Raw genomic sequence first — 221,666 nt, forward strand, 5'->3', positions numbered from 1 at the left:
CCGCCCGGTGCTCCCGACCTCGCCCGCCATGACGATGGCCGGGCTCGTCGCGCACATGCGGTGGACCGAGCACACCTGGCTGGAGGTGCTGTTCCTCGGCGGCGACGAGCGAGAGAACCCGGCTTTCGACGAGTCGGCCGAGGACGCCGACTGGCGCACCGAAGGCCGTCCGCTCGCCGAGCTCCTCGCGGAGTACGAGGCGCAGTGCGCCCGCAGCAACGCCATCGTCGCCGCGGCGTCCCTGGACGACGTCGGCCGCCACCCCGGCTACCGCGCCGGGGGCGCCAACCTCCGCTGGATGCTGATCCACCTCGTCGAGGAGACCGGGCGGCACGCGGGCCACGCCGACATCGTCCGGGAGCTGCTCGACGGCACGAAGGGCTACTACTGACCCAGGCCTACGCCGGGTCGAACTCGAACGGCAGCGCGTCCACGCAGGCCTGGTACTTCTGCGCCATCTCGTGCTCGGTGTGCGCGGCCACGAACAGGTGGGCCAGCTCGAAGCTGTAGCTGTCCTGCTCCGGCAGGTCCGACAGCCGCTGCCCGACCTCGGGGACGACCTCGATCTGCGTGCCGTCGATGCGGTCCTGCACCGCCGCGATCTCCTCGGGCGTCGGCACCCGCGTCACCACACCGTCCTCGAACCGGCGCAGGTACCACTTGCCGGCGATCTGGTAGGTGCCCTTCGTCGGACGGCGGGCCGGGTCCTGGCCCAGGCCGAGGCGGACCATGATCTCGTGGTTGGCCACGCCGTCGACGAACTCGAACAGCTCGGCGTGCGACTGCGAGTGCCGCGGGTTGATCTCCAGCAGGCACACCTGGCCCGACTCCGGGTCGCAGAAGAACTCGATGCTGAACGTGGCGTTGTCGAAGCCGATCTGCTTCATCACCCGCTCGGCGACGTCCCGCATCCGCTGGACCGGCTCCTCCCCCAGCTGCGACGGGTACTGGTGGCGCAGGAACGACGAGCTGTCCGGGTAGTTGATCGAGTCGAGGGCGCCGTAGACGGTGACCTCGCCCTGGTAGACGTAGCCCTCGACGGCCGCCTGGACGCCGTGCAGCGCCTCTTCGGCCAGGCACGCGGCGCCGCCGACCCGGGCGATCTCCGGCGGCAGGTCGACCTGTTCGAGGACGTACCCGAACGGCTCCCCCACGCGGCCGACCCCGGCTCGGATCTCGGCGACGGCGTCGGCGAACTCGCTGTCGTTCTCGGCCTTGAAAGCGAGTTCGGAGGAGAAGGACTTCACCGGCTTGAGCCACATGGGGTAGCCGACGCCCTCCGGCGGGGCAGGGTGCTCGGCGTCGAGGTCGACGATGCCGAAGTTCGGCAGCTCGTCGATCGCCTTTCTCTGCTCCAGCCGGCTCCAGTACTTGTGCTCGCACTTCAGCACCGCCTCCAGCGGCACGCTGGGCAGGTCGTACCGGGCGCACAGGATGGGCACCAGGGAGGCGGCCGGGAAGTCCCAGTAGCTGACGATCGCGCCGACTTCGCCGTCGAACGCGTCCAGTTCGTGCTGGGCGGTCTTCAGGAGCGCTTCGAAGTCGATGTCGCCGTGCTGCAGCTCTTCGGGGGTCAGCAGGCCGTGGAACCGGTAGGTCCCGGCCCAGGGCAGGCGTTCCAGAACGCGCTGGTTCTCCTCGTCCAGGCCGATCACGAAGATGTCGGTACTCATGCGCAGGGGCTACCCGTGGTTTCGCGCGGGCCAAACGGGGCCGGATGGCCGGTTTGCCGACGCCGTCAGCGGGCATCCGCAGGCATGACCGCCCTGCCCGAACCGCTTTCGCTGTGGGTCGAAACCGCTCCCGCCCCGGACCGCACGGGCGTACCCGTGCCGGAATCCGCCGACGTCGCGGTGCTCGGCGCGGGCATCGCCGGGCTCACCACCGCGCTGCTGCTCGCCCGCGCCGGCCGCTCGGTGGTCGTGCTGGAGGCCGAGCGGGTCGCGGCCGGGGTGTCCGGCCACACCACGGCGAAGGTCAGCGCCCAGCACGGGGCGAAGTACGCGGACCTGACGTCCCGCCACGGCGCCGAGACGGCGAAGGCCTACGCCGGCACGCAGGCGGCGGCGTGCGAGTGGATCGCCGCCACCGCCGCCGAGCTCGGCATCGACTGCGGCTTCACCCGCGCGGACAGCTACGTCTACACGACGCGGGAAAGCACCGTGGACGCCCTCAAGCAGGAGGCGGACGCGGCCGCCGCCGCGGGGCTGCCCGCGTCGTTCACCGAGGACGTCGCGCTCGACGTCCCCGCGCTCGGCGCCGTCCGGACCACCGGGCAGGCGCACTTCCACCCGCGCCGGTGGCTGCTCGGCCTGGCCGCGGAGGTCGAGCGGGCGGGCGGCACGATCGTCGAGCACGCACGGGCGACCGCGCTCAACGGGCAGACCGTCCGGACCTCGCGGGGCGACGTCGTCGCGGGCGAGGTCGTCGTCGCGACCCACTACCCGGTGCTCGACCGCGGCCTGTACTTCGCCCGGCTCGCCCCGGTGCGCGACCTCGTCGTCGCGGGCCCGGCGGCCGGGAACACCGCGCCGGAAGGCATGTTCCTCGACGCCGACACCCACCACTCCGTGCGCGGGTACACCGAGCAGGGGACGCCGATGGTGATCGCCGGCGGCGAGCACTACCGCGTGGGCGCGCACGTCAACGTCGAACGCCGCTACCGGCGGCTCGCGGAGTGGGCGGACGCGCACGCGGGCCTGCACCGGGTCACCCACCGCTGGTCCGCCCACGACATGTCCACGCCCGACCTGCTGCCCTACGTCGGCCGCTACCTGCCGGGGACGAAGAACCTGTGGGTGGCCACCGGGTTCGGCCAGTGGGGCATGACCGGCGGCACGGCCGCGGGCCACGTGCTGGCGGCGCGGATCCTCGGCGAGCCGCACCCGGCCGCGGACCTGTTCGACCCCAACCGCTTCGACGCCCGCTCGGTGCTCGAGGTGGCCCAGGACAACCTCACCGTCGCGAAGTACCTCGTCGGCGACCACGTGGCGGCGCTGTGGCGGTCGGACCGGCTCGACGACCTCCGGCCCGGCGACGCCGAGGTCGTCCGCGTCGGCGGCGAGCTGGTCGCCGCCCACCGCGACGAGGCCGGGAAGCTGCACACGGTCGGCGCGCACTGCACGCACCTCGGCTGCCTGGTTTCGTTCAACGACGCCGAGAAGACCTGGGACTGCCCGTGCCACGGCTCGCGCTTCGGCGTCGACGGCGAGGTGGTGCAGGGCCCGGCGGTCCGCCCGCTGCGCCGCGGCCCGGAATGAGCCGCGGCGCAGGGATCCGGGCTATCCGGACGCTAGTTTCTTGCCCGCGTCGTAGAGCAGGTGCAGGGCGTCCGCCACGCCGACCGCGGTCAGCACGGTGGCCGCCAGGCGGGTCGCGCGCGGGGCGATCACCATCCCGGCGGCCAGTCCGGTGCCGACCCAGACGTTCAGGCAGAACGGGCACGACACGAGCTCGCCGACCGCGTGCTCGACGTGTCCCTTGCCCGGTACGGACTCGTTCAGCTCGTCGTCCCCGGCCGGTTCTTCGTACCGGGTGAACGGCGCGCGCAGCGGGCTGGTGACCGCGTCCTTGGCCAGCAGCCGGCTGGCCTTGAACGTCGCCGCGCCCAGCAGGACCGTGTCGCCGGCGCCGAACCGCTGCGGCAGCCGGGCCCCGACGGCGCGGCCGAGCAGCGTCAGCCCGCCGACCAGCCCGCTGTACGCGCTCATCGTGACGACGTACCCGCCCAGCGGCCGGTCTTCGCCACCGGCGTACCGGTGCTGCACCTGTTTCGCCTTCTCGGTGACTTCGTCGATGACGCTCATTCGTCCGCCGATCCGGGCTGCATCATCTTGCCCTGCTGCTTTGCCTTGGCCTCGTCCGGCAGGACGCGCGAGCCGGCTGCCTGGAGCTTGTTCTTCACGGCGCCGGGCACGATCTTGTCCTTCCCGGCCATCAGGGCCTCGTAACCGGCTTCGGCGATGTCGGCCGGGGAGTCCTTGTCGCCGGCGGCGATCTTGGTGTCCGTCATGTCGGCGCGCTCGAAGAACTCGGTGTCGACCGGACCGGGCAGCATCGCCGTGACGGTGACGCCCTTGTCCTTCACCTCGGCCCGCAGGCCCTCGGAGAACGACGTCAGGAACGCCTTCGAGGCGGCGTAGACGGCTTGGTAGGGCGCGGGCGACGTGCCGGCGATCGACGAGGTGAACAGCACCCGGCCGTGGCCGCGGCCGACCATGCCGGGCACGACCCGCTTGGTCAGGTGCACGGCCGAGCGGACGTTGAGGTCGACGACCGTCAGCTGGTCCTCCAGCAGGGTCTCCCCGGCGAACTCGCCGTTGATGCCGACGCCGGCGTTGACGGCCAGTGCCTCGACCGGGCGGTCCGCGAGCCGTCGGACGAGTTCTTCGACCCCGGCCGCGGCGGCGAGGTCGGTGCGGACCGCCTCGACCCGCGCGCCGCACGCGCGGACCTCCTCGGCGGCGGTGTCGAGCTCGGCGTCCTCGGCGGCCAGGACGACGTCGAAGTCGTGCCGGGCGAACTGTTTCGCCAGTTCCAGCCCGATGCCACTCGACGCGCCGGTGACGACGGCGAGGGGTTTGGTTGCGGTGGTCATCCGTGCTCCTTCCGGTGCTTCGGTCGTCGGCTACCCGCCACCGGAGGGGGCAATCATGGTTTCCCGGTACGTGGGGCGGGTATTTCGCGGCGGTGGGACGCACCAGACTCCGGCGCAGTGACCTGCGCGGCCCGGGCATCAAGCGGATCCGCCGCGGCCGCGGGTTCTCCTACGCCATGCCCGACGGCTCCCCGGTGACCGACGAGGAGGTCCTGACCAGGATCAAGGACCTCGTCATCCCGCCGGCCTGGCGGAACGTGTGGATCTGCCCGTACCCGAACGGGCACGTCCAGGCGGTGGGCACCGACGACGCCGGCCGGCGCCAGTACCTCTACCACGAGCAGTGGCGGCGGGATCGCGACGAGGAGAAGCACGACCGGGTGCTGCAGATGGCCCGCCGGCTGCCCGAGTGGCGTGCTTCGGTGGCCGACGACCTCGCCGGGCGCGGCCTGACCCGGAAGCGGGTCCTGGCGGCCGCGTTGCGGATGCTCGACCGGGGCATCTTCCGCACCGGCGGCGAGGAGTACGCGGAGGAGAACGGCACCCACGGCGTCGCGACCCTGCTGCGTTCCCACGCGGCCGTCCGCGGCGACGAGTGCCGCTTCTGCTACGTCGCCAAGGGCGGGCTGGACCGCGAGGTGGCGATCTGCGACGCCGAGCTGGCGGCGGTGGTGAAGTCGCTGCTGCGCAGCCGCTCCGGCAGCGACCGCCTGCTGGTCTACCGCGAGGTCGGCACGTGGCACGAGGTGCACGCGGCCGACATCAACGAGCGGTTCAAGGAGCTCGCGGGCGAGGACTGCACGGCGAAGGACATGCGCACGTGGAACGCCACGGTCCTGGCGGCGGCCGCGTTCGCGGCAGCGGATCCCCCGACGTCGGAGACGGCCCGCAAGCGCGCGGAGGCCAAGGTGATGAAGGAGGTCTCGACGGCGCTGGGCAACACGCCGGCGGTCTGTCGATCGTCCTATGTGGACCCCCGATTGGTGGAGGCGTACCGCGCGGAGAAGACGATCGCACCGGCGTTGAAGCGAGCAGCGCGATTGGACGGCGACGACGCCCGGGCGGTGCTGGAGCGGGCGTGCGCGAGGCTGCTGAACGCGTCGTGACGGTGCGGAGTGGGAGGCACGGTGGGATCCATCCGAACGTGTACTGGCCGGGGACCGAGCTCGTCGGGGAACCTGGAGGGGATGACATCCTCCGCAGTCCGCTGGCGCGCGTCGATCGCCCTCACCGTGGGCGGCGACGGCGTGGTGTCGAGCATCGTGGAGTCCGAGCACGGGACCGAGGGCTCGGCCCGCGAGTGGGTCGAGCGGAAGCTGCCGGGCACCCGGTACCCGGCGTGGATCCCCGCGGCCCGGCGGCAGGACGGGGTGGAGCTGTTCGGCAGGGTGGCGCGCGGCCGGGTGGTGACGGGCCGCCTGGTGCCGACGTGGGAGCCTGAGGCGGCGCCGGTCTGGCACGCCGATCGGACCGGGGACGCGGTGCAGTGGCGTCGGTGTTCGGCCGGGGAAGGCTGACCGCCGGTCAAAGCCGGAAACGCACCCAATGTGGCGTTCGGTGCATCCAACGCACCCAATGTGGCGTTCGGTGCATCCAACGCACCCAATGTGGCGTTCGGTGCATCCAACGCACCCAATGTGGCGTTCGGTGCATCCAACGCACCCAATGTGGCGTTCGGTGCATCCAACGCACCCAATGTGGCGTTCGGTGCGTTCAACGCACCCAACGCCACATTGGGGCGCTTGCCACCGGAGCCGTCGCGCCGCGGGTCCTCGTGCCGCGAGCCGTTGTCAGCCCGCGCCCACGTCCTTGCGCAGCAAGCAGAACTCGTTGCCCTCCGGGTCCTGCAGGACCACCCAGGACTCCTCGCCCGTCTGGCCCACGTCCGCCGGCCGGGCGCCCAGGGCCGTCAAGCGCGCCAGTTCCGTCTGCTGGTCCGTGCCCGCCGGGCTCACGTCGAGGTGCAACGGGAGCTTTCCGCGGCGCGGGTTGTCCGTCTGGGCCAGGATCAGCGTCACCGAGCCGTCGCCGAAGCGGCCGCCCGGCGGGCCCAGTTCCAGGCCGTCCGGCTCGTGGCCGATCACCTCGTAGCCGAGGACCGCGCACCAGAACTCCGCCAGCCGGTCGGGGTCCCGGCAGTCCAGCACCAGTTCCGTGATCCGGCAGGCCATCCGCTCACTTCCGTTCCGACTCCGCCACCGCCGCGGCCTCGTCGTCGTCCATCGCCTTCGTGTCCCGCGGCGGCAGGAACGGATCCTCCTGGTCCTCCGCGTGCCCCGCCTCGATCGTGCGACCACGCGCGAGCTCCGCGTCCAGCTCGGCCCCCAGCAGGACCGCGAGGTTGGAGATCCACAACCATACAAGGAACACGATCACCCCGGCCAGCGAACCGTAGGTCTTGTTGTAGGAACCGAAATTCGCCACGTACAGCGCGAACCCGGCCGACGCCAGCACCCACAGCACGACAGCCAGCAGCCCACCCGGCGTCAGCCACTTGAAGCTCGGCAGCCGCACGTTCGGGCCCACCCAGTACAGCAACGCGAACGCCAGGCTGACCAGCAGCGCGATCACCGGCCACTTCGCGATCTCCCACACCAGCACACCCGTCGAGCCGAGGCCGATCAGGTCGCCGATCCGGCGGGCCACCGACCCCGTCGCCACCACGCCCAGCGCGCACGCCGCCAGCAGCACGACGATCCCGACCGTCAACGCGATCCGCAGCGGGATCGTCTTCCAGACCGGCCGCCCCTCCGGCATGCCGTAGATCGCGTTCGACGCCCGCATGAACGCGCCGATGTAGCCCGACGCCGACCACAGCGCGCCCAGCAGGCCCAGGATCGCCAGCGGGCCGGCGAGGCTCCGCGAGCCCGTCAGCTCCTTGATCGCGCCGACCAGGATGTCCTTGCCCTGCCCCGGCACCACCTGGTTGATGTTGTCGATGACGGTCTGGATCTTGTCCGGGCCGAGCAGGCCGAGGATCGCGGTGAGCACGATGATGCCCGGGAACAGCGACAGCACGCCGTAGTAGGTGAGCGCCGCCGCCCAGTCGGTCAGGTTGTCCCGGTTGAACTGCTTGAAGGTGCGTTTCAGCACCGCGCCCCACGACCGCTTCGACAGTTCTCCCGGCCCTTCGGGTGCTTTTCCGTGCCTGGCCACCATCGCCACCTCCACTCGATCGTGGCGAGGCATACCCCGTCCGCGAATGGGTATGCGTGTTTTGTCGCCTGAAGCTGGAGGAAGCCGTGCCCGAGGTCAGCCGCGTGATCGACGTACCGCCCGACGCCGTGTTCGCCGTCCTCGCCGACGGCTGGCTCTACGCCGGCTGGGTGGTCGGCAGCTCGCACATCCGCGACGTCGACGACGACTGGCCCGCGGTCGGCTCCCGGATCCACCACAGCGTGGGCCCGTGGCCGTTCCACATCCAGGACGTGACGGTGGTCCGCGCGGTCGAGCCGGGCCTGTCCCTGTCCCTGGAAGCCCGCGGCTGGCCACTGGGCGCCGCGGCGGTCGGCCTGACCCTGGTCCCCCACGGCGACGGGCAGACGCTGGTCCGGATGACCGAGCACGTCACCCGCGGACCGGGCAAGGTACTCCCGGAGGCGGTGCAGGCGCTGGTGGCCAAGCCACGCAACACGGAGTCCCTGGCCCGCCTGGCAGACCTGGCGACGGGCAAGCACGCCCGAGCCCAGCACGGCCACCCCCACCCCTAGCCGGTCCCGCCGCAGCCCCAGACGACCGGGACGAGCGCCCCAATGTGGCGTTGGTTGCGTCCAACGCACCCAATGTGGCGTTCGGTGCGTCCAACGCACCGAACGCCACATTGGGGCGCATCGCCTGGCCGTGCCCGCCGGAGCCGTGACCTCGCGACATCCGCCGTGGCTCGCCCGCCCCAGCGACCTCAGCCGTAGATCGCGCGGTGCGCCGCCTTGATCACCGCCGCATAGCCGCCGCCCAGGAGTCCGGCCCGGGCCAGGGCGGCGCGGGCCGCGTTCGCGCCGGGGCCGCCGTGGACCGCTCCGCCCGGGTGGGCCGAGGCTCCCGCCAGGTACAGCCTGTCCACCGGGGTGTCCGCGCGGCCCGTGCCCGGCACCGGGCGGAAGAACAACTGCTGGTGGATCGCCGTCGTGCCCGCGTTGACCGCGCCGCCCACCAGGCCCGGGTTGTGGCCCGCCAGCTCCGCCGGGCCCTGCGCGTAGCGGGCCTTGATCAGCCCCGTGAAGCCCGGCGCGTTGGCCTCCACCGTCTCCTCGATCCGCTTGATCCGCCGCTCCAGCGCCGCCCGGTTCTCCATCGTGCCGCGCGGGACGTGCGTGTACGCCCACGCCGCTTCCGTGCCCGCCGGGGAACGCGAGGGATCGCTCGTCGTCATCTGGCCGAGCAGCACGAACGGGCGGCGCGGGGTGCGGCCGCGGGCCAGCTCGCCCCCGAACGCCGACAGCCCGTCGAGGTCCGCGCCGAGGTGGATCGTGCCCGCGCCGCGGGCCGCCTCCGCCGTCCACGGGATCGGGGCGGACAGCGCCCAGTCCACCTTCACCGTCGCGCTGTCCCACTCGAACTTGCCGAGGTCGGCGACCAGCCGGGACGGCAGCCACTCCTCCCCCACCAGCTCGCGGTACAGCAGCGGGGCCGGCAGGTCGGCGAGGACGGCCTTGCGCGCCCGGATCGCCACACCGGCCGCGTCCCGCACGCCCAGCGCCCGCCCGTCCCCGACGAGCACCGACCGCACCGGACGTCCACAATGGATGGTGCCGCCGCGGGACTCCAGCCGCCGGACCAGCGCCGCCGCCAGCTCGCCCGCGCCGCCTTCGGGCACCGGGAAGCCTTCGTCCTGGCCGATCATCGCCAGCAGCCAGCCGAACACCGCGCTGCCGGCGTTGTCCACGGAAAGGTCGCTGTGCGCGGCATTCCCGGCCAGCAGCAGCTTCGCGCCTTCGCCGTCGAACAGCTCGTCGCCGAAGCGGCGCGCGGGCAGCGTCAGCATGCGCGCCAGCCGCAGGGCGTCGCCGGTTCCGGTGCGGCGCAGCAGCTTCAGCGCCGGGCGGACCGGAGGGAACGGCGTGAACAACGCGTTCAGCAGCGGCTCGCGGATTTCGCGCCACTGGGCGAACAACTCACGCCACGCGTCGCCGTCGCCCGGCGCGAACTCGTCGGCCGACGCCGCCGTGCGGTCGAGGTCGCGGGACAGCACCGCGCAGCGGTCGTCGGGGAACACGTGCGCCAGGACGTCGGGCGCGTGCCGCCAGCGCAGGCCGTGCTCGTCCAGCCGCAGGCCCCTGATCACCGGCGACACCGCGCTCATCGGGTAGAAGGCGCTGAAGAGGTCGTTGCGGAAGCCCGGTTCGGTCACCTCCGCGGTCCGGATCGACCCGCCGGCGTAGTCGGTGGCCTCCAGCACCAGCACCGACCAGCCCGCGTCGGCCAGGAGGTTCGCCGCCACCAGGCCGTTGTGCCCGGCGCCGATCACCACCGCGTCGACGGCTTCCGTACTCACTGCGGCCTCCCGGCTGCCTCAGGCTTGCGACTGGTGGCTCGGCCCGACCCGGGTGAGCGAGCGGAGCCGGGCCAGGACCCCGTCGCGGCGCGGCGGAGCCAGTGGCGCGCTCGCCGCACCCGCGCCCGCCCGGAGCCCGGCGACGAGGTCGGCGAGCGCGGCCGCGGCGTCATACCGAGGTTGCCAGCCCAGCGCGGTCTCCGCCAGCGTCGTGTCCACGAGCGCCGCGCGGTCGGCCAGCTCCAGCCAGCCCGGGTGCACCGGCAGCACCCCGCCCAGCCAGGCCGCCCGGGTCGCCAGCTGCACCACCGGCTTCGGCACCGGGACGCGGGTGCCGCCGAGGACGCCGGCCAGCGCGTCGGCGTCGAGCACCTCCGGCGCGGCCAGGTTGACCGCGCCGGTGAACCCCCGGTCGAGGATCAGCCGGATCGCGTCGGCGACGTCGGTGGTGTGCACGATCTGCGCCCGCAGGTCCGTCCACAGCGGAACCGGCAGCCGCCGTCCGCCGACGAGGTGCGCGGGCACGGCGGGGCCGAGCAGCCAGCGCGCGAACTCCCCCGCCGCTTCGCGGTGCAGGATCGCGCACGGCCGGATCCGCGCCACCCGGACCTGCGGGTACTTCTCCTCGAACCGGTCCAGCAGGGTTTCCAGCGCGGCCTTGCCGCGGCTGTAGGCGCTGCCCGCGATGCCGTCGCACGGGAAGTCCTCGGCCACTTTCTCCCAGCGCGGCGCCGGCCCGTAGGCGGCCACGGACGAGGCGACGACCACGTGCGGCACCCCGGCGGCCGCCGCCGCGGCGAGCACGCTCCGGGTGCCGTGGTCGTTGGTGCGCCACATCGGCGGGTCGCCGCACACCGGCGAGATCGCCCAAGCCAGGTGCACCACCGCGTCCGCGCCCGCGAACACCTCCGCCAGCTCTTCCTCCGCGCGGGGCAGGCCGACGTCGACGGCCCGCCAGCCCGCCCGGCGGTACGGCTCGACGGCCGTGTCCGGCAGCCGCCGCGCGAGCCCGACCACGTCGTGGCCGGGCTCGAGCGCGGCCAGCAGGGCCGTTCCGACGTTCCCGGTGGCTCCCGTGATCACCATGCGCACCCGCAAGGCTTACCCCGTGTCGCGGCCGCAAAACTCAGACCAGGTCACGCGGGATCCGCCGGTGCCAGTTCCGCGACACGATCCGGCGAGCCCCGTCGTAGCCGTCGAGCTGCGCGTCGATGACGAACTCGGTGTCCGTGCACGACACGCGGGTGCGGGTCTCGCTGCGGGCCACCCAGTCGCCGCGCGCGAAGGTGACGTCCCACGCGGTTTCCGCGACCGGCGAGCAGAAGTCGTCGGCCACCCAGCTGTACCGCTCGCGGACGTCGCGGGTGACCTCCAGGTCGAGGTCGTCGAACCGGACGGTCCCCGCGTCCTTCACGATGTCCAGCGCCGACTGGTAGTCGACGAGGTCCCGCGAGACGGTCCAGCGCTGCTCCCCCGGCGTCAGGGCCGTCACGGACATCGGCGGCGCGCCTTCGGGTTCTCCGAACGGCCGGGCCGGCAGCTCGTCCGGCTCGGCGACCGGACGGACCGGCAGCTCCAGCGCACTGTGTCCGGTGTGGACACTCAGCAGCGCCGGTGTCGGCGGCGGCCAGGCCAGCGGCCAGTACGACGTCGACAGCGAAAGCCGGATCCGGTGTCCCGCCGGGAAGGCCTGCGCCACGGCGTTCAGCTCGATCTCCACGGCGCAGCGCTCCCCCGGCTCCATCGGCGCCGGCTCGTCGTGGCCGTCGCGGTGGGTCAGGTTGAGCAGCCCGTAGGTGACGCGGGTGGCGCGCCCGTCCGGGGCGACGTCCGAGATCCGCGCCGCGACCATCGCGACCGGCTGGTCGGCCGATACCTCCAGGCGCACCTTCGGCGAGCCGAGGATCTCGCAGCGCTCGGTGAGCACGTCGGTGTCGAACACCAGCGACCCGCCGTCCTCTTCGCGCTGGTCGTAGGGCAGGTCCGGCGGGGCGCTGTAGGACGCCCACTTCCCGGAGAACTGCCCGACCGACAGCGGCGAGGACACGGTCAGGGCTTCGTCCGCGACGTCCTCGCCCGGCCGCGCGAGGCGGTGCCGGGCCAGCGGCAGTTCCTGCGGCACGACGTGCGGCGACGGCCAGGTGGCCTCCCCGACCCAGCGGCCGGGCCGGTCCTCGTACGACGTCGACGGCGGCACGCTCTCCTGCATCCAGGTGCGCAGCATCGGCCCGTCCATGGCCCCGTTCTCCTCGCCGCGCAGCCAGTGGTCCCACCACTGGACGACCTCCTGGAGGTAGCCGATGGCCGGACCGGGCTCGCCGAGGTGCGGGTACTTGTGCGACCACGGGCCGATCAGGCCGCGGCGCGGCACGTCGAGGTGGGCCAGCAGCCGGATGACGGCGTTGGAGTAGCCGTCGGCCCAGCCGCTGGAGGCCAGCACCGGCACCTGGACGTCGCTGTAGTTCTCCGACACCGACGCGTGCCGCCAGTAGTCGTCGCGGCGCTGGTGGCCGAGCCAGTTCTCGATCCACAGGCTGCAGTTCTCCAGGCGCTCCAGCCACATTTCCCGCCACCGCTCGCCGACGACCGCCGGGTCGGGCGGCAGCGTGGCGTAGGCGAACATCGTGCCGGACTCGGCGACGTTGTCCGAGAGCAGGCAGCCGCCCATGTAGTGCATGTCGTCGGCGAAGCGGTCGTCGGTGAAGGACGAGATCACGATGGCGCGCAGGCTCGGCGGCTTCCGCGCGGCGACCTGCAGGGCGGCGAACGCGCCCCAGGAGATGCCCATCATCCCGGTGTCGCCGGAACACCACGGCTGCCCGGCGATCCACTCGAGGACCTCCTCGGCGTCGAGTTGCTCGCGTTCGAGGTACTCGTCGGCCAGGACGCCCTCGGACTCGCCGGTGCCGCGGATGTCCACGCGCACGCAGGCGTACCCGTGCCCGGCGAGGTAGGGGTGGTGGATCGAGTCGCGGGGCGCGGTGAGGTCGCGCTTGCGGTAGGGGATGTATTCGAGGATCGCCGGCACCGGCTCGGTGTCCGACGAGACCGGCCGCCAGATGCGGGCGGACAGCACGGTCCCGTCGGACATCGGGATCCGGACGTGGTCCTCCTCGGTGATTTCGTACGGCAGCGAGGTGACGGCTCGCAAGAGTCAGTTCCCTCCCAAGGGTTTAGGGCTGCAGCAGGATCTTCTGGGCGCCGTCCAGCTTCTTCTGGAAGATTTCGTACGCGCGGGGCGCCTCGGCCAGGGGCAGCTTGTGCGTGGCGAAGCCTTCGACGCCGAGCGGATCGCCGTCGCCGGTGAGCACCGGCATGACGTCGTCGAGCCAGTGCCGGACGTTGGCCTGGCCCATCCGCAGCTGGATCTGCTTGTCGAACAGCTCCATCATCGGCATCGGGTCGACCATCCCGCCGTAGACACCGGACAGCGAGATCGTGCCGCCGCGGCGGACGCTGTCGATGGCGGCGTAGAGCACGCTGAGCCGGTCGATGCCGGCCTTCTCGGTGATCTTCTCGCCCAGCGGCTGCGGCAGCAGCCCGACGAGGGTGTGCGCGAGCTTGCCGACCGGGGCGCCGTGCGCCTCCATGCCGACCGCGTCGATCACCGAGTCCGCGCCGCGCCCGTTGGTCAGCTGGCGGATGGAGTCGCCGATTTCCTTGTGGTCACGCGTGTCGAGCGCGGTGGCGCCGTGTTCGCGGGCCCGGGCGAGGCGCTCGGGCACCAGGTCGACGCCGATCACCTGGCCGGCCCCGCGGTGCCGGGCGATCCGGCAGCACATCTGCCCGATCGGGCCGAGCCCGAAGACGACGACCGTGCCGCCGTCCGGGACGTTCGCGTACTCGACGGCCTGCCAGGCGGTCGGGACGAGGTCGGAGAGGTAGACGAACCGCTCGTCCGGCGGGCCGTCCGGCACCTTGATCGGCCCGTAGTGGGCCTGCGGGACGCGCAGGTACTCGGCCTGGCCGCCGGGGACCTGGCCGTAGAGCTTGGTGTAGCCCAGCAGCGCGGCGCCCTTGCCCTGCTCTCTGACCTGCGTGGTCTCGCACTGCGACTGCAGGCCGCGCTCGCACATCCAGCAGTGGCCGCAGGAGATGTTGAACGGCACCACCACCCGGTCGCCGGGCTTGAGGTTCGTGACCTCCGGCCCGACCTCCTCGACCACGCCCATCGGCTCGTGGCCGAGGATGTCGCCCTCGGTCATGAACGCGCCCAGCACCTCGTACAGGTGCAGGTCGGAGCCGCAGATCCCGGTCGAGGTGATCCGCACGACCGCGTCGGTGGCTTCCTCGATCTTCGGGTCCGGCACCTCCTCGACGCGGACGTCGCGCTTGCCGTGCCAGGTCACTGCCTTCATGGCTCTCCCTTTCCGCGGGCGGGGGTCTCCGACCCGGCTTCCCGCCCGCGGCGAGGGACAAACCCGCGCCCGCTCAGGGGCTGGCCGATGTCATGAAAGAGTCGTTCACTGCGTCCAACGCCATGAAAGAGTCGTTCATGACATCGCGGCCACCGCGGCTCAGGTGAGCATGTCGGTCACCAGGTACACGGCCGCGGCCACCGCGGCGGCGGCCGGGAAGGTCAGCACCCAGCCCATGACGATGTCGCGGGCAATGCCCCAGCGGACCGCCGAAAGCCGCTTGGTCGCGCCGACACCCATGATCGCCGCCGTGATGACGTGCGTGGTCGAGATCGGCGCCTTGACCGCGAACGCCGTCACGTACAACACCGACGACGCCACCGATTCCGCGACGAAGCCGTGCGGCGGGTCGAGCGGGAACACGCGCCTGCCGAGCGTCCGCATGATCCGGAGACCACCCGAATAGGTGCCCAGCGACAGGGCCACGGCACACACGAGCGTCACCCACAGCGGCACCGCGAACGTGCTCTGCTGGCCCGCCGCGACCAGGGCCAGCACGATGATGCCCATGCCTTTCTGGGCGTCCTGGAGGCCGTGGCCGAGGGCGAGGGCCGAGGCGGAGACGATCTGGAACCGGCGGAACACCCGGCCGCTGCGGTGCGGGTTCGCCCGCCGCAGCAGCCACAGCGCGGCGACCATCGCGAAGTAGCCCAGCACCAGCCCGATCAGCGGCGAGGCCACCATCGGGATCAGCACCTTCTCGGCGATGCCCGACCAGTGCACGGTGCTCGCGGCGGCCAGCGCCGCGCCGACCATCCCGCCGATCAGCGAGTGCGAGGACGACGACGGCAGCCCGAAGTACCAGGTGATGAGGTTCCAGGTGATCGCCCCGAGCAGGGCCGCGAAGACCACGGTGAGCGCGTCCGGGCCGACCGGGACGTCGATGATCCCCTTGGCCACCGTCGCGGCGATGCCGGTGGACAGCAGCGCGCCCACCAGGTTCATCACCGCGGCCAGCACGAGCGCGGCGCGCAGGGTCAGCGCCCGGGTCGACACCGCGCTGGCGATGGCGTTGGCCGCGTCGTGGAAACCGTTGGTGTAGTCGAAGACCAGCGTCAGCACGATCACGGTGACCAGGGCGGCGGTCCCCGTCACTCAGGACTCCTTGACCGCGATGGTCTGCACCACGTCGGCCAGGTGCTCGAAGGCGTCGGCGGCCAGCTCGAACTGCTCGACGACCTCCTTGGTCTTCAGCACCTCGAGGGCGTCGCCGCCCGGCTCGAACAGGTGGGCCAGTATCCGCCGGTAGACGCGGTCGGCCTCGTTCTCCAGTTCGTTGATCTCGATCCAGAACGGCTCGAGGTCGCCCACCTTGGCCAGGCCGGGCATCGACGACGCCGTCAGCTCGGCGGCCCGGCAGAGCACCCGGACCAGGACGTCGATCCCCGGCGGGAACGTGCCGATGCGGTAAAGCACGGCCAGGTCCGCAGCGGTGTCCATGAAGTCCAGCACGTCGTCGATCTTGGCGGCGAGGGCCTGGATGTCTTCGCGGTCGAACGGCGTCACGAACGAGCTGTTGAGCTCCACCATGATCGTGTGGGTGAGCTCGTCGCCCTGGTGTTCGACCTCGTGCAGGCGCTTCGCGATCGGTTCCCGCTCGGCAGGCTCGGCGGCCACGAGTTCTCTGAGCAGCGCGGTCGCGACGACGAGGTTCTTCGCCGCGTCGGCGAGCAGGTCGAAGAACCGGGTGCCCCGTGGGGTGAAGCGCATTGTCTGGATGTCCCTTCGTCGCGCACGCCCGTCGGGGGCCGGGTACCCCGTCCGGCCGTACGTTTAACGGCCGATCTCCGGGAAACCAGGAGTCATGACCGATCCCGGATCCCGGCGCCTGAGAGTACTGCTCTGGCACGTGCACGGCTCGTGGACCGACGCTTTCGTCCGCGGCCGCCACGACTACCTGCTGCCCGTGTCCCCCGACGGGGCGCCCTGGGGACTCGGCAAGGCGGGCCGGAACTGGCCTTCGGTCACCGAGGTGCCGCTCGACCGGCTGGCCGAGGCCGAGCCCGACGTCGTGGTGCTGCAACGCCCCGAGGAGCTGGACTTCGCCGCCCGCCTCGGCGTGCCGTCCGTCTACGTGGAACACAACGCGCCCCGGCCGTACGCCGCGGCCAGCGAACACCCCCTGGCCGGCCGGTCCGACATCACCGTCGCGCACGTGACCCACTTCAACGCGGCGATGTGGGACTGCGGCCGCGCGCCCGTGACCGTCGTGCCGCACGGCATCCCCGACCCGGGACCGCGCTACACCGGCGAGCTGGCGGCCGGCGTGTCGATGATCAACGAGCCGGTGCGCCGGGAGCGCGTCACCGGCGCCGACCTGCTCGGCACGCTCGCCGGAGCCGGGCCCGTCGACGTGTTCGGCATGGGGACCGAGGAGCTCGGCGAGCCGCTGCGCGGCCTGGGCGACGTCCCGGCGCCGAAGCTGCACGACGAGATCGCCCGCCGCCGCGTCTACCTGCACACCGCCCGCTGGACGTCGCTGGGACTGTCCCTTTTGGAGGCCATGCACCTGGCGATGCCGGTCGTCGTCTTCGCCGCCACCGAGGCGGTCGAGGCGGTGCCGGCCGACGCGGGCGTGCTCTCCACCGACGTCTCCGTGCTGGCGCGGGGCTTCCGCGAGCTGCTGCACGAGCCCGACTTCGCGGCGCTCGCCGGCAAGAACGCCCGCGAGCACGCGCTGAAGCACTACGGGCTGGACGCCTTCCTGACCGCTTGGGACCACCTCCTCGCCGAGACGGCCCGTTGAACTTCGAAGGGAACGCCTCACCGATGAAGATCGCGATGGTGTCCGAGCACGCCAACCCCCTCGCCGCACTGGGCGAAGCCGACGCCGGCGGCCAGAACGTGCACGTCGCCGAGCTGTCGGCCGCGCTGACCCGGGCCGGCCACGACGTCACCGTCTACACGCGCCGGGAGAGCCGCGACGAGCCGCCGGAGGTCCGCACGCCGCACGGCTACCGCGTGGTGCACGTGCCCGCCGGGCCGCCCCGCAAGGAACCGAAGGACCACCTCCTGCCCTACATGGGCGAGTTCGGCAGCTTCCTGCGTGACCAGTGGGCGCTCGACCGGCCGGACGTCGCGCACGCGCACTTCTGGATGTCCGGCCTGGCGACGTCGCTGGCCGCGAGCGCGACCGGGACGCCGGTGGCCCAGACCTTCCACGCACTGGGCGTGGTCAAGAAGCGCTACCAGGGCGACAAGGACACCAGCCCGGCCGACCGCATCCGGCTGGAGCGGATCATCGGCCGCCAGGCCGGGCGCGTGATCGCCACCTGCTCCGACGAGGTCTTCGAGCTGTCCCGCCTCGGCGTGCCGCGGTCCCGGATCTCGATCGTGCCCTGCGGCGTCGACCTCGGCCGGTTCTCCCCCGACGGCCCGATCGCCCGCCGCCGGCTGCCGCACCGGCTGGTCGCCGTCGGCAGGCTCGTCCCGCGCAAGGGGTTCGACATCGCGATCACGGCGCTGGCCCAGTTGCCGGACACCGAGCTCGTCATCGCGGGCGGCCCGGAGCGCGGCCGGCTGTCCCAGGACCCCGAGGCGAGCCGGCTGCGGGAGCTGGCCGAGCGGCTCGGCGTCGGCAACCGGGTCCGCTGGCCCGGCCAGGTGTCCCGTGAGGACATGCCTGCCCTGCTGCGCTCGGCCGACGCCGTGGTGTGCACGCCGTGGTACGAGCCGTTCGGGATCGTGCCCCTGGAGGCGATGGCCTGCGGCGTCCCGGTGGTGGCGGCCGCGGTGGGCGGCCTGACCGACACCGTCGTCGACGGCGTCACCGGGCTGCTGGTCCGCCCCCACCAGCCGAAGGAGCTCGCGTCCCGGGTGCGGCGGCTGCTGGACGACCCGGCTTTGTGCCACGCGTACGGGACCGCGGGCCACGACCGGGCGGTGGCCCGCTATTCGTGGGACCGCGTCGCCGCCGACACGCTCCGGGCCTACCACAAGCTGGTCCCGCAGGCCGCCGCCACCGCCGAGGCCCGCTGACCGCCGCCGAGGGGGGCACTTTCACGTGAAAGTGCCCCCCTCGGGCGGTGGTCAGCCCACGTAGCGGCGGGCCTTCGACTCCCGCTGGGGCGCTTCCAGCAGGCGCAGGCCCTCCTCGACGTGCGGTGGGACCACGCGGCGGTCCCGCAGCACCCACGGGAGGCCGCGGGCCACGTCCACCAGCGCCGCCGCCGTGGCCAGGTCGAAGGGCGCCGAGCGCAGCACGTCGCGGCCGCGGCGGAGGACCGCCGGCCACGGGCGGCGCAGCAGGAGTGTCCACACGGTGTTGCGGATGCCGAGCCGGCGGCGGTGCCGTGGGTCGCGCAGCTTCGACGGCGCGTGGTGGATCACCACGTCCTCGGCCCAGCACATCCACCACCCCCGCGCGGCGAGGTCCAGGGCGAACAGCTCCTCCTCGCCGCCGAGCCACATCCGCGTCGAGAAGCCGCCGACCTCGCGGAACGCGCGGACACGCACCGCCGTCAGGCCCGCCATGACGCCGAGCAGCGCCGGTCCCGGCAGCCAGTCCGGGCCGGGCACCGGGGACTCGCGCAGCTCCGGCGTGATCGGGTCCTCGGCCAGGCCGGGCTCGACCAGGCAGCGCCCGGTCACCGAGCCCAGGCCCGGATACGCGTCGAGCAGGTCCGCGGCCCGGGTGAGCGCGCCCGGCTGCCACGTCGTGTCGTCGTCGCAGAAGGCCACGTACGGGGTCGTCACCTCCTCGACGGCGACGTTGCGGGCCACCGCGCCGAGGTTCTCCGCCAGGCGGAACAGGCGGACGCCGGGGAACTCGCGGGCGACCATGTCCGCCGTGCCGTCCGCGGAGCCGTTGTCGGCGACGAAGACCGGCGCCGCGTCCGGTAGGGACGTCATGTGCGCCAGGGTCTCCCGCAGCTGCTCGCGGCGGTTGCAGGTGATGATCACGACCGAGATTCGCGCCATTCGGCGGTCCTTTCCAGAGTCCGGGCCTGGTGTTCGACGTGGGCGGGCAGGACGCGGCGGGAGCTCAGCGCGCGCGGCAGGCGCGGGACCGCGCCGAGGACGGCGCCGGGGGCCTGCACCAGCGTCCGGGCCACCTCGCGGCGGCACACCCGCGGCGGCCGGCGCAGCACGGCGATGAGCAGCCGGTTGCGCAGTTCCGCCCGGCGCCGCCACGACGACGGCGGCCGCGACGGCGACGGGTGGTGGTGGGCGCGCAGGCGCTCGACGTAGCAGACCTCCCAGCCGCGCGCGGCCAGGTCGTAGGCGAGCAACTGCTCCTCCGCGCCGAAGTGCAGCAGCGGGCTGAACCCGCCCACCTGCAGGTACGCCGCGCGGCGCACGATCGCGGAGCAGGCAAGGAAGCCGAGCACCAGCGGCCCGGGCGCGCCGTCCGGGTGGCCCAGCGGGCTGCGTTCCATCTCGGGTGTCACCGGGTCGTCCCGGCATTCCGGGCCGACGAGGGTGCGGGCGGCGAGCAGGCCGGTCCGCGGGTGCTCGTCGAAGATCCGCTCCGCCTCGGCGAGGGCGTCCGGCGCCCACCACGAGTCGTCGTCGCTGAAGGCGATGTACGGCGTGTCCGCCGCGACGACGCCGAGCGTGCGGGCGGCGGCACCGAGGTTCTGCGGCAGCCGGATCACCCGCACGTTCGCATGCCGCCGCGCGGCTTCGGCCGTCTCGTCCTCGGAGGCGTTGTCCAGCACGATGACCGGCGGCGGCGGGTCCAAAGAGGACAGCTGGGTCAGGGTGTGCCCCAGCTCGGCGGCGCGGTTGCGGGTGGCGATGACGACGGTCGTGCGCGCGCTCACCGCGGCCCCACCAGCTCGGCCACCAGCGCGGCCAGGGACGGCGGGTGCGCGGGCGGCCGCACCGGCGCGGCGAGGCACCACTTCAGGCGGGCGTCGAGCAACGCCGTGTCCGTGACGTCCGAAGCGGCCACCACCGGCCAGTCCAGTGCCTCGCCCTGCGCGGTCACCTTGCCGCCGCCGGCCACCGGGTCGACGGCGAGCACCGGCACGCCGGCCTTGAGCCCGAAGACCAGGCCGTGCAGCCGGGTCGTCACCACCAAGTCCATTTTGGACACCAGGGCAGCGAACTGGTCCGGGGTCGCGCACCGCTCCCAGTCCTCGTGCGCGAGCCGGGTGTCCAGCGGCACGCGGGCGCAGTCCAGCCCGGCGAGCCAGCCGGTCAGTGCCTCGTGGACGTCGCCGTGCCGGCCCGCGCCGCCGTACTCCGGCTGGTACGGGGCCAGGATCACGCCGAGCACCGGCGTGGGCGACACCGGCGCTCCGAGCGACAGGTCGAGTTCGGCGGTACCGCCGCCGTCGTCGCGCGGGAAAACCCGGTGGAACCCCGTCACCGCCGGATCTTCGGGGTCGGGCACGGACACGCCGACCGCGATCCGGCGGCACGCGGCGTAGCGGTCGTGCAGCGAACGCACCTGCGGCCCGTGGACCGGGCCGCAGGCGAAGACGACGTGCGTGTAGTCCTCGGGCGGGGCGTCGGGCAGGTGCAGGGTGCCGGGCCGGAAGCCGGGGCTCCACGCGATCCGGTGGTCGATCCCGGCCGCCGTCAGCGCGTCCGCCGCCGCGCGCAGGCTCAGGACGTCACCCGCCGTGGCTTCCCCGTGCAGAAAACTGGCCCAACCGGTGAGCAGAACTCGCATGGTCATGGCGCTTACCCGCTCACCACCCCGTTACACGGTTTTGCGGCCACCGCTGCCGGGTAGCCGCCACGGCATGACGGATCCGGGAGTGACCAGGCGGTTCGCACGTGCGGTGGTGACCGGGGGTGCCGGTTTCGTCGGCGCCCACCTGTGCGAGCTGCTGCTCGAAGAGGACATCGAAGTGATCGCCGTGGACAACCTCGTGACGTCCTCGGCGGACACCCTCGACCACCTGCGCCGCCACGAGCGGTTCCGGTTCGTGCGCCACGACGTCACCCAGCCGATGCCGCCGGACCTGGCGGCCGACGTCGTGTTCCACCTGGCTTCGGCCGCGTCGCCCCGCGACTACCTGGCCCTGCCGATCGAGACGCTGCGCGCGGGCTCGCACGGCACCGAGAACGCCCTCGAGCTGGCCCGCCGCGCGCGTGCCCGGTTCGTGCTCGCCTCGACCAGCGAGGTCTACGGCGATCCCCTGGAACACCCGCAGCGCGAAGGGTATTGGGGCAACGTCAACCCGATCGGGCCGCGCAGCGTGTACGACGAAGCCAAGCGCTACGGCGAAGCGATGACGTCGGCCTACCGCCGCGAACACGGGACCGACACGGCGATCGCGCGGATCTTCAACACCTACGGCCCCGGCATGCGCGCCCACGACGGCCGGATGATCCCCGCCTTCCTCGACCAGGCCCTGAAGAACGAGCCGATCACCGTCACCGGCACCGGCGAACAGACGCGGTCCATCTGCTACGTCGAGGACACCGTGCGTGGCCTGCTCGCCCTCGCGCGGTCGGGCCACCCCGGACCGGTGAACATCGGCAACCCTTACGAGCTCACCGTCCGTCAGGTGGCGGAACGGATCAAGGACATCACGGGGTCCGCGTCGCCGATCGTGTCCGTCGACGCCGTCGTCGACGACCCGCAGCGCCGCTGCCCCGACATCACCCTCGCCCGCGACGCCCTCGGCTGGGAACCGAAGATCGACGCCGACGACGGTCTCCGTCGCACTGCGGCGTGGTTCCGCCGGGCGCCGTCGCGGTGAGTAGCGACGCCCAGGGCTTTTGCGCGCCATCGTTTATCAACGACTTCGCCGGGTAGCGCTATAGGCGAGAGCGGGCCCCACGAGTCCGCACCGAAACGCCAGAGGCAGGTCGATGCGCATACTCGGGATCAACGCCGTCTTCCACGACCCGGCCGCAGCGCTGGTGGTGGACGGGGAGATCGTCGCCGCGGCGGAGGAAGAACGCTTCAGCCGCCGCAAGCACGGCAAGCAGGCGGTGCCGTTCTCCACCTGGGAGCAGCCCGCCCAGGCCGCCGCCTGGTGCCTGGCGCAGGCGGGTCTGTCCGCGAAGGACCTCGACGCCGTCGGCTACTCCTACGACCCCGCGCTGGTCGAGCCGGGCCTGCCCGGCCACGACCCCAGCGGCGAGGAGTTGCGGACGGAGTTCGCCAAGCGGGCACCCTTGTTCCTGAAGTCCGCCTTGCCCGGACTCGACCCCGGCATCGTCAAGTTCGTCCGGCACCACGTCGCGCACGCCGCGTCGGCCGCGCTCGCCGCGCCGTTCGGCGACTGCGCCGTGCTCGTCGCCGACGGCCGCGGCGAAAGCACGTCCTACCTGGCCGGGGAATACCGCGACGGCCGGTTCAAGGAACTGGCGGCCCAGAAGCTGCCGCACTCGCTCGGCCTGCTCTACGAAGACCTGACCGAGCACTGCGGTTTCGCGCGGTCCAGTGACGAATACAAGGTCATGGCGCTCGCTTCCTACGGCAAGCCGGAGTTTCTCGACGAGCTCTGCGAGCACGTCCACGTGACCGGCGACGGCGGCTTCCACGCGTCCGGCGTCGACCTGGCCGCGCTCGCCCCGCGTCGCGGACCCGGCGAGGAACTCACGCGCCGCCACGCCGATCTCGCCGCGAGTGTCCAGAAAGTCCTCGAAGACATCCTCCTGGAACTGACGGACTGGCTGCACGAGGCCACCGGCCAGCGTGACCTGGCGCTGGCGGGCGGGATCGCGCTCAACTGCGTCGCGAACACGCGGCTGCACGCCGAAGGCCCGTTCGAGCGGATCTGGGTGCAGCCCGCCGCCGGCGACGCGGGCACGGCGCTCGGCGCGGCCCTGCAGCTGGCCGCCGACGCCGGGGAACGCGGCGCCCCGATGGGTGACGCCGGGCTCGGTCGCGGGTGGACGGACGAGGAACTCGAAGAGATCCTCGTCAAGGCCAAGCTGCCCTACGAACGCCCCGACGACCTCGCCGAGACCGTCGCCGAAGCGCTGGCGAACGACGAAGTCATCGCCTGGTTCCAGGGCCGCGCCGAGTTCGGTCCGCGGGCGCTCGGGCACCGGTCGCTGCTGGCCCACCCGGGCCGCAAGGCGAACCTCGAGCGGCTCAACGACGTCAAGGGCCGCGAGCAGTTCCGCCCGGTGGCGCCGATGGTGCGGGCCGAGCGGGCCGCCGAGATCTTCACCCGCGGCCCGCTGCCCAGCCCGTACATGCTGTTCGTGCACGACGTCGCCGAAGACTGGCGGGACCGCATCCCGGCGGTCACGCACGTCGACGGCACGGCCCGCGTGCAGACCGTCGAAGAACGCGAAAACCCCGTGCTGGCGCGGATGCTGGCCGGCTTCGAACGCCGGACCGGCCTGCCGGTCGTGATCAACACCAGCCTCAACACCGCGGGCCGCCCGATGGTCGACTCGCCCCGCGATGCCCTCGAATGCTTCGGCTCGGCCCCGATCGACCTGCTCGCGCTGGGCCCGTTCGTGCTCCGGCGTCCCCGAACCACCCGACCCGGCGCGGCGTCGCCGGAGGAGAAGGAGGTGCCGTGATGGAAGACCATCTCGCCGCGTTGGCCGAAGCCGCCGAGCGGACCCGCGAATCCGCCCCCAAGATAACCGCGTGGGGACGGCACCTCGCCGGCGTGTTCGAAGCCGGCGGCCGGCTGCTCGCCTGCGGCAACGGCGGCAGCGCCGCCGAGGCCCAGCACCTGACCGGCGAGCTCGTCGGCCGGTTCCGCGACGAGCGGCAGCCGCTGTCGGCCATCGCGCTGCACGCGGACACGTCCGCGACCACCGCGATCGTCAACGACTACGGCGACCACGAGGTCTTCGCCCGCCAGGTGCGCGCGCACGGCAGGCCGGGCGACGTGCTGGTCTGCCTGTCCACCAGCGGGACCAGCCAGAACGTCGTCGCCGCCGCGAAGGCCGCGCACGAACTCGGCGTCACGACGTGGGCGCTCACCGGGCCCGCCCCGAACCCCCTCGCCGCCCTGTGCGACGACGCCGTGACGGTCGAAGCGCCGACCGTCGCGACCGTGCAGGAGATGCACCTGGCGCTGGTCCACGGCCTCTGCGCGGCGCTCGACGACGCGCTCGGGGTGACCGCGTGAAGCCGCTGGTCGTCCTGGGCGACACCCTGCTGGACGTCGACGCCGAAGGCACCGCCGAGCGGCTGTGCCCGGAGGCGCCGGTGCCGGTGGTCGACCTGACGGCCCGGCGCCGCCGCCCCGGCGGCGCCGGTCTCGCCGCGCTGCTGGCCGCGCGGTCGGCAGCCGAGGTCGTGCTCGTCACGCCGCTCGGCGACGACGAGGGCGGCCACGCGCTCACCGGGCTGCTGGAGCCGGACGTCACCGTGCTGCCGCTGCCGCTGCGCGGCGCGACGGTGTGCAAGACCCGCGTCCGCGCGGGCGGGCAGTCGTTGCTGCGCCTGGATTCCGGCGACGGCACGGCGACCACCGACCCGCTGCCCGCCCGGGTGCACGAAGTCCTCGAAGACGCCGGCGCGATCCTCGTGGCCGACTACGGCCGCGGCCTGACGCGCAACCCGGACGTCCGGCGGCTCCTGCGGGAGCTGGCCGAGCGGGTCCCGGTCGTGTGGGACCCGCACCCGCGCGGCGCCCAGCCGGTGCCCGGCACGCGGCTGGTCACGCCGAACCTCGCCGAGGCGAGCGCGGTGCTCGCCGGGCACGAGGAGCCGGCCGAGCTGGCCAAGCTGCTGCGCGGCCACTGGCACGCCGACGCGGTCGCGGTGACCGTCGGGTCCCGCGGTGCGGTGCTCGCCGACGGCCTCGGCGAAACGACCGTCCCGATCCCCGCCTCGGCGCGGACGCCGGGCCACACCGCACCCGACACGTGCGGGGCGGGCGACCGGTTCGCCGCCGCGGCCACCGCGGCCCTGCTCGGCGGCGCGGACACGACCGAAGCCGTGGTGACCGCGGTCGAAGCGGCCGCCCGGTTCGTCGCCGCCGGTGGCGCGACCGCGCTGTCCACGAACGACTGCCCGGTCCCCGACCCGCAACCGGCCACCGACGCCTTCGGTCTCGCCGAGCGGGTCCGCGAAACCGGCGGACGGCTGATCGCCACCGGCGGCTGCTTCGACCTGCTGCACCCCGGGCACGTGAGCCTGCTGCGGCAGGCCCGCGCACTCGGCGACGCCCTCGTCGTCTGCCTCAATTCCGACGCTTCGGTGCGGGGCCTCAAGGGCCCCGGCCGCCCGCTGGTCCGCGACCGCGACCGGGCCCGGCTGCTGACGGCGTTGTCCTTTGTGGACGCTGTCGCCGTGTTCGACGAGCCCTCGCCCACGGCGGTCCTGGAGCGACTGCGCCCGGACGTCTGGGTGAAGGGCGGCGACTACGCGGACGCCGATCTGCCCGAACGCGCGGTGGTCGAACGGCACGGCGGCGAGGTCGTGCTCGTCCCGACCGTGCCCGGCTACTCGACCTCCCGGCTGGTCGCCGCGGCGGCCAGTGCCTGATTCCCCTCGCCCGCGAAGGAGAGCGATGCGACCCCTCGGCAACGTCCTGATCACCGGTGGCGCGTCCGGCCTCGGTGCCGCCACCGTCGACGCCGTCCGCAAGGCGGGCGGCACCCCCTACGTCCTCGACCGCGTCCGCCCCGAGGACCCGGCCGAGTACGTCGAAGCCGACCTGACCGACACCGCCGCGACCGAGGCCGCCGTCCGCGAGCTCGCCGAGCGCGCGGGCGGCCTGGACGGCGTCTTCACCGCCGCCGGCACCGACGCCTGCGGACCGTTGCCCACTGTGTCCACTGAGGACTGGGAGCGGGTCGTCAAGGTGAACCTGCTCGGCACGGCCGCGGTGATCCGCGCCGCGCTCCCCTCCCTGGAACGCTCGCACGGCACGGTCGTCACCGTCGCCTCCACCCTGGGCATCAAGGCAGTGAGCGACGCGACCGCCTACTGCGCCTCGAAGTTCGGCGTCGTCGGCTTCACCCGGGCGCTGGCCGCCGAGCTGGCCGGGCGCGTCGGCGTCACGCTGCTCATCCCCGGCGGGATGTGGACGCACTTCTTCGACGACCGCACCGACCAGTACAAGCCGCCGCCGGACGCGAAGCTCAACCAGCCCGAGCACGTCGCGAACACCGTCGTCTTCGCGCTGCAGCAGCCGCCCGGCGCCGAGGTCCGCGAGCTCGTCGTGTGCGCGTCCGAGGAGGGGTCGTGGCCGTGAGCGCCGCGGTCCTCGTGCTGCGCGCGCTCGGCGTCGGGGACCTGCTGACCGCGGTGCCCGCGCTGCGCGCGCTGCGCACGGCGTACCCGGGCGACCGGCTGGTGCTGGCCGCGCCGGAAAGCCTGCGGGACCTGGTGGAGCTGATCGACGCGGTCGACGAGCTGCTGCCGACGTCCGGGCTCGGCGACCTCGCCTGGCCCGGCTCCCCGCCGCGGCTCGCGGTCAACCTGCACGGCAGCGGCCCGGAGAGCATCCACGACCTCCTCGACACCGACCCGGCCGAGCTGCTGACCCATCGCCGCCCCGACTTCCCCGACGTGCCCGGCCTCGCCTGGCGCGACGACGTGCACGAGGTGGACCGCTGGTGCCGGCTCGTCGAGTACCACCACCTGGAGGCGGACCGCTCGGCCCTGCACCTGCCGGTGCCGCCGGGGCCGAGCCCGGCGCCGGACGCCGTCGTGGTGCACCCCGGTGCGGCGTTCCCGGCCCGGCGCTGGCCGCCCGAGCGGTTCGCGACCGTCGTCCGGCAGCTCGCCGCCGACGGCCACCGCGTGGTGCTCACCGGCAGCGCCGGCGAACGCGACCTGGCGGTGTCGATCGCCGAAGCGGCCGGGCTCGGCGAGGACGCCGTGCTGGCCGGGCGCACCGGCCTGGCGGAACTGGCCGCGCTGGTGGCCGGAGCGGCCCTGGTCGTCTGCGGCGACACCGGCGTCGGGCATCTCGCCACCGCGTTCGGCACGCCGTCGGTGCTGCTGTTCGGCCCGACCCCGCCGCGGCTGTGGGGCCCGCCGCCGTCGGCGCGGCAGCATGTCGTGCTGTGGGCCGGGAATGTCGGCGACCCGCACGGCGAGGAGCCCGACGGCGGATTGCTGCTGCTCGGCGAGGAGCGGGTGCTGGCCGCGGCGCGTTCGGCCCTGGAAATGCGGGTGGCCCATGGGTGAGCACATCGGGATCGTCGGCGCGGGCTACGTCGGGTTGACGAGCGCCGCGTGCTTCGCGCGGCTCGGGCACCGGGTCACCTGCGTGGACGCCGATGAGTCCAAAGTGGACGAGCTGGGCCGGGGTGTGGTGTCCATCGCCGAGCCCGGCCTGGCCGAGCTGGCCGGTCAGGGGCTCGCCGACCGGACGCTGAGCTTCACCACCGCCCAGGCCGAGCTCTACGGCGCGGACCTCGTCTTCCTGTGCCTGCCGACGCCGCCCGCCGAGGACGGACGCCCCGACCTCGGCGTGCTCGAACACGTCGTACCGCAGCTCGGGCGGCTGCTGCGGCCCGGCTGCGTGCTGGTCACCAAGTCGACGGTGCCGGTCGGCACCGCGGCCCGGCTGCCGCACCTGCTGGGCCGCGACGACCTGCCGGTGGTGGCCAACCCGGAGTTCCTCCGCGAAGGCCACGCCGTCGAAGACTTCCTGCACCCGGACCGGGTCGTGGTCGGCACCGATCCCGCGGATTCGCCGGCGGCGCGGCGGGTCGCGCGGCTGTACGAGCCGACCGGCGCCCCGGTCGTGGCGACCGACTCGGCCAGCGCCGAACTCGCGAAGTACGCCAGCAACGCGTTCCTCGCCGTGAAACTGTCCTATGTGAACGTGCTGGCCGAACTGTGCGAGCGGTTCGGGGCGGACGTCCGCGAGGTCTCGCGCACCATGGGCCTCGACGCGCGGATCGGCCCCGAGTTCCTCGCCCCCGGCCCCGGCTGGGGTGGATCGTGCCTGCCGAAGGACACCTCGGCCCTGCTGCACGCGGCCGAATCGGCGGGCGTCGACTTCGCCATCCTGCGTGACGCGGTCCGCGTCAACGCCCGGCAGCGCGCCCGGGTGGTGCGGGCCGTCCGGCAGGCGGTGACGGGTTCTCCCGCGGGGTCGCTCGCCGGGGCCCGCATCGGCCTGCTGGGCCTGGCCTTCAAAGCCGGGACGGGCGATCTGCGCGACTCCCCCGCCCTCGCGGTGGCCGACGACCTGGCCCGCGCGGGGGCCGAGCTGACCGCGCACGACCCGGCCGTCGGGTGCGTGCCCGGCACGGGGACGGTCCAGGTCGTCGACGACCCGTACCTGGTGGCCAAGGATGCCGCGGCGCTGGTCGTGCTCACCGAGTGGCCCGAGTTCCGGGACCTCGACTGGGCCCGGCTGGCCGCCGCGGCCGACCGCGCGGTCGTCGTCGACACCCGCAACCTGCTCGATCCCGACGCCCTCGCCGAAGCCGGGTTCGCCCACATCGGCGTCGGCACCCATCCCAGGAGGCAGTCATGACCCTGCGCGTCCTCGCGCTGACCTGCACGCTCAAGCCGTCGCCCGCGAAGTCGAGCAGCGACCTCATCGCGCGGCAGCTGCTCGGCCTCTTCGCCGAACGCGGCGCCACCGGCGAACTGGTGCGCGTGGTCGACCACGACGTGCGACCGGGGGTCGAGGCCGACATGGGCGACGGGGACGCGTGGCCGGGCATCCGGCGGAAGATCGCCGCCGCCGACGTCCTGCTGATCGCCACGCCGACGTGGGTCGGGCACATGTCGAGCGTCGCCCAGCGGGTGCTGGAGCGGCTCGACGCCGAACTGTCCGAAACGGACGACGAAGGCCGCCCGGCGATGTTCGGCAAGGTCGGCGTGGCCGCGGTCGTCGGCAACGAGGACGGCGCCCACAAGATCATCGCGGACCTGTTCCAGGCGCTCAACGACGTCGGCTTCACGGTGCCGGCCCAGGGCGCGACCTACTGGAACGGCGAGGCCATGCAGGGTGGTGACTACCAGGACCTCGACGAGACGCCCGAGGCCGTGGCCTCGACGAACGCGACCCTGGTCCGCAACGCCGTCCACCTCGCCGACTTGTTGCGGGCGCAGCAGTACCCGGCCAAGTGACTACGCCATTCGAGTGACATCGCTGCGCCGGACGAGTGTGGCGCAGGCCACGTGGGTAACCCAGCCGGACCGTCGATCCTCGTCCGTCCACCCGCCGCCAGGGGGCTCCACCATGCCGAACCGAGTCATGATCAGCCGCGACAGCAAGCCGATCCCCTGCGAAGAGTGCGGCCTGCCCGCGCTGCACGTCGCCCGGCTGGTGTCCGGGGACGGCACGCTGCTGGGCCAGACGATGGTGTGCACGGCCTGCCGCCGGCACCGGTCGGAAGCCGAAGCGATCGCCGTCCAGTAGCGCACGGTGTGGGAAGGCCGCCTCCTCGCCGGAGGCGGCCTTCAACGTTTTTCCAGCTGTTCCACGAGAAGCCGCGCGGGCAGCGTCATGGTGCCCAGGCCGAGCCGGGCCGGAACGCCGTCCTCTTCGGCCGTCACCAGCCGCTTTTCGAGCTTTTCGAGCAGCGCCCGGCATTCGTCCAGTTCGACGGGCCGTCCGGCCACCGCCACGGCCTGCACGGCTCCCGCGAGGTGGTGCATCAGGTCGGCCAGCGCCTCCCGCGCGTCCGGCCAGGGGTACTCGAAGGGGTGATCCGGCCGGCTCCCCGCCGTCGTCCGCACGGCGGCGAGCAGCTGCGACAGCGCGGGCCACAGCCCGATGAGCGTCCGCAGCGGACGTTCGTGGTGCGTCCCGGCGGCGGGACGGCCGCGCCGGAGGTTCAGCATCCGCCCTTCCCGCGTCAGGCCGACGGCCTCTTCGGCGGCCAGCACCTGACTGCGGGTGTCCTGCGCCGCGGACTGCAGACCGTCGAGATCTTCCGGCGGCTCGTCACGGCGGATGAGGTCGGACAGCGTCTCCAGCAGCGCGGCCTGTGCCTTCCCGAGCCGCCCGGCCGCGGCGGCGAGCCGTTCGCCGTACAGGGGCGGGAAGATCAGCGTGTTGACGGCAACACCGATGGCCGCACCGAGGGCGGTTTCGAGGAGGCGGTCGCCGAGCAGGACGGGCTCGCGCGCGGTGCCGTAGGAGATGACGAGCATGCCGGTGACCCCGACCCAGACACCGGAGTCCCCGAACCGCCGCCAGCTCCCGGCGAGCAAGCCGAGGAAGACGACGGCGGCGAGCGCCACGGCCTGCCAGGGAATAAAGTGCCCGGCAACGGCGGCGAGCAGCACACCGGACCCGACGGAGCCGACCTGCTGGATCCACCCGCGCAGCGACCGGTAGACGGTGGCTTCGACGAGGAAGACGGCGGCGTAGGGGGCGAGAAAGGGTTGCGGGAGATGCAGGACGAGGGTGGCGAGCAGCCAGGCGGCGGTCGCGGCGAGGGTGGCCTTGGCGCTCTGGACGAGGACCCGGCGTTCCCGGCCGGGAACCCGGAGAGCACGAGCAAGCCAGCCGACGGGGGTGCGATCGTGCCGCTCGGTTTCGTCGGTGGTTTCGGTGGATCCGGCGGCCGCGGTGAGCCGGAGCACGCGGGCGAACCGGCCGGCCCGAGGTCGGCTCGCCGGGGCACTTTCTCGTAAAAGTGCCCCGGGGCGGGGGGTCGCCTTCCGCGGTTTCCTTTCCTGCTGCTCCGTCATGCCGGCGGCGCGATGTGCACGAGCTTCGTCTGGGTCAGCTCGTCCAGGAGCTCCGGCCCGTACCCGTACCCGCTCCCGCTCCGGCCGCGCGGGTGCGCCGCCCCGCCGGGTGCTCCGCCGAACACGTTGTTCACCTTCACGGTCCCGGCCGGCAGTTCGCGCCACGCTCGCTGGGCGTGCGCCATCGACGCCGTCAGCACCGTCGCCGCCAGGCCGTACTCGCCCTTCGCCGCTTCCGCCAGACCCTCGTCGAAACTCGAGACCACCCGGACCGGCGCGACCGGGCCGAACGTCTCCTCCGTCATCACCCTCAGCTCCGGCCCGCAGCCGGTCAGGACCGTTGCCGGGTAGTGCGCGCCCGGGCCGTCCGGGATCGCGCCGCCCGTCAGCAAACGCGCCTCCCGCGAGACCGCGTCGGACACGTGCGAGTGCACGTGCTCCCGGTGCCGCCGGTCCACCAGGGGAGCCAGGGTCCGCGACTCCGCCTCCTTCACCAGCGCCGCCAGGAACGGCTCCGCGATCGCCGAACACACGTAGATCCGCTCGACCGCCACACAGATCTGTCCCGAGTTCGCGAACGCCCCCAGCGCCGCCTGGCCGGCCGCCCACACCGGGTCGACGTCCTCGTCGATCAGCAGCGGGTCGTTGCCGCCGTTCTCCAGCAACGTCTTCGCCCCCGTGGCGGCCGCGCTCGCCGCGATCGACCGGCCCGTCGCCGTGCTGCCGACGTGCGCGATCACGTCGACGTCGGAGCGCATCGCCAGCAGCGCGCCGACCGCGCCGTCGCCCTGGAGGGTCTGCAGGACTCCGGCCGGGAAGACGTCACCGAGCACTTCACCCAGCAGCTGCCCGGTGTGCGGCGCGCGCTCGCTCGGCTTGTGCACCACCGTGTTCCCGGTCGCCAGCGCCGCCCCCAGCAGCCCGCACGCCACCGCCACCGGGTCGTTCCACGGCGTCAGCGCCACGACGACGCCGTACGGCTCGGGCACCATCAGGTCCGTCGCGCCCACGTCGCCGAGCAGGCTGCGGCCGCGGTGGACCGGGCCGAGTTCGGCGTACTGGTCCAGTGTTCCCGCCCCGGCGAGCACGCCTTCGCGGGCTTCGTCCCGCGGCTTGCCCGTTTCCGCTTCGTTCGTCTTCGCCAGCTCGTCGGCGTGCGCGCGCAGCCGCTCGGCCGCGGTGTGCAGCAACGCCCCGCGCTCGGCGGCGGGGGTCCGGGCCCATGGCGTCCGGGTCCGGCGGGCCGGCCCGAGCGCCGCGTCGATCTCGTCTTCGCCCGCGGTCGGCACCGTGCCCACCACGCTGCCGTCGGCCGGGTTCCGGATCTCGATCATCCGCACCTCCTTCTCGTCGCCCGCCGGTTACCCGGGCACGCGCACTTCGACACGCCGTTTGACCACCCCAGCCCGGGGTAACCGGGGCCGGTGACCCTCGACTACACCGTGGTGATCCCCACGACGGGCCGGGAGACGCTTCGGCCGCTGCTCGACACCCTCCGCACCGGACCCGACCCGCGGCCGGCCGAAATCCTCGTCGTCGACGACCGTCCCCGCGGGTTCGCCCTGGACGTCCCCGACGGCGTGCGCGTGCTCCGCTCCGGCGGCCGCGGGCCGGCGGCGGCGCGCAACCTCGGCTGGCGCACCGCGAAGAGCGAGTGGATCGCGTTCGTCGACGACGACGTCGTGCTCGCCCCCGACTGGCCGCGGCAGCTCGGCGAAGACCTGGCCGCCCTGCCCCCGGACGTGGCCGCCTCGCAGGGCCGGATCACCGTCCCGCTGCCCGGCGGCCGCCGTCCCACCGACGACGAACGCGGTACCGCGGGCCTCGAACACGCGCGGTGGATCACCGCGGACATGGCTTACCGCCGCAGCGCGCTCGTCGAGGCGGGCGGGTTCGACGAGCGGTTCCCCCGCGCGTTCCGTGAGGACTCCGACCTCGCGCTGCGCGTCGCCGAAGCCGGGCACCGGATCGGCCAAGGCGAGCGGCTGACCACGCACCCGGCCCGGCGGTCCGGGTTCTTCTACAGCCTTAAGGCCCAGCGCGGCAACGCCGACAACGCGTTGATGCGCGCCAAGCACGGCGTGCTCTGGCGGCAGCGCACCGGCGCCGGGCACGGCAGGCTCGGCCTGCACGCACTGTCCACAGTGGCCGGTCTGGCCGCGCTCGCCCTGCCACTGGTCAAGCAGCGCGGAAAAGCGCTGCTCGCCGCCGGTGTCTGGGCCGGGCTGACGGCGGAGTTCGCCACCCGCCGGATCCTGCCCGGCCCGCGGACCCCCGGCGAAGTCGCGCGCATGGTCGTCACCAGCGCCCTGATCCCGCCCGCCGCGTGCTATCACCGGCTGCGCGGGGAAATCGCGGCGCGGCGGCCGCGGCCCCCGGTGGCGGTGCTGTTCGACCGGGACGACACGCTGATCATCGACGTCCCCTACCTCAACGACCCGGCCGGCGTCCGCCCGGTCCCCGGCGCCGTCGAACTGGTGCAGGGCCTGCGCGAGCGGGGCATTCCGGTCGGCGTGGTGAGCAACCAGTCCGGTGTCGCGAAAGGACTGATCACCCGCGAGCAGCTCGACGCGGTGAACGCGCGCGTGCAGGAGATTTTCGGCCCGTTCGGCACGTGGCAGGTCTGCGTCCACGACGACGGCGACGGCTGCGCGTGCCGCAAGCCCGCCCCCGGCATGGTGTTGCGGGCCGCCGGCGAGCTCGGCGTCGACCCGGCGTCCTGTGTGGTCATCGGCGACACGGGCGCCGACGTCGACGCCGCGCTCGCCGCGGGCGCCCGCGCGGTGCTGGTCCCGACCGACCGCACGCTCGAACCGGAGATCGCCCGGGCCCGCCGCGACGCCGCCGTCGCCCGCGACCTGTCCGAGGCGCTGCGCGTCGCCGGGGTCGCCGGATGACCCGGGTGCTCGTCGCCCGCCAGGACAACCTCGGTGACGTCCTGCTCGCCGGGCCGTGCGTCCGCGCGGTCGCCGCGGCCGGGGCGCGCGTGACGCTGCTGACCGGACCACACGGCCGCGCGGCGGGCGAACTGCTGCCCGGCGTCGCCGACCTGCTGACCTGGACCGCACCCTGGATCGACCCCGAGCCCCCGCCGGTGACCGCCGAGGACACCGGCGCGTTCGTGGACCTGGTCCGGGCGAAGGCGTTCGACCGGGCGCTGATCCTGACGTCGTTCCACCAGTCCCCGCTGCCGCTGGCCCTGCTGCTGCGCCAGGCCGGGGTGCCGTGGATCGGCGCGATCTCCGAGGACTACCCGGGCAGCCTGCTCGACCTGCGCCACCGCGTCGACGGCGATCCGCCGGAGCCGGTCCGCATGCTGTCGCTCGCCGAGGCGGCCGGCTTCTCGCTGCCGCCGGACGACCACGGCGCCCTCGCGCTGCGGCGGCCGCTGCCGAACGTGGCCCGGCTGACCGGCGGCGGGGCGTACGTCGTGGTGCACCCGGCGGCGTCGGTGCCCGCCCGCCAGCCGTCGGCGGCCTGGAGCCGCGAGACCGTGCGGGTGCTGGCCGCCGACGGGCACCGGGTGTTCGTGACGGGCGCGCCGTCCGAGCGGGCGCTGACCCGGGAGGTGGCCGGGTCGTCGGCGGTGCACCTCGGCGGCCGGACGTCACTGGCGGAGCTGGCGGCGGTGCTGTCCGGCGCGCAGGTCGTGGTGGCGCCCAACACGGGTCCCGCGCACCTGGCCGCGGCGGCGGGCACGCCGGTGGTGTCGCTGTTCGCCCCGGTCGTGCCGCAGGAGCGGTGGGCGCCCTACGGCGTCCCCACCGTGGTGCTCGGTGACCAGCGGGCGCCCTGCCGCGCCACCCGCGCGCGGGTGTGCCCGGTCCCGGGCCACCCCTGCCTGGACACGATCGACCCGGCCGACGTCTGCCGCGCCGTTACGGCACTGGCTCAGCCGGGGGTCACCTCGCCGATCGCGGCGGCGGCAACGTCATGAACGACTCTTTCCTGACGTCCGATGCCAGGAAAGAGTCGTTCATGACAACCGGACATCAGCCGCCGATCTCCTTGCTCACGCCGCTGGGCCCCTCGTAGGTCCGGTCCGGCAGGCCGCGCACGACGTCCAGGGTGCCGGCGTCCGCGCCGTTGCGTTCGGCCGCGCGCACCAGGTCGTCGCGCTTCGCGGGGTAGTCGACACCGGACAGGTACTTCTGCAGTTCGATCGGGTTCGGCTTGCTCACGGGAGCTCTCCTTCCGTTCGGGGAACGGCGCGGTTACCCCGCAGGCGAGCCGACACACGCTCAGGACGGCACCGGCTGCTCCCCCGCCGGGTGAAGCGGGCGGACCGTGGCGTCCGGGTGCCGGGTCAGCGGCTGCAACGGCAACGGCATCGAGTCGGCGAGCTGTTCCAGGTGCCGCAGCAGGATTCCCTCCCGCAGCGCCCACGGGCAGACCTCCACGCCCGGGACGTCCAGCGCGGACAACGTCACCTCCGCCGCCACCGCGCCGGCCACCACCTGCCGGGCCCGCGGCTTCGAGACGCCGCGCAGCCCCGCCCGTTCCGCCGCCGGGATGCGCGCCAGCCGCGGGATCCACGCGCGCACGTCGGCGACGACGAGATCCCGGGTGACGAACGGGCCCTTGCGCTGCGGCGGCGCGCCGGTGAGCCGGGCCAGCTGCTTGAACGTCTTCGACGTCGCGACCACGCGGCGCGGCGGGCCTTCCCAGCGCAGCCGGTCGAGCACCTCCGACAGCGTGTCGCGGACGCGCCGGCGCAGCGCCTTCAGCTGCTTGCGCGTCGGCGGGTCGGCGGTGAGGAACTCGCGGGTGAGCCGGCCGGCGCCCAGCGGGAGCGAGACGGCCAGCTCGGGTTCGACGTCCCGGCCGAGCACCAGCTCCATCGACCCGCCGCCGATGTCGATGAGCAGCAGCCGCCCGGCCGACCAGCCGTACCAGCGGCGCGCGGCGAAGTACGTCAGCCGCGCCTCCTCCTCGCCGGAGAGGAACTGCGGCCGGATCCCGGCGCCCGCCTGGATGCGGTCGATCACCTCGTCGCGGTTGACCGCGTCGCGCACGGCCGCGGTGACGAACGGGTAGAGGTGGTCGACGCCGAGGCGCACCGCCGCGTCCACCGCCCGGGTCACCGCGGCGGTCACCCGCTCGATCCCCTCGTCGCTCAGCGTCCCGTCGGCCTGGAGCTCTTCGGCGAGCAGCGTCGGTTCCTTCACCGCGTGCGCCGGCAGTGGCGGGGCGCCGGCGGACACGTCCACGACCTGCAGCTGCGCGGAGTTCGACCCGATGTCCAGCACGGCCAGTCTCATCGGAGCGGAATACCCCGCCGCGACCGCGTTTAGTCGCCGGCGGGGGTGGTAGCCGATCGGGAACGAAAGGAGATGCCCGTGTCGCTCCCGGCGCCCCTGCCCGCCGAAGCCGCTTCGCCGCGGCGCGCCGTCGTCACCGGCGCCGACTCCGGCATCGGCCGCGCGGTCGTGGCCGCCCTCGCCGGCGGCGGCCTGGACGTGGGCCTCACCTACCATTCCGACGCCGACGGTGCGGCGGAAACCGCCGCCGAAGCCCGTGCGCACGGCGTCACCGCGCACGTCCGGCAGCTCGACCTGACCGAGCTGCCCGGTGCCGCCGACGTCGTCGACGCGTTCGCCGAGGACCTGGGCGGCATCGACGTCCTGGTCAACTGTTCGGGCACCGGCAGCAGCGAACTCGCGATCGACCTCGATTACGAGAAGTGGCGCCAAGTCCTCGACGTCGACCTCGACGGTGTCTTCCTGCTGTCGCAACGCGCGGCCCGGCACATGATCGACGCCGGCCACGGCGGCCGGATCATCACGATCACCAGCGTCCACGAACACGTGCCCCGCGTCGGCGCGGCGCCCTACTGCGCCGCGAAGGCCGGGGCGGACGCGCTGACCCAGGTGCTCGCCCTCGAGCTCGCCGAGCACGGCATCACCGTGAACTCCGTGGCCCCGGGCGAAATCTCGACGCCGATGACGGGCCAGGCCGACGCCGACCCGCGCGAGCAGGACCGGCCCGGCATCCCGCTCGGCCGCCCCGGCCACGCGGCCGAGGTGGCCGCCGCGGTCGCGTTCCTGGCGACCCCGGCGGCCGGCTACATCACCGGCGCGTCGCTCGTCGTCGACGGCGGCCTGCTCCTGATGGGAGCCCAGCACGGGACCGCCCACCGCGGACACGACTGGCGTTCCCCCTAGTACCAGGGGCCCGCGTCCTGGCTGCAGGGACCGGCGCGGGTCCCGGCCATGGGCCGGACGGCGGCCCCCCAGCCCGCCGTCCGGCCCTTTCCAGTTGTCCGTTTTCCGCACGCGTGACGGGGTATCCGGCCGCGGAGGGAAGGAGAACCCATGTCTTCCGCCGAAACCCGTTTCCCGGCTTTCTGGCTCCGGCCGGTCGTCGCCGTGCTCGGGCTGCTCTACCTCGCGCTCGGAATCGCCGGATTCCTCACCCCGGAAACCGCCGACGTCGGCCACGAGACCAGCCGCGCGGTCTGGATCTTCAGCGTGACCCCACTGCTCAACCTCGTCCACACGGCGGTCGGCGTGCTCGGGCTGCTCGCCGCGACCCGGCGCGCCAGGTCGATCATCTACTGCTGGGTGCTGTTCGTCGGCTTCACCGGGATGACCGCGTACGGCATCCTCGCCACCGCGCTCGTCAACCCCGAGGACCCGATCAACCTGAACTGGGCGGACAACTGGCTGCACGGGCTGACCGCGATCGCCGGGCTGGTGCTCGGGATCGTCGCCGCGCGGGCGGTCAACCGGGTCGCCGCGCGCTCGCGGTGATCTTGCGACGTTTCACCGGGCAGCCACCGGGTAGCCGGGGAGGAGCCCCACGTGAAGGAGGTTCCATGCACCGCGAGAGCGAATCGGACGTCCCGCCGTTGGGTGGCGGCGCATGACGACGAGCGAACCGGCAGCGGTGAGCGAATCCACCGTCGTCGTGCACCACCGGCTCCACGCCGAGTTCGCCGGTCCCGCGTGGCTGCGCCGGATCCTGGGCCCGAAGGCCGGTCTGGAACTGGACGCCACCGGCTTGCGCGTCCGGTTCGGACCGTGGCTCGTCGAGACCCCGCTGAGCAACCTGGCCGGCGCGGAGGCGACCGGCCCGTACAGCCCGCTGCGCGCCTTCGGCGTCCGGCTTTCGCTCGCCGACCGCGGCCTGACGTTCGGGACGACGACCGACGGCGGGGTGTGCCTGCGGTTCCGGGAGCCGGTGCGAGGCATCGAGCCGTGGGGCCGGATCCGTCACCCCGGGCTGACGGTGACGGTGTCGGAACCGGCACTGGTCGCCGAGGCGATCAACCGGGTCGTGGCGGCGTCGTGACGGCCGCGCGCATCCTGGCCGTCGCGGTCGACTGCCACCAGCCGGACCTGCTCGCGGAGTTCTGGTCCGCGGCGCTCGGCGCCGGGAAGACCCGGACGTGGACCGATTCCCACGGCCTCACCTACCGCCAGGTCGAGTTCGACGACGGCCCGGCGCTGCTGTTCCAGCCCGTCCCCGAGGAGAGTTGCCGTCAAGACGTAACCGATGGCACGATGCTGGATCGTGATCGGTTACGTCGCGCTCTACTGCCGCCTCTCCCCGCGCCCTGACGGGTCCTACGAGGGCGTCGAGGCCCAGGAACGGTGGGGCCGCGAGTACGCCGCCAAGACGTGGCCAGGGCGCCCCATCGAGGTGTTCGCCGACGCCGGTGTGTCCGCGGCCGGTGACGACCTCCGGCCGGAGTTCGAGCGGTTCCGGAAGTGGCTCACCGACGGCAAGATCGCCCACGTGTGGGCGGTCGAGCAGTACCGCATCGAGCGGAACGAAGTCCGGTGGTTTCGGCTGGCCGCCGAGCTGGACGCCGCCGGGATCAGCGAGCTGCACACCAACCGCGATGGGATCGTCCGAGTGCAGGACGACGTCGCGGGGATCAAGGCTGTGCTCGGCGCGGGTGAAGTCCGACGGATCAAGCGCCGCGTCAACGACATGCTCGCCGAGAAGGCCGCTCTCGGCCTGCCGGGCGGCGGCCGGCGGTTCGGGTACCGGAACACCACGAACGACGACGGCGTGAAGACCTACGAGCACGACCCCGTCCAGGCCGAGGCGCTCCGCTGGGCCGCGGAGAAAGTCCTCAGCGGATGGGCGCTGGAGAACATCGCGGCCGCACTCCGCGCCCGCGGGGTCACCGGCACGCACGGCGGCGCGCTGACCGGCAAGGGCATCCGGCGCGTGATCCTGAGCCCCATCAGCGCGGGTTTCCGCGTGTACCGTGACCGCATCGTCGGCAAGGGCAACTGGCCACCGATCCTCGACGAGGACACGTGGCGGGAGTGCCAAGTCCGGCTCACCGAGAACCGCAGCGTCACCAGGAGCGACGGGCGGGAGTACCCGATCGCGACCGCGCGCCACGTGGGCTCCCGAGCTGGCCGGCGGTACCTGCTCACCGGCGGCATCACCGTGTGCGGGGTGTGCGGCGCCCGGATGGTGGCGTCGATGAAGCAGCTGCGGAACCGCGAGCCGAAGCCGTACTACCTCTGCCACCCGAAGTATGGCGGGAAGTCCTGCGTCGGGATCCTCGGTGTCGAGCTGGAAGAGCACGTGCGCGACCGACTGTTCGAGGAGCTGGACAAGCCGGAGTTCCTCGAATCTGTCGCGGCCGACGACCACGACGAGCGACGCGAGGCGCTCGGCAAGGGCCTGCAGGACATCGAGCGGCGCCGCCGCGAGCTCGCGGCCCTGTGGGGCACGCCGGGCGAGCTGACCGACGTCGAGTGGAAGTCCGCGCGCCAGGCGCTCGCCGTGACGGAGCAGAAGCTGCGCACCGAGCTCGCGGAACTGCCGCCGCCGGCCGTTCACGTCGACATCGCTGCGGTCCGCGAGGCGTGGCCGGGGATGCTGCTTGACGAGCAGCGCGAGTTCGTGCGGCTGTTCGTCGAGCGGGTGACGATCAAGCGCGCCCGGCCAGGCCTGAAGGCGTTCGACGGCGAGCGTGCCGTGATCGACTGGCGCAAGCGGTAGCGAAGGCTCAGCTGCCGTCGCCCTGCTCCCCCGAGTCGGCCTGCTCGCCGACGGCCTCGAGCGACTGGTGGAGCAAGTCGATCGCCGCCCAGATGTTGCCCTGCTGATCCTGCTGCGCCTTCACAGCCACGGCGAGCAGTCGGAGCTGCTCCTCCATGCTGTTCAAGGTCTTGCCGACTGATCCGCGCGGCATCACGCGCTTGGTGAGCGGAACGCGGGCAACCCGCGCGCCGCTCGGCAGCTCGACCTCGCGGACCTCGACGGTCGGGGTCATGAGCCGAGGAACGGTCGTGTTGAGCACGCTCGCCAGCGCGACCAGTTCGGCCGCGGTGAACTGCCGGCCGCCCTGTTCAGCGACGTGAACGGCCTGCCGGGACCACGGTTTGCCCAGTAGTTCGCCGAGCCGCTGGCCGAGCTGTTCCTGGGTCAGCTCCTGCAAGTCGCGCACCTGCCGGATGCGGTCGCCGATCACTTCTTCGATTCGCACCAAATCGCCTTCCAGTCGTCACCGCGTCATGGCGGAGCATGACACGAATGCGGAACGTTGACAAGCGGCGTCCTCCGATGTAACTCTCTGGCCTGACAGTCATGCCACAGAGCAACACGGGAGATTCGATGGACAGACGGCCACTTGCGACGCCGTCACAGCTCGCCGAGTACCTCGGGATTCCCGAGGCGACGCTCAGTCAGTGGCGCGCCCGGGGCAAGGGTCCGAAGTGGACGCGCGTGGGACGCCACGTCCGCTACCGGTGGTCCGAAGTCGACGCGTGGCTGGACACCCAGAGCAGCGACCGCGGCGCGGCTTAGGAAAGCCCGCTCCTGATGACGCCCACTCCGACGGCTGACGCGCCCAACGAGCGCGAACGCGCGATCGACGACCCGGCCACGCTCGCCCGCGCTGCGCGCATCGTGCGCATCGCGATGGAGCGCCAGCGGGCCGCGCGCGCGGCCCCGAGTACCGACACCGAGGCAGGTGGTCGTGTCGTGGCATGAGAACGGACAGGGCCCCGAGAAGGCCCCGCCCGCGCACCCGACCGTCCACCAGCCTGATGGTGCCGCGAATCGTACCTGGGACGAGGAAGAGCGCAGGTTCCTGTTCGACTGGGAACGCATGGTGCTCGCCGCGCGGTTCAGCTCGACGACCAAGCTCGTCGCCTTCACGCTGCGGACGTTCGCCAACCCGGACGGCACCCGGGTACGACCCGGAATCGCGCGTCTCGCCGTCCTCTGCGAGCTCTCCTACGCCAGCGTGAAGCGCGCGCGGCAGGAACTCGTTCGAGTCGGCCTGCTTGAGCTCGTGCGCCGCGGTAACCGCCGCAAGGGCCACACCGACGAATACCGGCTGATCATCGCCGACGACGTCATAGAGCGGCTGAAGTGGCTTAGCCCCAGCGAAATCGACGCGGCTGCGGACGCAATCACCGAGGCGCGACAAGCCGCCGAGGCCGAGCGTCTACGCACGGCCCGATCGAAGAAGGATCAGGGCTCACAGGCAACCCCTGATGAAGACCAGGGCTCACACCCTGCCCCTGATGAGGCGGCCGCACCGTCCATTCCGGATCCGCCCGTACCGTCCGATCAGGGCTCAGCGGATGACCGTGATGCGTCGATCAGGGCTCACACGCGACCGGGATCAGGGCTCACTGACGACCCCCCACCAACCCAAGTGACCACGCCACAACAGCGACCACACCCGGATCACCTCCCAGCGCAACCACCTGACCGCACGTACGCGGCAGCGGCCCGACAGCGAGCCGCTGACCGCGCCCGCGCTGTCGCCGCCTGCGCCCTCTGCGACGAAAGCGGCTACATCGGCCCCCAGCTATGCGACCACGACCCCGGCGCCGCCGATCGCGCCCGCCGCGGCCGCGCGGCCGTCCTGGCAGCCCTCGCAAGAACGAAGCCTCCGGAGGTGATCCCCGATGCGTCATGACCGAACAGGCGAGCTGCTGGACGACGAGGACGAGTGCGAGGAGCGGCCCATCACCGCGCACCACTGCGACCGCGGCTGGCTCGACCGCGAGGCCGACCACCCGATCCCGTGCAGGGTCTGCCGCCCGCACCTGGCGACGCCTCAGCCCCGCAAGCCCACACCAGACCCCGAGGTCGCCCGCGCCGGCATCGCCGCCGTCCGCGCTGCCCTCGCCGCCGCGAAAGGCTCCGCCCGATGACCGCTACCGCGCCGCCGGACCGCTCGCGTGCGCGCGCACGCGTTGCGCCGCCCCCTTCACGCGACCACCGGTCACCAAGTGGTCGCGTGTCCCCCGCCGAGCGTGCCCAGCTACGCGCCACCCTCGGCGCGCTCCTCACCGCCGAGCGCCTCGCGGGCGGCTGGAGCGTCCGCCGCCTCGCCCGCGCGGCCGGGCTCGACCGGCGAACCCTGCAGCGCCTCGCGGCCGGCACCATGCGGCCGCGCGAGGTGACGCTGCACGCCCTCGCGTCGGTCCTCGCGGTCAACGACCCCGGCCCGCTCGCCGCGCGGCTCCTCACGGCCGCTGGGCCGTCGCTCCGCCCGAACACCGACGGCGCGGTCCGGCGCCGGAGGCACCGCGCTGGGCTCGCGCTCGTCGCCGGGCACCGGCCGCTACCGAGCGACCTCGCCGAGCGGGTGCGCCTGCACCGCACCGCCAGCGCCGCCCGCGCCGAGGCGTACGGCCTGCTGCACCGCCCGGGCGCGCTCGACGACCCTGCCGTGCTCGACGCGATCGGCCAGCTGCTCGACGAGTCCCGGCAGTTGCACGAGCAGGCCGGGCCGGCCGTGGTGTTCCGGATCGGCCGGCACCAGATCCACGCGGGGTGGGCCGGATGACCGAACCCACGACACCCCGCGCCCGGGCACAGGCGCTGCTCCGCGAGCTCCGCCGGGAGCAGCGGGACGACAAGATCCGCGCCGGCCGCGTGCAGCCGCGGACGCGCCACGAACTCGGCGTGTTCCGCGATGGTCTCCGCGAGCGGTTTGACCTCGGCGAGGAGGGACAGGCTGATGATCAGCCCACCGAGCCCTGATCCCGCCGAGCTGGTCGCGCCGGACGGCAGCGTCACCGTGCCCGCCGACCTCACAGGCGAAGTTCTCAAGCTGATGATCTTCGCGGCCAACGAGCGCAGCCGCACGACCGGAGCCGTACCCACGTCCCGGGCCATCTGGTTCCTGGATGCCCTGAATAAGGGGAGGCAGCGCCACGCGGACGGCGGCGCACCGCCGGACACGCCACCGAGCGCGCCGGCGGCCGCGGTCGGCCGGTCCGTGAGCGAGGTCGCCGAGGCGATGGGGTGCTCCGATCGCTACGTGCGCCGGCTCCTCACCGCCGGACGCCTTCCCGGGCGCAAGACGCACGGCGGATGGATTGTCTACACGGGACAGGCGGTTCCGGATCCGGAACCGCCGCAACGGGGTTCCGCCAGACTGATCACGGCCAACGAGCGCCAGGCGCGCGACGTCGGCTGATCCACCGTCCAGGCCAGGCGCCGGACGTCGCACACCACCGCCCGCCAGGTGCGAGCGGGGATCGCGTGCAGGCCACGCGAGACACCCAAACCAGCACTGACCGTCCCGAAAGGAGCGTCATGTCGACGCCCGCAGTCCTCGTCCCCCAGGGTGATCCCCTCGCCCCGACCGAGTCCCTCGCCCCGGTGACCGCCGCGGCCCGGACCTTCCACACGCGAGCGCGGGCCATCCCCTGCCGCGGATCCGTCGCCCTGGCCAGGGGACAGACCCTGTTCGCCGCCCAGGTCGCCGCCGATGCCGTCAAGGTCCTCCGCAGGCTCGTGACCAGTCGCGAGGACCACCTCGTCATCCCGGCCCTCCGGTGACGGAGGACCACGCGGACATCCCGCCTGCCCAGGGCTCCGGCGAGATCGTCGGCGGCCGGCTCTTGGACGCGGCCGACCCGACGCACGGAGTCCGGCCCGACGCGTGCCTGGTGTGCCGGACCACCGACCGGCGCCAGCTGCACCAGCTCAGCCTCTACCCGCCCGACCTGGCCGCCGCGGGCCTCCCCGCTGGCGCGCGGCCGGTCGTCTGCCTCACCCACTACGAGGCCGCCCTGCGCAGCCTCGGCCAGCCGTCCCCCGCCGGGAACCACAACTCGTGCATCGCCTGCCGCCACGGCGATCCCGGCTACTTCGCCACGGTCGCCATCTGGCCGCTCCGGATGACGTCGGCCGCCGAGCCCACCTACCGCGCGTGCGTCCGGCACCTCGCCGAGGCGATCGCGACGCTCACCCAGGAGGCACCAGCATGACCAGTCCCCGCGGCCCTTGGGGCCGCTCGTGGGGTCGCCGGCTCTCGGCGATCCAGCCGTACACGCCGGCCGAGTCCGCGCCGACCGACCAGCACCTCGAAACCCTGCGCCAGGCACCGACCCAGCTGCAGGACATCCTCAACCAGCACCGCGAGGCACTCGCGGCCGTCCACAACGCTCCTGACGACCCGCACCTCACCGACGACGGCAAGCAGGCGCGCAACACCGCACAGATCCAGCAGATCCAGGCCCGCAGCAGTCAGGCCGTCGCCGACCTCGAAGACGCGACCGGCTCCGCGTACGGCGCCCTGCAGCAGCGTTCGCTCGACGCCCTCCCGGAGCCCACGCCCGGGGTCGAAGGGATGCTCGCCCGGCAGGCCGCGTGGTCGCGCGTGCAGACGCTGCTCAGCTCCGGCATGACGCCGCAGCAGGTGATCGACGAGGCCGACGACCCCGATACGCTGCACGCCCTCGCCGAGGAGCTGCCGACGGTTCTCCGTGCAAAGGGGCTGCACCCGGACGACGCGCGGGCGGTCCTGGACACCATCGACGATCGGCTCGCCGAAGTCACCGGCGAAGACGCAGCCAGCGCGCGTCTCGCGGCCCGTGAGGCAGACGTCCACCAGGCGGGCCTGGAGCCGCTGTTCTCGCACGCTCGGGGCGAAGCGGCCGGCACGGGCCACCGCGGCGGCGCTCTCGGCGCCACCGTCGCGGCAGAGCTGGCGCGAGCCCAGATCGCAGCCGGTGGATCGCTGGCGACCGACGAGCGGCCGGACGCGAGCAAGGGGCGTCAAGGGCTCGACTCCGCCATCCGCGCGGCCAGCTCGCCGCCCACCGCGCTCCGGCACGCGATCAACGACCAGATGCGCCGGGCGGTCAAACGCCCGCACGCACCCACCGACCAGGCCAACGGCGACGCCCGCGGCCAGCACCCCCAGTACTGAACGGAGTTCCGCACGTGACGGTCAAAGACCTGTCGGCCTACCTGGCCGATGACTCGCTGTACGTACCCCTCGACGGGACGACCTACCGGATCCCCTCGCCCGACGCTCTGACGGGCCTCAAGCTGATGAGCATCTACCAGCTGAGCGAGGACGTCGAGCTCACCGAAGAGGCGAAGCAGGCGCTCGCCAGCGAGAACCGGGACCTCCCGCAGCTCGTTCTCGGTACCGGGCTCGACGACCTGGTTGCCGGTGGCGTCTCCTGGGTGAAGATCCAGCGGATCACGCGGTATGCGCTGCTGTTCTTCACCCTCGGCGAAGAGGTCGCCGACCACGCGATGAACTCCGGTGCCCTCTCGGGGGAAGCCCCGGCCCCGAGTCCGAACGGACGCCGCACCCGCGCGTCACGGGCCGGGGCGACTACGACGCGGCAAGCGGCCTCCACCGCTGGTACGACGTCCCCCAAGAAGCGCTCAACGAAGCCGTAGGCCCGAGCTGGCCAGAGCTACTGGACCAATGGCTCTTGATCGAGGCCGATCTGCACCAGACCTACGGCCTCGACGTCGGCGACCGGGCGCTCATGCACACCCGTTCCTGGCGATGGCTCAGCACGCGGATCGCCGGCCTGTTCGGGGCCGAGACCCGCGTACACCGCCACTTCTTCCCGCCGCCCCCACCGCCCGACCCGAACCGGAGGTAGCCACGCGTGGCGCTGAACATCGGCGAGCTCGTCGCCTACCTCAAGATGAACAAGGCCGACTGGGACCGGGGCAAGGCTGCCGCGAAGCGGGACCTCGAGGACATCGGCGACGAGGCCGAGAAGTCAGGCAAGAAGGTCGACCGGTCCACAAAGGACGCGGCGACCAAGGCCGAGAAGAACTTCAGCGGGATGAAGTTCGCCGGCCTCACCGTGGGGCTCCCGGCCGCGGCCGCCATCGGCTCGGCCGCCGTCGCCGGGAGCCTCGTGCTGATGACGGCGGGGTTCGCGGCGTTCGGGGTGGCCGCCGTCGCCAAGTCGGACGCGGTGCAGGCCCGGCTCAGCGTGCTGTCGTCGCAGTTCAAGAGCGACGCCGAGACGATGTCCGAGCCGCTGCAGGACGACGTCGTGGGCGCCATCGACGACGTAGGGTCCGCCTGGGTCCGGCTCCGCCCTCTGGTCACCTCCGCAGTGCAGGCGTCCGCGCCGCAGATCCGCCAGCTGACGGGCGCGGCAACCGACCTCGGTGAGAACGCCATGCCGGGCGTGGTCACCGCCGTCCGTGCCGCTGGGCCCGTATTCCAGGGCCTGCGGTCGTTCGCGGCCCAGGCCGGCCAGGGCGTCAGCGAGTTCGCCTCGAACGCCTCACGGGGCGCCCAGGGCGCGGGCGACGGGCTGAGCACCCTCGGCGGCATCGTCCGCACGGTCGAGGCGCGCCTGGGCTCGCTGTTCGCCAACGTGGCCACCGGCTCGGCGGGCCCGCTGCGGTCGCTGTTCGTGATCGTCGACGAGGTGACCGGCGGCCTGGTCGATCTCACGTCGCAGGGCTCCGGCGCCCTCGGTGTGCTGCAGGGGTTCTCGTCGGCGGGCTCCGGCCTGGCGACCGTGCTGCACGGCGTGCTCACCGCGGTGTCCGCACTCCCGCCCCAGGTGACGCAGTTCGTCGGCGGGATCGGCGCGGCCGGCATGATCCTGAGCAAGTTCGGGGTGGACGCCGGTGCGGGGTTCGAGGGGCTCGGCGGGAAGATCAAGGCAGCTGACGGCATCGGCGCCAAGTTCAAGACGACCATGTCCGGTCTCGTGGCCGGCGCGCTTAGCCCTGCCGCGCTCGCGACGGCCGGCCTCGGCGTGGCCCTGCTCATCATGGGCCAGGACGCCGAGCGTGCCGCCAAGGCCGCGGCCACGCTCGACGCCTCCCAGCGGAGCTACACCGAGGCCCTGCGGGCGTCGAAGGGCGCGATCGACGACAGCGTCCGCGCGTCCGTCGCGCAGGACCTGGCCCAGAAGAACATCAACGGCAACAGCAAGTCGCTGCTGGACTTCGCGCGTCAGTACGGCGTCGCGCTCCCGCAGGTCACCTCGGCCGTCATGGGCGAGCAGGGCGCGCTCGAAGCCGTCAACCGGCAGCTCGACGCCTACGCCAAGGCGAACCCGGATGCGGCCTCGACCGTCAACTACCTCAAGGTCGCGATCCAGTCGAAAGGCGTGGCGTTCCGCGAGAGCACCGACGCGACCGCGGCCGAGGCGGCGGCAACCGACCAGTCGACGGAGGCGCAGAACCGGTCCCGGGACGCGGTGAACGCGCTCACTCAGGCGATCTACGCGCAGCAGAACGCCCAGCTCGGCTACCGCGGCGCGGTGCTGAACTCGAAGCAGGCGCTCGCCGACTACGCCAAGGTGTCCAAGGACGGCAAGGCCACCGAGGACGACAAGGCCCGCTCGCTGCTTGGCGTCGAGCAGGCGTTCGCGGCCCAGGAACAGGCCGCGTACCAGGCCGCGTACGCGAACTCGGCGGCCCGCGACGAGTCGGGCAAGGTGTCCGACGCGCTGAAGGCGCAGAACCGCGAGACGATCAACCTCGCGAACTCGTGGTCCGGGCCGCTGCCGGCCAGCCTGCAGCAGAGCATCGCGAAGATGTCCGTCGCGGACCTCACGGCCGTCGGGCTCAAGGTCAACGTGAACAACCTCGGCCAGGCCGTCGTCCAGCTGCCGGGCGGCAAGAACATCGTGCTCACCTCGAACGCCGCGGCCGAACAGGCCAAGGTCGCGGAGTTCCAGCGTACGATTGACCTGCTGCACGGCAAGACGGTCACGGTCACCACGTCCTTTGTGGACGTTACGAGCCCGACCAACCTCACCGGTCGGCGGCAGATGTTCGCGCAGGGCGCCATCGCGTTCAACGCGGTCGGTCGCACGCTGTCGCCGATGTCCGGCTCGACAGCCACCGTCGTGCCGCCGAACACCTGGCGGGTGATCGGCGACAACATGCGCGTGCCGGAGGCGTTCATCCCGCTGGATCCGTCGTCGGGCCGGTCGCAGGCGATCCTCGACCAGGCGAACGCCGCGATGGGCCGGGGCGGCGGCGGTGTCGCTGTGTCCGACGAGCGGGGCCGCGCGCTGGTCCAGATCGACCACTTCCACCCGCCGGCCAACGCGTCCCCGATGGACATCGCCGAGGACCTGGACTGGCTCTCTCGGAACGGCGGCTGACGGGCGCCGAGCTGGCGACGGCTGAGCGGCTCGCTGAGCCGTCGCCAGCACCCGCCGGGGTGTTCCCCCGGGGGAAGCCGTTCCGGCTGCGCGTGCGGCCAGCGGGCGGGGGCGCAGACACGAAGCCGCCCGCCGCGCACGGAGGGAGGACGGCGCGACGGGCGGCGTGGGTTGCCCGGCCGCCGCAGGCTCGGGGGACACTGCGGCGGCCGAGCGGATCAGGGGTCCCGAGGTGCTGGCGGCTGCTCGGGTTCTTCGCCGGGACTGCTCGACTCGGTGCTGGTGCTGGTGCTGCTGGGGCAGGGGCGCTGGTTCCGGACCTGGGCCGTCATCTCCTGGGCCATCGCGCGGGCGGCCGTCTCGATGCCCTCGAAGCCCTTCCCGCTGAACGCCATCAGCCGGCCACCCAGCACGCGCGGCAGCACAGCCTGTGGTGCCCGCTCCCGGGCGCCGGACGGTCCGAGATCTCGACCCGGGCGTGCCGCTCCGGGTACAGCGGATCGGCGCTGTGGGCGGGCACCAGCCAGTCGACGCCCGGGTCCGCGAGATCGGCCTTCAGGTAGCGGTGGATCTGCCTGTCCTCGCGGTGGTACCGGGCCGCCCACTCGCTCGCGGCCGGCGCCGTCACGGCGGTCACCGTCCGCCCTCTCGCTGCCACCAGGTGAGCAGCACCCGGCGGATCACCTCGGGCAGCTCGGCGCCGATCTCCTCCAGGGGCATCAGGGCGGTCTTGCCGTCGACCCGGATTGCCGGCTGAGTGCCGTTCTTCGCCGTGTCGACGAGGCCGAACTGCAGGTCCGTCGGCCGTCCCTCAGCGTCGGTCGTCCGGAACGACCGGAACAGCTGCCAGCCCTGCTCTCCCGGGCTCATCGCTGGTTCCGCCGCTTCTTGATCTCGACGCGCGCCCGCAGCTCCTCGACGTCGAGGAGCGTCATCATCGCGTTGAGACTGATCTGGCCGTGCACGCTGCCGTCGTCCGGCGGTTCAAGCACGGCGGTCGGGCCGTCGCCGATCGCCATCGCACCGACCAGCCGGCCTCTGTGGTCGGTCGTGACGCCGGTGATGACCGGCAGTTCCGTACCGGTGCTGTCCACCGTCATGACCAGGCGCTCACGCTGCCATCCCCGAGACTTCATGATCGCCAGCGTGCGCGCTGGAAGCCGTCGGAGTTTGCCACCCAGGCAAACACTCGGATGGGCTACACGGGCAGGCCGGCCCGGTAGGCCATGCCGCGAAGCTCGCGGCCGATCTGGTCACGCTTTGCCTTCGCGACCAGCTCCGAGAGGATCGAGCGCATAAACGGGTGCCGGTGGATCCGCGCGGGCGAGATCAACTCGGCCTGGCGCAGCATCAGCACGGCGTCGTTCCGACGCTTCGGCAGCCGGGCGAGGGCCCGCCCGTACTCGCGGTAGTAGGCGGACTTCCTGGTCGGCGAGGGCAGCGCTTCCGGGTTCACGGTCTCAGCGATCTTCGCGGCCTCGCTGTGCTCGCCGGCCTCCAGCGCGACCGACATGCGCCACACGCCGACGTTCGACGGGCCGAACCCGAACCACAGCGCGTTGCTCTCGCCGGTGTGGTCCGCGAGATCGGCGGCATGATCGAGCGCAGCGAGCCGCTCGGCGTTGTTGCGCTGCGCGGCCGAGACGAGGGACGACGTCAGCGTGAGCATGCCCGCCAGCTGCGCCTGTTCCGGCGTCCCGGTGCCTGGCAAGGACGTCCGCAGCGTCTCCTCGGCCATGTCGAACCCGCCGGCCGCCAGCAGCCCGAAGGCCGTGCCGAACCCGCTCACGGCCGTGAACAGCGGCTCGTCGAGCCGCTGCGCCGCGTCCTGGGCGAGCATGGCCGCCTGCCACGCCAGGTCCAGGCTCGCGCCGATGTCGCCGAGCCACGCTTGTGTGCCCTGCACGTGGGTGAGCACGAGCAGGCGCAGCACGGCGCGTTCGTCGCGGTGCGCCTGCAGGGTGCTGTGCAGGTCCCGGATCAGGCCCGGCAGCTTCTCGCCGACGAGGCCGTAGTCGCAGTCCCGCTGCGCGGTGAGGATCGCCGTAACCCGCGGTTCCAGGACCTCGGCGGGGAGGACCCGGCCGCGCGGTTGACCCATGCTCACGGCGAGCAGGGCGAGGCGCACCTCGTTCAGCGATCGGTCCTCTTCCAGCTCCCCGGGCGTGGTGAGCGCGCTCCCGGTGATCTCGCTCGGCGCGACCTCCAGCGCGTCGGCGAGGCTCACGATCAACGACCGACGATCGAGGGCGCGGTCGCCGGACTCCAGGCGGGACAGGTAGGACGCTGAGATGCCCGCGCGGCCGGCCACGACGGCGAGCGACTTGCCGCGGGCGTGGCGGATCTGGCGCAGGTTGTCGCCGATCGCCGAGGGCATGGCGGGTACTCCTCTTCGCGGGGCCTCTCCGCGTGGCCCCGGGAGCTACCCGGGGCCGGTCCTCCGCGAAGAGGTACGACCAGGCTACCGGTCGTCGGCGGCGGCCTCGCGGAGACGGACGATCTCGACGAGCGTTCCCACCACGCCGGCCAGACCAGCGAGCGCGACGACGCCAAACACGGCGCGCGCCGCGGGCTCGCCGAGGACGTCCGGCACGAGCGCGCCGACGGCGCCGAGCACGGTCACGCCGGCGAGCAGCAGCAGCGCGACGCCGGTGATCCAGGCGAGCCGATTGGACCTCATGTCCGCCCACGTCGCGTGGATCACGTGGGCCGTTACACCGCGGCCGCGGACCGGTGCGGCACCACCGGTCCGCCCGCAGGCCCCGGACGCTGGGCTGTGGCCCACCGCGCCCGGGAGCACTGCTCGTCTTCCTGGATCAGGCGCCGGTACGCCTCGATGGCCTCGTCGTACCTCGCTGGCTCTGGCAGGTCGACCTCTCCGAACGTCTTGTACAGCGCCGCCTCGTACTCGGCTGCGTCGCGCACGGCGTGGAGACCGCGCAGCTGGGCCTCCAGGAAGACACACAGCGCGCGGGCGACGAGCTGCTCGAGCAGAGGTGCTTCCGTGGCGGGCTCCAGCTCGGCGAGGACCGCGTCGTCGGCGCGGGCTCGGACGTCGTGGGCGACCAAGTCGTCCAGCTCGCGGGCGAGTCGGTTGTCGTCGGCCAGCTGCGCGACGAACGCGGCGACGTCGATGGGCTCGTTCATCGCTGCGCCCCCTCGGCCTTCCGGGCCTGCTTGGCCAGCTTGAGCAGCATCCGGCCGACCTGCTCGGCCTCGGCCACCGTGAACACAACGCCCCGGCCGTGCGCCGTCGACTCCGGTGTGATGCTGATCTGCGGGCCGACCTCGCGGTAGCCCTGGTCCATCCCGACGGTCAAGCGGACCGGCACGAGCTGACGGCCGCCGTAGACCGGGGTCAGGTCCTCCAGCGACGGTTCGGCGAGCACCGGCTCAAACTCCATCCCGGCCTTGGAGAAATGCCGCCGGTCGTCGGGGTGCTGGGCCTCGCGGTGCCCGCCGACGCACCAGGACGGGCACGGAATCACGTCGGCGGTACGCAACCAAGTGGGGGTCTCAGTAGTCTTCTTCACGGGTCGGACCTCAGTTCCGATCAAGGCCCTCGGCTGGTGTTCGCAGCACCGCCGGGGGCCGACTGCCTTGATTACTTGTTGGCAGCCTCTATCGGAGGACAAGGCGGTCAAGAACCGGCTGCACCTGGACCTCGCCCCGGTGGAGCAGGACCAGCGGGCGGAGGTCGAGCGCCTGGTGATGCTCGGCGCGAAGGTCCTCGACGACCCGGCCGACGATCCGTGGATCGTGCTGGCGGACCCGGAGGGGAACGAGTTCTGCGTGCTGCCGCCCCGTTGAGTCAGGCTTGCCCGACCGGGTCCCCGGCGTAGGCGGCGAGCCGCTCGTCGAACCCGTCCGCGGTGCCGGGTCTCCGGAAGTCCGGTGCGTCCGGCTGCCCTGGGTACTGTTCGCCGTACAGGCCGGTCACGAACGCGACGACGGCTTCCGGCGGTGGCAGGACGTCCTCGCCGAGGTAGGCGAGCACGATGACTTCGTCGCCGGTCGCCGACTCCACGGCCGCGGACCAGCCGTCACGTTCGTCCCACAGCAGGGCCGTTTCGTGGTCGGGGAAGCGCGCGAGCCGCCGTTCGAGCGCGAGGTACGCGCCCGCCGGGACGTCGACCTCGCAGAACCAGGCCGGCGCGTCCAGCTTGGCCGCGACGACCAGCAGGTACTGCCGCAGCCCGCGCGCCGCCGCGCCGAGCCCGTCCCGTTCACTCATCCCGCTCCCGCCCCTCCGGTCGGTGGCCCCATCGGGTGATACCCCATCACCCATCGGGTCAACCCGACACACCCCGGGTGGAGTCAGCGGGTGAGCAGGCCCAGGACGTCGTCGTCACCCAGCTGGCGGAAATCGGCGTACCACTGGCCGACCGCGCGAAATCCCCGCGGCTCGGCGACGCAGACGACGTCGTCGGCTTCGAGCCGCACCCGCGCCGCCGCGCCCGGCGCGGCGACCGGGGCCGCGAACACGAGCGTCCGGGGCCGGGCAGCGCGGACCTCCCGCAGGGCCGCCGTCGCGGTGACGCCGGTCGCGAGGCCGTCGTCGACGAGGAGGACGTCACGGCCGCTGACGCCGGGCGGCTCCCGGCCGGCGCGGTAGCGCTCGCGCCGCCGCCGGGCCTCGGCCTGCTCCCGGCCTTCGGCCCGCGCCATCCGTGCCGCGGTCAGGTTCAGGGCCCGCAGGGCGGCTTCGTCGTAGATCGCCGGGCCGTCCGGGGTGATCGCGCCGACGCCGTATTCACGGCGGCCCGGCGCACCGATCTTGCGCGCCACCACCACGTCCAGTTCGGCGCCGAGCCGCCGCGCGACGACGGCGGCCACCGGCACCCCGCCGCGGGCGAGGCCGAGCACCAGCGGCTCGGCCCACCGGCGGCCCCGCAGGGCATCCGCGAGCCGTCGGCCGCCGTCCTCGCGGTCGGCGAAGACGCGCGGCCGGGCTTCCCACGCGGGCATCAGGTCACGGGCGCCACTCGTCGCGCCAGTCGGGGTGGGCTTCGTACACGGAGGCGATGAGCTTGACGGACGCGTCGTCGTGGGCGTCGCGGATCTCGCGGCGCAGGAACTCGGCCTTCTCCGCGAACGGCACCGGGTGCCGGTCCTCCATCGCCTCGACCGGCCCGCCGGCGAGCAGCAGGCCGTCGCCGTCGTCGGCGTACATGATCCGCAGCCGCCCGCGCCGTTCGGCTTCGTCGATCAGCGGCAGTTCGCCCGCCCGGACGCGCTCTTCGTCCTCCGCGAGCCGGGCGAGCACGAATTCGTCGAGCTTCGCGGTCGTGGTGTCGTCGAGGTTCGTCATGGGCCCGGGATACCCGCCAGGGCCCGGCCTCAAGCGTCCGCGCGGCTCAGGCGCCGGGCCACCGCGAACCCGGTGCCGAGCAGGACGGCACCTCCGGTGAGCCACGGCCACAGCGGTACCGAGCCGTCGCCGTCCTGGGGCGCGACCGCCGGCTCCGCCACTCCCGGACCCGCCACGGTGAGCCGGAACGGGACGGTGCCGGAGACCGGGTGGCCGTCGGCGGAAGTCACGCGGTACCGGATGGTGTAGGCACCGGCCGGGCCGAGGGGACGCAGCGGCGCGGAAACCCGGTCGTCCACAACGGACGCCGGACCGGCCTCCCAGTGCGAGGTCCCGTCGGGCCCGAGGACCGCGAGCTCGGTGAACCGGTTCTCCACCTGCTCGTTGAACTCGAGCACGGCCTCGGCCGGGCCCGCGGCGAGCGACGCGCCCGCGGCCGGCGAACTGGACACCAGGACGCTGTGCGCGTCCGCGGCGGGCGCGCACCACAGGGCCGCGCCGCCGGCCGCCGCCAGCGCGGCGGCGAGGCGGACCGGGAATGACCAGCGGGAAGTCATGGTTCCTCGCCTTCGGAGGGAATTCGAACGACGAGCGGAACCGTAGCGAGCGGATCGGGCACCACGGCGGAAAGCCGTGAAACGCCTGTGTTAAGCAATTCTCACCGCCGCGGCGGAACCCGGCCCGGCAATCGGGCAAATCGGGCCGCTACTCCGGTAGTCCGCATCATCGGTCACCCGAACAGCTCAGTGAACGCGGCTTTCGGCGCAGCTTCTCACCGTTGCGCGCCGCGCGCGGGCCGCTCGACTTTACCTGTCCTTCACGTGAAGATCACCCCGCGAAACGTGCCGGCTGGTTTATTGCTCCCACATCCCGTTCTTTCCCCGCCGCTCCGGAATTGCCCGAGAACCTTTCCGGGAAACGCATTCCCGCTCTTTGGAGGACGAACCCGTGCGAGGACCCGCCCTGCGCCGTGACCACGTCATCGCCGCGAGCCTGGCCGGCGCGGTCGTCATCGTCGTCGGCTACGCGTCCGGCATCGGCCTGCGTCCGGGCACCGCGGCGGCCACCCCGCCCGTGGTCGCGGACGGCGGGCATCCCCCGGCCGCCCCGCAAACGCCTGCGCCGCAACCACTTCCGGTCGGCCAGCTGCCGACGGGCGGCCCGCCGTCCCCGCTGCCCGCGGTGCCGGTCGGCGATGTGCCGGCGGCTCCGATGCCATCGATGCCCGGCGCCGTCCCGATCCCGGATCCGGGCTCCCCCGATCCCGGTTCCCCGCCTTCTTCCCCGCCGCCGTCCACCTCACCGGCGCCCCCGCCGGGAACCGACGTGCCGACGTGCCAACCCGGTGTGCCGCAACAGGTCCTGGACACCGTCGGCGGGCTGCCGCTGCTCGGCGCGGTCACCTCCGGGCTCGGGGTGACCGGGCCGGACGGCGTCGGCGCGCTCGTCCTCGGCTACTGCCGCAACCCCGACGGCGGCCTGGAGCCCGCGATGGTCCCCGCGACCGCCGTCACGACTGTCCCCAGTGGACGGTGAGCCGTGGAACCCGTCAAGGCGTGGTACGTCCTCGCCCGAACCGTCGACTACGCCGGTCTCACGCTGTTCGCCGGCGGCCTGCTGTTCCTGGCCGTGCTCTGGCCCGCCGGTGCCGGCCACCGCGGCGCCCGCGCGGTGCTGGTCACCGGCTGGGTCCTCGGCCTGCTCGGCACGCTCGCCGGCCTCGGCCTGCAGGCGGCGTGGGCCGCGCAGCGCCCGCCCGGCGACTTCCTCGCCTGGGACCTGCTCGGCCAGGCGCTCGACAGCCAGTTCGGGCGGATCTGGTTCGCCAGGGCGCTGCTGTGGCTGCTCGGCGGGGTCGTGCTGGCCTGGCTGCTGCAACGCGGCCGCGACGCCGCCACGGCGTTGCCCTGGCGGGTCGGGGCCGGCGCGATCCTGGTCGGCCTGCTCCGCACGACCGGGCTCACCGGCCACGCGGTGGAGAGCACCCGGCCGTGGCTGACGCAGCTGGCGGACTTCGCGCACCTGGCGGGCGCTTCGGCGTGGATCGGCGGCCTGGCCGTGCTGCTCTTCGGCGTCCTGGCCCGCCGTGACCCCGAAGAACTCGCCTCGGTGATCCCGCGCTACTCGAAACTGGCGATGACGTCGGTCGCCGTCGTGGTCGCCGCGGGCGTGGTGCTCGCGTGGCAGACCGTCGGCAGCGTCGGCCGGGTGTTCGGCACGTCCTACGGGCAGACGCTGCTGGTCAAGCTGGGTGTGCTCGCCGTCGTGCTGCTGGCCGCCCAGTTCAGCCGCCGCTGGGTGGGCCGCCGCCTCGACTTCGCCGTCGTCCTGCGCGGGGACGCCGGCACCGTCCGTCCCTTCGTCCATTCCGTCGCCGCCGAGACCACGCTCGTGCTCGTGGTCCTCCTCGCAGCGAGCTTCCTCGTCACGGCCAGCCCCGGCCGCTGATCGCCCTGCGAAAGGAGTCCCTCGATGGACAACCCCACCCCCACCGCCCCCGAGCAGCCGGAGGTGGTGCGGCGACGGCGGAACTGGCCGATCGCCGTGGCGATCGTCGCGCTGGCGACGGCGTTGTTCAGCCTCGCCACGCTGCGCGGCGGGCAGACCGAGCAGGCCGCGCCGACCCAGGCCGCGAACGTCGACCTCGCCGCGCTGGCCCAGCAGGGTCCCCTGGCCGTCCCGCTCTACCAGGGACTGGTCCAGGAACAGGCCGGCGGGGCCGCCGCCCCGGCCGCGGCGCCGTCCGGCAAGTCGGTCGAAGCCATGGGCTACAAGTTCTCGCCGGCCGACCTGACGATCGCCGTCGGCGACACGGTGACGTGGACCAACCACGACACCGCGCCGCACAACATCGTCGTCACCGACGGGCCGGAGAAGTTCACCTCACCGACGCTGCAGACCGGCCAGACGTTCAGCCACACCTTCACCAAGGCGGGCAAGTACTCGTACTACTGCTCGATCCACCCGGACATGAAGGCGACCGTCACGGTGACCGGCGCGGCCCCGACCGGCGCCCCGCCGACCTCGACCCCGACGTCCACCCCGACGTCGGCGCCGAGCCACCCGATGCCGGCCCCGTCCACCCCGGCGGGCGGCGGTTCCTGCGTGCCGAAGGCGGTCCTGCAGCCGATCCTCGACCACATCAAGAGCGCGCACCTGGAGACCTCACCCGGTCAGCAGGTGCAGGACATCCTCAACCTGGACCAGTACATCAAGACCCACACGGTGTGGCTGGAAACGGTGCTCGCCCCGGCGTTCGACGGTTCGGGCGGTCAGGTCCTCACGGACACGCTCGCGCCGATCGTCGCGCACATCAAGAGCGCGCACCTGGAGGAGTCGCTCGGCCAGCAGGTGACCGACCTGCTGAACCTCGACCAGTACATCAAGACGCACACGGTGTGGCTCGAGAACGTGCTCACGCCGTTGCTCAACCAGGCGAGCTGCTGATCCGGAGCGGGTGGCCCGGTCTCCCCCGGGCCACCCGCTCTTCCCTTTCCCCGGAGGCCATCCTTCATGTCCGACACCGCAGTCCTGCCCGCCGCGACCGGCTACGCCCTGCGCCGCGACCGGTGCGTCATCGAGGTTTCCCCACGGCCACCGCTGGTCCGCAGCCGCCTGAGGGCGACCGGCGGGCACTGGACACCCGGCGCCGCGCTCACGGTCACCCTCGACCCCGGCTCGCTGCGGACGCCGGTCCCGTTCCTCGGCCGGGCGTTCCGCGGCGAGGAGCTGACGTTCACCGCGGCCGAAGTCGCCGAAGACCCGTTCGTCGTCGAAGGCAGCGTGGCCGGGCGCACGGTCCGGCTGAAGGGCGACGTCCGGCACCGGGACGCCCGCGGTGTCGTGGTCTGGGCCGCCGGGGTGGTGCTCCCGGCCCGCCGGAAACCCCGGCACGCGGGCCGGCTCGCCCGGCTGCTCGCCGGGCGGCGGCTGCGCGTCGAGATCGCGATCGAGTTCGTCACCGAGTCCGTCACCGGATTCGTCCGATGAGGCGCGCCGCCCTGGCCGTCGCCGGCCTGCTCGTGTTCCTGAACGTGCCGTTCGCGGGACCGGCCACCGCCGCGACGCAGCAGGTGATGATGCAGGACTACGCCTACTCCCCCGCCGCGCTGACCGTCCGCGTCGGCGACACGGTCACCTGGATGCAGCACGACCAGGCCCCCCACGACGTCGTCACGACGAGCGCGCCGGTCGCCTTCCGCAGCCCCCAGCTGTCGGCCGGGCAGAGCTGGAGCTACACGTTTCGCCAGCCGGGTACCTACCAGTACTACTGCTCGGTGCACCCGGACATGCGGGCCTCGGTGACGGTGCTGCCCGCCCCCACGCCCGCACCGCCGAAGCCCGCGACCACCGCACCCCGCACCACGCCGCGGCAGACCACGGCGGCCGGCACCCCGGCCGCCGCCGCACCGCCGACGACTCCCCCGGCCACCACTCCGCCGCCGACCGCCACCGACCCGGCCGCGCCTGCCGCGCCCGCCGCCGAGCCGCAGCCCGCGGTCCAGCAGGCAACCGCGGCGACGCCGGCCACCCTCGACCCGATGCTGCTGGTCGCGGGCCTCGTCACCGGAATCGCGGTGCTGTGCCTGCTCCTGCTGAGCTCCCGTCGGGCGTGAACCCGGATCTCGCGTGATCAGAACCGGATCTCGCGTGATTGGAGCCGGAACCGGCGAGTTCCGGCTTCAATCACGCGAGTTACGGGCCCGATCACGCGAGTTACGGGTCAGAGGGTCTTCTCCAGGCGGCCGGCCAGCAGCTTGATGAACCGGGACGGGTCGGCCAGCTCGCCGCCCTCGGCGAGCAGGGCCATGCCGTAGAGCAGCTCGGCCGTCTCGGCCAGGCCCTCCTCGTCCGGCCGGGCCGCGTGGGCCTCGCGCAGTCCCGTGACCAGGCCGTGGTCCGGGTTGAGCTCGAGGATGCGCTTGATCGGCGGCAGCTCCTGCCCCATCGCGCGGTACATCTTCTCCAGCGTCGGGGTGAGGTCGTGGGTGTCGCCGACGATGCAGGCCGGCGACGTCGTCAGCCGCGACGACAGCCGCACCTCCTTGACCGACTCGCCCAGCGCCGTGCCCATCCACGTCAGCAGGCTCTCGAAGTCCTTGTTCTGCTGCTCGCGGGCGACCTCGGTGGCCTTCTTGTCCTCCTCCGACTCGAGATCGACCTGGCCCTTGGCGATGGACTGGAACTGCTTGCCGTCGAAGCCCGGGACCGCGTCGACCCACATCTCGTCGATCGGGTCGGTCAGCACCAGCACCTCGTAGCCCTTGGCGCGGAACGCCTCCATGTGCGGCGAGTTCTCGATCGCGGACCGCGACTCGCCGGTCATGTAGTAGATGTGCTCCTGGCCGTCCTTCATCCGCGAGACGTAGTCGCGCAGCGACGTCGGCTTCTCGGCGTCGTGCGTCGAGGCGAACGACGAGATCTCGAGGATGGCTTCGCGGTTCTCGAAGTCGTCGAGCAGGCCTTCCTTGACCGCCCGGCCGAACTCGCGCCAGAACGTCGCGTACTTCTCGGCGTCCGCGGTCATCATGGTCTTGACCGTCGAGAGCACCTTCTTCACCAGGCGACGGCGGATCAGCTGGATCTGCCTGTCCTGCTGCAGGATCTCGCGCGAGACGTTGAGCGAAAGGTCCTGCGCGTCGACGACGCCCTTGACGAACCGCAGGTACTCGGGGACCAGCGACTCGCAGTCGTCCATGATGAAGACGCGCTTGACGTAGAGCTGCACGCCGCGCTTGCGCTCCCGCAGGAACAGGTCCATCGGCGCGTGCGAGGGCAGGAACAGCAGCGCCTGGTACTCGAACGTGCCCTCGGCCTGGAGCCGGATCGTTTCCAGGGGGTCCTGCCAGTCGTGGCTGACGTGCTTGTAGAACTCGTGGTACTCGTCTTCGGTGACCTCGCTCGACGAGCGCGCCCAGAGCGCCTTCATCGAGTTGACGGTCTCGGCCTCTTCGCCCTCGCCCTTCATGCGGATGGGCCAGGTGATGAAGTCGGAGTACCGCTTGACGATCTCGCGGATCTTCGCCGCGGACGTGTAGTCGTAGAGGTGGTCCTCGGTGTCCTCGGGCTTGAGGTGCAGCGTGACCGCGGTGCCCTGCGGCGCGTCCTCGACCGGCTGGATCGTGTACGTGCCCTCGCCGGTCGACTCCCAGCGGACGCCCTCGGCGGTGCCCGCGCGGCGCGTCACCAGGGTGACCTTGTCGGCGACCATGAAGCTGGCGTAGAAGCCGACGCCGAACTGCCCGATCAGGTCCTGCGACGCCGCGGCGTCCTTGGCTTCCTTCAGCTTGGTCAGGAAGTCGGCGGTGCCGGACTTGGCGATCGTCCCGATCAGGGCGACGACCTCCTCGCGCGTCATGCCGATGCCGTTGTCGCGCACGGTCAGCGTGCGCGCCTCGGGGTCGGTCTCGATCGCGATGTGCAGGTCGCCGGTGTCCGCCTCGAGGTCCTTGTCGCGGTACGACTCCAGCCGCAGCTTGTCGAGGGCGTCGGAGGCGTTCGACACGAGCTCCCGCAGGAACGTGTCCTTGTTCGAATAGATCGAATGGATCATCAGCTGGAGCAGCTGACGCGCTTCCGACTGGAACTCCAGCGTCTCGATCGGGGCAGTCACTTCCATTCCTTTCCGCATGTCCTGGGATGCACTCGGGATGCACTCGGGGACGTCCTCGGGCCGACGTTGGGTCGATCCTACCGAGCGGGTCCGACAGTTTCCGAGACCGCGCACTTTATGAACGCAATGGAGCGCCCGGCGGCTCCCGGTGTGATGCTGGCCACGCCCCGCTGCCGATCAAGGAGGATCGAGTGCCCGGACGCTTCCCCCGGTGGACGGCCGTGTTCGCCGCGGCCTGTGCCCTGACCACCGCCTTCGCCGCGCCCGCCGCCGCGGCCGGCGTCGCCGACCACCCCGTCCCGACCACCGGCTGCGGCCGTCCCGCGGGCTTCCCGGCCGGGGTGACGACCACCCGGCACGTCACCTCGGGCGGCCTCGACCGCGAGTACACCGTCCACCTGCCCGCCCACTACCGTCCGTGGCGGCCGTACCCGCTCGTCCTCTCCTTCCACGGGCACAAGCGGACGTCGCAGTACCAGGAAGAGCTGTCGGGCTTCTCGGCGCTGGACGCGATCGCCGTCTACCCGCAGGGCCTGATCGGCACCGACGGCGAGTCCGCGTGGACAGGGGCGCCCTACTCGGCCGCCGCGGACGACGTCCGGTTCACCGGCGACCTGCTGAACCAGCTGCAGCGCACGCTCTGCGTCGACCCCGGCCGGATCTTCGCGGCCGGCAAGTCCAACGGCGGCGGCTTCGTCGGCGTGCTGGCCTGCCGCCTGGCGAGCCGGATCGCCGCGTTCGCCCCGGTGTCCGGCGCGTTCTACCCGCAGGGCGGCGCGTGCCACCCGAGCCGGCCGGCGCCGATCCTCGACTTCCACGGAACGGCCGACACGACGATCCCCTACACCGGCAACCCGGCGAAGGGCCTGCCCGCGATCCCGGACTGGCTGGCGGCATGGTCCACAAGGGACGGTTGCCGGCCCGGCCCGGTGTCGTGGTCACCGGTCGAGGGCGTCGTCGCCCAGAAGTGGCGGGGCTGCGCGCTCGAGCACTACCGCGTGGAAGGCGCCGGCCACGTCTGGCCCAGCACCCGGCCCAACAACGATTCCGCGACACCCACGGTGATCGACGCGACGCCGGTCATCTGGCGCTTCTTCCGCGCGCATCCCCTGCGCTGAAACACGATTGACGCAGGTCAAGCCGCTCGGCGACGATGATTTCCCACAGGCGGGAGCCATCCCGCGTCCCCATCGTCGAAAGGAGTGCGCTGTGAAGGTGCTCGTCCTGAACGCGGGTTACGAACCGCTGCAGACCGTTTCGGTCCCGCACGCGATCCGCATGCTCGTGCGGCACGTCGCCGAGATCCACGAGGCCGAAGAGGGCCTCGCCTACGGTCTGTTCCCGCGCCCGAAGATCGTGCGGTTACTGCGCTACGTCGTCATGAAGTGGCGATATACGCAGCCGCCGCGCTGGTCCCGGCGCGGCGTGCTGGTCCGTGACGGCCACCGCTGCGCCTACTGCGGGCAGCGCGCCACCACGATCGACCACGTGACGCCGCTGAGCCGCGGCGGCGCCCGGACCGACTGGCTCAACACGGTCGCCGCGTGCGGCGGCACGGCCCGCAGCTGCAACGCCCGCAAGGCGGACAAGCTGCCGGGCGAAGCCGGGATGAAGCTGCGGTTCACGCCGTACGTCCCGGCGTGGGACCAGCTGCACCGGCCCGGCGCCTGAGCGCGGCCTGTCCGTCGGCACCCCGGCGGGCAGGCCGCTAGGCTCGAACCGATCGCCACCCCCATCCGTGTGCTCTGTGTGCTCTGGGGAAGGCCGGGGAGGTCGCCGTGACCGACGCAGGAGAGCTGATCGCCGGGCGCTACCGGCTGGCGACGAAGATCGGCCAAGGATCCATGGGTGTCGTCTGGCGCGCCCGCGACGAGCGCCTCGACCGGGTCGTCGCGGTCAAGCAGCTCGACTACGACGCCGCCATCGGGCAGGCCGCCGGGGAGCAGGCGAGCGTGCGCGCGCTGCGCGAAGCGCGGCTGACGGCCCGGTTGCGGCACCCGCACGCGATCACGGTGCACGACGTCGTCGAGGCCGACGGCGGGCCGTACCTGGTGATGGAGTACCTGCCGTCGCGCAGCCTGGCGGAGATCCTGCTCGACCGGGAGACCCTGCCCGCCGACGAGGTGGCGCGCATCGGCGCGCCGATCGCCTCGGCGCTCGCCGCCGCGCACGCCGAGGGGGTCGTGCACCGCGACGTCACCCCCGCCAACGTCCTGCTCGGCGAGTCCGGCGTCGTCAAGATCGCCGACTTCGGCATTTCCCGTGCCACCGGCGAAGGCACCGTGACCGGCGGCGGGTTCATCGCCGGCACGCCCGCCTACCTGGCGCCCGAGGTCGCCGGCGGCCACGAAGCCGGTTTCCCCGCCGACGTCTTCTCCCTCGGCGCGACGCTCTACCGCGCACTGGAAGGCGCTCCCCCGTTCGGCCAGGACGACAACGCGATCACGCTGCTGCTGCGGGTGGCGAAGGAGGAGGTCATCCCGCCGCGGCACACCGGGCCGCTCGCCGAGGTGCTGACCCGGATGCTGCAGCGAGACCCCGAAGCGCGCCCGTCGATGGCGGAGGTCCAGGAGCTGTTCGAGGCCGTCACCGGCGGCCGTCCGCTGCCACCGCCCCGGCCGCGGCCCCGGGCCGGCACCCGGCTGCTGCGCGTTCGCCGCCCGCGGCGCCGGCTCGTCCTGGCGGGCGCCGCGGGCGCTGTCCTGCTGGCTCTCGGCGTCGTGATCGGCACGGTGATCGTCCCGGACGGCACGCCGGTGGCCGCCCCGGTCTCGTCCGCCCCCGCGGCGCCGACGAGCCCGGCGCCCACGACACCGGCCGAGCTGGGTTGCGCCGCCCGCTACGAGGTGACGAACTCCTGGCCCGGCGGCTACCAGGTGCAGGTGACGGTGCGCAACGACCGGGCCGCGGGCCTGTCCGGCTGGAGCGTCCGCTGGACGCTGCCCGCCGGCCACCGCATCAGCGGCCTGTGGAACGGCACGTTCACGGTCGACGGTTCCACGGTGACGGTCGAAAACGCGGCCTGGAACGCGAAGCTCGACGCGGCCGCGTCGACGACCTTCGGCCTGATCGCCCTGACCGGCACCGGGAGCGACGCCGCCCGCCCGGCGCTCACCTGCCGGACGCTCTGAGCGCCGCTGGTCCGATCAGGGCAATTCGGGAAAGATCGCCCACCGGGCTCAACGGTCCGGGCGACTGGCTCGTCGGTAGTGGTGAATCGACCACCACACGGAGGTGCCAGTGCGAAGATGTCTTTCGGCGTTCGCGGTCCTGCTCGCCGGTTCGGCGGGGCTGACCGGGCTCGCCCCACCGGCCTCGGCCGCCGCCGCGGTCCCGTCGTCGACCGTCACGCTCGTCACCGGCGACCAGGTGACCGTCCGGACCGCCCCGGACGGCCGGGACTCGTGGGAGATCCGCCCCGCCGCGGCCAAGGGCATGGCACGGGCGCTGGTGCACCTGCGCCTCGGCGACCGGGACTACGAGGTCCCCGGCACCGCGCTGCCCTACCTCGGGCGCGGGCTCGACCTGAGCCTGTTCGACGTCAAGGCGCTGCTGGCCGGGGCCAAGGCGCCGGTGGACCCCGCGACGTTCGGCGCAGCGCTGGCCAAGCAGTTCACCCAGGACAGTGCCCGCGGCCGGTTCGGCGGCCAGGGGCTGTTCGCGAACGGCGTCCGGTACGCCCTCGCGGGCGCGCCGCAGCGGCAGGCGGCCCGGCCGCGGTCGGTGATGCGGACGGTCTCCGTCGACGCCACCGACATCGCGGGCAAGCCCGCCGACACCGGCGTCGCGTTCCTTTACAACACCGACGACGGCAACGCACTCGGCGCGGACGAGAACTTCAACTACTTCTTCGGCGGCACGGCCAAGTTCAGCGTGCCGGAGGGCAACTACAGCGCACTCGGCCTGTTCTGGACGCTCGACGCCGACGGCAACCCGACCGAGGTGCGGTTCAGCGCGCAGCCGGAGTTCGCGGTGAAGGCCGACGCGACCGTCCGCGTCGACGCGAAACGGGCGTCCAGCAAGGTGACCTGGGTGACGCCGCGCCCGGCGCTGCTCGACGACACCGGGTTCCTGTTCCGCCGGGCCGCCGTGACCGGGCCGGCGCTGCTCGTCGACTTCGACGCCGGGCCCGGCGTGCCGATCTCGGTGTCGCCGACGGCCGTCCCGGTGCGCACCGGCGCCCTGCAGACGTACCCGTACAGCAGGCTCGTGTCGCCGCCCGGGCCGGGCACGCCGTACGAATACGTGCTGCAGAAGGCGAGCGTCGGCGTGATTCCGCAGCAGCGGTACGTGATCACGGCGAAGGACGTCGCCGCGGTCGACGCCACCTACTACAGCGAGTACTCCTCGCTCGGCCTGCGGCAGCGCAGCGGGATGTTCTCGTTCGAGGACATCAGCGGCCGGGTGTCGCACCCGATCCAGCTGCCGCGGAAGCAGACCGAGTACGTCTCGGCGGCACCGGACCTGGGGTGGTTCGGCGGGTTCTCGAAGTACGTGCTGCCGGGGCCGTTCCCCGGCTGGGCCGGCGGCCAGCGCGAGCAGTTCCACAGCTACCGGGGCGGCTCGGCGGTGACCGAGGAGTGGAACCGCTTCCCGCTGCACCCGGCGGGCGCGGTGGCGCTGCTGCCGCTGTCCGACGGCCGGTCGTACACGCTGCCGGGCGCGACCCGGGCGGGCGACCTGCTGCGGTTCTCGATCACGCCGTTCAGCGACAACCAGCCGGGCCACACCGGCTTCGGCTTCTACGGCGAGTCGCGGGACACGATCACCGGGCACTACCGGTTCACCCAGGACGGCACGACCCTGGCCGAAGGCGAGCCGATGGGGGCCACCGAGGTCGGTTTCGCGCAGGAGGTCGCGCCCGGTCCGTCGACGCTGGGGCTCACGATCGACGCGGGGCGCACCGGGCCGATGTACCGGCAGAGCACCGCGACCCACACCGAGTGGACGTGGCGGTCGCAGCACGTCGCGGGGGCGACGCTGCCGCCGAGCCTGTACTGCGCCCGCGGGGACGGCGGCCCGGACCGGGAGTGCGCGGTCGAACCGCTGCTGACGCTGGGATACGCGGTCGGCGGGCTGCGGCCGGACGGGTCGACGGTGTCCGGCCCGCAGAGCCTGGACCTCACGGTCGGGCACCTGCAGCAGAGCACCGCCTCGCCGGTGACGGCGGCGACCGTGCAGTACTCGACCGACGGCACGACCTGGCAGGACGCGCCCGTCACCGCCCGCGGCGACGGGGTGTTCCACGCGGACTTCGGCGTGGTCACGCAGTCGTTCCGCGGCGCGGACGTCTCCCTGCGCGTCACCGCTTCGGACGCCGCCGGGGCGACGATCAGCGAGACGATCACCGCCGCCTACCACGTCTACACGTCATGAGGGGACTGTCCACTGTGAACAGAAGATGGCTGGGGGTGCTGGCCGCCGCGGTGGCGGCCGCCGGCGTGGTGACGCCGTCGGCGAGTGCGGCACCGGGTCCGCGGGCGGCGTGCCCCGAGCGACCGGGCGTGCTGCGGTGCCTCACCACGTACACGCCGGGTGCGGCCCGGGCCTTCGGCCCGGCCGGCTGGGGTGCCGACGACCTGGCGTCGGCCTATGCGCTGCCCGCCACGGCGGGGCCGGACACGGTCATCGGGATCTCGATCGCCTACGACGCCCCGAACCTGGAGGCCGACCTGGCCACCTACCGGGCGCAGTACGGCCTGCCACCGTGCACGACGGCGAACGGCTGCTTCCGCAAGGTCAACCAGCAGGGCGTGGCGGCACCCCTGCCGCCGTCCGACTTCGGCTGGGCGGTCGAGTCCACATTGGACGTCTCGATGGTGTCGGCGGCGTGCCCGTCGTGCCGGATCCTGGTCGTGGAGGGCAACACGCCCGGTTTCGCCGACCTGGCGGAGACGGAGGACACGGCGGTGCGGCTGGGCGCGAAGGTGGTGTCGAACAGCTACGGCGCGAGGGAAGGCGGCGCGGCGCTGGCGTACGCGAGCCACTACCGGCACCCGGGCGTGACGGTGGTGGCATCCTCCGGCGACAGCGGCTTCACGGCGGCGAGCTACCCGGCGGTCCTGGCCACGACGGTGGCGGTCGGCGGCACCTCGCTGGCCCGCGACCCGGATTCACCGCGCGGCTGGGCGGAGTGGGCCTGGCCGTACGGCGGCAGCGGCTGCTCGGCGTACATCGCGAAGCCGAAGTGGCAGAAGGACACCCACTGCAGCAAGCGGACGGTCGCGGACGTGTCGGCGGTGGCCGAGGACGTCGCGATCCACGTCGCGGACGCGGGCGGCTGGCTCCCGGCGAGCGGGACGAGCGCTTCGGCACCGTTCGTGGCGGGGCTGATCGGCCGCGCGGGTCACGCAGGAGTGACGCAACCAGCGGACATCTACGCTCGAGCGGCCGCGTTCACGGACGTGACAACGGGCCACAACGACCCGTCGGGCGCGGGCAAGAAGTGCGGCTGGGACTACCTGTGCGTAGCGGGCCCGGGCTACGACGCGCCGACGGGTGTCGGGGTGCCGAACGGCCTGGCGGGCCTCTGATCGCATGACATGAACGACCCTTTCCTGACGTCGGACGTCAGGAAAGAGTCGTTCATGTCAGTTCGGGCCGGGCACGCCCGGGCGGCACAGCCCGCGCTCGTACGCGAGCAGCCCGGCCCCGGTCCGGTGCGCGCACCCCAGCTTCCGCACCACCCTCGTCACGCAGTCCCGCACCACCGGTTCCGGCAGGCCCAGCCGCCCGGCGATCTCCGCGTTCGTGAGCGCCGCGCCCACGCCCACGAGCACCTGGGTCTCGCGGGCCGACAACCCGTCCACCCGCGCCAGCCGCTCGTCGCGCGGGCCGGACAGTCGCGTCGCCGCCGACACCAGGCGGCGGGTGGCGTCCGGGGACAGCACCAGGTGGCCGTCGGCCGCCAGCCGGACCACCTTGACCAGGTCCCGCCCGCGGGCCGACCGCAGCACGAACCCGGCCGCGCCGTCACGCAGCGCGCGCAGGATGCCCGCGTCCGAGTCGAACGTCGCCAGCGCCACCACCGCCGGGCGCCGGGGGAACTCTTCCGGCGGGCTCAGCCGCAGGTCGAGCAGCAGCACGTCCGGCAGCCGGCGGCGCAGGGTGACCCGGGCCGCCGCCGCGTCCGGAACCGCGCCGACCAGCTCGACGCCGTCCGCTTCGTCGAGGATCGTGCTCAGGCGCGCTCGCACCGCCGCATCGCGTTCGGCCACCAGGACCCGGACCGGCGGCGGCGCGAGCACCGCGTCAGTCCTTCGGCCGCAGGCGGATCAGCGGCAGGTCGGTCTTCGACGCGCCGACGAGGTCACGGCCGCCCGGACCGCGCAACCGCACCTCCCGGAACCGCACCGACGACAGCTGCGCGGCTTCGATCGGGTAGACGTCGCCGTAGCGCCTGATCTTGTCCACCAGCTCCTTGCCGAGCAGTTCGACGAGCCCGGCGTGCCGCGTCGCGCCGCCGCCCAGCGGGACGTCCAGTTGCTTGCGGACCTCGGGAAACCGCTGGTCGAGCTCGACGGCCAGCTGGTGGATCGTGACGTACGCCCGGCCGAACTCCGCGGCGTCCGGACCCGGCGGGATCTCCTGCAGCACCTTGACGAGCTTGTCGTCCATCCCGAGCTTGTCCCACAACGTCACGTCTTTCCTCCGCTCACGACCGCCGTTGGTCTACCAGAGGACCGGCACGCGGTCCACTCCCCCGGTGACACGGTTGGTCCGGATCGTGAGTTCATCCACGCCGGCAGCCAGGCGCAACCCCGGAAACCGCCGGAACAGCGACCCGAAAACGACACGCAGTTCGGTGCGGGCCAGGCTGGCGCCGATGCAGAACCAGCCACCGTAGGCGAAGGCGACGTGCGAGTTCGGCTTGCGATCCGGGTCGAACTTCTCCGGCTCCGGGAACACGGAGCCGTCCCGGTTCGCGGCCGCGATCGACAGCACGACGGCGTCGCCGCGCGCGATCGTGACGCCGCCGAGCTCGACGTCGTCGTGCGCATAACGCAGGACGCCGAGCCCGCTCGGGGCGGACAGCCGCAGGATTTCCTCGACGACGCCGTGCACCCGGCCCGCGGGATCGACGGCCAGCGCGTCGCGCCGGGCGAGATCGGTGAGCAGGTAGAGCACGCCGAGGTCGATCCGGTTGGACGTCGTCTCGTGCCCGGCGAACAGCAGGCCGGCGGCGAGCCGCGCGAGGTCGTCGTCGGTGAAGGACGGGTCGTCGGCCTGCGCCCGGACCATGTCCGACACGACGTCCTGGCCGGGCTCCCGCCGTTTGGCGGCGGCGAGCCGGCTCATGTAGGCGGTGAACTCGTCGAGCGCCGCGTCCGCGCCGTCGCCGATGTCCATCCGCCCCATCCGGTCGGACAGCACGCGGAAGGTGTCGCGGTCCTCGTACGGGACGCCGAGCAGCTCGCAGATGACCAGCACGGGCAACGGGAAGGAGAGGTGTTCGTGCAGGTCGACCGGGCCGTCGCCGGCTTGTTCCACGGCGTCGAAGCAGCCGTCGGCAAGCTCCTGCACGTGCCCGGCGAGCCGCCGGATCCGGTTGGCGGAGAAGGCGGGCACGAGCATCCGCCGCATCCGCGCGTGCTCGGTGTGCTCGGTTTCGTGGTCGCCCTGCGGCCGGCTGAGGATGGCGGCGTTCGACAACGCGGCGGCTTCCTCCGGCGCCGGGTGCGAGCGCCCGAACCGCGCATCGGTGAACACGGCACGGACCTGCTCGAACCCGGTGACGAGCCAGGCCGGGTCCCCGGCCGGCGTGGTCACCGGGACAACGGGCCCCTGCCGCCGCAGCACCGCGAAGAGCGGCGCGATCTCCAGGACGTTCGGCCGTGCGAAAGGCAGGCGCGGGCTGTCCGTGGTGGCGGTCATCGGGTCTCCTCCCCCGCAGAACGCGGCCGATCGGCGCGAACACGGGCGGGCCGGTCACGGCCGCATTCCGGTCCCCCCGCAAACCACGGTACTCAGGAAAGGGGTGATCGGGCGGGGAAAGCGAGTTCCCCGCCCGATCGGGTCAGCGCGGCCCGAAACTGTCGGTGCCTCCCGGTATCGTGGATGCCGGGGGCCGGAGGCCACCCCCTACAACATCTTCCAAGCCCGCGTCAGCGTGTCCCGCAGAATCTGCTCCATCTCGTCGAACTCCGCCTGATCACAGACCAACGGCGGCGACAGCTGCACCACGGGCTCGGCCCGATCATCGGCCCGGCAGTACAACCCGGCCTCGAACAGCGCCTCCGAAAGGAACCCGCGCAGCACCCGCTCGGACTGCTCGGCCGAGAACGTCTCCTTGGTCGCCTTGTCCTTCACCAGCTCGATCCCGTAGAAGAACCCGGCCCCCCGCACATCCCCGACGATGGGCAGGTCCAGCAACCGGTCCAAAGTGGACCGGAACGCGTCCTCCCGCCGCAGCACGTGCCCGTACAGGTCCTCCCGCTCCATCAGGTCGAGGTTCGCCAGCGCCACCGCGCACGACACGGGGTGCCCGCCGTACGTCGACCCGTGCATGAACGTCGTCGCGCCGCGGGTGAACGGCTCCATCAGCCGCTCCGAAGCCAGCACCGCGCCCAGTGGCGCGTAGCCCGACGTCAGCCCCTTCGCCGTCGTGATGATGTCCGGCTGGTAGCCGTACCGCTTGGCCGCGAAGTCGTGGCCGACCCTGCCGAACGCGCAGATCACCTCGTCGGACACCAGCAGCACGTCGTGCCGGTCGCAGATCTCGCGCACCCGCGCGAAGTAGCCGGGCGGCGGCACGAAACACCCTCCGGTGTTCTGCACCGGCTCCAGGAACACCGCGGCCACCGTGTCCGCGCCCTCGAACTCGATCGCCTGCTCGATCTGGTCGGCGGCCCAGCGGCCGTACGCCGCGTAGTCGTCGGCGTGCTCGGGCGCGCGGTAGAAGTTCGTGTTCGGCACGCGCAGGGTGCTCGGCACCAGCGGCTCGAAGTCCGCCTTCGCGCCCGGGATGCCGGTGATCGACAGCGCACCCTGCGACGTCCCGTGGTAGGCCAGCGCGCGGCTGATCACCTTGTGCTTGCCCGGCTTCCCGACGAGCTTGAAGTACTGCTTCGCGAGCTTCCACGCCGTCTCGACGGACTCGCCGCCGCTCACGGTGAAGAACACCCGATCGAGGTCACCCGGCGCCGCGGCGGCGAGCCGCGAGGCCAGCTCGATCGCCGTCGGGTGCGCGTGCCCCCACAGCGGGAAGTACGCGAGCTGCTTCGTCTGCCGCGCGGCGGCTTCGGCGAGCTCCTCGCGGCCGTGGCCGACCTGCACGGCGAACAGCCCGGCGAGCCCGTCCAGGTACCGCTTCCCGCGGGCGTCCCAGATGTAGGCGCCTTCGCCGCGGACGATCACGGGGACGTCGGTCTCGGCGTAGGCCGAGTGGCGCGTGAAGTGCAGCCAGAGGTGGTCGCGGGCAGCCTGGGCGAGGTCGGCAGTCATACCTCGGTTATCGCACGCAGTCACCGCGGAATGCAAGTGATTCAGTCGTCCAGTCGAACTTGAACGACTAATTCATGATCGTCCAAGGAGTACAGCCTTCGGATTTAGTCGTCACGGTCAGCGAGTGCCCCACTGGTAGGTCTGCTTCCGCAGCTTCAGGTAGACCATCGCCTCCGCGTGCCGCACGCCGGGCAACGCGCGGATCCGCGTCGAGATCAGCTGGAGCAGCGCTTCGTCGTCCGCGCAGACCGCCTCGCAGAGCAGGTCGTAGCGCCCGGCGCAGAGGATCACGTACGCGATCTCGTCCATTTCGGCCAGTGCGTCGCCGACCGGTTCGAGCGGGCCGTCGACGGTGATCGCGATCATCGCCTGCCGGAACAGCCCGACCTGCAAGGGATCCGAGACGGCGACGATCTGGATGACGCCGGAGTCGGACAGCCGCTGCACCCGCTGCCGCACCGCGGCCTCGGACAGGCCGACGGCCTTGCCGATGGTCGCGTACGCACGCCGCCCGTCCTCCTGCAGTTGCGCGATGATCTGCCGCGAGATCTCGTCGAGCACCGGCGGGGCGGGCCGGCCGGTCGTGTCCTGGCTGCTCACGCCCCGGATCATCCCCGACGCGGGCGGCACCGGGCAATTCCGCCACGCCGTGACGATGAGTGACTAAATCCGAATGACCTAGCCCGATCAGACAACGGATTCAGTCGTCTTGGTGCCGTTGACAACACCGAATCAGTGCTGTTCCATCCGTCGCACCCTGCTCCCGGCCGGAGGGAACGCCCATGCCCCGCACTCCCGCCCCGCCCGACGTCACCGTGGCCGCACCGAAGACCCGCACCCTCACCCGGTCCATCGGCGTCGGCGGCGGCACGCTCCTGACGCTCAGCTGCGTGACGCCCGCGTCGTCGCTGTTCGTCCTCGTGCCCCCGCTGTTCGCCGACCTCGGCACCGGCACCGCGCTCGCCATCGCCCTCGCCGTGCTGCTCTGCGTCGGCATCGCCTGCTGCTACTCCGAACTCGGCACGCTGGTGCCGAGCGCCGGCGGCGAATACGCGATGGTGACCACGGTGGCGAACCGGTTCGCCGGCTGGCTGACCTTCATGCTGTCGTTCGTCGTCATCCTCGTCGTGCCCCCGATCATCGCGATCGGGGTGGCCGACTACCTCGCCGCCGTCATCGATGTCAGCCCGTCGGTCGCGGGCGCGCTCGTCATGGTCGCGGGCACCGTGATGGGGTTGCTGAACCTGCGTTCCAACGCCTGGATCACCGGGATCTTCCTGGTCATCGAGGTCGTCGCGATCTTCGTCGTGTCCCTGCTCGGCTTCGCGCACGCCACGCAGAGCCCCGCCGTGCTGCTCAAGCCCGCCCTCGGCACCAGCGGGATCGGGCTGATCGCCGTCGTCGCCGGGCTCGCCGTCGCGCTGTTCGTCGTGCAGGGCTTCAGCACCGCCGTCTACCTCGCCGAGGAGATGCGGGAACCGCGCCGGACCGTGGCCAGGACGGTGTTCTGGACGCTGGGGATCAGCGCCGTCGTCATCCTCGTGCCGGTCGTGGCGATCACCCTGGCCGTGCCGGACACCGCCGCGCTCGCCGGGGTCGACCTGACCGCGCTGGTCACCGGCTGGAGCGGCAGCGGCGTCGGGGTGGCGATCAGCCTCTGCATCGCGGCGGCGATCGTGAACGCGGTGATCGTCATGGTCATCCAGAACTCGCGGGTGCTCTACGCCTCCGCGCGTGACCAGGCGTGGCCGGCGCCGGTCAACCGCGCGATGAGCGTGGTGAGCGGGCGGTTCGGCGCGCCGTGGGTCGCCACGCTGGTCACCGGGCTGTCCGAAGCCGTGCTCTGCTTCGTGCCGGTGGACACCCTCAGCGGCGTCACCGGGGTCGCCGTCGTCGCGCTCTACCTGAGCGTCGCGGCCGCCGCGCTCGGCGCGCGCCGGGCGGCGCACCGGAAGCCGCACGTGTGGCGGATGCCGGCGTGGCCGCTCGTGCCGGGACTGGCCGTCGCGGCGCTGGCCTACGTCCTGGTCGAGCAGAGCGCGCTCGACCTCGGCATCACGGCCGGGGTCCTCGTGGTGTCGGCGCTGTACTGGTGGGGGTACCTGCGCCGCCGCCCCGGGCGCTGGGTCGTGACGGTGCCGCAGGAATAGCCGTCGCTCTTCCGGGGTAACTCAACCTTCGGGGCCGTTCACCCGTACTGATCCCCGGCAGGACCTTCGGCGAGGGGACGACGGATGCGCGGGACCGCGGTGGCCCTGCTGGGCGCGGCGCTGGTGACGGCGGGCTGCTCGGCGCCCCGGACGACGACACCGAGCCCGATCGCCGAGCCGTTGACCACGACGTCTTCGGCGCCGCCGACCACGACCACGACCCCTCCGCCGCCCGCGCCGCCGTGCGCCGTCACGTCCGGCGCCTGCGTGAGCCTCGCGCAGAAGCTGGCCTGGCTGCTGCGGGACGGCCGGGTGGTCCGCGGCCCGGTCCCGGCCGGGTTCGGCCCACCCGATCAGGCGACGCCCGCCGGGTCGTTCCGCGTCGCGTGGAAGGACCGCGAGCACCGCAGCAGCCAGTACGGCACCGACATGCCCAACTCGGTGTTCTTCGCCCCCGGCGGCATCGCCTTCCACGCCGGGCCGCTCGACGCGCCGTCGCACGGTTGCGTCCACCTGACCGAGGCGGATTCGGCGGCCTTCTTCGACGGGCTGAACGTCGGCGACGCGGTGCAGGTCTTGTAGGCTCCTTCCCCGTTGGACACTCCCACCGTCGTCTCCCGGCTGCGCGCCGCGGGCTGCGTGTTCGCCGAGGACGAGGCCGACCTCCTCGTCGCCGCGGCCACGACCCCCGCGGAACTCGACGCGCTCGTCGAACGCCGCGTCGCCGGGCTGCCGCTGGAACACCTGCTGGGCTGGGCGGAGTTCCACGGCCTGCGCGTCACCGTGCGGCCCGGGGTGTTCGTGCCGCGGCACCGCACCGGGTTCCTGGTCGACGTGGCCGTCTCGCTGGCGCCACCGGACCCGGTGGTGCTCGACCTGTGCTGCGGCTCGGGGGCGCTGGGTGCCGCGTTCGCCGCGACGCTCCCGCCGCGTGAGCTGCACGCCGCCGACGTCGAGCCCGCCGCGGTCGAGTGCGCGCGGCTGAACCTCCCTTCCGCCGCGGTCCACCAGGGCGATCTTTACGACGCGCTGCCTTCGTCCCTGCGCGGCCGGGTCGACGTCCTGCTGGCGAACGTGCCGTACGTGCCCTCGGACGCCGTCGCGACGATGCCGCCCGAAGCTCGGCTGCACGAGCCGCTGGTGGCGCTCGACGGGGGCGCGGACGGGCTGGACCTCGCCCGGCGCCTCGCCGCGGGGGCGCCGGAGTGGCTCGCCCGCGGTGGGACGCTGCTGATCGAATCGAGTGAACGGCAGGCGCCGGTGCTCGCGGAAACCCTTGCGGCAGCAGGATTGTCGCCGCGCGTGCACTCCTGCGACGAGCGGGGCGCGACCGTCGTCACCGGCACCGCGAAATCGTGATCTCACGTTCCGGCGGTCCCGGACGTCTACCTCATGTGATCGTGAAACCGTTCGAGCAAGTCGTCGCCGAGCACGGGCCGATGGTCCTCCGGGTCTGCCGGGCCGTGCTCGGGCAGGCCGACGCCGAAGACGCCTGGTCGGAAACCTTCCTGGCGGCGTTGAAGGCGTACCCGGAGCTGCCCGCCGACGCCAACGTCCAGGCGTGGCTGGTCACGATCGCCCACCGCAAGGCCGTCGACGTCACCCGTGCGCGGGCCCGCCACCCGGTCCCGGTCGGCGAGGTGCCGGACAGGCCCGGCCGCGCGGAGGCGTGGAACGGCGACTTGTGGGACGCGCTGGCGCGATTGCCGGACAAGCAGCGCCTCGCCGTCGCCTACCACTACCTGGCCGGGCTGCCGTACCGCGAGATCGCGGAGATCACCGGCGGCACCGTCGACGCCGCACGCCGCGCGGCCGCCGACGGCCTCAAAGCACTGCGGGCCAGCTACCCCCTGGAAGGAGCGCACTCATGACGGACTTCTTCTTCATGCACTTGCGGGACGAGATCCTGCTCGACCCGAACCCGATGCACGAGCGGCTCGTCGCCGACGCGGCCCGCGAGGGACTGCTGGACGTCGCCTACCACACGGTCGACTCGCCGGTCGGGTCCCTGCTGCTGGCGGCGACCGAGGAGGGCCTGGTGAAGGTGGCCTTCGACCGCCAGGACCACGACGCCGTGCTGAGCGAGCTGGCGGCGAGCATCAGCCCGCGCATCCTCCGGGCGCCATCCCGGTTCGAGGAGGTGGTCCGCCAGCTCGCCGAGTACTTCGACGGCGAGCGGCAGACCTTCGACGTCCCCCTGGACTTCCGGCTGGCACGGGGGTTCCGCCGCGCGGTGCTCGACCACCTACCCGAGATCGCCTACGGCCACACGGAAAGCTACGCCCAGGTAGCGGCGGCGGCGGGCAGCCCGAAGGCAGTCCGCGCGGTCGGCACGGCATGCGCGCTGAACCCCCTGCCGGTGGTGGTGCCATGCCACCGTGTCGTCCGTTCCGACGGCTCGTACGGCCAGTACGCCGGCGGCGAGGAAGCCAAGCGCGTCCTGCTGACGATGGAGGCCGCATGAAGACGTTCGAAGAGCGCGCCGCCACGGCCGCTTGGGCGGCGGTGGCCCATCAGCCGCTTCGCACCTTCGCGGCTTCTCAGCCCGGCAACGCGACAGCCAAGCGCACCAGACTGACCACGGAGGCAGCATGACAACGCTCGAAGAGCGCGTCGCCGCAGCCGACTGGGTCGCGGTGGCCGCCGAGGTCGACGACTACGGCTGCGCGCTCCTGCCGCGGCTGCTCACCCCAGCCGAGTGCGCGGAGCTGGTCGCACTGTGGGATGAGCCGTCGCACTTCCGGGCGACGGTGAACCTGCGCCGTCACCGCTTCGGGGACAACGGCGACTACCACTACTTCGCGGCACCGTTCCCGGATCCGGTGCAACGCCTGCGGCAGGCGCTCTACCCGCGGCTGCTGCCGATCGCCCAGGACTGGTCCGCACGCCTCGGCCGCCCGGCCGAATGGCCATCCACTTTGGACGAATGGCTGGCGATCTGCCACGCGGCAGGCCAGCGGCGGCCAACACCGATCCTGCTGCGCTACGAGCCGGGCGGCTGGAACGCGCTGCACCGCGACCTCTACGGCGATAGAGTGTTCCCGCTGCAGGTGGTGATCAACCTCAACGAGCCGGGCACCGACCACACCGGCGGCGAGTTCCTCCTGGTGGAGCAGCGACCCCGGGCCCAGTCCCGCGGCACGGCGACACTCATTCCCCAGGGCCACGGCCTGGTGTTTACCACCCGCGACAGACCGGTCCGCTCGGCCCGCGGCTGTCGGCGGCACCGGTCCGCCACGGCGTCTCGGTGGTCCGATCCGGCCACCGGCACACGCTCGGCCTCCTGTTCCACGACGCGGCATGACTGCCCGCGAACTCGAGGCACTGCTGCGGTTGCTCGGCCGGGCCCGCCACATCGTGATCGGCACGGATCATGTGTCCCGGGCCGACGGCGAGCGGATCGCCGCGTCCTGGGGCCTCGGGTGGCTCGGCGCCGCCGCGATCCCAGGGCCCGGGCCTCGCCACCGCGACCCAGCTCCATCGCAGCCGACACCACCACGGAAGCGCGGCCGCCCAGCATCACCGCAGCCCGACACCACCACCGTGGCTCGGCACCTCGACGACCCGACACCACCGCAGCCGACACCACCACCCCAGCCTCGAACGGCCGACGGCCGGCCGCACAAAGCCGGGGCGGCAGCCGGGCTCCCCCTGAGCGACCGAATGGCGTTCACACCCGGCCGAGCAGCATCGTCGCGCCCAGGGCCGTCATCGTTGCCGCTATCACCCCGTCCAGCACCCGCCATGCCGCCGGCTTCGCGAACACCCCGGCCAGCCGCCGGGCGCCGAAGCCCAGTGCACTGAACCAGACCGCGCTGGCGATGCCGGCGCCGATACCGAACAGCCAGCGGCCGGTGCCGTGGGCGACCGCCAGCGAGCCGAGCAGGAGGACCGTGTCGAGGTACACGTGCGGGTTGAGCCACGTGAACGCCACACAGGTGAGCACCGCCTTGCGCAGCGGCGTCCGCTCCTCGCCGACCGACATGACCGACGGCCGGAACGCCCGTCGCCCCGCGAGGGCGCCGTAGGCGAGCAGGAACAGCCCGCCGCCGACGGCGATCGCGCCGATGGCCGTCGGCCACTGCTCCAGCACGGCGCCGATCCCGCTGACGCCGAGTCCGATCAGCACGAGATCGGACACGGCGCAGATGACCACCAGCGGCGCCACCGCGCCACCGCGCAAGCCCTGTTGCAGCAGGAACGCGTTCTGGGAACCGATCGCGACGATCAGGGACAGGCCGGTCCCGAATCCGGCCAGCAGGAGAGGCAGCACCCCGTCACGCTATGACCCCGCCGCCGCATTACTCCAGCTAAAGATTCTTACGTAACATTAGCGCTCGTGATGTCGGATCTCCCGCTCGACCAGGTCAAAACGCTGCTCGCCGTAGTGGACGAGCAAAGTTTCGACGCCGCGGCGGCGGTGCTGCACGTGACGCCGTCCGCGGTCAGCCAGCGGGTGAAGGCCCTGGAGCAGCGGACCGGCCGGGTCCTGCTGCTCCGCACCAAGCCGATCCAGCTGACCGCATCCGGTCAGGTCCTGGTGCGCTTCGCCCGATCACTGGCCCAGCTCGAGCAGGACGCCCTGGCCGAACTGGGCCTCGGCGCGGCGGGCACGCGCACCCTGTCGATCGCGGTCAACGCGGACTCCCTGGCCACCTGGTTCCTGCCGGCACTGACCGGCATCGCCGAAGACCAGGACGTCTGCTTCGACCTCCAGCGCGAAGACGAGGATCACACGGCGACCCTGCTGCGCGAGGGCCTGGTCATGGCGGCGGTGACGGCGTCACCCCAGCCCGTCCAGGGCTGTACGTCTCACCGCCTCGGCCGCATGCGCTACCGCGCCATGGCATCCCCCGGGTTCATCGCCCGCCACCTCGCCGACGCGCCCCTGACGGCCACCCTCCCGGCAGCCCCGGTGATCGTCTTCGATCGCAAGGACGACCTCCAGGACCGCTTCCTCCGCGCCCTCACCCGCCGCCGCACCTTCACGATGGTCCGCCACCACATCCCGGCCTCGGAGTCGTTCGCGGACGCCGTGGCGGCCGGCCTCGGCTGGGGCATGGTCCCGGAGCTCCAGGCGGGCCCGCGCGGAGACGCACTGGTGGACCTGGCCCCGGACCGCCCCGTCGACGTCCCGCTGCACTGGCAGCAGTGGAAGCTGGACTCCCCCGCCCTGGCCGCGGTGGCCGAGGCGGTGGCCCGGGCCGCGAAGGAATCGCTGCGCTGAGGCTCGCGCCGTCAGTCCCCCGCGGCGGGAAAGCCGCGCACCCCGTGTTCCACCAGGTCGAACGCCTCGTCGATCACCGCGGCCTGCTCGCGTCGGACCACGTCCGCCTCTTCGCCTGCCACGATGCGGCCGATCGCGTGGGCGAACACCGTTGTGATCGCCGTCGTCAGCAGGCCCGCCGCCATGCGCGACCGGAACGGTGAACCCGTCTCCGCCGTCAGCACCTCGGTGAACGCCTCCGCGATCTCGCGTTCCTGCTCGTACCAGCGGGCCGTCAGGGCCGGGCTCGAGGTCAGCACCCACCAGAATCCGGGGCCGCCGGGGATGGCTCCGGACAGGGGGTGGCCCGATTCCAGCAAGGCGTGCTGGTGGCGGCGTAGCGCCTCACACGGCGAGACGCCGGCCGGGCGGTTGCGGACCACCGATGTCAGCTCGGCCAGGCGCTCCGCGTGGCGGTCCAGGAACAGGTCCTCCTTGCGGGGGAAGTAGTTGAACACCGTCATCTTCGACACGCCCGCCGCCTCGGCGATCTCCGCCACCGTCACCTCCTCGAAGCCTCGCTCGACGAAGAGGCCGGTGGCCACGTTGGAGATCAGCAGGCGGGTGGCCTGCTTCTTCCGCTCGCGCAGTCCGGGATCCGCCATGCGCCGAGTATAGACCGACCCCAAAGTTTGACTCGGTAAAACTTTCTGGGCATCATCGAAGCCATGAACAGAGATGTGGTGATCTCCGGGGGCGGACCGGTCGGCTTGATGCTGGCCTGCGAACTGCGACTGGCGGGCGTGGACGTGCTCGTCGTCGAACGGCTGCCCGAGCCGGACCAGACGATCAAGGCCGGGTCGGTCAACCTGACCACGGCCGAAGCCTTCTACCGCCGGGGCCTGCTGCCCGCGATGGACGCCGTCGTGCAGCAGAACTTCGCGCAGATCCAGAAGTTCCTCGAATCACGCGGGGGTGGCCCGAAGGCCGTGCCGGTGGGGCACTTCGCCGGGATCATGGTCACCTCGGACGGCGTCGACTTCGCCGACCCGGCCTTCCGGGACGTCGGGCCCGCCGCCCGGGTGGTCGTCATCCAGCAGCAGGCCGTCGAGGCGATCCTCGCCGGGCGGGCCGCCGAACTGGGCGTCGAGATCCGGCGCGGGGTCGAGTTCACCGGGTTCGACGCCGACGACGACGGCGTGACCGTGCACCTCGGCGACCGGGAAACCGTGCGCGCCGGCTGGCTCGTGGGGGCCGACGGGGGACGCAGCTTCGTCCGCAAGCAGGCCGGCTTCGCGTTCCCCGGCACCGATCCCGCCATCACCGGACGGCAGGCGCTCACCGAGCTCACCGGCGCCGACGCGCTGCCCGCCGGGTGGCAGCACGGCCCCGGCGGTCTCTACGTCCACGGCCCGACGCCCGGGCGGGTGCTCACCGTCGAGTTCGACGGGCCGCCCGAGGACCGGGACGCGCCGGTCACCGCGCAGGAGATCGAAGACAGCTTCCGGCGCGTGTCCGGCGCGGACGTCCGGGTGACCAAGCTCCACAGCGCGACGCGCTTCACCGACAACGCCCGGCAGGCGAGCACGTACCGCCGGGGCCGCGTGCTGCTGGCCGGGGACGCGGCGCACGTCCACTCCCCCTTCGGCGGGCAGGGCCTCAACCTCGGCATCGGCGACGCCGTCAACCTGGGCTGGAAGCTCGCCGCGACCGTCCACGGCTGGGCGCCCGACGGCCTGCTCGACACCTACACGACCGAACGGCACCCGATCGGCGAGTGGGTCCTCGAGTGGACCCGGGCGCAGGTCGCGCTGATGCGCGCCGACGTGCGGACCCAGGCGCTGCGCCGGGTCGTCGGCGACCTGCTGCACACCGGCGACGGCGCGACGTACCTCGCGAAGAAGCTCTCCGGCGTCCTGCACCGCTACCCGATCGAGGGCGAGCACGACCTCACCGGCCGCGCCGCGCCCGACTTCGCCTTCGCCGACGGCAGCAGGCTCGGCGAACACCTCCACGACGGCAAGGCGCTCCTGCTCGACCTCGCCGACGACGCGGGTTTGCGCGAGACGGCGAGCGGCTGGGCGGGGCGCGTGAACGTGCTGACGGCGAAGTGCGACAGCGAGCCGGCCCTGACGGGCGTGCTCGTCCGGCCGGACGGCCACATCGGCTGGGCACGCGAAGACGGTTCGACGGCCGACCTCGAAGCGGCCATGCACAGGTGGTTCGGCACACCCGCCTGACAGGATGGGCGGGTGATCGACCTCCACCCGCCGATCGAGCCCTACGACCACGGCATGCTGGACGTCGGCGACGGCCACCAGGTGTACTGGGAGACCTGCGGCAACCCGGACGGCAAGCCGGCGGTGGTGCTGCACGGCGGGCCCGGCCAGGGCTGCGCACCGGGCATCCGGCGGGCGTTCGACCCGGCCCGCTACCACGTCGTCCTGCTGGACCAGCGCGGCTGCGGCCGGAGCCGTCCGCACGCCGCCGACCCCGCGACGTCGTTGCGGCACAACACCACGGACCACCTCGTCGCCGACCTCGAACGGCTGCGGGAGCACCTCGGCATCGAACGCTGGCTGGTGCGGGGTGGCTCGTGGGGCGCGACGCTGGCGCTGGTGTACGCCGAGCGCTTCCCGCACCGCGTGACGGAGATCGTGGTCAGCTCGATCAGCACGACCCGCCGGTCGGAGCTCGACTGGCTGTACCGCGGGGCCGGCCGCTTCTTCCCGGAAGCGTGGCAGCGCTTCCGGGACGTCGCCGGGGACGACGACGTCGTGTCCGCCTACGCCCGGCTGATGGCCGACCCGGACCAGCGCGACCGCGCGGCCCTCGCGTGGGATGCCTGGGAGAGAACGGTTCTCTCGCTGGAACCGAGCGCCACCACCGAAGTCCACAGTGGACCGCCGGACGACGCGCTGCTGGCGTTCGTCCGGCTCACCACGCACTACTACGCGCACGCCGGCTGGCTCGAGGAGGGGGCGGTGATCCGCGACGCCGGGCGGCTGGCGGGCATCCCCGGCGTGCTCATCCACGGCCGGCTCGACCTCAGCTGCCCGGTGACGACGGCGTGGGAGCTGGCCGAGGCCTGGCCGGGCGCCGAACTCCTCGTCGACGACCGGTCCGGGCACGGCGCCAGTGACGTCAAGCGGGCCTGGCTGCTCGCCGCGCTGGACCGGTTCGCCGGCTAAGGGAGCGCCTCGGCCACCGTCGCCAACAGGCCGTACAGCCAGCCGAAAGCCAGCCGTCGCAGGGTCGGCGCCCGGCCCGTTCTCGGGTCCGCGCAGCGCAGGCCGACGAGCAGCCTGCCGATCGTGGCGCCCCACCACCGCTGCAGGAACACGCGGTGCACGAAGGAGGTCGCGATGTAGACCACGAACAACGTGATCGTGTAGGCGACCCCCGAACCCGGGTCGACCACCGCGGCGGCCACGGCCGCGACCAGGAAGTGCAGCACGACGTCCACGAACACCGCCGGAACGCGCTGCAACCACCACGCCCGCCGGATCGGGCCCGTGCGCAGCAGGCGGCGGCGCACCGGCCAGGGGATGTCGTGCGCGTCGTCCAGGGTGGGATCGGTCTCCATGCCCTTCCCACGCCCGAACCCGGGGTTCGGTTGCTCACTTCTCCGCGGCCAGTTGCACCGCCACGTCGATGATCATGTCCTCCTGGCCGCCCACCAGCGCCAGCTCGCCGCATCGGCGCAGGATCGCCTGCGCCGGAACGCCGTAGCGCTCCGCCGCGCGCTCGGCGTGCAGCAGGAAGCTCGAATACACCCCCGCCCAGCCCTGGACGATCGCGTTCCGGTCCATCTTCGGCCAGCGGTGCAGGTACGGGCGGACGACCTCCTCGGCCGCGTCCAGCAGGCCCCCGACGTCCAGGCCCGTGTCGACGTCCAGTCGGTCGAACACCGCCGCCAGTACCTCCGTCGGCGAGTTGCCGGCGCCCGCGCCGAGCGCGCACAGCGAGCCGTCGATGTACCGGACGCCCGCTTCGTAGGCCAGGACCGAGTTGGCGACGCCGAGCGAGAGGTTCTGGTGCCCGTGGTAGCCGACCCACGCCGTGTCGCCGACCTCGGCGACCAGCGCTTCGAAGCGGGCGCGGGCCTCGTGCATCAGCAGCGCGCCCGCCGAGTCGGTCACGTACGCCGCCTGGCAGCCCGCGTCGACCATGATCCGGGCCTGCTTCGCCAGGTCCTCCGGCGGCGTCCGGTGCGCCATCATGAGGAACCCGGCGGTCTCCATGCCGAGCTCCCGCGCCAGCCCGAAGTGCTGCGGCGAGACGTCGGCTTCGGTGCAGTGCGTCGCCACCCGGACCATCTCCGCACCCGCGTCGAAGGCCCGCTGCAGGTCCTCGGCGGTGCCGATGCCGGGCACCAGCAGTACCGCGATCTTCGCCTGCTTCGCCTCTTCGCGCGCCGCGGCGATGAGCTTCAGCTCGTCGACGGCGGAGAAGCCGTAGGTGAACGACGAGCCGCCGAGGCCGTCGCCGTGGGTCACCTCGATGACCTCGACGCCCGCCCGGTCGAGCGCGCGCACGGTGTCCCGCACCTGCTGCTCGGTGAAGCGGTGGGCCATCGCGTGGCTGCCGTCGCGCAGGGTCGTGTCAACGATCCGGACGTCGTGGCGCAGCTCCGGTCGGGTCATGCCGACACCTCCTGCTTCGCGCCCGCCATGAGCTCGCCGACCCGGGCGGCCGCGGCGGTCATGATGTCGAGGTTCCCGGCGTACTCGGGCAGGTAGTCGCCGTTGCCGCGGACCTCCAGGAAGATCCCGACCCGCGCGTTGCCGTCCCAGTCCTCCCGCGCGTCGTCGAACTGCGGATCCGCCCGGAGCGTGTACCCCGGCACGTACTCGCGGACGTCGGCGGCCATTGCGTGGATCGAGGCGGTGATCGCGTCGCGGTCGGCGTCGGCCGGGATCGCGCAGAACACCGTGTCCCGCATGATCATCGGCGGCTCGACCGGGTTGAGGATGATGATCGCCTTGCCGCGCCCGGCCCCGCCGATCTCGGCGACCGCCTGCGACGTCGTGCGCGTGAACTCGTCGATGTTCGCCCGCGTCCCCAGCCCGGCGCTGCGGGAAGCCACCGAAGCGACGATCTCCGCGTACGGCACCGGGACCACCCGGGAAACGGCGTGCACCATCGGGATCGTCGCCTGGCCGCCGCAGGTGATCATCGAGACGTTGGGGGCGTCGAGGTGCATGCCGAGGTTCACCGGCGGGCACACCATCGGGCCCAGGTGCGCCGGGGTCAGGTCGATCGCCTGGATGCCGGCCGCCTCGTACCGCGGGGCGTTCGCGGCGTGCGCCTTCGCCGACGTCGCCTCGAACACCAGTTCCGGCAGGGGGTCCTGGCGCAGCAGCCAGTCGACGCCCTCCGCGGAGGCCGCGATCCCCTGCGCGCGGGCACGCTCGAGGCCGTCCGACTCGACCACGCCGACCACGTAGCCGACTTCGATCACTTCACTGCGTCGCAGCTTCGCCAGCAAATCGGTGCCGATGTTGCCGGGGCCGACGATCGCCGCCATCACGGGAGCCATGGTCCGACCGTCGCACCGCGGCGCGGGCGGGCGACAGCCGGACGTTCCGTTCACCGGAACGCCCGCTCGGGCGAACGGCGGCCGGCGCCGAGGATGCCGAGCGCGGCGACGGCGGCGGCCACTCCCCCGCAGGTCATCACGGCCGGCACCGACACGGCGTCCACCACGAGGCCGCCGGCCAGCGCCCCAGCCGAGATCGTGGCCTGGAAGGACGCCGTGAACAGCACGGTGGCCGCTTCGGGCGCGTCCGGTGCTTCGCGGGCGAACCAGGCCTGGGAGTACACCGGCACCGCGCCGTAGGCCACGCCCCACGCCACGAGGGTCACGAGCGCACCGATCGGCCCGGTGTGCGGCAGGACGCTCGCGGCGGCCGCGATCACCGCCGCCGCGAGCGCGAAGCCGGCCCGGTACCGCCCGGCCAGGAAGGTGCCCACGATCCCGGCCGCGCCGTAGGCCAGCAGGTAGCCGCTGAGCACCTCGGGCCGGACGACGTCCCGCAGCAGCGGCGTGACGTAGGTGTAGGTGCCGAAGTGGGCCAGGACGACCAGAAAGGTCACCAGAAGTCCACTTCGGACACCGCGGCGCCGCAGCAGTCCACTCAGGACGTTCAGCCGCGTGGCTGCTTCGGGCGGCAACGGCGGGGCGAGGGCAACGAGGGCGGCCGCCGTCCCGAGGCTCAGCACGCCGAGCACGCCGAACGCCGTCCGCCAGCCCGCGAGCTGCCCGACGAGGGTGCCGAGCGGGACGCCCAGCACCGAACCCAGCGGCACGGCGGCGAAGATCACCGAGGTCGCGCGGGCGGCGGCCGCCGTCCCGACGAGCCGGGGCGCCAGGCCGGCGCCGATCGACCAGAAGCCGCCGATGACGACGCCGACGAGGAACCGGGCGGCCAGCAGCACCCAGAACGCGGGCGCGGCGGCGGCGAGGAACCCCGCGAGCGCGAGCAGGACCAGCAGCCCGCCGAGCACCAGCCGCCGGTCGAGCCGGCCGGCGGCGACCGTGACGACCGGCGCGGCGACGGCGGCGACGAAGCCGGGCACGGTCATGGTCCAGACGGCGGTCCCGGCCGAGACGCCGAAGCCGGCCGCGATCGGCGTCAGCAGCCCGATCGGCAGGATTTCGGTGGTGACGATGGCGAAGATCCCGACGGTGACGGCGAAGACGGCGGGCCAGCGGGGTGCGGGGGCGTTCATGAGGCCCAGTGAACCGGCGGCGGATCGTCGTGGCCGGCAGGTTTGCGACGGCTTGATCGCGATCCCGGGTCATGGCGGATTCCCGCCGGTTTGATCGACTCGGGATCGGGGCAGTTCGGAGAAGCACCCGATCGAGGAGGTTGCGATGGCCGACCGGCGTTGGCACTTCATCCCCGCCACGGTTTCGCTGTGCTGGCTCTACCTGGGCGTGGGGGCGATCCTGCTCGTCTCGAGCATCCTCACCCTGACCGGCACCGAGGGCCGGGCGCCCGTCCTGACGGTGATCGCGGCGGTGGCCGCCGTGGCGCTGATCGCCGTTTCCGTGGTGGGCCTGGCCCGGCCGAAACTGCGCGGCCGCTGACCGCCCGGGTCCCGCGGCGGCGCGGGACCCGGGCGGAATCCCTTACAGCTCCTGGTGATCCGCGTGGTCGACCCGCGCCTCGGGCACCGGACGGCCGTCGCTCACCCGGAAGTCGGTCACGTCGTCGAGCACGAACGTCGGCGTGCCCGCCACCTTGTCCGCGCGGCAGTGGTGCACGTCGGCGTCGGTCACGTCCCGCAGGACGTACGCCGGGCGCGTGTCCGGCTTGCCGAAGCGGACGTCCACGTTGTCCCAGCTGATCCCGCGGGCGTGGCGGACGAAGAAGCCGTACGCCGGGAGGGTGCCGAACATCGACGGCTCGGGGTAGGCCGTTTCCAGCTCCGGCGGGTTCGGCACCGCGTCGCCCGGGGTCAGGCCGCCCGCCAGGTGGTGGCGGATGCCGCTCAGCTTGACGTCTTCGATCGGGTGGCCCGGGATCCCCGCGAAACACGACGGGTAGCGCGGGTCCGCGTCGATCGTCGTGACGTCGCTGATGCTCACCCGGCGCAGGAACCCGGCCGGGCGGCCCGCCGGCCCGCGCAGCCGCGCGCCCAGCCGGAGGAACAGCGGCATCTGGACGTTGCGCATGGTCAGGTTGCTGATGGTGACGTCCTCGAGCCACCCGCCGTCGACGGTTTCCAGTGCCAGGCCGCGGCAGTGCTCGAAGACCACGTTGGAGATCGCGATGTTGCGGAAGCCGCCGTTGGATTCGGTGCCGAACTTGACGCGGCCGGTGCGGCCGTAGCCTGCCGTCTTGAACGTCCCGCCGACGAGCGTGCCGAGGTCGTACCCGCTGACGAAGCAGTTGTCGATGGTGACGTTTTCGGTGTCGCGCACCTGGTTGAGCGCGTAGGAGCTCTTGAGCACGATGGCGTCGTCGTTCGGGGAGTTCACGGTCGTGTTGGCGATCCGGACGTTCTTGCAGCAGTCGATGTTGATGCCGTCGCGGTTGGTGTCGATCACCACGCCGTCGATGCGGAAGTTGTCGACGCCGGTGGGGAGGATGCCGAAGTGGCCGCCGTTGACGATCGTGATGTCGCGGATCGCGACGTTGCGGCACCACTTGAGCGCGATCGCCTTGTTCCCGGCCAGCGGTGCCGATTCCGCGCTGCCGCCGGCGACCAGGCCCTGGCCGTCGATCGTGCCGGGTCCCTCGATGGTGACGTTCTCGAGGTTTTCGCCCCAGATCAGGCTGTTGTGCCAGTGGCTGTGCCCGAAGTCCTGGTACGGGTTGCCCGCGCCCGGTTCGGCGGCGTCGTACCCCCGGCCGCCGGCCGGGGCTGCGCCGAGGATCGTCGCGTTGGCCGCCAGGTACAGCGCGATGTTGCTCTTGAGGTGGATCGAGTAGCTCGCGTACCGCCCGGCCGGGAAGTACACGGTGCCGCCGCGGGCCGCGGCGGCGTCGATCGCGCGGTTGATCGCGGCCGTGTCGAGGGTGCGGCCGTCGCCTTTCGCTCCGAACTTCGTGACGTCGAAGAAGCGGCTTCCGAGCTCATCGGCGACCGCCGGAGATCCGACCAATGGCAGCGCCGCGCCGGCAGCGCCTGCGGCTCCCCAGACGACGGCACGGCGGCGGCTCAACGCTCTTCCCATGGGAACTCCCTTATCTCGCCATGGCGGAAGCCTGCGCTTCCGACGGCGGATCGGGAATGCGTCTTCAGCTAAGAGCAAATGGTCGGATGAGTCAAGCTCGTCCCCGCCCGCAGGCGGGGACGAGCCCGATCTTCAGCCGAGCACCTCGCGGACGGTGCCCGCGGCGACCGTCAGCCGGCCTTCGCGCATCGCGAAGCCCAGCCCCGGGTTCATCGCGACCGGCTGCCCCAGCTCGACGGTCAGCTCCGCGGCGTCGCCCGGCCGGACGACGGCGACACCCTCGGCGAGGGCGACCACCCCGACGACGTCGCTGGTGCGGAAGTGGAACTGCGGCCGGTAGTTCGCCGCGAACGGCGTCCGCCTGCCCCCTTCGGCGGCCGAGAGCACGTGGACGTCCGCGCGGAACCGCGTGTACGGCCGGACACTGCCGGGCAGGCAGACGACCTGGCCGCGCCGGACCTCGCCGCGCTTCACCCCGCGCAGCAGCACCGCGGCGTTGTCGCCGGCCTCGGCGCGGTCCATCGGCTTGCCGAACGTCTCGAGCCCGGTGGCCACGCTGGTCACCGCCGGGCCGAGCCCGATCACCTCGACCGCGTCGCCGACCGCGAGGGTGCCCTGCTCCACCGCGCCGGTCACGACGGTGCCGCGGCCGGTGATGGTGAGGACGTTCTCGATCGGCATCAGGAACGGCAGGTCGAGCCGCCGCGGCGGGATCGGCACGTGCTCGTCGACGGCGGCGAGCAGGTCGAGGATCCGCCGCGTCCACCGCGGGTCGCCCTCGAGCGCGCGCAGCCCCGACACACGGACCACGGGCACGGCGTCGCCGTCGAACCCGTAGCGGGTGAGCAGTTCGCGCACCTCGAGCTCGACGAGGTCGAGCAGTTCCTCGTCCTCGGCGACGTCGGCCTTGTTGAGCGCGACGACGAGGTGCTCGACCCCGATCCGGCGCGCCAGCACGACGTGCTCGCGGGTCTGCGGCATCGCGCCGTCCTGCGCCGAAACCACGAGCACCGCGCCGTCCAGCTGGGCCGCGCCGGTGATCATGTTCTTGACGTAGTCGGCGTGGCCGGGCATGTCGACGTGCGCGTAGTGCCGGGTCGGCGTCTCGTATTCGACGTGCGCGATGTTGATGGTGATGCCGCGCTCGATCTCCTCCGGCGCGCGGTCGATGCGGTCGAAGGCGACGTAGCTGGCCCCGCCTTGTTCGGCGAGGACCTTGGTGATGGCGGCGGTGAGGGTGGTCTTGCCGTGGTCGACGTGGCCCATCGTGCCGATGTTCAGGTGCGGCTTGGTCCGCACGTACTGCTGCTTGGTCATGGGTTTTCCCTGCGCTGGAAAGGAGAATGCGCGAAACCGGGCGGAGCGCGTCGACCCTCCCCCGGCGGTTTCGCGCCCAGGGCGGGGGAAATCGGGGAAGGGTCAGCTTCGAGCGCCGCTGTGTTCGACCGGAAGCGGCCGTGCCGGCAGGGCGCTCGGCAGGGACAAGCCTGCGAGCGTCGCGCTGTCGGACACGGGGAACATGACCGGAAGGGTGACACGGCCCGCTCGGCCGTGTCACGCCATTTTCCTGGTAGCCGGCGGTGAACCGGCGCTGGACGAACCGCGGCGGCTCGGCTTCGTCGATCAGCGCCACGGCCGCGTCTTCGACGGAGATGCGGCTGCGGCCGTCGGCGTCGAGCACCGGCTGGTCGCCGCCGAGCCGGAACCGGCCGGTGCGCTCGCCGGGGGCGATCTCCTCGCTCGGCCTCACCCCGCCGAGCGGGAGCGCATGATCAACGCCGCGACGAAGTACACGCAAGGCTTTCCGGTGCGGTTGGCGTAGGAATGCCCGACGTCGGCGGGAAAGTACACCGAATCCCCCGCCGCCAGGATGTACTCGGCGTCGCCGACACCGAGACACAACTCTCCCGACTCGACCGCGACGAACTCGTGGGATCCCGGTGCGTACGCCGGGAACGCGCCCGCGTCGCAGCCGGGTGGGAGGGTCGTGCGGATCCACTCGAAGTTGACGCCGGGGACGACCGGGGTCAACACCGTGCGGTGCCAGCCGCCGGGTTCGGCGATGTGGTCCTGCTCCGCCGCGCGGCGGACGATCACGCGGCCGGTCTCCAGGTCCGCCAGCAGCCGGGACACCGGCAGCCCGAGGCCGTCGGCGATCCGGGACAGCACCACGATCGTCGGCGTCTTCTCGCCGCGCTCGATGGCCGACAGCATGCTGACGCTGACCCCCGCTGCCTCCGCCAGTGCGCTCAACGCCAGCCCGCGGCCCGCGCGCAGGTCGTGGAGGTGGCGGCCGAGCGATGCCGGATCGATCATTCCTCTATAATAGCGTCCATGTCCACTATAGAGGAAGCCATGGAGGCGGACGCCGAGGGCATCGCCGCGGTCTTCGCGCCGTACGTCACCGACTCGGTGTTCACCTTCGAGACCACTCCGCCGACCGCGGCCGAGTGGCGCGCGAAGATCCGCGAGAACGCCTGGCCCTTCCTCGTGCTCGCCGAGGAGGGCGAGATCCGCGGCTACGCGCTGGCGACGCCGTGGCGGCCGAAGCCGGCGTACCGGTACTCGGTCGAGACGACGATCTACCTCGCGCCCGAGGCCGCGGGCCGGGGCCACGGGCGCCGGCTGCTCGACGAGCTGCTGAAGCGGTGCGCGGAAGCCGGGGCGCGGCAGGCGATCGCGGTCATCGTCGACTCCGGCAACCCGGCTTCGCGCAACCTCCACCGCGCGGCCGGCTTCACCGACGCGGGCGTGCTGCGCCGCGTCGGGTTCAAGCAGGACCGCTGGCTCGACACCGTGCTGATGCAGCGGGACCTGGGCTAACGCGACTTCGCCCGCAGGTGCAGCCGCTCGCCCTGCTTGCCGAACAGGCTGAGGATCTCCGCCGGACGGCCGTCGACCGCGCCGAACCAGTGCGGGAGGCGCGTGTCGAACTCCGCCGCCTCGCCCGGCCCGAGCGTCATGTCCCGGTCGGCCAGGATCAGGCGCAGCCGGCCCGACAGGACGTACAGCCACTCGTACCCCTCGTGGACCTGGGGATCGGGTTCGCCCGTCTCGGGCTCGAGGATCATCTTGAACGCCTGCGGCGCGCCCGGCTGGCGGGTCAGCGGCAGCACGGTCATCGCCGCGCCGTTGTGCCGCGGGATGCGGCGCGCGGTCATGCGGACCCGCGGGTCGCCGACCTCGGGCGCGCCCACCAGTTCGTCCAGCGGCACCTGGTGGGCTTTGGCGATCGGCAGCAGCAGCTCGAGGCTGGGTTTCCGCTGGCCGGACTCCAGCCGGGACAGCGTGCTCTTCGAGATGCCGGTCGCCGCCGACAGGTCGGCGAGGGTGACCCGGCGCTGCGTGCGGACCCGTTTGAGCCGGGGGCCGACCTCGGCCAGGGCCTGGGTGATCGCGTCCGTCATGCCTCCAGGAAACCCGCTTGTCCCGGAATCGGCAACATAAGTTGTCGGATCCGCGAAGCCGGGTTCAAGGTGGCGGCATGAACGAAAACAACAGCTTCGACGTCCTGGTGGTGGGTGGCGGCGCCGCGGGACTCAGCGCCGCCCTGATGCTCGGCCGGGCGCGGCGGCGCGTCGCGGTCGTCGACGGGGGCGCGCCACGCAACGCGCCGGCGTCCCACATGCACGGCTTCCTCTCCCGCGACGGCCTGCCGCCGTCGGAGCTCCTGCGGATCGGCCGCGAGGAACTCCGCGGCTACGGCGTGGAACTCCTCGAAGACCACGTGCTGAGCCTCGAACACGGCTTCACCGCCCGGCTGGCGGGCGGCCGGGCGCTGACCGCCCGGCGCGTCCTCGTCGCCACCGGCGTCCACGACGACCTGCCGGACATCCCCGGCCTGCGCGAAAGCTGGGGCACCGACGCGGTGACCTGCCCCTACTGCCACGGCTACGAAGTGCGCGACCAGCCGCTCGGGGTGCTCGGCACCGAACCCGCGAGCGTCGAGCACGCGCTGCTGGTCCGCCAGTGGTCGCCGGACGTCGTCTACTTCGCGCACACCACGCCGCTGTCCGAAGAGGACCGCGACCGGCTCGACGCGCGCGGGATCCGGGTCGTGCCGGGCGTCGTGACCGCGGTCCGGCGCGAGGACGGCCGTCTCACCGGCGTCGAGGTCGGGCCGCGGTTCGTGCCGCGGGCGGCGCTGTTCCTACGCAGCCGGACGGTTCCGCACGACGAGCTGCTGCGCGGACTCGGGTACGTCGAAGGCGACGTCGACCCGTCCGGGAAGACCGGCGTGCCCGGCGTGTGGGCGGCGGGGAACGTCGTCGACGCGCGGGCGACCGTGATCATCGCCGCGGCCCAGGGCGCGGCCGCCGCCGGGGCGCTGAACCACGACCTCGTCACCGAGGACGTCCGGCGGGCGGTCGACGCGCTCGGCGGCTTCTCCCCCGCCGCCGAGCGCGCGGCGGCCGGGGCGCGCTAGCTTCCGCTGCCTCGGCGTGCCAGGCTCGGCGGGTGCGTCCGACGCTGTACGAATTCGCCGGCGGCGACCCCGCGTTCCACGCGCTGGCCGCCGCCCACCACGAGCGCTGCCTGGCCGATCCGGAGCTGAACCACCCGTTCTCCAAGCAGGATCAGCACCCGCGGCACGTCGAGCGGCTCGCCTGGTACTGGGCCGAGGTGATGGGCGGCCCGCCGCGGTTCAGCCGCGAGTGCAGCGACCATTCGGCGATGCTGCGGATGCACGCCGGCAACGGCGACATGAGCGACCTCGGCCGCCGGTTCGTGGCCTGCTTCGTGCGGGCCGCGGACGACGCCGGCCTGCCCGCCGACCCGGAGTTCCGCGCCGCGCTGCGGTCCTACATGGAGTGGGCGGTGGCCGAGGTGCTCACCTATCCCGGGCCGCCCGGCGAGGTGCCGTCCGGGCTGGCCGTGCCGCGCTGGTCCTGGAACGGGTTGCAGCCGGTGTAACGCCCGGGGCGCTCCCCGCGTCTTGCAGGCGACGACCGGCTGTGGAGGTCCGTCGCCAGAGCCGGTCCGGCCAGGTTCCCCCCACTTGCCCGGACCGGCTCGTTCACGTCGGTGACGCGGTCCCGAGCCGGCCGACCAGCTCGGTGAGCGCCGGCCCCAGCGGCCGGTCGACCCGCACCGCGGCGTAGCGGTCGCCGCGGGTCTCGCCGCGGTTGACGATCACCACCGGCTTGCCCGCGTTCGCCGCGTGGCGGACGAACCGCAGCCCGGACATCACGGTCAGGGAGGAGCCGAGCACGAGCAGCGCCGCCGCTTCGTCGACCAGCCGGTAGCACTGCTCGACCCGCGGCCGTGGCACGTTCTCGCCGAAGAACACGACGTCCGGCTTGAGGACGCCCGCGCAGGCCTCGCACGCGACCGGCCGGAACCGGCGCACGACGTCGGCGGGCAGCTCGACGTCGCCGTCCGGGTTGATCCGGGTGGCGGCGCCGGTGAAGCCGGGGTTGGCCGCCCGCAACCGGCGGTCGAGCTCGGCGCGCGGGCTGGTGCGGCGGCAGTCCAGGCAGACGACCCGGTCCAGGCTGCCGTGCAGCTCGACGGCGTCCGCGGTGCCCGCCGCCTGGTGCAGGCCGTCGACGTTCTGTGTGATGACGCCGTCGACGTACCCGCCTTCGCGCAGGGCCGTCACGGCGCGGTGGCCGTCGTTGGGGTCGGCGCGGGCGATGGTGCGCCACCCGAGGTGGCTGCGGGCCCAGTACCGCTGCCGCCCTTCGGCGCTGGTGACGAACTCGTCGTAGGTCATCGGCGTGTGCCGGCGCAGGCTGCCGCTTTCACCGCGGTAGTCGGGGATCCCGGATTCGGTGGACAGCCCGGCCCCGCTGAGCACGGCAACGCCCCCACGCGCGACGACGCGGGTCAGCTCGTCGAGATCGGCGGTCCGCGGCAGCGGTGCCTCCGTCGACGTCCAGGAGAGAGTGGGCCGGGTCCGCACCCACGCCAGGGTACGCGGGGCGGACGGCGTCATCGAGCGCCGCGCTCCGGCCCGTCCCAGACGGAGTCCGCGTCCACAAAAGACCTGAGCAGGGTCGTCAGCACGGGATCACCGCGGCCGTTGCGCTCGTCGGAGGCGATCCGGCGTGCCACGCCGGCCAGGAAGTCGGCGATCTGGACCCGGGCGTCGTCGCGGGAGTCGACGAAACGCACGCCCGCCAGGCGCGGGCCGAGCGTCGCTTTGAGCTGGAGCACGCGCTCGGCCGTGAGGGCCAGCTGCTCGTCGTGGACCAGCTCGACCGGGGTGCCGCTCGCGCTCCAGTGGCGGACGGTGTGGATCACCGCCGGCACCAGGGGGTCCAGCACCGGCACCAGGCCCGGGTCGGTCGCCAGGCGGGCGCGGTACGCGGCCACGCGCTCGGCGCCGCCGCGGAAGCGGGCGACCAGCTCGCCCGCTTCACCCGGGACGCGCGCCAGCTCGGCCACCAGGGCGAAGAAGTCCTCCGGTGACGTCGGCACGCCGCGGCGCGGCCGGAGCCGCAGCACGCTCACGAACGCCGTCAGGAACGACTCCCAGCGGGCCGCGCCGAACGCCGCCGGGCCCGTGCGGTGCAGGGTCCGGGCCATCGCCTCCGTGCCCGGCTCGGCCAGCAGCGTCACCGCCGCGCGCACGGCGAAGAACGTCTTGTCGGTCAGGTGCACGTGCCCGCGGCCGGCCAGCGGGCCGTCCGGGGCGAGCAGCCATTCGAGGACCGGCCGGTGCTTGGCGCGGAGCAGGTGGTTGGCCTTGTACTCCTCCGCGGGCGAGCCGATGCGGGCCCGGATCTCGCGCACGCACGCGGCCGCGTCGGGCCCGGGCATCCGGATGCCGGCGTGGGCGAAGACGTCCGTCTCGCCGCCGAGCAGGTTCTCGCCCTCCGAGCCCGATTCGTCGCAGGCGATCTCGACCGGGCGCACCCGCCCGATCGTGCCAGAGGAGCCCGGCGCGGGGCGACCGGATTACCTACGCCAGTGCGATCTTGCCGCCGGTGACCGTGATCGGCTTCCTGTCCAGGGGCTTCGACGCCGGTCCGCCGGCTGCGTCACCACCACCTGCTTGTCCGCGAACACCTTCCCGCCGCCGACCGGGATGTCCCCGGCCACGCCGAGCTCGGTGCCGCCGGAGCCGGGGCCGGCGCCGAGGCCGGCGCCGTCCCGCCCGGGCCGCTGCCGTAGGTGCTGCAGCCGGCCGCCAGCCCGGCGCCGAGGACCGCGAGTGCCGTGCGGCGCGCCAGCACCGGGTCGGCGTCGTCGTTGCGCACTTTTCGTCCTCCGCCTGCTAGAAGATCAAGCCGAACCGGGTGAAGAACCACAGCGACGCGCTCAGCCAGAGCCCGACCAGCGCCGTGAAGACCAGGCCGCCCACCACCGGGAGCGCCCACCCGGGCGCGCCGTCCTTGCGCAGCACCAGCATCTTCGCGACGAACACCCCGTAGCAGAAGCAGCCGAGCAGTGAGTGCAGGAGCACGCGCGCGTCGAACGACTGGAACCCGAGCGCGTACAGGCAGTGCATCGCCACCGGGATCGACACGAGGAAGGCCAGCCGGCCCGACCACCGGTGCACCGGGGCGACCCACGCGGGCGCGGCGCCGCCGAGCCTGCCGTACAGCGCCAGCGCCGTGAGCAGCTGGGCGAGGGCGAGCAGGACGACGATCGTGGCGAGCCAGGCCTTCACCGACTGGGCGCCGGAAAAGCCCGCGACGTTCACCGCGACCCCGGTCGGCGGGTGCAGGCCGCCGTAGACGCCGAGGGCCACCGAGACCGCGGCGCCGGCCGCCAGGGGCACCGCGAGCACGGCGGCCGCGCGGTGGCCCGCCGCCGGGGCGGCCATCAGAAGTCACCGGTCCCGGCCAGGCCGCTGATCGCCTCGGCGGTCACCGGGGTGCCGTCGACGGTCGCGGTACCGGCGGCCGGGTCGAGCACGGGGGCGGGCGCCGAGTCCCCGTCGGCGGTGAGGATGCCGACCTGGCTGCCGTCGGACTGCACGATCCAGCCGATCTTCGCCGCCCTGCCCTGCACCTTCGGCGTCGCCCGGTAGAGACCCGCGGGTTTCTTCGCCACCGGCACGGTGAACCGGTAGGTCCGGCCCGCCGCCATCACCGTCCCGGTGGCGGCGGTGGCGTCGAAACTGCCGGTCAGGCTCGCGTTCGGCGCGCCCCTGAGGTCCAGCTTCCCGCCGACGGTGACGCCCTGGAGCCAGGCTTCGACCTTCTTGCCGTCGCAGACGTAAGCGATGGCGTGGCCGTCACGCGCCGACACCGCGATCGACGCGCCGCCGCCGGCCACCCGCCCGGCGTAGTCCGCCCGCGCGGGCGGAGCGGGCTTCGGCGGCTCCGGCGTTTTCGAGGGTGGCGCGGTGGTCGTGCTGCTCGCGGCGCTCGCGGTCCCGGCGACCGGCGTGGCGCCGGTCCCCGCCGCCAGGTTGGCGACGCCGATCCCGCCCGCGAGCACCACTCCGGCGAGCAAGGTGAACAACGGCCCTGGATGTCTCATGGTCTTCCCACCACCGCGTGCGAACACGAACTTCGGGCGAAACGGCTCACGTTACGCGCCGCGAACAGGTAATGCTTAGCCCCCGCAACCGGGTGATCGTGATTGACTGGCGGCATGCTCCCCTGGGATGGCGAACTCGCCGGACGGCTCGACCGGCACACCGTGACTTCCGCGCTGCTGCGGGACAATCCGCTCGGCGACCCGCACGAGCGGCCGCTGTGGGTCTACGTCCCGCCCGGCTACGACGACGGCGACGAGCGGTACCCGGTGGTGTACGTCATCCAGGGCTACACCGGGCACCTGACGATGTGGGCCAACCGCACGCCGTTCCGGCAGCCGTTCGTCGAGACGGCCGATGCGGTCTTCGCCGGCGGCGCACCGGGGTGCGTGGTGGTGTACGTCGACGCGTGGACCGCGTACGGCGGTTCGCAGTTCGTCGATTCGCCGGGCACCGGCCGGTACCACTCGTACCTGTGCGACGAGATCGTGCCGTGGGTCGACGAGCACTACCGGACCATCCCGGACCGCGAATCCCGGGCGATCACGGGCAAGTCGTCGGGCGGGTACGGCGCGATGATCACGCCGATGCTGCGGCCGGACCTGTTCGGCGCACTGGCGACGCACGCGGGCGACTCGCTGTACGAGCTGTCCTACGTCCCCGAGTTCGGCCAGGCGGTCCGCGCGCTGCGCGGGTACGACCAGGACATCCAGGCGTGGTGGGCGGACTTCCGGAGCCGCCCGGCGTTCACCAAGCCCGAAGACGACACCCTGCTGACGGTGCTCGGCGTCTCGGCGTGCTTCTCGGCGGCCGAGGACGGGACGCCGGAGCTGCCGTTCGACCCGCTGACCGGGGCACTGCGGCCGGCGCAGTGGCAGCGCTGGCTGGACTGGGACCCGGTCCGGATGGTGGCGCGCCACGCGGAGGCGGTCCGTTCGCTGCGCGCGGTGTGGATCGACGCGGGCACGAGCGACGAGTACTTCCTGGACGTCGGCGCGGAGGCGTTCCGGGCGGAGCTGGCGGCGGCGGACCTGCCGGCCGAACGGGTGCACTTCGAGCTGTTCGACGCCGGCCACGGCGGGATCGACTACCGGTACCCGCCGGCGCTGGCCTGGCTGGCCGAACGGCTGGCCCGCTGAGCGCGGGTCGCGCCGGCCGGGTGCCGCGGGTGCACGATCACCTCGGCCGGCGCCCGGCTTTCGTCACCGCCCTCGCTAGGCTCGGCTGATGGTGACCGAGACCGACCTGGTCCTGCCCGGTGGGCGCTCCCTGCACGTCTACGACACCGGCGGCCCCGGACGGCCCGCCGTCTTCTGGCACCACGGGACACCGAACACCGGTGCGCCGCCCGAACCCCTGCTGCCGCTCGCCGCCGAGCTCGGGGTGCGGTTCGTTTCCTTCGACCGGCCGGGTTACCGCACCTCCACCGCCGTGCCGGGGCGGACCGTCGGGGACGTCGCCGGGTGCGTCGCCTCGGTCGCCGACGCGCTCGGGATCCCGGCGTTCGCCCTGCTGGGGCACTCCGGGGGCGGGTCGCACGCCCTGGCCACCGCCGCTCTGCTGCCGGACCGGGTGCTCGCCGTCGCGAGCCTGGCCGCGGTGGCGCCGGTCGACGCCGACGGCCTCGGCTGGTTCGACGGCATGGCCGCCGCCAGTGCCGCTTCGCTGCGGGCCGCCACCGAAGGCCGGGCCGTCAAGGAGAAGTACGAGGCCACCGCCGAGTTCGATCCGGACGTCTTCACCGCCGCCGACACGGCCGCGCTCGGCGGGTCGTGGTCGTGGCTGAACGACGTCGTCCGCGCGGCGCTGGCGGACGGGCCCGGCGGGCTGATCGACGACGACCTCGCCTACGTCACGCCGTGGGGCGTCGATCCCGCGCGGATCACCGCGCCGGCCCTCCTCGTGCACGGCGAGCAGGACCGGATGGTGCCCGCCGCGCACAGCGCGTGGCTCGCCGGGCGGTGCCCGCACGCCGAGTACCGGCCTTCGCCCGGCGACGGGCACCTGTCCGTGCTGCGCCACGCCGCCGACGCCCTCACCTGGCTCGCCGATCAGGGCAGCAGGACCAGCGAAGCGACCACCGGCGCCAGGTAGAGCATCGGGAAGGCCAGGTGCGCGTACGACCGCGCCCGGGCCACGGTGACGAGCGCGCCGCCGAAGTACAGGATCAGCCCGACGGCCGCCGCGATGCCGAGCGGCGGCCAGAAGAGGCCGGCGAGCAGTCCCGCCGCGCCGGCCGCCTTGGCCGTGCCGAGCCAGTTCCACCACGCCCGCGGCACGCCGTACTCGGTGATCGGCTCGACGACCCACTTCGCGCGGGCGAACATCGAGACGGCCGAAAAGCCGACCCAGGCCGCGGCGGCGATGGTGACGATCAGGTGAGCGGTGGACATCGGGACTCCTCGGGCTCCGCGGCCCCGGGTTCGGGGTCCGTCACCCGCTCGACTCCGCGGCCCTGGCCGATGTGACAGCCGCGCGCGTGACGCCGGTCACGGTCCGCCACGGGAGTCAGCGCGCCGGCAACAGCGCCAGGAGTTCCTGATGACGGCCCGCGCGACGCAGCACCGGCGAACCCGGCCCGGCCGACACCTGCACCCCGGCCCGCAGTGCCGTCAGGAAGCGCACGACCTCGCGCGGCGGCGGCAGGACGTCGTCGCCGCCGAGGTAGGACAGCACGATCATGTCCTCCCCGCACGCCGCCTCGACCGCGACCGCCCAGCCGTGCACCTCGTCCCAGAGCAGCGCCACGTCGCGCTCGGGGAACCGGCGCAGCCGCCAGTCCACCGCCACGTACGCCGACACCGGGACGTCGACGTCCACGGTGCAGGATTCCAGGCCGAAGCCGAGCGCACGCGCCACCTCGCCCAGATACGCGCGCAGCCCGCGCTGGAACCAGAATTCGAGATCGGTGTCGATCAGGCCGGACACCCGTTTCCTTTCGCCGGGTTCAACAACAACGGCGACGGCCGCCACGTCGTTGTCGTTCGCCACGGCGGCGGCTGCCGCACTTCGTGCGTAGACCGTACCGAGTTCGCCGACTTCGGCCCACCACCGGATTTTCCGTTCCGGCGCGCCGTGCAGCGACACGCCCGTCTGCACGTGCAGCGCTCCACTGTGGACGATCAAATCCCCAGGTGACGCAGTTTTCGGCAATTTCCGGAAAACCGACACGAGGACCGGTGCGGGAATTTCCGCGACCGAAGTTCAGCCAAAGGTAGGAATCGGCGCGCGGGTGCGTTCCAGATCGGCGAAAAGGTCGCCGTGGTCGCCGACGCGCGCCAGGACGTCGTCCGCGGTGAACCTCAGGTGCGTGACGTGCCGGCAGGCGCGGACCTCGTCCCACGTGACCGGCGCCGACACCGTCGGCTCGTCGCGCCCGCGCAGCGAGTACGGCGCCACGGTGGTCTTGAACGGGTTGTTCTGGCTCCAGTCGATGAAGACCTTGCCCGGCCGCAGGTCCTTCGTCATCCGCGCCACGACGAGGTCGGGCGTCTCCGCGGCCAGCCGCTCGGCCAGCGCCTTCGCGTACCGCGACGGCTCGGCGCCGTCCGTGGTCACGACCCCGGCGTAGAGCTGCATGCCCTTCGAACCGCTGGTCTTCGCCACCGGGGTGAGCCCGTCCGCCACCAGGACGTCGTACAGCCGTTCGGCGACCCGGCAGCAGTCGACCACCGTCGTGCCGGGACCGGGGTCGAGGTCGAACACCAGCCTGTCCGGGGTGCTGCGCTCGTCGCCGGGCCCGACGGTCCACTGGTGGACGTGCAGTTCGAGGGCGGCGAGGTTGGCCGCCCACACGAGCTCGGGCAGGTCGTTGATCAGCGGGTACGCGACGATCTCCGGGTCCTTGCCGCGGCCGCCGACGGTCAGGCGGGCGGTGCGGACCCAGTCCGGGGCGTGCCGGGAGACGTCCTTCTCGAAGAACGAGCCGCCGGTGACGCCGTCGGGGAAGCGCACGAACGTCATGGCCCGGTCGCGGACGTGCGGCAGCAGCACCGGCGCGATCCGCGTGTAGTAGTCGAGCACCTCGCCCTTGGTGAAGCCGTGCCGCGGGTAGAGCACCTTCTCGAGGTTCGAGAGCGTCAGCTGCCGCTCGCCCACCCGTACCGTGATCCGGCTCCCCGCCACGGCTCCACGTTACCGCGGCAGGACGTGCCCGGAGATGACCCGCGCGACGAACCGCTCCGCGACTTCGCGCAGCTTGACGTTCTCCCGCTGCGACTGCTCCACCAGCAGGGCGAAGGCGTCGTCGGCGTCGACCTGGCGGATCGCCATCAGCATGCCCTTGGCCTGGTCGATGACGGCCCGCGAGGTCAGCGCGGTCCGCAGGTGCTCGGACGTCTCCCTGGCCCGCAGGTACCGGTGGTACACGCGGAGGATCGCCTCCACGGCGGCCGTGTAGAGCTCCAGCAGTTGCGCTTCGACCTCCTCGAAGCCGTCGTCCTGCCGTCCGTAGCAGTTGACCGCGCCGGAGAACTGCTCGTCGGCGACCAGCGGAGCGGCGAGGAAGCTCCCGAAGCCCGCCTCCCGCGCCGCGCCGGCGAAGCCCGGCCACCGCTCGAGCGCGTCGGCCACCGAGGTGCGGACGATCTTGCCGCCGCGCATCGCTTCGAGGCACGGGCCGTCGCCGATGCGGTACTGCTCCCCGTCGAGCTCCCCCACCACGGCGCTGGTCGCGGTGGCGGTGTGCGGCACCTCCCCGGTCACCAGCGTGACCGACGCCTCGTCGACCCCCGGGACGGCGTGCCGCACCTGCAGGCACACGTGCTGCAGGAGGATCCGGAAGTCGTCTTCCTCCCGCAGGACCGCCGCGAGGGCCTCCAGCGCCCCGGTGACCTCGTCGAACAGCGGTGCCGCCGGGGCGCTGGGGTCCGGCCGTTCCATGTCTGCTCCTCCCGCTCGGGCGCGAAGTGCCCTCGGGTACCCACTCCGCCGCCAATCCATGTCCGCCGACGTTTGCCGGTGGCGGCGAGTTGGTAATCAGCGGCCATGTCGTCGGAACAGGCCCTGCCGCTGGACGGTGAGCTGGCCGCGGTCGCCGCCCGGATGTCCGGGCTGCTGCTGTCGCGGGAATCCGTGGATTCGGTGCTGGAACTGATCGTTTCCCTGGCGAGCACGACGATCACCGCCGCGGCGGGAGTGGGGGTGACGCTCGTCGACGCCGAGGGCGGGCTGGTCACCACCACCGCGTCGGCGCCGCTGGTGCGCGAAGCGGACGCCCTCCAGTACGAGCTGGCCGAGGGCCCCTGCCTGGCCGCGCTGGAGGGGTGCTCGCCGCAGCGGATCGACGACGTCGCCACCGAACGGCGGTGGACCCGGTGGTGCGCCGCGGTCGCCGGGTCGGGGCTGCGGTCGGTCGTCACCGCGCCGATGGTGACCGAAGAGGGCTGTCACGGCGCCATCAAGATCTACGCGACCGCGCCCGGCGCCTTCGGGCCGTCCGACGAGCGGAAGCTGGCGACGTTCGCCGAGCGTGCCGCCGTGCTCGTCGCCAACGCCCGCGCCTACGAACGGGCCAGCCGGTTCAGCGATCAGTTCAAGCTCACCCTGCGCGACCGGGACCTGATCGCCATGGCGAAGGGCTACCTGATGGGCCGGGACGGCCTCGGCGAGGAGGCCGCCTTCGACCGCCTGCTCTCGCTGGCCCGCGTCGAGGGCACCAGCCCGGCCGGAACCGCCGCCCGGCTCGTCGGCTCCGAGCCGCGGGAAGGGTGAGCGCATGCGTTTCCTGCCCGAGGAGGAACAGCGCCGGCTGATCGCCGCCTGCTTCACCCGGAGCGAGCTGACGCTGGAAGAGCTGTGGATGCGGTACTTCGCGCTCGGCGGCAGCCTCAGCCTGCTGGAGCTGGACGCCTACCTGAACGGGCTGGTCACGCTGCCCCGCGTCGACCGCGACATGCTCGCCCACGCCGTCAACGAGCGGCTCGACGAGGTCACCGGCCCGGCCCGGGCGCCCTACAGCCACTCCGTCCCGGACGCGAAGCCGTTGCACGGTCCCCTGAAGGCGCTCGTCGACCTGCTCGAAGGGGCCCACCGTGCGCCGCCGGAACGGCTGCCGGCCATCGTCGCCGAAGCGGGCCGGGCGCTCGACCTGAAGATCGGCGTCTACCTGGCCGACTACGACCAGCGCACGCTCGTGCCGCTGCGGCCGGGCGCCGCCGCCCTCGACATCGAGACCACCGTCGCCGGCGACGTGTTCCGCCACGCCGGGACCACCGTCACCCCGGACGGGACATTGTGGACGGTGCTGCTCGACGGTGTCGAACGCCTGGGGGTGCTGGAAATCGTCCCGGACGACGGGGCCGACCCGGCGCTGCGGGAGCAGTGCCGCTGGCTGGCCACGCTGCTCGGCCACCTCGTCACCATCACGACCAAGTACGGCGACGGACTGGACCGCCGTCGCCGTCACCGCCGCCGGGACTCCGCCGCCGAGCTGCTGTGGCAGAGCCTGCCGCCGCTCACGGGTGCCACCGAACGCGTCGTCGTGGGCGTGAGCGTCCAGCCGGCGTACGACCTCAGCGGCACCGTGTTCGACTACGCGCTCTCGGAAGAGCGGGCCCAGCTGGCGATGTTCGACACCGGCGCCCGCACCCGCAGCGCGAACACGGCCGTCGTGACCGCGCTGACCGCCTACCGCGCGGCCCGCCACGCCGGCGCGTCCCTCGACGAGCAGTTCGCGGCGGTGGGCGCCGAGCTCGCGGGCCTCCCGGACGCCCCGGCGGTCGGGGGCGTGCTCGCCGAGCTGGACCTCGGCACGGGCGTCCTGCGCCTGCTCGGCGCCGGGCACACCGCACCCCTGATCGTCCGGGACGGCACCGCGACCCCCATGGCCGAACCGGCCGCCCCGCGGTTCGGCGCGCCGCATCCGGCAACGCGGCTCCGGCTCGAACCCGGCGACCTGCTCACGTTCTGCTCCCGGGGCGTGGCCGAAACGCCCGACGGCGCCGGCGAGCCGTTCGGCCGCGCCCGGATCACCGAGCAGCTCGGCCGGGACGCGGGCGAGCTGCCCCCGGAAATCGCCCGCCGGCTCACCCGGGCCGTCCTCGCCCATGGTGGCGGCGGGTCCCGGCAGGACGCCGGTGTGCTGGTCGCCCGCTTAGAGGGTCGGCAGCCGGTGTCATGAAAGAGTCGTTCATGACGTCTGACGTCATGAACGACTCTTTCATGACGTCCGGATCCGTGCACCCGCCAAGGAACGTTCAGCAGGCGGTGTCGTGCACGTCGGGCGCCAGCAACTCCCGCAAGGCGTCCGACAACGACGCGAACATCGGCACCACGGCCGCCAGCCCGGTGATCCGGAACAGCCGCGCCAGGGTCCGGCCGCTCGCCACCACCCCGAAGCGCCGCCCCTCCGCAGCCGCCCGCTCGGCCGCCACCGCCAGCGCGCGGGCACCGGCCAGGCCGACGAACGCCACCTGCGTGAGGTCGACCACCGTCGAACCCGGTGGAGCCGAGCCCAGTTCGCGCTCGAGGATCGGCAGGGTCAGCGCGTCGATTTCGCCGGCGAACATCAGCACGAGGAAACCGGGGCGGTACTCCGTCCGGCGCGCCACCAGGGGCGCGGACCGGGTGGGGACCGGAATGACAGGGGACACGGGATTCGGTTGGCCTTCCGCGCCGGCCGGGGCCGGCGACGCAGTGACGTGATCAAGGACGGGTCTTTGATACCCAAACGCCCGATCCGGAAACGCTCTCCTTCAGGGCGAGACGGTCGTGAAGGCCGCCCACAGCCGTTCGGCGGCGTGGCGGGCGGGGGCGCCGGGCAGGATCTCCCGGGTGCCCTCCGGCGGGACCGCGAGGTGGCCGCCCACGTGCTCGACGAGGGCCACGGCGAGCTCGCGGACCTTGACGTTGAACTCCTGGCTGGCGCGGCGCAGCGTCTGCCAGGCCTCCTCCGGCGGGCACCGCCGGACCGCCATGATCGCGCCCTTCGCCTGCTCGATCGCGGCGCGGGAGGCCAGCAGGTCGAGCATCTGGTCGGGGTCGCCCGCGGTGGCGGTCTCGGCGACCACGAGCGTCATCTCGGTGAGTTTCGCGTAGCGCTGCAGGACGGCCAGGGTGGCTTCGCCGGGCGACCGGTCGAGCGTGACCGAGAGCACGAACGCGCCGTCTTCGTCCCAGAACCCGGGGAGCGCGGCCGCGCCGCGGATCGCCGCGGCCGCCGGACCGCCGTCGAACACGGTCTCCCGGGTCAGGTCCGGCCAGCGCTCGTCGCCGAAGAGGCGGTCGGTGGTGACCGGCTCGCCGGTGGCGTCGGCGACGGGGACCGGCCCGCCGTGCGCCAGCTGGGCCGGGATGAGCTGCTCGGCGACGCCCGCGGTGGCCAGCACCCGCAGCGGGCGGTCGCCGCGGCTGACGGTCAGGCCCGCGCCGAGCCAGCCGGGCAGCTCGCCCGAGATCCGCTCGAGCAGCGCCTGCAGCAATTCGGCCAGCGGTCTCCAGCGATCCGCCGCGTTCATGAGTGTCTCGGTCACCGAACCTCCACCGGTCTTGGTTCCCTTGATTTACCGCACCGCGCGGTGCTCCGCTCGCGGCGGCGCGGGGGTTTGTGGGACCGGCCACGCGGACGGGCGAAGCGCCGCGGCCGTCCGGCGCAACGGGATCACCCGGTGGCAGGCACCCCGAACGGGCGGTTTACCCCGCGGCGCGCGCGGGGTAGCTGGTCGGTGATCCGAGGAGGCGCCATGACCGACCGGTGGCACCGGTGATGTTCAGCGAAGTCGTCGTCGCCGGGCAGATCGCCCGCGACCTGGTGATCGAGGTCCCGGACGCGCCCACGGCTGGCTCGTCGGCCCCGGTCCGGCACCGGCAGGAGCTGCTCGGCGGGAAGGGCGCCAACCAGGCCGTGGCGCTGGGCCAGCTCGGGGTGTCGGTGTCCCTCGTCGGGGTGGTCGGCCGGGACCGCACCGGCGACACGCTGCTCGCCCAGGCCCGGGCCGACCGGATCGCGACCTCGCACGTCGTCCGCCGGGCGGGCACCGAGACCGCGCTGCTCGTCGACGTCGTCGACGACCACGGCCGGCGCCGCTACCTGGAGCACGTCCCGGAGGGCACGCTGCTCACCGAGAACGACGTCTTCGCCGCGTCCGCGCCGATCTCGGCCGCCGCGTCGCTCATCGTGCAGCTGCAGCAGCCCGCGCCGGTGGCACTGCTCGCCGCCCGGCTGGCGCACACCGCCGGCACCCGGGTCGTGCTCGACGGCGCACCGCAGGACGACGCGCTGACCTCCGAGCTGCTCGCCCCCGCCGACGTCGTGCGCGCCGACGGCCACGAAGCCGAGCTGCTCACCGGAAAGCCGGTCGACGACGTCGCCGCGGCCGCCCGCGCCGCGTCGGAGCTCCGGCGGCTCGGACCGTCCCTGGTCGTGCTCGAGGTTTCCGGGCAGGGCAACCTGTTCGCCGGGCCGGAGGGCACCTGGTTCGTGCCGGACGTCGAGACCCCCGTCGTCGACCCCACCGGCGCCGGCGACGCGCTCGTCGCCACCCTGACCGCGGCATTGACCCGCCGCCGTCCGCTGGAGACGGCGGCGAGCCTGGCCGTCGCGGCCGCCGCGGCGACGACCGGGCACGCGGGCGGCCGCCCGCACCTGTCCCGCGCGGAACTCGACCGGCTGCAGCCCCGGGAGCTGGAGACCGTGCGGGCCTGAGCGGCTACAGGCCCGGCAGTTTCTGTTCCAGGCCCAGCAGCACGGAGAACGGGTCGCCGCGCTCGGCCAGGCGATCCGGCACGTCCCGGATCGTCCACCGGTCCGGCGCGAGATCCGGGTCGTCGAGCTCGTCCCACTCCAGCGGCACCGAGACCGGCGCCCCGGGCCGGGGCCGGACGCTGTAGGGCGCGACGAGGGTCTTGTTCAGCACGTTCTGCGTGTAGTCGAGCCGGGCCCGGCCGCGGCGCTTGTCCTTCGTCCAGGCCCAGCTGACCAGATCGGGCAGCACCCGGCCGATCGTCTTGGACACCGTCTCCGCCCACGTGCGGGTCTGCTCGAAGGTGCAGTGCGGGGCGATCGGCACCCACACCTGGATCCCGCGCTGCCCGGTCACCTTGGGCCGGCCGGTCAGGCCGAGGTGCTCGAGCGCCGTCCGGTGCAGCCGCGCCAGGTCGAGAACCTCCTCGAAGGTCGTCTCCGGGCCGGGGTCGATGTCGAACAGCACCCACGTCGGCCGGTCGACGTCGGCGGCCCGGGAGGTCCAGGCGTGCAGCTCCAGCGCGCCGTAGTTCGCCAGCCAGGCCAGCGTGGCGACGCTGTCGGCGACGACGTACCGCCGGCTCTCCCCCGCCTCCGCGCGTTCGTTGCGCCAGGTCGTCAGCCAGTCCGGCGCGTGCTGCGGGACTTCCTTCTGCCAGAAGCCCGGCTCGGTGACGCCCTGCGGGAACCGGTGGGTGTTGAGCGGGCGGCCGGCCAGGTACGGCAGCATGACCGGCCCGACGGTGACGTAGTAGCGGATCAGGTCCCGTTTGGTGACGGGCTTCCCGCCGCTCGCCGCCGGGAAGAGCACCTTGTCCAGGTTGGTCAGGGCGAGTTCGCGGCCGGCCACCGACCACCGGCCCTTGGCGCCCAGGTCGTCGAGGGCGGCCAGTTCGTCGCCCGTCGGCGCCTGCCAGCCGCCGACGTGTTCCTCCGCCTCCGCGGCGGGTCGGTCGCCGTGCCACAACGCGTCGGGGGCGGCCGCGACCTCGTCGTTGGTGCGGCCGCTCTTCACCGAGTGCGGGTGGTCCTCGGCGTCCCAGCCGGCCTGGGCGTGCTCGTCCTGCTTGTGCAGGAGGAACCACTGGTCCTTTTCGCCGCGGCCGCTCCGCACGAGGACGAACCGGCCGGCCAGCTTCTCGCCTTCGAGGTCGAAGTGCAGTGTCCCGGCCTCGATCGCGCGTGCCGGGTCGGCTTCGACCGGCCGCCACACGCCGCGGTCCCAGACGATGACGTCGCCGCCGCCGTATTCGCCGCGCGGGATGACACCTTCGAAGCCGGCGTACTCGATCGGGTGATCTTCGACGTGCACGGCCAGCCGGCGGGCCTTCGGGTCCAGCGTGGGCCCCTTCGGCACCGCCCAGCTGACCAGCACGCCGTCGAGCTCGAGGCGGAAGTCGTAGTGCAGCCGGCGGGCCCGGTGCCGCTGCACCACGAACCGGTGGCCGTCCGGCCCGGCCGCGCCGCCGGCCGGCTCCGCGGTGCGGTCGAAGTCGCGCATCTGCTGGTAGCGCCGCAGTTTGCGGGCCGGATCGGCTGCCATGCCCCGGGAGTACCCACTCAGTCCGGAGCCGACCACGGCGGGTTCTTCTTCGCCAGCTCCTCGTATTCGGCGACCTCCTGCGGGGTCGGATCGAGGCCGGCCTCCTCGGCGAACTCCTCCGGATCGACGGCGTCGTCGGGCTCGGTCATCCCGCTCAGCCTCCCAGCGCGCCGCGGATGAGGTCGCGGGCCCGGTCCATGATCGCCGCGGGCGGGCCAAGCAGCAGGTTGGCCTTCGCGCTCTCCACGCCGGGGTGCGGGCGGGTCGGCCCGACCGCTTCGGCGACCTTGGCGGTCGCGGCCATCGCGCGCAGCCGCTCCGGCGGGCGGTGCGCCCGCAGCAGCGGGAACTCCTCGCGCTCTTCGTGCTCGGCGTGCGCGAGCACGTCGTCCCGCAGCTGGACGAGCAGCGTGTCGAAGCCGTCGGCGTCCGGGCCCATCTTCTGCAGGGTGGTCAGCAGTTCCTTGGCCCGGTGCTCCTCGCCCAGCCGCGCGTCGACGACGGGCTCGGCCGCGGGCTCCAGATCGCGGATCTCCGGGTGCACGACCAGTTCCTCCGCCGTCTCGTGCACGGCCAGCAGCCGCACGAGGTCGTGGAACAGCTCCCGCCGCCGGTCGCCGTCGGCGGTCTCCAGCGCGGCGAACAGCTCGCGGATCTCCCGGTGCTGCCGCTGCAGCAACTCGATGACGTCTTCGTCGTGGTGCGCCATGAACGCCTCCTCCTGGGTCTCGTACTCCGTCGGACGCGGCGTTCCCCGTCCCCGGCGGGTTACTCGTCGCGACGGGCGACTGTGAGCCACAGCGCGCCCACCGCGGCCACCCCGAGCCCGACGACGGCCCACCACGACCACCAGCCGAAGAACGCGACAACCAGCCCCACGGCGACGAGCACACCCCCGCCGACGGTGGCCGTGTCGTCATCGGCCCGCACGGTGAAGGCCATCAGCCCACCCGCCCGTCAACGGCGGCCACGACCAACGCGGCACAGCGCGCGACGGTCAGGCCTCGTTCTCTGGCCATGGAAGACAACGCAGCCTGCGCGGCGGCGCGGTTGAGCCCTTGCGCGGCAAGGACTTCCAGCGCCAGACCGACGACATCGGTGGCGGGCGGGGTTGCGGTGCGCACGGGCATCGGGAGACCTCCGGCTGATTCGGCGGCGAAACGAACGCGACCGGATACCCCGCCGCGCCGGGTTTCACACCCTTTCACCGAACCCTCCCGGTGCCGCGGGTTCAACTCTTGCCGAGCCCTCATCCGCCGGCCGCGGGCGCTGAGCGCTCTGGTGCGCTCGGCCGCAGCACCTCGCCGGCACCTCCGCGCGCTTGCCCAGACGAGCCACTCCGCGCCGAGCACACCGGCGCGCACTCGACCCGGTCAGCCACACTGCACGGCCCGCCCACCCGGCGCGCGCTCACCTCCCCGCGAGCCACACCGCGGTGTCCGGCGGCACCCTGCCCCCGTCGAGCAGCCCGCTCGCCAGCAGCACCCGCGCGTCCCCCGGCAGCTCGCACGGCTCCTCACCCAGGTTCACCACGCAGCCGAACCCCGGCTCGCGCCGGAACCACAGCACCCCCTCCGGCGCGGGCGACCACGTCAGCGTCCCGTCCCCCAGTGCCGGGTGCTCCCGGCGGGTCGCGAGCGCCGCGCGGTACAGCCTGAGCATCGAGTCCGGGTCGGCCGCCTGGGCCTCCGCGGTCCGGGTCCGCCAGCCGGCCGGCTGCGGGAGCCACGGTGGCACGCCGTTGCCGGTGAACCCGAACGGTGGTGCCGTCCCCGACCACGGCAGCGGTACCCGGCAGCCGTCGCGGCCGCGGCGGGTGTGGCCGGACCGCTCCCACGTCGGGTCGGCGAGCACCGCCTCGGGCAGGTCCTCGACCTCCGCCAGGCCCAGTTCCTCGCCCTGGTACAGATACGCGCCGCCGGGCAGCGCGAGCATCAGCAGCAGCGCCGCCCTGGCCCGGCGCGTCCCGAGCCGGCCGCCGCCGAAGCGGGTGACGTGCCGGACCACGTCGTGGTTCGACAGCACCCACGTCGCCGGGGCGCCGACCGCGTGCAGCGCCTCCAGCGTCCCGTCGATCACCTCGCGCAGCGCGGCGGGATCCCAGGCGCAGCGCAGGAAGTCGAAGTTGAACGCCGTGTGCAGCTCGTCCGGCCGGACGTACCGGGCGAGCCGGTCCGGGCGGTCGACCCACGCCTCCGCGACGAACACGCGGTCCGCGCCGAACCCGGCCGCGACCTGGCGCCACGACCGGTAGATCTCGTGCACGCCGTCGCGGTCCCAGTGCGGGTGGCGGCTGCGGTCGGGCGGCCGCACGATCCCTTCGTCGTCGACGCCGAGGTCGGGGAACTCCGGATCCTTGAGCAGGCCGTGGGCGACGTCGATGCGGACGCCGTCCACCCCACGCTCGAACCAGAACCGCAGCACGTCCTCGAAGTCGGCGCGGACCTCGGGGTGGTCCCAGTTGAGGTCCGGCTGCTCCGGGGCGAACAGGTGCAGGTACCACTCGCCGTCCGGCGCGCGCGTCCAGGCGGGGCCGCCGAAGACGCTGCGCCAGTCGTTCGGCGGCCGGTCGCCGCGGCCGGGCCGGAAGTGGTAGCGCGCGCGTTCGGGAGAGCCGGGACCTGCCGCCAGCGCGGCGCGGAACCACCGGTGCCGGTCGGAGGTGTGGTTGGGGACGACGTCGATCACGACCCGCAGCCCGAGCCGGTGCGCCTCGGTGATCAGCGCGACGGCGTCGTCGTCGGTGCCGAACAGCGGGTCGACGGCCCGGTGGTCCTCGACGTCGTACCCGCCGTCGACCATCGGCGAGCGGTACCACGGCGTGGTCCAGACGGCGTCGACCCCGAGTTCGGCCAGGTAGCCGAGCCGGCCGCGGAGACCGGCGAGATCGCCGGTGCCGTCGCCGTCCGCGTCGGCGAAGCTGCGGACGTAGACCTCGTAGACCACGGCATCGCGCCACCAGTCGTCCATGCACCCGAGTATCTACGCTGGGGCGGTGACCGACGCGTGGGAATGGGACCCGTCCCTCTATTCGGGCAGCGCGGAGTACTACGCGCGGGGCCGAGCGGCGTACCCCGCCGAACTCGCCACGGCCTTCGCCGCCGAACTCGGGCTGGACGGATCGGGACGGCTGCTCGACGTCGGCTGCGGACCGGGATCGCTGACGCTGCTGCTGGCCGGGCTGTTCGAGGAGGCGGTGGGACTCGACGCCGACGGCGCCATGCTCGCCGAAGCGGCCCGGCAGGCGGCGGGCGCCGGGAACTGCCGCTGGGTGCACCGGCGCGCGGAGGAGCTGCCCGCCGGGCTGGGCCGCTTCCGGCTGGTGACGTTCGCGCAGTCGTTCCACTGGTTCGACCGGCCGCGCGTCGCGGCGGCGGTGCGGGAAATGCTGACGCCGGACGGCGTCTGCGCCCACGTGCACGCGTCGACGCACGAGAGCGTGCACCCGGCGATCGCGGAGCTGGTGCGCGAGTACCTCGGCCCGGTGCGGCGCGCGGGCCAGGGCGTGCTGCCGGACGGCACGGCGGGCGGCGAGGCGGAGATCTACCGGGCGGCGGGCTTCCACGGCCCGCGGCGGTTCGAGGTGCCGGGGCGCGTCGTGACGCGCACGGTCGACGAGGTCGTCGCGGGCGTGTTTTCGCTGTCGAGCTCGGCGCCGCACCTGTTCGGCACGGGGCGGGCCGGGTTCGAGGCGGCCCTGCGGCGGCGGCTGGCCCCGGCGGAGACGTTCACCGTGCGGTTGCGGGAGATCGCCGTCGACCTGTGGTTCACCAGGGGTTGTTGAAGTCCTCGTCCTCTTCGACGGCGGCCCGCGGGCGCCGCGTGGCCCGCGGCTCGTCCCGCACGGGCCGCGGCGCCGGTTCGAACCCGGCGGAGTACGCCTCGGCGTCGAAGGCGGAGGCCGGTTCGGCGTGCGAGCGGTCGGTGCTCCATCCGGACTTGGTCTTGCGCTGCGCCATTTCGCGGACGTGCTGGACGTACCGCTCGGCGGCCTGGACCTGCTTGGTCATGTATTCGTGCGAGCGCGCCTTGATCTCTTCGCCCTGCTGTTCGCGCAGGGCACGGCGATCGGCCTGTTCGCGGACGAGGCCGTCCAGCTCGGCCTTCATCGCGGCGATGTCGGTCATGCGTGCTCCTACCTGATCCGGGCGGACGGCGGGTCTTCGTCGTCGAGCGAGCCGATGATCCGCCGCCCGGGCTCACCGAGGTTGTCGAAGACGGCGCCTTCGATCCGGTAGGCGGGCGCGCGGCGTTCGGTGTCGCCGCCACCTTGGGCACCGGCGCCGCCCATCGCGCCCATGCCGGGCATGCCGGCCATCGACGAGCCGGGCGCGCCGGCGGCGCCGGGCGTCCCGGCGGCCGACGCGAACGCGGGCTGGGGATGGGCGCCGCCGGCCCCGGTGTGGGCACCGCCGGAGACGGGGCTTTCGCCGAGTCCCCCGCCGGCGGGCTCGAAGCCGGCACCGGAGAAGCCGGCGTGGGCGCCGCCGCCGATGCCGGCCGCCGCGGGGGCGGAGTGGGCGCCGCCGCCGCCCGGTGAGGCCGGGTCGCCGGCGGGTTTGCCGTCGCTGCCGGCGTGATCCGAGCCGCTGCCCGGCGAGGTCGGGTCGGCAAAGCCGCTGACGTGGGAACTGCCGCCGGCGCCCGGGGTGCTGGAGTCGCTGCCGGGTTCGCTGCCGGGCGAGGACGGGTCGTTCGCCGCGAGGTCGTCGAGGGTTCCGCGGTGGGTCGGCAGGTCGTCGAGCCGTTTGGCGGGTGTGCTGCCGAGGGCGTCCGCCGGTTTGTCGTCGTCGCCCAGGGTGTACGTCGTCGGGGTGCCCTTGCCGTCGTCGACCGTCACCACCGTGGGGCCGTCCGGGCCGTCGGGGCGCTCGGCCGTGATCTCGAGGTCGCCGTCGCGGATGTGGATCTTGCCGTCCGGGCCGGGGTGGTACGTGTCCGCGTCCGTCCCTTGTGGACCGTCGGCGGGCGTGGCTTCCGACCAGTCGAGCTTGAAGTCCTTCGGGTCGCCGGGGCCGTCGCCGACCTTGATGTCCATCTTGCCGTCGGCGTCCGGCTCGGTCATCTCGAACGTCTTGTCGCCCTGCTTGACCTTCAGGACTTCCGGCTCGTCGTCGCCCTTGGCGTCGCCGAGGAGGCCGTCGGGGCCGTCGACGTCCTTCAGCGCCTTGCCGTCGTCGGTTCCGGGGGCTCCGCCCAGGCCGCCCGCGTCGTCGCCCGACTCCGTCTCGATGCCCGGGCCGCTGAACTCCTTCAGTGCGTCCGCGGCCTTCTTCTTCGCCGCCTCGGCGGCCTCCTGGCCGCTGTCGGGCGGCGGCACCGAAGACGGTGTCGTGCTGTCGGAACCCCCGCCCGACCCGCCACCCGAGCCGAGGCCGGCGCCCGCGCCGGACTCCGTCTGGATGCCCGGGCCGCTGAACTGGTTCAACGCCTCCGCGGCCTGCTTCTTCGCCGCCTCGGCCGCCTGGGCCGCCTGCTGTTTGGCCGCTTCCGCCGCGGCCGCGCCGTCGTCCTGGCCCGCCGGCGAGCCCGAGCCACCGCCTGCGGAACCACCGCCGGACGGCGTGGACCCCTCCGGGATCGGCGGCACCGAGCCGCCGCCACCCGCGCCCGAGCCACCGCCCGTACCCGCGCCCGCGCCGCTCGGCAGGTCGGTGCCCGAGCCGCCGCCCGCACCCCCGCCCGGCGCGCCGGACCCCGCACCCGTCTCGGGAATCGACGGCACCGGCCCACCGGAACCCGGCCCGGCCCCGGAACCCGAGCCGGCTCCCGACCCCGACCCGAAGCCGGCCCCGCCCGCACCCGGACCACCGGAACCGGAACCACCCGAACCCGAGCCGCCCGAACCGAACGCACCCGCACCCGAGCCGCCCGAACCGGCACCACCGCCGAACCCGGCACCCGAACCACCGGCCCCGCCGCCGCTACCACCCGCCGAACCAGCGCCACCCGCCGAACCAGCGCCACCCGCCGAACCAGCACCACCCGACGACCCGGGCCCACCCGGCAGCGAAACGCCCTCGAACTCGTTCCGCACCCCGCCCATCACCTTGTCCAGCGCGTCGTACGCCTGGTCGACGAGGTCCTTCGTGTCTTTGCAGGTCTTCACGAACCCCTGGTACAGCCGGTCCCACATGTCGGGGTTGAACTGGTTCTGCACCCACTGCTTGGCGAGGTCCTGACCGTGCTTCTTGATCTCGTCGCCGTCGCAGCAGCCCTGGTCGTTGAGCGTCTTGACCAGGTTCGTGCCGAAGTTCAGGTCCATCCAGCCCGCGATCTGGGCCAGGTCCTTCTCGTTGCCGTGCTCGCCGTTGGCGACCGCCACGACCTTCTGCGCCATCTGGTAGTCGGCCTTGCCGACCAGGTCGGTGTACATCCCGATGACCGCGTCGGCCTTGCCCTTGCACAGCTGGAACACCGTCGTGGCCGTGCTCAGCGTCGCCTCGCTCGCGGTGCCGAGCGTCTGGGACAGCTTCGCCGCCTTCGGCTGGATCTTGTCGTTGTAGGTGTCCGACGCCGCGTCCGCGCCCGCGCCGCTCCAGCTCTGGTACAGGCTGCCCAGCTGGGAGCCGGTGTCCTGCAGCGTCCGGTCCACCGTCTCCGCGCCGCGCTTGAAGTGCCCGGCGTCGGCGACGAAGTCCGCGAAGCTGATCCCGCGCTGCTCGTCGAACGGCGTGCGGATGTCCTTGTCGAGGTCGAGCGCGCGGGTGTTGCCGCGGCAGTCGGGCGGGAGCTTCGCCAGCAGCGAGCCGAACGTCTCGAACAGCTTCAGCGCCGGGGCGGCCGCGTCGAAGATCTCGTCGGACGTCTTGGTGCCGCTCGTGCTGCCGGCGCTGTCGGCCGCGGGCGGCTTCGTCTCGTCGAGCTTCTTCTTGCCGTCGTCGACGGCCTTCTTCTCCTGGTCCTCGTTGTAGCTGTTCTGGTCGCCGCTCTGCTTCGCCTTGTCGTAGGCCTCGTCGACCGACTGGCCGGCGAACAGCGGGTTCGCGTTGAACGCCTCCGCGTACTTGCCGGCTTCGGCCCGCTTCTGCTTGATCTCGTCGGGCTCCTGGTCGGCCAGGAACGGCGGCGGTGGCGGGTTTTCCCGCAGCCAGCTGCTGATCAGCGCGCTCTTCTGCGCCGGCGGCACGCTCGGGTCGTCCAGCAGCGCCTTGACGTCGGACCACTTCTTCTTTTCCGCCATCAGAGCGCGCCCCCGGCGTTGGTGATCGTGCCCGACTGGTTGTCCTCGTTGGCGCTGTAGCTCGCCCCGGCGGTGCCGAGGTTGGTGCCGAACGAGCCGAGGGTGCTGCTGTAGCCGGAAACCGCGGCCCACAACGCCTGCGCGCCGGCGGTGTACTTGGTCGCGTGGGCACCGTGCGCCCGGCCGAACTTCTCCGCCGTCACCTGCGCCGTCTGCAGGTCGGGGTTGTCGTCCAGCAGGTGTTCCGCCAGGTCGCCGATCGTCTTGGCCGCCGCGGACAACGCTTCCGTCGTCGCGGTGTACCCCCCGCCGCTCATGTCAGCGCCCCTCACTTCTCAGTGCGTCCGCCAGCACTTCGGCCACGGATCCCACGTCGGTGAACCGGTCGAGCCGGTCCAGGTCGATCGTCACGCCGTAGTAGATCTCCAGCGCCGCCAGCAGCTTGATCCGGCCCTTCGAGTCGATGCCCAGCTCCTCCAGGGGCGCGTCGGGCTCGACGAGAGCCGGGTCGAGCCGGAAGCTGTCACAGACGACCTTCGTGACCTCGGCGCGGCGATCACTCACGGTTGCCACCATAACGTGCTTTCGCGGCGGACCGGGCGACCTTGCCGCTCGATGTGCGCGGAAGGCCACCGGAAGGGACCAGACGTACCGCGCGCAGCGTGAGACCGTGCTCGCGCGACACCGCGCGCAGCACCGCCCGGCGCACCTCCCGGTCGTCGGCTTCGACGCCGCGGGCCCGCTCGGCCACCACCACCGCGCCCTCGCCGTCGTCGTCGGACACGCCGAACGCGGCGACGCGGTCGCGGCGCACCGCGGGATGGGCTTCCCCCGCCGCCGCTTCGATGTCCTGCGGGTGGAAGTTGCGGCCGTCGATGACGATGAGGTCCTTGAGCCGTCCGGTGACGTACAGGTCGCCGCGGTGCACGACGCCGAGGTCGCCGGTGCGCAGCCAGCCGCCGAGGCCGTCGAGCGTGGCCCCGAACGCGGTGGCGTCGCCGCGGCCCCAGTAGCCGTCGGCGACGTTCGGGCCGTGCACCCAGATTTCGCCGACCTCGCCGTCAGGCTGCTCCCGGCCGTCGTGGACGACCCGGACGAGCTGCCCGACCGGACGGCCCACCGACACGAGTTCCTGGCCGCCTTCGGTTTCCACGGCCCGGCCCTGCGCGAGGGCTTCGCGGTCGAACACCGCGCTTCGCGGCCCTTCTTCGTCCGCACTCGCGACGTACACGGTGGCTTCGGCGAGCCCGTAGGACGGCCGGTGCGCCGCACGCGGGAAACCGCGCGGCCCGAACACCGCGTGGAACCGCTCGATCGTGCGGGGCCGGACGGGTTCGCTGCCGTTGAGCGCGACCCGGACTCCGCTGAGGTCGAGGTCTTCGCCGGTGTCGGTGTCGGCGGCGAGGTCGTAGGCGAAGTTCGGCGCGGCGGTGAACACCGCCGGGTACCGCGCGAGCTGCCGCAGCCACCGCACCGGGGAGTGCACGAACTCCGCCGGGGCCATGAACACCGCGCGCCCGCCGGCGAAGACCGGCAGGCACAGCAGCTGGATCAGGCCCATGTCGTGGAAGAACGGGATCCAGCCGGCGCAGGTGGTGCCCTCGTCGACGGCGTAGGCGAGGCTGCCCTGCCAGCAGGCGGCGACGATCGCGCGGTGCGGGATCACCGCACCGGCCGGCTCGCGCGTCGACCCGGAGGTGTACTGGAGGTAGGCCGGGCTGTCCGGCGTCACCGGCACCGGGTCGGCGCCGGGCCCGGTGAGCTCGTCGACCACCACGACGTGCTCGTGCGCGGGCAGGCGCGCCACCTCCGCCGACGACGTCAGCCACAGCCGCGCGCCCGAATCGGCCAGCACCCCGGCGAGCCGGTCGGCCTGTGCGGGGTTCGCGGGCACCATCAGGGGAACGGCGATCAGGCCGGCGGCCAGCGCGCCGAAGAAGGCGAGGGGGTAGGCGAGCTCCTGGCCGGCAAGGATCGCGATGCGCTCCCCCGGCGCGGCCACCCGGCGCAGCTCGCCCGCCACCACGCGGACCCGGGCGGCGAAGTCCGCCCACGTCAGCGTGTGTTCCACGCCGTGGCGGTGGTCCTGGTGGGTGAACAGCGGACGCTCGTCGCCGGCGCGAGCGAACAGCCGCTCGACGATCGACGTGCGCAGCACCGCCTCGGGCACGGTCACCGGCACGGTCGGACGGGGCACGCCGGGCAACCTACCGGCCGCCGGAAACCCGGTTCACCCCCGGGGCGAGCCCGGGTACGGTCGCAGACCATGGCCGTACCGGAAGCGCTGGTCTCCGCACTCGCGGACGAAGACCGGCTGCAGCTCTTCGCCCGCATCTGCACCGCCCCCGACGGGCTCGAGGCGTCCCACGCTTCGGCCAAGCTCGCCAAGCGGCTCGTCGACGCGGGACTCGTCGCCGAGGCCGGCGGCCGCTACCGGGCCGTGCCGTCGGTGTTCCGCGACGCGCTGGCCAAGGCCCCGGTCGACCCGCTCGACGCGCTGTTCCGGCACGGCCGGCTCGTCTCGATCCCGCACTCGGGCAAGCGGCGGCAGCTGGTGCTGGCCTACCTCGCCGAGCGCTTCGAGCCGGGCCGGCTGTACACGGAGCAGGACGTCCGCGAGAAGCTCTCGATGGTCCACGACGACCACGCGACACTGCGGCGCTACCTCGTCGACGAAGGTCTCCTGCAGCGCAGCAACGACGGCGGCGCCTACGGCCGCCCTGCGGAAGCGCGCGCCGCGGGCTGAGCGGGCAGGCTCTACTCCAGGTCGTCGAAGTCCTCGGGCCGCAGGCCGTCGAGCTCGGCGCGGAAGCGTTCGACCTCGGCTTCGGCGTCGAGCACGTCGGCGGCCGGGCCCTCGGTCTCCTGCTCCACCTCGAGCTGCACCGACGCGACGTCCAGCACCTCTTCGGCGACGCGGATGGGCGCGCCCTGGCGCAGGCCGAGCGCGACCGCGTCGCTCGGGCGGGCCGACACGCGGGTGCCGGACGCGAGCACGAGATCGGCGTAGAAGATGCCGTCCCGCACCTCGGTCAGCTCCACCGCGGCGAGGCCCTGGCCGAACGCCGCGAGCACGTCGCCGAGCAGCTCGATGGTGCCCGGGCGCGGCTGCGCGATCTGTTCCCGCGCCCGCACGAGGGCCTCGGCCTCGCCGTACCCGATCATGATCGCCAGCCAGCGCCGGGCGCCCTCCGGCTCGCGCAGCAGCATCAAGGGCGCCTCGCCGGGGACCGGGACGGCCATCCCCACCACTTCGATCGGGATCACGCTGACCACCGCACCCTCCGTGTCGCGGGATTCCTCGTTCCCTCCGCGCGCGGGGAATACCCAGAACGACGGCTTCGCAACCCGCCGGGTTTCCGGGACCTGCTCTCCTCGGCTGCGGACTCCGCTCCCACGCCTTGCCCGGCCGCGCCCGGCGCTGTCACCGTCGGGGCGTGGAACCGACGATTTCGCGCAGTGTGACCGTCTCCGCCGACCCCGGCACGGTGTGGTCGTGGGTCACCGACCTGCCGCGGATGGGCGAGCTGAGCCCGGAGAACGTCGGCGGCCGCTGGCTCGACGGCACCGGGCCCGCCCTCGGCGCGCGGTTCCGCGGCCGCAACCGCAACGGCCGGCTGCAGTGGTGGACGCGGGTGCGGGTGGTCGCCTTCGAGCCGGACCGCCGGTTCGCCTTCGACGTGCGCACGCCGTTCGGCTCGCGCGTCTCGCGGTGGGAGTACGTGCTGGCGCCGGCGCCGGACGGCTGCGTCGTCACCGAGAACTGGTACCGGATCGGCAGCTGGGTGGTGCGGAAGTTCATGGGGCCGCGCGTCACCGGCCGCGCCGACCGTCCCGGCTACAACGTCACGTCGATCGAGCACACCCTGGCGGCGCTGAAGGCCCGCGCCGAGGAGCTCACTGCCGCCTGAGTCTCTTGTTGAGACCCACTCGGTCCAGCTAGGTTGCTTTACTGAACCTAGGAGGACCATGACCCACGCCCCGCCGAAGCCCGGCGTCGTGCTGCTCGTCGTCTCGACGGCCGCGTTCCTGGCGAGCCTGGACACGTTCATCGTCACGATCGCCTTCCCCGGCATCCGGGCCGCGTTCCCCGGCGACGACCTGGCGACCCTCTCGTGGGTGCTCAACGGCTACACGGTGCTGTTCGCCGCCTGCCTCGCCCCGGCCGGGCGGCTGGCCGACCGGTACGGCCGCCGCCGGCTGTTCCTCGCCGGCGTGGCGGTGTTCACCCTGGCTTCGGCCGCCTGCGCGGCGGCGCCGTCGATCGGCGTGCTGGTCGCCTTCCGCGCGGTGCAGGCGATCGGGGCCGCGCTCGTCATGCCGACGTCACTGGCGCTGCTGCTGACGGCGTTCCCGCCGCACCGGCGTCCGGTGGCGGTCGGCGTCTGGGCGTCGGTGGGCGCGGCGGCCGCGGCGCTCGGCCCGCCGTTCGGCGGCCTGCTCGTCGAGGCGTCCTGGCGCTGGGTGTTCCTGGTCAACCTGCCGATCTGCGCGGTGACGCTGCTGGCCGGGCCGCGCGTGCTGCGCGAGTCGCGGGACAGCTCCAGCGGCGTCCCGGACGTCCTCGGCTCGGCCGGCCTGCTGGTGGGCGTCGGCGCGCTGGCGTACGCGCTGGTCGAGGCGTCCGACCGCGGCTGGGGCGCGCGGCCGGTGCTGCTGGCGTTCGCGGTGGCCGCCGTCGCGCTGACCTGGGTCCCGCTGCGCTCGGCGCGGCACCCGGTCCCGGTGCTGGACCTGCCTGCCCTGCGCGTCCCGACGCTGTGGCTGGCCTGCCTGACGACCGGGGTGTTCGCCGCCGGGTTCGCGGCGATGCTGTTCGGCAACGTGCTGTTCCTGACGTCGGTCTGGCACGACTCGATCCTGGTGGCCGGGCTGTCACTGGCGCCGGGGCCGCTGGTGGTGGTCGGGGTTTCGGTCCTCGGCGGCCGGTTCGTCCACCGCTTCGGCCCGGGCCCGATGGTCGCCCTCGGCGGTGTCGCGTTCGGGGCCGGCGTGCTGATCTGGCTGCTGCGCATGGGATCGGTGCCCGACTACGCGGCATCGATGCTGCCGGGCCAGCTGCTGACAGGCCTCGGCGTCGGCCTGATCATGCCGAGCCTTTCGGGCGTGGTCGGCACGGTCCTGCCGCCGTCCCGCTGGGGCGCGGGTTCGTCGATGGTGAACACGGCCCGGCAGATCGGCACGGTCCTGGGCACGGCGGTGCTGATCGCGGTCTTCGCCGGCACACCGGACCTGGCGGCCTTCCGCCACGGCTGGCTGGCGATCCTGACAACGGCGGCGGCCACCTGCACCGGCGGCCTCCTCATCGCCGCGCGGCGGCGGGCGGACCACTACGCCGAGCCCCAGGCCGCGTCCAGCACCGCGAGCCCGGCGTCGATGCTCGCCGAGGGGATCGAGCCGTAGCCGAGGACCACGCCCTGGCGTGGGAAACCGCCGCAGAGGTCCGACAGCGTCTGGATCGCCGCTCCGGCCTCGGCCGCGCGGGCCGCTATCGGCTCCAGGTCCGTCTCGTCGGCGGCCAGGGCGCACAGGTGCAGGCCCGCCGCCGACGGGACCACGCTCAGGCGGCCGGCGAACACCCGCTCCAGGGTCGCCGTGATGCGCTCGTGGCGGTCCGCGTACACCTTCGTCGCGCGGCGGAGGTGGCGGGCGAACAGGCCCTCGTCGACGAACCGGGCCAACGCGGCCTGCGCGGGCAGCTCGCCGTGCCAGCCGGACAGCCGGCGGGCGTGGTGCACCGCGTCGCGCAGTGACGCCGGGGCGATCAGGAAACCCAGGCGCAGCATGGGAAGCAGCGTCTTCGAGAACGATCCGACGTAGGCCACGCGCCCGTCGCGGTCCAGGCTCTGCAGCGGTTCCAGGGGACGGTCGGAGAACCGGAACTCGCTGTCGTAGTCGTCCTCGACGACGACCGCGCCGGCCCGCTCCGCCCACGCCAGCAGGGCCGTGCGCCGGGCGAGGGACATCGGGGTGCCGAGCGGGAACTGGTGCGACGGCGTGACGTACACCAGCTTCGCGCGCGAAGGCAGCGCGGCGACGTCGAGGCCTTCGCCGTCCACCGGCACGCCGACGACTTCGGCGCCGTGCGAGGCGAAGAGCAACCTCGCCATCCGGTAGCCCGGTTCCTCGACGGCGACCCGGTCGCCGGGTTCGAGCAGCACGCGGCACAGCAGGTCCAGTGCCTGCTGGGCGCCCTGGGTGACGAGCACGTCGTCGGCATCGGCCCGCACCGACCGGGAGACGCCGACGTGCCGGGCGATCGCCGCGCGCAGGCCGGGGTGGCCGCCGGGCTCGGCGTAGTGCGCGAACCCGGCGGTGTCCCGCAGTTCCCGCGCGAGCAGGCGCCGCCAGGTGTCCAGGGGGAACAGCGCGGCGTCGGGGATGCCGACGCGGAAGTCGAACACCGGTTCCGGTGCCGCGGCGGCCGGCGCCGGCACTGACCGCCACACCGCCTTCGGCTGCGGACCGCGTTGTGCGGGGGCTTTGCGCGGCTTCGGCGGGAGCTCCGCGCAGACGTACGTGCCGGCGCCGACGCGGCCGGCGAGGAAGCCGTCGGCGGTGAGGCGGTCGTAGGCGACCGCGACGGTGTTGCGCGAGACGGCCAGCCGCCGCGCCAGCTCCCGCGTCGGCGGCAGCCGCTCCCCCGCGCGCAGCCTGCCGTCCAGCACGGCGTCACGCAGCTGGCGGTAGATGCGGGCGCTGAGGTCGCCGCGGCCCGCCAGGCTGACGTGGAAGTCCATCCCGCGACCCTACATTGGCCCAATTCATGTGTTCGGAATTGGATCTGGGATCGGGCCAAAGCGCGTTCTAACGTACGTCCCATGACAGTGCTACTCGACCGGCTTCCCGATCGTCCGCGGACCCGGTCCGCCGGCCGGCTGCTCGCGGCCGCCCAGCTCGTCGGCTCGCTCGGCGACGGGGCGTTCCTGACTTGCTCGGTGCTGTTCTTCACCCGGATCGCGGGCCTGACACCGGCGCAGGTCGGGCTCGGGCTGACGCTCGGCTGGGCGGTGGGCTCGGTCGCGGGCGTGCCGCTCGGGCACCTCGCCGACCGCCACGGCGCCCGCGGCTCGGCGGTGCTGCTGGCACTGGCGACGGCCACGGCGATCCTCGCGTTCCTCGTCGTCCGCTCGCCGGTGGCGTTCGTGCTGGCCGCGTGCGTCTACGGCAGCTGCCAGACCGGGCTGGCCGCGGTCCGCCAGGCGCTGCTGGCCGCGCTCGCCGACCCGGAGCGGCGCACGCGCGTCCGGGCGCACCTGCAGTCCGCGGGCAACGCGGGCCTCGCCGTCGGCGCCGGGCTGGGCGGCCTCGCACTGTCGGTCGACACGGCATCGGCGTACCTGACGGTCTTCGCCCTCGACGCGGCGGCCTTCGTCGTGACGGCGGCGTTGCTGCACGCGCTCCCCCGTGTCCCCCGGACCTTCGCGCGCCCGGGAGCGCCGAAGTCCGCCGTGCTGCGCGACCGGCCCTACGCGCTGGTGACGCTGCTCAACGCGATCCTCCTGCTGCGCATGCCGCTGCTGAGCGTCGCGATCCCGCTGTGGATCGTCGACCACACGGCGGCGCCGGGCTGGACGGTGTCGGCGTTGTTCGTGCTCAACACGGTCGTGGTGGTGCTCCTGCAGGTCCGCGTGGCCGGTCGCCTCGCCTCGCTCGAGGCGGCGGCGCGGATGGTGCGCCGGTCGGGCGGGGTGCTCCTGGCGTCCTGCGTGGCGTTCGCGCTGTCGGCGCTGGGGACGTCACCGGCAGTGGCGTTCGCGGTGCTCGTGGCCGGCGCGCTGGTGCAGGTGCTCGGCGAAATGCTGCAGTCGGCGGGCTCGTGGGAGATCGGCTTCGCGCTGGCCCCGGCGGACAAGCAGGGCGAGTACCAGGGCTTCTTCGGCAGCGGCGTCTCGGTGGCCCGCGCGGTGGGCCCGGCGCTGCTGAGCACGGTGGTGATCGGCGGGGGCTTCGCGGGCTGGCTCGTGCTGGGCCTGGTGTTCCTGGGCGCGGGCTGGGCGATGGGCCCGGCGGTCCGCTGGGCCGCCGCGACCCGCTGAGCCCGAGCGCCCCAATGTGGCGTTGGTTGCGTTGAACGCACCGAACGCCACATTGGGTGCATCCAACGCACCGAACGCCACATTGGGTGCGTCCAACGCACCGAACGCCACATTGGGGCGCATGGGCCGGGGGCTACTCGCCGGCCTGGGCCGCGGCGGTCTGGTGGAACGCCAGGTTCTGACCGGCGGCGGAGTCCTCGGCCCAGGCGCCCGACTCGGCCGTCCAGGTCCGGCCGGCGAAGCTCACCTTGTCCACCCCCAGCGCCTCCGCGCGGGCCACCAGCCAGGTCGCGTACGTCCAGCCCTGCGCGGCCGGGTGCGGGCCGCTCAGGCGGGACGTGCCCAGCTCCGCCGTCGCCGCCGTCGCCACGTCCGCGGGCGCCGCCAGGGTCAGGTTGCGGCAGGTCAGCGCGGCCGGGAACTGGCCGTTGAACGCCGCCGCCATGGCGCGGGACTGCGGTTCCCACTGCGCGTACGCGTCCGGGTGGCCGGACCGCTGGACCGCCTGCGCCGCTTCGGTGATCGGCAGCGTGTCCCAGTTCTCCAGCTTCTCGAGCTTCTCGTAGAACTCCGTCGCCGCGTAGACGGGGTCGCGCAGCTGCGCGATGGTGCCCCAGCCCTGGCTGGGCCGCTGCTGGAACAGCCCGACCGAGTCGCGGTCACCGCCCTCGAGGTTGCGCAGCTTCGACTCCTGCAGCACCGTCGCGAGCGCGACCGTCGCGGCGTGGGCGGGCAGGCCCATCTTGGTGCCGACCGCCGAGATCGTCGCGGCGTTGTTCATCTGCTCCGGGGTGAAGGTGTAGGCGGCGGCGCCGTCCCCCGGCAGCGCCACCGTGCACCCCGGCGTCTTCACCGAGCCGCGCGTGTACGCCACCACCACGACGATCCCTGCGACCAGCACGATCACCGCACCCAGCACGATGGCCAGCTTCAGGCCACAACCGCGCACCCTGCCTCCCCGTCACCCGTTCGCACCAGTCTGCCCAATGGGAGGACGCGGGGCACCGGCCGGGGTTCAGTGCGGGGCGCCGAGGAAGATCGGGTTGGACATCGCCACCATGGCGTTCGGCACCGTCGTGTTCGGGCCACCGGACGGGCGGCGGACCTCGACGCGCACCCACCGGCTGTACCGGGGGTAGGTCGTCCAGGTGACCGTGGCCGCGCCGGAGTCGCCGATCGGCTCGGTGTGTTCCGGGCCGAGCTGGTCGAGGAACGTCACCGTCGTCCCCGGCACGCCGGCGACGACCGCCTTGACCGTGACGGGTGTCCCGGTGCCGCCGGCGAGCCGTTCGCCGATGCCCGCGCTCGTGCCGCCGCCGGAGACCGTGAAGTCGAGGTGCACGGCCGCCGACTCCGCCAGCCAGGAGTGTCCCGCTTTCAGCCCGGCCAGCAGTTCCCGGCGGCGCAGCCGGTCGGCGAGCACGACGGTGTGCGGCAGGGCGACGCGCTGGTCCGGGTTGTGCGCGTCGGAGTCGCCGATCGCCGGGATGAAGCGGCCGCCGCGCAGCAGCCCGTCCCAGTGGACGACACTCGCCTCGTCGTCCTGGGTCCACGGGCCGTTCCAGACCTCGACGAGGTCGGCGAGCTCGTAGGCGAATTCGTAGGTGCAGCCGAAGCAGTTGGCGAACGGGTGCGCCGCGGTGACCAGGCCGCCGGCGCGGTGCACCTGGTCGGTGAAGCGCCGGAAGTCCCGCGGGTCGGCCGCGCGGTAGCGCCAGTCGATCCAGGTGCCGGCGGGCAGGCCGATCGCGGGCCAGTGCCCGGACCGGGTCGTCACCTCTTCGCCGTTGAGGATCAGCAGGTCGTCGGTGGCGTGGTCGCCCCAGACCAGCTGTGAGCTGGAGGTGTTGTGCTCGGTGGAGACGATGAAGTCGAGTCCGGCGGCCCGCGCGTCGGCGACGAGCTGCTCCGGCGTCCGGCGGCCGTCGGAGTGGACGGTGTGCAGGTGGCTGTCGCCGCGGTACCAGGCGCGGCCGCGCTCACGGGCGGGCGCGGTTTCCGGCGCCGGGTCCGGCTTGAACGGCACGCCGTCGGGGCCGAAGGTGAGCGTGATGTCCACCCGGTAGTTCAGGCCCTGCGGCGCGACGGTGTACGGACCGAGGATGACGTGCCACCGGCCGGGGGTGATCGGGCCGGCGAGGTAGCCGGGCGTGGCCTCGGACGCGCTGATCGAGAAGCGGTCGCGAAAGCCGCCGGACCAGCCGCGGAAGCCGCGCGCGTTGCCGAGTTCGTGGCCTTCGGGGCCGAAGATGCCGATGTCGCAGGCGTTCCCGCGGGTCCCGGCGGGCACCGGTGGCTTGTCGTAGGAGTACACGACGTCGATCTGCCGCACGCCGCGCGGGACGTCGACGGGCAGGTAGTACCAGTCCGGCACGTCCGGTCTCAGCGTGCCGGTGACGGTGTGTGTCCGGCTGGTGCCGCCCGGCTGGGCGGCGAACGCCACGCCGGGCAGCAACCCGGCGGCCGCCGCCACCGCCGTTCCTCCTGCTCGCAGCAATGTCCGCCGCCCGAAGTCACTCATGCGCACCTCCGCATCCGACGCTAGGCGCGCCGGGCGAACACGGACACGAACCGGCGGTGAACTTTCGGCAGCGTCAGCCGCGCTTCGCGAAGATCTTCGCGAGCGCGACAACGCCGAGCGCGGCAGCCAGCCCGAGCCGCGTGACGTCGACGGCCGGCACCCAGGTGACAACGCCGTCCCGGACGACGAAGGCGCCGACGGGCCGGGCCAGCACACCGAAGCCGGCGCCCTCCCGCACGGGCAGCGCACCGGTGTCGTCACCGCCGCCACCCCCGCCCCCGAAAACGGCCGCGGCGGGGATCACGATGGTTCCGTCGCGTTCGACCGGTTCGCCGTAGACGAGCCGGGCGGAGAAGATCCGGCGCGCGGCCGACGCCACCTGCCCCAGTTTCATCCCGTCATCCTGGCGCGGGCCGGACCCCGTGCGCACCTCCCCGCGAGCTGTCCACTGTGGCCGGTGCCGGATGACCGGATCCCCGCCCCGCGCAAAAACGGCCCACGGAATCGGTGCAGCACTGAAAAAATTGCGCTGAAGGTGTGGCAAAAAGATGTATCCGATTGTTTTCACCGCTTTGACGGCTACCGTCCGATCGCTGCATTCTGCCACCCACGGGGAGGAATCATGGCACTGCTCAAGAACGGCGTGGTCACCGCGCCACCGGGTACACCCGCGGCCGCGCGGGGGCTGACCTCGGCTGATCCGTTCGCCGGGACCGGGGTGGCCGCCGATCGGGGTGCCAACCGGTACGGTGTCTGCTCCATCGAGGACTTTCCGCCCGGCATCACCGATCTTCGCTACACCCACGATGACGCGGGCGGTTTCTACAATTACGTCAAGCAGTTCACCGCGCCGAACTTCTGGTACACCGACGGTGGCGTGCTGTCGTGGATCTACGGCGAGCAGTACGACGACTGGCAGGGCACCTACGGCTTCGACGCCTGCGTCGCCGAGTACCACTCGGGACACGGCACGATGGACGGAAACGGCGTCTTCTCGATGCCCATGGGCGGCACCTGGGGCGGTTCGGCCTGGGCGAACTCGGCCGACATGCGGCTGGGCAACGAGGTCGCGCGCTACCTGTTCTTCTCCACCTGCCTCTCGCTGCGCATCGGCGGCGGCCACAGCCCGATCCGCACGTGGAACGCGGCCAACCTCGGCCTGCGGATGATCTTCGGCTTCGAGACGACCAGCGTCGACAGCCCGCACTACGGCGCCTACTTCTTCAGCAAGTGGAACGGCAACGGCCACAAGTTCAGCAAGGCCTGGCTGGACGCGTCGTGGGACATCGACCACCACCAGGCGCCCTCGGTCGTCGCGTGCGGGGCCACGCAGGCCGAAGCGCAGGATCGGCTGTGGAACGAAGGGACCTTCCAGACCGCCGCCGCGTCGAAGAACTGGTGGTGGTGGACCTGGTACGACGCCGCCAAGAGCATCCGGGCGCCGCGGCTGGAGCTGCCCGGCTCCGCGCAGACCGCCCGGTTCGCGCCGCAGCGGCTTTCGCCGTCGCGGCTGGCCGAGCTGGCCGGCCACTACGGCGTGCGGCTCGGCGGCGGGGTGCCCGAGGACGCGCTGGGCCCGCACGGCATCGTGCTGGGTGACGGCCAGGACGGGCCGAGCCTGCGCGTCGACCACCGCGGCGTCCGCGAGATCACCTTCGCCGACGCCGACGGCACCGGCCGGGACGCGCCGAGCGCGGACGAAGCGGTCCGGATCGCCCAGGACGCCGTCGAGACGTTCGGCCTGGCCGACCGCGTCGACCTGGTCGCGGACAAGGTGCGCCACCAGTACCACGCCGGTGGCACGGCCGAGGAGATCGCCGACCCGCGCGTGCGCGAAACCCACGTCGTGTTCACGCAGCTGGTCGACGGCCACCCGGTCGTCACGCCCGGCCTCGGCGAGGTACGGGTCGGCATCGACGGCGCCGGCACGGTGACGACGGTCGTCGACGCCACCCGCGAGGTCGAGCGGCTGGGCGAGGGCGCGCCCGTCGCGCCGCCGTCGGCCGGCGACGCCGCCCGCGATCCGTCCACTGTGGACGAGGTGCTCGACGCCCCGCTGCAGCGGCTGCTGCGCCGGCTCTCCGCGGGCGGCCGGGTCCCCGCCGAGGTCCGCACGATCCCGGACTCGACGGCGGTCGGGTACGCGCTGCGCGGCGACGACGGCGCCCCGGTCGTCCGGCGGACCGTCGAGGTGGACTGCGGCGCGGGGCTGGCCAAGCGGTACGTGCTGGAGGCGCCGCTGCGCTGACCACCGGAAACAGCGGCGGGCCGGCACCGCGTCGGGGGGTGCCGGCCCGCCGTTTCGCCCGTTCGGGTGTAAACCCGGGGTATCCGGGGCACTCCCGAGGGGCACTTGTACTCCAGGGGGAGTGCACCGGACCGAGGGGAGACCACGATGACCTTCGATTTCGTCAGCCGCTGGCTGGGCAGGCATCGCGATCGCCCCGGCGTCACCGTCGACCTGTCCTGCGGTGGCCGCGTCACGCTGCGCGAGATCGACGGGCGGCCGGTGCTGGCGATCACCACCGCACCCGGGCCCGACGGCCGCTGCGAGGTCGCCGCCGTCCCGCTTTCGGACGCCGAACGCCGCGAACTGGGCCAGGTCCTCGAGTCGGACGTCCTGCTCGCATCTTGACGCTTGCGCGCCATCCCCTGTTTGCCCCGTTGTAGGGGTCTTTGTGGCAGACCTCGCGTGAAAGCCGGTCCAGGCGGTGTGGTGCGGGTCGCTTTTTGTCGGGTCCCCACAACTCAGCCGCCCCGGCATGCGCCATGGCGGACATTGGTCTCCCCCATCGTCATCCACCAGGGTGTAGACAAGTGCAGGCGACGTCCAGGACGGGTACGTCGCCTGCTGTGCGTGGGGTACTTGGGAGGCTCATCCGGTGTTCAGTCGTGTCGCCATCGTCAACCGCGGAGAGGCCGCCATGCGGCTCATCCACGCCGTCCGGGATCTGTCGGCGGAGACCGGGCAGCGCATCGAGACGGTCGCCCTCTACACCGACGCCGACCGCACCGCCACGTTCGTCCGCGAGGCCGACCTGGCCTACGACCTGGGCCCGGCGTCCGCCCGCCCGTACCTCGACCTGGCCAAGCTGGAGCAGGCACTGGTCGAGACGAAGGCCGACGCCGCCTGGGTCGGCTGGGGCTTCGTGGCCGAGGACCCGGCCTTCGCCGAGCTGTGCGAGAAGGTCGGCGTCACCTTCGTCGGGCCGAGCGCCGACGCGATGCGCAAGCTCGGCGACAAGATCGGCGCGAAGCTGATCGCCGAAGAGGTCGGCGTGCCGGTCGCGCCGTGGAGCCGCGGCGAGGTCGCCACCCTCGAAGACGCGCTCAAGGCGGGCGAGCAGATCGGCTACCCGCTGATGCTCAAGGCCACCGCGGGCGGCGGCGGGCGCGGCATCCGCATGGTCGCCTCCGGCGAGGACCTCGCCGACGCCTACGAGCGCACCAGCTCCGAGGCGCTGCGCGCATTCGGCTCCGGCGTCGTGTTCCTCGAGCGCCTGGTCACCGGCGCCCGGCACGTCGAGGTCCAGGTCATCTCCGACGGCGCGACGGCGTGGGCGCTCGGCGTCCGCGACTGCTCGGTGCAGCGGCGCAACCAGAAGATCATCGAGGAGTCCGCGTCCCCGGTCCTCGCGCCGGCGCAGGCCGCGGAGCTGAAGGCGTCGGCCGAGCGGCTGGCGGTGGCCGTCGGCTACCGCGGCGCGTGCACCGTCGAGTTCCTCTACCACCCCGGCGAGAAGCTGTTCGCCTTCCTCGAGGTCAACACCCGCCTGCAGGTCGAACACCCGATCACCGAGATCACCACCGGCACCGACCTGGTCAAGCTGCAGCTGCACGTGGCAGGCGGCGGCAAGCTCGAAGGCACCCAGCCCGCCGAGCTCGGCCACGCCGTCGAGGCGCGCCTGAACGCCGAAGACCCCGACCGCGACTTCGCGCCCTCCCCCGGCCGCATCGCCCGGCTGGCGCTGCCCGCCGGCCCCGGCATCCGCGTCGACACCGGCGTCAGCGAGGGCGACACGATCCCGGCCGACTTCGACTCGATGATCGCGAAGATCATCGCCTACGGCCGCGACCGCGACGAGGCGCTGGGCCGGCTGCGCCGCGCGATGGCCGAGACCACCGTCATCATCGAGGGCGGCGCGACCAACAAGAGCTTCGTGCTCGACCTGCTCGACCAGCCCGAGGTGATCGACGCCAGCGCCGACACCGGCTGGATCGACCGCGTCCGCGCCGAAGGCCGGCTGGTCACCCACCGGCACTCCGCGATCGCCCTCGCCGCGGCCGCCATCGAGGCCTACCAGGACGAAGAAGAGGTGTCCGTCCAGCGCCTGCTGTCCACCGCGCACGGCGGCCGCCCGCAGGTCCAGCACGAGAGCGGCCGCCCGCTCGACCTCAAGCTCCGCGGCGTCGGCTACCGCGTCTCCGTCGCCCGCGCCGGCCGCAGCCGCTTCCGCGTCGGCGTCTCGGCCGGCGCGTCCGACGTGCACCACGCCGACATCGAGATCGACCGCTTCGACGCCCACAGCGGCCAGATCCTCGTCAACGGGCGGCGCTTCCGGCTGGTCGCGGCCACGCACGGCCCGATCCACCTCGTCGAGGTCGACGGCGTCACCCACCGCATCAGCCGCGACGAGGGCGGCGTCGTCCGCTCCCCCGCGCCCGCGCTGGTCGTCGCCACTCCCCTCGCGGTCGGCGACGAGGTCGAGGCGAACGCGCCGATCCTCGTGCTGGAGAGCATGAAGATGGAGACGGTGCTGCGCGCGCCGTTCCGCGCCCGTGTCCGCGAATGCCCGGTGTCGGTCGGCAGCCAGGTCGAGACCGGCGCGCCGCTGATGCGCCTGGAACCGCTGGCGGACGACGCCGCCGAGGAGGCGGCCGACGAGACCGAGACCGTCGAGATCGAGCTGCCGACGGTGCCGGACGGCGTCTCCGCGGCCGAGCGCGTCGAACGCGGCCTGCAGGACCTCCGCAGCCTGCTGCTCGGCTTCGACGTCGACCCGGCCGAGCGCAAGCGGCTCGTCGCGACCTACCTCGAAGCGCGCTCCGAGCTGGGCAACCGGCCGGTCGAAGGCGAGCTGGAGCTGCTCACCGTCTTCGCCGACCTGTCCGAGCTGAGCCGCAACACCCCGGGCGGCGAGGACACCGTGCCGAACGGCGCGGTGCACAGCCCGCGCGAGTTCTTCCACAGCTACCTGCAGAGCCTCGACGTCGAACGCGCCGGGGTCAGCGAAGGCTTCCAGGCGAAGCTGAAGCGCGTGCTCGCGCACTACGGCGTCGAAGACCTGGAGCGCACGCCGGAGCTGGAGGCCGCGGTCTTCCGGATCTTCCTGGCCCAGCAGCGGACCGCGGCCGACGTCGCGGTCGTGTCGGAGCTGCTGCGGCAGTGGCTCACCGGCGCGCCGCCGGCCGAGGCGCTGAGCCAGCGCGCCGGGCTCGTCCTGGAGCACGTCGTCGAGGCCACGCAGGTGCGCTTCCCCGCGGTGTCCGACCTGGCCCGCGGCGTGGTCTTCCGCTGGTTCGCCCAGCCGCTGCTGCGCCGCAACCGCGCCCGCGTCTACGCCGCCGTCCGCACCGAGCTGACCTACCTCGACCAGCACCCGGACGCGCCGGACCGCGCCGAGCGGATCCAGGCGATGATCACCGGCTCCCAGCCGCTGGTGCGGCTGATCGGGCAGCGGATCGGGCGGCCGGGCCGCGACCACGCGCCGCTGCTGGAAGTGCTGACCCGCCGCTACTACGGCAACCGCCGGCTGTCCGGGGTCGCCGTCCGCGACGCCGGCGGGCACCGCTGGCTGACCGCCGAGCTCAACACCCCCGAAGGCGTGCTGCCGCTGGTCACCACGGCCGCCGACATCGCCGAGCTGCCCGACGCCCTGCGTGCACTGGGCGAGGTGGCCACCGAAGGCGTGGTCGCCGACCTGTACCTGCGCTGGGAGGACCAGCCGGACGTCGACGCGACCGCGGAGCAGCTCGGCACCCTGCTGGCCGGCACCCCGCTGCCGGCGGGCGTCCGCCGGGTCGTGGTCACCGTGGCCGGCACCGGCGGCGCGGTGATGCACCACCACTTCACCTACGAGCGCGAAGGGGACGGCTTCACCGAAGACCGGCTCATCCGCGGCCTGCACCCGCAGATCGCCCAGCGCCTGCAGCTGCAGCGGCTGCGCGAGTTCGACCTCACCCGCCTGCCGTCGGCGGACGAGGAGATCTACCTGTTCAAGGCCGTGGCGAAGACCAACCCGGCCGACGAGCGGCTGATCGCGATGGGCCAGGTCCGCGACCTGACGCCGCTGCGCGAAGCCGACGGACGCCTGGTCGCGCTGCCCGCGCTCGAGGACGCGGTCACCGCCTGCCTCGACGCGATCCGCAACATCCAGGCGCAGCGGCCGCAGCACAAGCGGTTCGACACGAACCGGATCATGATGTACGTCTGGCCGCCGACCGACCTGACCACCGAGGAGCTCAACACCCTCGTCCAGCGCATCCTGCCGACGTCGGTGGGCGCGGGGCTCGAGGAGGTCCAGTTCCTGGCGCGGCGGCGCACGGACGCGGGCAAGCTCACCGAGCTCGCCGTCCGGATCACCCTCGACCCCGGCCAGGGCGCGCGGCTGCACGTCGAGGCGCCGACGGCCGAGCCGGTCAAGCCGCACGACGACTACCGCCTGAAGGTGCTGCGCGCGGCGCGGCGCGGGAACGTCTACCCGTACGAGCTCACCGGCCTGCTCGCCGGCCCGGAGGGCACGTTCACCGAACACGACCTGGACGACTCGGGCGTGCTGGTCCCGGTCGACCGGCCGAAGGGCAAGAACAGCGCGGCGATCGTGGCGGGTGTCGTCACCACGCCGACCGAGCGCCACCCCGAGGGCGTCACCCGGGTCGTGCTGCTCGGCGACCCGACGAAGTCCCTCGGTGCGCTGTCGGAGCCGGAGTGCTCGCGCGTCATCGCGGCGCTCGACCTGGCCGAGCGGATGCAGGTGCCGCTGGAGTGGTTCGCGCTGTCCTCGGGCGCGCGGATTTCGATGACCTCGGGCACCGAGAACATGGACTGGGTCGCCGCGGCGCTCAAGCGGATCGTCACGTTCACCCAGGACGGCGGCGAGATCAACATCGTCGTCAACGGCATCAACGTCGGCGCCCAGCCGTACTGGAACGCCGAAGCCACGATGCTCATGCACACCAAGGGCATCCTGGTGATGACGCCGGACTCGGCGATGGTGCTCACCGGCAAGCAGGCGCTCGACTTCTCGGGTGGCGTGTCGGCCGAGGACAACTTCGGCATCGGCGGCTACGACCGCGTCATGGGCCCGAACGGCCAGGCGCAGTACTGGGCGCCGAACCTGCCGGCCGCGCGGCAAGTCCTGATGTCGTACTACGACCACACGTACGTGGTGCCGGGCGAGGCCGGGCCGCGGAAGGTGGGCACGAGCGACCCGGTCGACCGGGACGTCTCGGCGTACCCGCACGCGATCGTCGGCAGCGACTTCACGACCGTCGGCGAGATCTTCTCGGCCGAGCACAACCCGGACCGCAAGAAGCCGTTCGACATCCGCACGGTGATGCGCGCGCTGTCCGACCAGGACCACCCGGTGCTGGAGCGCTGGGCGGGCATGGCCGACGCCGACACCGCGGCGGTACAGGACGTGCACATCGGCGGCCGCCCGGTCTGCCTGGTCGGCATCGAGTCGCGGTCGGTCCCCCGCCGCGGCTTCCCGCCCACCGACGGCCCGGACACCTACACCGCGGGCACGCTGTTCCCGCGGTCGTCGAAGAAGACGGCGCGGGCGATCAACGCGGCGTCGGGCAACCGGCCGCTGGTGGTGCTGGCGAACCTGTCGGGCTTCGACGGCTCGCCGGAGTCGCTGCGCAAGCTGCAGCTGGAGTACGGCGCGGAGATCGGCCGGGCGATCGTCAACTTCGAGGGCCCGATCGTGTTCACCGTGATCTCGCGCTACCACGGCGGCGCGTTCGTGGTGTTCTCCAAGGCGTTGAACCCGAACATGACGGTGCTGGCCCTGGAAGGCTCGTTCGCCTCGGTGCTGGGCGGCGCCCCGGCGGCGGCGGTGGTGTTCGCCGGCGAGGTGAACAACCGCACGGCGAACGACCCGCGCGTGACGGAGCTGCAGTCCCAGGTGGCGGCGGCGAATGGCGCGGCCCGGGCCGCGCTCAACGCCCAGCTGGCGGAGGTCCAGTCGGCGGTCCGCGCGGAGAAGGTGAGCGAGGTGGCCGCGGAGTTCGACCGGGTGCACAGCATCCAGCGCGCGGTCGAGGTCGGCTCGGTCGACGCGATCATCTCGGCGGCCGAGCTGCGGCCGCGCATCATCGAAGCGATCGAACACGGCCTGAAGAAGTAGCGCGCCCCAAGCGCCCCAATGTGGCGTTGGTTGCGTCAGACGCACCGAACGCCACATTGGGTGCGCTGGACGCACCGAACGCCACATTGGGGCGCTCGGGCGGTTTCGCGACTTTCGGGGGTGTGGCCCGTTTACGTCGGGCCGACACACTGTGCGTGCCGGTACGGTGACCACGGGTTCCGACCGGACTCCATCCGTGCGGCGTGAGGAGATCCCCCGATGGCGTCAAGGTCCCTGTCCCGGCTCGCCCTTGCGGCGTCCGGGATCCTGCTCACCTCCCTGATCGGCGGCACGGCCACGGCGCAGGCGGCCGACACGCCCGTGTTCTGGCGCGTCCCGGCCACCGCCGCCCAGGCGCAGGCGCTGACCGAAGCCGGGTTCGACGTCGAAGAGGGGGACGACGCCGTCAGCGTCAACGTCGTCGGCGGGCGGGCCGTCGCCGCGAAGCTGCGGGCGCTCGGCTACCGGCCCTCCTTCTTCGACACCGTCTACAAGGCACTGCCCGCCGAGACGAACAAGCTCGCGGCCGACACCTACTACGGCGGTTACCGGACCGTCACCGCGCACGAGAACCACCTCTCGCAGGTCGCCTCGGCGCACCCCGACCTGGCCACGAAGTACACGATCGGCCAGTCGTGGAAGAAGACGAAGGGCCAGGGCGGGCACGACATCCAGGCCATCTGCCTGACGAAGAAGCAGACCGGCGACTGCACGCTCTCGACGACGTCGAAGAAGCCGAAGTTCCTCCTGATGGGCCAGATCCACGCGCGCGAGCTGTCGACCGGCGAGCTCGCCTGGCGCTGGATCGACTACCTCGCCGACGGCTACGCCACCGACGCCACCGCGAAGTCCATTCTGGACACCACCGAGGTGTGGGTCGTGCCGATCGCCAACCCCGACGGCGTCGACATCGTCGCCTCCGGCGGGAACTCGCCGAAGCTGCAGCGCAAGAACGCGAACAACTCCCGCGGCAGCTGCACCGGCACGAGCATCGGCGTCGACCTCAACCGCAACTCGACGTTCAAGTGGGGCGGCGACTCCAACTCGGCCTGCTCCGAGACCTACCAGGGCGTGAGCGCGGGGTCCGAACCCGAGGTGCAGGCGCTGGAGAAGCTGGCCCGCGCGATCTTCCCGGACCAGCGCGGCACGGGCAACAACGACCCGGCGCCGTCGACCGCCACGGGCACGATGATCACGCTGCACAGCTACGGCAACGACATCATCATCCCGTGGGGCTTCACCCAGGCCACCTCGCCGAACGACGCGCAGTACCGCAAGTACGGCGCGAAGATGGCCGCGTCGAACGGCTACCTCGTCGGCACGAACGAGGAGACCGTCGGCTACGACACCACCGGCACGACGGACGACTTCACCTACGGCGAACTCGGCGTCGCGAGCGTGACGTTCGAGGTGGGCAGCTCGAGCGGCACCTGCGGCGGTTTCCTGCCGCGCTACACCTGCGTCGACAGCACGTTCTGGCCGAAGAACAAGGGCGCGTTCGTCACCGCCGCCAAGGCCGCGGCGGCACCGTACCAGCAGTGACTCAGGGCCGGCAGACGTAGATGCAGTTCTGCGGACGCGGGGATCCGAGCACGTCGACGTGCCGGAACCCCGCGTCCGCGAGCATTTCCGACGCCTTTTCGGTGCCCCACACGGCCCCCAGCGCGGCGCCGCCTTCGGCCAGCGACGTCGTCGTGCAGTACATCAGGCTGATCGAGTAGGTCAGGGCCGCCAGCGGGTTGCCCACGTTCTGCTCGAGGTGGCTGGAGAAGTTGGTGTCCACCATGAAGAACAGCCCGTCCGCGGCGAGCGCGTCGTGGATCCGCCGCAGCACGATGTCCGGGCGGTCCTGGTCGTGGATCGCGTCGAAGGCGGTGATGACGTCGTAGGGCGGATCGGCGGCCAGTTCGGCGGCGTCCCCGACGACGAAGCCGGTGTTGGGCAGGCGGTGTTCGTTCGCCTGCGCGACGACGTTCGCGTTGATGTCCAGGCCGGTGAAGTGCGAGGCGGGAAAGGCACGGGCGGCCACGGCGATGGCGTTCCCGGTGCCGCAGCCGAGGTCGAGCACGCGCGCACCGGCGGTCAGGCGTTCCTTCAGGCCGGGGACGGCGCCGAAGAAGCCGTCGACGAGGTGCTCGCGGTAGATGTGCTTCCAGCTGTCACCGGTCTTCGCGCCGAGCGTTTCGAGGTAGGGGCCGTAGGCCGACCGCGGGACGCCCCCGCCTTCGGCGAACGCGCGTTCCAGGTCGGGCAGGATGCCGGTGAAGGCGGACAGGGTCAGCAGTGACGGCATGAGGTTCGCGGCGGTTTCGCCGAGCAGGAACTTGGCGTGCTCGGGCGGGAAGGTGTAGTCGCGGCCGTCGTAGGTGAAGATGCCGCCGGTGACCATGGCACCGAGCCATTCGCGGACGTAGCGTTCGTGCAGCCCGGCGCGTTCGGCGAGGCCGGCACTGGTGGCGGGCCCGCGCGCGGCCGCGGCGAGGAGACCGGTGCGGTGCCCGACGCCGAGGAGCATGGTGAGGGCGCTGCCGGTCATGGTGGCGGTCAGGTGCGCGGCGAAGTCCTTCTCCTCCATGGCAGGGAGCCTACCCGCCGGCCGGATCGTCCGATGTGGACGATCCGGCCGGCGGAACCGGTCAGGCGTCCTCGTCTTCCAGCCCGGCGTCGGCCAGGACCGCATAGACCCGGCGGCGTGCGTCCGCGAGGATCTTCTTCACCTCCGCGACCTGGGCGTCGTTGCCGCTGTAGCCCACCTGGGCGGCCGCTCCCGACAGCTCGCCCAGCGCGTGCCACAGGGCCGCGAAGCGGTCGGCGCCCGGCTCCTCCTCCGGCTCCTCCCACAGGGCCGCGAACTCCTCCTCGCGGCCCGCCACGTGCTCACGTCCGGCGTCGGTCAGCTCCGCCACCCGGCGCCCGGCCGTCTCGACCGTGTGGACCAGGCCTTCGTCCTCCAGCTGCTGCAGGATCGGGTACACCGAGCCCGGGCTCGGCCGCCAGCGGTCGTGCGTGCGGCGGCGGATCTCCTGCATCAGCTGGTAGCCGTGCATCGGCTCCTCGGCCAGCAACGCCAGCACCGCCGGCCGCACCGGGCGGGCCGGCGGGCGGCCGCCACCGCGGAACTCGCGCACCCGCTGGAACGCGCCGCCGCCGCCGAACCAGCCGCCCGGGCCGCCGAACGACCCCGGGCCGCCCGGGAAGCCGGGAAAACCCGGCCCACCCGGGGGCTGGGGTGGGTGCGGCGGGTGAGGTGGCGGCGGCGGGAAGCCGCGCGCCAGCTCCGGGCCGCCGTCCCAGTCCTCCCGGCCCGGCACGCCGTGTTCCGCACCGAAGTGCCCGCCGTGCTCCGGCCCGAAGTGCCCGAACCCGGCGTGCCCCGGGCGCCCGTGTCCCCCGAACCCGGCGAAGATCCGGTCCGCTCCCGCACTCTTCTCCATGACAACCTCCCAATCGTATCGGCGACACTCCCACGATATATCGCCGCTCGATCGGCTGCAAGGAGACCTCACCCGAAGTAGTGCCCGGCCGCCAGGTCCGCCACCAGCCCCGGCCCCTCGGGCGTCCAGCCCAGCAGCTTCTGCGTCAGCACACCCGACGCCGGCGCGTCCGGCCCCGCGAAGTGCGCGAGCCACCCGAAGTGCCCCGGGACGTCGGACACCGACCGCACCGGAACACCGAGCCGCTCCCCGATCACCTCGGCGATCACCTTCAGCGGCACTCCCTCGTCCCCGACCGCGTGCAGCCGCACGCCCGCCGGCGCCGCCTCGACGGCCAGCCGGTACAGGCGCGCCGCGTCGAACCGGTGGACCGCCGCCCAGCGCCCGCCGCCGTCGCCCGGGTACGCCGACACGCCCGTCGAGCGCGCGAGCCGGATCAACGCCGGCACGAACCCGTGGCCGTCGCCCTCGCCGTGCACCGAGTGCGGCAGCCGCAACACCGACGCGCGGACGCCCCGCTCGGCCAGCGCCAAGGCCGCCGTCTCCGACGCCGCACGCGGGAACGCCGGGTCGGCCGCGTCCTCCTCGGTGGCCAGCCGGCCCGGGGCCACCGGACCCGTCGCGGCCGTGATGATCAGGGCCTTCCCTGATCCTTCGAGCGCTTCGCCGAACGCGCCGATCGCCGCGCGGTCGGTCGCCGCCGCGGCCGTCAGATCGGCGAAGTCGTCGTGGACGTAGGCGGTGTGGACGACCGCGTCCGCTTCGGCCGCCGCCGCGCGAAGGCCGTCCAGGTCGGCCAGTGTCCCGCGCCGGACCTCGGCGCCGGTGGCCGCGAGCGCCGCGGCCTTGTCTTCCGACCGGGCGAGACCGAGGACCTCGTGCCCCGCGTCCCGCAGTTCCCGGACGACGGCGCTCCCGACGAACCCCGTCGCACCGGTGACGAACACCCGCATTTTCGTACTCCTCGTGGCTGGCTGACAGTGGTTCCATCGTTGGGCCGCCCCACCGCCGCCGTCCAAAGCCTGGTTCTCATCGGGCGATACGGTTCAGGCATCACCGCAGGTAAACTGCGGTCATGGCGGACCTGGACCTGCGGCTGGTGCGGTACTTCACGGCCGTCGCCGAGCATCGGCACTTCGGGCGGGCGGCGGCCGCGCTGCACACCACGCAGCCGTCGCTGAGCCGGCAGATCCGCCGGCTCGAAAGCCGGCTCGGCGCGCGCCTGCTCGACCGCACACCGCAGGGCACGCGGCTGACCGAAGCGGGCGAAGTGTTCCTGCTCCACGCCAAGGAACTGCTGCAGTCGGCCGAACAGGCGGCGGCGAGCACGCGCGCGGCCGCCACCCCGAGCCGCGTCACGATCGGCTACCGCACCAACCTGTTCGTCACGCCGGCGGTGCGCGAGCTGCGCCGCCGCCACCCGGAAGCCGAGGTGGTGACCCGCCACCTCGGCTGGACCGAAACCCGGGCGGCGCTGCTGGAGCACCGGGTCGACGTCGCGGTCACGCGGCTGCCGCTGCAGGACGGCGGGTTGCGCGTCATCCCGCTCTACGCCGAAGACCGGGTGCTGCTGGTGTCCGCCGACCACCGGCTGGCCGGGCGGGCGTCGGCCACCCTCGCCGACATCGCCGACGAGCCGCTCCCCCGCCTCGACGACCCGGAGTGGAACGCCTTCTGGCGCGTCGACCCGCGCCCGGACGGCCGCCCCGCGCCGGACGGCCCGCTGGTCAGCGAGTTCGAGGAGAAGTTCGAGCTGATCGCCGCGGGCCAGCTGGCGGCGATCGTCCCGGCCGGGGTGCGGTTCAGCCGCCTCCGGCCCGACGTGACGATCGTCCCGCTGGCGGACGTCGAGCCGTGCCAGGTGGTGCTGGCCACCCGCGCGGGCGAGGGCAACGCCCTCCTGGCCTCCGCGTGCCGGACGCTGGAGGCGCACCTGACCAGCCCGGAAGCGGCCGGGCTCAAGGCACGCTAGGAGCCGGACTTCACCGCCAGCGTCAGCAGTTCCGCCGCCGGGCCCGTCAGGCGACGGCCCGCCGGCCACACCGCGCGCAGCACCCGGCCCAGCTCGACGTCCGCCACCGTGACCGGCACCAGCCGGCGGCCCGCCACCTCGCGGACCACGTCGAGGTCGCTGATCACCGCCGGGCCGGCGCCGGCGATCACCGCGTTGCGCACCGCCGACGCCGAACCCAGCTCCAGCAACGGTTTCACCGGCCCGACGCCGGCCCGGCGCAGCGCCGCCTCGACCGTCTCCCGGGTGCCCGAACCCGGTTCGCGCACGACCAGCGGGGTCGCGGCCAGCTCCCCGGCCGTCAGCGGACGGCGCCGCCGGGCCCAGGCGTGCCCGGCCGGGACCACCACGACGAGCCGGTCGGCGGCGACGCGGCGCGTGGCCAGCCCCGGCCACGGCCCCGGCGACTCGACGAACCCCAGGTCGACCCGGCCGCGCGCGACCAGGTCGGCGACCTGCTCGGAGTTCACCACCTCGAGCCCGACGTAGGTGTCCGGCCCGGTCCGCTTGACCTCGCCGATCCAGGCCGGGACGAAGTGCTCGGCGAGCGTCATGCTCGCCGCCACCCGCAGTTGCGCGCCGCGCTGGGTGCGCAGGGCCTCCGCGCCGGTGCGCAGTCCGTCCACTTCGGTCAGGACGCGGTGGGCCCAGCCCGCGATCACCCGGCCGTCCGGCGTCAGGGCCGAGCCGCGCCGGGTCCGGTCCACCAGGGACAGCCCCAGCTGGCGTTCCAAAGTGGACAGCCGTTTGCTGGCCGACGGCTGGGCGATGCCGAGCGCCCCGGCCGCCTGGCCGATGCTGCCGAGGTCGTCGACGAGCACCAGCAGGCGCAGCGAGTCCAGATCCGGTCCGGTCATAGCCCCAGTCTATGACCTCCCCGCGAACCGGCGGCTACCGCGAAGACGACGGCGCGGCGACCCTGGAAGCATGGCACTCACGACGGCGAAGACCTCCGGCCTGGCGATCACCGGGCTCGGCGTCGCCGCGGCGTACGCGGTCAGCTCGGTGTGGCCGGTGGCCGGCGCGCTCACCGTCGCCGTCGTGCTGGGTGTCGCCGTCGGCAGCACGCCCGTGCTGACCGGCGAGCACCGCCAGGCCGTCGCCCGCCTCACGAAACGCCTGCTGCGCGCCGGTGTCGTCCTGCTCGGGCTCCAGCTCGCCGTCCCCACCGTGCTCGCGCTCGGCCCCGGCACCCTCGCCGCGGTCGTGCTGACCGTCGCGGTCACCTTCCTCGGCACGCTCGGCCTCGCCCGGCTGGTCCGGGTGCCGCGCGCGCTCGCGCTGCTGGTCGCCACCGGCTTCTCGATCTGCGGCGCCTCGGCCATCGCCGCCGTGGAGGGCGTGATCGAGCGGGACGACGAAGACGTCGCCACCGCCGTCGCGCTCGTCACCTGCTACGGCAGCATCACGTTGGCCGCGCTTCCCCTGCTAGCCCGTGCGCTCGGCCTCGACGCCGTCCGGACCGGCAGCTGGGCCGGGATCTCGGTGCACGAGGTCGCCCAGGTCGTCGCGGCGGCCGGGCCCGCCGGCGCCGCCGCGGTCGGGATCGCGGTCGTGGTGAAGCTGAGCCGGGTCGTCCTGCTCGCCCCGGTGGTCGCGCTCGTCGGCGCCACCCGACGCGGGCGCGGCGAGGGGCGGGCTCCGCTCGTCCCCCTGTTCGTCCTCGGCTTCCTCGCGATGGTCGCCGTCCGCAGCACCGGCCTGGTCCCGGCGTTCGCGCTCGACGTCGCGAAGACGACGTCGACACTCCTGCTCGCGGGGGCATTGTTCGGCCTCGGCTGCGCCGTCCGGCTCGGCACGCTGCTGCGCGGCGGCGGCCGGGCCCTGCTCCTGGGTCTCCTGTCCACGCTTCTGGTGCTGGCGACCGGGTTCGGGACGCTGGCCGCGTTCACCTGAATTCTCCCCGGCGTTCACGTATAGTTCGTTATACGCGAAGTTGTACGGCTCTTGTACGGATCGTGTCGACGCTGCTGCCGAGACGAAGAACGATTCCGTAGGGAGCTCGAACCGTGAAGATCACTCGACTCGCGCAGGGCCTGCTGGCCGGGCTGCTGGGGTGCGCCGCCCTCGCCGTCCCGGCGGCTGTCGGCGCCGCGACCGCCCAGGCCGACGTGGCCAGCACGCTCGTGTTCAACAAAAACACCGAAGGCCACGACTGTTACCGCATCCCGACCGTCGTCAAGGCGAACAACGGCGACCTGCTCGCCTTCGCCGAGGGCCGCAACGGCGGCGCCAGCTTCTGCAACGACCTCGGCAAGATCGACCTCGTGATGAAGCGCTCGACCGACGGCGGCAAGACGTGGGGCGCCCTGCAGACCGTCATCGACGCCTTCGGCGACGTGAAGGGCAACCCGGCGCCGATCGTGATCCCGGGCAGCAACCGGATCGTGCTGCTGTCCACCATGCAGTGCTTCACCAACCCCTCCTGCGGCCGCATCCCGCGCGTGTCCATCAGCGAGGACAACGGGAAGACGTGGGCCGCGCCGAAGGTGCTGACCACCGAGCTCGGGTTCGCGAGCGCTCCGGGCTGGCTCGCGACCGGTCCGTCGCACGGGATCGTGCTGACCCGCGGCGCGCACGCCGGCCGGCTCGTCGCCGGCATGAGCTACACGATCGGCGGCAAGAACACCGGCTCGCTGGTCTACAGCGACGACAAGGGTGCCACCTGGCACCGCGGGGCGACCGACACGTCCACTTCGGACCTGATGAACCCGCAGGAGATCAGCGTCACCGAACTGCGGGACGGCCGCGTGTACGCCGCCGCGCGCAACGACGCCAATGACGACAACAAGTGCCTCGCCGACGGCACGCACAACCGCGCCTTCGCGATCAGCTCCGACGGCGGCGAGACGTTCAGCGCCAAGTTCGCCTTCGCCACGGACCTCGTCACCCCGGTCGTCGAGGGCTCGACGGCGCGGATGAGCGCGACCGACACCGGCGGCAAGTACAACCGGATCGTCTTCGCGGCCCCGTCGGTCTGCGACCGGCGCAAGGAGCTGCGGATCCACTCGTCCTTCGACGAGGGCGCCAACTGGACCGGCACCGCGGGCAGCCTGCTCGTGTGGGGCCAGGACGCGTCGTACTCCGACATGGTCCAGCTGTCGCAGTCGTCGGTCGGCGTGCTGTTCGAAGCGGGCCCGGAGTTCCACGCGAACGACACGATCCGCTTCGCCTCGGTCAGCGAAGCCGCGCTCGGCGCCCCGGCGTGCGGTGGCGGCTACAGCGTCATCGACTCCGCCCCGCTGGGCACCGGCGGCGCGGCCGGCACGGTGTACCTGTCGTACAACGCGGCCAACGGCCAGAACTGCGTCAGCACCATGAAGAACGCCTCCGCCGGGACGGCCACCGCGACCTCCGCGTACCTGGAGGTCAAGGGCGCGGCCCGGCAGACCGACTCGGGTTCGTTCTCCTGGTTCGCCGGCCCGGTCAAGGCGACCGCGGCGGACAAGTGCGTGAAGTGGGGCGGCTCGGCCGGCGGGCAGGCCTACGACAGCGAGTTCGAGCACTGCGGCTGACACGCCGGGTGGGACCCGTCCGTCCCCCGGACGGGTCCCACCCTTCTCTCCCCCTCCCCCGTGCCGCCCGGCCCCCTCGCCCGGGTGGCACGGGTGGTTCAGAAGCCGGTGCAGCTGGCGACGGCCCCGGGGCCGGACGCGGTCGCGGACTTGGCCTCCTTGCCGTCGACGATCACCTTGCAGGCGACCGAACCACCGTCCGGGCCGGCTGTCACGGTGAACTGGGCCCCGGCGAGGAACCCGGTCGCTTCGACGGTCTTGGTCCACGGCACCGCGGCGCCGGCCTCGGTGTTGACGAGGATGGTGTTGCGGTCGAAGGTGCTGTAGTCGATGTCGACGGCCTTCGCGTCGCCGCTCACCTGGTAGACGATGGTGTGGTGCGCGGTCGCCTCCTGGTTGACGTCGCTGATCGCCTTGCCGATCAGCACCGCCCACAGGGTGCAGAGAACGAGAGCGAGCAGCGAAACGACGACGCCGGCGATCGAGAGGCCCTTGTTGGTCGCCTTCCGGGAGCGGACTCTGGCCACGCCGACCGCGGCCAGGATCAGGCCCAGCACCGCCAGGGGCCAGGCGACGACACCGACCAACGGGATCGGGGCGAACACGAGCCCGATCAGGCCGAGGACGAACCCGGCCGTGCCCAGGCCGTTGCGCGGCGGCGCGGCCGGCGGGGCCGCGTGCTGCTGGATCGGGGTGTAGTCGGTCATCGGGGTTTCCTTTCGGCTGGCTTGACGACGAGAAGGAAACCAGCGGCGCGGTCCCGCCCGCGTCGTCCGCAGGACTCGACCCGTTACGACGAAAGTCGTCACCGGCCGGGCGGTGGACGAGCGGATCGGCTGATGGGGACGCGGTGATCACCTCGTAGGCTGACCCCCATGGGACGGTCCGTGCTGAGTGTGGTGTGCACCGTGCTGGCAGTCGCCGCGAGCCTGGTGACGGGCATCGTGAACGTGTCGCTGGAGCTCAGCCTGCCCGGCACCGACGAACTGCACGCGACCGTGCCGAACGTGCTCGGCTGGTTCCTCGGGGTCGGCGCGTCGATCATGCTGGTCTGGCGGTGGCGCTGGCCGCTGGTGGTGACGGGCATCGCCGTGGTGCCGCCGTTGCTGCTGGTGGCCGACTCGCTGGCCGCGTTGATCGCCCTCGCCGCGCTCGCGACCCGGTTCACCGGCTGGTGGCGCTGGGGCGCGGCGACGCTCGTGTTCGCCGCGACCGCGCTCGCGGTGTGGCGCGACGTGGGCCGGTTCACGGACTCGTCGCTGGCCGAAGCCTGGATTTCGACCGACACGACCGTCGCCAAGCTGATCGGCGTCGCCGTCACCGCGGCGATCTACACGGCGGTTCCGCTCACCCTGGGCATCGTCCGGTACAGCCTCACCGAGAAACGCCGCCTGGCCGCCGAGGAAGCGGCCCTGCGCGACCAGGTGGCGCGCCGCGAGGAGCAGGCGCGGATCGCCCGCGAGATGCACGACGTCCTCGGCCACCGGCTGTCCCTGCTTTCCCTGCAGGCCGGCGCGCTGGAGGTCACGGCGGCGACGACGCCGGACGCGGTGGAGGCGGCCAAGACGGTCCGGACCACCGCCCGGCAGTCGCTCGACGACCTGCGCCAGGTGATCGGCGTGCTGCGCACCACGGGCTTCGCCGATCGGGCGCCCGGCGGTGCCGCGGAGCCACCCCAGCCGACGCTGGCCGACATCCCCGACCTCGTCACGGGCGCGCGCCAGGCGGGTCTGCCGGTCAACGTGACGATCCTGCTCGACCAGGCGTCGGCGGCCCCGGCCCCGCTCGCCACGGCGGCGTACCGGATCCTCCAGGAGGCGCTGACCAACGTCCTGCGGCACGCACCGGGGTCGCCGGCGGAGGTGCTGGTCCGCGGCGGCCCGGGCGCGGGATTGTCGGTGGAGGTGTTCAACCCGCTGCCGGCGCACCCGGTGCCGTCACCGGGCTCGGGCACCGGGCTGACCGGCGTCAACGAGCGCGTCTCCCTGCTCGGCGGCTCGTTGTCGGCGGGCCCGGTCGACGAGCGGACGTTCGCACTGCGGGCCTGGCTGCCGTGGGTGGCACCGGCGTCCTAGCATGGGCGGGTGACCGTGCGCGTACTGCTCGTCGACGACGACCCGCTGGTCCGCACCGGCCTGTCGATGATCCTGGGCAGCACACCGGACCTGCAGGTGGTGGCCGAAGCGGGCGACGGCGACGAGGCGGTCCAGCAGGTCGCCCGTCACGCCCCGGACGTGGTGATCATGGACATCCGCATGCGCCGCATGAACGGCCTGGCGGCGACGGCGGCGGTGCTGGCCCAGCCGCGTCCGCCGAAGGTCCTGATCCTGACGACGTTCGATCTGGACGAGTACGTGTTCGAGGCCCTGGCGGCCGGAGCGAGCGGCTTCCTGCTGAAGGAGGGCTCCCCCCAGGAGATCATCGACGGCGTCCGAGTGGTGGCCAACGGCGACGCGATGCTGTCACCACGGACGACGAAGCAGCTGATCGGCCAGTTCGTGGCCGCGCGGGCCAATCCGCGGCGGTCGCGGGCCCAGGCGAAGCTGGAGCTGCTGAGCGCGCGGGAACGGGAGATCGTGACGGCGGTGGCGCAGGGCAAGCCGAACGCGGAGATCGCGGCGGAGCTGTTTCTCAGCGAGGCGACGGTGAAGACGCACATCACGCGGACGTTCGCGAAGCTCGACGTTTCGAACCGGGTGCAGTTGACGATCTTCGCCTATGAAGCGGCGCTCGTGACGCCGTAGGTCACTTCGACCCCGCCGGCGCCGTGGCCACCGCCGACTCGCCGAACCTGATCCCCTCCGCCTCCTTACCGATCGCCGTCAGCACCGCCACCGCGATCAACCCCGGCACCACCGTCCACAGCAGCGCCGAGGGATACCCGTGGGACTCCGCGATGGCCTGCTGGATCGGCAGGTTCAGGGCCGCCAGGAGGTTGCCCAGCTGGTATGTCACTCCCGGGTAGAAGCCGCGGATGGCGTCCGGGGACATCTCCGTCAGGTGGGCCGGGATCACGCCCCATGCGCCCTGGACCATGATCTGCATCAGGAACGATCCCAGGGCCAGCATGCCCGCGCCGTGGTCGAACGCGAAGATCGGGATCACCGGGAGCCCCAGCACCGCCGCCGTCACGATCGTTCGGCGGCGGCCCAGTTTCTCCGACAGCGTCCCGAATGTCAGGCCGCCGATGATGGCTCCGACGTTGTACAGCACCGCTATCCACGTGCTCGTCGCCGCGCTCAGGCCCGCGCCGCCGTTGTCGTGGGCCTTCAGGAAGCTCGGGTAGACGTCCTGGGTTCCGTGGCTCATCCAGTTGAACGCCGTCATCAGCAGGATGAGGTACCCGAAGCGGCGGATCACCTTGGGGTTCAGCAGGATGTCCTTCACCGACGTCCGCGTCACCTTCAGCTTCTCGCGTGCCGCCTCCCACACCTCCGACTCGCGGACGCGGGCGCGGATCAGCAAGCTGATCAACGCCGGGAAGATGCTCAGCACGAAGATCCAGCGCCACGGCAGGTCCAGTGCCGAGTGGAACAGCAGGTACGCCAGCGCCGCCAGCAGGTAGCCGATCGAATAGCCGACCTGCAGCAGGCCCGAGAAGAAGCCGCGGCGCTCGACCGGGATCTTCTCCATCGCCAGCGCCGCGCCCAGGCCCCACTCGCCGCCCATGCCGATGCCGTACACGAACCGCAGCACCAGCAGCACCGTGAAGTTCGGCGCGAACGCGCACAGCAGGCCGGCCACCGAATACAGCACGACGTCGGCCATCAGCGGGATCCGGCGGCCGACGCGGTCGGCCCACAGGCCGAACAGGAGCGCGCCGACCGGGCGCATCACCAGCGTCGCCGTCGTGATGAACGCCAGCTGCGTCGCCGTCGCGCCGAACGACGCGTCCTTCGCGATGTCCGCCAGGACGAAGACGACGAGAAAGTAGTCGAACGAGTCCATGCTCCAGCCGAGCAGCGCCGCGAGGAACGCGTTGCGCTGGTCCGATGTAAGCGCTTTCTTCCCGGCCGTCACGTTCGCCCCGTTCCGTCGGTTTCCCACCGGAAGACCTCAGGCCCGGTTTAGCACCCACCACCCCGGGCGGGCAAGGGATCAGTGCGCGACGCGCGTGCGGACCCGGCGGCCGACGTCCCTGGCCCACGCCTTGATGCGGTCCCAGTCGCGGAAGTCGCCCGCCCGACGGCCCGACGCCAGCAGCTTCGGGATCAGGCCGCGCACGGTCGCCGGGTCCAGCTTGCCGCCGAAGGTGGCCGTGCGCTCGGCGTCGATGCGCGCGGCCAGCAGCGCCACGTTCGCCGGCAGGCTGACCTGGTGCGTGGCCGCGCCGGGGCCGCACGGTCCGCTGTGGAACAACCACACCGGACGCTCGGCGAGCGCCCGGGCGTTGCGTTCCAGCAGCCGGACGGCTTCCGGCCGCCACCGGTGGTAGTACAGGGCACTGCCGACGACGACCGCGGCGTAGTGCTCGACGCCGGCCACGTCGGCGGCGTCGCGCACGTCGACGGTCAGGCCCGCTTCACCGAGTTCGGCGGCGATGACCTCGGCGATCTGCCGGGTTCCGCCGTGACGCCCGGCGTAGGCGACGAGGACTGCGGTCATGCGTCCATTGTCGGCCCTCGCGGACCGGACTGCCCCGTGGGTTGCGCACGATCCGCCGAACGGGCGCTTCCACGCTACTCTCCGCGGTTCCCGGGGGCGGTTCTCACGGCGGCGGCAGGAACGCGGGTCGCTCGGCCGGGTCCGGTTCGTCGTAGTAGCGGTGGAAAACGGCGGTCTGCCCACCGGACAACGGCGGCACGATCCAGCTCCACTCCGCGGGGCACCGGCGCCCGGCCCGCTCCTCGCGTTCGAGGTGGGACAGGAACCGCTGCGACTCCGTGTGGTGGTCGGCCATCGTGACGCCGGCCGCGTCGAAGGAGTGCTGCACGGCCAGCGTCAGCTCCACCAGCGCCCGGTCGCGCCACAGCGTGCGCTCGGACGCGGTGTCGAGGCCCATCAGCTCGGCGATCACCGGCAGCAGGTCGTAGCGCTGCTCGTCGGCCAGGTTGCGGGCGCCGACCTCGGTGCCGAGGTACCAGCCGTTGAACGGCGCCGCCGGGTAGGTGACGCCGCCGATCTCCAGCGGCATGTTGCTGATCGCCGGCACGGCGTGCCAGCGCAGCCCCAGCCCCGCGAACCAGCGGTGGTCCGGGTGGGTCAGCGGCACTTCCAGGACGGCGTCCGGCGGCACCGTGAACAGCCGCGGCTCGCCGGGCTCGGCCTCGATCAGCAGCGGCAGGACGTCGAAGGAGCCCGGCCGCTCCGGCGGCCGCCAGCCGAGCCGGCGCACCTGCTCGGTGAACGCGGTGTACCGCGGGTCGCCGAGCACCGACCCGTCTTCGAAGCGGTACCCGGCGTAGCGGATGAGCTGCTCGTTGTGGACGCGCGGTCCCGGCCCCGCCGGGGTGTCCGGCGCGAAGACGGTGACCGTCGGCCGGATCCGCCCGCCCCGCGTCGCCTGGCGGAGGTGGGCGACGCACTCGCCGGCGATCGCGGCCGCGCCGGTGACCCGGCGGCGATCGCGGATCCGGAGGCTGCGCCAGTACAGCCTGCCGATGCAGCGCGCCGAGTTGCGCCACGCGACGCGCGCGCCGTACGCCAGCTCGGCCGGGGTGTGCCGGTAGGTGCCCGTTTCCATGATTTCCGCGCGTACCTGCGCCAGCCGGTCCTCGAACCGCTCGCCTTCTTCCGCGGCGCCTTCGGCGAACATCCGGTCCAGGAATTCCTCCGCTTCCGCGGAATTGACGCTCTGCTCCTCCGAGACGCGCTGAGGGTAGAGCGGCAGCGAGGGCGTCACCCGCTCGGGTGTAACGGTCACCGCGCTTCCCCACTCTCCGAAATCGCGATCTGCAGCCCGACGAAAAAGTCCACCGTTCCTCCGAAGGTCGCCGACGACACTGCCGGCCGGAAGCCCCCACTGCACTGGGAACTCCGGCCAGGCGGGGGAGGATACCTCACGATTCGCGACGCGTACGCCGCCACTCGTGAACGACGTCCCGACCATCCCGGAATACCGGGAAACGCCAGGTCAGCACTGAAAAAATAACTGCTACCAAGCGTTATTCGGACATGGCTCAGCGCGTTTTCCGTCAATCGATCACGTCGCGCCGCAAATCCGCAGTGATCCTTTTCCCGGCACCGGCGTGCGTCTTTTCGTGGGTATTCGCCGAACGGCCTTCACCGGGGGCCTCGGCCCGGGTACGCGCGCCCGCGTTAGAGTCGCGGTGATCGGCAGAGGAGGGACGTTTCGTGAAGGCCAGGCGGATCCCCGTGGTCCTCGTCGCCGGGTTCCTCGGCGCGGGCAAGACGACGCTGCTCAACCACCTGCTCGCCAACCGCGAGGGCGCCCGGGTCGGCGTCGTCGTCAACGACTTCGGCCAGGTGAACGTCGACGCGCTCGCCGTCGCCGGCCAGGTCGACACGATGGTCTCCCTCGGCAACGGCTGCCTCTGCTGCGCGGTCGACGCGAGCGGGCTCGACGCCATGCTCGCGAAGCTGTCCAGTGCGGAGGCGGGCATCGACGTCATCGTCGTCGAAGCCAGCGGCATCGCCGAGCCCCGCGACCTCATCCGGCTGATGATCGCCAGCGAAAACCCGGACATCCGCTACGGCGGGCTCGCCGAGGTCGTCGACGCGGCGGAGTTCGAGGCCGCGCGCGAGCGCCACCCGGAACTGGCCGACCACCTGCGGCTGGCCGACCTCGTGGTGCTGAACAAGGCCGACCGGGTGCCCGCCGAGGCGCTCGCGAAGCTCACCGCGACCGTCGAAGAGCTGGCGCCGGGCCGCCCGCTGCTGGTCACCGAGCACGGCCGGGTCGACCCACGGCTGTTCTTCGACCCGGAACCGCGCGGCGAGCGGGCCGGGCAGCTGTCGTTCGACGACCTGCGCGAGGACGACCACGACCACACCCACCACCTGCACGCCGAGTACCAGACGGTCACCTTCACCGCCGAGACGCCGCTGGCGCCGCGCGCCTTCGTCGAGTTCCTCGAGCGGCGGCCGGCCGGGCTCTACCGGATGAAGGGCCAGGCCGACTTCGGCCCCACCGGCGCGAAAGCGCGCTTCCACCTGCACACCGTCGGCGGGTTCGTGCAGCTGGAGCGGTCAGCCTGGCCGCCGCGCGAGCCGCGGCGGACCGAACTGGTGCTGATCGGCGCCGGCATCGACACCGAGGCCGTGCTCGCCGACCTGGGCCGCTGCCTGGCCGACGACCCGGACACGGTGGACGAGCGCGGCCTGCTGCACGTCCTGCGCTACCTGCCCGACGAGGCCTGACGCGCCGCCACGCCGAAGATCGGCAAATGCCGTCCCGGCCGGGCGGGCGCGACGGACACTGACCGCCATGACGACCACCGCGGTGAGCGCACCACGCTGGTACCTGGTCGGCGTGCTGCCCGAAGACGTCCCCCTGGCCCACCTGATGACCCGCTCCGGCGACCTGCGCTACCGGCGTTCGGCCTGCGGCGAGCGGGAGTCCCGCAGCTGGAAGCTGCTCGACCCGGCCACGTCCGAGGTGACGCCGTGCCCGGCGTGCCTCGCGACGCTCTCCGGCGTCGGCGAGGACCGGGGCCAGCTCGCCCTCGACCTGGGAGTCTAGGCGGTCAGGTCTAGGCGGTCAGGGTCGCCGCGAGCCGCTTCGCCGTGTCGAACGGCTGCGAGCTCTGGGCGACCACGGCCGTGACCGCGGCCCCCTCCAGCAGGAGCATCAGCTCGTCGGCGAGCGCGTCCGCGCGCTCGGGTGCCCCGCCGCGCCGGAGCTGCGCCCGCAGGTAGCCGTGCAGTGCGGTCTTGTGGTGCCGGACGACTTCGCGGACGGGGTCGGCCGGGTCGGGGAACTCCGAGGTCGCGTTCAGGAAGGCGCAGCCGCGGTAGCCGTCGCGCGAAAGCCAGGCTTCGTAGGCGTCGAACACCGCCAGCACCCGCGCCCGCGGATCGGCGTGGGCAGCGGTGATCCGGTCGATCTCCGCCTGCCAGCGCCGGTCGCGCTCCCGCAGGTACGCGACGACGAGCCCGCTCTTGGACCCGAAGTTGCCATAGAGCGCCGCCTTCGTCACCCCGGCTTCGGCCGCCACCGTGTCGACGCCCACGGCGTGGATGCCGTCGCGGTAGAACAACGCCGACGCGGCCTCGAGCACCTTCGCGCCCGCGGCACCGGGACGGGTCCGGACCACGACACCTCCGAACAGATCAGTATGGCCAGCCACCTGTAGTGATCATAGCATCGCTTGACATCAGACAGACCTGTCTGTTTGGTGGATGGTGATGGTGACTCGCACGAAGACGGAGAGCTGGGCGTCCACGGCGGCGCTCGGCGCGGTCGTGATCGCCCTCTGCTACGGGTTCGCGCGCTACGCGTACGGGCCGTTCGTGCCGCGGTTCAGCGAGACGTTCGGGCTGACCGCGGTCGGCGCCGGCGTGCTCGGCGGCCTGTCCACCGCGGGGTACGGCCTCGGGCTGCTGCTCGCCCCGCGGACGTCCGCGCGGTCGGCGCGCGGGACCGTGCTGCTGGCCGCGGCCTCGGCGACGCTCGGTCTCGGGCTGATGGCACTGGCCCCGCACGTCGTGGTGTTCGGTGCCGGGATCACCGTCGCGGGCGCCGGCGCGGGGCTCGTCTCGCCGGGTGTGGCGCAGCTGATCAGCGAGACGGTCGGGGCGCGCACCCGCGACCGGGCGCAGACCTGGGCCAACACCGGGACCGGCCTCGGGCTGGCCGCGTCGGCGTTCACTCCCCTGCTGGCCCTCGGCTGGCCGGTGATCTGGTCGGCATTCGCCGCCCTCGGCGTGCTGGTGACGCTGGTCGTGTGGCGGCAGGTGCCCCGAGCACCCGGCGTCCCCGCCACCTCCGGGCCCGTCCGCGGGGTGGTTCCGCTCCTGGTCAACTCCGTCCTCATCGGCGTGACGAGCGCGCCGTACTGGACGTTCTCCCCGTCCCGGCTCGCCGAAACCGGGATGAGCCCGGTGGCGGCGACCTGGTGCTGGGCCGCGATCGGCGTGGCCGGGTTGCTCGGCGGCCTGGCCGGCCGCGCGGCCGGGCAGGCGGGTCTCCGGACCGTCAACCTGGCGACGTGGACCCTCGCGGCCGCGGGGATCGCGCTGCTCGCGCTGCCGCGGCCGGGTGTGCCCCTCGCCCTGCTTTCCGGCGCGCTGTTCGGCGTCACCTACATGGCGCTGACCGGGCTGTGCATCCTGTGGGCGGCCCGTCTCTTCCCCGACCGGCCCGCCCGCGGCATCACGTGGTCGTTCGCCGGGCTCGGCGTCGGCCAGACCGTGGCCTCGCTGCTGACCGGCGCGGCCGCCGCCGGGATCGGGTCGGCGGCGGTGTTCGGGCTGGCCGCGCTGGTGGCCCTCACGGCGTGGGCCCAGCTCCACCCCCGCCTCGGCCCGCCCTGATCACGTCTTCTTCGCGCGGCTCGGCGCCACCCGGGGCGGCTCGTTGGGCATCTTCGGGTACACCGGCGGCCAGGGCGCGTCCATCAGCCCGGCCGCCATGTCCCGTTCGGACATCTCGAGCAGCGGTTCGATCGACTGCGGCCGCTCCCCCGCGCCGGCCCACGGATCGCCGCGCTCCGCGACCCGCGCGGGCACCGTGGACAGCGTCAGCTTCTCGGGCTCGACGGTGGCCAGCTCGTCCCAGCCGATCGGGGTGGACACCTGGCCGCCGACGCGCGGGCGCACGCACCAGGTGCCGAACACGGTCTTGTGCGGGGCGTTCTGGTTGAAGTCGACGAACACGCGCGAGCCGCGTTCTTCCTTCCACCACTGCGCGGTGATCTTCGCCGGGTGCCGCCGTTCGAGCGCCCGCGCCAGCGCGACGGCGGCCGCGCGGACCTGGAACCCGTCCCAGCGCGGTTCGAGCAGCACGTACAGGTGCAGCCCGCGCGAACCCGACGTCTTCAGGTGGGCCTCGATGCCGTGCTCGGCCAGGAACTCCCGGGTCAGCACCGCGGCTTCGCGCAGCTCGTCGAAGCCGACGCCGGGCGACGGGTCGAGGTCGACGCGCAGCTCGTCGGTGACCTCCGGCGTGTCGGCGAGGTAGGGCCAGACGTGGAAGCCCAGGCAGCCGAGGTTCACCGCCCAGAGGATGTGGGCCAGGTCCTTGGCCACGAGCGCGTCGCTCGTCGTGCCGTTCGGCGTCGAGACGACGGTGGTGGTCAGCCACGGCGGCGCGCCTTTCGGGACGCGCTTCTGGTACCAGTTCTTGCCGCCGGCGCCGTCCGGGTAGCGCTCCAGCAGCAGCGGACGCCCGCCGAGCCGGGCCAGCAGCGGCCCGGAGATCGCCCGGTAGTACTCGACGAGGTCGAGCTTCGTCTCGCCGCGCTCGGGGAAGTAGACCTTGTCCGGGCTGCTGATCTTGACCTCGACGCCGTCGACGTCGAGCAGCACCGCCCCGCTCATCGCGCCTCCCCGAACAGCTTCGCGAGCTCGGCGGGCGGCGCCTCGTCGAGCTGGGCGTACGTGCACGACTCCGGCGTGCGGTCGGGCCGGAACCGGACCAGCCGCCCGCCGTGCCGGAACCGGCCGCCCTGCAGGTGCTCGTAGCGGACCTCCGCCACCCACTCGGGCCTCAGCGGCTCCCAGGACAGCTCCTTCTGCGGCGCCCACCGGCTCATCGCGCCCGGCCTGCGCCCGGGCTCGGGCTCGTACTCGGCCCAGGAGCGCCACGGATGGTTCTCGAGCGCGTTTTCGCGCAGTGGCGCCAGTTCCTCGACCAGCTCGGCCCGCCGGGCCTTGGTGAAGCTGCTGGCCACGCCGACGTGGTGCAGCACGCCCTCGTCGTCGAACAGCCCGAGCAGCAGCGAGCCGACGCCGGCGCCGTCCTTGTGCCAGCGGAACCCGGTGACGACGCAGTCGGCCGTGCGCTCGTGCTTGACCTTCAGCATCACCCGCTTGTCCTGCTCGTACGGCAGGTCGCCGGGTTTGGCCATGACGCCGTCGAAACCCGCGCCCTCGAACCGGGTGAACCAGTCCTCGGCCTGCGCCGGGTCTTCGCTCAGCGGCGTCAGGTGGACGCGCTGCAGGCCCTCGGCGCTCGTGGAGAGCACGCTTTCGAGCTGCTTGCGCCGCTCCCGGAAGGGCTCCTCGGTGAGGTCGGTGTCGCCGAGGGCGAGCAGGTCGAAGGCGATGAAGCTGGCCGGCGTCTCCTCGGCGAGCTTACGGACGCGCGACGCCGCCGGGTGCAGCCGCAGTTGCAACGTCTCGAAGTCGAGCCCGGCCGGCGTGACCAGCACGATCTCGCCGTCGACGACGCAGCGCGGCGGCAGCGCGGCGGCCAGCAGCTCCACCAGCTCCGGGAAGTAGCGGGTGAGCGGGCGGTCGTTGCGGGAGCCGAGCTCGACCTCGTCGCCGTCGCGGAACACGACGCAGCGGAAGCCGTCCCACTTGGGCTCGTACAGCAGCCCCGGGGCACGAGGGACGTCGTGCACCGCTTTCGCGAGCATCGGCCGCACCGGCGGCATGACGGGCAAGTCCACGGCGCGAGCTTAAAACACGGGTACGACATTTCTTTGCGAAAGACACTGCTCGGCGTGATAGACACTCCCGCGTGACCACCGAACGCCCCGCACCGCCCCTGACCGGCGGCGAGCGCGAAATGCTGCGCACCTTCCTCGACTTCCACCGCGCCACCCTCGCGATGAAGTGCGACGGACTGTCCGACGAGGACCTCCGCCGCGCGTCGAGCCCGCCGTCCACGCTGTCGCTGCTGGGCCTGGTCCGGCACATGGCCGAGGTCGAGCGCACGTGGTTCCGGCGGGTGATCAACGCCGAGGACATCCCCCTGGTGTGGTCGGACGAGGGCGACTTCCAGGTGGCCTACGACGCGAGTTCGTCGACGCGGTCGGAGGCCTTCTCGGCGTGGCAGGCCGAGGTCGAGCAGTCGCGCAAGATCGAAGAGGCGGCCGAGTCCCTGGACGTCACCGGCCACCAGGCACGCTGGGGCGAAGACGTCTCCCTGCGGCTGGTGATGCTGCACATGATCCACGAGTACGCCCGGCACAACGGCCACGCGGACTTCCTGCGCGAGGCGATCGACGGCGTCACGGGGGCCTGATGGACGTGCTCGCCTGGGTGCGCGACGCCGACCCGGCCCTGCGCTGGCAGGTGGAGCGCGACCTGGCGGGCGAGCCGCCCTCGGTCTGGGAAGCGACGCGGGCGCGGATCGCCACCGAAGGGTTCGGCGCGCGGCTCCTCGACCGGCAGGACCCCGACGGCCGCTGGGCGGGCGGCGCGTACTTCCCGGCGGGCTTCCGCGGCGGCGAGGACCAGCCGTGGACGGCGACGACGTGGTCGTTGAACGCCCTGCGCGAATGGGGTCTCGACGGCGCAGTCCTGCGCGGCACGGCCGAGCTGCTCGCCCGGAACTGCCGCTGGGAGTACGACGACCTGCCGTACTGGAACGGCGAAGTCGACTGCTGCATCAACGCCTGGACCCTGGCCAACGGGGTGTGGCTGGGCGCGGACGTCACGGGCATCGCGGACTGGTTCGTCGAGCACCACCTGCCGGACGGCGGCTGGAACTGCGCCTGGGTCGAGGGGTCGACGCGGTCGTCGGTCCATTCGACACTCAACGCGCTCAAGGGCCTGCTCGCGCACGAGACGGCGACGGGCGGAACACCGGCGTCCCGCGACGCGCGGCTCGCGGGCGAGGAATACCTGCTGGAGCGCGGCCTGTTCCGCCGGCTGTCGACGGGCGAGCCGATCGCGCCGTGGGTGCGCGAGTTCGGCTACCCGTTCCGCTGGCGCTACGACGTGCTCAACGCGGCCGCGTACTTCCGCGACGCCGGCCGCCCGGACGAGCGGCTGGCCGAGGCGATCGCGCTGATCCGCGCGGCCCGGCAGCCGGACGGGACGTGGCTGCAGCAGCGGACGGATTCCGGCCGGGTGTGGTTCGCGGTGGACGTCGGTGCCGGGCAGCCGTCGAAGTGGCTGACGCTGTTCGCCACCCGGGTCCTGAACTGGTGGGACGCCCGCTGAAGGCCGCCTGCGGGACAGGGTGAAGCCCCCTGCCCCGCAGCCCGGCGGGCCTACCCGGTGCAGGCGGGGATCTGACCGTTGTGACCGATCGGTGCGAGTGCTCCGAGGTACATCCACGCGGTTTGCGGCTGCTTCGGGTCGGAGATGCCGCGATCGGTCGGCTGTGCCAGGTGGCGCCACCTCACCTTGGCCCACTTCGGGCCCACGTTGTTCTCGCCGGTGACCATCGGCGGCGTGAAGTCCGAGGTCGCGATGCAGTCCACCCAGATCAGCGCACGGTTGGCGGCGTGCCCGACCGGCGACGCCTTGGCGACATTGCCGTCACGAGCGAGCAGCCCGTCGGTCCCGGTGTCGACCACGGCATAGGGCCACGGAGCCGAGGACGCGGGCCGCTCGCCGGCGCCCGGGAGCTTCTTCAGCTCTTCCTTGAACTTGGTGTCGTCGGTTCCCGCGACTTCGGCAGCACGTTCGGTGGCCGCCTGGATGTTGACAACGTTGTTGTCGCCGTTCACGATCGGCCCGTTGTTGTCGCCGTCGATCCGGGTGCCCGGTTCCCGCGGCTGGCACCCCGCGACAACACCGACCACTGTCACGGCGACGCCGATGATCGCCACGATGACTCCCCACCGCACCCACGGGAAACCCTTGTCCGCGGCGATGTGGGCTTTGCGCTCCAGTTCATGATCGTCATCGGTGTTTGACGAAGAATCTTGATTGACGGCCACTTCTTGCTCTCCTTGCTCGTTCTCCAGCTCGGAATGTGCCGGAAATCGGAGGCAAGGACAACTCTTACGAGAAGACACCCGATGACGTTGCACGAAGTGGTCCAGTCATCAGATCTATTGTCATCTCTTGGTACTTATTCGTACCAAAGGGGCAGCGCTCCAGTCGAACCCGGACCGACATATCATGAGCCGGCTTCGGCGCGCACAGTTGTTTAGGGTTACCAATTTTCGACAGGCCAAACCTGGTCTTCACGAGGGAAAGTCGTCGACGCCGAGCATGCTTCGGCTGCCACCAGCACAAATCCTTGGCCCGGCAGCAAACAGACCTTCCTTTACTTAGGATAACTAACAGAAAACCTGTACCGGGCACGAAAGATCAGTACCGTTTCGCGAACCACCGGAGCCCTCAACCCGTCAAGCAATATCGGTGCGCAAAAAAGATCCCAGTCGCCCCACATGTCGGCGCGCGTCCACTTTTCCGAATGATCAATCGCGAAAAAAGTGTCGGACATCACTGGTGGGACGCCCGCTAAAGGGCCGCCAGCAGCAGCCCGCTGCGCGGCTTCGGCGTGAAGTACGTGGCCTTCCGCGGCATCCGGCGACCGGCCGCGTGCACGGCCAGGACGTCGGCGTGGCTCACCGGTGCCAGCAGCACCACGGCGTCCGCGTCCGGGGGCAGCGGGCGTCCGGCCGGGAGGGGACGGACGCACGGACCGTCCGGGTCCACGCCGAGCGCGCGGGCGAACAGGACCTGCTCGACGACCTCGTGGTCGATCACCGGCCACGGCCCGGCTGGGGCCGGCAGGGGCACGCGCAGCACCGCCGTGCCGGCGCGCACCACCACCTCGCCGGGCGCCGGCACGGCGTGGTCGTCGTAGCGGACGTCCAGGCCGGCCGCGCTCCAGCGCGTCACCAGGTCCTCCGGGCCGAGGCCGGTGCCGGTGAGGACGCGGTGGATCGCGCCGATCCGCAGCGCCGGGCCCGCGGTGACCAGGGCGAGCAGCGCGCCGTGGCCGGCCGCCGCCGCGGCGGCCACGCGGTGGTTGCCGTCGGCGACCAGGAGGTCCGTGGCGGCCACCGCGGCCAGCAGGCGGCTTTGCAGGGGGCCTTCGGGCACCACCCACAGGTCGTGGCGCCGCCCGACTGCGTCCGAAGTGGACAAATCGGGCAGGCCGAGGCCGGCGCAGGCCTGCTCGACCTGCTCCGTCAGCTCCGGGCCACCGGCGGCCGGGACGAGCATCGCCGCGCTGGTCGCGCAGCCCAGGCCGGCGAGGACGGCGGCTCGTTCGGCGACGACGTCGGGGTAGACGTCCTCCGTGTGACGGACGCGCGCGGCGCCGTCGTCGGTCACCGCGGCCGGGTCGACCAGGCAGAGCAGGCCGAGCGCCGCGCCGTCCGGCCCTTCGATCCGGTAGGGCGCGACGACGGTGCGGACCGGCCGGTAGAACCGCTTGCGCAGCCGTTCGAGCACGGCACGCGCGACCGGGACGGCGGCCGTGAGGTCCAGACCGCGGGCCAGGGCGGCGGGCGTGCGGGCGGGGTGCTGCACGGCCAGGAGGCTGTCCGCGGCACCGGGCGCGGCCAGGGCCGCGACCACGCGCTCGGGCTCGGCGAACTCGTCGACGTCGGGGCCCGGGACCGCGTCGCGGACCACCCAGCCCCGCCCGATCGGCCGGATCCAGTCGCTCATCCTGACCATCTTCCGCCACGGGCGCCGCGAAATTCGCTGGGGCCGGTCCCGCCGGGATGGAATGCTTAGGACTGCAAAGTAGTTGACTCCGGTCATGACCGTCCCGAGGAGCACCCCGCCGATGACGACGTCCGCCGCCACGAAGGGGGTCGGCTTCCGGTCCGAACGCGGCCCGGTGCTGATCGCGGTCATGCTCAGCACGGCGCTGGTCGCGCTGGACAGCACGATCATCGCGACCGCCGTGCCGTCGGTGGTGCAGGACCTCGGCGGCTTCGCGCAGTTCCCGTGGCTGTTCTCGATCTACCTGCTCACCCAGGCCGTGACGGTGCCGCTCTACGGCAAGTTCGCCGACGTGCTCGGCCGGCGGCCGGTGATGTTCTTCGGCATCGCGGCGTTCCTGGTCGGTTCGATCCTGTGCGGCGTCGCCTGGAGCATGCCGGTGCTGATCGCCGCCCGCGCGGTCCAGGGCATCGGCGCCGGCGCGATCCAGCCGATGTCGATGACGATCATCGGCGACCTGTACACGGTGGAGGAACGCGCGCGCGTGCAGGGCTACGTGGCCAGCGTGTGGGGCGCGGCTTCGGTGGTCGGCCCGACGCTCGGCGGGCTGTTCGCCGAGTACCTGGACTGGCGCTGGATCTTCTTCATCAACCTGCCGCTGGGCGCGATCGCGGCGTTCATGCTGTTCCGCGGCTTCGCCGAGCGCGTGGAGCGCAAGCCGCACAAGGTCGACTACCTCGGCGCGGCGCTGCTGACGATCGGCTGCTCCCTCATCATCCTCGGCCTCCTCGAAGGCGGCGTCGCGTGGGCGTGGGGCTCGGTGCCGAGCGTGGCGATCTTCGTCGCGGGCGCGGCACTGCTGGTGGCGTTCGTGCTGGTGGAGAAGCGCGCGGCCGAGCCGGTGCTGCCACTGTGGGTGTTCACCCGGCGCGTCCTGGTGGGCGGCAACCTGGTGGCGCTGGTGGTCGGCGCGGTCCTGATGGGACTGACGTCGTACCTGCCGACGTACGCCCAGGGCGTGCTCGGCGCGGGGGCGCTGGTGGCGGGCTTCGCGGTGGCGGCGCTGACGGTGGGCTGGCCGATTTCGGCGTCCCTGGCGGGCAAGATCTACCTGCGCATCGGCTTCCGCGACACGGCGTTGATCGGCAGCGTGTTCATCATCGCGGGCGGCGTCCTGGTGGCCCGGCTGGGCGCGCAGTCGTCCCTGTGGGCGGCGGCGTTCGCGGCGTTCGTCCTCGGGATCGGCCTGGGCCTGGCGGCGAGCCCGACACTGGTGGCGATCCAGTCGGTGGTGGGCTGGGACCGCCGCGGCGTGGTGACGGCGACGAACCTGTTCAGCAGGTCACTGGGCAGCGCGGTCGGCGCGGCGGTGTTCGGGGCGATCGCGAACGCGACGCTGGCGGAACGGTTCGCCTCCCCGCCGGCCGGGGTCGGGCCGCTGCCGCCGTCGGTGGACGCGACGAGCCTGGTGCTGGGTGGCCACACCGACGATTCGCCGGCGGCGGTGTTCGTGCGGGGGGCGCTGGCGGATGCGACGCACTATGTGTTCCTGGGTTTGCTGGCCGTCGCCGTGCTTTCGGTGGGCGCACTGTTGCTGATGCCACGGAAAACGGAGCAACTGGAGTTCTGACGCTTTTCTTCGGCCGCGGACCGAATTGATCAGAAGACGCTGCCGCGTGCACGTGCAATCGAGCGCGCACCTGCTCGATACCTTGCCACCACACGGAAGGCCGCCACACCGGGCGTCCGACAAATGTCCTGGATCTGACCTGGAATCAAAGGGCAACCGCGCGGCCGGACGTGCGTTATCCTGCTCTCGGCGGTGTTGATCCGTCACGTTCCGCAGTTAAATTGACGCACGCCCGTCGAGAACCCGGGGGGACGCACGTGGCCGAACAAGACGGGCAGCCTGCGATCGAGACAGGCTCACCCAGGCTGACCTGGGTGAAGAGTTCGGCCAGCGCGGACGGTCCCGAGAAGGATTGCGTCGAGGTCGCCACCACGGCCGATCGCGTGCACGTGCGGGACTCGAAGCACCCCCACCCCAGCCTGTCCTTCACGCGGGAAACCTGGCGGATGTTCCTCGGCAGCCGCCGCTCCTAGCCACACCGCACCGGCCACCCTGGTCCCCCTCACAAGGGGGTTGACCAGGGTTTTTTCAGTTTGCCGTAGTCCGCTGAGCGAACCGGCATTCATCCAAGTGACTGTCGGCCGGGTCTCAAAGTGACGGTTGTCACTGGGGATGCTATCGTTCTGCCATGTAGCAGACAGCCACGTGCTGCCGGAGCGATAGGAGTGGAAGCGATCATGACTAGGGCGCACTCGCCAGTGGCCAGCCAGCGGCGAGTGCTGGGAGAGATCAGGGAGGCGCGCGAAACCCTGCACCTCACCCAGAAGGACGTCGCGGAAGCGCTGGACTGGTCGGTCTCGAAACTCATCCGCATCGAGAACGGCAGCGTCGGCCTGTCGATCACCGACCTGAAGGCTCTCCTGCTGCACTACGGCATCACCGACCGGGACCGCGTCGAGACCTACGTCGAGATGGCCAAAGCCGGCCGGAAACCGGGCTGGTGGGACAAGTACAAGCACACGAGCAGCCCGGAGTTCCTGAAGTTCCTCGGCCTGGAGTCGGCAGCGGTCATCATCCGCCAGTACCAGCTGCACCTCATCCCGGGCCTGCTGCAGGTTCCCGAATACACGCGATCGCTGGTGGCCAAGGACACCGGTGACCCGGAAGTCCAGGAGCGCCGGATCCGGCTCCGGGCCGAGCGGCAAGAACGGCTCGGGGACACCGACCTCGAGCACTTCTTCATCCTCGACGAATCGGTGCTGCGGCGACGCGTGACGGACGGCGACGGCTGGCGAACCCAGCTGCACCACCTCCGCGAGATCTCCCGGCGGCCCAACGTCACCCTGCAGATCCTGCCGTTCGAGGCCGGGTGGATCGACGGGATGCAGAGCTCCTTCGAACTGCTCCAGCTGTCCGAGCAGGACAACGACCTGTTCCTCAACCTTTCGCAGCCCGACGGTGACCTGTTCTTCGACGACGTCATCGGCGCCGAAAAGGCCGCTCAGTTCATCCAGATCTTCTACCGCTTGGAAGGCGCCGCACGGACTCCCGAGGAAACACCCGGCTTCATCGACAAGGTGCTGCAGGAACTGGAGGACTGATGAAACGCGCGTGAGGAAGCGGCCCCCGGCTGGTACCCAGGGGCCGCTTCGGAAAGGCAATACCTCCGACCCACCCAGAAGCAAGCGCGGACATACTGCCGAGGCGCCAGCATACGACCCCGCATCCCGGGGACGGAGCCACCGTCTGGCTTATGGCCCAGAAACACTTCTCCGGGGACACAACGTCACCCTTACCGGTGACTCAGCGCCGCCCGAGCCGAACGCGCAGGCCACGAGCCTGTAGCCGGCCCCGCGCCGTCTCTCCCAAGGACAGGGTTGTCCGCGTTGCACCGCCGGTGCGAACCGAGGTGCACCCGGTCGCGCCCGTGCGACCCGAGCCATGTCCGCCGCGCCGCCGAAGCGGGCGGCCCGCCCGAGGAGATCCGGTGAAAACCGAAGTCCGCGCCGACCACAGACCGTTCCCCTGCCCGTACCCCGCGCTGGCCAGCCGGGCCGGTGCGCTCTGCTACGCCTTCCCCGCGGGGTGGCGACAATGACCGACGACGACGTACCCGAGCGGCCCTGGGCGACCCGGATCGGCAAGTCCGTCCTCGTTCTCGCTCCGCATCCGGTCGCGCTGACCCGGCTCCGGGACCTCCTGCCGCTCGTCGAATCCGATCACCGGGTGCAGCACGTGTACTCCGTGCCCGATGACGGCGAGGACCGGCCCGATGCCGCCGACCTCGTCCGCGCCGACGGTGGGATCCTCCTGCCTGCCCGCCAAGCCGGCCGGATGAGCCACGGCCTCGTGCTCGCCGGCAGCACCCGCGGCCTCGACGACGTGGCGGGCCCTGCCCTGCTCGTGCCCCACGGTGGCGGCCTCGGGCAGTACCGCTCCGGCGAACGCGTCACCGGCCTCGACTCCGCCCAGCTGGTGCGGGCCGGGCGGGTGCGCGCCGACCGGATCGTGCTCACCCACGCCCGTGAACTGGACCTGCTCGCCGAGACCTGCCCGCAGGCCGTCCCGCACGCCGTCGTCGCCGGGGACATCGCCTTCGACCGGCTCGTCGCCAGCCTCCCCTACCGCGAACGCTACCGGCGCAAGCTCGGCGTCCGGCCCGGTCAGGAGCTCGTGGTCGTCACGTCGACCTGGTCCGCCCGCTCGGGCTTCGGCGTCGACCCCGAGCTGTTCCGGCGCGTCGTCGACGCCGCACCCGGTGCGCAGGTCGTCGCCTCGCTGCACCCGCAGATCTGGTCGCAGCACGGCACCGGCCAGGTGCTCGGCTGGCTCTCGGACGCCATCGAAGCCGGGCTCACCGTGCTCGCCCCGCACACCGACTGGCGCGGCGCGTTCGTCGCCGCCGACTGCGTGATGGCCGACTACACCTCGGTCGGGTGCTTCGCCGCCGGGCTCGGCACGCCCGTCCTGCGCATCCCGCACGGTCCCCAGCCGCTGCTCCCCGGCACCCCCGCCGCCGTCCTCGCCGAGCACACCCCGCTCTGGGATGCCACGCGGCCGCTGCTCCCCCAGCTCGCCGCCGCACGGGCCGCGGTGGACTCCGACCTCGGCGCGCACATCGCCGGCCTGCTGACCTCACGCCCCGGCCAAGCCGGGAAGATCCTCCGGAAGACGATGTACGACCTGCTCGAACTCGACGAACCGGCCCGAGCCGTCCCGGTTTCCCCGGCGCCCCTGCCCCGGCGCCTGACGTGGCCGATGATCCCGGTGCCGCGCAGCCGGACGCACGGGTGACGAGCCCGGCGCCGGGCACCACCCCTGCCCGGCGCCGGCTCCTGATCACGACGTCATTCGCCGGCTTGCCCGGGCTCTCCGCCGGGAGCGGCGTCGGTGGCCTCGTGCGCCGCCAGCCGGGCCCGGATCCGCTCCCCCTGCGGCCCACCGGCCTGCTCGTACAGCTGCAGTGCCTCGACGAGGTGCCCCCGCGCCGCCGCCGGGTCGTCGGCGTACTCCGCCACGTCGGCGAAGCCGACCAGGACATCCGCCTGGTAGACCGGTGAACCGGACTCCGACAACACCGCCCACGCACGCTTCAGGCGCTCTGTCGCCGAAGGAACGTCGCCGCCTCGGGCGGCCAGGCGGGCGAGGCTCACCAAGACCTTCGCCTCGTCCTTCTCGTCCCCCATGCCGGCGAACATCCGCCGGGCGAGCTCGAGGTGCGGTACCGCTTCGGCACCACGATTCGCCGCCGCCAGCACCTCGCCGATCCGGCGGTGCCGTTGCGCGACACCGCGCTCGATGCCCAGCTCCGCTTCGATCTCCAGGCTGCCGCGGTAGCACGCGATCGCCGTGGCGACGTCCCCGCGGCCCTGCGCCGCCGTGCCCAGCTGGTCCAGCGCCACCGATTCGTTGTGCCGGCTGCCCGCCGCGCGCGCCAGCTCCAGCGCCCGGCCGCATTCCCGCTCCGCCGCTTCGAACCGGCCAAGGTCCAGGTAGGCGCGCCCCAGCTGGCAGCGCAGCCGCGCCTGGGCGACCGTGTTCCGGCAGCGCTGCGCCGCGGCGATCCCGAGCTCGTGCGAGCGCAGCCACCGGGGGAAGTGCTTCCGGTGCAGGAACAGCTCCCACAACGCCTCGCACAGCTGCCACGCCACCTCGTCGTGCTGCCGCGCGACCACTTCCTCGAGCACGACCAGCACGTCCGGCAGCTGCTCGTCGAGCCACTCGAGGGCGGCGCGCCCCGAACCGAACGCGGGCGGGGTGTTCCGGTACTGCTCGCACACCGGGCTGACCCGCCAGCGGTTCGGGATGACGACCAGGTTCGCCCGCGTCATCTCGTGCAGGAACCAGGTCGCCACCCGCGGCACCACCTCGGCGCGGCCGGCGTCGTGCTGGGCACGCGCATGCAGCCGGACGAGGTCGTGGAACCGGTAGCGCAGGTCGTCGACCTCCTCCAGCAGACTCGCGTCGACGAGCCTCTGCAGGGCGTCGACGGGGTCCGCCAGCTCGGTCGCCGCGGCCGCCACGTCGACGCCGAACGCGGCGCCGGGGAACTCGCTCAGCAGCCGGTACGCCTTCGCCGCCGGTTCCGGCAGTGCCCGGTACGACCAGTCGAACATCGCCGCCACCGGGGCGTCCCCCTCCGCCGTCAGTCTCGCCAGCCGCGACCGCTCGTCGCCGAGCTCGGCCACCACCCGCGCCACCGGCCACCGGGGCCGGGACGCCAGCCGGGCGGCCGCCACGCGCAGCGCGATCGGCAGCCGTCCGCACAGCGAGGCCAGCTCGGCGACCTCGTCGAGCTCGCCGGCGACCCGCGTCCGGCCCACGGCCCGGGCCACCAGTTCCACGGCCTGCGGCTGGGAAAGCGGTGCCACGTCGAGGAAACGCGCGCCTTCGGAGAGCAGCCCGTCCAGCCGCAGCCGGCTGGTCACGAGCACCGCGCAGCCGGCGGACGCGGGGATCAGCGGCCGGACCTGGGCCGCCGAAAACGCGTTGTCCAGGACGACGAGCAGCCGACGCCCCGCGGTCATCGTGCGGAACGACGCGGCCTGCTCGGCCAGGTCGGGCGGGACCCGCTCGGGCGCCACGCCCAGCGCGCGCAGGAACGCCCCGAGCGCCTCCTGCGGGCGCGCCGGCGGCCCGGGCGAGAACCCCCGCAGATCGGCGTAGAGCTCGCCGTCGGGATAGCGGCCGGCCTGCCGCGCACCCCAGGTGACGGCGAGGGCGGTCTTGCCGACCCCGCCCGGCCCGATCAGCACGGCGAGCGCGGGCCGTCCGCCGGATTCCTGCCCGGCGACCTCGTCCAGCACCGCGAGCTCGCCGGTCCGGCTCGTGAAGTGCGACGGCGACGGCGGCAGCTGCCGCGGTACCGGGTGCGGCGAGCGTGGCGCGGCGACCCAGACGTCGCCGGTGATCGTCCCAGCCTGCAGCACCACCCCGGCCGCGCCGCCGTCGATGTGGTTGTGCACTTCGGATGGTGATGCGGCACCGCTCCGAGACGTCATCCGAGAACTCCCCGCCCAGACTCGAACTTCCCTGTGTACCTCTCGCCCGTCCGGGACGGCACGGAAGCCGGGCGAATTACCTCGAACGTACGAGGACCGCGGTCCCCGCAGTCCGTCAGAATCGGGTAGCCACCGGCAACCAGGAAGGCCCGACGTGACCGTCGCCGAACTCCCGCCCTACCGTGCGCTGCTGGTCGTCGACACGAAGGGGTTCGGCAGCCACCCCGGTGCCGCACAGGCGGTGGTGTCCGCGGCGATCCCCGACGTGCTCTCCCAGGCGTTCACCCGCGCCGGGCTGCGGGACGTCTGGGAAACCGCCCTCTTCCCGCACGGCACCGGCGACGGCTACGGGCTCGGCTTCGACCCGCGGTTCCTGCCCGCCGTGGTCACGCGGTTCTTCGACGAGCTCCAGGCCGTGCTCGCCGAGCGGGACGCGCGGCTGCGGTCGGCCGCCCGGCCCGCCCGGCTGCGGATGCGCGCGAGCCTGAACGTCGGCCCGATCCTCGAACCGGCTCCGGGCACCACTTCGGCCGCCGCCATCGGCAGTGCCGTGATCACCACGCACCGGCTGCTCGACGCCGACCCCGTGCGCGCGGTGCTGGAGCGCTCCGACCCGGACCAGACCTTCCTCGCGGTGGCGCTGTCGGAGCGCGTCTTCGAAGACGTCCTGGCCAGCCAATACGCGAGACTGCCGACGACGAAGGTCGTGCCGGCGGAGGTCCGGATCAAGGAGTACCGCGGCACCGTCCACCTCTACATCCCGAACCCGAGCGGGGACCTGCTGCGGTACGGCGCCGGCCGCGGCTACGCCGAGGAGCCGGCCGCGGCCAAGGCGACGATCGAGCCGGTGCCGGGCGGCGTCACGAACGTCATCGGCGGCCCGCAGCACGGCACCGCGATCCAGGTCGGCCACGTGCACGGCAACTTCGGCCACCGTTAGTTCTGCAGCGGTACCAGCTCGGCCTGGAACTTCTCGAGGAAGCCGTCGAAATCGGCGTGGCCGGGGCGGATCACGAACTTCGACAGCCCCGCTTCGATGTGCTGCTCCACCAGCCGGCGGGCCGCCGGCCAGCTCGTCGCGACGAGGTCCGCCAGGGGAACGCCGGGATTGCGCCGGGCCGCCGCGGCCGCGATCTCGTCGGATATCCCGTGGTCCGCCACGACCAGGCTGAGGCCGAAGTGGTCCTCCTCGATCTCGCGGCCCGCCTCGGCCGCCGCCCGCTGGATGGCGAGGCGGGCGTCGCGGGCCTGCGACGGCGTGTGGAAACTGCCCAGCCAGCCGTCCGCGAGCCGGCCCGTGCGGCGCAGGGCCGCCGGGGCCGAGCCGCCCAGCCAGACGTCGAGGCGCTTCGCCGGGCGCGGGCCGAGGCGGACGCCGTCGACCTGGAAGAACTCGCCGTCGAAGGAGACTTCGTCCTCCTCCAGGAGCCGGCGCAGCAGCACGAGCGATTCGTCGAACACGGCCGCGCGCCGGCCCGCCGGGACCGGGAACAGGCCGGTTTCGGCCGCGCGAGCCGGACGGAGGCCGAACACCGGCAGGACCCGCTTGGGCGCGAGCCCGGCCAGGGTGCGCAGCTGCTTGGCGACCAGCACCGGGTGCCGGCCCGGCAGGATCGCCACGCCGGTGCCGACCTTCAGCTTCGCCGTCCGCGCCAGCGCGTGCGCCATGCCGATCATCGGGTCGACCTCGGGCGAGTAGACGAGCTCGGACAGCCACAGCGAGTCGACGCCGGCGTCCTCCAGCCGGGCCGCCAGCCCGGCGAACTCCGCCGGCCCGGTGCCGGCCGCGGGTGCGACGCCCAGCCTGATCTTCAGCAAGGTTCCTCCCGGAAGGCTCTCCCGGAGCAACGCGCCGGGCGGCCGGGAATTCCTCAGGCCGTCGCGTCGATGACCCGGGTCAGCACGCCGTGCAGGGCTTCCAGCTCGGAGACGTCCATGCCGAGCGTCTCGACCACCTTGTACGGGATCTTCTCCGCCTCGGCCCGCAACGCCCGGCCCGTCTCGGTCAGCTCGACCGTCAGCTGCCGTTCGTCCGAGCGGTTGCGGGTGCGCGTCACGTACCCGAGCGCCTCCAGTCGTTTGAGCAGCGGTGACAGCGTCGCCGGTTCGTGGCGCAGGGCCGCGCCGAGGTCCTTCACCGACCGGGGCGACCGCTCCCACAGCGCGAGCATCACCAGGTACTGCGGGTGGGTCAGGCCGTACGGCTCCAGCAGCGGCCGGTAGATCGCGATCACGCTGCGCGAAGCCACCGACAGCGCGAAGCACACCTGCCGGTCCAGCTTCAGGGGGTCCTCACCCAAGTCGATCATGTCCCGCATCCTACTGTGTCGTCGATCGCGCTAATGATTAGTGCACTAAGTATTAGTGTACAGTCGAAGTCATGGAACGACCGAGTGTGCTCCGATGGTTCGGCTACGCGGTGGGCGTGCGGCTCCCCGAGCGCTTCAACGACTGGGCGTTGCACGACGCGACGTCGAAGCACTGGCGCGCGCGGTACGTGCTCCAGCGGTCGGTCGGCATCCTGCCGCTGTGCGCGGTGTGGCTGCTGCTGCCCGGGTCGATCTGGCTGCGGCTCTCGCTGGTCCTGATGGCCGCCCTGGTCGCGTACTTCTACTCGTGCGCGTACATGGAGGAGAGCGTCGAACACCGGCTCGGCCGCCAGGGCTTCCCGCACAACACCGGACGCCGCATCCGCGCCGAGGCCGCCGAGGCGAAGAACGCCGAGGTGACCGCGCGCTACCTCGCGCGCTACCGGACGTCGCCGGAGGGTTAGTTAGAGTCGGGATCGATGAGACGCAAGCTCCGCCCGCCGATCCCGCCCCGCCACGGGCTGGACCCCGCCCGGCTCAAACTGCCCGACGGCACATGGCCGACGCTGCTGGCGCACCTCGTCGACCGGCTCCCGCGCGTCACGCCGGACCGCATCGAGCAGATGCTGCGCGAAGAACGCATCCACGGCACCGACGGCCCGCTCGGCGTCGACACGCCGTACGCGCCCGGCTCGTTCATCTGGTTCCACCGCGACCTGCCCGACGAGGTGCCGGTGCCGTTCGCGATCGACGTCGTGCACCGCGACGAGCACCTGCTCGTCGTCGACAAGCCGCACTTCCTGGCGACCATCCCGCGCGGGCAGCACATCCTGGAGACCGCGCTCGTGCGGTTGCGCCGCGACCTCGACCTGCCGCACCTGTCGCCGGCGCACCGGCTGGACCGCGTCACCGCGGGGCTGGTGATGTTCGTGATCACGCCCGAGGTGCGCGGCAGGTACCAGACGCTGTTCCGCGACCGCCGGGTGCACAAGGAGTACGAGGCGATCGCGCCGCACGACCCGGCGCTCGCCCTGCCCCGGACCGTCCGCAGCCGGATCGTCAAGGACCGCGGGGTGCTGGCCGCGCGCGAGGTGCCGGGCGAACCGAACGCCGAGACGTACGTCGAGCTGCTCGAACACCGCGACGGCCGGGGCCGGTACCGGCTGGTCCCGTCGACCGGCCGGACCCACCAGCTGCGCGTGCACCTGAGCGGCCTCGGCATCCCGATCCTCGGCGACGACTTCTACCCGCAGCTGCGCGAGAAACCCCTGGGCGACTTCACGAAGCCGCTGCAGCTGCTGGCCAGGGTCCTCGACTTCGACGACCCCCTGACCGGCGCGCACCGCCGGTTCACCAGCGCGCGGCGGCTGACCGCCTGGGACGACCCCGAGGCCTGGGCGGCGTCCCCGGCGTGAACCGGGGACGCCCTGCCTTCACCTGCGCCAGAACTTGACCCCGCTCCACTGCACCGTGACCGGCCCGGCGCCGCTGGCCGTGCGGTAGCTGCCGAACTTGTCGTAGTAGCTGCCGCTCGCGCTCGAGATCGTCTGCTTCAGCGAGCCGTTGAGGTACACCTTGTGCGAGCTGCCGACCTGGTTGATCGTGTTCACCCGCACCGACGTGCCGACGGTCGCGCCGCTGCCCAGCGTCGCCCCGCCCTCCACCGCGTACAGCCGGCCACCCTTCTCGACGGCGAGCATGAAGTACGGCCCGGCGTTGGCGCCGTCCCGGAAGGTCTGCTTGAGGCTGATCCGGGAGCCGGTCATGCTGGTGATCTTGAAGGAGCCTTCGAACTGGTGGGTGCCGCCGGTGTAGGTGGTGTAGCGGCGTTCCGCGCGCTGGTCGCCGCTGCCGGTCGAGCAGGTGAGCTGGAAGGTCAGCCCGGAGATCTGGCCGCACCCCCGCTCCTGCTCGGTGTAGCCCGGCGACTCCGGGGTCCACGGACCAGTGCCGACCTGGGCCTCCGCCACCGGGGTGAGCACCGCGAGCCCCAGCGCCGCCACCGCGAGCACGCCCGCACCGTGAAGTCTGCGCACCGTCAACCTCCTGTGTCACTCGAGGCGGCGGTGGCTCGGCAAAAGGTCCAGACCTTTATCCGGCGTGGCACCGACTGTACGAGCCCAGGCCGCGCCGGACAAGACCCACTTCGCACCCACGCGGTGTGTCGGAAGTTTTCTCCGGCGGCCGTGTCGAATCCCGCTTGCGCCGTTCGACAGACTCGTGGAAGCACGATTCACTCACGAGGAGCACCGCATGCGCACCCTGATCTCCACCTCGTTCGTCTCGCTCGACGGCGTCGTCGAAGCCCCCGGCGGCGAGCCGGGCTACCGCAACGCGGGCTGGACGTTCCAGGACATCGAGTTCGACCCGGCCGCCTACGCGATCAAGGGCAGCGAGCAGGAGGAAGCCACGGCGCTGCTGCTGGGCCGGGTCAGCTACGAGGCGTTCGCGCCGGTCTGGCCGGGGATGACCGTGGAGTTCGCCGGCTACAACGCGATGCCCAAGTACGTCGTGTCGACGACGCTCGAGAAGGAGGACCTCGTGGACACGTGGGGCGAGATCACCATCCTCCGTTCCCTGGACGACGTCGCGGCACTGAAGGAGACCGAGGGCGGGCCGATCATCGTCAACGGCAGCGCCACCCTCAACCGCGCCCTGGCCGACGCGGGCCTGATCGACCGCTACCACCTGCTCGTCTTCCCGGTCCTGCTCGGCGCCGGCAAGCGGCTGTTCAGCGACAGTGACAAGGACAAGCAGAACCTGAAGCTCGTCGAGAGCGAGGCGTACGGCAACGGCGTCCAGAAGCTGGTCTACGACGTGCAGCACTGACCGGCCGGGTTCGGCGATGTTTCACGTAGAACATCTGTTCGAATGTGGTGTACGGTCGGGGTCATGACGACCCCGGCACTGCAGGCCTCGCTGTTCGGCGAGTCCGGCCCCGTCACGCTGCACGCACTGGCCCCGCGCCGGACCGAACTCGGCTCCGGGGCGTGGGTCGACGTGCAGCCGGGCTGGCTCGCCGGCGCCGACGAGGTGTTCGCCGAACTCGTCGCCGGTGTTCCGTGGCAGGCGGAGCGGCGCAAGATGTACGACCGGGTGGTCGACGTCCCACGGCTGCTGTGCTTCTACCGCGAGGCGGAGCCGCTCCCCCACCCCGTGCTGGCCCGGGCTCGCACGGAGCTGAGCGAGCACTACGCGCGCGAACTCGGCGAGCCGTTCCGCACGGCCGGCCTGTGCTACTACCGCGACGGCCGCGACAGCGTCGCCTGGCACGGCGACACGATCGGCCGTGGCAGCACCGAGGACACGATGGTCGCGATCCTTTCCGTGGGCACGGCCCGCCACCTGACACTGCGCCCCCGCGGCGGCGGCGAGTCGCACCGGTACGCCCTCGGCCACGGCGACCTGATCGTCATGGGCGGCTCGTGCCAGCGCACGTGGGAACACGCCGTCCCGAAGACCACCCGGGCGGCCGGGCCACGGATCAGCATCCAGTTCCGGCCTCGCGGCGTGCGCTGAGCTTTTCTCCTACGGTGGCGGCGTGTTCTCGCTCGCGGAGCCTCCGCTGTTCACCCGGCCGCGGCCCGCTCGCCTTCGCCCTGCGCGCCCAGGGCAAGGAAGTCCGTTTCGCGAACCTGGCGTTCAGCGACCTGAACCGGCTCGAGCTGGACGACTGAATCGCGCCGGACGTCGCGCGGGTGCGGCCCGGCAGCGCGGGCCACGACGGCCACTTCCCCGAGCGCACCCTGGCAGCGTGGCTCGAAACGCAGGGGTGGCCGCCGGTCGTGCACGCCTTCCCCCGCGCCCGGCCGCTGCGGGAAGCCTACGAAGCTCTCGTCGACGACGGCACGGACATCCTGCTGCGCGGGGACGAGTCCGGGCTCGGCACCCCCGAAGAGGACATGGCCGGCCTCGCCGCGGTGACCGCGCGACCCCGGACCGGCCGAGCATCGTCCAGGGCCAGATCGCCGCCGCGCTGCGGGGTGAGTTCGGGGACGTGCACGGCACCACCCGCACCGCGGGCAGCGAGCTGTTCGTGAACCCGCTGATGGGGGTCTACTTCGCCGCGGACCTGCCGGCCCTGGCCGCCGGGGTCGGCTACCTCGCGCAGCTCGCGACGACGAACACCGCCGCCGAGGTCGCCATGGTCATCGAAGCGCACCAGGACCGCGTCCCGCACCCGACCCGTCAGTCCACCAGCACCGGCAGCTCGTCCAGGCCGTACACAATGGACACCTTGCGGAACGACAGGCGCTCCTCCGGCACCGCGAGCCGCAGGTTCGGGAAGCGGCGGATCAGGGCCGGGTACGCCGTGCGCAGCTCCATGCGGGCCAGCTCCGCGCCGATGCAGCGGTGGATCCCGTAGCTGAACGCCAGGTGCGACGTCGGCTCGCGGGTGGCGTCGAACGTCTCCATGTCCGGGCCCAGCTTCGGGTCGCGGTCCGCGGCCGACAGCGACACCAGCACGATGTCGCCCTCGGCGATGTGGACGCCGCCGATGTCCATGTCCTCCTTGGCGAACCGCGGGAACGCCATCTGCACCACCGTCAGGTAGCGCAGCAGCTCCTCCACGAAACGGTGCACGGACTCGTCGTCGCCGCGGACGGCGTCCATCGCCTTCTCGTCGCGCAGCAGCACCAGCGCCCCGAGCGCCAGCATGCTCGCCGTCGTCTCCAGGCCGCCGGTGAGCACGCCGTCGGCCAGGCCGGCCAGCTCGCGGTCGTCGATCTCGTCGCCGTGTTCCTTGATCAGCATGCCGAGCAGGCCGTCCCCGGGCTGCTCGCGCTGCTTCTTGACGATGTCGAGCAGGTACGTCAGCGACTCCGACATCGCGCCGAGCGACGCGCCCGCACCGCCGAACAGGTCGAAGCGGGCCGTGCTCAGCCGCTGGAAGTCCTCGCGGTCCTCATAGGACACGCCGAGCAGCTCGCAGATGGTCAGCGACGGGATCGGCAGCGCGAACGCCTGCCACAGGTCGACCGGGCCGTCGGTGGCGGCCATCGCGTCGAGCTGCTCGGCGACGATCTCGTCGATGCGCGGCGCCAGCCGGTTCAGGCGGCGCATGGTGAACTCCGGCGTGAGCAGCTTCCGCAGCCGCGTGTGCACCGGCGGGTCCGCGAAGCCGAGCCCGCCCGGGTTCTGGTCGGCGGTCACGCCGGCGTTGCCGACGAGGTTGCCGAAGTCGCTGGAGAACCCGGTGGCCTTCCCGAGGACGGCCTTCGCCTCGTCGTAGCCGGTGACGAGCCAGGCGTTCATCCCGAACGGCAGGTCGAGCTTGCCGATCGGTGCCTCGCTCCGCCGCGCGGCCATGTCGGGGACCGGGTCGAGGCCGTCCCGCTTCAGCGGCAGCAGCGCCGAATCGGGCAGGAGGGACGACATCTTCTCGAGGTCGAACCCTTTTTTCGACTGCCGGGCGAGGTAGCGCCGGCCGACCCAGCCCAGGAACCGTGAGCGGAGACTCCCCATGGGACCGACAGTACCGTACTAGCCCGATCGGGTGACGAGCGGCGAGACGGGGTTCACGCCGGCTTCCGGGCGAGCACGTACGCCTGCGGCGCTTTCTCGAACGACCCCTGCGGCTCCCGCACCAGCCGCGCTTCCACGACCAGCCCGGCGGCGACGCACAGCTCGGCGACGAAGTCCGGCGGCAACCGGTACGCGTCGAGCGAGATGTCGTGGCCGTAGCCGTGACTGAGGTGGCGCCGCTCGTCGCCGACGTGGAACCCCGTCAGCAGCCGTCCGCCCGGCGCCAGCACCCGCGCCAGCTCCGCCACCACCGGCGGCAGCTCGGCCGGTGGCGTGTGGATCAGCGAATACCACGCCACCACCCCTGCCAGTGCGCCGTCGCCGAGGTCGAGGGCGGCCATCGAGCCGACCTCGAAGCGCAGCCCCGGGTGCGTCCGGCGGGCCACCTCGACCATGCCCGGCGAGAGGTCCACGCCGAACACGTCCAGTCCGAGCGAGGCCAGGTAGCCGGTCAGCCGGCCCGGACCGCAGCCGAGATCGCCGACCGGGCCGCTCTTCCCGACCAGTTCGGCGAACGTGCCCAGCATCGCGCGGTCCCACGGGCTGTCGGCCAGGAGGTCGCGCAACTGCTCGGCGTAGGAGCCGGCGACGGTGTCGTAGGCGGCCCGGGTCTCGGTCACGAAGGCGGGTTCGGTCACGGGGCGGAACCCTATCGCCGCGGCGGCAGCTCCCGGTTCTCGGTGATCAGCCCGTGTTCGGTCGCGACGTAGTGGAAGTACGGCCGCCCGAGGTCGTCCGAGCCGGTGAACAGCGTCTTCGAGCGGCCGTCGGCCTCGGTGTTCACGCCGTTCGTGCGGGCCAGCACGCCGGAGGAGGCGAGCCACTCCCGCGACGCACGCGCCGGCCGCCAGTTCCGGCCGTCGCCGGTGAAGTCGCCCAGGACCTGAGTCATGTCCACCGAGCCCGAGATCCGCAGGTTCTGGTCGTCGGTGATGTTGGCGGTCGCGTCCGTGGTCAGCGGGTAGGACCAGGTGTGCTTGGCCGCCGACCGCACCCGGCCGTCCACTGTGGACACCGAGGTCTGCTGCCCGGAGTCGGCCTGGACGACGTGCTGGGTGAAGCCGCCGCCGGTGACGTCGTCGCTGTTGCGGTAGTCGCGGGTGCGCTCGACCCGCGTGTACACGCGGCCGGCGGAGGTGTCGACGTAGCCGGCCGTGACGTCGTCGCGGTGCGCCGTGACCGTGACGTTCACGCCGCCGGAGATGTCCTTGACCGTCGTCTGCCGGGCCGGCGCGGCCGCGACGTCGTGCCGGGTGAGGGCGCCGGACGTCTGCGCGCGGTTTTTGTCGGTGTAGAGCAGTAGCGTCGGGACGACGGTGAACTCACCGCCGATGTCCGGGAAGGAGAAGGAGAGATCATGGGTGCCGCCGTCGACGAGCCGGCCCGCGAACGGCGTCACGTCGTAGGTTTCGGCGTGCAGGCTGAAGGTGTCGATCGCCACGATCGGCCGCCACAGCTGCGGCACGATCCCGCCGGAGTAGATGTGCGGGAAGGTGAACGCGCTCCCCGCGGCCGTCCCGTCGATCGCGAAGTTCGCCTCGCGGTAGGGGCCTTTCCCGCACAGGCCGGCCGCCGGGTACTTCGCGGCGACGTCGTCGGGCACGTCGTCGAACCACTGCTCGTCGCAGGCGTGCCCTTCGAGGGTCACCTCGAGGTAGGCGCGGGTGATGTTGCGCGGCAGGTCCCGGGCGGTGAAGTGCACGGTGGGCGCGGCGGGCGTCGCGTCGGCGTGCCCGAACCCGGCGACGTGGTCGGGCGCCTCGGGCGCGGGGTGCCTGCGGTCGGCCTGGTAGTAGGTGAGCGTCACGGCCTGGGCGTAGACGCCGGTGTAGATCGCCGAGGTGTAGTTCTCGATGCCGCCGTGGAAGGGCTGCGGCGTGCGCAGCAGCGCGCTGTAGGGCGTGAGGTCCTTGTCGAAGTGGTAGGTGATCGCGCGGCGGCCTTCGCCGCTGGGCTCCTGGGTCGTCCCCCACCACACTTCGGTGCCGCCGATCCGCAGGTCGCCGATCCGGTCGTACTGCCGCCCGCGCACGGTGACGGTCTGGTCCATGACGACCTTCGCCCACGGTCCCGGGCAGGCCTTCGGCGGTGCGAGGGTGCCTTCGTAGTACTGCGGGCTGCCGTCGGCGGCGTTGGAGCGGAAGCCGTCGGCGAGCGTGACGCTGCAGTGCGGCGTGTCCGGCCGCGAGACCCCGGGCGCGATGGCGACCGGATTGTCCGTGTCGCCTTCCACCACCGGCGAGGCCGAGGCGACCGCGCCGGCGAACACCCACGTCAGCACCAGGGAAAGGACGATCGTGAAGATCCGCACCCGGACTCCTCCCAGCAGCAGCCACCCCTGCCCGGAGCCTAGCGGCGCGATCATCCGACCAAGGTCGGAAATCCCGGCCTGAAACGTTTCAGATGATAGGCTGGCGCCTTCTCAGCGAGGGGGTCCGGTGGTCGGCATCAAGGACGTCGCGAAACGGGCCGGCGTTTCGATCGGCACGGTGTCCAATGTGGTCAACCGGCCGCACGTCGTCGCGGCGGCGACCCGCAGCCGCGTGCTTTCGGTGATCGAGGAGCTCGGCTACGTGCGGGACGAGTCCGCGCGCCAGCTGCGGGCCGGGCGCAGCCGCGTCCTGGGGCTGCTCGTGCTCGATCTCGGCAACCCCTTCTTCGTCGACGTCGCCCGCGGCGCCGAGCAGGCCGCGCACGCCGAGGGCCTCAACATCATCACCTGCAACAGCGGGCAGCGGTCCGAGCTGGAGGCTTCGTACCTGGCGATGTTCGCCGAGCAGCGGGTGCGCGGGGTGCTGCTGAGCCCGGTCGCGACGTCCGGCGAGGCCCTGCGGGCGTTCCGGCGCACCGGCACGCCGTACGTGTTCGTCGACCGGAAGGCCCCCGCGGAGGAGGCGAGCTCGGTGGCGGTCGACGACGTCGCCGGCGGCACGCTCGGGGCACGGCACCTGCTGGAGACCGGGCACCGGCGGATCGCGTTCGTCAACGGCCCGGCCATCCTCGCCCAGTGCCGCGACCGCGAGCAGGGGGTGCGCGCCGCGCTGGCCGGCTCCGGAGCGGAACTGACCGTGCTGGAGGCGATCGGCCTCGACGTCTCATCCGGCCGCGACGCGGGCGCGCGCCTGCTCGGCGCGAGCCCCCGCCCGACGGCCGTCTTCTGCGCGAACGACCTCCTCGCGCTGGGCGTGCTGCAGGCGATGGTCGGCGCGGGCGTGCGCGTCCCGGACGAGATGGCGATCGTCGGCTACGACGACATCGAGTTCGCGGGCGCCGCGGCGGTCCCGCTGACGTCGGTCCGCCAGCCGGCCCGCCGCCTCGGCCGCACGGCCGCCGAGCTGCTGCTGGCGGAGACGTCGGACACGAAACCGGAACGGCAGGCCGTGGTCTTCACCCCGGAGCTGGTCGTCCGCGAATCGACCCGGGTGCGCCGCTGACCTTTTCGCCGCCCCGGCCGGTAAATCGGTTGGAATTCACCGATCGCTTCGGCAAGCTCTTTGATCATGGCTTCCAGGTGGGTGCGGCTGCAGGCCGTCGCGGTGTCCGGTTCGTCCGCCGAGGGCCTGCTCCTGGCCGCACTCCCGCTGCTTGCGGTCTCGGTCACCACCGATCCGCGCGAGGTCTCGCTGATCAACGTCGTCGGGGAGGCGCCCTGGCTGCTGCTCTCCCTGTTCGCCGGGGTGCTCATCGACCGGGTGCGGCGGACCGCCGTGCTGGCCTGGTCCTACGCCGTGCTCGCCGGCGCCGCCGTGGTGCTCGCCGCCGTGACCTCCGCCGGGCTGCTCAGCCTGCCCGTGCTGCTGGTCGTCGCCTTCGTCATCACCTCGGCGCGGGTGCTCGGGGACGGTGCCAGCGGCGCGCTCGTGCCGGAACTCGTCGAACCCGGGCAGCTCGCCCACGCCAACGCCCGGCTCACGGTGATCGACCAGGGGGTCGTGCGGTTCGTCGTGCCGCCGCTGACCGGGTTCCTGATCGCGTTCGCCACCGGGTCGCCCGCCTGGCTGGCCGCCGGCTGCGCGCTCGCCGCGCTGCTGCTCGCCCGCCGGATCCCGTCGCGGTCCGTGGTGGCCGCGACGACGCACCCGCTGCGGGACCTCTCCGGCGGCCTGCGGCACCTGGTGCGGACGCCGCTGCTGCGGTCGATCACGATCAACGTCGCGCTCGGCTCGTTCGCCGCGAGCGCCGGCAACGCGATGTTCGTGCTCTACGCGACGCAGATCCTGCACGTCGGCCCGTTCGGCTACGGCGTGCTGCTCGCCTGTCTCGCCGTCGGCTGGGTCGCGTCGTCGTTCGTGGTGCAGAAGGTGGTGGACCGGCTCGGCTACTCGTGGTCGATGCGGTTCTCGCAGGGCTTCGGCGCCGTCGTGACGCTGCTGATCGCCGTCGTCCCGCCGTGGCCGCCGCTGGTGGGGCTCGTGCTGGTCTCCCTGACGGCGACCGTGCTGATCTGGAACGTCTGCTCGCAGTCCAGCCGCCAGCGCTTCACGCCGGCGCCGCTGCTGGGCCGCGTGCTCACCAGCCACCGGGCGCTGGCCTGGGGCCTGACGCCGCTGGGCGCGCTGGCCGGCGGCCTGGTCGCGGCCCACTGGAGCCTGCGCGGGGTCTGGGTGATGGCTGCGGGCGTCCAGGCGGTCAGCGCGGTCCTGGTGTGGTTCCAGCTGTCCCCCGCGGCGTTCCGGCAGGCCGAAGAGGTCGCCGCCGCCCGCAGCTAGCGCCGGCAGCGAAGGAGACCGGCGGCCCGAACGTCATGAAAGGGTCGTTCATGACGTCTGACGTCATGAACGACCCTTTCATGACACCGGCGACCACCCACCCGGACGCCTCAGCCGCCCAGTGCCAGCGCCACCGCGCCCAGCAGTGCCGCGTCCTGGTCGAACCGCGCCGCCACCAGCTGCGGCGGGAACGGCACCGCGTGCGCGAGCCGGTCCGCCAGTGCCGGCAGCAGCACGTCCGCCGAGCGCACGAGCCCGCCGCCGACCGCGATGCGTTGCGGGTCCAGGGCGATCGCCAGGTTGGCCACGTGCATCGACAGCTCGTCGAGCGCGGCCGTCACCAGCTCCTTGGCCTCGACGTTCTCCTTGGCCAGCGCGAACAGCTCCCCGGCGGTGACCGGGCGGCCGAGCAGCTCGCTCGCCCGGCCGCCCAGCCCACGCCCACCGACGGCTTCCTCGAGCGGCGCCGCTCCGCTCGCGAAACCCTCGGTGTCCTGCGGCGAGAGCAGGTTGTACCCGATCTCGCCGGCAGCTCCGTTGGCGCCGGTCAGCACCCGGCCGCCGACCAGCACCGCCGCCGCGATGCCGGTGCCCAGCGACAGGAACACCGCCGGGTCGGCCCCGGCGAGCGTGCCCCAGCGCCACTCCGCGAGTGCCGCCGCCTTCGCGTCCGTGCCCACCGAGATCGGCACGGCGGGGAACTCCGCGGCCACCAGCTCCGCCAGGTGCAGCTGTTCCCAGCCCGGCACGTTCGGCGCGAGCAGGATGCGGTCCGGCAGCACGATCCCCGGGCTGACGACGCCGATGCGGCCGGGCGCCGCGCCCTCGTCGGCCAGGAGGGCCCTGGCCGCGGCGAGCGTGCGCACCACCACCTGCTCGGCCCCCGCGTGCGCGTCGGTGTCCAGCCGGCGGGTCGCCAGCAGGGTGCCGTCGCGGTCGGCGAGCCCCAGCGCCACCTTCGTGCCGCCGAAGTCGATCCCGAGAATCCGATCGTCGCTCACGCGTGCGCCCCTCCTGTCCCCCGCACCACGATCCGGCCGGTGTTGAACCCGTCGACGCTGATCACCGGCGCCGCGCCGCGCAGGTCCGCGGCCCGGTAGGTGACGGTCAGCGTCTGCGACTGGCCCGGCCACAGCGTGATGTCGTTGTCGTCCCAGGTCGCGTTCGCGAGCTGGTTGTCCCCCGGCGCTTCCCGCCCGCCGGGCGTGCCGCGGCGGACGTCGGCCCGCAGGAAGAACGCCGCCCCCGGCGTCTTCGAGGTGTTGGTGATCGTCACCGTGGTGACCAGGCCGGGCCCGCTCGGGCGCGTCGACGCCACCGCGCTGACCTGCGACTTCGGCAGGTTCCGCAGGGCCTGCAGGTTGCCGTACTGCGCCAGCGTCGCCTGCGGGTTCCCGAGCGTCTTCGCCCAGTCGACGACGTCTTTCTGCGTCGAGAGCCAGTAGACGTTCCGGTCGACGACCGTCCCGCCGCGGGTCACCTGCAGCTCGACGAAGTAGACCTGCGCGGGCGCGGGTGCCTTCGTCTCGGCGGGCACCTTCGGCTTGAGCACGCCCGTGCGCACGCCCTGCGAACCCAGCGAGATACCCGCAGCCGTCTGGTCGTCGAGGACCTTGCCCGCGGTGTCGATGACGCGGGCCCGCACGGAAAGCCCGGTCTGGGCCACCGCGCCGAGGTTGTCCAGGGTGACGGACCCGTTGTCGTAGCCGTAGATCGCGTGCAGCGGCTTGTTCGCCTTCTGGGCCCCGAAGTACGCGCCCGCCTGGTCGCCGTCGTCGTTGTAGAGCGACCACAGCAGTGTCGGCCAGCCCTTGTTCAGCTGCCAGTAGACGACGCCGGTCGAGGGGTTGGCGCGGTCCGTCGAGTGGTGCAGGAAGGCCTCGAACTGCGAGCGCGTGTTCTCGTAGTTCGCGATGTTCGCCAGGTCCACATAGGACTCCAGGGAGTTCCACTTCCCGTACCGCTGCAGGATCGACTGGTCGAGCGTGTACAGCGTGCCGAAGGCGTAACCGCCGTGCCCCGGCTCGAAGTTCGCGTGGTACTGGTTGTATTCCGGGTCCTGCCACAGCTTCGCCTGCTCGGCGGGCGAGAGGAACCGCTTGATCGAGTCGAGCGTCGGCACGGTGTGCCCGGCGCTCTGCTCGCTCGCGAAGCCCCACGCCCCACCGGCGTTGGTGCGGGAGGAGTCCTCGGGATCGAAGTGCGAGCTGTCGTACCAGTACGACGGCGGGACCCAGTCGTACGGGCCTTCCTTCTCCCCGGACTGGCCCAGGGTCGGCGTGCTCTTGTACTCCGCCGAAGCGATCACCGGGACCTGGAAGTCCGCTTCCGCGAAGGCCCTGAGCGTCTCGGACTCCTGGCGCGGCAGCGGTTCGTTGTCGCTCCAGCCGTAGTTGAAGACGCTCGGGTGGTTCCGCTCCATCTGCGCGATGGTGTACGCCGAGTCGTGCATGATCCGGTAGTCGCGCTCGGTCAGCGTCGAGGCGTCTTCGGGCTGCCAGGCGTCACAGCAGAGGAACCCGCCGATCACCAGGAGACCGGCCCGGTCGGCCTGGTCGTAGAAGTTCTGCGGCATGTCGTGGCCTTCGAGCCGGACGCCGGAGAGGCCCAGGTTCTTGATCAGCGCGAGCTGGTGCGCGGTGTCGGCCTTGTCGTAGCGCAGGAACAGGTCCGGCGCGAAGCCGCCGCCGCGGAAGACGAAGTCCCTGCCGTTGATCGTGAACTGCCGCGCGCCTTCCGGCAGCGGCGCGGACTTCCCGACCAGGCGCGAGGTCACCGTGCGGATGCCGAAGGTGCTCTTCGACGACGTCGAGAGCACGCCGTCCTGCGAGACCGCGGTGGTCAGCGTGTACAGCGGCTGGTCGCCCATCGAGTACGGCCACCACACCTTCGGGTGCGCGATCTTCACCGGCGCGAAGGCCACGGTCTTCTTGGTGTTCGCCGGGATCGTGACGCGCTGCTCGACGACGATCGGCGCGCCCGACGGCGGGGTGATCGTCGCGGCGACGTCCCCGGTCCGCGCGGTGGCCGCGTTGTTGGTGACGTCGACCTTCACGGTCAGCTTCGAACTCGACAGATCGGGGGCGTTGTCCTGCACGACGTGGGCGTTGTCGCCGGTCAGCGCGTCGGAGACCTGGAGGGTGGGCGGGAACTGGATGCCGGTGTTGTTGTCCGGCGGGATCTGGCCCCAGTCGACCTGGTCGAGGGTGTACATCTTCGTCGGGTCGTTCGGGTAGACCTTGATCGCCAGGGTGTTGCGGCCCGGCTTGACCAGCTTCGTGACGTCGAACGTGTGGCCGGCGAACGCGCCGCTGACGACGTCCTTCGTGGCGACGAGCGTGCCGTTGACCCAGACGTCGCCCTCGCCGACGATGCCCGGGATGGTCAGCTGCGCGTGCTGCCCCGGCCTGATGGCCGGGGTGAAGTCGGTGCGGTACCACCACGGGTCGGCGAACGGCAAGGTGGCGACGGGGCCGAGCTTGTCGACGTACCCGAAGCACTTGCGCAGGTTGTCGGAGTAGAAGACGTCCGGGCACCGGCCGTTCTGGACCAGGGCGTTGATCTCCGTGCCCGGCGCGCCGGCGTCGTCCGGCTGCACCGGCAGCCAGCCGCGGGTGGTGTACCCGGGCGTGGAGACCTTGTCGCCGCCGTCCCTGACGCTCGCCGTGGTCAGGACCTGCCAGCCCTGGAGACCGATCGTGGTGAGCCCGCGGGACTGCGCGTCCTGCGCGGCGGCGGGTCCGGCCACGCTCAGCACGCCGGGGACGAGCAGCAGCGCGGCGAGGACCGCGAGCTTCCGGGTCATGCCTGGGCCCCTTCCGGTTCGGCGGCGAAGGCTTCCTTGATTTCCTTGGGCCCGAACGGCCAGGTGTGCTCGGCCCTGGCGTAGACCAGGTAGGCGATCGCGCCGACGGCGATCCAGCCCAGCGACAGCCCGATCGAGAGCCAGGTCGCGGAGACGTAGATGTAGACCCAGCCGACCAGCGCGAGCAGCGTCGGCACCGGGTACAGCCACTGCCGGTACGGCCGCCGCAGGTGCGGCTGGCGGCGGCGCAGCGTCACGATGGCCGCGACCTGGGCCAGCGACTGGATGATGACCAGTGTGGCGACGGCGGCGTTGATGACGTCGGTCAGCGTGAACAGCGAGCCGATGATCGTGATGGCGCCCATGGTGAGCACGCCGGCGGTCGGCAGGTTGAGCTTCGGGTGCAGCTTGCCGAAGACCGGCAGGAACACCTTGTCCCGCGCGGCTTCGAACGGCACCCGCGAGCCGCCGAGCAGCCCGGCGAACACCGAGCCGATCGCCGCGACGACGATGAAGACGGTGACGATCTTCGCCGTGACGGTCCCCCACGCCTGTTCGAGCACGGTGGAGGCGACCGAAGTGGCCGTCTTGAGCTCCTCGAGGGGTACCGAGCCGAGCACGCCGACCTGCAGCAGGAAGTACAGGCTCATGATGCCGAGGATCGAGAAGAGGATCGACCGCGGGAGCGTGCGGCCCGGACTGCGGACCTCGCCGCCGAGGTAGGCGGTCGTGTTGTAGCCGAGGTAGTCGTAGATGGCGATGATCAGGCCGGCGCCGAGGCCGCCCCAGAACGTGCCCTCGCCGGCCGAGCTGAACGCGCCGGGGGTGAACGCGAACGCCTGCGCGCCGCTGAAGTGCGTGAACGCGGCGACGACCGTGGTGAGCACCGCGATCAGCATGACCACGAACAGCACGGTGGTGAGCTTGCCGATCTGGCCGATCTTGCGGAACAGGGCGGCGACGATCACGAGCGTGATGCCGACGCCGATGACCTTGCCCAGCGGCGTCGTGCCGGCGTCGTCGGTGACGCCGGGGATCAGGTAGCCGAGGTACTGGACGAGGCCGATGATGCCGGTCGACATGATCAGCGGGATGAACAGCACGGCGCTCCAGACGAACAGGAACGGCATCAGCCGTCCGGTCCGGTACTGGAACGCCTCGCGGAGGTAGAGGTACGTGCCGCCGGCACCCGGCATGGCGGCGCCGAGCTCGGCCCAGATGAGCCCGTCGGCGAGCGCGACGATCGCCCCGATGATCCAGCCGAACATCGCCTGCGGGCCGCCCATGGTGGCGACCATGGCGGGGATCGTGACGAACGGGCCGATGCCGCACATCTGCGTCATGTTGATCGCGGTGGCCTGCAGCGGCCCGATCTTGCGCTCCAGGGCGGGCGGTTCCCCGGACCGAGGGGGTGAGCTCACGGCGTGCCTCCGACTTGTAGTTAGTAAAGTTTCTTAACATACAACGCCTCGGGCCGGAAGGGTTCACGGGCAAACTTGCGGCAACTCAGGAGGACGCGGAGGACGAAACGGACCCCCGGGACGGCACCACCGCAGCCCGGCGTCGCCGATCCGGGGGCAGCATCGTCGCGCCGCTGGACGAGCTCCACCACTGCCGGTCGGCGAGCGCGTTGGCGCGCACGGTGAGCGAATCCGTCGAACGCGCGGTGCCCGCGGCCGGGGCGCCGGGATCGTGGCGGGAGCACGCAGCCGGGGACGCCCGAGCCGCCGCGTCCACAGTGGACTAGTCCGAGGGCCCCCGCAGGGTCAGCACCACCCGCAGCACGTATTCCACCGCCGTCGGGAAGGTCGCGCCGCGCAGCTCCCCCCGATCGGCCAGGTTGCGTGCCGCGAACTCCAGCTCCCGCTCCGGCCCGCCGCGGCGTACCAGCAGGGCCGCGATCTCCTCGAACTCGAGGTCCGGGTGGTCCATGCGGGTCAAGGCGAACTCGATGATCAGTTCCTCGGCCGTCACGTCCGCCTCCTTCCGCTTCCGCCAGCGTACCGGCGAACAGGGCCGTCCGGCCCTGTTCCGGTCCCGACTTCCCCGGGACCGGCGGGGACCTTCGCCCCCGGCACGACGACCGTGGCGGCGACCACAATTCCCGGTGACGGCAATCTCCTCCCACTCCCCTCCGGACGGTGACTGGAATGTTCAGCTTGGCGCCGAGTACGTCGACCGCGACCCGGCAGGCCAAACGGCTCGCCCGGCGAGCCGAAGAGCTCGTTCAGCGAACCCTGACCGGCGTGGGTGCCCGGCAGTCCGAAAGCCGGATCTCGACCGACGCCCAGGCGTACTGGCGCGAACCCGCCGGCGACCGGTGGCTCGCGAACTCCCACTGGCGGGACGCGTCGGTGTTCCGGGACAACGACCTGTGGTCGCGCATCGGCCGGGAGCACGTCGAACTCTTCGAACGCGGGGCCCGGATGGCCGGCTTCACGCGGCCGTGGGACCGGATCGTCGACTGGGGCTGCGGTGGCGGCGCGAACGCCGTCGAGTTCGCCCCGCACGCGCGGGAGTACATCGGTGTCGACATCTCGCCCGCCACCCTGCGGGAGTGCGAGCGGGAGGTCGCCGCCGTGTGCGACACGCCCTTCACGCCCGTCTCGATCGACGTCGAGGCACCGGAAGCCGCCCTGGCGCAGGTCGGCGAGCCCTGCGACGTCTTCCTCAGCTTCTACGTCTTCGAGCTGATCCCGACGCCCGAGTACGGCGAGCGCCTGCTCCGCATCGCCTCGCGGCTGCTCGCCCCGGGCGGGCTGGCGCTGATCCAGATCAAGTACGACACGGGCAGCTGGTGGACGCGGCCGCGTCGCCGCGGCTACCGGTCCGGGCTCGCCGAGATGACGACCTACCCGATCGCGGAGTTCTGGGAGCTCGCGACGCGCTGCGGCCTGACGCCGGCCGCCGTCCAGCTCGTGCCCCGCAACGAGCTCGACAAGCACTACGCCTACTTCTTCCTGACGAAGGCCTGATCCCTGCGGGGTGACCGGGCTCACGACAGTTACTGTACCGTCCAGACGGTATAGTAACTGGCATGACCGCCACCCTGCCGACCTCCGCCCGCCCGTTGAGCCCCCGCCGCCGCTGGGCCGCACTGGGCGTGCTCGTCGGCGCCGTGCTCCTGCTCGCGGTCGACGGCACGGTGCTGTACCTGGCCGTGCCGTCGCTCACCCGCGAGCTCGCGCCGACCGCCACCGAAATCCTGTGGATCGGCGACGTCTACTCCCTCGCACTCGCCGGGCTGCTCGTCACGGCCGGGAACCTCGCCGACCGCTTCGGGCGCAAGAAGGTGCTGCTCGTCGGCACGGCGGCGTTCGGGCTTGCCTCCGCACTGGCCGCCTTCTCCCCCACCGCCGGCGTGCTCGTCGTCGCGCGGCTGCTGCTCGGGATCGCCGGCGCGACGATCATGCCGTCGACGTTGTCGCTCATCCGGACGCTGTTCACCGACCCGCGCGAGCGCACCCGCGCCATCGCGATCTGGTCGGCCGGGTCCGGCGGCGGCATCGCGCTGGGCCCGCTGGTCGGCGGCACCCTGCTGGAGCACTACTGGTGGGGCTCGGTGTTCCTGATCAACGTCCCGATCGTCGTCGTCTTCCTGGTATTGGGCGCCTGGCTGCTGCCGGAGTCGCGCGACCCGAACCCGGGGCGGTTCGACCTGCTCTCGGCCGGGCTGTCGCTGGTGGCGATCGTTCCGCTGGTCTACGCGGTCAAGCACGCCGTCAGCGCGGGCCTCGACGCGCAGGTGGCCGTCGCCGCCGTGCTCGGGATGGTCGCCGGGATCCTGTTCGTCCGCCGCCAGCGGCGGGCCGAGGCGCCGCTGATCGACGTCACCCTGTTCCGCAACGGCGCCTTCAGCGGCGCGGTGCTGGCGAACTTCATCGCCGTCTTCGCGCTGATGGGCCTGCTGTTCTTCTTCTCGCAGTACCTGCAGCTCGTCCGCGGCTTCTCGCCGCTGCAGGCGGGGTTCGCGGAGATGCCGGCCACGCTCGCCTCGATCGCCGTCGTGGCGGCGGTCGGCGTGGTCGCCGGGCGGCTGGGGCGGGGCCGGGCCGTCGCGGCGGGGCTCGCCGTCGCCGCGCTGGGCCTCGCGCTGGTGTCGATCGCCGAACGGGCACCGCAGTACTGGTGGCTGGGGCTGACGCTCGTGCCGGTCGGGCTGGGCGTCGGCCTGGCGCTGACGCTGACGGTCGATTCGGTGCTGTCCGCCGTTCCACGGGACAAGGCCGGCTCGGCGTCGGCGATCTCCGAGACGGCCTACGAGCTCGGGGCGGCGCTGGGCATCGCGATCCTCGGTTCGGTGGTGAACCTGGTCTACCGCGCGTTCCTGCCGCCCGGTCCGGTGCCGGCCGAGGCCCGCGACTCCCTCGCCGGCGCCGCGAGCGTGCTCGACCCGGCCTCGGAACTGGCCCACGCGGCCCGGGAAGCGTTCACCGGCGCGATGCAGGTGACCTCGCTCGCGGCGGCCGCCGTCACCGCCGTCGCCGCGGTGATCGCCTGGCGTACGATTCCGTCCGGAAAGGACTGACATGCCACGCAAGGCCGGGCGCAGCCCGGAAGAGACCCGCCGCGCACTGCTCGACGCCGCCGCGACGGTGATCCGCACCCGGGGCGTCTCGGCCTCCCTCGACGACATCGCCCGCGCGGCCGGCGTGTCGAAAGGCGGGCTGCTGTACCACTTCCCGGCCAAGGACGCGCTGGTCCGCACGCTGGCACAGGACCTGCTGGACACCTTCCGCACCGACGTGCAGGCGGCGATCGACCCGGCCGACACCGAGCCGGGCCGCCTGACGCGCGCGTACGTCCGGGCGTCGCTGGACACCTCCTACGACGAGGTCGCGATCCGCCAGACGATCGCCCTGGTCGCCCAGCTGATCTCGATCCCCGAGATCGCCGAGCTGGCCCGCGCGGACGCGGAGAGGTGGGAACGCGACCTCCACGCCGACGGCCTCCCGCCCGAGCTGGTCACCCTGGTGGTCGCGGCAGCCGACGGCGCGTGCACGGCACCACTGTGGGGCGCGGGCATCGACGTTCCGGCGATGCGGAAGCTGGAACAGCAGCTGCTCGCCCTCACCCGGACCGCCTGACCAGTCGTTGTCAACAGACTTTGGTGTTGGGAAATCACCAGTTGGCGGCACCTACGTTAGTCGGCTCCGGAGAAAGGTGTCTTCCCGGTAAATTCTCGACAGCGCGCGCAATTCCGGCAAATCCCCGTCCCCCACGAGGAGTCTTCCGATGTCGAGGAAGTTCGCCCTGGCCGGCGCCATTGCGCTTGCCCTGTCCGTGACCCCGCTCGCCGCGGGGACCGCGGCGGCCGCCACCGCGCAGGAAGCCGCCGTCACCACGGTCTACTACAGCACCTCCAGCGCACCGACGTTCCGGTCGGTGATCAACGCCGGTGCCGCCAACTGGAACCGCAGCGTCACCAACGTCCGGCTCGTCGAGCGCAACTCCGGTGCGAGCCTGCGCTTCACCGAGGGCAACGACCCCCGCGGTTCCTACGCCTCCACCAACGGGCACGGCAGCGGCACCATCTTCATCGACTACACCCAGGCCCGCCAGTACAACCCGACCCGCATCGCGGCGCACGAGACCGGGCACGCCCTCGGCCTGCCCGACCACTACTCGGGCCCGTGCTCCGAGCTGATGTCGGGTGGCGGCCCCGGCCCGTCCTGCACCAACGCGGTCCCGAACTCGACCGAGCGCGCGCGGGTCAACCAGCTGTGGGCCAACGGGCTCGTCGCGGCCAACGCCGAGCGCGTCTACGAAACGATCTACGGCTTCTGAGCCCGAAGGGGCGTGGCCCGCGGGCCACGCCCCTGACCGGGTCGATCTCGGTGATCGTCCCGATGTCCCGCAGGCAGACCGTCAATACGGTCGAAGCATGCGAAAACCACTTGTCGCCGGGCTCGCCGGCGTCCTCCTCCTGACCGCGGTCCCCGCCTCGGCGGCCACCCGGCTCGCCCTCCCCGCCCCCACCGGTCCCTACGCCGTCGGCAGCGTCGACCTGCACCTCGTCGACCCCGCGCGGCCGGACCCCTGGGTCGCCGGGACGCCCCGGGAACTCATGGTCACCGTCCGGTATCCCGCCCGGCCCGGCCATGGCCCGAAGACGCCCTACCTCGCACCGGAAGCCGCGAAGCTGATCGCCGAGGAAGACGCGCGGACGCTCGGCATCACCGCCGACCGGCTGGACTACACCTTCCCCACGCACGCCCGCACCGGCGTTCCCGCGGCCGGCGGACCGCGGCTGGTCGTGCTCTACTCGCCCAGCGCCAAGTACCCGCGCTCGGTCGGGACCGCGCAGCTGGAGCAGCTCGCGAGCGAGGGGTACGTGACCGTGGCGATCGACCACACCCACGAGCCCGCCGCGGTCGAGTTCCCCGGCGGGCGCGTCGAACGGCGGGTGCTGCCCTCGGGTCCCGACGCCGGCCGTCAGCTCATCGCCACGCGGGTCGCCGACACCCGGTTCGTCCTCGACGCGCTGGAAACCCTCGCGCGTGGCGGGAATCCGGACGCCGAACGCCGGGCGCTGCCCGCCGGGCTGTCGCCGGACGTCTCCCGCGCCGGCATGTTCGGCCACTCCGCGGGCGGGTTCACCACCGCCGAAACCATGGTGGCCGACGCCCGCATCGACGCCGGAGCCGACCTCGACGGCAGCATGGCGTACTCCCAGTCGAACCGCGAATTCGGCCGCGCCGCCGGCGAAGGCCTCGACCAGCCGTTCCTGCTGCTGAGCGCGGGCGACCACAGCGCCGCCTCCGACCCGTCGTGGCAGGAGTTCCTCACCCACCAGCGCGGACCCGTCCGCACGCAGCACCTGCCGGACGGCGAGCACTTCAGCTACACCGACTACCAGGTGCTCCTCCCCCGGCTCGGCCTCGACCCCGCGGCACTCGCGCCGTTCATCGGAACCGTCGACCCGGACCGGAGCGTGGCCGGTCAACGAGCGGCCCTCAGCGCATTCTTCGACTGCTCTCTCAAACGAAACTAGTTCAGCACGCATGGCCGATTCACGAAACCGGGAATCGGCCGTTTTTTCTGTTCATTTGCCGGTTTCCGGCGTACCGTCGCAGACTCCGGGTTTCTCTCCTCCTCGTCGATGTGAGGACACAATGCGGCGATCACCCTGGCTGGCGGCGGCCATTCTGCTGACCGGTCTCTTCGTGGCGGCACCCGCGCGGGCGGCGACCACCTTCAGCAGCACGATGGTGAACCAGGGCAGCGGGAACTGCGCCGAGGTGCCCGACGCCTCGAGTGCCGTGCAACTCGTGCAGCGCGGCTGTTCGTCCGCCGCGAATCAGAGTTTCACCTTCACCCCTTATCAGAACAGCGCGGACGTCTACACCATTGCGACGATGACCGCGGGCAGCTGCGTCGACATCTACGGCGCGTCCACCGCCGACAACGCCACCGTCATCCAGTACGCGTGCCATTCCGGCACGAACCAGCAATTCCGGCTGCAGGCCGCGGGCACGAACACGTTCACCGTCGTCTCGGTGAACTCCGGGAAGTGCGTCGCCCCGGCGGCGAGTGGCGCCGGGCTCGTGCAGCTGCCGTGCACGACGGCGGCGAACGGCGTCTGGCGGATCGCCGCCGGGACGAGCGCGGCCACCTTCACCAACCCGCTGAGCCAGCACGGCCCGGACCCGTGGCTGCAGTACCACAACGGCTACTACTACCTGGCCACGACGACGTGGAACTCGACGATCACCATGCGCAAGTCGCGCACGCTCGGCGGCCTGGCGTCCGCGCCGGACACGGTGATCTTCACCCTCACCCGGCCCAACGGCGCCGGGACGATGTGGGCGCCCGAGTTCCACCTGCTCACCGGGCCGAACGGGCCGCGCTGGTACCTCTACTACGTCGCCGGCCGCGAACCCTACGACCTCGGGACGCAGCGCATCCACGTCATCGAGAGCGCCGGCACCGACCCGATGGGCCCCTACAGCTTCAAGGCCGACCTGCTCGACCCCACCCAGGACAACACCTGGGAGCTGGACCCGAGCATCCTGCAGCTCAACGGCAACCTGTACCTGCTGGGCACGTTCTACAACGGCTCGCAGCCCAACTTCATCCGGCCCCTGTCCAACCCGTGGACGGCGAGCGGCACGCGGCGCATCCTGTCGTCGCCGACGTACGGCTGGGAGACCGTCGGCGGCGCGGTCAACGAAGGCGCCGAAGTGCTGCAGCGCAACGGGAAGACGTTCATCGTGTTCTCCGCCAGCCACTGCTCGACTCCCGACTACAAGCTCGGCATCCTGACCTACAACGGCGGCGACCCGCTGCAGCAGTCTTCGTGGGTGAAGTCCGCGCAGCCGGTGTTCCAGCGCAGCAACGCGAACTCGGTGTTCGGCCCCGGCCACAACGGGTTCTTCAAGTCCCCCGACGGCACCGAGGACTGGATCGTCTACCACGCCAACAACTCCGCCAACGGCGGCTGCGACATGAACCGCACCACCCGCGCCCAGAAGCTCACCTGGAACGCGGACGGGACGCCGAACTTCGGCACCCCGGCAGCCCTGGGCACCCGGCTCCCGGTCCCGTCCGGCGAACCGGCGCAGTAGAGCGGTCGAGAGTGGGAAAGCGGGTTAGAACACGCTTTCCCACTCACGACAACTCAGCCCACGACGATCCGGTCGATATCGGGCGCCCAGCCGGACGAGTTGCCCAGGCGGATCGTGTTGGCCCCCGCGGCGAGCGTCAGCGTCACCTGCACCGACCCGACCGTGTCCCAGCCACCCGTACTGGGCGTGTTGACGGAAGTCGCCGCACCGCCGTTGACGCTCACCGTCATCGACCGCGCCTCACCCGAGGCGTAGAAGATCGTCACTTGACGCGCGCCCGCGGTCGAGTTCACCCCGTTGAACTGCACGTAGTTCGCCGAACCACCGCCGACGTAACCCACCAGCGCACCACCGGAAGCACCCGACGAACTCCGCACGGCCGCCTGACCGGCCAGGGTCCCCGCCTCGGCCTCGTAGGACGTCCCGGTAGGCGGCGAGCCACTCAACCGCCAGTAGACCGTGTACCGCTGGTGGTGCGTGGCGTAGAACGGCAGCAGGGTGACCGCGCCCGTGCTCGCGGTGGCCGTGAAGCGCAGCGGGTTCGCCGGGTCCTGTTTCACCGTCCCCGTCTGCAACGCCGGCAGCGCGCTCAGGTTCGTCGAGCCGTACTGACCCGCAAGGACGATCGCGCCGTACTTCGCCGCCCCGACACCCCCGTCGTCATTGGCCCGCGGGAACGTCAGCGACGCCGGGACCGACACGTCGACGACGTCCCCGGCCGCCCAAGTCCGGTCGATCGTGAAGTACGACCCCGGCGCCGGAGTGCCCTGGGCGACGCCGTTGACCTTCACCACCGCCCCGGACGTCCACTTCGGGATGCGGATCTTCAGCGCGATGTGCCCGGAGCCGCCGATCGTCAGCTTCGTGCCCGACGAAGTGGGGAACGTCGTGTCCTGCCGGACGGTGATGCCCCGGCCCGGCCAGGTCAGCACGGACGCGATGAACAGGTTGACGTACAACGTCTCGCCGGTGAAGAAGTACACGCTGTCGGCGAACTTCGTCTGCGACTCCATGCCGGTGCCGTGGTCGCAGGTGAAGTCGTCGTAGTCGTTGGCGTAGGTCTTGAGCCCGCCCGCGCGCAACGGCGTGTAGTACGTGACGAACCCGTGGCTCGAGTTCGGGTCCTGCTCGCCGAGGATCTGGTTGAACAACGCCAGCTCGTAGTAGTCCATGTACTCGGGCACCGGATCGGTGAAGAACAGCTGCCGGGTCAGCTTGAGCATGTTGTAGGTGTTGCAGACTTCGCACGTGTTGTCCGACAGCTGGCTCGCGATGGCGTCGGGGGTCTGGAAGTACTCGCCGTTGGAGTTGCCGCCGATGACGTACGAGTGGTGGTCGAGGACGATCCGCCAGAAGTTCACGGCGATGTCCCGGTAGCGGGTGGTCCCGGTGGCGTGGTACTCGCGGATCGCGCCGAGGACCTTCGGGATCTGCGTGTTGGCGTGGAACCCGGCGAGCCGGTCCTGGTTCGCCGCGAGGGGGTCGAGGACCTGGGCGTGGTCGAACCGTTGCGCCGTGGTGAGGTGAGCGGGATCGCCGGTCACCTGGTACAGGTTCGCCAGTACCTCCGGCATCCCGCCGAACTCCGTCCGCAGCGCCGCCTGCATCTGCGCCGTCGACAGCGGATCGGTGCGGGCCTTCGTCCAGGCCGCCTTGCGCAGCAGGACGTCGAGGGCCTGCTGGTTGCCGGCGAGCAGGTACTGGTCGAGCAGCCCGGCCATGATCTTGTGCAGCGTGTAGTAGGGCGCCCAGACCGACTGGCCGCCCTCCAGGCGGTCGAAGAAGTTCTCCGGGAACGCCGAGAGGTAGCCGGCGTGATACCCGCGTCCCGGCGAGGCCGCCTGGCACGCTGCCAGGGCGTTGACGAGGTAGTCGCCCTTGGTCTTGTACGCGGTGTCGCCGGTGTTGGCGTACGCCTGCGCCAGCCCGGACAGCAGGTGCCCGGTCGAATGGCCGCGCAGTTCCGTGCTCGGGCTCTCCCAGCCGCCGCACGGCTGGGCCGAGCTGGCCAGGCCGACGTTGAGCCGGAACGTGTGCAGCAGGCGATCGGCGTCGACGAACCGGAAGTACGCCAGCTGCCGGTTCATGTTGTCGAGGAACGGCCCGGCCTGCAGCCGCACCGCGCCCAGCGGGAACGGGAACACCGAGACGCCGATGTCGGGACGGGCGGCCGCGGCGACACCGGCGAAGGCCGGGGCCAGCGCGGCGCTCGCGGAGAGGGCGCCCACGGCCTTGAGCAGCAGACGACGGTCGAAGGTGGGTTCGCGCATCATCGCGCCTTTCCTGGGTAAGAGCCGTCGGCAGACTCAGCTCGCGAGGGTGATGGTCACCGTGTTCGCGCTCGCGGTGACCGTGTGCGTGGCGGCGTCGTAGCTGCCGCCGCTGACCGAGTTCACGCCGGTGGAGAGGAACACCGGCAGCTGGATGGCGACCGCGCCGCCGGGCAGGCTGCCCGTCAGCGACACCGTGACGACCCGCGCGCCGCTCGAACCGCTCACCGCGAGGGAAACCCCGTAGGTGGTCCGGCTGCCCGAAGCGACGTCGTAGGTGTTGGTCAGGTTGCCGACCGAGATCGTCTGACCAGGCGCGATCCAGGAATTGGGCACGCCGCGGCCGATGTAGAGCGGCCGGGTGAACGTGTACGGCCCGGACCCGGTCGACGCCAGGCCTTCGGCCACCAGCGACTCCAGCAGGCCCTGCTGCTGCCCGGCGATCGGCCACGCGTACGGGCATGCGCCGAACTGCGGGCCGGCGTGGCTGCCGATCCACGGGTTCGCCGAGCTCGGCCCGCTGCCGTTGGCCTCCCACCAGGCGTTCGGGCCGCCGGTGGTGGTCTTGAGCTGCCAGGCGTAGCTGGTGATCGGCAGGTCGCGGTAGTTGTTCGAGTACAGCCCGTCGGAGGAGTACGACGTGTTGTACGCGGTCGAGTACCCGTTGAACGCCCCGAACGTCGGGAACGGGTAGCCGTTGGCCGACAGCCTGCCGAAGCCCCACTGGTACATCCGGTCGATCTGGCCCGGGTCGCCCATGATGCCGGTCAGCGCGCCGCCGGACAGCATCGTCGACCACTGGTTCTGCCCGACCCACCCGGGCGAGGCCCAGTTGGCGTCGTTGAAGGTGTTGCAGCGGTTGGCGCTGTTGGGCTTGTCCACCTCACAGGGCAGGTAGGTGAACCCGTTCGCGGACTGGTTGCGGCCCACGACCGTGTTCAGCGCGTTCAGCAGTGACGTGTACGCGGTGTTCGCCCACGTCGCTTCGGCGGTCTGGCCGATCTTGGTCGCGATGTACTTGTACGACGCCAGCATCTGCAACGCCGAGAAGTTGCTGAACAGCCAGCGCCCGGTCGAGTCGTTGTCGAAGTTGGCCTGCAGCGTCCCGTCCGAGGCCAGTTGGGCGGGGTACTTCACCCGGGCGATGGTGCGGAGGCTGGGACCCCACGAGCCGGTGTCGTTGAAGTACTGGCTGACGAACGCGGTGTCGTTCGTCTTCGCCAGGTACGTCGCCCAGGAGCCCATCGTCTTCCAGACGCCGTCCCAGTACCAGTTGGCACCGACTTCGTCCCAGCCGTCCTGCTGCGAGATCCGGGCGGTGAGCAGCAGGTTGCGCGCGTCCCGGAAGTCGCCGGTCTGGAACTTGGCGGTCAGCTCGCCGGGGACGTCGTGGTTGAGGATCCAGTTGTAGTTGTTGGCACCGGAGAACTGCGCCTTGCCCACCTGCATGATCAGGTTGTAGATGGTGCCCGCCTTGTAGGCGTTCGCCATCGCGGTGCCCGGGTTCGCCAGGTTCCCGGTGTTGGGCAGGGTCGTGTTCGGCAGGCTGAAGGTGTTCGTCTCGGCCAGCCGCGAGTTCCAGTACGACGTCATCTGGCCGTACGCGGTGTCGTAGTTCGGCGCGTTCGACGACAGCGTCGAGCCGGTCGGCAGGGCGACGCCGCTGCCGAAGTTGTCCACGGCCACCACGAAGTCGTGGTTGCTGGTCTGCCCGGCCGCGACCGTGTCCAATGTGGACGACGTCAGCCGCACCAGCCCCGGACCGGACCCACCCGGCGGGACCGTCACCGAGGACGAGCCGTTGTTCTTGATGGACACCCGCGTGTAGACGAGCATCACCGGCGAGCCGTTGATGGTGACCTTGTCGGCGAAGTTCTTGATCGTGATCCCGACGTTCCCGGAGGTGCGGGACGTCGTCATCGCCGGCAGGTAGCCGTTGTCCTCGGTCCACTGCACCGACTGCGCGCCCGGGTTGCCGCCGTAGGTGTAGGCGCTGAACGAGTACATCCCGCCGCAGAGGCCGTTGTACGTCGTGTTGACGCCGCGGGCGAAGAACGAGCCGGACAGGTAGCTGAAGACCGGCCAGTAGTTGCCGTCCCAGCCGATCGCCGTGGTGTTCTGGAAGCCCTGGCCGTAGGGGTCGTTCGGCGTCTGGAAGTTCGTGCCGTACGACCGCGGCAGCCCGGAGTTCTTGCACGCGTTCGGGGCCAGGTTCGGGATGCCCTCGTAGGAGTCGGACGTCCCGGGGACGTACCCCGGCACCCGCCAGGCGCTCGCGCTCGAACACGGCAGCTGGACGAGGGCGTTGTTCACCGGGGTGATGCACTTGCCGGAGCTGACGGCGACGACGTTGAACGTGTTCGTCCCCACCGGCTGCAGCCGGAACTGCTGGTTGGTCTCCCCGTGGCAGGCGTACTGGATCACCGCGGCGTTGTCCGCGGTGGACGCGCCGTAGATGTCGACGCAGCTGCCCGAGGTGAAGGTGCCGATGGTGTAGGCGTCACCGGACGCCGGGGTGAACGTGTACGACTGCCCGGCACCGGAGGTGCAGGCCGTCTGGGTCAACTGGACCGCGCTGTTGCCGTTGGGGACGGTGGCGCACTGGCCGCTCGAGGAGCTGACCATCGTGCTGCTGAACGTGGCCGCGGCGTTCGCCGGGACCACCACTGCGAAGCCGGCCGCCAGGAGGGCGACGGCGAGCACTGCCGGACGTTTCATCGGGGTCTCCGATCCGGGGATTCAGAAGAGGAACGAGCCGTACGGGCCGGTGAGGATCCCGTTCTTCTGGCTCTGGCTGAAATGCGTGTTCGGGTAGTCGTAGAACGACGCCGACATCGGCGTCCCGTCGGTCGAAGTGGAGTCCGGCAGGCCGAAGGCGTGGCCGAGCTCGTGCACCATGCCGCCGTACCACCGGTTCATCGGGCCGTTGATCCCGGCCGCGCCGTCGGCGTCGTGCTGGCAGAGGATCACCCAGCCGTTGCCGCCACCGCCGCCCGCGCCCTGGCCCTCGGCGATGACCTCGCCGACGTTGATCCACCGCCGGTCGCCGTCCTTCACGTCGAACCGCCGCGTCAGCTCCTGCTGCATGTTGAACACCGCCCACCAGTAGCGGTCGCCGCCGTTGGGCGTGTTCTCGTACCAGCTCTTCACGTGCTCGCCGGTGACCACCTGCACGACGGGCTCGTTCAGCCGGAACGTCTTGCCCAGCTCCTGCCGGTAGTACCGCTGCGCCTCCCGCATCACGTTCGCGATGCCGTCCGGGTAGCGCTGGTCGAAGGGCACGTCGGACGGCCGCAACAGCCACACCCGCACGGTCTTCTCCGGCGGGACCTGCGGGTCACCGCCACCAGACTGGTAGCCGGGCAGCCGCCAGGCGCTCGCGCTCGCACACGGCAGCTGGACGAGTGCGTTGTTCACCGGCGTGACGCACTTGCCCGAACCGACCGCGACCAATCTGAAAGCGCTTTCCACAGCCTGCAGCCGAAACTGCTGGTTCGTCCCGGAGTGGCACGCGTACTGGATCACCGCGGCGTTGTCCGCAGTGGACGCACCGTAGATGTCCACACAGCTGCCCGAGGTGAACGTGCCGACGGTGTAGCTGTCACCGGACACCGGGGTGAACCGGAACGACTGCCCGGCGCCGGACGTGCAGCCCGCCTGGGTCAGCTGCACGGCACTGTTCCCGTTGGGGACGGTGGCGCACTGGCCGTTCGAAGAGTTGACCACCGTGCTGGTGAACGCGGTCGCCGCCTGCGCGGCGCCCACGGAGAGCAGGCCGGCCACCAGGCAGAGCACCACGGCGGCCGCCAGCCGGAATACCAAAGGACGCGTCATCGGGTCCTCGCAATCTTCCGTTTTGTGAGCGTTAACAGGTCACGGCTGGGTGCGCTCCCGAATGCCGACCAGGGGGTGGCGGAACTACTCGGTGGCCACCGGGATCCACACCCGCATCGGGCCGGGTTCCCGGTTGCCCCACAGGAAGTACGGGACGGCGGTCAGCTCGACCGGCTCGCCGGTCACCCCGGCGCCGCCGCCGTACAGCTCGTCCGACGCGGGAACCTCGACCCGGCCGCGGGCGGTGAGAGCCACCGGCACCTCGGGCAGCGAGACGTCCGACAAAGCGCTCACCGGGTCGATCCGCACGTCCTCCAGGACCACGCCGGACGGCAGGTCGGCCTGCTCCAGGCAATAGACCAGGGGCCCGCGGGTGACGGCGACGCAGCCGCGCACGGCGTCGATCCGCGGGTGCGGCCGGACGACGCGGGCGGGCATCGGCAGTTCCAGGGTCACGGTGGTGCCGCCCGTCCAGTCGCGCCGCACCTCCGCGTAGCCGTCGCGGACCTCGGCGGGCACGCCGTCGATCAGGGCGCCGTCGGCCCAGCCGGGGACACGCAGGGCGAGCATGAGCGGGGTCGCCGTGGTCACGGTCAGCTCGACGCGGCCCGCCCACGGGTACCGGGTGCGCGTCTCGACGCGGACGTCGGCACCGTCCACAGTGGTCTGGATCGTCCCGGCGGTGTACAGGTGCACCTGCAGCCCGCCGGGGTCGGTGGTGGCGACGTAGCCGGACAGCGACGCGATCAGCCGGGCGATGTTCGGCGGGCAGCAGGCACAGGAGTACCACGGCAGGCGTCGCGACGGCGCGTCTTCGTGCGAGCCGTCGTGGCCGGTCCGCAGGTGCAGCGGGTTCGAGTAGAAGAAGTGCGTGCCGTCGAGAGCGGTCGACCCGGCGATCGCGTTGTACAGCGCGCGTTCCATCTCGTCGGCGTAGCGGCCCTCGCCGGTGGCCAGCAGGAGCCGCCAGTTCCACTGGAAGCTCGCGATCGCCGCGCAGGTCTCGCCGTACGCCCGGTCGGGCGGCAGCTCGTACGGGTCGCCGAACGCCTCGTCGCGGTGGCGGGAGCCCTGGGCGCCGGTGAGGTAGGTCTTGGCGCCGAACGCGTCGGCCCACAGCCGGCGCGCGGCTTCCAGCAGGCCCTCGTCCCGGGTCTCGACGGCGACGTCCACGACGCCGGCCAGCAGGTAGAGCTGGCGCACGACGTGCCCGGCGACCTCGTCGGCCTCGCGGACCGGCACGTGGTCCTGCAGGTACCGGGGGCCGAACCGCTCGCCGTTGAGCAGGCCGCGGCCGCGCAGGTCGAGGAACCGGGCCGCCAGGTCGAGGTACGGCCGGTGCCCGGTCACCCGGTACAGCTCCACCAGGGCCGTCTCGATTTCCGGGTGCCCGTCGACGTCGTCCACCGTGCCGAACCGCTCGACGATCAGGTCCGCGAACCGCCGGGCGACCGTGACGAGCTGGGCCCCGACCCCGGCCCGGGCGGCGGCCACCGCGGCCTGGATCAGGTGGCCCGCGCAGTACAGCTCGTGGCTCCAGTGCAGCTCCCGCCACTTCAGCTCCGGCTTGTCGACGCCGAAGCAGGAGTTCAGATAGCCGTCGTCCTCCTGGGCCTTGGCCACCAGCGCCGCGGTCGTGTCGAGGAAGGCGCGCAGCTCGGCGTCGCCCGGGTCGCGGCCTAGCTGCCAGGCGGCGGCTTCGAGGGTCTTGTAGACGTCGGAGTCGGAGAACCACATGTTGCGGCGGTCGCCGTCGACCTCGCCGGTGACGCGGCGGAGGTTGTCGAGCGCGCCCGCCGCGTCGAGCTGCTCGACGCAGTGCGGCAGGGTGCGGCTCGCGTTGCGCGCCTGCCAGCCGCCCAGCAGGCTGTCCGGTGCGAAGGCGGCCGCGCCGAGGAACAGCGGCCGCAGCGCCGACTTCGCGGCGGACGTGGGGTGGACGGGCCCGAGGATGCGTTCGGTCATCGAGGTGCTCCCTGTCAGCCTGTGGATGTCTCAGCCCTTGAGGGCTCCCGAGGTGAAGCCGCGGACGTAGTACCGCTGCAGGACGAGGAAGACCGCCACGCACGGCAGGGCGGAGACCACCACTCCCGCTTGCAGGGCCCCGAAGTCGACCGAGCCGAGGCTGCCGGACTGGAGGTTGAACAGGGCGACCGGCAGGGTGAACTTCTCGCCGTCGGTGAGGAAGATCAGCGGGGCGACGAACTCGTTCCAGGCCGCCAGGAACGAGAACAGCGCCACCGTGACGACGCCGGGCAGGACGCCACGCAGCAGCACCCTGCGCAGCGCGCCGCCGATCGAGCAGCCGTCGATCAGCGCCGCCTCCTCCAGCTCCACCGGCAGCGCCTCGAAGGAGTTGCGCATCATGAACAGGCCGAACGGCAGCTGGAGCACGGCCATCACCAGGCCCAGGCCGAGCAGGGAGTTCTGCAGGCCGAGCCAGCCGAGCAGGATGTAGAGCGGGACCAGGATCGTCGTGTAGGGCACCATCAGGATGGCCAGGGTGACCAGGAACAGCAGGGTGCGCCCGGGGAAGGCGAGCCGGGCCATCGCGTAGCCGCCGAGCGTCGTCGCCACCACCGTGACGCTGACCGCGACCAGGGCCACCACCGTCGTGTTGAGCAGGTAGGTGCCGAGGCCGCTGCCGTAGTCCGCGAGCCGCCGGTAGTTGTCGGTGCCGGAGTCGCCGGCCTCCCGCCCGGTCAGCGACGAGTACAGCGTCCACAGCAGCGGCAGGAGGAACAGCACGGCCAGCGCGGCGCCGGTGACCCCCGCGCCCGCGGCCCGGAGCCGGTTCACTTCCCCTCCCGGCGGATCAGGCGCAGCTGGGCGACGTTGAGGACGATGAGGACGGCGAGCGTGGCCACCGAGACCGCGGCCGCGCGCCCGAGGTCCTGGGACAGGAACGCCTCGCGGTAGATGTCGATGACGACCGTGGCCGTGTCGTGGCGGCCGCCGGTGAGGATGAAGAACTGGTCGAACGCCAGCAGCGAGCCCGTCAGCGACAGCACCATCGCCAGCGCGAGGGTCGGCCGCAGCAGCGGCAGCGTCACCCGCCACAGGATCTGCCACGGGTTCGCGCCGTCGATGCGCGCGGCCTCGTACAGCGCCGGGTCGATGCTCTGCAGGCCGGTCATCAGGATGAGCATGTAGAACCCGGCGAACCGCCAGGTGATCATCCCGACCGTCGAGGCGAGCGCGTTCCCGCCGGAGCCGAGCCAGTCCACCCGGCCCAGCCCGAGGAACTCGACGACCTGGTTGAGGGCCGACGAGTCGGTGGTGAACAAGCCGTAGAACAGCAGCGTCGTCGACGCGAGCCCGACCACGCTGGGCAGGAAGAAGACCGTGCGGGCGAGGCCCGTGCCCCGCCGGTTGTGCTGCACCAGCAGCGCCAGCCCGAAGGCCACGAGGCTGAGCACGAGGGTGGTGACCAGCGTGTACTTGAGCGTGAACCACACCGCACGAAGGAACAGCGGGTCGCTCAACGCGTCGAAGTTCCCGACGCCGTTGGGGTACGAGGCGCCGACCAGCGGCCAGTGGTTGACCGACATCCACAGCATCAGCCCGAGCGGGACGACGAAGAAGACGGCGACCAGCACGGCCATCGGAGCGGCGTAGGCGATCCCCAGCCGGCGGCGGCCGCGGGCGATCGAGCCCCGGCGGCGGGGTGCCGGCGCCGGGGACTCCGGCGCCGACACCCGCGGGGGAAGCAGCGACACCATGATCAGCTGCCGCCGGCCAAGGAATCGGTGACGGCCGCGTTGTGCTGCTTCAGGATCGATCCGACGTCACCGCCGCCGAAGACGGTGTCGATCACCGTCGACGTCCAGGGCCCGTTGGTGTCGTTGAACGTCTTGCCGAAGTTCACCGAGATCGGCGTCTGGCCCTCGCTCGCCAGCCGGTTGAACACGCCGAGCCGAGGGTCCTGCTTGGCGTAGGTGTTGTCGGCGAGGTCGGACCGGACGGTGATGTTCTTGCTCTTCGCGACGACGTCGACCTGGGCCTGGTCGGACAGCGTCCAGGCGATGAAGTCCCACGCGGCCGCGGCGTGCGTGCTGTTGCTGCCGATGCCGATGACGTCCCCGCCGACGAACGACGAGCTGCCGCCCTTCAGCCCCGGGATCGGGGCGACGCCGACCTGCAGGTCCGGCCCCTCCTTCATGCCCTGCAACGCCGTCGCGCCCATCGGCTGGATGCCGATCCTGCCGTCGAGGAACGACTGCGTCCACGTCGGCCCGGACTCGTTCTTCGCCGACGCCGGCACCGCGCCGTCGGCGTAGAGCTGCCGCAGCCAGGAGTAGACCTGCGCCGCCTGCGGGCTGTCGAGCGTGGCCGCGGTCCCCTGCTCGTTGAGCACCGTCCCGCCGGAGGCCCAGATCATCGGCCAGCTGGTGAACAGCTGGCAGCCCGGGCAGGCGCCGCCGAAGAAGTAGCCCTTGACGTCCCCGCCGAGCGCGGCGATCTTGCGGGCGGCGGCGCCGAGTTCGTCCAAAGTGGATGGCGGCTTCGCCGGGTCGAGGCCGGCACGGGTGAACAGGACCTTGTTGTAGAACACCGCGGACAGGTCGATGTCGTGCGGCACCGCGTAGTGCTTGCCGCCGGACGTGGCCGCCTTCATGTGCGCCGGGGCGAGGCTGCCGGAGAACGGCAGGTGGGCCACGCGGGCGGTGACGTCGAGGAACAGGCCCTTGGCCGCGTAGTTCGGGGCGTAGACGACGTCGGCCGCCAGCAGGTCCGGCAGCTGCTTCGCCCCCGCCGCGGTCCCGACCTTCTGCTGGTAGGAGTCGGCCGGGAAGACCGTCAGCTTGACCTTGTTCCGGTGGCTCGCGTTGTAGGCGTCGATCAGCGTCTGGCTGAAGGTGGCGGTCGGCGAGCGGGTCCACATGGTGATCGTGGTGCCGTCGTCCGCGGCGGCGGTGTCCCCCGCCGCCGCGCCGGACGGGCCGCTCTGGCAGGCCGCGACGAGCAGCACCCCGGCGACGGCGGCTGCGGCCCGCCCCCACCGTGCCCTGGTTCGGATGTGCGAAGTCATCGACTCTCCTCTCGGGAGGCCGCCGCCTGCGGGTGTCGAAGAAGCCAGACCGGGAAACTTTCAGAAACCGGTTGCCGACTCAAGCTAGGACTGTTGGATCAGCCCGTCAAGGGACCATTTGCCGTAGACATGCGGGTTACGCTGGGTCGCGGGCGGGCACGGAGGTACTGTGCCACCATGCCCCCGCGGAAACTTTCGGAAACTCCCGGCACCGTTGCCAAGCCGGCCACGATCAGCGAGGTCGCGCTGCTGGCCGGTGTCTCGGTCGGCACCGCGTCGAAGGCGCTCAACGGCCGCGGGTCCCTGCGCGCGGAAACCCGTCAGCGGGTGCTTTCGGCGGCCGAGCAGCTGGGTTTCCAGCCCAACCGCGCGGCCGTCACCCTCAACTCGGGCCGCACCTACACCGTCGGCATGATCACCACCGACACGATCGGCCGGTTCAGCATCCCGCTGATGATGGGCGCCGAGGACGCCCTCGGGGCCGGCGAGATGTCGGTGTTCCTCTGCGACGCCCGCGACGACCCGATCCGCGAGCAGTACTACCTCCGCACGCTGCTCTCCCGCCGGGTCGACGGCATCATCGTCACCGGCCGCCGGACCCAGGCCCGCCCGCCGATCGGCGCGGACCTGCCGATCCCGGTCGTGTACGCGTTCATCAGCTCGACCGACCCGCACGACTGCTCCGTCGTGCCGGACGAAGCCGGCGGCGCGCGGAATGCCGTCGAGCACCTGCTGGCCACCGGACGGCGCCGGATCGCCCACATCACCGGCCCGGAGCGGCACCACTCGGCGACCGTGCGCGCGGTGGCCGCCGCCGAGCGGCTCGCCGAGGCCGACCTGGAGCCCGCGGGCGGCCCGATGTTCGGCGAGTGGAGCGAGGCGTGGGGCCGGCAGGCGGTCCGGATGCTACTGGGCGCGGACACCGCGTTCGACGCGATCTTCTGCGGCAGCGACCAGATCGCCCGCGGCGCCGCCGACGCGCTGCAGGCGGCCGGCCGCCGCGTGCCCGGCGACGTCGCACTGGTCGGCTTCGACAACTGGGACGTCATGGCACTGGGTTGTCAGCCGCCGCTGACGAGCGTCGACATGGAACTGGAGGCGCTCGGCCGGACCGCCGCCGGGATGCTGCTGGCGGCGATCAACGGCGAGCCCGCCCCCGGCCGGCACCTGCGGCCGTGCCGGCTGGTGATCCGGGAGTCGACGACCTAGTACGGCGGCACCCGCAGCACGTCACTACCCGAACTGTCCATCGAGTTCGGCACCGGCCTGCTCCAGTGCCTCTTTCGCCGCAGCGTCCTGTCGTTCGAGGAAATTCGACGCGGAGATCAGGTAGTCACCGACACCGGCGACCTGTCCTGCGGTTTTCTCGAGGGCTTCCGCCAGCAGAATGCGGTTGGCGTTCCAGAGGTCCCACGGGCCGGTCCAGCCGATTCCTATCCCCATGCCCCCGCCGATCTCCGGACGTTCCAACGCCGAACTCGTGGGGAGGATTTCTCGCAGGGAACCCGCTATGTCGTGCAGGTCTCGGGACAGCTCGTCCGCGAAGATGCTTCCCGCTTTGCGAAGCCGGTCGAATTCGACCTTGATGTCGACATCGGACGCCGTTGCGGGTGCCGTGTCGCCGCGGATGTTGCCGGGCTTCAGCGTGAACACCGTGGAATAGGACTTCTGCTCCGCGTTGTATACCGTGGTGCCACTTTCGAAGTGACGCTGAGCGACCTGCAGCATGCTGATACACACGCCTTCGTCACCCTCGAGTGCATCCTGAAGGCAGTTCTCCTGCCTGCCGTACAGTGCGGTGCGAACCTGCCCCAGCACGTGTTCGGTACTTCCGCTGGTGATGGTCACGCCGCGCACCCGTCAGGGCGATCCCGGCGGCGGTCACCCCGATCCCCACCGGTGTGGGAACCTTCAGGAACCCGATGGACGCCAGGAGGTAGCCGGCGCCGTGGATCAGGTCCTTGAGGTCGGTCGCGCCGGGCCTGCCGGACAGTCGCTGGGTGGCGTACCAGCCGATCTCCATGACGCCTTGCCGGGCGTTCTGCCACATGTTGCCGAGGCCTTCCAGCTGGGCCGCCAGCATCTCGGCGAAGACGGCCAGATTCAGGAAAGTCCCTTGCAGCGGGATGACGAACAGGTCGATCGGGCCGTTGATCTGCGGTGCCCACATTCTTCCCGGCGGGCCGGCGCTTTCCCCGGGACTGTACGTGCCGATCAAACCCAGGCTGCTGCAGGCCAGGTAGTACGACTCACCTTGGCAGTTCAGGACTTCGAGTTTCCTGATCGCGTCCCGGACCCGGTCGGCCGCGTCCCAGAAGTTCCGCTCGTCGGGTATCTTGCCGACATCGGCCCAGGGACGAAAAGTTTCCTCTATCTGCTTGTACCATTTCCGGTACAAGCCGTGGAAAGGGAACCCACCCGGGCCCGGGTCGTCCGCCCAGGCATCGAACGTCTCGCCCGTGGGTTTTCCGTAGACGTCCTCCACCGTGATCGTCCCGTCCCGGCGGCCGGTTCGCGTCTCCGGGATCGCGGGCAGGCGGTAGTGGTTCCATTCCGGGGGCGGCTCCGGCGTACTGGCGTAGCCGGCGGGATTTTCACTGCGATAGGTACTGCAGGCTCCGTCGCTGTGATACGGAGACAGGAAATATCCTTTCTCCATGGTGCCGGAACAACAGGGTGAACCACTGTTACCCCGCAAATGGTATTCGATTGCGTTGGCGGCCGCCGCGCGGGTGAGTCCCCATTTCATCGCCGCGACGCCGTCTGCCGTGAAATACTCCCGCCGATCACCGACCATGCCCGCGCCTCCCGGATCCCCCCGGCAAGGCCGACGACTGGGCCTCGCCTCATCCCGACAGTTCGCAACGTACCACCGGCGTGCGCGTGGCGACACGCGTTCCGCCAATCCGGGTTTCGGGGAAACCACCGCCGTTTCAGCGCCGGGTCCACCGCTGGTTGGCGCCGCCGCCGCAGGTCCAGAGGATGAGTTTCGTGCCGTTCGCGGTGACCGCGCCACTGGCGTCCAGGCACAGCCCGGACACCGCGTTCGTGACGGTCCCGTTCGCGGTGAACGTCCACTGCTGGTTGCGCTGGCCGTTGCAGTCCCAGACGACCACCGCGGTGCCGTTCGCCGTCCCGCTGTTGTAGGCGTCGAGGCACTTGGTGCCGTTGACGACGAGCTGGCCGCGTGACGGCACCCAGGTCTGGTTCGGGCCTCCGGCGCAGTCCCACAGCTGGGCCTGGATCCCGTTGGCGATGCCGTTGTCGTTGACGTCGACGCAGCGGCCCGACTGCGCGCCCACCACCTCGACCCCGGCCGTGCCCGGGAGCGGAAGGACGGCAATATCGGTGACCTGCGGTGCAGTGCCCGAGAACGTCAGGGAGTTCGTCCCCTTGGCCAGCGAGACCACCGCGGAGACGGTCTTGGCCGCTCCCCCGGTCGCCGGGAACGCGACGACGGTCGGCTGCTGGCCGTTCACCGCGAGGGTCGCGGTCTGCGTGGTGGTCGCGTTGTAGGTGAAGGTGGCGACGGCCAGCCCGGTGGCGCCCGCGGTGATCGTCGTGCCGTGCGCGGCCGCGGCGTCGGTGCCCTGGACGGTCAGCAACACGGAGTCGTTCGCCGGGACGGTGACGCCGTAGCCGGTGGCGAAGCCGCCTTTGTCGGCGGCGGCCCAGACGTTGCGCACGGTGGCCGCGGCCGGCGTCAGGCCGAGGTCGGCCCAGCGGACGTTCACCGTCGCCGCCGAAGACGTCCGGTTGAGCAGCACCACCGCGCGCCTGCCGGATCCACTGAGGACCTTCGCATAGACCTGGAGCCCGGCCGCATCTTCGGCGACCTTGACTCCCTGCAGGCCGCGCGGGTCCTGGTCGACGGCGACGACCTCCCGGTTCGCCAGGATCGCCCTGGTTGCCGCGCTCATCGTCGCGAGGTTGTTGCCCGCCAGCAGCGGCGCGCCCGAGACGGACCACAGGCTCATCTCGGTGCGCGCCTGCGCGTCGGTGAGGCCGGGCATGCCGACGGTGAGCATGTCGGGGTCGTTGACGTACCCGGTGTGCTGCGAAACCGCGTGCTGCGCCTGGTCGAAGTTGGTCAGCACCTGGCCGAGGGTCGCGCTCTGGCCGTAGTAGATGATGTCCGTGCTGGTGCGCCACATCGGGGCCGTCCCGGCGCCCCAGTTCCACGGGTTCTTCTTGCCCCAGTTGCAGATCGACAGCGTGAGCGTGCGGCCCGTCTGCGCGGTCGCGGCCTTGTTGGCGTCGCTGATCGCCTGGTAGGTGCTCTTCGGGTCGAGGCCCTCGGCGTCACCGCCGCACCAGTCGACCTTGACGAAGTCGAAGCCCCACCGCTGGAACTGCAGCATGTCCTGCAGGTAGTGGCCTTCGCTGCCGCTCCCGGGCGCCGCGGGCCGCCCGGTCGGGAAGTAGTAGCCGCAGCCGTCGCGGCCGGCGTCGGTGTAGATCCCGGCCTTGAGTCCCTTGCCGTGCAGGTAGTCCGCGATCGCTTGCATCCCGCCGGGCCATTCGGCCGTGTCGACGGTGATGTTCCCGGCGCTGTCACGGGTGCCCTGCCACCAGCCTTCGTCGATGTTGACGTAGCTGTACCCGGCGTCCTTGAGGCCGCTCGACACGAGCGCGTCGGCCTGCGCCTTGATGGTGTTGTAGTCGATCTTGGCGGCAAAGGTGTTCCAGGACGCCCACCCCATGGCCGGCGGCGGCACGGCGACCTCGTCGGCGGCGGTCGTGCTCGCCGCGGCGGAGCCGACCCCGGGAACCACTCCGGCGACCAGCAGGAAGGCGGACAGTCCGAGGCGCAGCTTCACGGCATCGCTCCGGTTTCGTCGTCGAGGATTGTTAGCGCTAACACTCTCGGGGTGGATTGTCGGCCGCCCACGGTGCCGCGTCAAGCGCCGGACAGCGGGACTTGCCTACTTAGCTTGCTAGCATGCTAGCCTCGGGGTGTGGGCGATGACGACGTCAAGCAGTTCAACGTGTACCTGCCGATCGGCCTGATCCGGCAGGTCAAGCACCGGGCCATCGAGACCGAGCAGTCGCTCTCGGCGCTCGTCGCCGAAGCGCTGCGCGCCTACCTCGAATCCGATCCCGAAGAGGAGCACTGACATGACGACCGAGGGCGTCGAGGCGATCTACCTGGAGACGCACAACTGGGGCAAGGCGGCCAAGTTCTTCCGAGCACTGGGTTACGAGGTCGAGTTCGCCACCGACCACAACTCCGGGCAGCTGCGCAACGGCGACGGCCCCTGGCTGTTCATCGCCGAGGTGCCGGAGAGCCGGGAGCCGCGGACGCAGGTCGTGTTCAAGGTCCCGGACGCGGACGAGTTCGCGGCAGACGACATCGTCGAGGTCGTCACGCCGTTCGAGGAAACCCATTACGGGACCAGGGAAATGACCGTCCGAGACCCCGACGGACGGACGTGGACGCTGTCGGCACCGAGGAAGGCCTGACGTGCCCGCACCGGACAGCACGGCGGTGCGCACCGCGTTGTGGCGGGCCCTGCACGTCGCGGTCGACGAGCCGCCCCACGTGTTCGCCGACGAGCTCGGCCTGCGGCTGGCCGCACCCGGCGACGGCTGGCGGGACCGCGACGACATGGACATCGCGACCGCCGGCCGCTACCGCGCCGGCATGGTGGCGCGCGCCCGGTTCGTCGAGGACCTGGTCGGCGAGCAGGCGGCCCGCGGTGCCGGGCAGTACGTCGTTCTCGGGGCCGGGCTGGACACGTTCGCCCAGCGCCGCCCGGAAATCGCGGCCCGGCTGCGGGTGTTCGAAGTGGACCAGCCGGGTCCGCAGGCGTGGAAACGCGCGCGCCTGGACGAACTCGGCCTGGGCGAGCCGGACTGGCTGCACTTCGTGCCGGTCGACTTCGAGACGACGTCGTGGTGGGACCGGCTCACGGCCGCAGGCTTCGACCCGGAAGTCCCGGCGGTCGTCGCGTCGACCGGCGTCAGCATGTACCTCACGAAGGAGGCCAACGCGGAGACGCTGCGCCGGATCGCCGGGTTTGCGCCGGGGTCCACGGTGGCCATGACGTTCCTGCTGCCGGCCGAGCTCCTCGACGAACCCGAGCGCACCCGGCACCGCGCGACGGCAAGCCGCGCGGAGGCGGCGGGGACGCCGTTCGTCAGTTCCTTCGCCCCTGCGGAGATCCTCGAAATGGCCCGGGAAGCCGGGTTTCGCGAATCCGTCCACGTGTCGGGCGCGGAGTTGAACGCGCGCTACTTCGCCGGGCGCGCCGACGGGCTCCGGGTCGTGCCGGGCGAGGAGTTCCTCGTCGCTACGGCCGGGGCAGCTGCCCGAGGTACGCCCGCAGCATCGTCTTGACCGGCTCCAGCAGCTCCGGCGCCCCGTCGCCGCGGAACACCTCCTGGATCACCGCGTCCGCGGCGAGGAACGCCGTGCGGCAGGCGACCGCGGCCGCGTAGTCGTCGGGCAGGAGACGCTGCGCCACGAGCACGCGGTGCACCCCGGTGGCCATCACCCGCTTGTGCGCGCGGTCGGCCTCCCGGGTGCCGTCGGTGAGACCGCGGCCGAACCACAGCGCGCGGAAGCCGGGCTCCGCGCGGTAGAGCCCGGCGAACGCGTCGACGAGCAGGCCGACCGGGTCCGGCCACGACTCGCCGGCCGCCTGCTCGGCGAACGAGTCCATCAGGCTCTCCAGGCGGGCGAGGTAGACCTCGCCGAGCGCCTCGGTGATGGCTTCGCGGTCCGGCAGGTACTGGTACAGCGCGCCCACCGAGACGCCGGCCTCGGCGGCGACCCGGGTCGTCGTCAGCGCTTCGACGCCCTCCTCGGCGAGCAGGCGGTCGGCGGCCGCGAGCACCTTGGCCAGCTTCTCCCGCGAGCGCGCCTGGCGCGGCACCCGGCGCAGCCTGCCCTCGGTCGTCATCCGCTCCCCAAACCTGAACGTGACTTTGTTTCGGGTTTATCCTAGCCTCGGCGCATGACAGTGGCGAGTTCAGCGCTCGGCGAGGCGCGGCGGTCGGTGGCGAGGGCCTGTCACGGGCTCGCCGGGGAAGGCCTGCTCATCGGCAGCGCGGGGAACGTGAGCATGCGGGTCGGCGACCACGTGGCGGTGACGGCGACCGGGGTCGTGCTGGGCCTGGCCACGGCCGACGACGTCACGATCGTCGACCTGGACGGCACCGTGCTCGACGGCGACCGGGCCCCGACCTCGGAACTGGAGCTGCACCTGGGGATCTACCGACGGCACGGCGCCGGCGCGGTGGTGCACACCCACTCGCCGCAGGCGACCGCCGTCTCGCTGGTGCTCGACGAGCTGCCGTGCGTGCACTACCAGCAGCTGGCCCTCGGCGGCGCGATCCGGGTCGCGCCGTTCGCCGTCTTCGGGTCGGCGGAGCTGGCCGCGGAAACCCTCACCGCGCTCGAAGGCAAGGCCGCCGCGCTGCTGGCCAACCACGGCGCCGTCACCCACGGCCCGACGCTCGAAGCCGCGGTTGACAACGCGCTCCTGCTGGAGTGGGCGTGCGGCCTGTACGTGCGGGCCGCGACGCTCGGCGCGCCGCGCGTCCTGGACCCCGCCCAGCAGGAAGCCGTCGTCGCGGCGGCCGTGAGCCGGGGGTACGGCCGATGACGCAGACGGTCGTCACGCTGGGCGCGCACGTGTTCGACGTGCAGGTCCGGCCGGTCGAGGCCATCCCGGCGGGTCAGGGCGCGACACTGGTCGAGCAGATCCGCTTCGGGCCGGCCGGCACCGCCGCCGGCACCGCGGTCACCCTGGCCAAGCTGGGCGCGGCGGTCCGCACCGCGGGCGCGGTCGGCGCCGACCCGATCGGCGACCTGCTGCTGGCGATGCTCGCCCGCCACGGCGTCGACACGTCGCTGGTGCTGCGCCGCGCGGACGTGCAGACGTCGGCGTCGGTGCTGCCGATCCGCCCGGACGGCAGCCGGCCCGCGTTCCACGTGCCGGGCGCGAACCTCACGTACGAGCCGTCGGACGCCCCGCACGAGGAGATCGCCCGAGCGACCCACCTGCACCTGGGCGGCCCCGAGCTGATGGGCGGCGAGAAGGCCGCGAAGATCCTCGCCCCGGCGCGCGCGGCCGGCGTGGTGACCTCGGCCGACCTGCTCGCCCCCGGCGATCCCGGCGTACTGGCCTGGCTCGAGCCGGCATTGTCCTCTTTGGACTACCTGCTGCCCAACGAGGACCAGGTCCTCGACCTGACCGGCGCCGCCACCCTGGAGGAGGGCGCCCGCGCGCTGGTCGGCCGGGGCGTCGGCTGCGTGGCGGTGACGAGGGGAGCCCGCGGCGCCTTGGTGGTGACGGCGGCGGAGACGTTCGCCGTCCCCGCATTCGCCGTCCCGGTGATCGACACCACGGGCTGCGGCGACGCGTTCTCGGCGGGGTTCCTGCGTGGCGTCGGCCTCGGCCGCCCACCACGCGACGCCGCGGTACTCGGCTGCGCCGCGGCGGGCCTGGTGGCCCAGGGGCTGGGCACCGACCACGGCGAGTTCGACCTCGCCGCAGCCGACACCTTCGCGGCGGCGACCCCGGTGCTCGCGATGGCCTGAAAAGCCGGCCGCGCCCTCCCCCGACGCGACTCACCCCTTCGAACACCTCCCATGTCATGAACGACTCTTTCATGACGCCGGACGTCAGGAAAGAGTCGTTCATGACGTCCGCCACCCGCCCCCGGCCACACCTCACACCCGGCCGAACAACCGCGCCCCCACGGTCCGCCGCCGCATCGGCAACCGGCCCGCCACCGCGTCCTCCAGCAAGGACCCCACCGTCTCCCGGGCGCAGGCCTTGTTCGCCCCGATCCCGCCGGACGGGCCGCGCTTGATCCACCCCGCCACGTACACCCCCGGCCGCCCTTCCACGCGGCCCGCGTCGTTCGGGATCACGCCCGCCTGCTCGTCGAACGGCAGTCCCGGCAGCGGTGCCCCGCGGAAGCCCGCCGCCCGGACCACGCGGCCGGCCGGGATCTCGACGTCACCAGTCGCCACCACCGCGCGCACCTCCGTGTCCCCCGCGAAGGCCAGCGGCGCCGAATGGAACCGCAGCACGATGCGGCGTCCGTCCGGCGGCGGTGCCGACCAGTCCACCCGCTCACGCGGCACCCCCTGCAGCCACGCCGCCTTCTCCCCCGGTGCCGCCCCGTCGATGGCCTCCGCCACGCCCGCGTGCGCGTCCACCACCAGGCCGCCGCGGGCCGCCAGCTCCAGGAGTTCCGGCCGCGTGTACGCCGCCGCCTCCGGGCCGCGGCGGGCCAGCAGCACCACTTCGCGCACCTTGGACGACCGCAGCCGCGCCCGCACCGACGGCGCGACCGCCAATGACTCCGGATCCGCCGTCAGGATGCGGGCGATGTCCAATGCCACGTTGCCCATGCCCACCACGACGACCCGCTCGGCGGAGAGGTCGGGCGGCGCCACGTCCGGGTGACCGTTGTACCAGCCGACGACCGCCGCGGCGGGCAGGCTGCCCGGCAGGTCCTCGCCCGGGACGCCGAGGCGCCGGGCCTCCGTGGCGCCGACCGCGTAGATCACCGCGTCGTGCCGGTCGGCCAGGTCCGCGCCGGCCGCGACGCCGAGCCGCAGCCGCAGCCGCGGGTGGTCGTGGAACCGCGCGAACGTTTCGCCGATCTTCTTCGTCGACGGGTGATCCGGCGCGACGCCGTAGCGGATCAGGCCGCCGGCCACCGGGAGCCGGTCGACGAGCGTCACGCGGGCGTTGGTGTGCAGCAACAGGTCTTCGACCGCGTACATCCCGGCCGGGCCGGTGCCGACGACGGCGACGTCCAGCGACGCGAAGTCGCTCGGCAGCACCCGCGCGAACGACGGCGGCGCCCACCGGTGGAAGTTCGGCGCCGCCGAGACGTCGGCGAGCACGTCCCGGCCCGCGTAGTACTCCGCGTTGAGCTGCTCGTACGCCCGCAGCCGCCCGGTCAGTTCACCGGCCGGGAAGATCGCGTCCACCGGGCAGGCGTCGGCGCAGGCGCCGCAGTCGATGCAGGTGGCCGGGTCGATGTAGAGCAGGTCCGTGGTCCCGAAGTCCGGCTCGTCCGGCGTCGGGTGGATGCAGTTGACCGGGCAGACCGACACGCAGGACGCGTCGGCGCAGCAGGTCTGGGTGATCGCGAACGCCATGTCAGATCAGGTTCGCGCGCTTGTAGAACCACAGCGACGGCCGGGTCAGCAGCCCCGCCGAGTGCAGGAACTCCATCAGCCCGGAACAGCTGGAGCGCAGCATCGACTTGTGGTGCTCGTTGGCCTTCGCCTCGCGCCGCGCCCGCTTGCCGTCGAGGCCGGCGTTCTCGTAGACCTTGCCGTTCACCATGCTCGTCACGATGAAGTACGACGCGATCGCGACGACCAGGCCGTTGACCTGCCGCCGCAGCCACCCGGCGCCGCGCAGCCGCTCGCGGGTCTCCTCGCGGGCGAACTTCATGTGCCGCGACTCCTCGACGACGTGGATGTTGTTGATGGTGCGCACGAACGGGACCACTCGCTCGTCGCGCATCCAGTCTCGCTGCATCACGTCGAGGACCTCTTCGGCGACGAGGATCGCCGCGTAGGCGGCTTCCCCGGTCGCGGTCGCCTTGAAGACCCGGCCCAGCTCGACGACGAACCGGCGCGGCCGGTAGGCGGGTGCCCGCAGCTTCGCCGCGCCGCGGGCGAACATGATCGAGTGCCGGCACTCGTCGGCGATCTCGGTCAGCGCCCACTGGAACGCCGGGTCGGTGGGGTCCTTGGCGTAGAAGTCGCGCAACACCATCTGCTGCAGGATCATTTCGAACCAGATCCCGGTGCTGGCCACCGACGCCGCCTCGTGGCGGGTCAGTTCGCGCTGCTGCTCCGGAGTCATGTCCGCCCAGTAGGAGGTGCCGTAGAGCGTGCTCCACTCCGGGCTGGCGCCGTGGTAGTCCGTGTCCAGCGGCGTCTCCCAGTCGACCTCCTTGACGGGGTCGTAGGACAGCTGCTCCGACGAGTCGAGCAGCCGGCGCGCCACGGTCTCCCGGTCCGACACGCCCGATTCGCTGATGCTCGTCACGACCGACCTCCTCGTCAGGTGTTACTCAGGTTCACTGTTACCAACCGTAACACATACTCGGAAACCCGTCTGCGGGCAGTTCGGTGAACGACCGTACACTCAAAACGGTGAAACAGGGACGCTCCCCGGCGGAGCCGTTCGGCTCCGGCCTGCTCGGGCCGCTCGACCAGCACGCCACGGCGTTGCGCCGACGGGTCCAAGGCCTGCTCACGGCCGCTTTGATCGCCACCAACGTGATCGGCGCGCTGGTCGTCGTCGGGCTCGCGGCACTGCTCATGCCGGCGCCGGGGATGTCCGGCGAACTGGTGCGCCTCACCGCGGTCGCAGTACCCGTGTACGTCGTTTCCGCTGTCGTCGCGGGCGCGCTGTGGGGCACCCGCGGCGCCCTCCGGACCCTGCGCTGGGCGGCCGACGGACGCCGGCCGACCGACGCCGAACGCGCGGCGAGCCTGCGCGTCCCGTTGCGGCTGACGTACGTCCAGGCCGTGTTGTGGGGCATCGCGACCCTGGTCTTCGGCGGGCTCGCGGCGCTGGTGCAGCCGGCCGTCGCGCTCACCGCGTGCCTCGTGGTCGCCTTCGCCGCGGTCGTCGTCTGCGCCATCGCCTACCTCTTCGGCGAGTTCGCCTTACGGCCGTACGCGGCGCTGGCGCTGGCGGGCACGGCGCCGGCGCGTCCGGTCAGCGGCGGCGTCAACCGGCGGATGCTGCTGTTCTGGTGCCTGGGCACCGGGGTGCCGGTGGCCGGGCTGGTCGTCACCGCGGTGCTGGCCTGGGTGCGCGGCGACGTCTCCACCACGAAGCTCGCGGTGTCGGTGATCGCGCTCGGGCTGGTCGTGCTGTGCTTCGGCCTGCTGGTCACGGTGTTCACCGCCCGCTCGGTGGTCAACCCGATCGCCTCGGTCCGCGACGCGCTCGGCCGCGTCCGGGCCGGAGACTTCGCCGTCGAGATCCCGGTCTACGACGGCACCGAGCTGGGCCTGCTGCAGGCGGGGTTCAACGACATGACGGCCGGGCTGGCCGAGCGCGAGCGGCTGCGCGACCTGTTCGGCAGGCACGTCGGCCACGAGGTGGCGGTCGAGGCCATGCGGACGTCGACGGAGCTGGGCGGCACGGTCCGGACGGTGTCGGTGCTGTTCGTCGACCTCGTCGGCTCGACGGCGCTGGCCGCGAGCCGCCCGCCGGAGGAGGTCGTCGGGCTGCTCAACCGGTTCTTCGCGGTGGTGGTCGACGAGGTCGACCGGCACCACGGCCTGGTCAACAAGTTCGTCGGCGACGCGGCGCTGGCCGTGTTCGGGGCGCCCGCGCCGCTCGCGGACCACGCGACCTGCGCGCTGGCCGCGGGCCGCGCGATCGCCCGCAGGCTGGCCGCCGAGGTCCCGGACGGCCCGGCCGGCATCGGCGTGGCCACGGGCGACGCGGTGGCGGGCAACGTCGGCGACCCGCGCCGCTTCGAGTACACGGTGATCGGCGACCCGGTCAACGAGGCGGCCCGGCTGACCGAGCTGGCCAAGAACGCACCCGGCCGCCTGCTCGCCTCGTGGACGGCCGTGGAGTCCGCGGCCACGGAAGAAGCGGCCCGGTGGATCGCGACCGAGGACGTCACCCTGCGCGGACGGAGCCGGCCGACCACCCTCGCGTCGCCACGCGCCTAACCGCCCCAATGTGGCGTTCGGTGCATCCAACGCACCCAATGTGGCGTTCGGTGCATCCAACGCACCCAATGTGGCGTTCGGTGCGTCCAACGCACCCAATGCCACATTGGGGCGTTAGCGGTGTGGGTCGATGTGGATCTTGGGGCCCGCGCCGCCGGTTCGCTCTCCCCCGAGCACCGCTCCGACCTCGCCCAGCCCCACCGTCGCCGCCACGAGGGGGCGGGGGTCGACCGCGCCGGTCGCGTACGCCTCGATCGTCTCCGCCAGCCCCGGCGAACCCGACAGCACCCCGACCGCCGTGACGTCCTTCAGGACCAGCGATCGGGTGTCGAGGCCGCTCGGCTGCCCGGACAGTCCGATGTAGACGACCCGGCCCGCCGGCTCCACCAGCTCCACCGCCAGCGACGGCGACCCCGCCGCGCCGGTGGCGTCGACGACCGCGTCGAAGGGCAACGAGGGCAACGTCTCCCGGGTCCACGCGTTCGCGAACCCGAGGCTGCGGGGGAAGTCGAGCGAGCCGACGCCCATCAGGTGCACCTCGGCGCCCGCCGCGCGCAGGAACATCGCCGTGAGCAGGCCGATCGTGCCCGGGCCGAGGACCAGCGCCCGGTCCCCCTCGCCGACGTCGGCCGCGCGGGCGGCGCGCAGGGCGTTGCCGCCCGGCTCGACCAATGCGCCGAGCACCGCGTCCACAGAGGACGGCAGCGCGTGCAGCGACCACGCCGGCACCGCGAGGCGTTCGGCCAGCGCGCCGGCCCGGCCGCCGCGGATGCCGACCTCCTGGCGGCTTTCGCAGGTGTGCTGGTGACCGCGGCGGCACCGGCGGCACGTCCGGTCGCCGAGCATCGTGTCGCCCATGACCCGGCGGCCGAGCCAGGCCGGGTCCACGCCCTCGCCCACGGCCGTCACCGTGCCCGCCCACTCGTGGCCGAGCCGCATCGGGTACGCCGAGTGCCCCTGGTGGAGGTAGGCCATGGCGCCGGTGAAGAACTCGACGTCGGTGCCGCACACGCCCGCGCGTTCGACGTCGACGACGACCTCGCCCGCGACGGCCCGCGGCGCGGGGACCTCCTGCACCGAGCACTCGCCCGGCCCGGTGAGCACGAAGGCCCGCATGGTCGATGACATGGCCGCATCCTCGCATCCCCCGCGCCGCCCACGTTACCGAACACTTGCTATTTTCTTGACACCTGTCCATTATCGACCAGGTGGCCGACGACTGGACGACCGAAGCGCCCGCCAAGGACCGGCGGGTGCGCCGGTCACGTGCGGCCCTGATGCGGGCCGCGGTCGAGCTCGTGTCCGAACGCGACTCCACCGCCGTCCCCGTGTCCGAGATCGCCGAGGCGGCGGACGTCAGCCGCCAGGTGCTCTACCAGCAGTTCGGCGACCGGGACACGCTGCTGCTGGAGGCCGCGCTCGACCTCGTCCGGCGCGAACTGCTCGGCGAGCTCGCCGACCTCGCGGTCCCCGACGGCGAACGCGCGTCGCTGCTGGCGCTGGGCCGGCACTTCGCCCGGTACCGGCGCTTCTACCGCGCGCTGCAGACCGGGGCGTCCGCCTACGCCCTCAACAAGGCCCTGACCGGCCTCTTCCTCCCGTTCAACCGGGAGAACCTCGAGCGCGCGCTCGGCGGCCGCCTCGACGCCGAGGGTGTCGAGGACCTGGCCACCTTCCTGACCGGCGGGGCCGGGGCGTTCGTCACCACGTGGGTCGTCGACGGGCCGGACCCGCTCGACCCGGAAGAGTTCGCCGACCGGCTGCAGCGGATGCACTCGGTCGTCACCGCGATGATCACGAAGGAGGCCGGCCGATGATCAGCCGTCTTGTCGAACGCCTGCTGAAGCTGCCCGCGCCGGCCACCCGGCACCTCGTCGTCCGGCGGGACCTGCGCGTCCCGATGCGCGACGGCGTCGCACTGCTCGCCGACCACTGGGCGCCGCGCGCCGGCGGGGACGGGCTCCCGACCGCGCTGGTGCGCACGCCCTACGGCCGCCGGGGCGCGTTCGGCGCGATCCTGGCGCGTCCGCTGGCCGAGCGCGGCTTCCAGGTGCTGATCCAGAGCACCCGCGGCGGCTTCGGCTCCGGCGGCGTGTTCGACCCGCTGCGGCAGGAGCGCGAAGACGGCCTCGCGACGGTGGACTGGGTGGTGGCGCAGCCCTGGTCCGGCGACGCGATCGTGCTCGTCGGCGCCAGCTATCTCGGGTACGTGCAGTGGGCGGCCGCCGACCGCCTGCCGCCGCAGGTGAAGGCGATGGTCCCGCAGGTCACCGAGTCCGGGCTGACGCTGGAGTTCCTGCGCGAGGACGGCCTTTCGCTGGAGACGCCGTTCGGGTGGGGCGTCCAGGTCGCGACCCAGGAACGCCGCTTCGCGCTGCTGCGGCAACGCACCCAGGCGAAGAAGCTCCGGCAGGCGCTGCACACGCTGCCACTCGCCCAGGCCGACGTCGTCGCCATCGGCCACCGCTCCGACTACATCCAGGACATCCTGGTCCACCCGGAGACCAGCCCGCGCTGGGCCGAGATCGACCACCGCAGCCGCGTCGCGGACGTCACCGTCCCGGTCAGCTCGGTCGCCGGCTGGTACGACATCTTCCTGCCCGGCCAGCTGCGCGACTTCCGGACACTGCAGGACGCGGGACGGCGGCCGCGCCTGGCGGTCGGGCCGTGGACCCACGCCGGCCGCGACAGCCTGCTCGGCAGCACGGGCAAGACGCTGCGGGAGGCCCTGGAATTCGGGCTCGCGCACGCCCGTGGCGAAGAACCGCCGGAGCGGGCCCCGGTCCGGCTGTTCGTCATGGGCGAGGAAGCTTGGCGCGACTTCGCTTCCTGGCCGCCGGAAGGCTATGCGCCGCAACGATTCCACCTGCAGGCCGGGGGCACGTTGGCCACGGACGTACCCGGCGAGTCCGCGCCGGACCGCTACCGCTACGACCCGGCGGACCCGACCCCCGCGGCCGGCGGCGTGCGCATGGCCCCCGACGCGGGCCGGGTGGACAACGCGGCGCTGGAAGCGCGCGCCGACGTCCTCACCTACACCACCGACGTGCTCGGCGAAGACGTCGAAGTGATCGGGGACGTGCACGCGGAAATCTGGTTCCGGTCGAGCCTGCGGTTCGCCGACGTCTTCGTACGGCTCTGCGACGTCGGCCCGGACGGCCGTTCGGTCAACGTCTGCGACGGCCTCACCAGCCTGCGCGAGGCGGACGAACTGGCCGCCGTCACGGTGCGGCTGTGGCCGACGGCGCACCGGTTCAAGCGCGGGCACCGCATCCGCGTCCAGGTCTCCAGCGGCGCTTTCCCGCGCTACGCCCGGAATCCCGGCACCGGCGAGCCGCACGCCACCGCGGTCACGCTGCGCGCCGCGGACCAGGAGGTGCACCACGGCCCCGCGCACGCGTCGGCGATCGTGCTTCCCGTGCGTAATTCACGATGACGGAACCTATTCCGCGAAAATACCGCGAAGTGGAGTGAAAAAGAATTCCCGGCGACGCGCCGGAAATCGTGTAACGCGCTCTCCGGTGCCGCGACTAACGCGATGTTTCCAGCTTTTCGCGGGGAGGCATCGTGGACGTCAAGACGGACCGGCAGTCCGAACAGGAACAGGCCGCGGCCGCTCGGGCCGCCGAGCGGACCGAAGAGCGGCAGGAGAAGATCGCGTTGCTGCGCAAGCCCGGCGGGATCGCCGAGGCCGACGAGCCGAGCCGGGTCGCCACCCGGATCGACCGGCTCGGCCGCTACTACCCCGACGTCCGGCCGGTGAGCCCGGCGGCGATCGCGGCCGGCGACCCGGAAGCGATGACGGCCGCGGGTGCGATCCTCGAACGCATTGTCCTCACGAACGACCTGCTCGGCGTGGGCTACCTCGAAGGCGGGGTCGCGGCCGCGTCCGCGATCGGCCGGGTGAACATCCGGAACGCCCAGGGCAGGCTGGTCGGCTACGGCACGGGCTCGCTGGTGTCGCCGGAGCTGCTGCTGACCAACCACCACGTGCTGCCGGACGCGGCGGCCGCCGGGTTCAGCATCATCGAGTTCGACTACCAGGACGGCATCGACGGCCTGCCCCGGCCGGTGCGGGCGTTCGCGCTCGACCCCGACCGCTTCTTCGCCGCCGACCGCTCGCTCGACTTCGCGCTCGTCGCGGTGAAAGCGACCGCCGACGAGTTGCGGCCGTTCGGGTTCAACCGGCTGATCGGCAGCGAGGGCAAGGCGATCGTCGGCGACTTCGTCACCATCGTCCAGCACCCCGGTGGCGGCAAGAAACAGGTCGCGCTGCGGGAAAACCGCGTCGTCGACGTCCTCGAGAACTTCCTGCACTACGAAACCGACACCGAGCCGGGATCGTCCGGCTCGCCGGTGTTCAACGACCAGTGGGAGATCGTGGCGCTGCACCACGCGAGCGTCCCGGCGGCGGGCCGCGCGGAGTACGGCGGGTTCCTCAACGAAGGCATCCGGGTGAGCAAGCTGCTGAAGTTCCTGCGGGCACAGGCGTTCACGCCGGCGCAGCAGGCCCTGCTCGACCGGCTTTCCACCCGTCCCGAACGCGCGCTGCCGACGGCCGTCGCCAACGGCGGTGGTGGTGGCGCTTCGCCGGTGCTCACGCTGTCGATGCCGTTCGACATCCGGCTGCGGGCCGAGCCGGCCGCCGGGCGGATCGACCCGGACTACTCGAACCGGGCGGGCTACGACCCGGACTTCCTGCCCGGGCGCACCGTGCCGCTGCCCGGCCTGTCCGCGGAGCTCCTGCCGCTGGCGGCGATCAACCGGCAGGCGCCCGGCGAGCCGCGGTACGTCCTGCCGTACCACCACTTCAGCGTCGTCATGCACCGGGAACGGCGGCTGGCGATGTTCACCGCGGTCAACATCGACGGGCGCACCAGCCGGTCGTTGCGGCGCGAAGCCGACCACTGGTCGCTCGACCCGCGCGTCGCGGTGACCGAGCAGATCGGCGAGGAGATCTACCGGGCCAACCCCCTCGACCGCGGGCACCTGGTCCGCCGCCTCGACCCGGCGTGGGGCGCGACCGAGGCGGTCGCCCAGCTGGGCAACGACGACACGTTCCACTTCACGAACTGCTCGCCGCAGCACAAGGACTTCAACCAGAACAAGACGACGTGGGCCGGGCTCGAGGACTACGTGCTGAACAACGCGGACAACTTCGACCTGAAGGTCAGTGTGGTGACCGGCCCGGTGCTGGCCGCCGACGACGACCAGTACCGCGGGGTGCAGCTGCCGCGCCAGTTCTGGAAGGTCGTGGCGATGGTCAAGAAGGACGGGAGCCTGTCGGCGACGGCGTACCTGCTCAGCCAGGCGGAGCTCATCGAGGGCCTGGAGGCGGCGACCGAGTTCGACTACGGCGCGTACCGCACCTTCCAGGTCCCGGTCCACCGGATCGCCGAGCTGACCGGCCTGTCGTTCGGCGACCTGCCCGCCGCCGACCCGCTCGCCGGGCTGGAGTCGACGCGCCTGGCCCAGGAGATCCGGACGGCGGCGGACCTGACGCTGTGACAGGCTAGTCCGTCCGTCCACTGAGGATTTCGAACGCGTGGCGGCGGTGCTCGGCGAACAGCGCGAGCGCCGTCGCGCGGTCACGGGCCCGCAGCGCCGTCACGAGCTCGCGGTGTTCGGCGGGGATGCCGTCGAGGTAGCCGTCGGTGGCGACGCCGATCCGGGTCAGCAGGAACAGGTGCACCTGCGAACGGATCGCCTGCCACGCGTCCTGGAGCCGGCGGTGGCCCGCGGCGGCGTAGACGGCGTCGTGGAATTCGAGGTCGCACCGGACCATTTCGTGCTCGTCGATGGCGCGTTCCATGCGGCCCACCGCGGCGTCGATCACGGCCAGGGAATCCTCGCCGGCACGCTCGACGACGAGTTCGACGGCCAGCTGCTCGAGGGCGGCCCGCAGGCTGTTCAGCTCGGCGACGTCGTCGTCGGACAGGGCGGTCACCGTGGTGCCGCGGTGCCACTCGCTGCGGACGAGCCCCTCGCGCTCCAGCTTGAACAGCGCTTCCCGCACAGGTCCGCGGCTGACGCCCAGCGCCTCGGCGAGCTCGACCTCGCGCAGCTGGCTGCCCGGGGCGTAGACGCCGTCGAAGACCGCGTCGCGGATCCGGTCCGCGACCTCGTCGGCCAATCCGCGGCGGCGGGCGGGGACCACCGAACCACTCATGTCGTAATGTTAACATCCGGACAAGATCACCGTGGAAGGAGCCCCCATGACCCTGGCCATCCCCCGCTTCCACCTCGCCATGCCGGTCGGCGACCTGGCCGCCGCGCGCCGGTTCTACGGCGAGGTGCTCGGCCTCGAGCAGGGCCGCAGCGCCGAGACGTGGATCGACTGGAACCTGCACGGCCACCAGTTCGTGACGCACCTGGCGCCGAGCGGCCCGGAACGCGTCCACAACCCGGTCGACGGCCACGACGTCCCGGTGCCGCACTTCGGGCTGATCCTCACCGTGCCGCAGTTCCAGGCCCTCGCCGACCGGCTGCGCGCGGCGGGGACGGAGTTCGTGATCGAGCCGTACGTCCGCTTCGCGGGCCAGCCCGGCGAGCAGTGGACGATGTTCCTGCTCGACCCGGCGGGCAACGCCCTGGAGTTCAAGGCCTTCGCCGACGACGCCCAGGTGTTCGCGGTCTGATCCACCCGAACGGGCCGCCGGCGCTGGGTACCCGGTGTCACGGAGCGTGCCCGACCCCGGGGAGACCGCGATGGAACCAGCCGACGACCAGCCGGACGCCGTGCTGCTCGCCGCCCTGCGGGCCGGGGACCTCGACGCCGCCGGCCGGCTCTTCCGCCGGCACGCCGAGCCCCTGCGGCGGGCCGCCGGCGCCTGGTCGCGGCAGCCCGCCGAACGGGACGACCTGGTGGCCGAGACCTTCGCAAGGGTGCTGGCGGTCGTGCTCGCCGGCGGCGGCCCGCACGGCGACCTGCGGCCGTACCTGGTGGTGACGCTGCGCAACCTGGTGTCCCGCTGGAGCAGCCAGCGCAGCCGGATCGAGCTGCGCGCCACGGTCCCCGACGCCACCGCCGGCGGCGCCGACGAGCTCGCCCTGCACCGGTCGAACACGAGGTTGGCGTGGTCGGCGTACCGCACGCTGCCCGGGCACTGGCGGACGGTGCTGTGGCGCACCACGGCCGAGGGCGGCACCCCGACCGAGGTCGCGCCCTCGCTGGGGCTGTCGCCGAACGGCGTCGCGGCGCCGGCGATGCGCGCCCGCGAGGGCCTGCGGCAGGCCTACCTGCAGGTCCAGGTCCCCGAGCCGGAGGAGCCGACATGCCGCGAACCCCGCCGGCGCATGGGCGCCTGGGTCCGCGGCGCCCTCGGACCGCGCCGGGCGGGCGCGATCGCCGAGCACGTCGCGGGCTGCGGGGCTTGCAGGTTGGTCGCCCACGGTTTGGACGAGGCGAACCGCGAACTACCCGGCTCGGCGGCGCGGCTCACGGGGTGAGCGGTGGCCCGGGGTTCGCCGGGGAGAGGCCCGGCGCGGCTCACGGGTGAGCAGCAGCCCGGGGTCGCCGGAGAACAGCCCCCGCGCAGCTCGCCGGCCGAGCGGCAGCCCGCCCACACCGAAAACGCCCCCGCTCACCGGTCGAGCCACAACTTCGGCTCACCGAACAGCAGGGCCGTCCCGTGGGCGCGCTTGAAGTACAAGTGCGCGTCGTGCTCCCAGGTGATCGCGATGCCGCCGTGCAGCTGGATCATCTCCGCCGCCGCGTGGGTGAATGCCTCGCCGCACACCAGCTTTGCCGTTGCCACTGCCTCGGCGTCGCCGTCCACCAGGGCCGCGTACAGCGCCGAACGGGCCGCTTCGACGTGGACGTGGACGTCCGCCATCCGGTGCTTCAATGCCTGGAACGAGCCGATCGGGCGGCCGAACTGGCGGCGTTGCTTCGTGTACTCGACGGTCAGCTCCAACGCGCGCGCCGCCGCCCCGGCCTGCTCCGCGGCCACCGCGATCACCGCCGTGTCCCGCAGCTGCCGCAGGGACGGGCCGAACCCGCCCGCGTCCAGCCGCCGCGCCGGGGTCGACGCGCACTCGACCACCGCGAGGCGACGGCCCGGATCCAGGCTCGGCACGCGCGAGCGGCGGACCCCGTCGAGCGCGACCTCGAACAGACCGACACCGTCTTCCGTACCGGCCACCGCGAGCAGGACGTCGGCGAGGTCGCCGTCCAGGACGTAGCAGGCCTTGCCGTCGAGGCCCGTGGCCGAGGCGGTCAGGGCCGGTGTCCACCGGCCGTCCTCGCCGGACCAGGCCAGGGCCGCCAGTGTGGTGCCCGCGGCGATGCCCGGCAGCAGGTCTCGGCACGCGGAGTCGTTGCCGCTCAGCAACACCGCCTGAGCCGACAGCACCGCCGAACCCAGCATCGGTGCGGGGGTGAGCGTCCGGCCCAGCTCCGCCAGCACGACGCACGCCTCGGCGAGCCCCGCACCCGCGCCGCCGTACTGCTCCGGGATCACCAGCGCGGCGACGCCGATCTGCTCGCAGAGCGTCGACCACAGCTTGTCGTCGTAGCCCAGCGGCGACTCCATCGCCGCCCGCACCGATTCCGGGCCCGACCGGCGCGTCAGCAGCGCGCGGACGGCGTCCCGCAGCGCCCGCGCCTCCTCGGTCTCCATCGGGTCGGTCATCGCAGGACCCGCGCCCGGTGGAACGACCCGGTCCCCCACGCGCCGACGAGGGCCCGGACCTTCGTCAGCCGGAGGCCGAGGTCGTGCTCGGCCGTGTAGCCGATGGCGCCGTGCACCTGGAGCGCGGTCCGGGCGGCGAGGTGGGCGGCTTCCCCGGCCAGCACCTTCGCCGCCGAGACGTCGCGGGCGAACGTGTCCCCGGCGACGGCCGCCCCGTAGAGCAGCGGGCGGGCCAGTTCGAGGCGGGTGACGACGTCGGCGAGGAGGTGCTTGACCGCCTGGTACTCGCCGATCGCCCGGCCGTACTGCTTGCGTTGCTTCG

Annotated in this window: 230 protein-coding genes and 1 pseudogene (2 of these 231 running past the window's edge); 116 read left to right on the top strand and 115 right to left on the bottom strand. The window is 72.5% G+C overall.

The features are described 5' to 3' along the window. On the top strand, positions 1-391 hold the 3' portion of the coding sequence (locus tag BLW76_RS28125) for a DinB family protein (RefSeq protein ID WP_091312788.1). 125 nt of this gene lie to the left of the window's left edge; 391 of the gene's 516 nt are visible here — the last part of the coding sequence; the start codon falls outside the window, past its left edge; its stop codon occupies positions 389-391. Positions 392-398: 7 nt separating this feature from the next. On the opposite strand, the gene BLW76_RS28130 is transcribed toward BLW76_RS28125, so the two are convergent. Then, entirely contained in the window at positions 399-1,673 is a 1,275-nt protein-coding gene (locus tag BLW76_RS28130) for an ATP-grasp domain-containing protein (protein WP_091312791.1), read from the bottom strand. Between the two features lie 84 nt (positions 1,674-1,757). Between BLW76_RS28130 and BLW76_RS28135 the strand changes: the two genes are divergently transcribed. Further along, positions 1,758-3,260 (top strand): FAD-dependent oxidoreductase, encoded by a 1,503-nt coding sequence (locus BLW76_RS28135; RefSeq protein WP_091312794.1) that lies wholly within the window; start codon positions 1,758-1,760, stop codon positions 3,258-3,260. 21 nt (positions 3,261-3,281) lie between these two features. Here the strand turns inward: BLW76_RS28135 and BLW76_RS28140 are convergent, their stop codons facing one another. Beyond that, the gene (locus BLW76_RS28140; RefSeq protein WP_091312797.1) at positions 3,282-3,806 is read right to left on the bottom strand and encodes a DUF1360 domain-containing protein; all 525 of its coding nucleotides are present in this window, start codon (positions 3,804-3,806) and stop codon (positions 3,282-3,284) included. Next, complete coding sequence (locus BLW76_RS28145) at positions 3,803-4,597, bottom strand: SDR family NAD(P)-dependent oxidoreductase (protein WP_091312800.1); 795 nt, start codon at positions 4,595-4,597, stop codon at positions 3,803-3,805. The genes BLW76_RS28140 and BLW76_RS28145 overlap by 4 nt, the downstream gene beginning before the upstream one ends. A 92-nt stretch (positions 4,598-4,689) precedes the next feature. Between BLW76_RS28145 and BLW76_RS28150 the strand changes: the two genes are divergently transcribed. Then, positions 4,690-5,703 (top strand): DNA topoisomerase IB, encoded by a 1,014-nt coding sequence (locus tag BLW76_RS28150; protein ID WP_091312803.1) that lies wholly within the window; start codon positions 4,690-4,692, stop codon positions 5,701-5,703. An 81-nt stretch (positions 5,704-5,784) separates the two neighbouring features. Beyond that, positions 5,785-6,114: a hypothetical protein gene (locus BLW76_RS28155; RefSeq protein WP_091312806.1), complete on the top strand. Its 330-nt coding sequence runs from the start codon at positions 5,785-5,787 to the stop codon at positions 6,112-6,114. Positions 6,115-6,387: 273 nt separating this feature from the next. Here the strand turns inward: BLW76_RS28155 and BLW76_RS28165 are convergent, their stop codons facing one another. Both BLW76_RS28165 and BLW76_RS28170 read right to left on the bottom strand, forming a co-directional pair. Next, on the bottom strand, positions 6,388-6,768 hold the full coding sequence (locus BLW76_RS28165) for a VOC family protein (RefSeq protein ID WP_091312811.1): 381 nt from the start codon (positions 6,766-6,768) through the stop codon (positions 6,388-6,390). A 4-nt stretch (positions 6,769-6,772) separates the two neighbouring features. Further along, positions 6,773-7,756 carry a YihY/virulence factor BrkB family protein gene (locus BLW76_RS28170; protein WP_244170341.1) on the bottom strand — a complete coding sequence of 328 codons (984 nt, stop codon included), beginning with the start codon at positions 7,754-7,756 and terminating at the stop codon, positions 6,773-6,775. A gap of 83 nt (positions 7,757-7,839) precedes the next feature. Between BLW76_RS28170 and BLW76_RS28175 the strand changes: the two genes are divergently transcribed. After that, the gene (locus BLW76_RS28175; protein WP_091312815.1) at positions 7,840-8,307 is read left to right on the top strand and encodes an SRPBCC family protein; all 468 of its coding nucleotides are present in this window, start codon (positions 7,840-7,842) and stop codon (positions 8,305-8,307) included. A gap of 188 nt (positions 8,308-8,495) precedes the next feature. Here BLW76_RS28175 and BLW76_RS28180 read toward each other — a convergent pair whose 3' ends face one another. The 6 genes from BLW76_RS28180 to BLW76_RS28205 all read right to left on the bottom strand — a co-directional run bounded on the left by BLW76_RS28180 (position 8,496) and on the right by BLW76_RS28205 (position 16,216). Continuing rightward, positions 8,496-10,088 (bottom strand): phytoene desaturase family protein, encoded by a 1,593-nt coding sequence (locus BLW76_RS28180; RefSeq protein WP_091312818.1) that lies wholly within the window; start codon positions 10,086-10,088, stop codon positions 8,496-8,498. An 18-nt stretch (positions 10,089-10,106) separates the two neighbouring features. Then, on the bottom strand, positions 10,107-11,180 hold the full coding sequence (locus BLW76_RS28185) for an NAD-dependent epimerase/dehydratase family protein (RefSeq protein ID WP_091312820.1): 1,074 nt from the start codon (positions 11,178-11,180) through the stop codon (positions 10,107-10,109). Positions 11,181-11,214: 34 nt separating this feature from the next. Next, positions 11,215-13,239, bottom strand: coding sequence for a CocE/NonD family hydrolase (locus BLW76_RS28190; protein ID WP_091312822.1), 2,025 nt, complete (start codon positions 13,237-13,239; stop codon positions 11,215-11,217). 22 nt (positions 13,240-13,261) lie between these two features. Continuing rightward, on the bottom strand, positions 13,262-14,446 hold the full coding sequence (locus BLW76_RS28195) for a zinc-dependent alcohol dehydrogenase (protein WP_091312824.1): 1,185 nt from the start codon (positions 14,444-14,446) through the stop codon (positions 13,262-13,264). Between the two features lie 159 nt (positions 14,447-14,605). After that, positions 14,606-15,601 (bottom strand): inorganic phosphate transporter, encoded by a 996-nt coding sequence (locus tag BLW76_RS28200; RefSeq protein WP_091312827.1) that lies wholly within the window; start codon positions 15,599-15,601, stop codon positions 14,606-14,608. Then, positions 15,602-16,216, bottom strand: a complete 615-nt coding sequence (locus BLW76_RS28205; protein WP_091312830.1) for a DUF47 domain-containing protein — start codon at positions 16,214-16,216, stop codon at positions 15,602-15,604. A 94-nt stretch (positions 16,217-16,310) separates the two neighbouring features. Between BLW76_RS28205 and BLW76_RS28210 the strand changes: the two genes are divergently transcribed. Continuing rightward, a complete protein-coding gene (locus tag BLW76_RS28210; protein ID WP_091312832.1) occupies positions 16,311-17,252 on the top strand; it encodes a glycosyltransferase in 942 nt (313 codons plus the stop codon). 23 nt (positions 17,253-17,275) lie between these two features. Continuing rightward, positions 17,276-18,484 carry a glycosyltransferase family 4 protein gene (locus BLW76_RS28215; protein ID WP_091312834.1) on the top strand — a complete coding sequence of 403 codons (1,209 nt, stop codon included), beginning with the start codon at positions 17,276-17,278 and terminating at the stop codon, positions 18,482-18,484. Positions 18,485-18,535: 51 nt separating this feature from the next. On the opposite strand, the gene BLW76_RS28220 is transcribed toward BLW76_RS28215, so the two are convergent. Genes BLW76_RS28220 through BLW76_RS28230 form a run of 3 tightly spaced genes read right to left on the bottom strand, consistent with a single transcriptional unit; the run spans position 18,536 to position 21,128 of the window. Next, positions 18,536-19,426, bottom strand: a complete 891-nt coding sequence (locus BLW76_RS28220; RefSeq protein WP_091312837.1) for a glycosyltransferase family 2 protein — start codon at positions 19,424-19,426, stop codon at positions 18,536-18,538. Further along, a complete protein-coding gene (locus BLW76_RS28225) occupies positions 19,405-20,271 on the bottom strand; it encodes a glycosyltransferase family 2 protein (protein ID WP_091312839.1) in 867 nt (288 codons plus the stop codon). Before BLW76_RS28225 ends, BLW76_RS28220 begins: the two co-directional genes overlap by 22 nt. Then, positions 20,268-21,128: a polysaccharide pyruvyl transferase family protein gene (locus tag BLW76_RS28230; protein ID WP_091319962.1), complete on the bottom strand. Its 861-nt coding sequence runs from the start codon at positions 21,126-21,128 to the stop codon at positions 20,268-20,270. Before BLW76_RS28230 ends, BLW76_RS28225 begins: the two co-directional genes overlap by 4 nt. An 88-nt stretch (positions 21,129-21,216) precedes the next feature. On the opposite strand from BLW76_RS28230, the gene BLW76_RS28235 reads away from it, so the two are divergent. The 9 genes from BLW76_RS28235 to BLW76_RS28275 all read left to right on the top strand — a co-directional run bounded on the left by BLW76_RS28235 (position 21,217) and on the right by BLW76_RS28275 (position 29,727). Then, the gene (locus BLW76_RS28235; RefSeq protein WP_091312842.1) at positions 21,217-22,167 is read left to right on the top strand and encodes an NAD-dependent epimerase/dehydratase family protein; all 951 of its coding nucleotides are present in this window, start codon (positions 21,217-21,219) and stop codon (positions 22,165-22,167) included. Positions 22,168-22,279: 112 nt separating this feature from the next. Continuing rightward, positions 22,280-23,953, top strand: a complete 1,674-nt coding sequence (locus BLW76_RS28240) for a carbamoyltransferase family protein (RefSeq protein ID WP_091312845.1) — start codon at positions 22,280-22,282, stop codon at positions 23,951-23,953. Next, positions 23,953-24,513 (top strand): D-sedoheptulose-7-phosphate isomerase, encoded by a 561-nt coding sequence (locus BLW76_RS28245; protein WP_091312847.1) that lies wholly within the window; start codon positions 23,953-23,955, stop codon positions 24,511-24,513. The genes BLW76_RS28240 and BLW76_RS28245 overlap by 1 nt, the downstream gene beginning before the upstream one ends. Further along, complete coding sequence (locus tag BLW76_RS28250) at positions 24,510-25,877, top strand: PfkB family carbohydrate kinase (protein WP_091312849.1); 1,368 nt, start codon at positions 24,510-24,512, stop codon at positions 25,875-25,877. The genes BLW76_RS28245 and BLW76_RS28250 overlap by 4 nt, the downstream gene beginning before the upstream one ends. A gap of 25 nt (positions 25,878-25,902) precedes the next feature. Further along, on the top strand, positions 25,903-26,589 hold the full coding sequence (locus tag BLW76_RS28255) for an SDR family oxidoreductase (RefSeq protein WP_091312851.1): 687 nt from the start codon (positions 25,903-25,905) through the stop codon (positions 26,587-26,589). Then, positions 26,580-27,530 (top strand): glycosyltransferase family 9 protein, encoded by a 951-nt coding sequence (locus tag BLW76_RS28260; protein ID WP_091312854.1) that lies wholly within the window; start codon positions 26,580-26,582, stop codon positions 27,528-27,530. Before BLW76_RS28255 ends, BLW76_RS28260 begins: the two co-directional genes overlap by 10 nt. Then, on the top strand, positions 27,523-28,833 hold the full coding sequence (locus tag BLW76_RS28265; protein ID WP_091312857.1) for a UDP-glucose dehydrogenase family protein: 1,311 nt from the start codon (positions 27,523-27,525) through the stop codon (positions 28,831-28,833). The genes BLW76_RS28260 and BLW76_RS28265 overlap by 8 nt, the downstream gene beginning before the upstream one ends. After that, positions 28,830-29,435 (top strand): flavodoxin family protein, encoded by a 606-nt coding sequence (locus tag BLW76_RS28270; protein WP_091312859.1) that lies wholly within the window; start codon positions 28,830-28,832, stop codon positions 29,433-29,435. The genes BLW76_RS28265 and BLW76_RS28270 overlap by 4 nt, the downstream gene beginning before the upstream one ends. A gap of 112 nt (positions 29,436-29,547) precedes the next feature. Beyond that, positions 29,548-29,727 (top strand): hypothetical protein, encoded by a 180-nt coding sequence (locus tag BLW76_RS28275; protein WP_091312861.1) that lies wholly within the window; start codon positions 29,548-29,550, stop codon positions 29,725-29,727. 41 nt (positions 29,728-29,768) lie between these two features. On the opposite strand, the gene BLW76_RS28280 is transcribed toward BLW76_RS28275, so the two are convergent. Together BLW76_RS28280 and BLW76_RS28285 are read right to left on the bottom strand one after the other, a co-directional pair. Then, entirely contained in the window at positions 29,769-30,899 is a 1,131-nt protein-coding gene (locus BLW76_RS28280; protein WP_244170342.1) for an FUSC family protein, read from the bottom strand. 104 nt (positions 30,900-31,003) lie between these two features. Continuing rightward, positions 31,004-32,341 (bottom strand): aldehyde dehydrogenase family protein, encoded by a 1,338-nt coding sequence (locus BLW76_RS28285; protein ID WP_091312866.1) that lies wholly within the window; start codon positions 32,339-32,341, stop codon positions 31,004-31,006. A 90-nt stretch (positions 32,342-32,431) separates the two neighbouring features. Here BLW76_RS28285 and BLW76_RS28290 point away from each other — a divergent pair, with 90 nt between their 5' ends. After that, the gene (locus BLW76_RS28290) at positions 32,432-33,904 is read left to right on the top strand and encodes an HAD-IIIA family hydrolase (RefSeq protein WP_091312868.1); all 1,473 of its coding nucleotides are present in this window, start codon (positions 32,432-32,434) and stop codon (positions 33,902-33,904) included. Beyond that, positions 33,901-34,944 carry a glycosyltransferase family 9 protein gene (locus BLW76_RS28295; protein WP_091312871.1) on the top strand — a complete coding sequence of 348 codons (1,044 nt, stop codon included), beginning with the start codon at positions 33,901-33,903 and terminating at the stop codon, positions 34,942-34,944. Before BLW76_RS28290 ends, BLW76_RS28295 begins: the two co-directional genes overlap by 4 nt. Before the next feature lie 55 nt (positions 34,945-34,999). Here the strand turns inward: BLW76_RS28295 and BLW76_RS28300 are convergent, their stop codons facing one another. Both BLW76_RS28300 and BLW76_RS28305 read right to left on the bottom strand, forming a co-directional pair. Further along, entirely contained in the window at positions 35,000-35,188 is a 189-nt protein-coding gene (locus tag BLW76_RS28300) for a DUF2795 domain-containing protein (RefSeq protein ID WP_091312874.1), read from the bottom strand. Between the two features lie 60 nt (positions 35,189-35,248). After that, positions 35,249-36,268, bottom strand: coding sequence for a Ppx/GppA family phosphatase (locus BLW76_RS28305; protein ID WP_167384755.1), 1,020 nt, complete (start codon positions 36,266-36,268; stop codon positions 35,249-35,251). Positions 36,269-36,340: 72 nt separating this feature from the next. On the opposite strand from BLW76_RS28305, the gene BLW76_RS28310 reads away from it, so the two are divergent. The 5 genes from BLW76_RS28310 (at position 36,341) to BLW76_RS28330 (ending at position 39,977) form a co-directional block, all read left to right on the top strand. Then, positions 36,341-37,171: an SDR family oxidoreductase gene (locus BLW76_RS28310; protein WP_244170343.1), complete on the top strand. Its 831-nt coding sequence runs from the start codon at positions 36,341-36,343 to the stop codon at positions 37,169-37,171. 150 nt (positions 37,172-37,321) lie between these two features. Then, positions 37,322-37,759, top strand: coding sequence for a DUF4383 domain-containing protein (locus tag BLW76_RS28315; protein ID WP_091312881.1), 438 nt, complete (start codon positions 37,322-37,324; stop codon positions 37,757-37,759). 112 nt (positions 37,760-37,871) lie between these two features. Continuing rightward, on the top strand, positions 37,872-38,300 hold the full coding sequence (locus BLW76_RS28320; RefSeq protein WP_091312883.1) for a hypothetical protein: 429 nt from the start codon (positions 37,872-37,874) through the stop codon (positions 38,298-38,300). Further along, positions 38,297-38,569 carry a VOC family protein gene (locus BLW76_RS28325; protein ID WP_244170344.1) on the top strand — a complete coding sequence of 91 codons (273 nt, stop codon included), beginning with the start codon at positions 38,297-38,299 and terminating at the stop codon, positions 38,567-38,569. Before BLW76_RS28320 ends, BLW76_RS28325 begins: the two co-directional genes overlap by 4 nt. Continuing rightward, the gene (locus BLW76_RS28330; RefSeq protein ID WP_167384756.1) at positions 38,523-39,977 is read left to right on the top strand and encodes a recombinase family protein; all 1,455 of its coding nucleotides are present in this window, start codon (positions 38,523-38,525) and stop codon (positions 39,975-39,977) included. Before BLW76_RS28325 ends, BLW76_RS28330 begins: the two co-directional genes overlap by 47 nt. A gap of 7 nt (positions 39,978-39,984) precedes the next feature. Here the strand turns inward: BLW76_RS28330 and BLW76_RS28335 are convergent, their stop codons facing one another. Beyond that, positions 39,985-40,464 carry a helix-turn-helix domain-containing protein gene (locus BLW76_RS28335; RefSeq protein WP_167384757.1) on the bottom strand — a complete coding sequence of 160 codons (480 nt, stop codon included), beginning with the start codon at positions 40,462-40,464 and terminating at the stop codon, positions 39,985-39,987. Between the two features lie 128 nt (positions 40,465-40,592). Here BLW76_RS28335 and BLW76_RS28340 point away from each other — a divergent pair, with 128 nt between their 5' ends. From BLW76_RS28340 to BLW76_RS28390, 12 genes are all read left to right on the top strand, one after another. After that, complete coding sequence (locus BLW76_RS28340) at positions 40,593-40,784, top strand: helix-turn-helix transcriptional regulator (RefSeq protein WP_208613402.1); 192 nt, start codon at positions 40,593-40,595, stop codon at positions 40,782-40,784. A 166-nt stretch (positions 40,785-40,950) separates the two neighbouring features. Continuing rightward, positions 40,951-41,910 (top strand): hypothetical protein, encoded by a 960-nt coding sequence (locus BLW76_RS47980; RefSeq protein ID WP_143060696.1) that lies wholly within the window; start codon positions 40,951-40,953, stop codon positions 41,908-41,910. Continuing rightward, entirely contained in the window at positions 41,900-42,148 is a 249-nt protein-coding gene (locus tag BLW76_RS28345) for a hypothetical protein (RefSeq protein ID WP_091312895.1), read from the top strand. The genes BLW76_RS47980 and BLW76_RS28345 overlap by 11 nt, the downstream gene beginning before the upstream one ends. Before the next feature lie 86 nt (positions 42,149-42,234). Next, a complete protein-coding gene (locus BLW76_RS28350) occupies positions 42,235-42,786 on the top strand; it encodes a helix-turn-helix domain-containing protein (protein WP_167384759.1) in 552 nt (183 codons plus the stop codon). Then, on the top strand, positions 42,783-42,983 hold the full coding sequence (locus tag BLW76_RS28355; RefSeq protein WP_143060697.1) for a hypothetical protein: 201 nt from the start codon (positions 42,783-42,785) through the stop codon (positions 42,981-42,983). Before BLW76_RS28350 ends, BLW76_RS28355 begins: the two co-directional genes overlap by 4 nt. Next, positions 42,961-43,422, top strand: coding sequence for a helix-turn-helix domain-containing protein (locus BLW76_RS28360; RefSeq protein WP_091312904.1), 462 nt, complete (start codon positions 42,961-42,963; stop codon positions 43,420-43,422). Before BLW76_RS28355 ends, BLW76_RS28360 begins: the two co-directional genes overlap by 23 nt. A gap of 119 nt (positions 43,423-43,541) precedes the next feature. Next, on the top strand, positions 43,542-43,787 hold the full coding sequence (locus tag BLW76_RS28365) for a hypothetical protein (protein WP_091312907.1): 246 nt from the start codon (positions 43,542-43,544) through the stop codon (positions 43,785-43,787). Then, positions 43,784-44,218, top strand: coding sequence for a hypothetical protein (locus BLW76_RS28370; protein ID WP_091312910.1), 435 nt, complete (start codon positions 43,784-43,786; stop codon positions 44,216-44,218). The genes BLW76_RS28365 and BLW76_RS28370 overlap by 4 nt, the downstream gene beginning before the upstream one ends. Then, positions 44,215-45,162: a hypothetical protein gene (locus BLW76_RS28375; RefSeq protein WP_091312913.1), complete on the top strand. Its 948-nt coding sequence runs from the start codon at positions 44,215-44,217 to the stop codon at positions 45,160-45,162. The genes BLW76_RS28370 and BLW76_RS28375 overlap by 4 nt, the downstream gene beginning before the upstream one ends. Before the next feature lie 14 nt (positions 45,163-45,176). Further along, complete coding sequence (locus tag BLW76_RS28380; protein ID WP_091312916.1) at positions 45,177-45,647, top strand: DUF7426 family protein; 471 nt, start codon at positions 45,177-45,179, stop codon at positions 45,645-45,647. Between the two features lie 35 nt (positions 45,648-45,682). Then, positions 45,683-45,859, top strand: coding sequence for a hypothetical protein (locus BLW76_RS28385; protein ID WP_208613403.1), 177 nt, complete (start codon positions 45,683-45,685; stop codon positions 45,857-45,859). 6 nt (positions 45,860-45,865) lie between these two features. Then, positions 45,866-48,346 carry a hypothetical protein gene (locus BLW76_RS28390; protein ID WP_091312921.1) on the top strand — a complete coding sequence of 827 codons (2,481 nt, stop codon included), beginning with the start codon at positions 45,866-45,868 and terminating at the stop codon, positions 48,344-48,346. A 218-nt stretch (positions 48,347-48,564) separates the two neighbouring features. Here BLW76_RS28390 and BLW76_RS28395 read toward each other — a convergent pair whose 3' ends face one another. The 8 genes from BLW76_RS28395 to BLW76_RS28430 form a co-directional block, all read right to left on the bottom strand. Further along, on the bottom strand, positions 48,565-48,741 hold the full coding sequence (locus BLW76_RS28395) for a hypothetical protein (protein ID WP_167384760.1): 177 nt from the start codon (positions 48,739-48,741) through the stop codon (positions 48,565-48,567). Next, positions 48,741-48,983: a hypothetical protein gene (locus BLW76_RS28400; RefSeq protein WP_091312927.1), complete on the bottom strand. Its 243-nt coding sequence runs from the start codon at positions 48,981-48,983 to the stop codon at positions 48,741-48,743. Before BLW76_RS28400 ends, BLW76_RS28395 begins: the two co-directional genes overlap by 1 nt. Next, positions 48,980-49,216: a hypothetical protein gene (locus BLW76_RS28405; protein ID WP_091312928.1), complete on the bottom strand. Its 237-nt coding sequence runs from the start codon at positions 49,214-49,216 to the stop codon at positions 48,980-48,982. Before BLW76_RS28405 ends, BLW76_RS28400 begins: the two co-directional genes overlap by 4 nt. Next, positions 49,213-49,482 (bottom strand): hypothetical protein, encoded by a 270-nt coding sequence (locus tag BLW76_RS28410; RefSeq protein ID WP_143060698.1) that lies wholly within the window; start codon positions 49,480-49,482, stop codon positions 49,213-49,215. The genes BLW76_RS28405 and BLW76_RS28410 overlap by 4 nt, the downstream gene beginning before the upstream one ends. A 62-nt stretch (positions 49,483-49,544) precedes the next feature. Beyond that, entirely contained in the window at positions 49,545-50,723 is a 1,179-nt protein-coding gene (locus tag BLW76_RS28415) for a helix-turn-helix domain-containing protein (RefSeq protein ID WP_091312934.1), read from the bottom strand. An 84-nt stretch (positions 50,724-50,807) separates the two neighbouring features. Then, the gene (locus BLW76_RS28420) at positions 50,808-51,026 is read right to left on the bottom strand and encodes a hypothetical protein (RefSeq protein WP_143060699.1); all 219 of its coding nucleotides are present in this window, start codon (positions 51,024-51,026) and stop codon (positions 50,808-50,810) included. Between the two features lie 32 nt (positions 51,027-51,058). Further along, complete coding sequence (locus BLW76_RS28425) at positions 51,059-51,493, bottom strand: hypothetical protein (protein ID WP_091312938.1); 435 nt, start codon at positions 51,491-51,493, stop codon at positions 51,059-51,061. Next, positions 51,490-51,879: a DUF6907 domain-containing protein gene (locus BLW76_RS28430; RefSeq protein ID WP_167384567.1), complete on the bottom strand. Its 390-nt coding sequence runs from the start codon at positions 51,877-51,879 to the stop codon at positions 51,490-51,492. The genes BLW76_RS28425 and BLW76_RS28430 overlap by 4 nt, the downstream gene beginning before the upstream one ends. A gap of 19 nt (positions 51,880-51,898) precedes the next feature. Here BLW76_RS28430 and BLW76_RS49905 point away from each other — a divergent pair, with 19 nt between their 5' ends. After that, positions 51,899-52,156 (top strand): VOC family protein, encoded by a 258-nt coding sequence (locus tag BLW76_RS49905; protein ID WP_279627740.1) that lies wholly within the window; start codon positions 51,899-51,901, stop codon positions 52,154-52,156. Position 52,157: 1 nt separating this feature from the next. Here BLW76_RS49905 and BLW76_RS28440 read toward each other — a convergent pair whose 3' ends face one another. The 4 genes from BLW76_RS28440 to BLW76_RS28455 all read right to left on the bottom strand — a co-directional run bounded on the left by BLW76_RS28440 (position 52,158) and on the right by BLW76_RS28455 (position 54,214). Next, positions 52,158-52,580: a DUF6292 family protein gene (locus BLW76_RS28440; RefSeq protein ID WP_091312944.1), complete on the bottom strand. Its 423-nt coding sequence runs from the start codon at positions 52,578-52,580 to the stop codon at positions 52,158-52,160. A gap of 83 nt (positions 52,581-52,663) precedes the next feature. Continuing rightward, the gene (locus BLW76_RS28445; protein ID WP_091312947.1) at positions 52,664-53,314 is read right to left on the bottom strand and encodes a phosphoribosyltransferase; all 651 of its coding nucleotides are present in this window, start codon (positions 53,312-53,314) and stop codon (positions 52,664-52,666) included. A 4-nt stretch (positions 53,315-53,318) separates the two neighbouring features. After that, complete coding sequence (locus BLW76_RS28450) at positions 53,319-53,657, bottom strand: DUF6221 family protein (protein ID WP_091312950.1); 339 nt, start codon at positions 53,655-53,657, stop codon at positions 53,319-53,321. A gap of 29 nt (positions 53,658-53,686) precedes the next feature. Further along, positions 53,687-54,214, bottom strand: a complete 528-nt coding sequence (locus BLW76_RS28455) for a copper resistance CopC family protein (RefSeq protein ID WP_091312953.1) — start codon at positions 54,212-54,214, stop codon at positions 53,687-53,689. 391 nt (positions 54,215-54,605) lie between these two features. On the opposite strand from BLW76_RS28455, the gene BLW76_RS28460 reads away from it, so the two are divergent. From BLW76_RS28460 to BLW76_RS28480, 5 genes are all read left to right on the top strand, one after another. Beyond that, positions 54,606-55,193, top strand: a complete 588-nt coding sequence (locus tag BLW76_RS28460) for a hypothetical protein (RefSeq protein WP_091312956.1) — start codon at positions 54,606-54,608, stop codon at positions 55,191-55,193. A gap of 3 nt (positions 55,194-55,196) precedes the next feature. Beyond that, the gene (locus tag BLW76_RS28465) at positions 55,197-56,105 is read left to right on the top strand and encodes a copper resistance D family protein (protein ID WP_091312959.1); all 909 of its coding nucleotides are present in this window, start codon (positions 55,197-55,199) and stop codon (positions 56,103-56,105) included. Between the two features lie 24 nt (positions 56,106-56,129). Further along, on the top strand, positions 56,130-57,104 hold the full coding sequence (locus BLW76_RS28470; RefSeq protein WP_091312963.1) for a cupredoxin domain-containing protein: 975 nt from the start codon (positions 56,130-56,132) through the stop codon (positions 57,102-57,104). A 66-nt stretch (positions 57,105-57,170) separates the two neighbouring features. Continuing rightward, entirely contained in the window at positions 57,171-57,647 is a 477-nt protein-coding gene (locus BLW76_RS28475) for a hypothetical protein (RefSeq protein WP_091312965.1), read from the top strand. Further along, complete coding sequence (locus BLW76_RS28480; protein ID WP_091312969.1) at positions 57,644-58,273, top strand: cupredoxin domain-containing protein; 630 nt, start codon at positions 57,644-57,646, stop codon at positions 58,271-58,273. The genes BLW76_RS28475 and BLW76_RS28480 overlap by 4 nt, the downstream gene beginning before the upstream one ends. A 107-nt stretch (positions 58,274-58,380) precedes the next feature. Here the strand turns inward: BLW76_RS28480 and htpG are convergent, their stop codons facing one another. Continuing rightward, the gene (gene htpG / locus BLW76_RS28485) at positions 58,381-60,270 is read right to left on the bottom strand and encodes a molecular chaperone HtpG (protein ID WP_167384762.1); all 1,890 of its coding nucleotides are present in this window, start codon (positions 60,268-60,270) and stop codon (positions 58,381-58,383) included. A gap of 191 nt (positions 60,271-60,461) precedes the next feature. Here htpG and BLW76_RS28490 point away from each other — a divergent pair, with 191 nt between their 5' ends. From BLW76_RS28490 to BLW76_RS28510, 5 genes are all read left to right on the top strand, one after another. After that, positions 60,462-61,388, top strand: coding sequence for a CE1 family esterase (locus tag BLW76_RS28490; protein ID WP_091312975.1), 927 nt, complete (start codon positions 60,462-60,464; stop codon positions 61,386-61,388). Positions 61,389-61,479: 91 nt separating this feature from the next. After that, positions 61,480-61,941, top strand: a complete 462-nt coding sequence (locus BLW76_RS28495; protein ID WP_013226091.1) for an HNH endonuclease — start codon at positions 61,480-61,482, stop codon at positions 61,939-61,941. A gap of 107 nt (positions 61,942-62,048) precedes the next feature. After that, a complete protein-coding gene (locus BLW76_RS28500) occupies positions 62,049-63,401 on the top strand; it encodes a protein kinase domain-containing protein (RefSeq protein ID WP_091312978.1) in 1,353 nt (450 codons plus the stop codon). Positions 63,402-63,510: 109 nt separating this feature from the next. Next, positions 63,511-65,646: a hypothetical protein gene (locus BLW76_RS28505; protein ID WP_091312981.1), complete on the top strand. Its 2,136-nt coding sequence runs from the start codon at positions 63,511-63,513 to the stop codon at positions 65,644-65,646. A gap of 14 nt (positions 65,647-65,660) precedes the next feature. Then, a complete protein-coding gene (locus tag BLW76_RS28510) occupies positions 65,661-66,803 on the top strand; it encodes a S53 family peptidase (RefSeq protein WP_244170345.1) in 1,143 nt (380 codons plus the stop codon). A gap of 57 nt (positions 66,804-66,860) precedes the next feature. Here BLW76_RS28510 and BLW76_RS28515 read toward each other — a convergent pair whose 3' ends face one another. The 5 genes from BLW76_RS28515 to BLW76_RS28535 form a co-directional block, all read right to left on the bottom strand. Then, positions 66,861-67,517, bottom strand: a complete 657-nt coding sequence (locus BLW76_RS28515; protein ID WP_091312986.1) for a response regulator transcription factor — start codon at positions 67,515-67,517, stop codon at positions 66,861-66,863. 4 nt (positions 67,518-67,521) lie between these two features. Beyond that, complete coding sequence (locus BLW76_RS28520; RefSeq protein ID WP_091312987.1) at positions 67,522-67,911, bottom strand: hypothetical protein; 390 nt, start codon at positions 67,909-67,911, stop codon at positions 67,522-67,524. A 30-nt stretch (positions 67,912-67,941) separates the two neighbouring features. Further along, positions 67,942-69,144, bottom strand: a complete 1,203-nt coding sequence (locus tag BLW76_RS28525) for a cytochrome P450 (RefSeq protein ID WP_143060700.1) — start codon at positions 69,142-69,144, stop codon at positions 67,942-67,944. 207 nt (positions 69,145-69,351) lie between these two features. Next, on the bottom strand, positions 69,352-70,713 hold the full coding sequence (locus tag BLW76_RS28530; protein ID WP_091312991.1) for an aspartate aminotransferase family protein: 1,362 nt from the start codon (positions 70,711-70,713) through the stop codon (positions 69,352-69,354). Positions 70,714-70,830: 117 nt separating this feature from the next. After that, positions 70,831-71,325, bottom strand: coding sequence for an Lrp/AsnC family transcriptional regulator (locus BLW76_RS28535; RefSeq protein ID WP_167385019.1), 495 nt, complete (start codon positions 71,323-71,325; stop codon positions 70,831-70,833). Between the two features lie 170 nt (positions 71,326-71,495). On the opposite strand from BLW76_RS28535, the gene BLW76_RS28540 reads away from it, so the two are divergent. From BLW76_RS28540 to BLW76_RS28565, 7 genes and pseudogenes are all read left to right on the top strand, one after another. Beyond that, entirely contained in the window at positions 71,496-72,863 is a 1,368-nt protein-coding gene (locus BLW76_RS28540; RefSeq protein ID WP_091312994.1) for an APC family permease, read from the top strand. 84 nt (positions 72,864-72,947) lie between these two features. Continuing rightward, the gene (locus BLW76_RS28545) at positions 72,948-73,445 is read left to right on the top strand and encodes a L,D-transpeptidase (RefSeq protein ID WP_091312999.1); all 498 of its coding nucleotides are present in this window, start codon (positions 72,948-72,950) and stop codon (positions 73,443-73,445) included. Positions 73,446-73,457: 12 nt separating this feature from the next. Further along, entirely contained in the window at positions 73,458-74,222 is a 765-nt protein-coding gene (locus BLW76_RS28550; protein WP_091313001.1) for a putative protein N(5)-glutamine methyltransferase, read from the top strand. A 35-nt stretch (positions 74,223-74,257) separates the two neighbouring features. Beyond that, positions 74,258-74,734, top strand: coding sequence for an RNA polymerase sigma factor (locus BLW76_RS28555; RefSeq protein ID WP_091313005.1), 477 nt, complete (start codon positions 74,258-74,260; stop codon positions 74,732-74,734). Then, entirely contained in the window at positions 74,731-75,327 is a 597-nt protein-coding gene (locus BLW76_RS28560) for a methylated-DNA--[protein]-cysteine S-methyltransferase (RefSeq protein ID WP_167384763.1), read from the top strand. Before BLW76_RS28555 ends, BLW76_RS28560 begins: the two co-directional genes overlap by 4 nt. Next, entirely contained in the window at positions 75,324-75,458 is a 135-nt protein-coding gene (locus BLW76_RS50510; RefSeq protein ID WP_279627702.1) for a hypothetical protein, read from the top strand. The genes BLW76_RS28560 and BLW76_RS50510 overlap by 4 nt, the downstream gene beginning before the upstream one ends. Further along, positions 75,455-76,167, top strand: a pseudogene (locus BLW76_RS28565) (2OG-Fe(II) oxygenase). The gene BLW76_RS50510 and the pseudogene BLW76_RS28565 overlap by 4 nt, the downstream one beginning before the upstream one ends. Positions 76,168-76,533: 366 nt before the next feature. Here BLW76_RS28565 and BLW76_RS28575 read toward each other — a convergent pair. Then, a complete protein-coding gene (locus BLW76_RS28575) occupies positions 76,534-77,136 on the bottom strand; it encodes a LysE/ArgO family amino acid transporter (RefSeq protein WP_091313010.1) in 603 nt (200 codons plus the stop codon). Positions 77,137-77,205: 69 nt separating this feature from the next. Between BLW76_RS28575 and BLW76_RS28580 the strand changes: the two genes are divergently transcribed. Further along, positions 77,206-78,090, top strand: a complete 885-nt coding sequence (locus BLW76_RS28580) for a LysR family transcriptional regulator ArgP (RefSeq protein WP_208613570.1) — start codon at positions 77,206-77,208, stop codon at positions 78,088-78,090. 11 nt (positions 78,091-78,101) lie between these two features. Here the strand turns inward: BLW76_RS28580 and BLW76_RS28585 are convergent, their stop codons facing one another. Further along, on the bottom strand, positions 78,102-78,734 hold the full coding sequence (locus tag BLW76_RS28585; protein WP_091313016.1) for a TetR/AcrR family transcriptional regulator: 633 nt from the start codon (positions 78,732-78,734) through the stop codon (positions 78,102-78,104). 63 nt (positions 78,735-78,797) lie between these two features. On the opposite strand from BLW76_RS28585, the gene BLW76_RS28590 reads away from it, so the two are divergent. Together BLW76_RS28590 and pip are read left to right on the top strand one after the other, a co-directional pair. After that, the gene (locus BLW76_RS28590) at positions 78,798-80,309 is read left to right on the top strand and encodes an FAD-dependent monooxygenase (RefSeq protein WP_091313020.1); all 1,512 of its coding nucleotides are present in this window, start codon (positions 78,798-78,800) and stop codon (positions 80,307-80,309) included. A gap of 12 nt (positions 80,310-80,321) precedes the next feature. After that, on the top strand, positions 80,322-81,260 hold the full coding sequence (gene pip / locus BLW76_RS28595; protein ID WP_091313025.1) for a prolyl aminopeptidase: 939 nt from the start codon (positions 80,322-80,324) through the stop codon (positions 81,258-81,260). Here pip and BLW76_RS28600 read toward each other — a convergent pair. Genes BLW76_RS28600 through BLW76_RS28615 form a run of 4 tightly spaced genes read right to left on the bottom strand, consistent with a single transcriptional unit; the run spans position 81,257 to position 84,804 of the window. Continuing rightward, a complete protein-coding gene (locus BLW76_RS28600) occupies positions 81,257-81,655 on the bottom strand; it encodes an RDD family protein (protein ID WP_091313029.1) in 399 nt (132 codons plus the stop codon). The genes pip and BLW76_RS28600 overlap by 4 nt on opposite strands. A 34-nt stretch (positions 81,656-81,689) precedes the next feature. Next, a complete protein-coding gene (gene dmpG, locus BLW76_RS28605) occupies positions 81,690-82,715 on the bottom strand; it encodes a 4-hydroxy-2-oxovalerate aldolase (RefSeq protein ID WP_091313033.1) in 1,026 nt (341 codons plus the stop codon). Then, positions 82,712-83,611, bottom strand: a complete 900-nt coding sequence (locus BLW76_RS28610) for an acetaldehyde dehydrogenase (acetylating) (RefSeq protein WP_091313037.1) — start codon at positions 83,609-83,611, stop codon at positions 82,712-82,714. Before BLW76_RS28610 ends, dmpG begins: the two co-directional genes overlap by 4 nt. A gap of 50 nt (positions 83,612-83,661) precedes the next feature. Then, entirely contained in the window at positions 83,662-84,804 is a 1,143-nt protein-coding gene (locus BLW76_RS28615; protein WP_091313040.1) for an MFS transporter, read from the bottom strand. Between the two features lie 145 nt (positions 84,805-84,949). Between BLW76_RS28615 and BLW76_RS28620 the strand changes: the two genes are divergently transcribed. After that, positions 84,950-85,165: a hypothetical protein gene (locus tag BLW76_RS28620; RefSeq protein ID WP_091313042.1), complete on the top strand. Its 216-nt coding sequence runs from the start codon at positions 84,950-84,952 to the stop codon at positions 85,163-85,165. A gap of 42 nt (positions 85,166-85,207) precedes the next feature. Here the strand turns inward: BLW76_RS28620 and BLW76_RS28625 are convergent, their stop codons facing one another. Together BLW76_RS28625 and tuf are read right to left on the bottom strand one after the other, a co-directional pair. Beyond that, the gene (locus BLW76_RS28625; RefSeq protein ID WP_091313044.1) at positions 85,208-86,686 is read right to left on the bottom strand and encodes a rhamnogalacturonidase; all 1,479 of its coding nucleotides are present in this window, start codon (positions 86,684-86,686) and stop codon (positions 85,208-85,210) included. Between the two features lie 204 nt (positions 86,687-86,890). Next, positions 86,891-88,075 (bottom strand): elongation factor Tu, encoded by a 1,185-nt coding sequence (tuf, locus tag BLW76_RS28630; protein WP_091313047.1) that lies wholly within the window; start codon positions 88,073-88,075, stop codon positions 86,891-86,893. Between the two features lie 263 nt (positions 88,076-88,338). On the opposite strand from tuf, the gene BLW76_RS48780 reads away from it, so the two are divergent. Then, a complete protein-coding gene (locus BLW76_RS48780) occupies positions 88,339-88,530 on the top strand; it encodes a hypothetical protein (protein ID WP_167384765.1) in 192 nt (63 codons plus the stop codon). Here BLW76_RS48780 and BLW76_RS28640 read toward each other — a convergent pair. Next, entirely contained in the window at positions 88,505-89,074 is a 570-nt protein-coding gene (locus tag BLW76_RS28640; protein WP_091313049.1) for a helix-turn-helix domain-containing protein, read from the bottom strand. The two genes, BLW76_RS48780 and BLW76_RS28640, sit on opposite strands and share 26 nt — an antisense overlap. 18 nt (positions 89,075-89,092) lie before the next feature. Between BLW76_RS28640 and BLW76_RS28645 the strand changes: the two genes are divergently transcribed. Continuing rightward, positions 89,093-89,581, top strand: coding sequence for a GNAT family N-acetyltransferase (locus tag BLW76_RS28645; RefSeq protein WP_091313052.1), 489 nt, complete (start codon positions 89,093-89,095; stop codon positions 89,579-89,581). Here the strand turns inward: BLW76_RS28645 and BLW76_RS28650 are convergent. Next, complete coding sequence (locus tag BLW76_RS28650) at positions 89,578-90,165, bottom strand: helix-turn-helix domain-containing protein (RefSeq protein WP_091313054.1); 588 nt, start codon at positions 90,163-90,165, stop codon at positions 89,578-89,580. The two genes, BLW76_RS28645 and BLW76_RS28650, sit on opposite strands and share 4 nt — an antisense overlap. Before the next feature lie 77 nt (positions 90,166-90,242). Here BLW76_RS28650 and BLW76_RS28655 point away from each other — a divergent pair, with 77 nt between their 5' ends. Together BLW76_RS28655 and BLW76_RS28660 are read left to right on the top strand one after the other, a co-directional pair. Continuing rightward, a complete protein-coding gene (locus BLW76_RS28655) occupies positions 90,243-91,184 on the top strand; it encodes an NAD(P)/FAD-dependent oxidoreductase (RefSeq protein WP_091313057.1) in 942 nt (313 codons plus the stop codon). Positions 91,185-91,216: 32 nt separating this feature from the next. Continuing rightward, positions 91,217-91,672: a group II truncated hemoglobin gene (locus BLW76_RS28660; RefSeq protein ID WP_091313060.1), complete on the top strand. Its 456-nt coding sequence runs from the start codon at positions 91,217-91,219 to the stop codon at positions 91,670-91,672. Positions 91,673-91,775: 103 nt separating this feature from the next. On the opposite strand, the gene BLW76_RS28665 is transcribed toward BLW76_RS28660, so the two are convergent. From BLW76_RS28665 to BLW76_RS28685, 5 genes are all read right to left on the bottom strand, one after another. Then, positions 91,776-92,663 carry an NAD-dependent protein deacetylase gene (locus tag BLW76_RS28665; RefSeq protein ID WP_091319971.1) on the bottom strand — a complete coding sequence of 296 codons (888 nt, stop codon included), beginning with the start codon at positions 92,661-92,663 and terminating at the stop codon, positions 91,776-91,778. Positions 92,664-92,692: 29 nt separating this feature from the next. Beyond that, positions 92,693-93,619, bottom strand: a complete 927-nt coding sequence (locus BLW76_RS48785; RefSeq protein WP_167384766.1) for a DUF3800 domain-containing protein — start codon at positions 93,617-93,619, stop codon at positions 92,693-92,695. Positions 93,620-93,744: 125 nt separating this feature from the next. Beyond that, complete coding sequence (locus BLW76_RS28675; RefSeq protein ID WP_244170346.1) at positions 93,745-93,963, bottom strand: hypothetical protein; 219 nt, start codon at positions 93,961-93,963, stop codon at positions 93,745-93,747. 17 nt (positions 93,964-93,980) lie between these two features. Continuing rightward, on the bottom strand, positions 93,981-94,532 hold the full coding sequence (locus BLW76_RS28680) for a DUF6529 family protein (protein WP_091313062.1): 552 nt from the start codon (positions 94,530-94,532) through the stop codon (positions 93,981-93,983). Further along, positions 94,532-95,194 (bottom strand): hypothetical protein, encoded by a 663-nt coding sequence (locus BLW76_RS28685; RefSeq protein ID WP_091313065.1) that lies wholly within the window; start codon positions 95,192-95,194, stop codon positions 94,532-94,534. Before BLW76_RS28685 ends, BLW76_RS28680 begins: the two co-directional genes overlap by 1 nt. Positions 95,195-95,308: 114 nt before the next feature. Between BLW76_RS28685 and BLW76_RS28690 the strand changes: the two genes are divergently transcribed. Next, positions 95,309-96,331 (top strand): alpha/beta hydrolase, encoded by a 1,023-nt coding sequence (locus BLW76_RS28690; protein ID WP_091313067.1) that lies wholly within the window; start codon positions 95,309-95,311, stop codon positions 96,329-96,331. A gap of 88 nt (positions 96,332-96,419) precedes the next feature. Beyond that, complete coding sequence (locus tag BLW76_RS28695; RefSeq protein ID WP_091313072.1) at positions 96,420-97,286, top strand: alpha/beta fold hydrolase; 867 nt, start codon at positions 96,420-96,422, stop codon at positions 97,284-97,286. On the opposite strand, the gene BLW76_RS28700 is transcribed toward BLW76_RS28695, so the two are convergent. The 4 genes from BLW76_RS28700 to BLW76_RS28715 form a co-directional block, all read right to left on the bottom strand. Then, complete coding sequence (locus BLW76_RS28700) at positions 97,244-97,585, bottom strand: DoxX family protein (protein WP_091313075.1); 342 nt, start codon at positions 97,583-97,585, stop codon at positions 97,244-97,246. The two genes, BLW76_RS28695 and BLW76_RS28700, sit on opposite strands and share 43 nt — an antisense overlap. 115 nt (positions 97,586-97,700) lie before the next feature. After that, positions 97,701-98,120 (bottom strand): DUF6292 family protein, encoded by a 420-nt coding sequence (locus tag BLW76_RS28705; RefSeq protein ID WP_091319976.1) that lies wholly within the window; start codon positions 98,118-98,120, stop codon positions 97,701-97,703. A gap of 276 nt (positions 98,121-98,396) precedes the next feature. Next, positions 98,397-99,317 carry a non-homologous end-joining DNA ligase gene (gene ligD / locus BLW76_RS28710; protein ID WP_091313078.1) on the bottom strand — a complete coding sequence of 307 codons (921 nt, stop codon included), beginning with the start codon at positions 99,315-99,317 and terminating at the stop codon, positions 98,397-98,399. Positions 99,318-99,326: 9 nt separating this feature from the next. After that, positions 99,327-100,073, bottom strand: a complete 747-nt coding sequence (locus BLW76_RS28715; protein ID WP_091313082.1) for a GAF and ANTAR domain-containing protein — start codon at positions 100,071-100,073, stop codon at positions 99,327-99,329. Positions 100,074-100,178: 105 nt separating this feature from the next. Between BLW76_RS28715 and BLW76_RS28720 the strand changes: the two genes are divergently transcribed. After that, entirely contained in the window at positions 100,179-100,904 is a 726-nt protein-coding gene (locus BLW76_RS28720) for a GAF and ANTAR domain-containing protein (protein ID WP_091313085.1), read from the top strand. A gap of 4 nt (positions 100,905-100,908) precedes the next feature. Next, the gene (locus BLW76_RS28725) at positions 100,909-102,312 is read left to right on the top strand and encodes a PP2C family protein-serine/threonine phosphatase (RefSeq protein ID WP_091313088.1); all 1,404 of its coding nucleotides are present in this window, start codon (positions 100,909-100,911) and stop codon (positions 102,310-102,312) included. 76 nt (positions 102,313-102,388) lie between these two features. Here BLW76_RS28725 and BLW76_RS28730 read toward each other — a convergent pair whose 3' ends face one another. Both BLW76_RS28730 and BLW76_RS28735 read right to left on the bottom strand, forming a co-directional pair. Then, positions 102,389-102,784, bottom strand: a complete 396-nt coding sequence (locus BLW76_RS28730; protein ID WP_091313091.1) for an STAS domain-containing protein — start codon at positions 102,782-102,784, stop codon at positions 102,389-102,391. Positions 102,785-102,886: 102 nt separating this feature from the next. Then, the gene (locus BLW76_RS28735) at positions 102,887-103,663 is read right to left on the bottom strand and encodes an ANTAR domain-containing protein (RefSeq protein WP_091313094.1); all 777 of its coding nucleotides are present in this window, start codon (positions 103,661-103,663) and stop codon (positions 102,887-102,889) included. Between the two features lie 233 nt (positions 103,664-103,896). Here BLW76_RS28735 and BLW76_RS28740 point away from each other — a divergent pair, with 233 nt between their 5' ends. Continuing rightward, positions 103,897-104,835 (top strand): PfkB family carbohydrate kinase, encoded by a 939-nt coding sequence (locus tag BLW76_RS28740; RefSeq protein ID WP_244170684.1) that lies wholly within the window; start codon positions 103,897-103,899, stop codon positions 104,833-104,835. A 4-nt stretch (positions 104,836-104,839) separates the two neighbouring features. Here the strand turns inward: BLW76_RS28740 and ligD (BLW76_RS28745) are convergent, their stop codons facing one another. The 6 genes from ligD (BLW76_RS28745) to BLW76_RS28760 form a co-directional block, all read right to left on the bottom strand. Continuing rightward, complete coding sequence (gene ligD / locus BLW76_RS28745; protein WP_091313100.1) at positions 104,840-106,417, bottom strand: non-homologous end-joining DNA ligase; 1,578 nt, start codon at positions 106,415-106,417, stop codon at positions 104,840-104,842. 17 nt (positions 106,418-106,434) lie between these two features. Then, the gene (locus tag BLW76_RS50515) at positions 106,435-106,566 is read right to left on the bottom strand and encodes a hypothetical protein (protein ID WP_279627703.1); all 132 of its coding nucleotides are present in this window, start codon (positions 106,564-106,566) and stop codon (positions 106,435-106,437) included. A gap of 5 nt (positions 106,567-106,571) precedes the next feature. Next, the gene (locus tag BLW76_RS28750; RefSeq protein ID WP_091313103.1) at positions 106,572-107,126 is read right to left on the bottom strand and encodes a hemerythrin domain-containing protein; all 555 of its coding nucleotides are present in this window, start codon (positions 107,124-107,126) and stop codon (positions 106,572-106,574) included. A gap of 59 nt (positions 107,127-107,185) precedes the next feature. Then, positions 107,186-107,359, bottom strand: coding sequence for a hypothetical protein (locus BLW76_RS48790; RefSeq protein WP_167384767.1), 174 nt, complete (start codon positions 107,357-107,359; stop codon positions 107,186-107,188). Continuing rightward, positions 107,359-107,547 carry a hypothetical protein gene (locus BLW76_RS28755; RefSeq protein ID WP_091313105.1) on the bottom strand — a complete coding sequence of 63 codons (189 nt, stop codon included), beginning with the start codon at positions 107,545-107,547 and terminating at the stop codon, positions 107,359-107,361. The genes BLW76_RS48790 and BLW76_RS28755 overlap by 1 nt, the downstream gene beginning before the upstream one ends. Positions 107,548-107,827: 280 nt before the next feature. Continuing rightward, on the bottom strand, positions 107,828-109,387 hold the full coding sequence (locus tag BLW76_RS28760; RefSeq protein WP_091313108.1) for a glycoside hydrolase family 13 protein: 1,560 nt from the start codon (positions 109,385-109,387) through the stop codon (positions 107,828-107,830). Between the two features lie 25 nt (positions 109,388-109,412). Between BLW76_RS28760 and BLW76_RS28765 the strand changes: the two genes are divergently transcribed. Further along, positions 109,413-110,201: a class I SAM-dependent methyltransferase gene (locus BLW76_RS28765; protein ID WP_091313110.1), complete on the top strand. Its 789-nt coding sequence runs from the start codon at positions 109,413-109,415 to the stop codon at positions 110,199-110,201. On the opposite strand, the gene BLW76_RS28770 is transcribed toward BLW76_RS28765, so the two are convergent. Genes BLW76_RS28770 through BLW76_RS28790 form a run of 5 tightly spaced genes read right to left on the bottom strand, consistent with a single transcriptional unit; the run spans position 110,185 to position 115,797 of the window. After that, entirely contained in the window at positions 110,185-110,544 is a 360-nt protein-coding gene (locus tag BLW76_RS28770; RefSeq protein ID WP_091313113.1) for a hypothetical protein, read from the bottom strand. The genes BLW76_RS28765 and BLW76_RS28770 overlap by 17 nt on opposite strands. 8 nt (positions 110,545-110,552) lie before the next feature. Further along, complete coding sequence (locus BLW76_RS28775) at positions 110,553-113,600, bottom strand: WXG100 family type VII secretion target (protein WP_091313115.1); 3,048 nt, start codon at positions 113,598-113,600, stop codon at positions 110,553-110,555. After that, positions 113,600-113,917 carry a hypothetical protein gene (locus BLW76_RS28780; protein ID WP_091313117.1) on the bottom strand — a complete coding sequence of 106 codons (318 nt, stop codon included), beginning with the start codon at positions 113,915-113,917 and terminating at the stop codon, positions 113,600-113,602. Before BLW76_RS28780 ends, BLW76_RS28775 begins: the two co-directional genes overlap by 1 nt. A 1-nt stretch (position 113,918) precedes the next feature. Beyond that, positions 113,919-114,164: an acyl carrier protein gene (locus BLW76_RS28785; protein ID WP_244170347.1), complete on the bottom strand. Its 246-nt coding sequence runs from the start codon at positions 114,162-114,164 to the stop codon at positions 113,919-113,921. After that, positions 114,157-115,797 carry a fatty acyl-AMP ligase gene (locus BLW76_RS28790; RefSeq protein ID WP_091313122.1) on the bottom strand — a complete coding sequence of 547 codons (1,641 nt, stop codon included), beginning with the start codon at positions 115,795-115,797 and terminating at the stop codon, positions 114,157-114,159. The genes BLW76_RS28785 and BLW76_RS28790 overlap by 8 nt, the downstream gene beginning before the upstream one ends. A 69-nt stretch (positions 115,798-115,866) precedes the next feature. Here BLW76_RS28790 and BLW76_RS28795 point away from each other — a divergent pair, with 69 nt between their 5' ends. Beyond that, positions 115,867-116,346 carry a DUF2087 domain-containing protein gene (locus BLW76_RS28795; protein ID WP_091313124.1) on the top strand — a complete coding sequence of 160 codons (480 nt, stop codon included), beginning with the start codon at positions 115,867-115,869 and terminating at the stop codon, positions 116,344-116,346. 11 nt (positions 116,347-116,357) lie between these two features. Here the strand turns inward: BLW76_RS28795 and BLW76_RS28800 are convergent, their stop codons facing one another. Further along, positions 116,358-116,876: a bifunctional nuclease family protein gene (locus BLW76_RS28800; RefSeq protein ID WP_091313126.1), complete on the bottom strand. Its 519-nt coding sequence runs from the start codon at positions 116,874-116,876 to the stop codon at positions 116,358-116,360. A 161-nt stretch (positions 116,877-117,037) separates the two neighbouring features. On the opposite strand from BLW76_RS28800, the gene BLW76_RS28805 reads away from it, so the two are divergent. Both BLW76_RS28805 and BLW76_RS28810 read left to right on the top strand, forming a co-directional pair. Continuing rightward, complete coding sequence (locus BLW76_RS28805; protein WP_167384768.1) at positions 117,038-117,511, top strand: SRPBCC family protein; 474 nt, start codon at positions 117,038-117,040, stop codon at positions 117,509-117,511. A gap of 58 nt (positions 117,512-117,569) precedes the next feature. Then, a complete protein-coding gene (locus BLW76_RS28810; protein WP_091313129.1) occupies positions 117,570-119,003 on the top strand; it encodes an MFS transporter in 1,434 nt (477 codons plus the stop codon). On the opposite strand, the gene pdxR is transcribed toward BLW76_RS28810, so the two are convergent. Then, positions 118,931-120,340 (bottom strand): MocR-like pyridoxine biosynthesis transcription factor PdxR, encoded by a 1,410-nt coding sequence (pdxR, locus tag BLW76_RS28815; RefSeq protein ID WP_091313132.1) that lies wholly within the window; start codon positions 120,338-120,340, stop codon positions 118,931-118,933. The genes BLW76_RS28810 and pdxR overlap by 73 nt on opposite strands. An 81-nt stretch (positions 120,341-120,421) precedes the next feature. On the opposite strand from pdxR, the gene BLW76_RS28820 reads away from it, so the two are divergent. Continuing rightward, positions 120,422-121,639, top strand: coding sequence for an MFS transporter (locus BLW76_RS28820; RefSeq protein ID WP_091313135.1), 1,218 nt, complete (start codon positions 120,422-120,424; stop codon positions 121,637-121,639). Between the two features lie 133 nt (positions 121,640-121,772). Here BLW76_RS28820 and BLW76_RS28825 read toward each other — a convergent pair whose 3' ends face one another. The 3 genes from BLW76_RS28825 to BLW76_RS28835 all read right to left on the bottom strand — a co-directional run bounded on the left by BLW76_RS28825 (position 121,773) and on the right by BLW76_RS28835 (position 124,554). Then, positions 121,773-122,588, bottom strand: coding sequence for a hypothetical protein (locus tag BLW76_RS28825; RefSeq protein ID WP_244170348.1), 816 nt, complete (start codon positions 122,586-122,588; stop codon positions 121,773-121,775). A 66-nt stretch (positions 122,589-122,654) separates the two neighbouring features. Next, complete coding sequence (locus BLW76_RS28830) at positions 122,655-124,160, bottom strand: CehA/McbA family metallohydrolase (RefSeq protein ID WP_244170349.1); 1,506 nt, start codon at positions 124,158-124,160, stop codon at positions 122,655-122,657. Between the two features lie 73 nt (positions 124,161-124,233). Beyond that, positions 124,234-124,554: a spore germination protein GerW family protein gene (locus BLW76_RS28835; protein ID WP_091313142.1), complete on the bottom strand. Its 321-nt coding sequence runs from the start codon at positions 124,552-124,554 to the stop codon at positions 124,234-124,236. A 228-nt stretch (positions 124,555-124,782) separates the two neighbouring features. Here BLW76_RS28835 and BLW76_RS28840 point away from each other — a divergent pair, with 228 nt between their 5' ends. The 4 genes from BLW76_RS28840 to BLW76_RS28855 all read left to right on the top strand — a co-directional run bounded on the left by BLW76_RS28840 (position 124,783) and on the right by BLW76_RS28855 (position 134,053). Beyond that, complete coding sequence (locus BLW76_RS28840) at positions 124,783-126,408, top strand: DUF6345 domain-containing protein (protein WP_091313145.1); 1,626 nt, start codon at positions 124,783-124,785, stop codon at positions 126,406-126,408. A gap of 147 nt (positions 126,409-126,555) precedes the next feature. Further along, on the top strand, positions 126,556-126,795 hold the full coding sequence (locus BLW76_RS28845) for a hypothetical protein (RefSeq protein WP_091313148.1): 240 nt from the start codon (positions 126,556-126,558) through the stop codon (positions 126,793-126,795). Positions 126,796-127,042: 247 nt separating this feature from the next. Beyond that, positions 127,043-132,511: an ATP-binding protein gene (locus BLW76_RS28850; RefSeq protein ID WP_091313150.1), complete on the top strand. Its 5,469-nt coding sequence runs from the start codon at positions 127,043-127,045 to the stop codon at positions 132,509-132,511. Between the two features lie 219 nt (positions 132,512-132,730). Continuing rightward, positions 132,731-134,053, top strand: a complete 1,323-nt coding sequence (locus BLW76_RS28855) for a M14 family zinc carboxypeptidase (protein ID WP_091313152.1) — start codon at positions 132,731-132,733, stop codon at positions 134,051-134,053. Between the two features lies 1 nt (position 134,054). On the opposite strand, the gene BLW76_RS28860 is transcribed toward BLW76_RS28855, so the two are convergent. The 3 genes from BLW76_RS28860 to BLW76_RS28870 form a co-directional block, all read right to left on the bottom strand. Beyond that, entirely contained in the window at positions 134,055-135,086 is a 1,032-nt protein-coding gene (locus BLW76_RS28860) for a class I SAM-dependent methyltransferase (RefSeq protein WP_091313154.1), read from the bottom strand. 61 nt (positions 135,087-135,147) lie between these two features. Beyond that, the gene (locus tag BLW76_RS28865; protein WP_091313156.1) at positions 135,148-135,945 is read right to left on the bottom strand and encodes a PadR family transcriptional regulator; all 798 of its coding nucleotides are present in this window, start codon (positions 135,943-135,945) and stop codon (positions 135,148-135,150) included. 68 nt (positions 135,946-136,013) lie between these two features. Then, positions 136,014-136,898 carry an SDR family oxidoreductase gene (locus tag BLW76_RS28870; RefSeq protein ID WP_091313159.1) on the bottom strand — a complete coding sequence of 295 codons (885 nt, stop codon included), beginning with the start codon at positions 136,896-136,898 and terminating at the stop codon, positions 136,014-136,016. Between the two features lie 122 nt (positions 136,899-137,020). On the opposite strand from BLW76_RS28870, the gene BLW76_RS28875 reads away from it, so the two are divergent. Beyond that, entirely contained in the window at positions 137,021-137,917 is an 897-nt protein-coding gene (locus BLW76_RS28875) for a LysR family transcriptional regulator (RefSeq protein WP_091313160.1), read from the top strand. On the opposite strand, the gene BLW76_RS28880 is transcribed toward BLW76_RS28875, so the two are convergent. Then, positions 137,914-138,813 carry a LysR family transcriptional regulator gene (locus BLW76_RS28880; protein ID WP_091313163.1) on the bottom strand — a complete coding sequence of 300 codons (900 nt, stop codon included), beginning with the start codon at positions 138,811-138,813 and terminating at the stop codon, positions 137,914-137,916. The two genes, BLW76_RS28875 and BLW76_RS28880, sit on opposite strands and share 4 nt — an antisense overlap. A gap of 70 nt (positions 138,814-138,883) precedes the next feature. On the opposite strand from BLW76_RS28880, the gene BLW76_RS28885 reads away from it, so the two are divergent. Both BLW76_RS28885 and BLW76_RS28890 read left to right on the top strand, forming a co-directional pair. Further along, positions 138,884-139,852: a YeiH family protein gene (locus tag BLW76_RS28885; protein ID WP_091313164.1), complete on the top strand. Its 969-nt coding sequence runs from the start codon at positions 138,884-138,886 to the stop codon at positions 139,850-139,852. A 113-nt stretch (positions 139,853-139,965) separates the two neighbouring features. Then, positions 139,966-141,471, top strand: coding sequence for a sialidase family protein (locus tag BLW76_RS28890; protein ID WP_091313167.1), 1,506 nt, complete (start codon positions 139,966-139,968; stop codon positions 141,469-141,471). Positions 141,472-141,569: 98 nt separating this feature from the next. On the opposite strand, the gene BLW76_RS28895 is transcribed toward BLW76_RS28890, so the two are convergent. Next, a complete protein-coding gene (locus tag BLW76_RS28895; protein ID WP_091313169.1) occupies positions 141,570-142,178 on the bottom strand; it encodes an MmpS family transport accessory protein in 609 nt (202 codons plus the stop codon). A gap of 168 nt (positions 142,179-142,346) precedes the next feature. Between BLW76_RS28895 and BLW76_RS28900 the strand changes: the two genes are divergently transcribed. Together BLW76_RS28900 and BLW76_RS28905 are read left to right on the top strand one after the other, a co-directional pair. Further along, a complete protein-coding gene (locus tag BLW76_RS28900; protein ID WP_208613404.1) occupies positions 142,347-143,546 on the top strand; it encodes a sensor histidine kinase in 1,200 nt (399 codons plus the stop codon). Positions 143,547-143,555: 9 nt separating this feature from the next. Then, on the top strand, positions 143,556-144,215 hold the full coding sequence (locus tag BLW76_RS28905; protein ID WP_091313171.1) for a response regulator transcription factor: 660 nt from the start codon (positions 143,556-143,558) through the stop codon (positions 144,213-144,215). A 1-nt stretch (position 144,216) separates the two neighbouring features. Here BLW76_RS28905 and BLW76_RS28910 read toward each other — a convergent pair whose 3' ends face one another. The 3 genes from BLW76_RS28910 to BLW76_RS28920 form a co-directional block, all read right to left on the bottom strand. Next, positions 144,217-145,518 (bottom strand): MFS transporter, encoded by a 1,302-nt coding sequence (locus BLW76_RS28910; protein ID WP_208613405.1) that lies wholly within the window; start codon positions 145,516-145,518, stop codon positions 144,217-144,219. Between the two features lie 51 nt (positions 145,519-145,569). Further along, positions 145,570-146,076, bottom strand: a complete 507-nt coding sequence (locus BLW76_RS28915) for a flavodoxin domain-containing protein (RefSeq protein ID WP_091313175.1) — start codon at positions 146,074-146,076, stop codon at positions 145,570-145,572. 103 nt (positions 146,077-146,179) lie between these two features. After that, positions 146,180-147,313, bottom strand: a complete 1,134-nt coding sequence (locus BLW76_RS28920) for a nitric oxide synthase oxygenase (RefSeq protein WP_091313177.1) — start codon at positions 147,311-147,313, stop codon at positions 146,180-146,182. Between the two features lie 452 nt (positions 147,314-147,765). Between BLW76_RS28920 and BLW76_RS28925 the strand changes: the two genes are divergently transcribed. Beyond that, a complete protein-coding gene (locus tag BLW76_RS28925; protein WP_091313179.1) occupies positions 147,766-148,791 on the top strand; it encodes a CobW family GTP-binding protein in 1,026 nt (341 codons plus the stop codon). Positions 148,792-148,858: 67 nt separating this feature from the next. Further along, the gene (locus BLW76_RS28930; RefSeq protein ID WP_091313182.1) at positions 148,859-149,113 is read left to right on the top strand and encodes a hypothetical protein; all 255 of its coding nucleotides are present in this window, start codon (positions 148,859-148,861) and stop codon (positions 149,111-149,113) included. A gap of 10 nt (positions 149,114-149,123) precedes the next feature. Here the strand turns inward: BLW76_RS28930 and BLW76_RS28935 are convergent, their stop codons facing one another. Continuing rightward, the gene (locus BLW76_RS28935; RefSeq protein ID WP_091313184.1) at positions 149,124-149,687 is read right to left on the bottom strand and encodes a TetR/AcrR family transcriptional regulator; all 564 of its coding nucleotides are present in this window, start codon (positions 149,685-149,687) and stop codon (positions 149,124-149,126) included. Between the two features lie 91 nt (positions 149,688-149,778). Between BLW76_RS28935 and BLW76_RS28940 the strand changes: the two genes are divergently transcribed. Further along, on the top strand, positions 149,779-150,906 hold the full coding sequence (locus tag BLW76_RS28940) for a YbfB/YjiJ family MFS transporter (protein ID WP_091313186.1): 1,128 nt from the start codon (positions 149,779-149,781) through the stop codon (positions 150,904-150,906). On the opposite strand, the gene ligD (BLW76_RS28945) is transcribed toward BLW76_RS28940, so the two are convergent. Both ligD (BLW76_RS28945) and BLW76_RS28950 read right to left on the bottom strand, forming a co-directional pair. Beyond that, positions 150,907-151,911, bottom strand: coding sequence for a non-homologous end-joining DNA ligase (ligD, locus tag BLW76_RS28945; RefSeq protein WP_091313189.1), 1,005 nt, complete (start codon positions 151,909-151,911; stop codon positions 150,907-150,909). After that, positions 151,908-152,987, bottom strand: coding sequence for an ATP-dependent DNA ligase (locus BLW76_RS28950; protein ID WP_208613406.1), 1,080 nt, complete (start codon positions 152,985-152,987; stop codon positions 151,908-151,910). Before BLW76_RS28950 ends, ligD (BLW76_RS28945) begins: the two co-directional genes overlap by 4 nt. A 71-nt stretch (positions 152,988-153,058) precedes the next feature. Here BLW76_RS28950 and BLW76_RS28955 point away from each other — a divergent pair, with 71 nt between their 5' ends. After that, complete coding sequence (locus BLW76_RS28955; protein ID WP_091313193.1) at positions 153,059-153,565, top strand: DinB family protein; 507 nt, start codon at positions 153,059-153,061, stop codon at positions 153,563-153,565. Beyond that, positions 153,565-154,488 (top strand): squalene cyclase, encoded by a 924-nt coding sequence (locus BLW76_RS28960; RefSeq protein ID WP_091313196.1) that lies wholly within the window; start codon positions 153,565-153,567, stop codon positions 154,486-154,488. Before BLW76_RS28955 ends, BLW76_RS28960 begins: the two co-directional genes overlap by 1 nt. A 50-nt stretch (positions 154,489-154,538) precedes the next feature. Here the strand turns inward: BLW76_RS28960 and BLW76_RS28965 are convergent, their stop codons facing one another. Continuing rightward, positions 154,539-155,213 (bottom strand): hypothetical protein, encoded by a 675-nt coding sequence (locus BLW76_RS28965; protein WP_143060701.1) that lies wholly within the window; start codon positions 155,211-155,213, stop codon positions 154,539-154,541. A 529-nt stretch (positions 155,214-155,742) separates the two neighbouring features. Further along, the gene (locus BLW76_RS28970) at positions 155,743-156,903 is read right to left on the bottom strand and encodes a DUF1015 family protein (RefSeq protein WP_091313200.1); all 1,161 of its coding nucleotides are present in this window, start codon (positions 156,901-156,903) and stop codon (positions 155,743-155,745) included. A 121-nt stretch (positions 156,904-157,024) separates the two neighbouring features. On the opposite strand from BLW76_RS28970, the gene BLW76_RS28975 reads away from it, so the two are divergent. The 4 genes from BLW76_RS28975 (at position 157,025) to BLW76_RS28990 (ending at position 161,767) form a co-directional block, all read left to right on the top strand. Next, positions 157,025-158,533 (top strand): MDR family MFS transporter, encoded by a 1,509-nt coding sequence (locus BLW76_RS28975; RefSeq protein ID WP_091313203.1) that lies wholly within the window; start codon positions 157,025-157,027, stop codon positions 158,531-158,533. 314 nt (positions 158,534-158,847) lie between these two features. Further along, positions 158,848-159,006 (top strand): DUF397 domain-containing protein, encoded by a 159-nt coding sequence (locus tag BLW76_RS28980; protein ID WP_244170351.1) that lies wholly within the window; start codon positions 158,848-158,850, stop codon positions 159,004-159,006. Between the two features lie 243 nt (positions 159,007-159,249). Then, positions 159,250-160,074, top strand: a complete 825-nt coding sequence (locus tag BLW76_RS28985) for a helix-turn-helix domain-containing protein (RefSeq protein ID WP_244170352.1) — start codon at positions 159,250-159,252, stop codon at positions 160,072-160,074. A 493-nt stretch (positions 160,075-160,567) separates the two neighbouring features. Further along, positions 160,568-161,767, top strand: coding sequence for a hypothetical protein (locus BLW76_RS28990; protein ID WP_091313205.1), 1,200 nt, complete (start codon positions 160,568-160,570; stop codon positions 161,765-161,767). A gap of 53 nt (positions 161,768-161,820) precedes the next feature. On the opposite strand, the gene BLW76_RS28995 is transcribed toward BLW76_RS28990, so the two are convergent. Then, positions 161,821-163,974: an ATP-binding protein gene (locus tag BLW76_RS28995; RefSeq protein WP_143060702.1), complete on the bottom strand. Its 2,154-nt coding sequence runs from the start codon at positions 163,972-163,974 to the stop codon at positions 161,821-161,823. Between the two features lie 154 nt (positions 163,975-164,128). Here BLW76_RS28995 and BLW76_RS29000 point away from each other — a divergent pair, with 154 nt between their 5' ends. Beyond that, a complete protein-coding gene (locus BLW76_RS29000) occupies positions 164,129-164,914 on the top strand; it encodes a hypothetical protein (protein WP_091313211.1) in 786 nt (261 codons plus the stop codon). Here the strand turns inward: BLW76_RS29000 and BLW76_RS29005 are convergent. Both BLW76_RS29005 and BLW76_RS29010 read right to left on the bottom strand, forming a co-directional pair. After that, complete coding sequence (locus BLW76_RS29005; protein WP_091313214.1) at positions 164,911-165,792, bottom strand: TIGR03854 family LLM class F420-dependent oxidoreductase; 882 nt, start codon at positions 165,790-165,792, stop codon at positions 164,911-164,913. The two genes, BLW76_RS29000 and BLW76_RS29005, sit on opposite strands and share 4 nt — an antisense overlap. Before the next feature lie 53 nt (positions 165,793-165,845). Then, positions 165,846-166,283, bottom strand: coding sequence for a MarR family winged helix-turn-helix transcriptional regulator (locus BLW76_RS29010; RefSeq protein ID WP_091313216.1), 438 nt, complete (start codon positions 166,281-166,283; stop codon positions 165,846-165,848). Positions 166,284-166,369: 86 nt separating this feature from the next. Between BLW76_RS29010 and BLW76_RS29015 the strand changes: the two genes are divergently transcribed. Further along, positions 166,370-166,747: a DUF5313 domain-containing protein gene (locus tag BLW76_RS29015; protein ID WP_091313219.1), complete on the top strand. Its 378-nt coding sequence runs from the start codon at positions 166,370-166,372 to the stop codon at positions 166,745-166,747. A 15-nt stretch (positions 166,748-166,762) separates the two neighbouring features. Then, positions 166,763-167,698 (top strand): RluA family pseudouridine synthase, encoded by a 936-nt coding sequence (locus tag BLW76_RS29020; protein WP_091313222.1) that lies wholly within the window; start codon positions 166,763-166,765, stop codon positions 167,696-167,698. Between the two features lie 18 nt (positions 167,699-167,716). Here BLW76_RS29020 and BLW76_RS29025 read toward each other — a convergent pair whose 3' ends face one another. Next, on the bottom strand, positions 167,717-168,319 hold the full coding sequence (locus BLW76_RS29025) for a hypothetical protein (RefSeq protein WP_091313225.1): 603 nt from the start codon (positions 168,317-168,319) through the stop codon (positions 167,717-167,719). A gap of 217 nt (positions 168,320-168,536) precedes the next feature. Between BLW76_RS29025 and BLW76_RS29030 the strand changes: the two genes are divergently transcribed. From BLW76_RS29030 to BLW76_RS49915, 4 genes are all read left to right on the top strand, one after another. Then, positions 168,537-169,112, top strand: coding sequence for a dihydrofolate reductase family protein (locus BLW76_RS29030; RefSeq protein WP_091313228.1), 576 nt, complete (start codon positions 168,537-168,539; stop codon positions 169,110-169,112). A gap of 63 nt (positions 169,113-169,175) precedes the next feature. Further along, positions 169,176-169,802, top strand: a complete 627-nt coding sequence (locus BLW76_RS29035; RefSeq protein ID WP_091313231.1) for an alpha-ketoglutarate-dependent dioxygenase AlkB — start codon at positions 169,176-169,178, stop codon at positions 169,800-169,802. A gap of 14 nt (positions 169,803-169,816) precedes the next feature. Next, a complete protein-coding gene (locus BLW76_RS49910; RefSeq protein ID WP_244170353.1) occupies positions 169,817-169,960 on the top strand; it encodes a hypothetical protein in 144 nt (47 codons plus the stop codon). 21 nt (positions 169,961-169,981) lie between these two features. After that, complete coding sequence (locus BLW76_RS49915; protein WP_244170354.1) at positions 169,982-170,323, top strand: hypothetical protein; 342 nt, start codon at positions 169,982-169,984, stop codon at positions 170,321-170,323. A 148-nt stretch (positions 170,324-170,471) separates the two neighbouring features. Here BLW76_RS49915 and BLW76_RS29045 read toward each other — a convergent pair whose 3' ends face one another. Genes BLW76_RS29045 through BLW76_RS29055 form a run of 3 tightly spaced genes read right to left on the bottom strand, consistent with a single transcriptional unit; the run spans position 170,472 to position 174,120 of the window. Further along, positions 170,472-171,749: a cytochrome P450 gene (locus tag BLW76_RS29045; protein ID WP_167384769.1), complete on the bottom strand. Its 1,278-nt coding sequence runs from the start codon at positions 171,747-171,749 to the stop codon at positions 170,472-170,474. 53 nt (positions 171,750-171,802) lie between these two features. Continuing rightward, positions 171,803-172,447: a class I SAM-dependent DNA methyltransferase gene (locus tag BLW76_RS29050; protein ID WP_091313234.1), complete on the bottom strand. Its 645-nt coding sequence runs from the start codon at positions 172,445-172,447 to the stop codon at positions 171,803-171,805. An 11-nt stretch (positions 172,448-172,458) separates the two neighbouring features. After that, positions 172,459-174,120: a peptide-N4-asparagine amidase gene (locus BLW76_RS29055; RefSeq protein ID WP_091313237.1), complete on the bottom strand. Its 1,662-nt coding sequence runs from the start codon at positions 174,118-174,120 to the stop codon at positions 172,459-172,461. 127 nt (positions 174,121-174,247) lie between these two features. Between BLW76_RS29055 and BLW76_RS29060 the strand changes: the two genes are divergently transcribed. Together BLW76_RS29060 and BLW76_RS29065 are read left to right on the top strand one after the other, a co-directional pair. After that, on the top strand, positions 174,248-175,243 hold the full coding sequence (locus BLW76_RS29060) for a LacI family DNA-binding transcriptional regulator (protein ID WP_091313240.1): 996 nt from the start codon (positions 174,248-174,250) through the stop codon (positions 175,241-175,243). 66 nt (positions 175,244-175,309) lie between these two features. After that, entirely contained in the window at positions 175,310-176,518 is a 1,209-nt protein-coding gene (locus tag BLW76_RS29065) for an MFS transporter (protein ID WP_091313243.1), read from the top strand. A 110-nt stretch (positions 176,519-176,628) separates the two neighbouring features. Here BLW76_RS29065 and BLW76_RS29070 read toward each other — a convergent pair whose 3' ends face one another. From BLW76_RS29070 to BLW76_RS29085, 4 genes are all read right to left on the bottom strand, one after another. Further along, entirely contained in the window at positions 176,629-177,519 is an 891-nt protein-coding gene (locus tag BLW76_RS29070; protein ID WP_091313246.1) for an ROK family protein, read from the bottom strand. Continuing rightward, positions 177,516-180,323: a glycoside hydrolase family 2 protein gene (locus BLW76_RS29075; RefSeq protein WP_091313249.1), complete on the bottom strand. Its 2,808-nt coding sequence runs from the start codon at positions 180,321-180,323 to the stop codon at positions 177,516-177,518. The genes BLW76_RS29070 and BLW76_RS29075 overlap by 4 nt, the downstream gene beginning before the upstream one ends. Next, a complete protein-coding gene (locus BLW76_RS29080) occupies positions 180,320-181,744 on the bottom strand; it encodes an APC family permease (protein ID WP_091313252.1) in 1,425 nt (474 codons plus the stop codon). The genes BLW76_RS29075 and BLW76_RS29080 overlap by 4 nt, the downstream gene beginning before the upstream one ends. A gap of 322 nt (positions 181,745-182,066) precedes the next feature. Beyond that, positions 182,067-182,297 (bottom strand): hypothetical protein, encoded by a 231-nt coding sequence (locus tag BLW76_RS29085; protein ID WP_208613407.1) that lies wholly within the window; start codon positions 182,295-182,297, stop codon positions 182,067-182,069. A 176-nt stretch (positions 182,298-182,473) separates the two neighbouring features. Between BLW76_RS29085 and BLW76_RS29090 the strand changes: the two genes are divergently transcribed. From BLW76_RS29090 to BLW76_RS29115, 6 genes are all read left to right on the top strand, one after another. Further along, complete coding sequence (locus BLW76_RS29090; RefSeq protein WP_091313255.1) at positions 182,474-183,298, top strand: class I SAM-dependent methyltransferase; 825 nt, start codon at positions 182,474-182,476, stop codon at positions 183,296-183,298. A 62-nt stretch (positions 183,299-183,360) separates the two neighbouring features. Beyond that, complete coding sequence (locus BLW76_RS29095; protein WP_091313257.1) at positions 183,361-184,851, top strand: MFS transporter; 1,491 nt, start codon at positions 183,361-183,363, stop codon at positions 184,849-184,851. Position 184,852: 1 nt separating this feature from the next. Next, positions 184,853-185,410, top strand: coding sequence for a TetR/AcrR family transcriptional regulator (locus BLW76_RS29100; protein WP_091313260.1), 558 nt, complete (start codon positions 184,853-184,855; stop codon positions 185,408-185,410). A 148-nt stretch (positions 185,411-185,558) separates the two neighbouring features. Then, complete coding sequence (locus tag BLW76_RS29105) at positions 185,559-186,110, top strand: snapalysin family zinc-dependent metalloprotease (RefSeq protein WP_091313262.1); 552 nt, start codon at positions 185,559-185,561, stop codon at positions 186,108-186,110. 97 nt (positions 186,111-186,207) lie between these two features. Continuing rightward, positions 186,208-187,317, top strand: a complete 1,110-nt coding sequence (locus tag BLW76_RS29110; RefSeq protein ID WP_244170356.1) for an alpha/beta hydrolase — start codon at positions 186,208-186,210, stop codon at positions 187,315-187,317. A 121-nt stretch (positions 187,318-187,438) separates the two neighbouring features. Next, positions 187,439-188,890, top strand: a complete 1,452-nt coding sequence (locus BLW76_RS29115) for a family 43 glycosylhydrolase (RefSeq protein ID WP_091313265.1) — start codon at positions 187,439-187,441, stop codon at positions 188,888-188,890. A gap of 53 nt (positions 188,891-188,943) precedes the next feature. Here BLW76_RS29115 and BLW76_RS29120 read toward each other — a convergent pair whose 3' ends face one another. From BLW76_RS29120 to BLW76_RS29150, 7 genes are all read right to left on the bottom strand, one after another. Next, complete coding sequence (locus tag BLW76_RS29120) at positions 188,944-191,160, bottom strand: beta-L-arabinofuranosidase domain-containing protein (protein ID WP_244170357.1); 2,217 nt, start codon at positions 191,158-191,160, stop codon at positions 188,944-188,946. A gap of 36 nt (positions 191,161-191,196) precedes the next feature. Beyond that, entirely contained in the window at positions 191,197-193,878 is a 2,682-nt protein-coding gene (locus BLW76_RS29125) for an RICIN domain-containing protein (protein ID WP_244170358.1), read from the bottom strand. Positions 193,879-193,899: 21 nt separating this feature from the next. Next, on the bottom strand, positions 193,900-194,994 hold the full coding sequence (locus BLW76_RS29130; RefSeq protein ID WP_091313272.1) for an RICIN domain-containing protein: 1,095 nt from the start codon (positions 194,992-194,994) through the stop codon (positions 193,900-193,902). Between the two features lie 84 nt (positions 194,995-195,078). Beyond that, positions 195,079-196,959 carry a glycoside hydrolase family 127 protein gene (locus BLW76_RS29135; RefSeq protein ID WP_091313275.1) on the bottom strand — a complete coding sequence of 627 codons (1,881 nt, stop codon included), beginning with the start codon at positions 196,957-196,959 and terminating at the stop codon, positions 195,079-195,081. A gap of 30 nt (positions 196,960-196,989) precedes the next feature. Next, the gene (locus BLW76_RS29140; RefSeq protein WP_091313277.1) at positions 196,990-197,793 is read right to left on the bottom strand and encodes a carbohydrate ABC transporter permease; all 804 of its coding nucleotides are present in this window, start codon (positions 197,791-197,793) and stop codon (positions 196,990-196,992) included. Next, on the bottom strand, positions 197,790-198,716 hold the full coding sequence (locus tag BLW76_RS29145) for a carbohydrate ABC transporter permease (protein ID WP_091313280.1): 927 nt from the start codon (positions 198,714-198,716) through the stop codon (positions 197,790-197,792). The genes BLW76_RS29140 and BLW76_RS29145 overlap by 4 nt, the downstream gene beginning before the upstream one ends. A 2-nt stretch (positions 198,717-198,718) precedes the next feature. Continuing rightward, positions 198,719-200,026 carry an ABC transporter substrate-binding protein gene (locus tag BLW76_RS29150; RefSeq protein WP_091313283.1) on the bottom strand — a complete coding sequence of 436 codons (1,308 nt, stop codon included), beginning with the start codon at positions 200,024-200,026 and terminating at the stop codon, positions 198,719-198,721. Positions 200,027-200,203: 177 nt separating this feature from the next. On the opposite strand from BLW76_RS29150, the gene BLW76_RS29155 reads away from it, so the two are divergent. Continuing rightward, on the top strand, positions 200,204-201,235 hold the full coding sequence (locus tag BLW76_RS29155; protein WP_091313286.1) for a LacI family DNA-binding transcriptional regulator: 1,032 nt from the start codon (positions 200,204-200,206) through the stop codon (positions 201,233-201,235). 24 nt (positions 201,236-201,259) lie between these two features. Here the strand turns inward: BLW76_RS29155 and BLW76_RS29160 are convergent, their stop codons facing one another. The 3 genes from BLW76_RS29160 to BLW76_RS29170 form a co-directional block, all read right to left on the bottom strand. Next, positions 201,260-201,874, bottom strand: coding sequence for a hypothetical protein (locus tag BLW76_RS29160; protein ID WP_143060703.1), 615 nt, complete (start codon positions 201,872-201,874; stop codon positions 201,260-201,262). Beyond that, positions 201,774-202,823, bottom strand: a complete 1,050-nt coding sequence (locus BLW76_RS29165; RefSeq protein WP_143060704.1) for a hypothetical protein — start codon at positions 202,821-202,823, stop codon at positions 201,774-201,776. The genes BLW76_RS29160 and BLW76_RS29165 overlap by 101 nt, the downstream gene beginning before the upstream one ends. Positions 202,824-202,959: 136 nt before the next feature. Further along, on the bottom strand, positions 202,960-204,846 hold the full coding sequence (locus tag BLW76_RS29170) for a ricin-type beta-trefoil lectin domain protein (protein ID WP_091313293.1): 1,887 nt from the start codon (positions 204,844-204,846) through the stop codon (positions 202,960-202,962). Positions 204,847-204,984: 138 nt separating this feature from the next. Here BLW76_RS29170 and BLW76_RS29175 point away from each other — a divergent pair, with 138 nt between their 5' ends. The 3 genes from BLW76_RS29175 to BLW76_RS29185 are packed head-to-tail and all read left to right on the top strand — an operon-like array spanning position 204,985 to position 206,366. Further along, positions 204,985-205,143, top strand: a complete 159-nt coding sequence (locus BLW76_RS29175) for a ribbon-helix-helix protein, CopG family (RefSeq protein WP_091313296.1) — start codon at positions 204,985-204,987, stop codon at positions 205,141-205,143. A gap of 1 nt (position 205,144) precedes the next feature. Continuing rightward, positions 205,145-205,489, top strand: coding sequence for a VOC family protein (locus BLW76_RS29180; protein ID WP_091313298.1), 345 nt, complete (start codon positions 205,145-205,147; stop codon positions 205,487-205,489). Between the two features lies 1 nt (position 205,490). Further along, complete coding sequence (locus BLW76_RS29185; RefSeq protein WP_091313300.1) at positions 205,491-206,366, top strand: class I SAM-dependent methyltransferase; 876 nt, start codon at positions 205,491-205,493, stop codon at positions 206,364-206,366. On the opposite strand, the gene BLW76_RS29190 is transcribed toward BLW76_RS29185, so the two are convergent. Beyond that, the gene (locus BLW76_RS29190) at positions 206,320-206,931 is read right to left on the bottom strand and encodes a TetR/AcrR family transcriptional regulator (RefSeq protein WP_091313302.1); all 612 of its coding nucleotides are present in this window, start codon (positions 206,929-206,931) and stop codon (positions 206,320-206,322) included. The two genes, BLW76_RS29185 and BLW76_RS29190, sit on opposite strands and share 47 nt — an antisense overlap. 54 nt (positions 206,932-206,985) lie before the next feature. Here BLW76_RS29190 and BLW76_RS29195 point away from each other — a divergent pair, with 54 nt between their 5' ends. Both BLW76_RS29195 and BLW76_RS29200 read left to right on the top strand, forming a co-directional pair. Continuing rightward, entirely contained in the window at positions 206,986-207,636 is a 651-nt protein-coding gene (locus BLW76_RS29195; RefSeq protein WP_091313304.1) for a class II aldolase/adducin family protein, read from the top strand. Then, complete coding sequence (locus tag BLW76_RS29200; RefSeq protein WP_091313307.1) at positions 207,633-208,574, top strand: carbohydrate kinase family protein; 942 nt, start codon at positions 207,633-207,635, stop codon at positions 208,572-208,574. The genes BLW76_RS29195 and BLW76_RS29200 overlap by 4 nt, the downstream gene beginning before the upstream one ends. 132 nt (positions 208,575-208,706) lie before the next feature. On the opposite strand, the gene BLW76_RS29205 is transcribed toward BLW76_RS29200, so the two are convergent. Further along, complete coding sequence (locus BLW76_RS29205; protein ID WP_091313308.1) at positions 208,707-210,155, bottom strand: FAD-dependent oxidoreductase; 1,449 nt, start codon at positions 210,153-210,155, stop codon at positions 208,707-208,709. A 1-nt stretch (position 210,156) separates the two neighbouring features. Next, positions 210,157-211,059 carry an AurF N-oxygenase family protein gene (locus tag BLW76_RS29210; protein ID WP_091313311.1) on the bottom strand — a complete coding sequence of 301 codons (903 nt, stop codon included), beginning with the start codon at positions 211,057-211,059 and terminating at the stop codon, positions 210,157-210,159. 107 nt (positions 211,060-211,166) lie between these two features. Between BLW76_RS29210 and BLW76_RS29215 the strand changes: the two genes are divergently transcribed. Then, positions 211,167-212,711, top strand: a complete 1,545-nt coding sequence (locus BLW76_RS29215; RefSeq protein ID WP_091313313.1) for an adenylate/guanylate cyclase domain-containing protein — start codon at positions 211,167-211,169, stop codon at positions 212,709-212,711. 114 nt (positions 212,712-212,825) lie between these two features. Here BLW76_RS29215 and BLW76_RS29220 read toward each other — a convergent pair whose 3' ends face one another. Continuing rightward, positions 212,826-213,839 carry a zinc-dependent alcohol dehydrogenase gene (locus BLW76_RS29220; protein WP_091313315.1) on the bottom strand — a complete coding sequence of 338 codons (1,014 nt, stop codon included), beginning with the start codon at positions 213,837-213,839 and terminating at the stop codon, positions 212,826-212,828. An 80-nt stretch (positions 213,840-213,919) separates the two neighbouring features. Between BLW76_RS29220 and BLW76_RS29225 the strand changes: the two genes are divergently transcribed. The 3 genes from BLW76_RS29225 to BLW76_RS29235 all read left to right on the top strand — a co-directional run bounded on the left by BLW76_RS29225 (position 213,920) and on the right by BLW76_RS29235 (position 218,219). Further along, positions 213,920-214,528: a TetR/AcrR family transcriptional regulator gene (locus BLW76_RS29225; protein ID WP_091313318.1), complete on the top strand. Its 609-nt coding sequence runs from the start codon at positions 213,920-213,922 to the stop codon at positions 214,526-214,528. Further along, entirely contained in the window at positions 214,525-216,147 is a 1,623-nt protein-coding gene (locus BLW76_RS29230) for a CocE/NonD family hydrolase (protein ID WP_091313320.1), read from the top strand. Before BLW76_RS29225 ends, BLW76_RS29230 begins: the two co-directional genes overlap by 4 nt. 131 nt (positions 216,148-216,278) lie before the next feature. Next, positions 216,279-218,219 carry a DNA/RNA non-specific endonuclease gene (locus tag BLW76_RS29235; protein WP_091313322.1) on the top strand — a complete coding sequence of 647 codons (1,941 nt, stop codon included), beginning with the start codon at positions 216,279-216,281 and terminating at the stop codon, positions 218,217-218,219. 4 nt (positions 218,220-218,223) lie between these two features. On the opposite strand, the gene BLW76_RS29240 is transcribed toward BLW76_RS29235, so the two are convergent. After that, positions 218,224-218,880, bottom strand: a complete 657-nt coding sequence (locus tag BLW76_RS29240) for a GntR family transcriptional regulator (protein ID WP_091313324.1) — start codon at positions 218,878-218,880, stop codon at positions 218,224-218,226. Between the two features lie 46 nt (positions 218,881-218,926). Here BLW76_RS29240 and BLW76_RS29245 point away from each other — a divergent pair, with 46 nt between their 5' ends. Together BLW76_RS29245 and BLW76_RS29250 are read left to right on the top strand one after the other, a co-directional pair. Next, a complete protein-coding gene (locus BLW76_RS29245; RefSeq protein WP_091313328.1) occupies positions 218,927-219,349 on the top strand; it encodes a VOC family protein in 423 nt (140 codons plus the stop codon). 70 nt (positions 219,350-219,419) lie between these two features. Further along, positions 219,420-220,160, top strand: a complete 741-nt coding sequence (locus BLW76_RS29250) for a zf-HC2 domain-containing protein (RefSeq protein ID WP_091313330.1) — start codon at positions 219,420-219,422, stop codon at positions 220,158-220,160. Between the two features lie 134 nt (positions 220,161-220,294). On the opposite strand, the gene BLW76_RS29255 is transcribed toward BLW76_RS29250, so the two are convergent. Continuing rightward, the gene (locus tag BLW76_RS29255) at positions 220,295-221,344 is read right to left on the bottom strand and encodes an acyl-CoA dehydrogenase family protein (RefSeq protein ID WP_244170359.1); all 1,050 of its coding nucleotides are present in this window, start codon (positions 221,342-221,344) and stop codon (positions 220,295-220,297) included. Then, positions 221,341-221,666, bottom strand: partial view of an acyl-CoA dehydrogenase family protein gene (locus BLW76_RS29260; RefSeq protein ID WP_091313333.1) — the 3' portion only. Its footprint extends 592 nt past the window's final position; 326 of the gene's 918 nt are visible here — the last part of the coding sequence; its start codon lies off the right edge, out of view; the stop codon is at positions 221,341-221,343. The genes BLW76_RS29255 and BLW76_RS29260 overlap by 4 nt, the downstream gene beginning before the upstream one ends.

Source organism: Amycolatopsis tolypomycina (assembly GCF_900105945.1).
In the GTDB taxonomy this organism is placed as follows: domain Bacteria; phylum Actinomycetota; class Actinomycetes; order Mycobacteriales; family Pseudonocardiaceae; genus Amycolatopsis; species Amycolatopsis tolypomycina.

Excerpts from the sequence above, each read along its gene's own strand:
- BLW76_RS28130 (WP_091312791.1), bottom strand. The coding sequence starts at position 1,673 with ATGAGTACCGACATCTTCGTGATCGGCCTGGACGAGGAGAACCAGCGC.
- BLW76_RS28135 (WP_091312794.1), top strand. The coding sequence starts at position 1,758 with ATGACCGCCCTGCCCGAACCGCTTTCGCTGTGGGTCGAAACCGCTCCC.
- BLW76_RS28140 (WP_091312797.1), bottom strand. The coding sequence starts at position 3,806 with ATGAGCGTCATCGACGAAGTCACCGAGAAGGCGAAACAGGTGCAGCAC.
- BLW76_RS28145 (WP_091312800.1), bottom strand. The coding sequence starts at position 4,597 with ATGACCACCGCAACCAAACCCCTCGCCGTCGTCACCGGCGCGTCGAGT.
- BLW76_RS28155 (WP_091312806.1), top strand. The coding sequence starts at position 5,785 with ATGACATCCTCCGCAGTCCGCTGGCGCGCGTCGATCGCCCTCACCGTG.
- BLW76_RS28165 (WP_091312811.1), bottom strand. The coding sequence starts at position 6,768 with ATGGCCTGCCGGATCACGGAACTGGTGCTGGACTGCCGGGACCCCGAC.
- BLW76_RS28170 (WP_244170341.1), bottom strand. The coding sequence starts at position 7,756 with ATGGTGGCCAGGCACGGAAAAGCACCCGAAGGGCCGGGAGAACTGTCG.
- BLW76_RS28195 (WP_091312824.1), bottom strand. The coding sequence starts at position 14,446 with ATGAAGGCAGTGACCTGGCACGGCAAGCGCGACGTCCGCGTCGAGGAG.
- BLW76_RS28205 (WP_091312830.1), bottom strand. The coding sequence starts at position 16,216 with ATGCGCTTCACCCCACGGGGCACCCGGTTCTTCGACCTGCTCGCCGAC.
- BLW76_RS28210 (WP_091312832.1), top strand. The coding sequence starts at position 16,311 with ATGACCGATCCCGGATCCCGGCGCCTGAGAGTACTGCTCTGGCACGTG.
- BLW76_RS28215 (WP_091312834.1), top strand. The coding sequence starts at position 17,276 with ATGAAGATCGCGATGGTGTCCGAGCACGCCAACCCCCTCGCCGCACTG.
- BLW76_RS28220 (WP_091312837.1), bottom strand. The coding sequence starts at position 19,426 with ATGGCGCGAATCTCGGTCGTGATCATCACCTGCAACCGCCGCGAGCAG.
- BLW76_RS28230 (WP_091319962.1), bottom strand. The coding sequence starts at position 21,128 with ATGCGAGTTCTGCTCACCGGTTGGGCCAGTTTTCTGCACGGGGAAGCC.
- BLW76_RS28240 (WP_091312845.1), top strand. The coding sequence starts at position 22,280 with ATGCGCATACTCGGGATCAACGCCGTCTTCCACGACCCGGCCGCAGCG.
- BLW76_RS28245 (WP_091312847.1), top strand. The coding sequence starts at position 23,953 with ATGGAAGACCATCTCGCCGCGTTGGCCGAAGCCGCCGAGCGGACCCGC.
- BLW76_RS28255 (WP_091312851.1), top strand. The coding sequence starts at position 25,903 with ATGCGACCCCTCGGCAACGTCCTGATCACCGGTGGCGCGTCCGGCCTC.
- BLW76_RS28265 (WP_091312857.1), top strand. The coding sequence starts at position 27,523 with ATGGGTGAGCACATCGGGATCGTCGGCGCGGGCTACGTCGGGTTGACG.
- BLW76_RS28270 (WP_091312859.1), top strand. The coding sequence starts at position 28,830 with ATGACCCTGCGCGTCCTCGCGCTGACCTGCACGCTCAAGCCGTCGCCC.
- BLW76_RS28275 (WP_091312861.1), top strand. The coding sequence starts at position 29,548 with ATGCCGAACCGAGTCATGATCAGCCGCGACAGCAAGCCGATCCCCTGC.
- BLW76_RS28285 (WP_091312866.1), bottom strand. The coding sequence starts at position 32,341 with ATGATCGAGATCCGGAACCCGGCCGACGGCAGCGTGGTGGGCACGGTG.
- BLW76_RS28295 (WP_091312871.1), top strand. The coding sequence starts at position 33,901 with ATGACCCGGGTGCTCGTCGCCCGCCAGGACAACCTCGGTGACGTCCTG.
- BLW76_RS28305 (WP_167384755.1), bottom strand. The coding sequence starts at position 36,268 with ATGAGACTGGCCGTGCTGGACATCGGGTCGAACTCCGCGCAGCTGCAG.
- BLW76_RS28310 (WP_244170343.1), top strand. The coding sequence starts at position 36,341 with ATGCCCGTGTCGCTCCCGGCGCCCCTGCCCGCCGAAGCCGCTTCGCCG.
- BLW76_RS28315 (WP_091312881.1), top strand. The coding sequence starts at position 37,322 with ATGTCTTCCGCCGAAACCCGTTTCCCGGCTTTCTGGCTCCGGCCGGTC.
- BLW76_RS28320 (WP_091312883.1), top strand. The coding sequence starts at position 37,872 with ATGACGACGAGCGAACCGGCAGCGGTGAGCGAATCCACCGTCGTCGTG.
- BLW76_RS28340 (WP_208613402.1), top strand. The coding sequence starts at position 40,593 with ATGGACAGACGGCCACTTGCGACGCCGTCACAGCTCGCCGAGTACCTC.
- BLW76_RS28345 (WP_091312895.1), top strand. The coding sequence starts at position 41,900 with ATGCGTCATGACCGAACAGGCGAGCTGCTGGACGACGAGGACGAGTGC.
- BLW76_RS28355 (WP_143060697.1), top strand. The coding sequence starts at position 42,783 with ATGACCGAACCCACGACACCCCGCGCCCGGGCACAGGCGCTGCTCCGC.
- BLW76_RS28360 (WP_091312904.1), top strand. The coding sequence starts at position 42,961 with ATGATCAGCCCACCGAGCCCTGATCCCGCCGAGCTGGTCGCGCCGGAC.
- BLW76_RS28365 (WP_091312907.1), top strand. The coding sequence starts at position 43,542 with ATGTCGACGCCCGCAGTCCTCGTCCCCCAGGGTGATCCCCTCGCCCCG.
- BLW76_RS28375 (WP_091312913.1), top strand. The coding sequence starts at position 44,215 with ATGACCAGTCCCCGCGGCCCTTGGGGCCGCTCGTGGGGTCGCCGGCTC.
- BLW76_RS28395 (WP_167384760.1), bottom strand. The coding sequence starts at position 48,741 with ATGGCGTTCAGCGGGAAGGGCTTCGAGGGCATCGAGACGGCCGCCCGC.
- BLW76_RS28405 (WP_091312928.1), bottom strand. The coding sequence starts at position 49,216 with ATGAGCCCGGGAGAGCAGGGCTGGCAGCTGTTCCGGTCGTTCCGGACG.
- BLW76_RS28410 (WP_143060698.1), bottom strand. The coding sequence starts at position 49,482 with ATGAAGTCTCGGGGATGGCAGCGTGAGCGCCTGGTCATGACGGTGGAC.
- BLW76_RS28415 (WP_091312934.1), bottom strand. The coding sequence starts at position 50,723 with ATGCCCTCGGCGATCGGCGACAACCTGCGCCAGATCCGCCACGCCCGC.
- BLW76_RS28420 (WP_143060699.1), bottom strand. The coding sequence starts at position 51,026 with ATGAGGTCCAATCGGCTCGCCTGGATCACCGGCGTCGCGCTGCTGCTG.
- BLW76_RS28425 (WP_091312938.1), bottom strand. The coding sequence starts at position 51,493 with ATGAACGAGCCCATCGACGTCGCCGCGTTCGTCGCGCAGCTGGCCGAC.
- BLW76_RS28440 (WP_091312944.1), bottom strand. The coding sequence starts at position 52,580 with ATGAGTGAACGGGACGGGCTCGGCGCGGCGGCGCGCGGGCTGCGGCAG.
- BLW76_RS28445 (WP_091312947.1), bottom strand. The coding sequence starts at position 53,314 with ATGCCCGCGTGGGAAGCCCGGCCGCGCGTCTTCGCCGACCGCGAGGAC.
- BLW76_RS28450 (WP_091312950.1), bottom strand. The coding sequence starts at position 53,657 with ATGACGAACCTCGACGACACCACGACCGCGAAGCTCGACGAATTCGTG.
- BLW76_RS28455 (WP_091312953.1), bottom strand. The coding sequence starts at position 54,214 with ATGACTTCCCGCTGGTCATTCCCGGTCCGCCTCGCCGCCGCGCTGGCG.
- BLW76_RS28470 (WP_091312963.1), top strand. The coding sequence starts at position 56,130 with ATGGACAACCCCACCCCCACCGCCCCCGAGCAGCCGGAGGTGGTGCGG.
- BLW76_RS28475 (WP_091312965.1), top strand. The coding sequence starts at position 57,171 with ATGTCCGACACCGCAGTCCTGCCCGCCGCGACCGGCTACGCCCTGCGC.
- BLW76_RS28480 (WP_091312969.1), top strand. The coding sequence starts at position 57,644 with ATGAGGCGCGCCGCCCTGGCCGTCGCCGGCCTGCTCGTGTTCCTGAAC.
- BLW76_RS28525 (WP_143060700.1), bottom strand. The coding sequence starts at position 69,144 with ATGACCGCCACCACGGACAGCCCGCGCCTGCCTTTCGCACGGCCGAAC.
- BLW76_RS28530 (WP_091312991.1), bottom strand. The coding sequence starts at position 70,713 with ATGACTGCCGACCTCGCCCAGGCTGCCCGCGACCACCTCTGGCTGCAC.
- BLW76_RS28535 (WP_167385019.1), bottom strand. The coding sequence starts at position 71,325 with ATGATCCGGGGCGTGAGCAGCCAGGACACGACCGGCCGGCCCGCCCCG.
- BLW76_RS28540 (WP_091312994.1), top strand. The coding sequence starts at position 71,496 with ATGCCCCGCACTCCCGCCCCGCCCGACGTCACCGTGGCCGCACCGAAG.
- BLW76_RS28545 (WP_091312999.1), top strand. The coding sequence starts at position 72,948 with ATGCGCGGGACCGCGGTGGCCCTGCTGGGCGCGGCGCTGGTGACGGCG.
- BLW76_RS28560 (WP_167384763.1), top strand. The coding sequence starts at position 74,731 with ATGACGGACTTCTTCTTCATGCACTTGCGGGACGAGATCCTGCTCGAC.
- BLW76_RS50510 (WP_279627702.1), top strand. The coding sequence starts at position 75,324 with ATGAAGACGTTCGAAGAGCGCGCCGCCACGGCCGCTTGGGCGGCGGTG.
- BLW76_RS28580 (WP_208613570.1), top strand. The coding sequence starts at position 77,206 with ATGTCGGATCTCCCGCTCGACCAGGTCAAAACGCTGCTCGCCGTAGTG.
- BLW76_RS28585 (WP_091313016.1), bottom strand. The coding sequence starts at position 78,734 with ATGGCGGATCCCGGACTGCGCGAGCGGAAGAAGCAGGCCACCCGCCTG.
- BLW76_RS28590 (WP_091313020.1), top strand. The coding sequence starts at position 78,798 with ATGAACAGAGATGTGGTGATCTCCGGGGGCGGACCGGTCGGCTTGATG.
- BLW76_RS28600 (WP_091313029.1), bottom strand. The coding sequence starts at position 81,655 with ATGGAGACCGATCCCACCCTGGACGACGCGCACGACATCCCCTGGCCG.
- dmpG (WP_091313033.1), bottom strand. The coding sequence starts at position 82,715 with ATGACCCGACCGGAGCTGCGCCACGACGTCCGGATCGTTGACACGACC.
- BLW76_RS28610 (WP_091313037.1), bottom strand. The coding sequence starts at position 83,611 with ATGGCTCCCGTGATGGCGGCGATCGTCGGCCCCGGCAACATCGGCACC.
- BLW76_RS28615 (WP_091313040.1), bottom strand. The coding sequence starts at position 84,804 with ATGAACGCCCCCGCACCCCGCTGGCCCGCCGTCTTCGCCGTCACCGTC.
- BLW76_RS28620 (WP_091313042.1), top strand. The coding sequence starts at position 84,950 with ATGGCCGACCGGCGTTGGCACTTCATCCCCGCCACGGTTTCGCTGTGC.
- tuf (WP_091313047.1), bottom strand. The coding sequence starts at position 88,075 with ATGACCAAGCAGCAGTACGTGCGGACCAAGCCGCACCTGAACATCGGC.
- BLW76_RS28640 (WP_091313049.1), bottom strand. The coding sequence starts at position 89,074 with ATGATCGATCCGGCATCGCTCGGCCGCCACCTCCACGACCTGCGCGCG.
- BLW76_RS28645 (WP_091313052.1), top strand. The coding sequence starts at position 89,093 with ATGTCCACTATAGAGGAAGCCATGGAGGCGGACGCCGAGGGCATCGCC.
- BLW76_RS28650 (WP_091313054.1), bottom strand. The coding sequence starts at position 90,165 with ATGACGGACGCGATCACCCAGGCCCTGGCCGAGGTCGGCCCCCGGCTC.
- BLW76_RS28655 (WP_091313057.1), top strand. The coding sequence starts at position 90,243 with ATGAACGAAAACAACAGCTTCGACGTCCTGGTGGTGGGTGGCGGCGCC.
- BLW76_RS28680 (WP_091313062.1), bottom strand. The coding sequence starts at position 94,532 with ATGGCCGCCCCGGCGGCGGGCCACCGCGCGGCCGCCGTGCTCGCGGTG.
- BLW76_RS28685 (WP_091313065.1), bottom strand. The coding sequence starts at position 95,194 with ATGAGACATCCAGGGCCGTTGTTCACCTTGCTCGCCGGAGTGGTGCTC.
- BLW76_RS28690 (WP_091313067.1), top strand. The coding sequence starts at position 95,309 with ATGCTCCCCTGGGATGGCGAACTCGCCGGACGGCTCGACCGGCACACC.
- BLW76_RS28695 (WP_091313072.1), top strand. The coding sequence starts at position 96,420 with ATGGTGACCGAGACCGACCTGGTCCTGCCCGGTGGGCGCTCCCTGCAC.
- BLW76_RS28700 (WP_091313075.1), bottom strand. The coding sequence starts at position 97,585 with ATGTCCACCGCTCACCTGATCGTCACCATCGCCGCCGCGGCCTGGGTC.
- BLW76_RS28715 (WP_091313082.1), bottom strand. The coding sequence starts at position 100,073 with ATGGAACGGCCGGACCCCAGCGCCCCGGCGGCACCGCTGTTCGACGAG.
- BLW76_RS28720 (WP_091313085.1), top strand. The coding sequence starts at position 100,179 with ATGTCGTCGGAACAGGCCCTGCCGCTGGACGGTGAGCTGGCCGCGGTC.
- BLW76_RS28725 (WP_091313088.1), top strand. The coding sequence starts at position 100,909 with ATGCGTTTCCTGCCCGAGGAGGAACAGCGCCGGCTGATCGCCGCCTGC.
- BLW76_RS28740 (WP_244170684.1), top strand. The coding sequence starts at position 103,897 with ATGTTCAGCGAAGTCGTCGTCGCCGGGCAGATCGCCCGCGACCTGGTG.
- ligD (WP_091313100.1), bottom strand. The coding sequence starts at position 106,417 with ATGGCAGCCGATCCGGCCCGCAAACTGCGGCGCTACCAGCAGATGCGC.
- BLW76_RS50515 (WP_279627703.1), bottom strand. The coding sequence starts at position 106,566 with ATGACCGAGCCCGACGACGCCGTCGATCCGGAGGAGTTCGCCGAGGAG.
- BLW76_RS28750 (WP_091313103.1), bottom strand. The coding sequence starts at position 107,126 with ATGGCGCACCACGACGAAGACGTCATCGAGTTGCTGCAGCGGCAGCAC.
- BLW76_RS48790 (WP_167384767.1), bottom strand. The coding sequence starts at position 107,359 with ATGGCCTTCACCGTGCGGGCCGATGACGACACGGCCACCGTCGGCGGG.
- BLW76_RS28755 (WP_091313105.1), bottom strand. The coding sequence starts at position 107,547 with ATGCCCGTGCGCACCGCAACCCCGCCCGCCACCGATGTCGTCGGTCTG.
- BLW76_RS28760 (WP_091313108.1), bottom strand. The coding sequence starts at position 109,387 with ATGGACGACTGGTGGCGCGATGCCGTGGTCTACGAGGTCTACGTCCGC.
- BLW76_RS28770 (WP_091313113.1), bottom strand. The coding sequence starts at position 110,544 with ATGACCGACATCGCCGCGATGAAGGCCGAGCTGGACGGCCTCGTCCGC.
- BLW76_RS28775 (WP_091313115.1), bottom strand. The coding sequence starts at position 113,600 with ATGGCGGAAAAGAAGAAGTGGTCCGACGTCAAGGCGCTGCTGGACGAC.
- BLW76_RS28780 (WP_091313117.1), bottom strand. The coding sequence starts at position 113,917 with ATGAGCGGCGGGGGGTACACCGCGACGACGGAAGCGTTGTCCGCGGCG.
- BLW76_RS28795 (WP_091313124.1), top strand. The coding sequence starts at position 115,867 with ATGGCCGTACCGGAAGCGCTGGTCTCCGCACTCGCGGACGAAGACCGG.
- BLW76_RS28810 (WP_091313129.1), top strand. The coding sequence starts at position 117,570 with ATGACCCACGCCCCGCCGAAGCCCGGCGTCGTGCTGCTCGTCGTCTCG.
- pdxR (WP_091313132.1), bottom strand. The coding sequence starts at position 120,340 with ATGGACTTCCACGTCAGCCTGGCGGGCCGCGGCGACCTCAGCGCCCGC.
- BLW76_RS28820 (WP_091313135.1), top strand. The coding sequence starts at position 120,422 with ATGACAGTGCTACTCGACCGGCTTCCCGATCGTCCGCGGACCCGGTCC.
- BLW76_RS28830 (WP_244170349.1), bottom strand. The coding sequence starts at position 124,160 with ATGAGTGACTTCGGGCGGCGGACATTGCTGCGAGCAGGAGGAACGGCG.
- BLW76_RS28835 (WP_091313142.1), bottom strand. The coding sequence starts at position 124,554 with ATGAAACTGGGGCAGGTGGCGTCGGCCGCGCGCCGGATCTTCTCCGCC.
- BLW76_RS28840 (WP_091313145.1), top strand. The coding sequence starts at position 124,783 with ATGGCACTGCTCAAGAACGGCGTGGTCACCGCGCCACCGGGTACACCC.
- BLW76_RS28845 (WP_091313148.1), top strand. The coding sequence starts at position 126,556 with ATGACCTTCGATTTCGTCAGCCGCTGGCTGGGCAGGCATCGCGATCGC.
- BLW76_RS28855 (WP_091313152.1), top strand. The coding sequence starts at position 132,731 with ATGGCGTCAAGGTCCCTGTCCCGGCTCGCCCTTGCGGCGTCCGGGATC.
- BLW76_RS28860 (WP_091313154.1), bottom strand. The coding sequence starts at position 135,086 with ATGGAGGAGAAGGACTTCGCCGCGCACCTGACCGCCACCATGACCGGC.
- BLW76_RS28865 (WP_091313156.1), bottom strand. The coding sequence starts at position 135,945 with ATGGAGAAGAGTGCGGGAGCGGACCGGATCTTCGCCGGGTTCGGGGGA.
- BLW76_RS28870 (WP_091313159.1), bottom strand. The coding sequence starts at position 136,898 with ATGCGGGTGTTCGTCACCGGTGCGACGGGGTTCGTCGGGAGCGCCGTC.
- BLW76_RS28875 (WP_091313160.1), top strand. The coding sequence starts at position 137,021 with ATGGCGGACCTGGACCTGCGGCTGGTGCGGTACTTCACGGCCGTCGCC.
- BLW76_RS28880 (WP_091313163.1), bottom strand. The coding sequence starts at position 138,813 with ATGACCGGACCGGATCTGGACTCGCTGCGCCTGCTGGTGCTCGTCGAC.
- BLW76_RS28885 (WP_091313164.1), top strand. The coding sequence starts at position 138,884 with ATGGCACTCACGACGGCGAAGACCTCCGGCCTGGCGATCACCGGGCTC.
- BLW76_RS28895 (WP_091313169.1), bottom strand. The coding sequence starts at position 142,178 with ATGACCGACTACACCCCGATCCAGCAGCACGCGGCCCCGCCGGCCGCG.
- BLW76_RS28900 (WP_208613404.1), top strand. The coding sequence starts at position 142,347 with ATGGGACGGTCCGTGCTGAGTGTGGTGTGCACCGTGCTGGCAGTCGCC.
- BLW76_RS28915 (WP_091313175.1), bottom strand. The coding sequence starts at position 146,076 with ATGACCGCAGTCCTCGTCGCCTACGCCGGGCGTCACGGCGGAACCCGG.
- BLW76_RS28930 (WP_091313182.1), top strand. The coding sequence starts at position 148,859 with ATGACGACCACCGCGGTGAGCGCACCACGCTGGTACCTGGTCGGCGTG.
- BLW76_RS28940 (WP_091313186.1), top strand. The coding sequence starts at position 149,779 with ATGGTGACTCGCACGAAGACGGAGAGCTGGGCGTCCACGGCGGCGCTC.
- ligD (WP_091313189.1), bottom strand. The coding sequence starts at position 151,911 with ATGAGCGGGGCGGTGCTGCTCGACGTCGACGGCGTCGAGGTCAAGATC.
- BLW76_RS28960 (WP_091313196.1), top strand. The coding sequence starts at position 153,565 with ATGGACGTGCTCGCCTGGGTGCGCGACGCCGACCCGGCCCTGCGCTGG.
- BLW76_RS28970 (WP_091313200.1), bottom strand. The coding sequence starts at position 156,903 with ATGAGCGACTGGATCCGGCCGATCGGGCGGGGCTGGGTGGTCCGCGAC.
- BLW76_RS28975 (WP_091313203.1), top strand. The coding sequence starts at position 157,025 with ATGACGACGTCCGCCGCCACGAAGGGGGTCGGCTTCCGGTCCGAACGC.
- BLW76_RS28990 (WP_091313205.1), top strand. The coding sequence starts at position 160,568 with ATGACCGACGACGACGTACCCGAGCGGCCCTGGGCGACCCGGATCGGC.
- BLW76_RS28995 (WP_143060702.1), bottom strand. The coding sequence starts at position 163,974 with ATGACGTCTCGGAGCGGTGCCGCATCACCATCCGAAGTGCACAACCAC.
- BLW76_RS29010 (WP_091313216.1), bottom strand. The coding sequence starts at position 166,283 with ATGATCGACTTGGGTGAGGACCCCCTGAAGCTGGACCGGCAGGTGTGC.
- BLW76_RS29020 (WP_091313222.1), top strand. The coding sequence starts at position 166,763 with ATGAGACGCAAGCTCCGCCCGCCGATCCCGCCCCGCCACGGGCTGGAC.
- BLW76_RS29030 (WP_091313228.1), top strand. The coding sequence starts at position 168,537 with ATGCGCACCCTGATCTCCACCTCGTTCGTCTCGCTCGACGGCGTCGTC.
- BLW76_RS29035 (WP_091313231.1), top strand. The coding sequence starts at position 169,176 with ATGACGACCCCGGCACTGCAGGCCTCGCTGTTCGGCGAGTCCGGCCCC.
- BLW76_RS29045 (WP_167384769.1), bottom strand. The coding sequence starts at position 171,749 with ATGGGGAGTCTCCGCTCACGGTTCCTGGGCTGGGTCGGCCGGCGCTAC.
- BLW76_RS29065 (WP_091313243.1), top strand. The coding sequence starts at position 175,310 with ATGGCTTCCAGGTGGGTGCGGCTGCAGGCCGTCGCGGTGTCCGGTTCG.
- BLW76_RS29075 (WP_091313249.1), bottom strand. The coding sequence starts at position 180,323 with ATGACCCGGAAGCTCGCGGTCCTCGCCGCGCTGCTGCTCGTCCCCGGC.
- BLW76_RS29090 (WP_091313255.1), top strand. The coding sequence starts at position 182,474 with ATGTTCAGCTTGGCGCCGAGTACGTCGACCGCGACCCGGCAGGCCAAA.
- BLW76_RS29095 (WP_091313257.1), top strand. The coding sequence starts at position 183,361 with ATGACCGCCACCCTGCCGACCTCCGCCCGCCCGTTGAGCCCCCGCCGC.
- BLW76_RS29100 (WP_091313260.1), top strand. The coding sequence starts at position 184,853 with ATGCCACGCAAGGCCGGGCGCAGCCCGGAAGAGACCCGCCGCGCACTG.
- BLW76_RS29105 (WP_091313262.1), top strand. The coding sequence starts at position 185,559 with ATGTCGAGGAAGTTCGCCCTGGCCGGCGCCATTGCGCTTGCCCTGTCC.
- BLW76_RS29110 (WP_244170356.1), top strand. The coding sequence starts at position 186,208 with ATGCGAAAACCACTTGTCGCCGGGCTCGCCGGCGTCCTCCTCCTGACC.
- BLW76_RS29115 (WP_091313265.1), top strand. The coding sequence starts at position 187,439 with ATGCGGCGATCACCCTGGCTGGCGGCGGCCATTCTGCTGACCGGTCTC.
- BLW76_RS29120 (WP_244170357.1), bottom strand. The coding sequence starts at position 191,160 with ATGCGCGAACCCACCTTCGACCGTCGTCTGCTGCTCAAGGCCGTGGGC.
- BLW76_RS29125 (WP_244170358.1), bottom strand. The coding sequence starts at position 193,878 with ATGAAACGTCCGGCAGTGCTCGCCGTCGCCCTCCTGGCGGCCGGCTTC.
- BLW76_RS29130 (WP_091313272.1), bottom strand. The coding sequence starts at position 194,994 with ATGACGCGTCCTTTGGTATTCCGGCTGGCGGCCGCCGTGGTGCTCTGC.
- BLW76_RS29135 (WP_091313275.1), bottom strand. The coding sequence starts at position 196,959 with ATGACCGAACGCATCCTCGGGCCCGTCCACCCCACGTCCGCCGCGAAG.
- BLW76_RS29145 (WP_091313280.1), bottom strand. The coding sequence starts at position 198,716 with ATGGTGTCGCTGCTTCCCCCGCGGGTGTCGGCGCCGGAGTCCCCGGCG.
- BLW76_RS29150 (WP_091313283.1), bottom strand. The coding sequence starts at position 200,026 with ATGACTTCGCACATCCGAACCAGGGCACGGTGGGGGCGGGCCGCAGCC.
- BLW76_RS29155 (WP_091313286.1), top strand. The coding sequence starts at position 200,204 with ATGCCCCCGCGGAAACTTTCGGAAACTCCCGGCACCGTTGCCAAGCCG.
- BLW76_RS29165 (WP_143060704.1), bottom strand. The coding sequence starts at position 202,823 with ATGGTCGGTGATCGGCGGGAGTATTTCACGGCAGACGGCGTCGCGGCG.
- BLW76_RS29180 (WP_091313298.1), top strand. The coding sequence starts at position 205,145 with ATGACGACCGAGGGCGTCGAGGCGATCTACCTGGAGACGCACAACTGG.
- BLW76_RS29190 (WP_091313302.1), bottom strand. The coding sequence starts at position 206,931 with ATGACGACCGAGGGCAGGCTGCGCCGGGTGCCGCGCCAGGCGCGCTCG.
- BLW76_RS29195 (WP_091313304.1), top strand. The coding sequence starts at position 206,986 with ATGACAGTGGCGAGTTCAGCGCTCGGCGAGGCGCGGCGGTCGGTGGCG.
- BLW76_RS29200 (WP_091313307.1), top strand. The coding sequence starts at position 207,633 with ATGACGCAGACGGTCGTCACGCTGGGCGCGCACGTGTTCGACGTGCAG.
- BLW76_RS29205 (WP_091313308.1), bottom strand. The coding sequence starts at position 210,155 with ATGGCGTTCGCGATCACCCAGACCTGCTGCGCCGACGCGTCCTGCGTG.
- BLW76_RS29220 (WP_091313315.1), bottom strand. The coding sequence starts at position 213,839 with ATGTCATCGACCATGCGGGCCTTCGTGCTCACCGGGCCGGGCGAGTGC.
- BLW76_RS29230 (WP_091313320.1), top strand. The coding sequence starts at position 214,525 with ATGATCAGCCGTCTTGTCGAACGCCTGCTGAAGCTGCCCGCGCCGGCC.
- BLW76_RS29240 (WP_091313324.1), bottom strand. The coding sequence starts at position 218,880 with ATGAGTGGTTCGGTGGTCCCCGCCCGCCGCCGCGGATTGGCCGACGAG.
- BLW76_RS29245 (WP_091313328.1), top strand. The coding sequence starts at position 218,927 with ATGACCCTGGCCATCCCCCGCTTCCACCTCGCCATGCCGGTCGGCGAC.
- BLW76_RS29250 (WP_091313330.1), top strand. The coding sequence starts at position 219,420 with ATGGAACCAGCCGACGACCAGCCGGACGCCGTGCTGCTCGCCGCCCTG.
- BLW76_RS29255 (WP_244170359.1), bottom strand. The coding sequence starts at position 221,344 with ATGACCGACCCGATGGAGACCGAGGAGGCGCGGGCGCTGCGGGACGCC.